This window comes from Streptomyces sp. NBC_01471 (genome assembly GCF_041438865.1).
In the GTDB taxonomy this organism is placed as follows: Bacteria; Actinomycetota; Actinomycetes; order Streptomycetales; family Streptomycetaceae; genus Streptomyces.
The window spans coordinates 3,038,493-3,265,797 of record NZ_CP109450.1 but is presented as its reverse complement, the minus strand read 5'-3'; the positions used below and the strand labels follow the sequence as shown (position 1 = coordinate 3,265,797).

Sequence of the window (227,305 nt, the reverse complement as noted above, 5' to 3'; positions counted from 1 at the left end):
CTGGCAGGCGGCCGTCTCGCTCGGGGTGTTCGGGCTCGCCGTGGGAGCGCTGGACGCCTCCATGAACATGCTGGGGGTGAGCCTCCAGCGGGCGTACGGGCGCAGCATCATGCTCGGGTTCCACGCCGCGTACAGCCTGGGCGGAATCGCCGGCGCCTCGCTCGCCTGGGCCGGGGCGCACTGGCATCTGTCCCTGCTCACCTCGTACTGGCCGGTCGCCGTGGTGCTGCTGCCCGTCTGCCTGGTGGGGAGCCGCTGGTACGCGGACGCCCGGGAGGCCGCTGGGGCGGCTGGGGCGGGAGTGGGCACCGAGGCGGTCGGCGGGGCCGGTGGCGCGGGTGCCACCGGGGGTTCTGTCGTCTTCAAGATGCTGCTGCCGCTGTGCCTGGTGATGGCCTTCGCCTATATCGGCGACTCGACCGTCTCCAACTGGAGTGCCAAATACCTTCAGGACGTACTGGGGAGCTCCGAGCAGCTCTCCACGGTCCCGTACAACGTCTATATGGTCACCACGCTGCTGGGCCGGGCGGTGGGGGACTTCGGGGTGCGTCGCTTCGGTGCGGTGGCTGTGGTGCGTTTCGGCTCCGTCGTCGCGGCTGTCGGGTTCGGTGTGGTGGCCGCCGCGACCGGTCCCTGGGTGGGGATGCTCGGGTTCACCCTGCTGGGCTTCGGGCTCTGTGTGATCGTGCCGCAGACCTTCGCGGCCGCCGGGCGGCTGTTCCCGCACGCCTCGGACGCGGCCATCGCCCGGCTCAACATCTTCAACTACGTGGGGTTCCTGGTCGGCTCGCCGCTGGTGGGCGCGATCGGTGACGCGTGGAACTACCGGGGCGCGATGCTCATCCCGATGGTGCTCGTGCTGGCGACCCTCGTGTACGCCCGCTCGTTCGGCTCCGGCGATGCCCGATACGGTGTCCGGCATGAGCGGCCGCCGACTGTTGATGTGGGACGAAGCAGTAACGAAGTATGACTTCGGGCCCGGCCATCCGATGGATCCCGTGCGGCTCGCACTGACCATGGGGCTGGTCCGGGCGTACGGACTCGATGGCGCGGTCGATGTCGTCGCCGCCAGACCGGCCGGGGAGTCGACCCTGCGCCTGGTGCACCGGGCGGACTATCTGGACGCGGTGCGGGCGGCTTCGGCGGATCCCGGGGCGGCGGACATCTCGTACGGTCTGGGGACGCCCGACGACCCGGCCTTCGCCGGGATGCACGAGGTCTCCGCGCTGATCGCCGGGCAGTCGGTCGGCGCGGCGGAGGCGGTGTGGCGCGGCGACGCGGACCACGCGGTCAACTTCTCGGGCGGGCTGCACCACGCGATGCCGGGCGCGGCCTCCGGGTTCTGCATCTACAACGACGCAGCCCTGGCCATCGCCCGGCTGCTCGAACTGGGGGCGGAGCGGGTCGCGTACGTCGATGTGGACGTGCACCACGGGGACGGGGTGCAGGAGGCGTTCCGGGACGACCCGCGGGTGCTGACCGTCTCGCTGCACGAGCACCCCCGGACGCTCTTTCCCGGTACGGGCTTCCCGACCGAGACGGGCGAGGGCGCGGGGGAGGGGTCGGCGGTCAACCTCCCGCTGCCGGCCGGCACCGGGGACGCCGGGTGGCTGCGGGCCTTCCACGCGGTGGTGCCCGAGCTGCTCGCCGACTTCCGGCCGCAGGTACTGGTGTCGCAGCACGGCGCCGACACACACTTCGAGGACCCGCTGGCCCATCTGGCGGTCTCGCTGGACGCCCAGCGCGCGGTGCAGGTCGCCTGCCATGAGCTGGCCCACGAGTACGCGGACGGCGGGCGCTGGGTGGCGCTCGGCGGGGGCGGGTACGCGGTGGCCGACGTCGTACCGCGGTCGTGGACGCATCTGGTGGGGATCGCCGGGCACGCCGAGATCGATCCGGATTCGGTGATCCCGCCGTCCTGGCGGGACGAGGTGTACGCGCGGACCCGGGGGGTGGGGCCCGCGCGGATGACGGACGGGCGGTGGCCGGTGGCCTGGCGGTCGTGGGACGCGGGGTACGACCCGGCGGACCGGCTGGACCAGGCGGTGCTGGCCACTCGGCGGGCGGCGTTTCCTCTGCGGGGGCTGCTGGCTTAGGAGAGTGCCGCCGCTGTGTTTTCGCGGGGCGTTACGCCAACTGTGCCGCATATCCCGGGTTCCGGCCCGCCCCCGTACGCAGTGCGGCACGATCGGCAGGGTGTTGACCACCGGCGCCCTCCGTGCGCATCTGTTGGCAGCCCGGCTGGCCGGGCCCGTGGCCACCTCTCGGGAGGTGAGCCTGCGCAGTTATCGGCTGTTCGCCGCGCGCGATCCGCGGGTGACGCTCGGCATTCAACCCGAACGGGCCTGGGACGAGGCGGAGTTGCTGGGTCTGATGGCAGAGCGGTGCGGGGTGTCGGGTGATCCGGACCATGTGTCGGGGCCCGATGTCATCGACCCGGAGCGGACGCTGGCCGCGCTCGACGCCTTCGCGGCGCGGCTCGGCGAGGCTGTGGCGTGTGGTGCCAGTGTGCTGTTCGGGACGGGGCATCCGCATCGGCTGCTCGGTTTCTACGCCGCGCTGGCAGACGCCTTGTCGGCGGCCGGATGTACTGTCCTCACCCCTGCGCAGGGTCGCAGTGTCGACATAACGACCCGGTTCGGCGTACGTACGCACCTTCTGGAGTACGTACGGGGAGTCGCGCTGATGCGCGAACCCGGCGTGCGGCTGCCCGGAAGTGAGCCCGGCGCACACACCCATTCCCCGCTGCCGGTCCGGGTCGCGCTGGAGGCGGCAGCGGGGGACTCGCACGGCCTTCCCGGGTTGGTCGTCGGCGACCACGGATGGGTCTGCGGGGCAGGTCAGCTAGGGGTCGAGGCCATCGGCCTGGCGGACACCGACGATCCCGCGCTGTTCGTCGGCGAGGCGGAGGGGCGGGTCTCCGTCGCCGTTCCGCTCGACGACGGCGTGCGGTCGGACTTCTACCGGCCGCTCACTCGCTATGTACTCAATCGGGCGCTTCTGTCCCAGTAGGGAAGGGGGTGTTGCTCCTCTTCCCCACTCGTATCACCCGCACCTAGTCTGGTGAGTGAGCGCGCCACGACGAAGAGTCACCGGAAGGGGAAGCCGGTGCCCCGTCGGGTGCGGAAGGTTCAGGTGGGTCATGGCTGCTGGGAGTGAGAGGCCTCTCAACGAGGTCAGGTTCCTGACCGTGGCGGAAGTCGCCTCGGTGATGCGAGTGTCCAAGATGACCGTGTACCGGCTGGTGCACAGCGGTCATCTGCCGGCGATCCGGGTGGGCAGGTCCTTCCGGGTCCCGGAGCAAGCAGTGCACGCATACCTCCGCGAGTCCTTCGTGGGGGTCCAGACCGCCTAGCGGGGTCCGGTCGAAGTCTGGGGTTCCCCTCGGATTACGTCCCTCACTCGGCGGCAGGTAGGCTAGGCCGACGTAGGTCGTGTGGGCCCAGACGCCCCGCACCGAGTGAAGAGAAGTGAGCGAGGGTAGTCGTGGGCTCTGTTATCAAGAAGCGGCGCAAGCGGATGGCTAAGAAGAAGCACCGCAAGCTGCTCAAGCGCACCCGCGTTCAGCGTCGCAACAAGAAGTAAGCGGCAGCTGTACGTGGTTCTGAGGCCCTCCCACCAGCATGGTGGGAGGGCCTCTGCGCGTTCCTGCGGGTAGATTTCCGATGACTTCACGCAGCGCATCACCAGTACAGCGCGACAACGAGCCGCTACCGTGGCCCGTACGGGAGTCCGAATGGGAAGGCGCTGATCTTGGGCAAGGTCGTGCTCGTCACCGGAGTGGCCCGGCAGCTCGGAGGCCGGCTCGTGCGCCGCATCCTGCGGGACGCCGAGGTGGACCGGGTGATCGCGGTGGACATCGTGGAGCCGGCCCACGGACTGGGTGACGCCGTCTTCGTACGGGCGGACATCCGCCAGCCCGCCATCGCCCGGGTGCTCGCCGAGTACGACGTCGACACCGTCGTGCACATGGACGTCACGGGCACCCCGCTGGGCACCGGTGGCCGGACGACGGTCAAGGAGACCAACGTCATCGGCACCATGCAGCTGCTCGGCGCCTGCCAGAAGTCGCCGACCGTCCGGCGCCTGGTGGTCAAGTCCAGTACCAACGTGTACGGGTCGGCACCGCGCGACCCGGCCGTCTTCACCGAGACGACGCCCCCCAAGTCACTGCCCAGCGGCGGCTTCGCCAAGGACGCGGTGGAGGTCGAGGGCTACGTACGGGGCTTCGCCCGGCGCAGGCCCGATGTGGCGGTCTGCGTCCTGCGCTTCGCGAACATCCTGGGGCCGAGCACCGACTACCCGCTCGCCGAGTACCTCTCGTTGCCGGTGCTGCCGACCGTGTTCGGTTACGACCCGCGGCTCCAGTTCGTCCACGAGGACGACGTCATCGACGTACTCCGCCTGGCACTCGGCGAACCGCCGCGCGGGACGCTCAACAGCGGCACCTTCAACATCGCGGGCGACGGTGTGCTGCTGCTCTCGCAGTGCTCGCGGCGGCTCGGCCGGCCGACCGTGCCGGTGCTGCTGCCCGCCGTGAACTGGGTCGGTTCGGCGCTGCGGACCGTCGGGGTGACCGACTTCTCGCCGGAGCAGATCCGGCTGCTCACCCATGGCCGGGTCGTCAGTACGGTGCAGATGCGCGAGACACTCGGGTTCGTGCCGAGGTACTCGACGGCCGAGACCTTCGAGGACTTCGCGCTCAGCCGGGGGGACGGCCTGCTGCCGCCCCGGGCGCTGGCGCGGGCCGTCGACCGGGTCGCCGCCTTCGCCGAATCCGTCGGGCCGGCCGGACCCGCCGCAGCCGCCGGCGCCGCCCGGCCCGTGATCCCCGCCCACTCCGTCAGCAAGGAGCGCATCTGACATGGCCGATGCCAAGGTCATCCCCTTCGGCGACGAGCCGCGAGCGAGGCGGAACAGGAGCGGCAAGGCCGCCAAGCGGTCCGGGGCGCGCGGCAGGGCTGCTACGGGACCGCTCGCGCCCGTACCGGAGCAGCAGACCGGGCCTGAGCCGTCCGGCCCGGCCGAGGCGGCCGGGCAGGCGGAGCCGTCGTCACACGTGCCGGTGCAGGCACCGGAGGACCGCGCGGAGCCCACCGGTGGCGACTGGGACCGGCGGATCGCCGGCGGGCTGGCCTTTCTGCGGCGGCGGATCACCGGTGAGTACGACGTCGACGAGTTCGGGTACGACAAGGAGCTCACCGACCAGGTACTGATGTCGGCGGTGCGGCCGCTGTACGAGAAGTACTTCCGCGTCGAGGTGAAGGGTGTGGAGAACATCCCGTCGGACGGCGGGGCGCTCGTCGTCGCCAATCACTCGGGGACGCTCCCGCTCGACGGGCTGATGCTCCAGGTCGCCGTCCACGACCACCACCCGGCTGAGCGCCATCTGCGGCTGCTCGCCGCGGATCTGGTGTTCATGCTGCCGGTCGTCAACGAGCTGGCCCGGAAGGCCGGGCACACGCTGGCGTGCGCGGAGGACGCGGAGCGGCTGCTCCAGCGCGGCGAGGTCGTCGGGGTGATGCCCGAGGGGTTCAAGGGGATCGGTAAGCCGTTCTCCGACCGGTACAAGCTCCAGCGGTTCGGGCGGGGCGGCTTCGTGTCGACCGCGCTCCGGGCCGGGGTGCCGATCGTGCCCTGCTCGATCGTCGGGGCGGAGGAGATCTACCCGATGATCGGCAACGCGAAGACGGTGGCGCGGCTGCTGGGCTTCCCGTACTTCCCGGTCACGCCGACGTTCCCGTGGCTCGGGCCGCTGGGCCTGGTGCCGCTGCCGACGAAGTGGACCATCCAGTTCGGTGAGCCGATCCCGACGGACGGGTTCTCCGAGGAGGCGGCGGAGGATCCGATGCTGATGTTCAACCTGACGGACCAGGTGCGGGAGCAGATCCAGCACACGCTGTACAAGCTGCTCGTGCAACGGCGGTCGGTCTTCTTCTGACCGGCCGGCCGAACAGTGCGTCCCTGGACGAGCATGAAGGTGCCGGGCCCGTGACACACCGGGCCCGGCACCTTCGTCCGCACGCATTGCTGCCTACGGTGCGTCCTCGCCGTTGATGCCCAGGCCCGGGAGCAGGCCGGGGAGCAGCGGGGGCAGGGTGACGTCCGGGGCGGGCTTGGAGCCCTCGCCGGACTTGCCCGTGCCTTCGGAGGAGGACGAATCGCCGCTGTTCTTCGGCGGGCCGAGGAGGCCGCCCGTGTTGCCGCCGATCAGGCCCTGGTCGGCCTTGCCGCTCTCGGAGCCCGAGGGCTTCGGCCGGGCGTTGTGCTGGCCGCTGTGGTCGGGTGCGGCCGAGGCGTGGCCGGGACGGTCGGTCCCGGGGGTGCCCGGCCTTGAGGTGCCCGGGTGTCCGGGGGTACGGGCGGTGGTGCCGGGGATGTGCGGCAGCTGCGCCTGGAGCGGGCTGACCTCCTGGTCTATGGCGTCGAAGACCGAGTTCACCTGGTTTCCCACGTCGTGGAGCTGGACGGGCAGCCGGCCCCGGAGTCTGCTCCAGGCCTCCCGGTGCGAGCGGGAGAACGAGGAGAGCGTCTGGATCGGGCCGAGTGTCCCGTTCCTCGCGTACGCCTCGTGCAGCAGCCGGTGGCCTTCTCCGGCGTCGTGGTTCATGCCGTTCAGCGCGCGTCTGACTTCGCCCAGTTGCTCGTGGTCGAGCCGGCCCGCCCGGTCGCGCTCCATGAGGCGGCGCGCCTCCTGGAGACGGGTGGAAGCCTGGTCGAGGTAGATCTCGCCGCGGTCGGCATCGTCGTTCGCCATCCCCAGCTTGAGATCTTCCATGCCGCGCTTCAGCCCGTACAGCGAATCACCGGGGAGGGCGTCGGAGCTGGCAGCCGCGACGCCGCTGAAGGCTCCGGCCGCGACGCCGACGGTGAGTCCGCCCGCAGCGAGGCCCTTCGACCAGCGGGAGCGGGGGCGCAATTTCCGGAGCGGGGACGCCCGGTGGGCGCCTCGGCCGGTCCGCTGTTCGGGCACCTGAGGGCCCTCGGACACACCTCCCCCCGCGAGCATCGTCTCCATGGCGGCAACGAGCTGGGCTCGCTGCACCACTTTGACCTCAGGATCCAGCTGCGGTTTCGGTAGCTCTTCGAGCCCGGTCACCAGGGTCAGCAACTGCCCTTGTGCGCTCGGTTCGGTGGGAGCTTCGGGCTGGTCGGCCGCCGAGCCCTGGAGTGTCTGCTCCTCCAGGGCCTGGGCGAAGGCGTTCGCCCGCCGGTGTGCCGAAACTTGTCCGATCACTGGCGGCACCTCCTCTCGTCATGACGATCGACTCCCCTCGGGGTCCGGAAGGTTGCCCACCTTGAGTGCTTCCACTCGATCGGGTGAGTACCTGCGGGCGTGGCTTGACCACAGGGAGCCTGCATCCCACTCAACGAGCCGCACAGCACTTGGGTTACGGACGAAGGATGATCGGACCGCAGTGTCATGAGCCCATGACTGACGGTGAGTTGTGATCAGCGAGCGTCATCGGGGAGGAGCCGCGCCAGCGTGCGCACGGCCCGGTACTGGAGCGTCTTGATGGCGCCCTCGTTCTTGCCCATGGCCCGTGCCGTCTCGGCCACGGAGAGCCCTTGCAGGAAGCGCAGAGTCACGCACTCCTGCTGCTGTGGATTGAGCTTCCGTACGGCTTCGAGCAGGGCGGCGTTGGAGAGGGACTCCAGGACGGAGTCCTCCGGACTGCGCTCGACCTCGTTGGCGTCGAGCATTTCGCCCGTGGTCACTTCGAGCCGGAAACGGCTCGACTTGAAGTGGTCGGCGACCAGGTTCCGGGCGATCGTGACCAGCCAGGCGCCGAAGTCGCGCCCCTGCCAGGTGAAGGTGGAGATACGGCGCAGAGCGCGCAGGAAGGTCTCACTGGTGAGATCCTCCGCCGTCGCCTTCCCGCCGACGCGGTAGTAGATGTAGCGGTAGACCGTGTCGCTGTACTGGTCGTAGAGCCGCCCGAAGGCGTCGGCCTCGCCGGCCTGAGCTCGTTCGACGAGGTCCATCATGCGTGCGCTGTCGCTGTCGGCCGCAGGCCGACGGGCGGTGGACGTGCCGGTGCCGCCACGGCTGCGTCTGCCGACCGCTGCGCCCGCACCGCTCTCGGCGAGGGCATAGCAGGGTCCGGCGGGCGCGGCTGTGGCAAATGCGGGGACGGCGTACGCGGTGGGGACGAAGCCGCGCAGCTGGTCAAAGACCGTTGCGCGCAGCGTAGCCAGGCCCGAGGCGTCAACCCCGACGTGTGGGTACACGGGACTCCCAGAGGCAGAGCTTCCATCACGTGCAGTGCTGGATGATTCACTCGACGTGATGGCGAGTGAGGTCCGGTATGCGTCTGAGGAGAATAACGCTTCGTACAGGCAGTGCTACACCCAGTTGCTCAAATCATCGATTACGTCGCTTCTGTTACGTATACGCGTCGGATCAAGTAGCACTTCGTGACCGTTTATTGATCGGATAGCCCCACGATCCGTTTGATTGGGCGGTCACTTGTGCGCGAGCGGCCGCAACGGGACTGGCGGCGGGCGCAGCGGGGTAAGAAGTTCGATCCGCCCGCGCTCGCCGGAGTGGCGCGGGCGCGCGGAGCTGTTGACGTTCCGGTCAGCCCCGGCTGACGTACGGACGGCCGAGGCGCGAGTCGGTGACCGCCTGCCGGTGGTTCACCGGGCGGTGGCGTACGGGTCGGGTGGTGTGCCGCTCAGTGGCGGCGGCGGTGCAGGGCGACCGCGGCCGCGGTGCCGCCCGCGAGTGCGCCGACCCCGGCCGCGGCCGGGATGCCGACCTTGGCCGCCTTGCGGCCGGTCCGGTAGTCGCGCAGCCGCCATTCGCGCTCGCGCGCGTAACGGGCCAGCTTCGCGTCGGGGTTGATCGCGTAGGGGTGGCCGACGAGAGAGAGCATCGGGATGTCGTTGTGCGAGTCGCTGTACGCGGCACAGCGTGCCAGGTCGAGGCCCTCGGCGGCGGCGAGTGCCCGTACGGCTTCCGCCTTCGCCGGGCCGTGCAGCGGTTCGCCGACGAGGCGGCCGGTGTAGACGCCGTCCATCGACTCCGCCACTGTGCCGAGCGCTCCGGTCAGGCCGAGGCGGCGGGCGATGATCGTCGCCGTCTCCACGGGGGCGGCGGTGACCAGCCAGACCTTCTGGCCCGCGTCCAGATGGGCCTGGGCGAGGGCGCGGGTGCCCGGCCAGATGCGGTCGGCCATGTACTCGTCGTAGATCTCCTCGCCGATGGACATCAGCTCGGAGACGCGGTGTCCCTTGACGATGGAGAGGGCGCTCTCCCGGGCGTCCTGCATGTGATCGGGATCCTCGACGCCCGCCAGCCGGAACCAGGCCTGCTGCCAGGCGAACCTGGCCAGTTCGCGGCGCTGGAAGAACTTCCGCTTGTACAGGCCGCGGCCGAAGTGGAAGATCGCGGCGCCCTGCATCACGGTGTTGTCGAGATCGAAGAAGGCGGCGGCCAGGCTGTCCCCCGCGACGGGGAACTCGGCCTCCGGGCCGGCTTCTTCGGTGGGTCGGCCGAGTGGGCCGGCCTCGGCCCGGGCCGGCTCCTGCGAGGACTTCCGGGCTGCTTCGGCTGCGGCCTCGCCTGCCAGCACACTGCGTGCTGTCGCCGAGCGCCTGCGGGGGGTGAGCCATCCCAGTGCGGCCATGGTGCGAGCATAGCCAGTTCGGTGGACCGTTCCTCACTCGGCGGAATGCGGCGGGGTGAACTCCGGCGTACGGATGCCTCCGGCCGGGGCGGACGGCCTCGGGCACCGGCCGGGCCGCCGGCCCGGCCGCTGGTGGGGCTCGGTGCGGGATGTCTCCGCGCCGACGGCGGAGAATGGGGGGATGAGCCCTCTGTTCCGCCGCAGTGCCGGTCACGGAAATCCCGCCGAGCGGGTCGTCACTCTCGTCGGGAAGCCCGGGTGTCATCTCTGTGACGACGCGCGTGCCGTGGTCTCCACTGTGTGCGGAGAAGTCGGCGCGGTGTGGGAGGAGAAGGACATCACCCGGGACTCCGCGCTCAACGAGGCGTACTGGGAGCAGATTCCGGTCGTACTCATCGATGGGGAACAGCACACTTTCTGGCGGGTGGACCCCGAGCGTCTCCGCCGCGCGCTGCGTTCCTGAGCGGTCCGGACGGATGTGAACGGCCGGCGCGGAGGGCCGGGGCGGGGGCGGGCGACCGGTCCGCGCGGCGCTTCACGCGGAAAATACAGCTACCATCATGGGCGATTTGAGCGGTCTCGGGGGCGTAGGCGTGAGGAGTGTGTGCCGTTTTGCCCCCTTTGGGATCTCAACGCATCGGATCGGCCCGTGGTTCCGTCAATGCGCCGCCGAAGTGCGTGACCCCGGTCACTTTGCACGGACAAAACGGACACCATCTTTGTGCACGCGTTCACAAAGACATAGCCTGCATTCGACGGGGCGGTCCTGCTGCATGTGGCCGCCTGCAGCCTCGCTCATCCCGCAGGAGCACCGTGGCAACTGGCCGAACTCACCGACCGGCGACCCGTAGCCGAGGAATCCCCGAGGCCACCGTCGCCCGACTTCCGTTGTATCTCCGCGCCCTCACCGGCCTGTCGGAGCGCTCCGTGCCCACGGTTTCGTCCGAGGAGCTCGCCGCGGCCGCCGGGGTCAACTCCGCGAAGCTGCGCAAGGACTTCTCCTACCTGGGTTCGTACGGGACCAGGGGCGTCGGCTACGACGTCGAATATCTCGTATACCAGATCTCGCGTGAGCTGGGTCTCACCCAGGACTGGCCCGTGGTCATCGTCGGTATCGGTAACCTCGGCGCCGCGCTCGCCAACTACGGCGGATTCGCCTCGCGCGGATTCCGGGTGGCCGCGCTGATCGACGCCGACCCCGCCATGGCCGGGAAGCCGGTGGCCGGGATCCCCGTCCAGCACAGCGACGACCTCGAAAAGATCATCTCGGACAACGGCGTCTCGATCGGCGTCATCGCCACCCCCGCGGGTGCGGCGCAGCCGGTCTGTGAGCGCCTCGTCGCCGCCGGTGTCACCTCGATCCTGAACTTCGCCCCCACCGTGCTCTCGGTGCCGGAAGGTGTCGACGTGCGCAAGGTCGACCTCTCCATCGAGCTGCAGATCCTGGCCTTCCACGAGCAGCGGAAGGCCGGTGAGGGAGCGCTCGCCGACCCCGACACCGACGCGCCCCCGGTCCGCGGCGCCGCACACGCGGCGGCTGCCGCCGCGCACACCGTGAGCGCCCGCACCGCCCACGCCGACCGGAAGGGACCCGACGGGGACATGCCCGCCGTGATGCCGGCATGAGTCTCCTGGTCGTCGGAGTCAGTCACCGCAGCGCGCCCGTCAGCGTGCTGGAGCGGGCGGCGCTCTCCGCTGATGCGCAGGCCAAGCTGTTGCAGGACACGCTGGCCGCCGAGCCCGCCGCCGAGGCGGCGGCGCTCGCCACCTGCAACCGCATCGAGCTGTACGCCGACGTGGACAAGTTCCACGCGGGCGTCGCCGAGCTGTCCACGCTGCTCGCCCAGCACTGCGGTGTCGGGCTCGAAGAGCTCACTCCTTATCTCTATGTGCACTACGAGGACCGGGCCGTCCACCATCTCTTCTCGGTGGCGTGCGGGCTGGACTCCATGGTCGTCGGCGAGGGCCAGATCCTCGGCCAGATCAAGGACGCTCTCGCGCTCGGACAGGAACTGCACACCGCCGGGCGGCTGTTGAACGATCTGTTCCAGCAGGCCCTGCGGGTCGGCAAGCGGGCGCACAGCGAGACCGGGATCGACCGGGCCGGACAGTCGGTCGTCACCTTCGGTCTCGAACAGCTCGCGGGCGGCGCCGACGTGGCCGGCTGGGCCCGGGGCAAGCGCGCGCTGGTGATCGGCGCGGGCTCGATGTCCTCGCTGGCCGCCGCCACGCTGGCCCGCGCGGGCGCCGGGGAGATCATCGTCGCCAACCGGACGCAGGCGCGCGCGGAGCGGCTCGCGGAGATCCTCGGCGGTGCCGGGGTGGCCGCGGCGGCCGTCCCGATGGATGCCGTCGACGGGGAGCTGGCCCGTGCCGACCTCGTCGTCTCCTGTACGGGCGCGACCGGTCTGGTCCTGACCGCGGAGTCCGTCGCCCGGGCGCTGGGCGAGGAGTTCACCCCCGCGGAACCGGCCGGCGCAATCCACGGCGCAGTCCACGGCGGCCCGATCCACGGCGCGGCACCCGACCCGGTCCCCGATGTGCCCGCCGACGCCACGGCGGCCACCGCCGCCGCGCGCGCGGTCGACGCGCTGGAGCAGCACGGCGCCTGGGCCGGTACGGCCGGGCCCGCCGCCCCGCGACCGGTGCGGCGCATCGCCGGCGCTCCCGCCGACGGGGTCCCGCCGCGGCTGGCCCTGCTCGACCTGGCCATGCCGCGCGACATCGACGCGGCGGTCCACCGCATCAGCGGTGCGCGCCTGGTCGACATCGAGTCGCTGGCCGACGCGTCCGCCGACGCCCCGATGGCCGCCGATGTCGACGCCGTACGGACCATCGTCTCGGACGAGGTCGCGGCGTTCGGCGCGGCCCAGCGGGCCGCCCACATCACTCCGACCGTCGTGGCACTGCGCACCATGGCCGCCGGCGTCGTCGCCGGTGAGATCGCGCGGCTCGACGGACGCCTTCCCGACCTGGACGACAAGGAGCGCGCCGAGATCTCGCAGACCGTGCGCCGTGTCGTCGACAAGCTCCTGCACGCGCCCACCGTGCGGGTCAAGCAGCTCGCGAGCGAGCCCGGCGGCGCCGGGTACGCGGACGCGCTGCGGGAACTCTTCGACCTCGACCCGCTGACGGTCGCGGCCGTCAGCAGGGCCGATCTGACCGACCTGAGCAACACAGACGTCAAGAACCGAGGGCGGGCATGACCGATGCCTTGAGGCTGGGGACCAGGCGCAGCAAGCTCGCCATGGCGCAGTCAGGACAAATCGCCGAGGCGGTGCGGCAGATCACCGGTCGCCCCGTGGAACTCGTCGAGATCACCACGTACGGGGACACCTCCCGTGAGCACCTGTCGCAGATCGGCGGGACCGGTGTGTTCGTCACCGCCCTGCGCGATGCGCTGCTGAGCGGCGAGGTCGACTTCGCCGTGCACTCGCTGAAGGACCTGCCGACCGCCCAGCCGGACGGTCTCGTGCTGGCCGCGATCCCGGTCCGTGAGGACCCCCGGGACGTGCTGATCGCGCGGGACGGGCTGACGTTCGAGCAGCTGCCGGACGGGGCCCGGGTGGGTACCGGCTCGTCGCGCCGGATGGCACAGCTCAACGCGTACGCCCGTGACCACGGGACGCGCATCGAGACCGTACCGATCCGCGGCAACATCGACACCCGCATCGGATTCGTCCGCAGCGGGGAGCTGGACGCGGTGGTTCTCGCCGCGGCCGGACTCCACCGTGCCGGCAGGGCCGCCGAAGTGACCGAGTACCTGCCGGTCGACATCATCTTGCCCGCCCCCGGCCAGGGGGCCCTGGCGGTCGAGTGCGCGGCATCCCGCGCTGATCTCGTCGCCCAGCTCGCCGAGCTCGACGACCCGTACACCCGGGCCGCCGTGACCGCCGAGCGATCCCTGCTCGCCGCCTTGGAGGCCGGTTGCAGTGCGCCTGTTGGCGCACTGGCCGACGTCCTGGCCGACGGGCAGGCTGTCACCGAGATGCGCCTGCGCGGTGTCGTCGGCTCGGCCGACGGCACCACGCTGGTGCAGCTGTCCACCACCGGTCCCGTACCCACGTCGCACGAAGGCACCGAGGCGCTCGGACGCGAACTCGCGTCCGAGATGCTGGCCAAGGGTGCGGCCGGTCTTATGGGGGAGCGAGCACGATGAACCCCACCTCGAACCTGCCAGCCGCCCTTCCCGCGCACGGGCACGTCACCTTCCTCGGTGCCGGACCCGGGGATCCGGGACTTCTCACACTGCGCGCCGTCGAAGCGCTCGCGAGTGCGGACGTACTGATCGCCGAGCCGCATGTGCTCGATGTCGTACGCAGCCATGCGAGAGCGACCGTAAGCACGCCTCAGCTGACGGTTGTTGACGAAGCGTCAACAGCCGCCGGGATCCCGGCCATCCGAGATGCGGGCAATCTTGTCATGGAGGCCGCACGCGGTGGCAGGCGGGTCGTCCGTGCTGTCACCGGGGACCCCGGACTCGACGGCAACTCCAGCGAGGAGATGCTCGCCTGCGCGTCCGCGGGCATCCCGTTCGAGGTCGTCCCGGGTGTCTCGACGGCGGTGGGCGTCTCCGCGTACGCCGGTGTGCCGCTGCGTGACGCGCAGGGCACCGACGTCCGCTTCGTCGACGCCCGTACGGCGTCCGACCGCTGCTGGAGCGAGGTCGGCGCGAGCGATGCGACCGCGGTCGTCTCCACGACGCTCGACACGGTCGGCGCCGCCGCCGGTGAACTGGTCGCGGCGGGCCGCAAGCCCGACACCCCGATGTCCGTCACCGTCGCCGGTACGACCACCCGCCAGCGCACCTGGTCCGCGACGCTCGGCACGGTCGCCCAGGTGCTCAAGCAGGCCAAGGTGCTGCCGTCGCCGGACGGCCACCAGCCGGTCATAGCCGTGGTCGGCGAGCGCAGCTCGGCCGCCCAGCGCGACCAGTTGTCGTGGTTCGAGTCGAAGCCGCTCTTCGGGTGGCGGGTGCTCGTCCCGCGGACGAAGGAGCAGGCGGCCTCGCTCTCCGACCAGCTCCGTTCCTACGGCGCCGTGCCGCACGAGGTCCCCACCATCGCGGTCGAACCGCCGCGCACCCCGCAGCAGATGGAGCGCGCGGTCAAGGGCCTGGTCACCGGGCGTTACGAGTGGATCGCCTTCACCAGCGTGAACGCCGTCAAGGCGGTCCGGGAGAAGTTCGAGGAGTACGGGCTCGACGCCCGTGCCTTCGCCGGGATCAAGGTCGCCGCCGTCGGCGAGCAGACCGCGGCCTCGCTGGTCGAGTTCGGCGTCAAGCCCGATCTCGTACCGAGCGGTGAGCAGTCCGCCGCCGGTCTGCTTGAGGACTGGCCGCCGTACGACCCGGTCTTCGACCCGATCGACCGGGTGTTCCTGCCGCGCGCCGACATCGCCACCGAGACCCTGGTGGCCGGGCTCATCGAGCTGGGCTGGGAGGTCGACGACGTCACCGCGTACCGCACGGTGCGGGCGTCGCCGCCGCCGTCCGACACCCGGGAGGCGATCAAGGGCGGCGGTTTCGACGCGGTCCTCTTCACCTCTTCGAGCACGGTCCGCAACCTGGTGGGGATCGCGGGCAAGCCGCACAACGTGACGGTCATCGCCTGTATCGGTCCCGCCACGGCCAAGACGGCCGAGGAGCACGGGCTGCGGGTGGACGTGCTCTCGCCGGAGCCCTCGGTGCACAGACTCGCGGAGGCGCTCGCCGAGTTCGGCGCGCAGCGCCGTGAGACGGCCCGGGAGGCGGGCGAGGCGGTCACCCGTCCCAGCGAGCGCCGTCCGGGTGGTCGCAGGCGGCGCACCACCTGAGCGGCGGCCCGGGTGCCGGGCGGACAGCAGAAGCCGAAGCGAAGAGTTCGAAGAGCTCGAAGAGGTAACTGAGGATGACTGTGTACGGATCTTTTCCCGGCGCCCGTCCGCGGCGGCTGCGCACCACCCCCGCGATGCGCCGCATGGTGGCCGAGACGCAGGTTCGTCCGGCCGACTTGATCCTGCCCGCCTTCGTGCGGGAGGGGATCGGGGCGCCGGTGCCGATCTCGGCGATGCCGGGCGTTGTCCAGCACACGCGTGACACCCTGCGGAAGGCGGCCGTCGACGCCGTCTCCGCGGGTGTCGCGGGGATCATGCTCTTCGGTGTCCCCGAGGACGCCAAGAAGGACGCCATCGGCACGGCGGGCACGGACCCGGAGGGCATTCTCCAGGTGGCCCTGCGCGATGTGCGCGCCGAGGTCGGCGACGACCTGGTGATCATGTCCGACCTCTGCCTCGACGAGACCACGGACCACGGCCACTGCGGGGTCCTGGACGAGTCGGGCCGGGTCGACAACGACGCGACCCTTGAGCGGTACGCGGAGATGGCGCAGGTCCAGGCCGACGCGGGCGCCCATGTGGTGGCCCCCAGCGGCATGATGGACGGCCAGGTCGGCGTGATCCGGGACGCGCTGGACACGATCGACAAGGAGGACGTGTCGATCCTCGCCTACACGGTGAAGTACTCGTCGGCCTTCTACGGCCCGTTCCGCGAGGCCGTCGGCTCCTCGCTGCGGGGCGACCGCAAGACGTACCAGCAGGACCCGGCGAACGCCCGCGAGTCGCTGCGCGAGCTGGAGCTCGACCTCGCCGAGGGCGCCGACATGGTCATGGTCAAGCCGGCCGGACCGTACCTGGACATCCTCGCGAAGGTCGCCGATTCGGTGTCCGTGCCGGTGGCCGCGTACCAGATCAGCGGTGAGTACGCGATGATCGAGGCGGCCGCGGAGAAGGGCTGGATCGACCGGGACCAGGCGATCCTGGAGAGCCTGACCGGCATCAAGCGGGCGGGCGCGAACATGATCCTCACGTACTGGGCGACGGAGGTCGCGGGCCGGCTCTGAGGTGCCGCGGGCGGTGGCGCTCAGCGAGCGCCACCGCCCGGCGCCCTCGTCCCCTGTGGGGATCCGGTCAGCCGCCGTGCGCGGTCAGTGTGTATCCCTCCGGGCCCTCGAAGGAGAACATCGGCCCGAAGGGGCTGTCCGCCATCGGCGTGAGGATCTTGATGCCGGCGGCATCGAGCTGTTCGTGAAGCCGGTGGGCGTCCGGGGTCCGGAACCAGATCACCACGCCGAGGCCCGGTCGTGCGATGTCGGCGAGGCTGACGCCCGGCAGGAGCGCGCGGACGGCGAACGGGGTCGGCTTGGTGTCGAACACGACCCCGTGCGGGGGCGAGACCGCGGCCCGGCGCAGACCCAGGTGCCGTTCGCAGAAGACCGCCGCGGCTTCCACGTCGTGGACCTGCAGGGCGACGAAGTCGGGGCCGTCGATGGCAACCGGCATGGGTTTCCCTCACTCTTCTGTGGCAGTCGGGATTTCTATGTCAGGACTTTGACATAGGGGGAGGCTAGGCCCCGGGGATTGCTATGTCAAAATGCTGACATGGAGGAGAGTCTGCCGACGGATCCGTTCCACGCCACGGGCGACGACGTCACCCGCCACGTGGGATATCTGCTCAAACGCGCCCAGGCGGCCCTGCGCGGCGCCATGGACAAGGTGCTGCGCGGGCAAGGGCTGACCGTGCCGCAGTACTCCACTCTCGAACTGCTGGCCCTGCACCCCGGCATGTCGAACGCCGACCTCGCCCGCGCGACCTTCGTCACCCGGCAGTCCGGAAACGTCGTCCTGCGGGGCCTGCAGGAAGCGGGGCTGATCGTCCGCCCCGACACCGCCGATCACGGCCGGGCCCGGCCCGCCCGCCTCACCGAAGAGGGCCGGGCGCGCCTCGCCACGGTCCAGGCCGCCGTGTACGCCGTCGAACAGCGCATGGTCGGCGCGATCCCGCCGCAGCGCGTCACGGATCTCCTCGCCGACCTCGACCGCATCGCGGCGGCTCTGGAGGAGTGACCCGGAGGGGGTCAGCGCCGCTGCTCCGGGAGACGGCGGATGAAGTCCAGCAGCAGGGTGCAGAACGCGGCGGGCTGTTCCAGCGGCGCGAGGTGTCCTGCGGCGGGGATGACCACGGTCCGGCCCGCGCCGAGGTCGCGGGCCAGTCCCTCGCCGCCCTCGAAGAAGTCGGGCATGTCGTGTTCACCGACGCCGACCAGGGCGGGAGCGGTCAGGGTGCGCAGCGCTGCCGTCCCTTCGCCCCCTTCGCCGAGCGGGTCCGCCGCCAGGGTCGGCTCGCCGTGGGCGAGCTGTTGGGTGAGCCGGGCGCGGAGCATACGGGCCGCGTGAGCGCGTACTCCGCCGGTCGCGCCGGGCGAGGTCCACGCCTCGACGCCGGCTGTCACCGCTGCGTCCAGGTCGCCGGCGGCGAGCGCCGTCCTTTCGGCGTCCCAGGCGGCTCGCAGCTGTGGGGAGGCCGGTTGGTCGTGGGGCCGGTACCCGACGAGCACCAGGCCCTCGACCCGCTCGGGCGCCGTGACGGCGGCCTGGAGCGCCACCAGGGCGCCGAGGGAGTTCCCGGCCAGGACGACGCCCTCGGCCCCGAGGTGGTCGAGGGTGTCGAGCACGTCCGTCCAGGGGGCCACCGCGCGGCCGTCGTCGGGTACGCGTGCGTCGCCGTGGCCGGGCAGGTCCAGGGCGATGGCCCGCACGCCCGCATCGGCCAGCAGCGGAAGGTGGGCGCGCCACATGGTGCGGTCGGTGGGACGGGCGTGCAGCAGGACGACGGGCCGGCCTCGGCCCGCCTCATCGTGGGGAAGCAGCATGGCGGGCATCTTTTCTTCGGTGGAGACAGGTGGGACAGGGGCGGGACAGGGGACAGAAAGGGCTGGGCAGCCCGGTCACGGTGCGAGGGGGGAGCCGGTCAGGTCGTCGCTCTCCGCGTCGCTCAGCCGGCCGAGCAGGACCAGGGCGTCGGCGGCGGCGCTGCCGGGGTCCGCGTTGTAGACGGACAGGTGCTGTCCGGGGGCGCTGGTGACGGCGAGCGCCTCGAAGTGCAGCCGCAGTTCCCCCACCCGTGGGTGCCGGAAGTGCTTGTCCTCGTGCGTACGGGGGCGGACCTCGTAGCGCGCCCACAGGCCCGCGAAGGCGGCGCTGCGCACGCTCAGTTCGCCGACGACCCGCTCGATCCGCCCGTCCCGCGGGAACTGCGAGGAGGACGCCCGCAGGTTGCCCACCGCGATACGGGCCGCGTGGTCCCAGTCGGCGTAGAACTCGCGCGCGAAGGGATCGAGGAAGATCATCCGCAGCAGGTTGTCGTACCGGGCGAAACCCCGGTACAGCTCACGCGCCAGCGCGTTGGCCGCCAGCACGTCCTGTGCCGCCCCGACCACGAAGGCCGGCACATCACGCATGCCGTCCATCAGCCGCAGCAACTGCGGAGCGACGGTCGTCGCGGCAGCCGCCGTCCCGAAGGCGGGCAGGCCCAGCCGGAAGAGATGGGCGGCCGCCGCGTCGTCCAGGCGCAGTGCCCCGGCGATCGCCCGCAGCACCTGCTCGGACGGGTGCCGTTCGCGGCCCTGCTCCAGCCGGATGTAGTAGTCCGTGCTCATCCCGGCCAGCAGCGCCACCTCATCGCGCCGAAGCCCCGGCACCCGCCGGGCGCCGTCATCGATCAGACCGGCGTCGGCCGCCGTGACCGCCGCACGACGGGCACGCAGGTAGTCACCCAGTTCGTTCCCGCCGGACGTCCCGCTTTCCGTCCCGCTTTCCGTTCCGCTTTCCATGACAGGCACGCTAGCCGCGGACGGACGCCGGGGCGTGGGTGCGCTGCACCCACCCCGGGCACGACCCCTCGGCAGGTCAGCGCGCGTCGGCAGGTCAGCGCGCGTCGGAGAGCCGCACGAACCGGTGCCCGGACGCGAGGAGCCGGGGGACCGCCGTGGCGATGCCCTCGGCCGTGCCGCCCGTGGGCTGGTTCATGTGGCCGATCACGATCGATCCGGGCCCGGCGGCCACGACGGCGGTGTGGACCTGCTCGGCCGTGAAGGTCGCGCCGCCGTCCCCGTTGACCGTGAAACTCACCGGGCGCTCGCCCAGGGCGCCCACGATGCGGGAGGCGACATCGTCGTAGTACGCCGTCCCGGACCGGAAGTAGCGGGGCGGCCGGCCGAGCAGCCGGGTGAGCTTGCTGTGGTTCCCCGCGACCTCGTCGTAGACCTCGCCCGCGTCGCGCGTCCCGGGAATGCCGTACGCGGAGCGGCCCGAGACGGAGAGCGGGCGGTGCCGGGTTCCGTGGTTGGCGATCTCGAAGAGCGGGTCGGCGGCCAGTTCGCGGAAGTCCGCTGGACGGGCGTCGATCCAGCGGGAGTTGATGAACAGGGTCGCCGGTACCTTCCTCGACCGGAGGAAGCCGATCAGGTCCTGGTCGTAACCGCTGCCGCCGGGGCCTCCGCACGCGTCGAAGGTCAGCGCGATGGCCCGCTGGGACGGAGGCAGGGCGGTCAGGACGCCCGGCGCGTCGAAGCCCCAGCCCGACGGCCGTGCCGATCCGTACCGGGCCACCGCCGCCGCCCGGGTCAACGCCGGGGCCGCCGCCGCTTCGGGCGTGGCCCTGCGGCCGGCGCGCGGAGCACGGCTCGGCGGTTCGATGTCCGACGGGGTGGTCCGCTTCGCCAGGGACGCGCTCGCGGAACCGGACCTGGCGTCACATCCCGCCAGCCCGGCGGCCACCACGGCGGCGATTACAGCCCGACGAGTCAATGACACGTGCCCTGTCCGTCCTGTCCACACCACGATGCCGGCTCCGGAGTGAGAGTCGGATCATGCTACGAATCCAGGAGGCGGCGGACCCCGACACTCCGGCGTGGTGCGGAGTCCACCCGTACTGGCGCCCCGGCGGGCGGCGCCGGGGCGCCGGGGCTCGGTGGGTCTATGCGGCGGTCGGGCCCGAGCCGGTCTCGCGTACGGCCGCGAACAGGGTGCGCGCCTTCGTACCGTCCGGCAGCGGCAGGTCCCCCGTGACGCGGCCCAGGTCCTGGGCGGAGGCGTCCTGGCCGGGGCGGACCACACGGTTGATGTGAAGGGTCAGCCCGGGACCGGAGGTGTTGGACGTCCGTACGCGTACGCCGGTGCCGTCCGGGTCGCTCGTCACCGCCTCGATCCCGGTCGCCACGGGGTGTTCCGCGCCGGTGAAGTGGCCCTCGACGGTCGGGTCCGGGGTGTTGCTGAGGCTCTGCTCCTGCGGCACGGCCGCGCCGGCCATCAGGGCGACCAGCTGGGCGACGAGCACCGGGTCGTGGGTCCCGTCGTACACCCAGCGCTTGCCGAGCACCCCGTGCTCGGTGGTGCCGATGAGCGCGTCGTCGCCTGCGCCGTCGAGCGGCGCTCCCCGGTAGGTGAACGGCACCTGGTACGTGACGGGCTCATCCCCGGACGTGTCGGTGGTCAGCATGAACTCGATCCCGACCGCGCCGGTCGGGTCGTCGAGCCGGAAGCCGCCCGTCCTGGTCAACTCGGGCTTGGCGTCCGCACCGCCGAGGTACCAGGGCTGCGTGGGAAGCCAGGTGGCGAGCAGTTCCAGCTTGGTCGGGGTGAGCGTGGTGCGGTGGATGACAGCCATGTCTTCGGTCCCTCTCCCGTCGGCGTGCGTTCATCCTGCCACCGGCCCCGGGACGGATCAGGCGGTTCCGGTGCCGCCGACGAACCCGGCGAAGACCGACCAGGCGGCGGGGGCGAGGGTGAGGGTGGGACCGCCGGTGTTCTTGGAGTCACGGACGTGGATGGCGGCGGGGTGGGTGGCGATTTCGAGGCAGTTGCCGACGGGCTCGGCCTGGTGGGCGACGACACCGCCAAGAGCGGGGAGTGAGCGAGCCGGGGGTGAGCCGGGAAGGCGTCGCCGTTGCCCTCGCCGAGCTCCGCGGCACGGTCGCCGAGGGTTTCGCCACAGTGAACGGCTCGCTCGCCCTACCCGCCCAGCGGGGCGACCAGACAGACCGGCGCCTGGACGACCAGGAGAAACGCCTCTCCGCCCTGGAGCGGTCTCGGTGGCCGCTCCCCTCCATCGCCGCCCTGGTCAGCGTCATTGGTCTTGCCCTCACCCTGTGGCAGCTTGCCAACCCGTGATCACATGCAGCCGCCCCCGCCCCCCGAATGTGGGGAGGGGGCGCTCGTTGCGTGTTCCGGGCTGCTGCTGCGGACATCGCGACGAGAAAGCTCCGGCCGTGTGCGGCCGGGGCCCGGTGCTCAATCCTGCGTGGTGTCCGGGGCGGGCGGGGCGGTGAATGCCCGCGCGGGCCGGGGCTCCGGGTCGCGTGAGTCCGGCGTCTGCGTGTCGTCCCACGCTGCCACCAGTTCCGCGTACCGGGGGTCGGTCCATTCCATGTACGGCCTCCCTTCTCTCCGCAGGCTACCGATCAGCCCTTGGGCTTGGGCTGCACGACGATCGTGCAATCCGGTGAGTGCTGGCACCCCGCCGCGACGGACACCAGCAGCTCATCAGTTGGCGGCCCCCAGAGTTCCGGGTCCGCCGTGTACCTGAGGGCGGCGACAGCCTCACGGGTCCGGTCCAGGATCTCCGGGTCGTAGTTCGTCGGGTCGTACCCCGGGAAGTGGTGGACGAACGTGCCGCCGAGGGATGCGCACAGCTCTACGTACAGGGCGGTATGCAGGATCAGCGCGTGCCATCCCTCGTCCACGATCCGCGACGGCGCCAGGCCGACCCCGGGGTACCGGGAGCACGCGGCCACGAACTTCAGGGCCTCTTCGAGGATGCGACCGGCCATGTCCTGGGACATGGCCGGGTTGGCGTCCATGACGGTCTTACGGCAGCTGGTGAACTGCACGTCGGTGATGAGCGCTCGGGCGATGACGGGAATCGGGGACGGGTCGGGCCCAGGGTTCGGAGGTACGCTCACGGTGATCTCCTCTGGTGTGTCCGGTGGGGATTGACCCGCCCTGGCCGGTGGCTCCGCCAAGAGATCCGGTCGGGGCGGGAGTTCATGGGCAGTAGCGGCGCACGTACCGGACGCGGACCGGGCAGGCGACGTGCAGGCGCACCGCCGCGACCGCCCCGGTGCCGCTGCTGATTTCGTACTCTTGCGACGGCTCGCCGGGCCGGATCGGTCGGTCACAGCTCGCGCAGATCACGAGAGCGCCATGTTCTTCGCGTCGCGCCACGCGTGCTGCAAGGTGATGGCGATAGCGCAGTTCACACCGAGTCGGCACGAGTCAGGGCAGCTCCGGACGTGGTCGAGAAACTGCCGATAACCGGCGTCCGCCCGCACCGCCCTCGTGTTGACAACAGCCTGCATGCGGCCAGGGCCCGACCCGGTATCGATCCACTGCTGTGCCGACCGGGCTTCCAGATCACTCATGAGTCATCCCCTCGGTGTGCCGCGCCGATGGGCCGCCCGCAGAAGCACAGTCGGGCTGCCGTTACCCACGAACGTAGGGAAGCGATGTGCGTGAGATCCAGCAGTGTGCATGAATGTGCGCCTGGACGAATTCACTGGGACGATTGGCTACTTTCCACCTTGACCCATGGCGCCCGGTCGAGAAGATTGACGCACATCTCCGCACAGTGAAGCCACGGAGGGTGACCATGAACTTAGAGTTCATCGGGATCGATCCGAACACCGGGCAGAACGGGTCCCCGACTGCCTGGGTCGACCATGAGAACGCAGACATCGTCCTGCAGAGCTACACAGCAGACGACTCCACCCGCGCGCAGTGTGTGGAGAACACTGCACCTGGACACGCGAAGGGCATCCCGGACCACGAGAGCGTCATCCGAATTCCCGTCCACCTGGTGCCGATGCTGAGGGAGGCATGCGATGCCGCAGAGCGAGCCAAACTTTCGTGAACTGATGGAAGCGGCACAGCACTCCGCCGTTCACCTTGAGATGCGCGACATCTACGGCGTGGGCGACGAAGCCGCCGACTTCACCCATTGGCAGAGCACCGGCCTACGCGACTCCGATCCCGGCTCGGCCTACTGGACGCCGTGGGTCGACCTGATCTCCCGCGCCATCAAGCGCGGCGTCACCGTTCGCCGGGCGCGCGTGGTCTCCGAGCCCGTAACCGAGTACATCCGGTACGAGCACGCCGGCACATCAGTCAACGTGCACGCCGGGGAGAAGGTTCGATGGCTACCTCGACACCGGGCCGCGGAGCTACTGCTGCCGGGTAGCGATCTGTGGATCTTCGACGGCTCGTCGGTGCTTTTCAACCACTTCACCGGTGAGGGCAACTGGGCACCACGGGGAATGGAGTTGCGCACGGAACCGAAACTGGTCAGGCAGTGCGCTGACGCGTTCGAAGCAGTCTGGGAGCGCGGAACACCGCACGACCAGTACGAGATCCGTTAACAGGAAGCACTGAACAGGCCAGCTCATGCCCATCTCCCCATCGTCGTCAGCCCAGGCAGCCCGCGAGAACGTGGCGCGGCGACTGCGCGACCTCAGAAAGGACGCGGGGCTGACCGTCGTCGAGCTGGCCGCTCAGTGCGGATGGCATCACGCCAAGACATCGCGGATCGAAAACGCAAGGACACCACCGTCTACGACGGACATCCGCCTGTGGTGCCGCACATGCAGCGCGACGGATCAGGTCGCCGACCTGATCGCCGCATCACGGCATGCCGAGTCCCTGTACACGGAGTGGCGGCGTCGGGCCCGCACCGGGCTGAGGCAGCTACAGGACAGCTACGTCCAGCTCTACCGCTCCACCCGTACGTTCCGCGTGTACTCCCCGACACTGCTCCCGGGCCTCCTGCAGACGGAGGGGTACGCGCGTGCACTCCTGAGTGCGAACGCCCGGTTTCTCGATGTTCCCGACGACGGGGCGGAAGCAGCGGCCGCGCGGTTGGAGCGCTCGCAGATCATCCACGAGTCGGGGCATCACTTCCTCCTGCTCATCGAGGAGGCAGCGTTGCGCTACCAGCTGGGCGACGCCGACGCCATGGCCGCCCAGCTGGGGCAGCTACTGACTGCTGGTGCGTTGCCGGCCGTATCTCTCGGCGTCATCCCTATGGCAACGTCAGAACGCCCCCTGTGGCCACAGGAGATGTTCAACGTGTATGACGACACTTTGGTCTCCGTCGAGCTGCTATCGGCCCAGGTGAATATCACGCAGCCGTCAGAAATCGCGTTGTACCTCAAGGCGTTCGAAGAGCTGCGCGGGATGGCTGTGTACGGCGCGACCGCGCGGTCCCTCATAGTGAAAGCCATCGAAGCCCTCCGCTGAGGCAGCTCTTTCGTGCGCCAAGCACACGAGTGCGCCGGCCATGTTGTTCCAGCCGGACGGGACAACCATCCTCGCCCGCGGGAAGTGGCACACGAAGGTGACGTAACTTTCCGGCTCAGCAGCCAAACGCCCCTGGCGCGGGAATCTCCCGTGCCAGGGGCGTTTGGCTGCCCGCCCCGGCCCCGGTGAGAACCTGGATGTCAGATGCGGGCCCCCCGACGCCACGCCAAGGGGCATCGGGGGTTCCTACGCGCTCAGCAGGTGTTGTTGGCGAAGCACTCCGAGAGGTTCAGGTTTCCGTTCGGGTCGTAATCGAGGAGTGGTTTGGCCACGGGGGGCTTGTAGTTGGGGTTGAGCTTCTTCCCCCAGCTCACTTGACTGATGCGGTTGTCGTAGTTGCGTCACGCCGTGTCTGTGACGACGGTGTCGTTGTAGCCGGGCTGCTCGACGAGCTTCTTCTCGTACACGAGCACTTCGCGCAGGTCTGGAATCCTTGCCCTGTTGGACACCTTCAGCCAGACCGATCCCACCCCGCCGTTCAGCCCAGGCGTCGCCAGGTCATAGAGGTAGGCACGCGAGTCGGGGTCCGTGGAGTTGAGGACGATGGAGCTGACGACGTTGCTGCCGCCCCACTTGCCCAGGTCTGGAACGTCACTCTTCACGATCCAGATGTCGCCCTGTCCGGACGCGTTGTAGTCGCGGTGCTCGTACAGACACAAGGCGTCACGGGGGCATGCGTCCGCTCCCTGCCCCCTGGTGACGAGCACCGACTCGTGTGGCTCCGCCGAAGCTTGTGCGCCCGTGAACGTCATGGCTACTGCCGCGCAACTAGTCAGCGTTCCGCCCGGCCGGGGGTACCGGCTCCAGCTCAGGTCGTACGACGAGTCCGGGCGGGGGCTGCTGCTCGTGGAGGCGCTGGCTGACCGGTGGGGCGTGGCCGGACGCAGCCCCGGCAAGGTCGTGTGGTGCGAGTGGGGTCCTACGCGAACGGCTTGAGCCGCTCGTCGACCGGGGCGCCGGTGAGCCGGTTGGCGAAGGTCGAGAGGGTGTACGTGCCGATGCCCAGGACCACTTCCAGGGCGTTCTGGGTGGTGTACCCGTGGGCCAGGAACGCCTGGAGCTCCGGCTCCGCGACCGCCCCGGCGGTCGCCAGCACCTCCAGCGTGAACGTGCGCAGCGCCTCCAGCTTCCCGTCCGCGAGCGGCTTCTGGGTGCGCAGGGCCTCGATGAGGCCGGTGTCCGCTTCCATCGCGGTGAGCTTCGCCGTGTGCATGGCCACGCAGACGTGGCACTCGTTGCGGGTGGCGATCGTGAGGATGAGGACCTCGCGGTCCAGCTGGGAGAGGGTGGTCGACTCGAAGATCCCGCTGAGCTTCAGGAAGCCGTCGAGGGTCTGCGGGGAGGTGGCCATCCGGGCCACGGGGGACGGGAGGTAGCCGAGGCGGTCGGTGGTGGCCTGCATGGCGCGGCGGGCGGGGGCGGGGGCGGACTCGACGGTGTGGCCGGGGAAGGCGGTAATGGTCATGGCTGGTCCTTCGCTCTAAACTCGACAACGTGATTGACGAAAACGTAAACCAGGTTGTCGAGTTTCGCAAGGGCGGGCCGCACCATGACTGAGCACGGAGCTGAGCACGGAGCTGAACATGGGGCCGGGCGAACGGCTCGGCGCGGCGTCGGGCGGGGGGCGGCGGACGACGCGGCGGTGAGTGCGGCGGACGGGCGCGGGTACGAGCTGCCGATGCTGCTGTTCGCCGGGTTCCGCTCGGCCATCGACCAGCTCCATGCGCGCCTTGCCGAGGAGGGGCACCCCGACGTGCGCCCCGCGTACGGCTTCGCGTTGCAGGCGATCGGGGTGCGGGGCGCGACGGCGAGCGAGATGGGGCGCAGGCTCGGGGTCTCCAAGCAGGCGGCGGGCAAGACCGTGGAGCGCCTTGAGGAGCTCGGGTACGCCGAGCGGGCCGCCGACCCCGCCGACGGGCGGCGCAAGCTGGTGCTGCTCACCGCGCGCGGGGTGGAGGTGCTGGTGCGGTCGGGGCAGATCTTCGACGAGCTGTACGCGCAGTGGGCGCGGGTCCTGGGTCCGGAACGGCTCGCCGGGCTGGAGTCCGACCTGCGGGCCCTCGTCCCGGGCGCGGTGCCGGGCGGCGGCTTCCGGGTGGATGTGGCGGGGTGGTTCGGCGGGTGAGCGGTGTCGGGAGTCGCGCCGGGTCAGTGGCGCCGGGTCAGTGGCGCCGGCTCAGCGGCGCCGGGTCAGTGGCGCCGGGTCAGTGGCGCCGGCTCAGCGGCGCCGGGTCAGTGGCGCCGGGTCAGTGGCGCCGGCTCAGCCGACGAGCTTCAGGCCGTCCGCGACGACCCGGCCGTCGTGCAGGACCGTACGGTCGGTGCCCCGGTCCATGACGGCGGACGTCACCGTCTCGCCGTCCACGAGGAGCAGATCGGCGCGGTCTCCCACGGCGAGCCCGGGGCGGTCGGCGACCGACGTCAGACGGGGGAGGCCGCCGTCGAGGATCGCGGCGCCGCCCAGGGTGGCGACGGCCATGCAGTGCTCGATCAGCTCGTCGGCCCGGTAGCGGTTGGTGAAGGCGAGCTGCCAGGTGCGGTCGAGCATGTCCGCGTTGCCGTACGGCGACCAGTAGTCGCGCTGGCCGTCCTCGCCGAGCCCGACCCGGACCCCGGCGGCCGTCAGGTCGGCCAGCGGCAGCGCGTGGTGCTGGGCGGGGGCGATGGTCGCCATCGCGATGTCCAGCTCGGCGAACTCCTCGATGAGACGCCGGGTCGTCGCCTCGTCGACGCTCCCCAGGTCGTACGCGTGGGACAGGGTCACCTGGCCCGCCATGCCCAGCGCGCGCACCCGCTCCAGGATCAGGTCGACGCTGAACACGCCCAGCGGGCCCGGCTCGTGGAGGTGCATGTCGATGGGGGCCTGGTGGCGCTCGGCGAGACCGAAGACGATGTCCAGGTGGCGCACCGGGTCGCGGTCCAGGGTGCAGGGGTCGATCCCGCCGACCACGGCCGCGCCGGAGGACAGCGCCCGGTCCATCAGGTCCGGTACGCCCTTCTCCCGGAGCAGACCGGCCTGCGGGAACGCCATGATCTCGACCTCGCAGCGGCCGGCGTGGGCCTCCTTGGCGGCGAGGACGCCCTCGAAGCGCTCAAGGCCGGAGTCCGCGTCGATCTGCGCGTAGCTGCGGACCCGCGTGGTGCCGCGCTCGATCATGCGGCCGAGGGTGTGGGTGGCGCGCTCGGCCACGGTCCACTCGTCGTCCCGCCAGTGGGCGCGGTCGTTCATCGTCATGGCCCAGACGCCGGGGGCGCCGGTGTGCGGACGGAACGGCAGACCGATACGGGTGGCGTCCAGATGGCAGTGGACGTCCGAGAAGGAGGGCACGGCGAGCCTGCCCCGGCCCGCGACCACGTCGCCGGCCGGGCCGTCCTTCGTGACTCCTGCCGCGTCACCCGTCGCGTCGCCCGTGGTGGGGCGGGCCGGGTCGTGCGGGGTCAGCGCGGTGATCACGCCGTCCCGGACGGCCAGGTCACAGGGGGCGCCGCCCCAGGGGCGGACGTTCGTGATCAACAATTCGGTACCCCGCACCTCAGTGCCCCGCCCTGGTGAGGAGAGCCGGCAGCTCCCGCATGTCGTCGAAGACCACCGTGCCCGGCCCGTCCAGCCATTCCGCGGGCGTGAGTCCGCCGCAGTATCCGAACGCACGCATGCCGGCGGCTCGGGCAGCCTGCACTCCGTAGCGGCTGTCCTCGACCACGGCGCAGACCTCGGGGTCGAATCCCATGTGCTGTGCCGCGCGGAGGAAGAGGTCCGGTGCGGGCTTGCCGTTGGCGACGTCCGCCGCGCTGTGGATGCGTCCTTCGAAGCGTGCGTACAGCCCGGTCAGACCCAGGGTGTGACGAAGGGCGTCATGGCCGCTGCTGGACGCCACACAGGTGGGCAGCCGGATCTGGTCGAGGGCCTCCACCACGCCGTCGACAGCGGTGAGTTCGGCCTCCATGGCCGTGCGGTACAGCCGGAGCTGTTCGGCCTCCCACCCGTCCGGAAGGCTGCGGCCGAGGTGCTTCTCGATGTCGGCGATCATGTCGGCGTGCGAGCGGCCCATGAAGCGTTCGACGACCTCGGCCTCGCTGAGCGGCCAGCCGAGCTCCGCCAGACTCGTCGCGTCCACGCGGGCCGCGATGCGCTCGCTGTCCACCAGAACGCCGTCACAGTCGAATATCACGAGTTCAACGGGCTTGGTCACGCCTGCATGCTAACGGGAGCGCGCCACGGCGGAACGTCCTGGTCTCCGGGGGAGAGGCCAGGACGTTCCGGTCGTCACGGGGCGCGGGCCGGGGCCCGTCGGGCTACCAGCGCAGGGCGAGCGCCGAGGTGGACTGCCAGAAGGTGACCTCGGCCGAGTCGTCGATCCGGGTGCCCTTCGGGAGGGCCGACGTGGTGAGCGAACCGGTGCCGTTGCCCGCGCGGTTGGCGAAGCCGACGCCCAGCTTCTTGGCCGCACGCGGGTGGCCGCCGCCACCGGTCGTACGGACGCTCGCATAGGCGGTCTGGCCCGGGTCCAGGGTCACGACGGCCTGCGGGGTGCTGTCCTCGTTGATCTGCGTGGCGGCCTGGTCCTGGTCGAAGCGGAGGGTCGGCGCGTAGTACGCGTAGCAGGGCGTCCTGCCCTTGTTGGTGGCCTTGATCAGCAGGTGGTTGACGGGCTTGCTGACCTTGGAGACGGCGACCTTGGTGGTGGCACTGGTGCAGGTGACGATCTTCGTCGTCTTGGCCGGGGCGGCGCTCGCGGTGGCGGCCGACAGGCCGGTGAGGGCGAGTGCGGCGATCAGACCGGTGGCGGCTGCGGTGGCGACGCGGGTGCGGCGGATGTTCATGGTGATTCTCCCCGTGGAGTCGGTGGAAGCCGTGGAGGCCGGTGGAAGTTCAGAGATGGCTGATGAGCAGGACGACTGTGGTCGCCGACGCGGCCAGTACGACCAGCGCGACCATGTCGACGACGCTCAGGTCGAAGCCGTGCCGGAGTCGGTTGAACACGAACTCAGCTTGTGGGGTGGCCGATTCCCACCGCAATCGTTCCCGGGCCATTGGGGACGGTGGAACGGCTGCGCGTACTCTGACCTGGCGGGATGGGACGTCCCTGGAACGCCTTCCTGGAACGCGCATCGGGTGTCCGGGACATGGAACGAGGGGGACGGTGGCCGTGGGCTCCGAGACCGAGGAATTCGCCGCGCTGCTCCGGGAGCTGAAGAACCGCTCGGGGCGCAGCTACGGAGCCCTGGCCGGGAAGCTCCACATGAGTACGTCCACGGTGCACCGGTACTGCAACGGCGACGCCGTGCCGACCGATTACGCGCCCGTCGAGCGGTTCGCACGGCTCTGTGCGGCGACCCCGGACGAACTGATCGCGCTGCACCGGCGGTGGCTGCTGGCCGACGCGGCGAGAAGGCGGCCCAAGGACGCGGTAGTTCCGGAAGCGGTAGTTCAGGATGGCGTGGAGCCGGAGCCGGAGCCGGAGCTTCTGTCCGGTGTCTCCGATGTCTCCGATGTCTCCGATAGCTCCGGTGGCTCCGGTGTATCCGGCCCCGGGGAGCCTTCCGCCGCTCCCGGGTCGGGCCCGGCGCCCGGCCGGTCGCGTGGGAACACCCGCCTCTGGCTGATCGGGGCCGCCGTGGTGCTCGCCGCCGCAGTCGCCGTACCCGTCGCGCTGGCGCTGCGCCCCGACGGTACGTCCGGCGCCGCCTCGGTCGCGGAGAGGATTCCGGGGCATCCGCAGACCGGTTCGCCGTCCACGGGACCGTCCCCGCGGACGTCCCACTCCGCCTCCCCCTCTCCCTCCTCCACCCCGTCCCACTCCGCTTCTCCCCCGGCGCCGGGTGGCCGGTCCGCCGGGACCACCGGTGACCTGGGGCCCGACGGCCGCAGCGTCCCCGCCGTACCGCTGACGGTGAACGTCCGCCCGTACATCTGGGAGGACCCGTGCAGCCAGTCGTATCTGGTGGACCGGGCGGCTGCGAAGATGCCGCCGCCCCCGGCCGAACAGGATGCCGCGAGCTGGGCCACCGCCCTGGGCGGTGTCTCCAGCGGCGGTGCGCGGATCGAGCTGTCCGTGCAGGGCAAGACGGCGGACGCGGTGGTGCTCCAGGCCCTGCACGTACGGATCGTGGGACGTCACGCGCCGCTCGCCTGGGCCTCGTACGCCATGGGCGACGGCTGCGGCGGCGGGATCGTCCCGGCCGGGTTCGATGTGAACCTGGACACCGGTACCCCCCTGGCGGAACCGGCCGCCGGGGTCCAGGGCGACCGCAAGGTCCCGGCCACCGACTTCCCGTACAAGGTGTCCGCCACCGACCCGCAGGTCCTGGAGATCAACGCCACCACGTCGGCCCACGACGTCAGCTGGTACCTGGATCTCCAGTGGAGCAGCGGCGACCGGCACGGGACGATCCGTATCGACGACCACGGCAGGCCGTTCCGCGCGAGCAGCATGAAGGGCCGGCCCCATTACGTGCACCCGCTCGGCGGGGACACCTGGGAACCGGCCCAGCAGTGATGCGCGGCCCGGCGCCGGCCTTTTCAGTGGTCAGCGAGCGGTGCGTCGGCCCGTGAAGGGCACCCGCCCCGCCACGATCAGCACCAGAAGGCTGTAGTACTGCAGCACGGGCACGGCGAGCGCGATGGCGAACGCGACGACCACGGCGAGGACGGTGATGAAGCTGTCGGTGTACAGGTCAGCGGTCCTCCGGCGGGTACCTTCGCTGTCCCCCTCGACCATCCCCGGGTTGGTCTTCAGGATTCTCAGCATGGCCAGTCGGCACACCATGCCGACCAGGAGCGCCGCGTAGTAGAACGCCCCCACGAACCGGTCGTGGCCGCCGAAGGCGCCGATCATCTCCGTCGGGAGGGGTATGACGACGACGGAGAGCAGCCACCCCATGTTCCACCCTGTCAGGGAGCGGGAGGCCGTCTTGACCGTCGAGAAGGCCCGGTGGTGCTCCCGCCAGATGTTAGCGATGACCGCGAAGCTGAGCAGGAAGCTCCAGATCTGGCTCAGGTGACCGGTGATCACATCGCTGGCGGGCTTGTGGGCGGACGCGACTTCCGGGACGAGGTCCACCAGCGGCAGGATCAGCAGGGTGATGGAGATCGCGGTCACCGCGTCGGTGAAGAGCACCAGGCGCTCCCCCGAGACGCCCCCTCCAGTCCCGTTCTCGTCGATGACGCGACTGACACCCATGCGTTTACGCCTTTCCCTTGTCATGCCTGCCGCCGCTGACCGGACTCCGCTCGCCGTGGGCGTTCCGACGAACCGGGCGGATTCCGCCCATCGCGGCAGCGGCGCCGCACTCTCTCCACACCCAAGTCCTTGACCAGCACTGATGGGGAGGTCCGGACAAGCATCAGAGTAGTGGCTCCAGTGGCTTGCGTTCGGGCCACCATCGCTGGACGGCCTCGACGGTTGTCGACGGGCTCACGTTGAAACAGAGCTTCGCGCCGGGTGCCAACTCGTGGGTGGTGCCGACCAGGACCTCGAGGAGCGGGGTCAGCGCCGGGTCCAGCCGGATGCCTGCGCCGATCACCACGATGTCGTAGTCCTTCCCGGACAGTGCGGCGCGGTAGACCGCCTCGGCCGTGCGGCCGTAGTCGAGCAGGCAGATGTCGACAGTGAAGCCGAGTTCCTCCATCCGGGCCCGTTCGGCGGCCACGCCGGCCCGGACCGTTTCGGCGTCGAGCTCGGGGAACGCCGCCCGCGACGAGGGCGCGTCGTCCACCAGCGCGGGATCAAGACCTACGGTGAGCAGGGACGGGAACATGCCGCGATACCTCCTGTGCTTGTGGTTGTGCTTGTGGTTGTGCCTTCCGTCTTCCGGACTGAGATTAGAAGTCGGGGCAGCCGCCTGGCCATCCCCCACTTCTGGGGTACCGCTCGGCCGGTGAGTTCCCCGGGGGCCCGGTGTGGGACCGTGCGTGACATCGAGGCGATCTGCCGTCTCGACCGCGGCTCCAGGTTGCTGTGGCGCAGGATCGCCGAGCGGCTTACGCGCTCGTCCCGGCCGACTCCCTCGATCAGGACCCGTCGTCGCCTGCGGCCACTCCCACGGCGGCGCCGTCATCATCGGTCCGCCACCGCGGAAGGTGGCGCATCTCGTGCACTTGGCCGCGATGATGCCCGATGTCGGCGAGACCGGCTTCGGGCTGCTCGCCCAGGCACCGCCGGGCGACCCCGGGTCGCGCGCTCATAGTGCAAGGACCCCTGAGCCGCATCGCTCACCGCGGGCACATCGCGCCGGGCCGAGCCCGTGCGGAACTCCCGCTCCTCAGCGGGCATTTCATGCGGCGGATCCGCAGGGCGCTCACCCGGCGAACACGGTGTCCAGCCAGTCGAAGGCGCGCTGGTGCCACAGGGCGACCGCGCCTTCGTGGCAGTGCTCGCCGCCGCCCTCTTCCTCACGGAAGGAGATCAGCTCCTTCGGGCAGGTCAGCGCGGCGAGGACACGTTGCGGCTGACCGGCGAAGAACTGGTCGTTCTCCGCCTCCAGAACGAGCGTCGGACAGGTGACCCGCTCTGCGACTCCCTCCAGTGTGTAGGCGCGGAACGCCTCGACAAGTTCGTCGACGCCGGAAACCCCGAGGGTCCACAGGCCGTTGCGGACCAGCCAGCGCGCCGAGACGCTCTGCGCCATCACGGTGTCCAGGCCGCCGGGGACTTCCGCCGCGGCCCGGGTGACCGCCTCGAACGTGGCATGGACGTCGTAGACCCCGTCGTGCAGGACGCATGCGGCGATACGGTGCTCGAAAGCCACTGCCCGTGCGGCGAGATACCCGCCGAGACTGGTGCCGATGAGCGCGATCCGGTCCGTGTCCACCTCCGGCAAGGTGAGCGCGAACTCGACGGCGGGGGTGACCACAGCCTCCCAGTCCGGCCGGAAGTGCAGGCCCTGCTCGCGCACGGTGCTTCCCTGGCCGGGCCCGTCGAAAACGAGGACGTGGTAGCCGCGCCGCAACGCCCCTGCGGCCAGGGCGAGATAGCCCTCTTCGAGGGTGGAGTCGTAACCGCCGTGATAGAGCACCGTCGGGCGTGGCTCACCCGACTCGTCGGCGAGGAACAGGTAGCCCGGCAGGGTGGTTCCCTCGTACGGGATGCGCACGGCGCGGGCCTGGATGTCGAGCAGGGCGGCGGCGTCCGCGAAGGTCCGCCGGGAGGCCTTCGCCAGCCGTGCGGACTCGGTGTCGTTCGCCGGGTCCGCACGCCGGTAGAAATCGGCGGTCCGGTAGTAGTTCGAGGCCCGCAGCAGCGCCTCCCGCGCACTCACCCGGTGTCCGGCGGCCAGCGCGTCCCGGCCGATGCGCTCGACCCGCGCCGCCGTCGCGGCCCACTGGTGCGACCACGCCTCTTCGTCCCCCTCGGGAACCTGACGGCAGGTCACCAGGACCTCGCCGAGCTCGGCGCCACCGTAAGTGGCGTAACCGGCGGCCCGCAGCGCCTCGAAGGAGAAGGACTCGTCGTCGTAAAGGAATTTCATGGCCGGCCCCTTCATTTGGAACGGAACGGTGTCGTTCCGTTTACTGGGCCCACGCTAACCCATCTCCGAACGGAACGCACCCGTTCCGCTCCTTTATGCTTGCCGGATGGCGACAGAGCGCAGGGCAACCGGCGGCGCGGCCCTGCGGCAGCAGGTGACCGAGGCCATCACTGAGGCGACCTTCGCCGAGCTGGCCGAGACCGGCTACGAGCGGATGTCCATGGAGGCGATCGCACGGCGGGCCGGTGTGGGCAAGGCCGCGCTGTACCGGCGCTGGGCATCGAAAGAGGAGATGCTGACCGAACTCGTACGGGAGGCAGTGGAGTACGCGCTGCCGCCGACTCCGGCCACCGGAGCCCTGGGCACCGACCTGCGCGAGTTCCTCGACACCCTCCGAAGCCAACTGGCCGACCCGGTGGTCAGCGGCATCGGCCCCGGGCTGCTCGCCGAGAGCCGCCGCGTGAGTACGCTCGCGGACGTGGTGCACACCAGCGTGGCGGCACCGCGCCGCGCTGCGGTGCACGCCATGTTGCAGACGGCGATCGACCGGGGCGAACTCCCGGCCTCACTGGACTTGGAACTGGCCGCGGACCTGCTGATCGCGCCGCTGGGCTTCCGCATGCTGATCATGGACGGCGACAGCGGTGACGCGTACCTGGACACACTCGCCCGTGTGATCGAAGCCGGTCTGAAAGAGGCCGTCCGCCCAGGGAGCGCCCGACAGGGGAGCGTCTGACCAACGATCCTGCTGGTCCCCTGCCACACCCGCTGTCCCACCTCACCCAGCCACGAGGCCGATCGTCAGACACGACCTGGAGTGGAGCCCTGGTGAACCAAGGGGTGTGGCAGGGGAGCCCTGCGCACTGTGACGACAGGCCCTACAGCCGCTCGGGCGTCCGGATGCCCAGCAGCGCCAGACCCTGGTGCAGGGTGCGGGCGGTCAGCTCGCAGAGGAACAGCCGGTTCTCCACCTGCTCGGGCGTGGGGGCCTTGAGGACCGGGCACTCCGCGTAGAACGTCGTGTAGTACGAGGCCAACTGGTAGAGGTACGCGGCCAGCTTGTGCGGCTCGTACGCGGACGCGACCTCGGCGAGGACCTCCGCGAACTGGTCCAGGTGCAGCCCGAGCGCGCGCTCCGCCGGGGCCAGCTCCAGCTCCGGATGCGCGGCGGGCCCGGCCTCGCCCGACAGCCGCAGGATCGACTGGATACGGGCGTACGCGTACTGGATGTACACGCTGGTGTCGCCGTTGAGGGACACCATCTGGTCCAGGTCGAACTTGTAGTCGCGCGCGGCCGACGTGGACAGGTCCGCGTACTTGACCGCGCCGATGCCGATCTGCGCGCCGTTCTCGACGATCTCGTCCTCGGTGAGGGCGATCTTCTCGTTGTTCTTCTCCCGCACGACGGCCGTCGCGCGCTCGATCGCCTCGTCCAGCAGGTCCACCAGCCGCACCGACTCGCCCGCCCGGGTCTTGAACGGCTTGCCGTCCTTGCCGAGCACCGTGCCGAACCCCAGGTGGACGGTCTCGGCCTCGCCGTCGCCGGTCTCCAGCCAGCCCGCCCGGCGGGCCGTCTCGAAGACCATCTTGAAGTGCAGCGACTGCCGCACGTCCACCACGTACAGCAGGGTGTTCGCCTTGAGGTCCTGCACCCGGTTGCGGATCGCCGAGAGGTCGGTGGCCGCGTAGCCGTAGCCGCCGTTCGTCTTCTTGACGATGAGCGGGACCTGATTGCCGTCCGGGCCCTTCACATCGTCGAAGAAGACACAGAGCGCGCCCTCGGAGCGGACCGCGACACCCGACTCCTCCAGGAGACGGCAGGTCTCCTCCAGCACGTCGTTGTACCCGGACTCGCCGACGATGTCCGCGTCGGCGATCTCCATGTCCAGCTTGTTGAAGACCGAGTAGAAGTAGATCTTCGACTCGTCCACGAACCGCTGCCAGTGCGCGAGCGTCTCCGGGTCTCCGGCCTGGAGGGCCACCACCCGGTCCCGAGACCGCGCCTTGAACTCCTCGTCGGAGTCGAAGACCGCCCGCGAGGCCTTGTACAGCCGGTCGAGGGAGGACATGGCGGCCTCGCCGTCCTCCTCACCGCCCTCGTGGTCCAGCTCGTGCGGGTGCTCGATCAGGTACTGGATGAGCATCCCGTACTGGGTGCCCCAGTCCCCGATGTGGTGGCGGCGGATCACGGTCTCGCCGCCGAACTCCATGATCTTGGCCATCGCGTCGCCGATCACGGCCGACCGCAGGTGCCCGACGTGCATCTCCTTCGCCACGTTCGGCTGGGCGTAGTCGATGACCGTGGTGCCCGCCTGCGCGGCGCAGGGCACACCGAGCCGCGCGTCGGCGGCGCGCGCCGCGAGGGTCTCGGTGATCGCCCGGTCGGTGAGCGTGATGTTCAGGAAGCCGGGCCCCGAGACCTCGATGTCCTTGATGAGGTCATTGGCCGGGAGCGCCGCCGTGACCGTGGCCGCCAGCTCGCGCGGATTGCCCTTCAGCTTCTTCGCCAGGGCCAGGATCCCGTTGGCCTGGAAGTCGGCCCGGTCGCTTCGGCGCAGCAGCGGGTCCGCGGCACCGGCATCCGGCAGAGCTGCCGTCAGCGCGTCCGCGAGGTGCTCCTTGAGCGTCGAAGCGAGGGAATTGACCGAGACTGGCTCAGGCATGGGGCCGACTGCCGTTTCCATAGAGGTACAGGGGATCGGGCCAAGTATCCCATGGCCGTCCCACGGTGCGGAAAGCCGTTTTCACTCTCCCGGAGGGACCTGGGAGAATGGCAGCCGCCCCTGCTTGAAGGCGTACGAGAAAGAAGGACGTGCCGATCGTGGCTCAGAGCACCGAGACCGACTGGGTCTCCCGTTTCGCGGACGATGTCATCGCCGAATCGGAGCGCCGTGCCCCGGGCGCGAAACACTCTGGCGCTTCCGCACCGGTGGTCGTCGTCGCATCCGGCCTCTCCCCTTCGGGCCCGATCCACCTCGGCAACCTGCGCGAGGTGATGACCCCGCACCTGGTCGCCGACGAGATCAGGCGGCGCGGGTACCAGGTGCGCCACCTCATCTCCTGGGACGACTACGACCGGTACCGCAAGGTGCCGAACGGCGTCCCGGGCATCGACGCGTCCTGGGCCGAGCACATCGGCAAGCCGCTCACCTCGGTGCCCGCCCCCGCCGGGTCCGCGTACCCGAACTGGGCCGAGCACTTCAAGGCCGCCATGGTCGAGGCGCTGGCCGAGCTGGGCGTGGAGTACGACCCGATCAGCCAGACCGAGCAGTACCTTGCGGGCACCTACCGCGAGCAGATCCTGCACGCCATGAAGCACCGGGCCGACATCGACGCGATCCTCGACCGGTACCGCACCAAGAAGGACCCCGCGCAGCAGGGCCAGGCCGACGGCGGACAGAAGCAGGGCAAGAAGCAGAACCAGAAGCAGGGGCAGAAGCCGCTCGACGAGGCCGAGATCGAGGCCGCCGAGGGATCCGGCGCGGCCGACGAGGACGACGGCAGCAGCAGCGCCACCGGCTACTACCCCTACAAGCCCTACTGCGGCGCGTGCGAGAAGGACCTCACCACGGTCACCTCGTACGACGACGACACGACCGAGCTGGCCTACACGTGCACGGCGTGCGGACACTCCGAGACCGTCCTGCTCAGCGAGTTCAACCGCGGCAAGCTGGTCTGGAAGGTCGACTGGCCGATGCGCTGGGCCTACGAGGGCGTCATCTTCGAGCCCAGCGGCGTCGACCACTCCTCGCCCGGCTCCTCGTTCGTCGTCGGCGGTCAGATCGTCCGCGAGATCTTCGACGGCGTGCAGCCGATCGGCCCGATGTACGCGTTCGTCGGCATCAGCGGCATGGCCAAGATGTCGTCGTCCAAGGGCGGCGTGCCCACCCCGTCCGACGCGCTGAAGATCATGGAGGCGCCGCTGCTGCGCTGGCTGTACGCGCGGCGCAGGCCCAACCAGTCGTTCAAGATCGCCTTCGACCAGGAGATCCAGCGGCTCTACGACGAGTGGGACAAGCTGGAGTCCAAGGTCGCCGACGGCTCGGCGCTCCCCGCCGACGCCGCCGCGCACACCCGCGCGGCCCGCACGGCGGAGCGTGAACTCCCGCGCACCCCGCGCCCGTTGCCGTACCGCACGCTCGCCTCCGTCGCCGACATCACGGCCGGGGCCGAGGACCAGACGCTGCGCATCCTCAGCGAGCTGGACCCGGAGAACCCGATCGCCTCGCTCGACGACGTACGCCCCCGGCTCGACCGCGCCGAGAACTGGATCACCACCCAGGTCCCGGCCGAGCAGCGCACCCTGGTGCGCGCGGAGCCGGACACGGAGACCCTGGCCGCCCTCGGCGACCAGGACCGCGAGTCGCTGCGGCTGCTCCTCGAAGGCCTCGACACGCACTGGTCGCTGGACGGCCTGACGACGCTCGTCTACGGCGTGCCGAAGGTCCAGGCCGGCTTCGAGCCGGACGCCAAGCCCACCCCGGAGATGAAGGTCGCCCAGCGCACCTTCTTCGCTCTGCTCTACCAGCTGCTGGTGGGCCGTGACACCGGACCGAGGTTGCCGACGCTGCTGCTCGCCGTCGGCGCGGAGCGGGTGCGCAAGCTGCTCGCGGCCTGAGCGAGCGCGTACGGCCGAGGGCCGCCGCCCCGGGTTTCCTGCCCGGGGCGGCGGCCCTCAGCCGCGTATGCGAACGCCTCTGCTCAGAGCGCCCGCCAGGCCCGGGAGCTCCGGCACTTCGCAGCTCCCGGCGCCCGGGTGACGCTCCCCCCGCTGTGAGGCCTCGCGTCAGCAGACCTTCATTTTGTAGATCCTGTCGTTGGGGTTCCCGCCCGTCGCGGAGGTGTCGAAGGCCAGGTCCCTGAGGTAGTGCCCGGAGTTGACCGCGATCATGAACCGGTTGCTGGAGTCGTAGAAGCGGGACTGCACGCCGCCGTACTGGTTCCTGTTGTCGATCGAGGAGATGTTGCCGGCCACCGGGGTGCCGTCCGGCCAGCGGTAGTTGCGCAAATCCTGAGTGGTACAGGTGGACCAGTAGGTGCCGCCGCCCGAGAAATTGCGGTCCTTGTACACGCAGAGCCGGCCGCTGGTGCAGTTGCCGTCGGCAAGGGTCAGGTCCATGACCCCTCCCTTGTCGAGCTCGATCGCGTGCGAGTTGAGCTGGTGCGACCCCGGGTTGAGGGCGAGAGCCCGGTGCATCTGCTGGGCCAGCCGCGCCTGCTGCGGGGTGTCGTGGGGAGCGGCCGAGGCGTTCGCGCTTCCCAGCGCGAAGGCCGCTGCCGCGAGGGCGGCGGTGACGGCCAGGGCCTGGTTCCTGATCTTCATTGCATCCTCCTGGGCCGGGGCCGGGCCCCGGCTCTGCTCTTTCGCTGTGCTCCGTCAGATGGGATCCTTCCTCCGGCGCATGACCGCCCGCCATGGGTACTTGTCCCCATGGCCCCGTCCTTGGGGGAGGACGCAGTGTCCGAACGCGCGCACAAGGAGTTGCTGGAGCTTGCCGTAGAGGTGATTCGCGACCCGCGGCCCCACCGCCTCGGCGGTCTCGTCAGCACGAGAGTGCTGCACGTACTCGATGCGGAGTACGGCATCAACAAAAACGTCCCGTGGACCGAAGGCGCCGGGGAATTGCGTGTCTGGTCGCCCTCCGGGCAGGGGGGCGGAATTCTCCGCGAAGAGAACCGGCGCTCGCTCCGGGCCGGACGCCCATTCGTCGACTTCTACAGCAGGCAGCCGACCCCTGGTCCGCGAAGCGCCCGTCAGATCGAGAGCGCGGGCGCATGGCGGAACAGCGAAACGCGGACCCTCATACGGGAGACCTTCGGTGCCTGTGACGTCCTGGCGCTGCCGCTGCCGATGGGCACGGCCCACACCCAGGGGTGGCTGGTGTACCGCTCGGGCACGCCGTTCGGGGCGGCCGACCTGGCTTACGCGTGTCTCGCGCAGTCTCTGCTCTCCGCCGTGCACCGGCACCTGAACACCCTGGGCCAGTGCCAGGACTTGCATGCCCGGGCCGTGAACTTCGGCCTCACGCCACGCGAGTGCACGGTCTTACACCTGCTCAGCATGGCGCTGACAGCAGCCGCCATCGCGCATCGTCTCGGGATCTCCGTCCGGACGGTGCACAAGCACCTCACAAGCCTCTATCAGAAGCTCGGCACATCGGATCGTCTTGAGACGGTCATGCGCGCACAGAGGCTCGGCCTCCTCCCGCACGACCCGCACGCCGGGCTGTGACAGGGCAGGCCCGGCCTCCGCCGGCGGGGGCGTGGGCTCGGGCGTGCTTCCTACGCGATGTGCTCCGCGTCCAGCTCCTCCGCGTAGCGGTGCTGGAAACGGGCCAGGTACGGGCGGAGCGAACTGTCGCTCAGGGTCTCGCTGTTGCGGCCCGTGACGCCGTACAGATCCTTCAGGTACCGGCCGAACTGCCGCACCGTCGGGACTTCGTTGTTCTCGCTGATGAACTTCCGGTAGGCCCCGAAGTACGCGTCCTCGCGCGACACGTCCTCCGGCAGCCCCTGCACCTCCGGGCTGTCCGCCCCGGCGGTCTCGGCCGTCTCGGCCGTCTCGTTGAGGGGCTGCTCCTCGGCGCGCGGCCCCGGGATCACTCCGCCGAGGCGGCGCGACCCGCCCGCTCCGTTGGGGACCATGACCTGGGTGGGGTCGGGGGACCCGGGTGCGCCGGAACCATCAGCGCCGGGCCCGTCGTACGGGGCGTGGTGTCCGGGCCGGTACTGCTGGTCGTACCCCTGCGGGTACGGGCCTTCGTACCCCTGCTCGTACTCCTGCTCCGGCGGGTACTCCTGCTCGTACCCCGGCGGGTACTGCTGCTCGTACGCGGGCTCGTACGCCGGGTCGTAGGTGCCGGTGTACGCCTCCTGGGAGACCTGCGGCGCGGCGAACCACGGGCTCTCGTGCGTGGGCGGCGGCTCCTGCCCCTGATCCTGGCCCTGCTCGTGACCATCAGCCGGCGCCTGACCGGCGGGACCCGGCGCGGCCGGGGCCTCCGCTGCGTACGGCGCGGGGGCGGGCGCGACGGCGGCAGGTCCCTCAGCCGTGCTCCCCGCAGCTGTGCTCCCCGCCTCCAGGGCGGGCGGCGGTGGCAGCAGCACCGGCTCGATACCGGCCGCGGCCAGGCCGGACGGGGCCGTCTCCGCGAGCGGCACTCCGTACCGCGCCAGCCGCAGCGGCATCAGCGACTCGATCGGCGCCTTGCGCCGCCACGCGCGCCCGAACCGGGCCTGCAACCGCGCCTGGTAGATCAGCCGGTCCTGTTCGAGCTTGATGACCTCGTCGTACCTGCGCAGCTCCCACAGCTTCATCCGGCGCCACAGCAGGAACGTGGGGACCGGCGAGAGCAGCCAGCGGGTGAGGCGCACGCCCTCCATGTGCTTGTCGGCCGTGATGTCGGCGATCCGCCCCACCGCGTGGCGCGCCGCCTCGACGCAGACCACGAACAGCACCGGGATCACCGCGTGCATCCCGGTCCCCAGCGGGTCGGGCCAGGCCGCCGCGCCGTTGAAGGCGATCGTCGCCGCCGTGAGCAGCCACGCCGTCTGGCGCAGCAGCGGGAACGGGATCCGGATCCAGGTCAGCAGCAGATCCAGCGCGAGCAGCACACAGATCCCCGCGTCGATACCGATCGGGAAAACCGTCGAGAAGGAGCCGAAGCCCTTCTCCTGGGCGAGTTCGCGCACGGCCGCGTAGGACCCCACGAAACCGATCCCGGCGATGACCACCGCGCCCGCGACCACGAGCGCGATGAGTATCCGGTGCGTGCGTGTCAGCTGCATCGCGGCCACCCGCGGCCCCCTCCTGAATTCGACATCCGGCGGGCACAGCCTGGCACATGTGTACGGAGGTCGTTGCGCGGGTACGCCCGGAGCCCGGTCCCCGGGGAGGGGCCGGGCTCCGGAGGCGGTACCCGAAGACGCGTGCGGGAACTACTTGTTGGCCGAGGCCACCGAGGCCACAGCCGCCTTGGCCGCCGTCTGCGCGCCCTTCGACATGTCGCCTGCCGACGGGGACTTGAGGCCCTCGTAGCCGGCGCCGTTGTGGTTGACGGTGGTGACGACGTTCTCCGTACGCGTGATGACCACGGCGTAGCTGAAGTCCGCGTCGGTCTTGCGCTGTTCGTAGGTGACCGTGGTCGCCTCGTTGCCGATGCCCGGCGTGTTCACCGTCTTGACGCTCTTCGCGCCGTCCGTCGCCTTCGCGTCGGCCACGGCCTTGGCGTACTGGTCCTGCGCGCGCTTCTGGCCGCTGCCGAGGACGGTGTCGGAGCCGAAGCGCAGATACGAGACAGAGAGCCAGCGGTACTGGGATCCCTTCGTGCCCTTGCTCTCCAGGCCGTTCCAGGAGCAGCCCGCGCGGGCCGACAGATCGGTCGACTTGACCTCGGTGCCCGACTTGTCCTTCGCCTTGGGGACCAGGTCCGAGACGGTCTTCCCCGGGACGGACTTACAGGCGTCGGGCAGCTTGGCGTACACCGCCTTCGCGACGGTCGGGGACGCCGAGGCGCTGGGTTTTGCGGAGGAGGTGCTGGAGCTCTTCTTGCCGCTGGAGCCGGAGTCCGACGAGCAGCCGGCGACGACGAGCATCACGGGGACGGCTGCACAGGCGAGAAGGCGGGTGAGTCGCGGGGCTGATCGGTGCATGGTTCCTTCGCTCATGTGTCGTACGGGTCGTACGGTCCGGGCCGCCACGGTACGCCGGGGGCGCCGGAGGACGGACTATTCGCCGATCTGGTCGGCGAGTTTGTGGGCCATGGCCTGCGTCCTGTCCTGCAGGCTCTTGGTGTCGGGGGGAGTGCCCGCCTCGGCGGGCGTCTCGCTGTACTCCACGGTGACCAGGACGTTCGACGCGCGGAAGACCACCCGGACGGTGTGCTGCGGTGATCCCGCGCCGGCCTTGGCCGGGACGTCGGCGAGGAAGGCGGCGCTGCCGAGATCGCTGAGGGTCCGCGACTGGAGCTCGTCCGCCGGCTGCCCCTCGCCGCTCTGCCCGTCGCTGCCCTGGTCGCTGCCGGTGGCGTCCGGGGTGCTGTCCTGGCCGCCGTCCTGCTTGTCACCCTGCGTGGAGCCCGCCCCGGGGGAGCGGGTGGCGCCGGGCGCGGCGGCACCCTTGCCGCCGTCCCCACCGTCATCCGTGCCGCCATCGGTGCTGCTGGACGGGCTGCCGGTGGGTGAGTCGTCCGCCGGGAGCCCGGCGGCGGCGAGCTTCTGCGCGTACAGGGTCTTGGCCTGGTCGTCGTCGCTGACGGTGGTGTCGTAACTCACGACGCGTTCCATGCTGATGCGCAGCCGGTGCGCGTCGGCCGGCGAGTCGGCCTTCCACCGGCAGCCGACCTGGCGGTCGGTGTCGAAGGTGGCATCGGGCGTGCCCGCGTACGCCTTCTCCTGCTGGTCCTTCGGCAGGTCGGCGATCTCCGGGAACATGTCCTTCAGTACGCCCTGATCGGCGGCGCGGCAGGGTTCGAGCAGGGTGGAGTACTTGCCGGGCGCCGCGGCGGGAGTGGTCTCGCCGGGCTTCGAGTCGGCGGCGGAACCATCGGTCCCGGAGCCGCTCGTGCAGCCGGTGACGAGCGCCGCGAGCAGCACCAAGCCGGGAACGTAAGCCCTTCGCTGCACTGTCCGAGGCTCCCTTCGGAACGGAAAACGGATACCGCCTGATGACGGTGACCGGACACAATGTCTATCGCACGCACTGGTGTACACGCCGGTCCGCTGTCGTGTTCGCGGATCTTGATGCGTATTTTCTTTTTCGGGTTGTTCGGGGGAATAGAGGAGTTATGTCGTATGTAGAGGTTCCGGGTGCGAAGGTCCCCATCCGGATGTGGGCCGACCCGGCGTCGGTCGAGGACGGCGCGATGCAGCAGCTGCGGAACGTCGCCACACTGCCCTGGATCAAGGGACTCGCCGTCATGCCGGACGTGCACTACGGCAAGGGCGCGACGGTGGGCTCGGTCATCGCGATGCACGGGGCGGTCTGCCCGGCGGCGGTCGGGGTGGACATCGGCTGCGGGATGTCGGCGGTGAAGACGTCACTCACGGCGAACGATCTGCCGGGCGATCTGTCGCGGCTGCGCTCCAGCATCGAGGCGGCCATCCCGGTGGGCCGGGCCATGCACGACGACCCGGTGGCGCCGGGCCGGATGCACGGCTTCCCGACGGCGGGGTGGGACGACTTCTGGGCGCGGTCCGACGGGGTCGCCGAATCGGTCAAATTCCGCCAGGGTCGGGCTGCGAAGCAGATGGGTTCGCTCGGCGGGGGAAATCACTTCATCGAGTTCTGTCTCGATGAGTCGGATTCGGTCTGGTTGATGCTGCACTCGGGCTCCCGGAACATCGGCAAGGAGCTGGCCGACCACCACATCGGTGTCGCACAGAAGCTTCCGCACAACCAGGGGCTGGTCGACCGGGACCTGGCGGTGTTCATCGCCGACACCCCGCAGATGGGGGCGTACCGGAACGACTTGTTCTGGGCGCAGGAGTACGCGAAGTACAACCGGGCCATCATGATGAGCCTCTTCCAGGACGTGGTCCGGAAGGAGTTCAAGAAGGCCCGGGTGACCTTCGAACCGGTCATCAGCTGCCACCACAACTACGTGGCCGAGGAGCGGTACGAGGGAATGGACCTGCTGGTCACCAGGAAGGGCGCCATCCGTGCCGGATCCGGTGACTACGGGATCATCCCCGGCTCCATGGGCACGGGTTCGTACATCGTGAAGGGCCTGGGCAACGAGAAGGCCTTCAACTCCGCCTCGCACGGCGCCGGGCGGAAGATGAGCCGGAACGCCGCGAAGCGCCGCTTCACCACGCGGGACCTGGAGGAGCAGACGCGCGGGGTGGAGTGCCGGAAGGACTCCGGTGTCGTGGACGAGATCCCTGGTGCGTACAAGCCGATCGAGCAGGTCATCGACCGTCAGCGTGACCTGGTCGAGGTCGTCGCGAGGATCAAGCAGATCGTGTGTGTGAAGGGCTGACCCGCAGGCGGGACAGCCGTGTCACAGCTCCCTGTGGACCTTGGTGTTGGACGCCTGGGCGCGGGGGCGGACCACCAGGAGGTCGACGTTGACGTGGCTGGGGCGGGTCACCGTCCAGGTGATGGCCTCCGCCACGTCGTCCGCGACCAGCGGCTCGTCCACGCCCGCGTAGACCTTGGCGGCCTTCTCCTCGTCGCCGCCGAAGCGGGTCGTGGCGAACTCCTCGGTCTTGACCATGCCGGGGGCGATCTCGATCACCCGCACCGGCCGGCCCACGATCTCCAGGCGGAGCGTCTCGGCGAGCACGCGGGCGCCGTTCTTCGCGGCCACGTAACCGCCGCCGCCCTCGTACGCCGCGTGGCCCGCCGTGGACGAGACGATCACGACGGTGCCGTCACCGCTCGCCTCCAGGGCGGGGAGCAGGGTCTGGGTGAGGTTGAGCGTGCCGATGACGTTGGTCTCGTACATCTGGCGCCAGTCCGCCGGGTCGCCGGTGGCCACCGGGTCCGCGCCGAGTGCGCCGCCCGCGTTGTTGACCAGGACGCCGATGGTGGGGAACGCGGAGGCGAACTCCTCGACGGCCGGGCGGTCGGTGACGTCCAGGGCGTACGCCGTGGCCTGGTGGCCCGCCGCGTTGATCTCCGCCGCCACGGCCTCGATCCGGTCCTTGCGGCGCGCGGTGAGCACGACCCGGTAGCCGGCTGCGGCGAGCTGCCGAGCGGTGGCCGCGCCGATGCCGCTGCTCGCTCCGGTGACGACGGCGATGCGGTTGGTGGCTGCGGGCGCGGCGGTCATGGCGAGGCTCCTCAGGAGGGCGGAGTGGGGCAGTCCGGGGGTGGGGCAGTGCGGTGGGCGATGCCAGGATATGCCCGGTCTCAGTGGCCGCGTGGTGCGTACATGATCACGGCCATCCCGGCGAGGCAGACCAGCGCGCCCGTCACGTCCCAGCGGTCCGGGCGGTAGCCGTCGGCGACCACGCCCCAGATGATCGATCCGGCGACGAAGACCCCGCCGTACGCGGCGAGGATCCTGCCGAACTGGCCGTCGGGCTGGAGGGTCGCGACGAATCCGTAGATGCCGAGCGCGATGACGCCGCCGCCGATCCAGATCCAGCCCTTGTTCTCCCGTACGCCCTGCCAGACGAGCCAGGCGCCGCCGATCTCGAAGAGCGCGGCGAGGACGAAGAGGGCGGCGGAGCGGAGGATCAGCATGGGGGAAGCCTGGCACGCTCCCTCTGTGGCTCTGTGGCTCTGTGGCTCTGTGGCTCTGTGGCTGTGCGGCTGCCGGCTCTGGGGCTTCGGGGCTGCGGGGCTGTGCGTCGTACGATTTCCGCATGACGCAGAAGACGGGACCGGAACCGGGGCCGGGGCCGCGCGGCGCGCTCATGGCCGAGCTGGGTGCCACCTCACGCCGGTACATGGCTGCGTACGCCCTGTTCAATCAGGCTCTCGCCGACCATCTGCACCTGCACCCCACCGATGTGCAGTGCCTCAATCTGCTGAGTCTCGAACCGGGGCCGGTCACGACGGGGCGGATCGCGGAGCTGACCGGGCTCACCACCGGGTCGGCGACGCGGCTCGTCGACCGGCTGGAGCGTGCGGGCTATGTGCGGCGCCGGCGCGACACCGACGACCGGCGGAAGGTGCTCGTGGCGACGGTGCCCACGCGCATGGCCGAGTTCGGGGCCGTCTGGGCGCAGCTCAACGGTGCCTGGTTCGCGATGTTCGACGCCTATGACGACCGGGAGATCGCCCTGCTCACCGACCACATGCGGCGGACCGTGGCGATGAGCGTGCGGCAGATCAGCCGTCTGCGGGGCGGGGAGCTGGGCTGAACTCGCGCAGCGCGTCGGCCACGATCGCCTCCAGGCGGTGGTGGTGCGCGCCGCGCCAGTACACCCGCTCGCACGCGACGCACTGGGCGAAGACGTCGTGGGAGCGTTCGGTGCCGCCCTCGATCCGGCCGCGCACGCTCTCCTTGGAGGCGGGGGCCAACTCGCCGTTGCAGGCGCTGCACCGGGTCCACGGTGCGAGGGCGGGGGCGAACCTGCCCAGTACGTCGCGGAGTTGTTCGTCGGGCTGGTCGCTGTAGACGTACGCCCCCGCCCAGAGCTCGCGCCGGCGCAGCAGCCCCCGGTCCCGGGACAGCAGGACGCGCCGGTGCTGCGCCGAGTACGTGGCGAGTGCGGGATCCCCGATGTCCTCGCTGAAGTACGCGGTGTCCACGCCGAGCAGTCGCAACCGCCGTGCCAGCGTGCCGAGATGGACGTCGAGCAGGAAGCGGAGCGGGGCGCCCGGCACCTGCTGCGGGCGCTCCACCGCGTACACCTCGACGGTCTCGCCCGCGCGTGGGATGTGCGAGGCCGGTACGGTCCGGCCGTCCACGGCCAGCCGGCCGGCCTCGGTGCGCGGGATGCCGGCCGACTCGACGACGTGGCCGAGCGTCGACGAGCCGTCGGTGACCAGGGCGGTGCGTCCCTGGCGGCGGTCCGACGGGAGGAAGAGGCGCAGTTCGGGAGCGACTTCGAGGTGGATCTCCGGTCCGTTCACGCGGTCAGGATGTCATCGGGGCGCCGGGCCGGGCCAGAGGTTTCTGCCGCGTCGGGGGGTGTCAGACGGTCGCGGGCCCGGCGGGTGCGGTGGGTTCGGTGGTGAAGGCTGCCGCGTTCTCGGCGGCCCAGGTGGCGAAGGTGCGGGCCGGGTGCCCGGTGAGTGTCTCCACCTGGCCGGTGACGGACGTGGGCACGCCGTCGGACGTGGCCCAGTAGCGCAGCAGGCTGTCCGCGACCGGGGCCGGCAGATGGGGGCCGACCGACTCTTTCCACTCCTCGGGGGTGATGTGCCGGATCGGCATGGTGCGGCCTGTCGCTGCTTCGAGCGCCATGATCTGCTCGGTGAAGGTGAGCGACTGCGGCCCGGTCAGGTGGTACGCCTGGCCGCGCAGCGCGGGTTCGGTGAGCGCGGCGTACGCGGCTTCGGCGATGTCCCGTTCGTGGATGGGGTCGGAGTAACTGCCGGGGTGCGGAAGGCCGATGGCGCCCGCGGACCGCAGGGCCCACTTCCACTGGAGTGCGTTGCCCGCGAACGCGCCGGGGCGCAGGACGGTCGTCTCGATGGGCGAGGCGGCCAGCGCCTGCTCGACGGCGAGGTGGGAGGCGGCGATCGCGCACTCCGATGCCCCGGGTTCGAGTACGGAGCTGGAGGAGAGCAGCACGATGTGCTGGGCGCCCGCGGTTTCGGCCTGCCGGAGGAACGCGCCGATCTGCGAGGGCTCGGCGTACAGGAAGACCGCGTCGGCCCCGTCGAGTGCGGCCGGGAAGGTGGCGGGGTCGTGGAGGTCGCACCGTACGGCTGTCACGCCGTCGGGCGGGGCGAGGTCCCCGGGGGCGGCGGACGCCGCCCGCACGTCTGTCCCGTTCTCGTGCAGCAGCGTGATGAGAGCGGAGCCGATTCTGCCGCGGCTTCCGGTGACGAGGACGGTCATGGGGGTCCTTTGCTTTCGGTGGGTCCGGTCGGTCGGTGCGCTCGGGTCGGTGGGTCCGGCTGGGGTGTCCGGCTGAGGGCATCCGGCCGGGTGTCCGTGTGTGACGCTCCACGATACTAGGTGTAGCGCAGAATCTGTGTCACGCAGTTAAATGAGCCGGAAACGGGTCGGCCTGCCGCACGACAGCAATCCTTCGGTAACGCCCCCCGTCAGAGTGGGATCGGCCGCCACTCGGGGGCGATCCGCTGACGGGGGCGTGCCTTCGGGCGGCTCCGCGCGTTACCCCGGCCATGAACGTACGTCGAATTCTCACCACTGCCGCCGCCGGTTCCGCCCTGCTCGCGGCCTTCGCCCCCGCCGCCCAGGCCAGTAGCCTCGGGGGCACCCTCAGCAGCACCGCCCTGACCGCGGCCGCTGTCGGCGAGCAGGCCAAGCCCATCGCCAAGAGTGTCGCCGGGAACAACATCGGCAAGAAGGTGCACGCCGTGAAGGGGGCGGCCAAGGCCGGCGGCGACGCGCTGAAGGCAGGTAACGAACTCCTCAGCAGCTGAGTCCCGGGCTGCTCCCCGGACAACCCCAGGGGCGGTATCGCCGGTGCGGCGGTACCGCCGCAGAGGTCCGTCCGCTACGGCCTGGGCGCGGCGCCGTACGCCGCCGGGGTGACGCCGATCGTCGCGGTGAAGTCGCGCGTGAGGTGCGCCTGGTCGCTGTAGCCCAGTTCGGCGGCGAGCGCCGCCCAGTCGACCGCCTTGTCCTCCTCCGCGCGCTCCAGGGCCTCATGGATGCGATAGCGCAGGATCACCCATTTGGGGCTCACGCCGACGTACGAGGTGAAGAGCCGTTGCAGGGAGCGCGCCGATACGCCTTCCCCGGTGGCCAGCTCCTCGACCCGGCGCATCGTACGGTCCGTACGCACCCGGTCCACCAGAGCCATCGCCCGGTCCGCCTGCGGGTCGGGCTCGGGAGCCGGCGACAGCAGGAAGCGGTCCAGCGCGGCCACCCGCGCGTCCTCGTCGGACGGTGTGAGGATGTCCGCCGGCCAGGCGGCCGAATCAGGAAAAACCTCGGGCAGCGGGACACGGCGTCCGGTCCACTCCGCCACCGGACGGTCCGGTACGAAGGGCCGGAAACCGCCGGGCCGGAACTGGATGCCGCACACCGCGCCCACCCCGGTCAGCGTCTGGGTGAACAGACCGAGCCCGACGCCCGCGACCTCGCCGAACGCGGGCGAGTCGCCGAAGCGCTGGAAGACGATGTTCACCGAGGGGTGCGGTACGACACGGGACACGTGCGGTTCGGCCAGGTCCCAGTCGATCAGCCAGTAGTGCTCCAGATACGGACGGAGCGCGGGCGCCGGTGCGCGGCGGCGGAACCGGACGCGGGCGAAGAGCTCGGGGGCATCGACGATGCCCCTGGTATCGCGCCGTGGGCCGGGCTGCGGGCCGGGCAGCGGACCTGACATGCGAGTGATCGTATGTCGCGTTTCTTCAAGACGCCTCCGGTCGGCCGACCTAACGTCGGAGCCATGAACACGAACGAGAACGAGAACGAGAACGAGGACGAGGACGAGCACACGAACGGGAACGGAAACGGGAACGGAATCCCCGGAATCCCCAGGGCTTCCGGAGCGGCCCCGATCAGCGAGCTGCTCGCCGCCGCCGCCGCGCAGGCGCTCCCCGTGGTCCGCGGGATCGGGGACGACCAGCTCGCGGACCGTACGCCGTGCGCCGAGTACGACGTACGCGCGCTGGTCAACCACCTCATCCATGTCCTGGTGAACTTCCAGGCGCTGGCCGCCCGCAAGGACGTGGATTTCGGTACGGAGCCGGAGTACATGGTGGGCGACTGGCGGCGCAGGTTCGGCGAGGAGACCGGGGCTCTCGTCACCGCGTGGGCCGCGCCCGGCGCGGAGGAGGGCACGGCGGGTGCCATGAATCTGCCCGCCAGGACGGTCGGCCACATGGTGCTCGGCGATCTGACCGTGCACGCCTGGGACCTGGCCCGCGCGACCGGCCAGGGGTTCGCGCCGGAGCCGTCCGTGATCGAGGAGATCCTGCCCGCGCTCGCGGACATGGCCCCGATGGCCCGGGCCGGGGGCGTCTTCGGCGAGCCGGTGCCGGTGGCGGCCGGGGCATCCGCGTTCGACCAGGTGCTCGCCGTCACCGGCCGCGATCCGCGCTGGAGCCGTTAGGCCCTGTCCGGTCCGTCTTCGCAGGCCCGCGCCGCCGGGTCCGGTGGTGAGGCCGGCCGCGCCGGAGAGAGGCTCATCGGCATGTCCGGAAGGTGCGGCGGCGGACCCATGTGGTGGTGTTCACACCGGGGTTGGCGGGGACCATGATGCGGGCGTGCCGGACCCCGCAGGACGCGTCCTGAACCGGACGAAGGGCCCAGGACCTTTCGCCCGAGGTCAGGGCCACACCAGGCAGTACGCCTGATGCCCCGCGTCGTGCAGCCGGTGGGAGAAGTCCTGCCACTCGTGCAGCAGTTGGTAGGCGTTGAAGGCGTCCCGGGGGCCGCCGCGGTCCGGGACCGTCGACCAGATGAAGGCTGCGGCACCGACCGACTCCTCGCCGACGCCGCGCAGCGGGTCGACGACCGTCATCGGGAGCTTCACCACCGCGTAGTCGGGGTGCAGCACGACCAGTTCCAGCGGCGGCACCTTGCCCAGGGGTACGCCCTGGATGCCGGTGAGGACCATGGCGGCCATGGTCTCCGGCTTTATCTTCGTGAACATGCCGCCCATGCCGAGCTCGTCACCGCCCAGCTCCTCGGGGCGCATGGTGACCGGCACCCGGGCCGCCGTCGCCCCGTTGGGCGCGCCGAAGTACTTGTAGGTCACACCCACAAGCCCACCGCTCCTGCTTCCCGTACTCCGTGCCTTCGCCCGTGCCTCTGCCTCTCGTCGGTGCTTTCCCCTTCGGGCAGGCTCGGGACCCAGGTCATCGGTCCCCTCGCCCAGTCCGCCACCGCGATGCATATCTCCACCCGACCACTCGCGGCCGCCGCCGCGCAACCCGATCATCGTGTCAGAGACCTCCCCCACGGATGTGCGGTGAAACACCTGTCCGCAATACCGTCTGCGCCTCTGACACCATGGCTTGTGTGAGCTATCCGTACGAATACGAAGCCCCAGTTTCGCAGACGCTCTTCGACCGTGCGTCCCTTGTGACCCCCGGCGGGGTGAACTCTCCGGTTCGCGCCTTCCGTGCCGTGGGCGGTACGCCCCGGTTCATGGTGTCCGGTACCGGTCCCTACCTGACCGACGCCGACGGCCGTGAGTACGTCGACCTCGTGTGCTCGTGGGGTCCGATGATCCTCGGGCACTCGCACCCCGAGGTCGTCGCCGCCGTGCAGGCCGCCGTCGCGCGCGGCACCTCCTTCGGTACGCCGGGGGAGGGCGAGGTCGCACTCGCCGAGGAGATCGTCGCCCGTATCGAGCCCGTCGAGCAGGTGCGCCTGGTGTCATCGGGCACCGAGGCGACCATGTCGGCCATCCGGCTCGCCCGCGGTTTCACCGGCCGGGCGAAGGTGGTGAAGTTCGCCGGCTGCTACCACGGACATGTGGACGCGCTGCTGGCCGCCGCCGGATCGGGTGTCGCGACCCTCGGGCTCCCCGACACCCCGGGGGTGACCGGCGCGCAGACCGGCGACACCATCGTCCTGCCGTACAACGACCTCGAAGCCGTACGCCGGGCCTTCGCCGCCCACCCCGGTGAGATCGCCTGTGTGATCACCGAGGCGTCGGCGGGGAACATGGGTGTGGTGCCGCCGGTCGACGGGTTCAACGCCGGGCTCAAGGAGCTCTGCTCCGCCGACGGCGCGCTGTACATCTCCGACGAGGTGATGACCGGTTTCCGCACCTCGAAGGCCGGCTGGTACGGCGTCGACGGGGTCCGCCCCGACCTGATGACGTTCGGCAAGGTCATGGGCGGCGGCTTCCCGGCCGCCGCGTTCGGTGGACGCGCCGACGTCATGGCGTACCTGGCGCCCGTCGGCCCCGTCTACCAGGCGGGCACGCTCTCCGGGAACCCGGTCGCCACCGCTGCCGGGCTCGCCCAGCTGCGGCTGCTCGACGACGCCGCGTACGAGAAGGTCGACGCGGTCTCCCTGGAGATCCAGGGTCTGGTCACCGCGGCGCTCAGCAAGGAGGGCGTCGCGCACACGATCCAGACGGCGAGCAACATGTTCTCCGTCTTCTTCAGCGACAGCCCCGTCCGGGACTACGAGGACGCCAAGGCGCAGGAAGCCTTCCGCTTCACCCCCTTCTTCCACTCGATGCTGGCGCAGGGCGTCTACCTCCCGCCGTCGGCCTTCGAGTCCTGGTTCGTTTCGACCACGCACGACGAGCGGGCGGTCGAGCGCATCGCCGCCGCGCTGCCCGCCGCCGCCCGAGCCGCCGCCGAGGTGTCCGCATGAGCGACAGCAGTAGCGACAGAAGCAACGAGATCACCGTCGTGCACCTGATGCGCCACGGTGAGGTGCACAACCCCGACGGCGTGCTGTACGGGCGCCGCCCCGGCTACCACCTCTCCGAGCTGGGCCGGGAGATGGCCGACCGGGTCGCCGGGCATCTCGCGGGCCGGGACATCACCCATGTCGTGGCCTCCCCGCTGGAGCGTGCGCAGGAGACCGCGACCCCGGTCGCGGTCTCGCACGGCCTCGACCTGGCCACCGACGGGCGGCTGATCGAGGCGGAGAACATCTTCGAGGGCAAGACGTTCGGCGTCGGGGACGGCGCCCTGTCCAGGCCCGCGAACTGGAAGTACCTCACCAACCCGTTCCGGCCGTCCTGGGGCGAGCCGTACGTGGACCAGGTCGTCCGGATGATGGGCGCCCTGAACGCCGCGCGGGACGCCGCGCGCGGGCACGAGGCGGTCTGTGTCAGCCACCAGCTGCCGATCTGGACCGTGCGGAGCTTCGTCGAGAGGCGGCGCCTGTGGCACGACCCGCGCAAGCGGCAGTGCACGCTCGCCTCGCTGACGACCTTCACGTACCAGGGTGACCGGATCGTCTCCGTCGGTTACACGGAACCGGCGAGGGACCTGGTGCCGTCCCATCTGCTGTCCGGCGCGAAGCCCGCCAAAGGACAAGCAAAGGCGTTCGGCGCATAGAGTGAAAAATAGTACTGGTTAGTCGGAACCATCACGTTAATCCCATCATCTGACCGGTTGCCCGCTTGTATGGGCCGTCGGACGACGCAACAGATGGGTGACGCGATGCGGAACATGAGCAGGAGGGGCCTGCTGGGACTGGGCGCCGGGGCTGCGGCCGCGGCCGGACTGGCGGGCTGTGGGGCCGGCGGCAAGTCCACGGCCGGCAGTACGGAAAAGGGAAACCAGGGCGCGGGCGCCAGCCCGAAGAAGGGCCCGGTCCGGCTGATCGGGGACGGGTCCACCGCCGACACCGGCCTTCAGCCGAACCAGCCGGCCAAGCCGGTCCCGCTGGAGCCGGGGCAGACTCCGCCGCAGTTCGTGATTTTCTCCTGGGACGGCGCGGGCGAGGTCGGCAACGGCCTTTTCCCGCGCTTCCTGAAACTCGCGAAAGAGCACCAGGCGGGGATGACGTTCTTCCTCTCCGGGCTCTACCTGCTGCCCGAGTCGAAGAAATCGCTCTACCGCCCGCCGAACAACCCGGTCGGTGCCTCCGCCATCGGTTATCTCAGCGATGAACACATCAAGGCGACAATGAAGTACACCCGGCAGGCCTGGCTGGAGGGCCACGAAATCGGGACGCACTTCAACGGGCATTTCTGCGGCACCACTTCGGGCTCGGTCGGGAACTGGACCCCCGAGCAGTGGCAGAGCGAGATCGACCAGGCCGTCTCGTTCGTCACCGAATGGCGTACGAACACCGGCTGGCACGACGAGCCGCCACTGCCTTTCGACTACCGCAAGGAACTCGTCGGCAGCCGCACCCCGTGCCTGCTCGGCCAGGACAACCTGCTGCCGACGGCGAAGCGGCTCGGCTGGCGCTACGACGCCAGTTCGCCCGGCGGTACGCAGACCTGGCCGGTCAAGCGCGGTGGGCTCTGGGACCTCCCGCTCCAGCAGATCCCGTTCCCGGGGCACACCTTCGAGGTGCTCTCGATGGACTACAACATGCTGGCCAACCAGTCCAAGAATTCGACAAAGGGAATGACGTCGCATTATCCCTACTGGCGCAGGCAGGCGGCCGACTCGTATTTCGCCGGATTCAAGCGGGCGTACGAAACCAACCGCGCGCCCATGTACATCGGCAACCACTTCGAGGAGTGGAACGGCGGCCTCTACATGGACGCCGTCGAGGAAGCGATGAAGAAGATCGCGGGCCGTCCCGACGTACGGCTCGTCTCCTTCCGGCAGTTCTGCGACTGGCTCGACGTACAGGACCCCGCGGTGCTCGACAAGCTGCGTTCCCTCGAAGTCGGACAGCGGCCGGCCGGCGGCTGGAACAGTTTCCTTAAGGCTGCTTGACATCGGGCTTTCCGGGCAGTGAGGGGGGTGCCCAAGATCCGGGAAACGGCCATGCGAAACTTTTCACATGGCTCTTACGCGCCCTCTCCGCCGCCGTACCGATGTCCGCCGCGCCACCCAGCTGGGCGCGGTGGCCGCGGTCTCCGCGCTCGCCCTGTCGGCGTGCGGATCCGGCGCCAAGGTGAGCAGTTCCCAGGGCTCCCGCTACGTGACCAGCAGCAGTGGCATTGTCACCGCCGGGAAGGGCGGGCGCCAGACCGCGCCCGAACTGTCCGGCAGGACCGTCGACGGCAAGACGCTCGATGTGAGCAGCGCCTACAAGGGCAAGATCGTGGTGTTCAACGTCTGGGGCTCCTGGTGCCCGCCGTGCCGTGCCGAGGCCGGGAACCTGGCGAAGGTCTCCAGAGATCTCAAGGCCAAGGGCGTGGAGTTCGTCGGGATCAACACCCGTGACACCTCCACCGGTCCGGCCAGGGCGTTCGAGAAGAACTACGACGTCCCGTACCCGAGCCTCTACGACCCGAGCGGCAAGCTGCTGCTCCGCTTCCCGTCGGGCAGCCTGAACCCGCAGTCCATCCCCTCCACGGTCGTCGTCGACCGCGACGGGAAGATCGCGGCCCGCAAGGCCGGCGGGGTCGAAGAGGACACCCTGCGCAAGATGATCGACCCGCTGATCGCGGGGAAGTGATCCGGTGAGCACGCTCGTCACCGTGGCGGCCGAATCCGGGCTCAACGGGACCGTCTACGACGGTGCCCTGCTGGTCGCGCTGCCCGTCGCCGTGCTGGGCGGCCTGATCTCCTTCTTCTCGCCGTGCGTCCTGCCGCTGGTCCCCGGTTACCTGAGTTACGTCACCGGAGTCAGCGGTTCGGATCTCGCACAGGCCAGGCGGGGCCGGATGGCCGCGGGCGCCGCGCTGTTCGTGGTCGGCTTCACCGCCGTCTTCGTCTCGGGCGGCGCGCTCTTCGGTTACTTCGGGAGCGAGCTCCTCGCGTACCAGAACATCCTCAGCAAGGTGCTGGGCGGGCTGATGATCCTGCTCGGGATCTTCTTCATGGGCATGATGCCCTGGCTCACCCAGCGTGAGTTCCGTCTGCACAAGCGGCCGGTGACCGGCCTGGCCGGCGCGCCGCTGCTCGGCGCGCTCTTCGGGATCGGCTGGACGCCCTGCCTCGGACCGACGCTGTCCACGGTGGAGCTGCTCGCTTCGCAGCAGGGCACCGCGGGCCGCGGCGCCATACTGACCGTCGCGTACTGCCTCGGTCTCGGAGTGCCGTTCGTGCTCGCGGCTGTGGCCTTCCGCAAGGCGCTCGGCGCCTTCGGCTGGGTCAAGAAGCACTACGCCTGGGTCATGCGCATCGGCGGGATCATGATGATCGTGACCGGACTGCTGCTCGTCACCGGCGCCTGGGACCGCATCATCCAGGAGATGCAGGTCTGGTCATCCGGCTACACGGTGGGGATCTGAGTTCCACATGGGCAAGACGACTGAAACGACGGACGCCACGAATCCGGAGGCGGAGAATCCGGACGGTGCCAGTCCGGACGGCACGACCCCGGACGGTGCAAATCCGGACGGCTCCGGAAGCGACGCCGCAGGGAGCGAGACCGACCTCGGCGCCGCCGGGTCCCAGCTCTCCACGGCGCCGAAGGAGGACCCGGTCTCCAGCCTCCCCGCCATGGGGGTCATCGGCTGGATCCGCTGGTTCTGGCGGCAGCTGACCTCGATGCGGGTCGCACTGCTCCTGCTGCTCCTGCTGTCGCTGGGCGCCATCCCCGGCTCGCTGATCCCGCAGACGAGCATCGACGAGCTGAAGGTCACCGACTTCAAGGCCAAGCACGATGTGCTCGCGCCCGTCTACGACAAGCTGGGACTCTTCCACGTCTACAGCTCGGTCTGGTTCTCGGCGATCTACATCCTGCTGTTCATCTCCCTCATCGGCTGCATCGTGCCCCGCACCTGGCAGTTCGTCGGACAGCTCCGCGGCCGCCCGCCGGGCGCGCCCAAGCGGCTGACCCGGCTGCCCGCGTACACGACCTGGCGTACGGAGTCCGAGCCCGCGGCCGTCCGGGACGCCGCGCTCGCGATGCTGAAGAAGCGCCGGTTCCGCGCGCACGTCTCGGGTGACGCGGTCGCGTCCGAGAAGGGTTTCCTGCGCGAGACCGGGAACCTGCTCTTCCACATCGCCCTGATCGTGCTCCTGGTCTCCTTCGCCAGCGGCCAGCTGTGGAAGTCCGAGGGCGGCAAGCTGGTCGTCGACGGCGACGGCTTCTCCAACACGCTCACGCAGTACGACGACTTCAAGGCCGGCACGCTCTTCGACCCCAACAAGCTGGCGCCGTTCAGCTTCACGCTGGACAAGTTCATCGGGACGTACGAGAAGAACGGGCCGAACCGCGGCACGCCCCGCAAGTACGAAGCCCACGTGACGTACTCCGAGGGCGCGGACGGCAAGGACAAGAAGGGCGTCATCAAGGTCAACACGCCCCTTGAGGTCGACGGCTCGAAGGTCTACCTGGTCTCGCACGGCTACGCCCCGATCGTCGCGGTCAAGGACGCCAGGGGCAAGGAGATCTACCGGGACGCGGTGCCGCTGCTGCCGCTCGACTCCAACGCCACGTCGACCGGCGCCATCAAGGTGATGGACGGCTACCGCGACGCCGCGGGCAAGAAGGAACAGCTCGGCTTCCAGACGATGTTCGTGCCGACCTACGCCGGCAAGGGCAAGGGCACGATGTTCTCCACCTTCCCGGGCCTCGACTTCCCGGTGATGGCCATCTCCGGCTTCCACGGCGACCTCGGGGTCGACTCGGGGCTGCCGCAGAGCGTGTACCAGCTCAACTCGAAGCACATGACGCAGTACAAGGACAGCAAGGGCAACAAGCTCGCCAAGCTCCTGCTGCCCGGCGAGACGATGAAGCTGCCGCACGGCGAGGGCTCGATCCAGTTCCTCGGCGTCAAGCAGTGGGCCAGCTTCAAGATCTCGCACCAGCCCGGCACCGAGTTCGCGCTGGTCGGCGCGCTGGCGGCCATCGCGGGTCTCGCCGGGTCGCTGTTCATCCAGCGCCGCCGCGTCTGGGTCCGCGCCGTACGGGGAGAGGACGGCGTGACCGTCGTGGAGATGGCCGGTCTCGGCCGGAGCGAATCCGCGAAGCTCCCCGAGGAGCTGGCCGACCTGGCCGCAAAGCTCCATTCAGTGGCGCCGTCGGCGCCTGACTCCGCTGCATCCGCAGAGACTCCCGAAGGGGCCGAGAAGTGAATCTCGCCGCCGGAACCAATGAGAACCTGGCGCACATCAGCAATGTGCTCATCTATTCGTCGATGGCCGTCTACACCCTGGCCTTCTTCGCGCACATCGCGGAGTGGACCTTCGGCGCGCGCAGCAAGGTGGGCCGTACCGCCGCCGCGCTGACCTCGACCACGGCCGCGGCCCCCGCCGTACAGGTCAAGCAGCAGGGCGGCGGCACCGCCGTACTGGACCGGCCGAAGATCGTCACCCGGTCCGCGGCCGGCTCGCGCGACGTCCCGGACGGCCCCGGCGCCGCGGGCGGCACCGCGAAGGGCGACCTGTACGGGCGGATGGCGATCTCGCTGACCGTCCTCGGCTTCCTCGTGGAGGCGGGCGGCGTGGTGGCCCGCGCCATGTCGGTGCAGCGTGCGCCGTGGGGCAACATGTACGAGTTCTCGATCACCTTCTCCTCGGTGGCGGTCGCCGCGTACCTGATCCTGCTCGTGGTCAAGAAGAACGTCCGCTGGCTGGGGCTCGCCCTGGTCACCACGGTCCTGCTCGACCTCGGTGTGGCGACCACGGTGCTCTACACCAAGAGCGACCAGCTCGTCCCGGCGCTGCACTCGTACTGGCTGTGGATCCACGTCTCGACCGCGATCATCTGCGGCGCCATGTTCTACATGGGCTTCGTCGGCACCGCGCTCTACCTCTTCCGGGACCGCTACGAGGCCAAGCTCGCGCGGGGCGAGCAGCCGGGCGCCTTCGCCGAGTCGGTGCTCTCGCGGCTGCCCTCCGCCGCCTCGCTGGACAAGTTCGCGTACCGCATCAACGCCGCGGTCTTCCCGCTCTGGACGTTCACGATCATCGCGGGCGCGATCTGGGCCGGCGACGCCTGGGGCACCTACTGGGGCTGGGACCCCAAGGAGACCTGGTCGTTCATCACCTGGGTCGTCTACGCCTGCTACCTGCACGCCCGTGCCACCGCGGGCTGGAAGGGCCGCAAGGCCGCCTATCTGGCGCTCTTCGCCTTCGCCTGCTGGATCTGGAACTACTACGGCGTGAACATCTTCATCAACGGCATGCACTCCTACGCCGGGGTCTGAGCGGCTCGCCCAGCCCGGCCGCGGACGGTCTCCAGGAGGGCCGGTTTCCCGACACGCGTCGGTGAACCGGCCCTCTTCCGGTGTGGAACACGCCTCCTGGGGCGAGGCTTGAACCATGACCGAGGCGATCGCACACGGCACGAGCACCAGCCACGGGGACACCCACACCCTGCGGTTCGCCCTCTTCCTGCCGTACGCGGCGGCCCGGGTGTGGGGTGAGGTGGCCACCCCGGTGGGGCTGGGGCAGTGGCTCGCCACCGCTGACGTCTTCGAGTCGCGGCTGGGCGGCCGGGTCACCCTGCGCGGGTCCGGCGTGTCCGACGCGCCGGTGGTGGCCTCCGGGACCGTCACCGCCTGGGACGGCGAGCAGGTCGCCGAGTACACCTTCGCCGGTGACGGCCGGATCCGGTTCCACCTGGAATCCGTCGGGGCCGAGGCGACCGTGGTGCGCTTCACCCATGAGTTCACCGGCCCCGACGACCGGAGGCCGGACGCGCTGGCCTGCTGGCACGAGCACTTCGAGCTGCTGCACGACGCCCTCGGCGGCCGCCCCCGGCTCCGGGCGGGCGGACCGGCCGGGAACCGGGAGCGGCGGCAGGAGCTGCGGTCCGCCTACCGGCCGCGCGGCGGCAGGCACTCCTGAGCCGGCGGCTTCTTCGTCTTGTCGGGCCAGGCGAGTTTCACGAACTCCTGGGTGCCCGTCTGCGTCAACTGCACTATGGCCACGGCCTTGTCGTACGGATTGCCGAAGTTGTCCAGGCAGATCCAGCCGCTCGCGCCGTTCACCCGCAGCGGCCCCTGGAGCTTCGACCAGACCGCGCCGACGTCCTCGATGTCCGGCAGGGTGCTGCTGCTCGCCCTGGCCCGCCTGATGCCGGTCACCGCGGTCGCCATCCCGTCGTACGCGATGATCGCCTGACCGTCGGCCAGCGAGTCGGTGCCGATGGGCCCGATCGGCCCGACGCCCCTGCCCGAAGCCGCGGCCACCGCGTCGGTGAAGGCCGTGTAGTCGGCCGGACTGCCGCCGGTCGCCGGCATGCCCGGGTCGGTCGCCTTCGACCAGGAGCCGGGGTGCGCGAGCGCGGCGTACTGGACGATGACCGGCTCCGCGCCCTTCTTGGGCTTCAGCGCCTGCTTGTTGAGCTTGGTGTCGTAGCCGAGGTACGAACCCTCGTCACCGGTGAGGATGGTGAACTTCGTCCGTACGCATATCCGGTTGCCCAGCGCGTTCACGAACTGCCGGAGCTGGGTGTGGCGGCCGGCGAAGAGGATCGTGTTCACCTGGCGGGCCGAGCAGATCGCGTCGGTGATCTGCGCGAAGGTGTTGGCGGTCGAGCCGTCCTCGGACTGGTCGGGCGGCGAGGTGTACACCCGGTCCTCGTACGGCGCGCCCGCCAGCATGCCGTTGAAGGCGGCCCGCAGCGTCTCCGTGTAGTGGTCGCCCGGGTGCGTGTCGCGCACCAGGAGCGTCCTCTTGGGGTCGATGTCGGCGAAGTTCTTCAGCGCGTCGGCCTCGTCCTTGTTGGTCGGCGAGACCCTTGCGAGCCCCGGGTACGGGATGCTCCTGGGGCCGTTGGAGATGTCGTCGGCCGTGATGGTGGTGCCGATCACCGGGATGTGGCTGCGGGTCAGCTCCTTCACCGCGTTGCGGGTGGCGTCGCTGCTGGTCGCCACGCCGGAGACCGCGCGCAGCTGATCCGGGGCGCCGGTCATGCCCTTGAGCTTCTCGACCGTCGCGGACCACTGACCGCTGCCGGCGCCGGTGTTGGCCAGGACCAGCCGGATCTTCGGTACCTGGTCGTTGTCGGCGTGGTTGGCGCGGTACTGCTCCACGAACGCGCCCTGCGCCTCGTGCAGCACCTTGTTCGCCATGTCGCTGTCCGTCGAGGTCAGCGGCAGCAGCAGGGCCACCGTCGCGTACTGTCCCTGCTTCAGCGTACTGTTCTCGCGGGCGATGGCCTGCGCCACGTCGTGCAGCGCGGGCCGCCCGAAGTCGTAACCGTCGCCGTTGACCCCTATGCACTCCGCGCCCTGCTCGGGACGCTCGACGCCCTTCGCGCAGTGCAGGTCCGGGGTGTAGAGGGCGTACGCGGCGATGCCCGCACCGGCGAGCAGCGCCAGGACCACCACCGAGGTGAGGATGCGCCGCAGACCCGTGTACCAGAAGAACTCGCGGAACCTGTTGCTCACGGCGTGACGCCCCCTGGGTCGCTAGCGGTACGGTCCGGGCTCCGCCACTCCCGGACGGCCGACGGCCAGGTCCTGGAGGCGTGCCAGAGCACTTCGTTGCCGGTCGGATGCAGCGCCGAGAGCTGGGCCAGCTCGTCGCCCATCTTCTCCGTGAGCCCTTCGTCGGGCAGCGCCAGCAGATCGGTCAACTGCCATACGCAGTACAGCAGTCGGCGGATGCGCAGATGGAAAACGCGGTCGACGCCCGCCGGCGGCCGCTGCTCGGAGTCGGTCCGCCCCAGCGCCACCGCGCGCCGTATGTCGCGCTCCGCGAAGTGCGGCGCCGACGCGATGAAGCGCAGTTCGTCGAGCCAGGCGGCTGCTTCCGCGTCCCGGAAGGTGTCCCGCAGGTGGGCGACGGCGTTCTCGGTGTCACCGAGCGCCAGCTCGTGGTGGAGGCGGCGCGGGGCCAGCCCGGAGCAGTGGTCGCGCATCGTCTCCTGGACCTCGCGCCAGAGCTCCGAGGCGGACGAGGCCTCACCGGTGGGGTGGCGCAGCCGGTGCAGCAGCAGGGTGCGCAGGAACGGGTCGCCGACGAAGTGGTCGGGTGCGGCCGGCCAGCACTCGTCGGCCAGCAGATCGCGCATCGGCAGGACACCGGCCCGGCCGCCGTCGTGGTCGAGCCGGGCGGCGGCGAGCACTTCGGCGTCGGCCGTGCTGTGCGCGGCGGCCAGCACGGCGAGCCGGTCGAGCCTGGCGGGGTGCACCAGCTGCTGGAGCAGCTCGGTCGCGGTCGGACGTCCCGGCTCGTCCTCGCGCAGCGCGACGGGCCGCGACAGCAGCGCGCCCGGGGTGAGGTCCTCGGGGCCGTCGCCGACCGGCACGGTGGGCCCGGCCAGCTGGGCGGCCTGCCCGGCGGCCTTCGTCAGCAGGGCCACCCCGAGCGGGCGCCCGCCGGTCAGCCGGTGGATGGAGCGGGCCAGCAGTGGCGGGGTGCGCATCCCCGGGTCCTCGCGGTCGAGCAGCTGGCTCACGTGCTCCGGGCCCAGCTCCGTCAGCTCCACGGTGAGCGCACCCGACGCGACCTCGGTGCCCCGCGTCCAGGGCGTGGAGTGGGTGACCTCCGGCAGCAGGCACCGCTCGGCGGAGTGCAGCGCCGGGTGGTCGTCACCGCGCAGCGTGGCGATGAAGACGACCTGGTCGAGCCGGCCCGCGGCGCGGTCGCGCAGCACCGGCTCAAGCAGCCTGCGGCCCAGCGGCGCCTGGACGTTGTCGAGCAGCACCAGCGGCCTGCCGACCCGGCGCAGCCGCCCCATCCCCTGGTAGGCGGCCCGCAGATCGGCGCGGAGCGCGCCCACGAGGTGCCGCTCGGCGAGCGCGCGGGCGTCGCTGTCGCGCTGCCGGTGGAACTGCAGGGCCAGCAGATTCAGCCCGCGCTTCGCCTGGCCGCCCGCGCCCGGGTACTCCCCGTACCAGTTGGCGGCGGCGCGCTGGCCCCGGTCGAAGAGGTCTTCGAGCAGGGACTCGACGGTGGTCTCCACGATGACGTCGAGGCCGGGCGGCGCACCCGTCCACAGTGCGGCGAACTTCGCCGTGATCTTGACGAGCCAGCCCTTGCCCAGACCCTTGAGCCGCGCCCCCGACTCGACGAGCATGCCGAGCCGCAGCGCCTCGTCGTGCACCTGCTGGCTGTTGTTCGGGTCCCACCCGGTGGAGGCGATGGCCATCAGACCGGCGGCCAGCCGGGGGAACTCGATGGCTCCGGCGCCCCGCACGGCCGGACCCAGCTGCTCCCCGAGGACGGAGAGCGCCTCGGTGACCGGCGACCAGAAGGGGGCGCGCCGGTGCCCGGACGGGAGCGCCGCGAAGTCCGGGTGCTCGCAGTCGATGAACGCGACGGGGGTGCGGCCGCGGTAGTTGGTGCGGAGCTGCTTGAGCACGACGGTCTTGCCCATGCCGCGTCCGCCGGTCAGGACGGTCACCGGCAGGTCCTCCCGGTGACCGCCGAACGCCTCGACGGGCGTCTGCTGGAACCCGTGCGGAGGCAGGCCGATGAGCCGTGGTGCGAGACCGTGGAGGAGACCGCCCCGTGCGTACAACTCCCTTTCCACAGCACCTCCCGCGCCGGCGTGCGCAGATGTCACTGCGTCAACGGCAGCTTACCGAGCGGAGGTTGGGAGCGGCATAGGCTTTCGGGCGCCGGAAAGCGGACGGCGCGCCTCACTGCCCGCCGGTGTGCCCGGCGGTGTCCTCGCCGATGTCCTCGTTCCACAACTCCGGGTTGCCCGCGATGAAGTCCCGCATCAGAGCGGTGCATTCGGCGTCGTCCAGCACCACGACCCGCACTCCGTGCTCCGCCAGCCAGTCGTGGCCGCCGTGGAAGGTGGCCGCCTCACCGACCACCAGCCGGGAGATCCCGACTGCCGGACCAGGCCGCTGCAGTACCAGCAGGGGGAGAGCGTGGTGACCATGGTGGTGCCCCGGTACGACCGCTGCCGCCCCGCGGCACGGAAGGCGGAGGTCTCGGCGTGCGTCGACGGGTCGCCGTCCTGGACCCGCCGGTTGTGCCCGCGGCCCAGCAGTGTGCCGTCCGCGCCGTACAGTGCGGCCCCGATCGGGATGCCGCCCTCCGCGAGCCCGGCCCGCGCCTCGGCGACCGCCGTGGCCAGCCACCGCCGCGCCGTCGTGCGGTCCGGAGCGTTCTGATCCGCGGCCGTGTGCCTGTCCATGTCCCTGCCCGTCTTCCACGCCACTGTCCGGCCGGCCCCGTTCGTCAGTGGGCTCTCAGGTCGCGTCCTCGCCGCTCTCGCGGCGGCGCAGCTCGTTCTCGCGGCGGCGCAGGTCCGCCTCCCAGTCCTTGAGCCGCGACTCGTCCTCCGGGTCCTCCGCCGTGTTCCCGGCCGCGTTCTGGGCCTCGTTGTCCGCACGCAGGCCGGCGAGGAACTCCGGATTGTCGTCCGGCGCCGTCCAGGCGGCCCGCCCGTCGCGCCGCCGCCCGGCGGGCCCGGCACCCGCGCCGCCCGGCCCGCGCCGATTCCGGCCCGCGACGATCCAGGCCACCGGGCCGACGAGCACCTCGCCGAAGAGCAGGATGATGAGGACCCACACGACCTTGGGCAGGCCGCGGACCTCTTCCTCCGGCGTGTTCAGGCAGTCGATGAAGGCGTAGATCCACAGCGCCAGGACCAGCAGGAAGGGCAGATACCTGAGCATGGGCGTACGTTCCCCCAGGGAATGGCTGCGGGACGTCCGCAACGTCCCGATGACGGCCACAGGGTAGCGGTCGGACCCCCGCCGCCGCGCAGCCGAGACCGGTCGGCACATGGCGGACACCGGCCGCACCGCCGGGGATGACAGACTGGACCGCATGGCTTACGACGATCTTCGCTCGCTGCTCAGGGCGCTGGAGCGCGACGGCGACCTCAAGCGCATCAAGGTCGAGGTCGACCCCCATCTGGAGGTCGGGGAGATCGTCGACCGCGTCAACAAGGCGGGCGGCCCGGCCCTGCTCTTCGAGAACGTCAAGGGTGCGTCGATGCCCCTGGCGATGAACGTCTTCGGCACCGACCGGCGGCTGCTCAAGGCCCTCGGCCTCAGCTCGTACGACGAGATCAGCGACCGGATCGGCGGGCTGCTCAAGCCCGAGCTGCCGCAGGGCTTCGTCGGGGTACGGGAAGCCTTCGGCAAGCTCGGCACGATGGTCCACGTACCGCCGAAGAAGGTGAAGCCCGAGGCCGCCCCCGTCCAGGAGGTCGTGCTGACCGGGGACGACGTCGACCTCGACCGGCTCCCGGCGCTCTTCACCTGGCCCGAGGACGGCGGCTCCTTCTTCAACCTGGGGCTCACGCACACCAAGCACCCCGAGACCGGCATCCGCAACCTCGGGCTCTACCGGCTCCAGCGCCACGACAAGCGCACCATCGGGATGCACTGGCAGATCCACAAGGACAGCCGCAACCACTACGCGGTGGCCGCGAGGAAGGGTGAGCGGCTGCCCGTCGCCATCGCCTTCGGCGCGCCGCCCGCCGTGACGTACGCCTCCACGGCCCCGCTCCCCGAGGACATCGACGAGTACCTGTTCGCGGGCTTCGTGCAGGGCAAGCGGATCGAGATGGTCGACTGCAGGACGGTCCCGCTCCAGGTCCCCGCCCAGGCCGAAGTCGTCCTGGAGGGCTGGCTGGAGCCCGGTGAGACGCTGCCCGAGGGCCCGTTCGGCGACCACACCGGCTTCTACACGCCGCAGGAACCGTTCCCCGCACTGACGATCGACTGCGTCACGATGCGCCGCCGTCCGCTGCTCCAGTCGATCGTCGTCGGCCGCCCGCCGACGGAGGACGGCCCGCTGGGCCGGGCGACGGAACGGTTCTTCCTGCCGCTGCTCAAGATCATCATTCCGGACATCGTGGACTACCACCTGCCCGAGTCGGGCGGCTTCCACAACTGCGCGATCGTCTCGATCGACAAGAAGTACCCGAAGCACGCCCAGAAGGTGATGCACGCGGTCTGGGGCGCCCACATGATGTCGCTCACCAAACTGATCGTCGTGGTGGACGCCGACTGCGATGTGCACGATCTGCACGAGGTGTCCTGGCGGGCCCTCGGCAACACCGACTACGCACGTGACCTGACCGTCGCCGAAGGCCCGGTCGACCATCTCGACCACGCCTCCTACCAGCAGTTCTGGGGTGGCAAGGCCGGTATCGACGCGACCCGGAAGTGGCCCGAGGAGGGCTACACGCGGGACGGCGGCTGGCCCGAGATGGTGCGGTCCGACCCTGCTGTCGCCGACCGGGTGACGAAGCGCTGGAAGGAGTACGGCCTGTGAGCGCATCCGCCGCCGCGCTGCCGCAACCGGGCAGGACCAAGGCGTTCCTCCGCCTGGTGATGATCGAGCACTCGGTCTTCGCGCTGCCCTTCGCGTACATCGCCGCGCTGACCGCGATGTACCGGCTGGACGGCAACATCCACTGGGGGCGGCTGCTCCTGGTGACCGTCGCGATGGTCGGCCTCCGCACCTTCGCGATGGCCTGCAACCGCATCATCGACCGGGAGATCGACGCCCGGAACCCGCGCACCGCCTCCCGCGAACTGGTCACCGGCGCCGTCTCGGTGAAGTCGGCCTGGACGGGCGCGCTGGTCGCTGTCGTCGTCTTCCTCGGTGCGGCGGCCGCGCTGAACCCGCTCTGCCTGGCGCTCGCGCCCATCGCCGTCATCCCGATGGTGGTCTATCCGTACGGGAAGCGCTTCACCAACTTCCCGCACGCGATCCTCGGTCTGGCCCAGGCGATCGGCCCGGTCGGCGCCTGGCTCGCGATCACCGGGCAGTGGTCCTGGGAAGCGGTCATCCTCGGCCTCGCGGTCGGTATCTGGATCGGCGGCTTCGACCTGATCTTCGGCTGCCAGGACGTCCAGGCGGACCGCGCCCACGGTGTGAAGTCGGTGCCCGCCCGCTTCGGTATCCCGGCCGCCCTGTACGGCGCCCGCGCCTGCCACGCGGTGACGACGGCCCTGCTGGTCTGGTACGCGGTCGCGACGGACGCCGGGGTGTTCTTCTGGGCCGGTCTGGTGATCGTCGCGGTGGCCTTCGTCTACGAGCACAACGTCGTGAAGCCGCACGACCTGTCCCGGCTGAACCGCGCCTTCTTCTCGGTCAACGGCTTCATCGGGATCGCCCTGTTCGTGTGCGCCCTGATCGATCTGCTGGTGCGGGGTCTGACGGTGTGACCGCCGTCCGACCCGCCTCCCGTCTCCGGCAGGCCGGCCGGGCCCGGATAGGCTCGGACACGTGGAGCGCGTGAATGTACACAGTCAGCAGCAGCGGCGGCCGTGGATCGTCGGGGTCTCCGGGGCGTCCGGTACGCCGTACGCGGCGGCCGTGCTCCGCGGACTGCTCGACGCGGGCGAGGCCGTCGATCTGGTGGTCAGCCGCTCGTCGCGGCTGACCCTGCTGGACGAGACCGGGATCGCCTTCCGCGACGCGCACTGGCAGGAGGACCTGCGGGCCTGGCTCGCCAGGGGCGCCGACGGGAAGCCGGACACCTTCGCGGTGGACCCGGCTCTCTTCGCGGACGGAACCGGAGCCGTACGGCACTGGGCCGCCGGGGATCTGGCCGCCGGGCCGTCATCCGGTTCGTACCCGGTCAAGGGGATGCTCGTCGTCCCGGCGTCCACCGCCTGTGTGGCCGGGGTCGCTCTCGGACTCTCGAAGGATCTGCTCCAGCGGGCGGCGAGCGTGACGCTCAAGGAGCGGCGCCCGCTGGTGGTCGCGGTGCGGGAGACCCCGCTCAACGGTCAGACGCTGCGCCACCTGGTGTCCCTGGACGAGGCGGGCGCCGTGGTGCTGCCCGCCTCTCCGGCGTTCTACGCGGGGGCGACGCACATCCAGGACCTGGTGGACTTCGTCGCGGGCCGGGCGCTCGACGCGGCGGGGGTGCCGCACACCCTGTACCGCCGCTGGGAGGGAGAGCTCGGTGGCTCCCGCAAGGACGGCTAGGACTCCGCGCCGGTTACGGAACCGGCGGGCGGTCAGTGCTTCTTGGCGTGCCGCTTCGTACGGCGGGCCGGGGCTGCGGTGGCGAGCCGCTGGTCACGCGAACGGTTGGCCTGATCCTGCAGCTCGCGCATGCGGGCGTAGGCCATCTCGATCGTGTACACGGTGAACATCACTCCTGATGGAAGATTCGCAGGGCTTTTTCCCTGCGCGCCTTAGATTCTATACGTAAACTCGCGATATTGCTGAACAATGGAAGGCTTCAACAGTATGGACGCGGTGGACAGGCAGCTCATCCAGGCGCTGCGGGAGAACGGCAGGGCCTCCTACGCCGAGCTCGGCCGGCTCGTCGGGCTCTCCGGGCCAAGCGTCACCGACCGCATCAACCGCCTGGAGGCGGCCGGTGTGATCACCGGTTACCGCGCCACCGTCGACGCCAAGTCCCTCGGCCTCGGGGTGACCGCCCTCATCGGGATCTCGCTCTCGGACGCCGCCGACCACGAGGACGTCGCCCACCGGCTCAAGGACCTGGCCGAGATCGAGGACGCCTGGTTCATCGCGGGCGACGACTCGTACATGCTCAAGGTCAGGGTCGACGACGTGGACGGCCTGGAGCGCACGATCCGCAGGCTCAGCGGCACCCGGGGCGTCTCCCGCACCCGCACCACGATCGTGCTCTCCACCAAGTGGGAGAACCGCGTCGGAGAGCTGCCCGAGCCGAGCTGACCGGGCCGACGGCACCGGGTGCCAGCCGGGTCCCGGCGCCCCGCGGGCGGGGGAGTACGGTTGGCTGGTTGTTTACGTACGCATATGGGAGGCGGCCGCACATGACTGCGTCGATCAACGATGTAGGCCTCAAGCGCGAGATCGAGGCGAAGGTCCGGGCCGGTGAGCGGCTGACCCGCGAGGACGGCGTCGCGCTCTACGAGACGGACGACCTGGCCTGGCTCGGCGGCCTCGCCCACGAGGTGCGTACGCGCAAGAACGGCGACGTCGTCCACTTCAACGTCAACCGGCACCTCAACATGACCAACGTGTGCACCGCCTCGTGCGCCTACTGCTCGTTCCAGCGCAAGCCGGGCGAGAAGGACGCGTACACGATGCGTATCGAGGAGGCCGTCCGCCTCGCCAAGGCGATGGAGGGCGACAACCTCACCGAGCTGCACATCGTCAACGGCCTCCACCCGACGCTGCCCTGGCGGTACTACCCCCGCTCGCTCAGCGCGCTGAAGGAAGCCCTCCCGCAGGTCGCCCTCAAGGCGTTCACCGCCACCGAGATCCACCACTTCGAGACGATCTCCGGGCTCTCCGCATCGGAGATCCTGGACGAGCTGATCGAGGCCGGCCTCGAATCGCTGACCGGTGGCGGCGCCGAGATCTTCGACTGGGAGGTCCGGCAGCACATCGTCGACCACGCCACCCACTGGGAGGACTGGTCGCGCATCCACCGCCTCGCCCACGAGAAGGGTCTGAAGACCCCGGCGACGATGCTGTACGGCCACATCGAGGAGCCGCGCCACCGCGTGGACCACGTCCTGCGGCTGCGTGAACTCCAGGACGAGACCGGCGGCTTCCAGGTCTTCATCCCGCTGCGCTACCAGCACGACTTCGTGGACATGAAGGACGGCAAGATCCGCAACAAGCTCCAGGTGCGGACCACGATGGCGACCGGCGCCGAGGCGCTGAAGACCTTCGCGGTCTCCCGGCTGCTCTTCGACAACGTCCCGCACGTGAAGGTCTTCTGGCCGATGCACGGTGTCCAGACCTCGCAGCTCGCGCTCCAGCACGGCGCCGACGACATGGACGGCTCGGTGGTCGAGTACAAGATCACCCACGACGCCGACAACTACGGCACGCCGAACAAGCTCGGCCGCGAGGACCTGCTCGAACTCATCCGGGACGCGGGCTTCCGCCCGGTCGAGCGCAACACGCAGTACGAGATCGTCCGCGAGTTCGACGGCCCGGACCCGGCCCGCCGTGACGCCCCGCAGCCGATGCGTTTCTGACCGCCACGGCCCCTTCGCCCGACGGAACCCCGGCCACCGCCGGGGTTCCGTGCTTTTCTACGCTGGTCGTATGAGCCTCACGTTTGAACTGGACCCGCGGGCGGACGCCCGGCTGCGGGACGAAGTGGTCGCGCTCTGGACGGATGTGTCGAACGCCGGCGGCGCCGTCGGTTTCGCCCCGCCGGTCACCTCCGACGACATCCGCCCGGAACTGATCAAGCACCTGACCTCGATGACCGAGGGCCGTGTCCGCCTGCTGGTCGGCCGCGACGAGGGCGGCACGGTCGCCGCCACCGCGTTCCTCACGCTCAACACGCACCGGCTGATGCGCCACTGGATCTGGCTCTACACGGTGATGGTCCACCCCTCCCACCAGGGCAAGGGCTACGGACGCGACCTGATGGCCGCGGCGGCGGACGCCGCCCGCACCCTCGACGGCATCGAGGCCATCCGCCTCACCTGCCGGGGCGGCACCGGAGTGGACCGGTTCTACGAGTCGTGCGGCTACAAGGAAGTGGGCCGGGTACCGGACGCGATCCGGGTAGCTCCCGGCGACGACCGCGACGACATCATGATGTATCTGCCGCTGCTCTGACCCCGGTGCGCCGCACCCCCACCCCGGCCGGGGTGATCACAAGTGGGGCGTGCTTCACTTGTCGGGCAGGTCCAGATGCACCAGTGACCATCGGTACGGAGAGAAGAGGCCCCAGCCGTGTCTGTAGCCAACCCGGGCGCCACGATTCGCTACACCGCGATGCGGATCGTCATCTTCATGGGATCCCTGGTCTTCTGCGCGGTCCTCGTCCACTTCGGCATCATCCCCAAGGGGCTCGGCGGCTCCAACTTCATCTGGACGATCCTGCTGGCGCTGGTCATCTCCGCGCCGCTCAGCTTCGTCCTGCTGCGCAAGCAGCGCGACAAGATGTCCGAGCAGCTGATCAACAAGGTCGATCGCGCCAAGGTCAGGCTGGAGGCCAGCCGCACGCAGGAGGACGGCCTCACCCAGTAGGCACCGTCCGCCGAGTGCGCCGAGCAGGCGGCACGGCTGTCCCAAGGTGCGGGCAGGCACCGTAAGTTACGTCACACACGCCGGGAACCCCGGGCCGGAGCGAGCCGCTCCAGCGCCGGGGTCCCGGCGTTTTCGCGTACTGCCACGCCGCTGCCCCAAAGAACTGCTTTGAGGCACCCAAAGCCAGAGTGTTAATGTGTTCGACATGAAGACAGCCGTGCGCCCGCATCCCAAGAGCCCCGCGCTCGTGGAGCGCCTGCATGTCGATCTCTGCCGCTGCATGTCCGCGGCCTGTCGCCGCGTCTGATCGGCCTCATGCGGCGGCGCCCCCACGTGCTGGGCGCCGCGCCCCCATTCCCCCGTGTTCGGTACCGAGCACACAGCTGCGTCCTCACCGGAGTGTCCCCATGTCCGCAGGTCCTGCGAGTCCCGAGAGCCCCGAGAGTTCCACGGTGAACTCCACCGGCAGTCCCAGCGCCGGTCCCGCGAAGTCCCGAATATCCGACAAGTTCCCGTTCTGGGCCCAGATCATCGCCGGTCTGGTCCTCGGTGTCCTGCTCGGCTGGCTGGCCCGCAGCCAGGACATCAGCTGGCTCAAGTCCACGCTGGAGCACGTCGGCGACATCTTCATCCAGCTGCTGAAGCTGGCGGTCGCCCCGCTCGTCTTCTTCGCGATCCTGGTGTCGATCACCAATCTGCGCAAGGTCAACAACGCCGCCCGGCTGGCGACCCGTACGGTCATGTGGTTCATGATCACGTCGCTGATCGCGGTCGTCATCGGCCTCGCGATCGGTCTCATCACCAACCCCGGCGCGGGCACCGGCCTCACGCCGAAGGACGGCAAGGCGCCCGACGGGTCCGGCTCCTGGATCGACTTCCTGACCGGCATCGTGCCGAAGGACATCATCACGCCGTTCACTCAGCTGAACGTCCTCCAGATCGTCTTCATGGCCGCCGTCGCCGGTATCGCCGCGCTCCAGCTCGGCCAGAAGGCGGAGCCGATCCTCAAGATCAGCGAGGCCGTACTCGAACTGCTCCAGAAGGCCCTGTGGTGGGTCATCCGCCTCGCGCCGCTGGGCACCATCGGTCTGATCGGCTTCGCCATCGCGGACTACGGCTGGGACCTGATCGGCAAGTACGCGACCTTCACCGCCGACATCTACGTCGGTTGCGCGCTGGTGCTGTTCGTCGTCTACCCGGTGCTGCTCGCGACGGTTGCCAAGGTCAACCCGCTGCAGTTCTTCAAGGGCGCCTGGCCCGCGATCCAGCTGGGCTTCGTCTCCCGCTCCTCGGTCGGCACCATGCCGGTCACCCAGCGGGTCACCGAGCGCCTCGGTGTGCCGAAGGAGTACGCCTCGTTCGCGGTGCCGTTCGGCTCGACCACCAAGATGGACGGCTGCGCCTCGATCTACCCGGCGATCGCCGCGATCTTCATCGCGCAGATCTTCGACGTGCACCTCGGCATTCAGGACTACATCCTGATCGCCTTCGTCTCGGTCATCGGCTCGGCGGCCACCGCCGGACTGACCGGCGCGACCGTGATGCTGACGCTGACCCTCTCCACGCTGGGCCTGCCGCTGGAGGGCGTGGGTCTGCTGATGGCGATCGACCCGATCCTGGACATGATGCGCACCGCGACGAACGTCGCCGGCCAGGCCCTGATCCCGGTCATCGTCTCGGCCCGCGAGAAGATCCTGGACCTCGACGCGTTCAACTCCGCTTCGGCCTCCCCGGTCGACGAGCGCGAGGTGCGTGCCGCCGACGCCGAGCAGGAGCAGGAGCAGCCGGTCCCGGTCGCGGCCTGACAGCCGTCCGGCGGTTGCCCGTCATCGCTTGATCGTTCACTTCACGGCTCCGGCCCCTCCTCCGTACGACGGAGAGGGGCCGGAGCCGTACCCTTGCCAGGTGCGGACCAACTGGCTGGAGGGGACTCTGAGGTGAGTGCAGTCAAGGCGGCCAAGGCCAAGCGGATGCCGAGGGCGGTGCGCGAGCAGCAGATGATGGACGCTGCCGTGCGGACGTTCGGCCGGCGCGGGTACCGGGCCGCCTCGATGGACGAGATCGCCGAACTGGCGGGCGTGTCGAAGCCCCTGGTCTATCTCTACCTGAACTCCAAGGAAGAGCTCTTCACCGCGTGCATCCGCCGCGAGGCCCAGTCCCTGGTCGCCGCGGTACGGGCCGGGGTGGACCCCGCCGACCCCGCGGACCGGCAGCTGTGGCACGGCGTCGGCGCCTTCTTCGAGCACACCGCGGGCCATCCGGACGGCTGGAACGTCCTGCACCACCAGGCCCGTACGCACGGGGAGCCGTTCGCCGCCGAAGTCACCGCGATGCGCGACGAGATCGTGAACTTCGTGACGGGCCTGATCGCCGCCGCGGCCCGCGAGGCGCACCGCGACCCGGCGCTGCCCGACGGTGATGTGGCGGGCCTCGCCCAGGCGTTGGTGGGCGCCGCGGAATCCCTCGCCGGCTGGGCGAACGCGAAGCCCGGCGTCTCGGCCAAGGAGGCCGCGTCGACGCTGATGAACTTCGCCTGGGCGGGCCTGGAGAACCTTATGAACGGGGAGCGCTGGGCGCCGTCACCTCGCCCGTGAGGTGGACCCGTTCCGCTCCGTCACGTCCCCGGCTCCGCACCTCGAAGCGACCCGCCCCGGCGGCGTAGGTCACGGTCCCCGGCAGCAGCACCGGCGCACCGAACGCGATCCGTACGTGGACGTCCTCCGGGGTCCCGGCCGCCGCCAGACAGCGGGCGGCCGTCCACATGCCGTGCGCGATGGCGCGCGGGAAGCCGAAGAGCTTCGCGGTCAGCGGGGAGAGGTGGATCGGGTTGCGGTCACCGGAGGCGGCGCCGTAACGCCGCCCCAGTCCGGCGGGGAGCTCCCAGGTGGCGGTGGTGGCCGCGCCGAGGACGTGGCCCGTGGCCCGCGGCGGTGCGCCCGCCGTTCGGGCTGCCCCGCCCTCGGGCACCGGGTGCCGGGCCAGATACGTACTCCGGGACTCCCAGACCAGCTCCCCCGCGAGCCGGGCCTCGGTCACCATGACGACTTCGGTACCGCGCCGGTGCGCCCGCAACCCAGCCGCGTGGACGGCCAGTTCGGGTGTGTCGCCCGCACGCAGGGCCTGCCGCTGGGTGATCTCGATGCCGGTATGGACGAGCCCGAGCACCGGCAGCGGGAAGGCCCGCGCCGTCATCAGCCGCATGGCCTGCGGAAAGCCGAGGACATGCGGATACGTCAGGGGAAGCGGGCCGGCCCGGTCGAAGCCGCAGACCCGGGCGTACGAGGCGAGACGCCCGGGATCGATCCGCACCCCGGCCCGCACCAGCCGGTCCGTGGGCAGCGGCGCCTCGGCCGACACGGCGCGCTTGAAGGGCGAGGTCACCGCACCGCGCACCATCGAGGGCAGCAGGCCGGGGGAGTGCGTGGGGCGGTCACTCATGGTCCGGCTCCCTGATCCGTAAGGTATTTACTCTTGAGTAAGGTTACCTATGGGTCAGGTCGTGGTCGAGGTGTCGGGGGCCGTCCCGTCACTTCCGCCAGAACAGGTGGTGCGTCACGCCGCTCGGACTCGGCACCACGTCGAGGTGGAACCGGTCGCGCAGCTCGTCGGGGGAGTCCCAGAGCCGGAGCCCGGACCCGTACGTCACCGGTGACACGGTCACGTGCAGGGTGTCCACGAGGTCGGCGTCGAGGAACTGGCGGATCGTGGAGACCCCGCCGCCGAGTCGGACGTCCTTGCCCTGTGCCGCTTCCCGCGCCTGGTCCAGGACCGTGGCGGGATCGGCGTCGACGAAGTGGAACGTGGTGTCGGAGAGCGTGAACGAAGGGCGCTCGTGGTGGGTCAGGACGAACACCGGCGTGTGGAAAGGAGGTTCGTCGCCCCACCAGCCGCGCCACTCGTGGTTCTCCCACGGCCCGCGCTGCGGTCCGAACTTGTTGCGGCCCATGATCTCGGCGCCGATGTTGTGCGGGTAGTCCCGCGTCAGGTAGTCGTCCAGCCCCCGGCTCCCGCCGGGGGCTGTGCGCATCGGCCAGCTCGCCGTGGCACCGGCCCAGGCGAACAGCCGCGCGGGCTCGACATGGCCGAAGGGGTGTTCCAGCGTCTGGTCCTCGCCAGCGCCGATTCCGTCGCTCGATACGTTGAAGTTCTGTACACGCAGTAGCTGGGTCATCCGTGCCTCTCATCGCCGCCGGGGCTGCCATGGTGCCGTGCCGGGTTGCGGCAGCAGGGGTGAGACTCGCGCGGACGGAGAAACTCATCGGCGTCGGCGGGATCCGGCAGTGGACCCGTCGACGGACCCCGCAGCGCCCCCCTCAGGCCCCCAGCAGGCTCTGGCCGCAGACCCGGACGACCTGGCCGTTCACCCCGCCCGACCCCGGGCTCGCGAGCCACGCCGTCGTCTCCGCGACATCCACCGGCAGGCCGCCCTGGCCCAGGGAGTTCATGCGCCTCCCCGCCTCGCGGATGAGGAGCGGGACGGCGGCCGTCATCTTCGTCTCGATGAATCCGGGGGCCACCGCGTTCAGCGTGATGCCCCGTTCCGCGAGCCGGGGGGCCAGCGTCCGGACCAGGCCGATGATGCCCGCCTTGCTGGCCGCGTAGTTGGTCTGGCCGGTGTTGCCCGCGATCCCGGCGATCGACGCCGTGGCGACGATCCGGCCGCCCGGTCGCAGGGTGCCCGACTCCAGCAGGGCGTCCGTCGTCCGCAGCACGCTGTCCAGGTTCACGTCGAGCACGCTCGCCCACCGGTCGGCCGCCATGTTGGCGAGGCGGCGGTCACGGGTGATGCCCGCGTTGTGGACCAGGATGTCCAGACCGTCGGGGAGCGCGGCGGCGATCCGGTCCGCCGCGTCGGGGACGGTGATGTCCAGGGGCAGGGCCGTTCCGCCGAGCGATTCGGCCGTACGGGCCAACTCGGCCCGGGACTGCGGCACATCCAGGCAGACCACCTTCGCCCCGTCCCGGGTGAGGGTCGCCGCGACCGAGGCGCCGATACCGCGCGCGGAGCCGGTGACCAGCGCCGTGCGGCCGGCGAGCGGCAGGTCCCAGCTCTCCGGGGCCGCCGGTTCGGTGTCCGTGACCTCGATGACCTGCCCGCTCACGTACGCGGACCTCGGCGACAGCAGGAACCGCAGCGTCGACTCGGCCGCCGTCGCGGAGACCGTCCTGACCAGCTGGGCCGTGCGGCCCCGGCCGATCTCCTTGCCCAGTGACCGCACGAAACCCTCCAGCGCCTGCTGCGCCGCCGCCTGGTGGTGATCGTCGCGGGAGAGCGGGGCGCCCAGCACCACGACCCGGCCGCCCGGGGTGAGCGACCGTACGACGGGATGCAGCGCGCCGTGCACCTCCGCGAGTCCCGCGACGGTGGTGACCCCGGTCGCGTCCAGCACCACGCCTGCGGGCCGTTCGCCCGCCGCCGGGTCGCCGGTGACCGTGAGGCCGGTGCGGGCGAGCACGCCGGCCAGGCCCGCCAGCGGGGTCCCACCCGCTGTTCTGTGCAGCAAGGAGCCTTCGAGGCGCGGGTGTTCGGCCGACCAGCGGCGCAGCTCAGCCGGTTGCGGCAGGCCCAGCCTGCCGGTCAGGAAACGGCCGGGTGCTGTGCCGGTGAAGTGCAGATAGCGATCGGCCATTGTCCAGACTCCTTGCGTCGTCGTAGATTTACTCTTGAGTAAGGTTACTCAAGAGTCAGGAGCTGGTCGAGATGATGCCGGAATGACGCCGCGCATGATCCCCCTCAAGGTCGCCGTGGTCGGCGGCAGCCGCATTCCGTTCGCGCGCGCGGACGGCCCGTACGCCACCGTGTCCAACCAGTCCATGCTGACGGCGGCACTCGACGGACTGGTCGAGCGGTACGGCCTGGCGGGCGAGCGGGTCGGTGAGTTCGTCGCGGGCGCGGTCCTCAAGCACAGTCGCGACTTCAACCTCGCCCGGGAGACGGTCCTCGGTTCGCGTCTCGACCCGCGCACACCCGCGTACGACATCCAGCAGGCCTGCGGTACGGGCCTCCAGGCCGTCATCGCCGCCGCCAACAAGATCGCGCTCGGCGCCATCGACTCGGCGGTCGCCGGCGGTTCGGACACCGCGAGCGACGCGCCTCTCGGCGTCAACGACGAGCTGCGGAAGATCCTCCTCGACGCGCGCCGGGCCACGTCGGTGAGCGGGCGGCTCAAGGCGCTCTCCCGCGTACGCCCCGGCCACCTCGTCCCGGACATCCCGCGCAACGCCGAGCCCCGCACCGGGCTCTCGATGGGGGAGCACGCGGCGCGCACCGCCCGCGAGTGGGACATCGGCCGCGCCGAGCAAGACGCGCTGGCCGCCACCAGTCACCAGCGGCTGGCCGCCGCGTACGAACGCGGCTTCTTCCAGGACCTGGTGACGCCCTTCCACGGCCTGGACCGGGACCAGAACCTGCGCCCCGGCTCCACCGTGGAGAAACTCGCCACGCTGAAGCCGGTGTTCGGCGCCGGGGAGCCCGGCGCGACCATGACGGCGGGCAACTCGACCCCGCTCACCGACGGCGCGGCGACCGTGCTGCTGGCGAGCGAGGAGTGGGCGCGCGAGCGCGGACTCGAACCGCTGGCGTATCTGACGCTGTACGAGACGGCGGCCGTCGACTACGTCAACGGCCCCGACGGGCTGCTGATGGCGCCCGCGTACGCCGTCCCCCGCATGCTGGAGCGCGCCGGCCTCACCCTGGACGACTTCGACCTCGTCGAGGTCCACGAGGCGTTCGCCTCCCAGGTGCTGGCCACGCTGGCCGCCTGGGAGAAGCAGGGACTCGCCCCGGTCGACCGGACGAAGCTCAACGTCGCGGGCTCCTCGCTCGCGACCGGCCATCCCTTCGCGGCGACCGGTGCCCGCATCGTCGCCACCCTGGCCAAGCTGCTCGCGGAGCGGGAGGCTCCCGGGCGGGGGCTGATCTCCCTCTGCGCTGCGGGCGGCCAGGGCGTGACGGCGGTGCTCGAACGCCCCTGACCGGCGCCGGACCCGCCGGTCAGGACCCGGAGACCTGACGTACCTGATGTACCACGACATCCGGAGACCTGACGTACCACGACATGAGGAGCCGCAAGTGACCGTGTCAGTACAGCAGTTGGAACCGCACAAGCGGCGCGTGGACGGGACGGTACGGGAGGTCTCCGTACCGGCGCTGGTCCGGCCCGTCGAGCAGGGATCGCTCGCCGACATCCCCTTCGACAACGCCCACCAGGCGCCCGACGAGCCGGTCCTCAGCAGAAAGCAGCCGGACGGGCGCTGGACCGACGTCTCGTCCATGGAGTTCGCCGCCGAGGTGCAGGCCGTCGCCAAGGGGCTGATCTCGGCGGGCCTGGCGGCGGGCGACCGTATCGCGATCATGGCGAGGACCACCTACGAGTGGACCCTCCTCGACTTCGCCTCCTGGGCGGCCGGCCTCATCACCGTCCCGGTCTACCCCACGTCCTCCGCCTTCCAGGCCCGCTGGATCCTCCAGGACTCCGGCGCGGTCGCCTGCGCCGTGGAGAACAAGGAGCAGGCCCGGCTGATCAGTGTGGAGCGCCGCCAGCTGCCCGCCCTGGCGCACCTGTGGGAGTTCGACACCGGCGCGATCGGCGTCCTGAAGGACATGGGCCGGGACGTACCCGACGAGGCGGTGGCCGAACGCCGGGCCGGGCGCTCGCCGTCCTCCGTCGCCACCCTGATCTACACCTCGGGCACCACGGGCCGGCCCAAGGGCTGCGTCCTCACCCACGCCAACTTCTTCGCCGAGGTGGACAACGCGGTCGAGCTGCTGCACCCGGTCTTCAGGTCGGTGAGCAGGGACCCGGCGTCGACGCTGCTCTTCCTGCCGCTCTCCCATGTGTTCGGCCGCATGGTGGCGATCGGCTGCATGCGGGCCCGGGTGCGCCTCGGGCACGCGCCCAGCATCAGGACGGAGGACCTCCTGGCGGACCTCGCCGGGTTCCGTCCGACGTTCCTGCTGGCGATCCCGTACGTCCTGGAGAAGGTCTACAACACCGGCCGCGCCACCGCCGAGAAGATGGGCCGGGCCGCCTCCTTCGACCGCGCGGCGGGGATCGCGCAGCGGTACGGGGAGGCGCTGGAGGCCGTCGAGCACGGCACCGGATCCGGGCCGGGGCTCGGGCTGCGGCTGGCCCACGCGGTGTACGACCCGCTGGTCTACCGGCGGATCCGGGCGGCGCTCGGCGGCCGGGTGAAGTACGCGATCTGCGGCGGCTCGCCGCTCGGCCACCGCCTCGCGGCGTTCTACGCGGGCGCCGGAATCGAGATCTTCGAGGGGTACGGCCTCACCGAGACGACGGCCGCAGCGACGGTCACCCCGCCGCTGCGGCCACGGCTCGGCACGGTCGGCTGGCCGCTGCCCGGCACGGCTGTCCGGATCGCGGACGACGGCGAGGTGCTGCTCAGCGGCGGCCAGGTCTTCAGCGGCTACTGGGACGGGCGGGGCGGCGGCGCGGGCGCCGGGCAGCACGCGGGCAGCGCCGGGCTCGGCTCCGGCCAGTGGTTCGCGACCGGCGACGTGGGCGCGCTGGACGAGGACGGCTACCTCACGATCACCGGCCGCAAGAAGGACCTCATCATCACGTCGGGCGGCAAGAACGTGGCGCCCGCGCCCCTGGAGGACTGGCTGCGGGCGCACCCGCTGGTCGGCCAGTGCATGGTGGTCGGCGACAACCGCAGCTATGTCACGGCCCTGATCACGCTGGAGCCGGACGGCCTCGCGCACTGGCGCCGGATGCGGAAGAAGACGGGTGTCCCGATGCGGGAACTCGTCGAGGACGAGGAGTTGCGCGGAGCTCTCCAGCGGGCGGTCGACGAGGCGAACCGGCTGGTGTCACGGGCCGAGTCGATCCGGAAGTTCACGGTCCTCCCGGTGGACTTCACGGAGGAGAGCGGGCATCTGACACCGTCGCTGAAGCTGAAGCGGGCGACGATAGCCAAGGACTTCGAGGAGCAGATCGAGGAGCTGTACCGGCGGTGACCGAGGCGCTGTACCGGCGGTGACGGGCAGTGGGCGGTCCGTGACCGGTGGCTGACCACCAAGACCGGATGCCGGAAAAGGCAGGAGCCCCCTCCCGTACGCGAACGTACGGGAGGGGGCTCCTTGGGTGGTGCTATCCCGACCGCGATCCGATCGGCCCGGGCAACTAGGCCGGGGTGACGTTCTCCGCCTGCGGACCCTTCGGGCCCTGCGTGACGTCGAAGTTCACGAGCTGGTTCTCCTCAAGCGAGCGGAAACCAGACGCGTTGATCGCGGAATAGTGGACGAAGACATCCGGGCCGCCGCCGTCCTGGGCGATGAAGCCGAAGCCCTTTTCAGCGTTGAACCACTTGACGGTTCCGGTAGCCATAAGCCCTCCTTGGGCCAAAGGGTTGCCCTGCTCCAGAACCTGCTAAGAAGTCTGAAAACTACAAAAGCCTGCGGGTCACATGCTCCGCAGGCTCTGTACTGCAAGGGAAACCAAACTGCAACTTGCGGCGAGCCTAGCACGCGCCCGCGCGCACGCGATAGGAGGTGAAGATCACTTCACCCGGACGTTTGGACGCGGTGCGTCAGGCTGACGGACCACCCTGCGTTTCCCGGCGTACAACGCGGGTCTAGCCTCACGATGTGGACAATTCATACGCCGAACAGGCCACCGCATCCGTCACCGGACACGCCTCCGGAAGCGCCCCCGCACACGCCGCCGAAGCCGACCACCGTCGCAGCCGGCCCCGTGTCGGGCACATTCAGTTCCTGAACTGTCTCCCGCTCTACTGGGGGCTGGCGCGCACCGGCACCCTGCTCGATCTGGAGCTGACCAAGGACACCCCCGAGAAGCTCAGCGAACAGCTGGTCCGGGGCGATCTGGACATCGCGCCCGTCACCCTCGTCGAGTTCCTCAAGAACGCCGACGACCTCGTGGCCTTCCCCGACCTGGCGGTCGGCTGCGACGGCCCGGTGATGTCCTGCGTGATCGTCTCCAAGAAGCCGCTGGAGCAGCTCGACGGGGCGCGGGTGGCACTCGGCTCCACCTCGCGCACCTCCGTACGGCTGGCGCAGCTCCTGCTGGCCGAGCGGTACGAGGTCGCGCCCGACTACTACCGCTGCCCGCCCGACCTCGGCGTGATGATGCAGGAGGCCGACGCGGCCGTCCTCATCGGTGACGCGGCGCTGCGTGCCGCACTGCACGACGCCCCCAAGCTCGGCCTTCAGGTCCACGACCTGGGCCAGATGTGGAAGGAGTGGACGGGCCTGCCGTTCGTCTTCGCGGTCTGGGCCGCCCGCAAGGACTACGCCGCCCGCGAGCCCGAGGTGGTGAAGGCGGTCCACGAGGCGTTCCTGTCGTCCCGCGACGTATCGCTGGAGGAGGTCACCAAGGTCGCCGAGCAGGCATCGCACTGGGAGGTCTTCGACGCGGAGCTGCTGGAGCGCTACTTCACGACGCTGGACTTCCGCTTCGGCGCCGACCAGCTGGAAGGCGTCAAGGAGTTCGCACGACGGGTCGGCTCCACGACGGGCTTCCCTTCGGACGTGCACGTCGAACTGCTCGGCTCCTGAGGGCTGCTGGGTTCCTGAGGGATGCCGGCTGACGGGGCCACGGAGCCGGAACCGGCCGGCCCCCTCCGGCTCCCGCGAACCGGCCCCTCGTGCCGGCCCCTTGGGCGTACGCCGTCACACAGCACTCTCTATGGTGTCGGAGGCACCGTGCCTGACGAGCAGACACCCTAAGGACCGCTGATATGGACCCGTTGCAGCCGGACGACCCCCGAACGCTGGGAAATTACCGGCTGTTGGGCCGGCTCGGCGCGGGCGGAATGGGCCGGGTGTACCTGGCGCGCTCACCCGGCGGGCGGACCGTCGCGGTGAAGGTGGTACGCCAGGACCTCGCCGCGGACCCGGCGTTCAGCGAACGGTTCCGCCACGAGGTGGACATGGCCCGGCGGGTCTCGGGCCGCTACACCGCACCGGTGGTCGACGCGGCCCCCGACGACCCGCTGCCCTGGCTGGCGACGGCGTACGTACTCGGCCCGGACCTCACGGACGTCGTCGGCGCCCACGGGGCCCTGCCCGAGCACACCGTACGGGCACTCGGCGCCGGCCTCGCCGGGGCGCTCCAGGAGGTCCACGCGGCCGGGCTGATACACCGCGACCTCAAGCCGTCCAACGTGCTGCTCGCCGCGGACGGTCCACGCGTCATCGACTTCGGCATCGCGCGCGCGGTGGACGGAAACCGTATGACGCAGACGGGAGTTGTGGTCGGCTCACCCGGTTTCATGCCGCCGGAGCAGGCGCTCGGGCAGGACGTGGGGACGGCCGGAGACGTGTTCTCGCTGGGCGTGGTCCTCGCCTTCGCGGCGACCGGGCGCAATGTGTTCGGTGACGCGATCGCTCCGGCCGCGATGCTCTACCAGGTGGTGCACGCCGAGCCGGATCTGACGGGCGTCCCCCAGATGCTGACCGGCCTGATCCGCGCCTGCCTGTCCAAGGAGCCGGCGCAGCGCCCGAGCCCGGCGGAGATCCTCCAGTCGCTCGATCCGGGGAACACCGGCGAGGTCTTCGCGGACTGGCTCCCCTCGGCGGTCTCGTCGACGATCGCCACCCACGCCTCGCGCATCCTGGACCTCGAAACCCCGGCGGGGGGCAGCACCCCGCTCCCGGAGTTCCCGGCGGCGGCCCCGGTCTCCTCGGTGCCCGGCGCCTACGGCCCGGCGCCGACCGCTCTGAACACCCCGGGCGCCGCGTCCCCGGGCACCCCCACCGGCGCGGCGGTCAAGCCTTCGCGCCGGCGCTTCCTGGGCATGGCGGCGGGCGGCGTCGCGGGGGTCGCGGTCGTGGGAGGCGGCGCCGCGTGGCTGCTGGCCGGCGGGGACGGCGCGTCCTCCGACGCGAAGACCAAGAAGGACCAGCCGAAGCCGGAGGTCTTCAAGACCCCGCCGAACGGCATGGCTCCCCGGCCGCTCTGGCACGTCAAGGCGGCCCATCTCACGCGCAACTACGGTGAACCGCCCACCGCGTTCGGCGATGTCTTCGTGGTCGTCGGCACCACCACCGCCGGCTACGACGTCAAGACGGGCAAGCAGCGCTGGGCGAGGAAGGGCCTGGCCGCAGCCAGCGACAAGGCGACGGTCTCGGGCCACACGCTGTATCTCCCGGGCCAGCAGTACGACGGCACGATCGTCGGCTACGACATCCGTACGGGCAAGGAGAGCTGGCGCACCAGGCTGGACGGGAGGATGCGCGCGAGCGTCCACGTGGCAGCCGTCGACGCCACCCGGATCTACGCCATCGCCGACCTGGTCGGCGGCGACGCGGCCACGCAGCTCAACAACATCGTCGCCATCGACATCCGTACGCGCAAGGTGCTCTGGAGCGAGCAGCGGGACGCGGGCACGCAGCAGTACGTCGAGCTGAACGTGGGCGGCGGATGCCTGGCGTACACGCACGGTTCGGGGAACGACGCCAAGTACAACCTGACCGTCCGGGACGCCAAGGGCGGCCATCAGCTGTGGAACCGGAAGATCGCCGACGACGAGGTCAAGCCCACCGTCTTCGGGGGCATGATCTACGTGGGCGGCCCCGGCGATCTGCGCGCGGTGGACCTCAGGACCGGCAACGACCGGTGGACACTCCCCGCCAGTGGCCGCCGGGGCTTCCGCAGGCCGTCGGTGCTCGGCGGGGTCCTGTACGTCATGGACTACGACGGCGGCGTCTGGGCGGTCGACCCCAGGACCGGCAGGAAGCGCTGGATGGAGGATCTCGGCAGCCGCCCCTTCGGCGACCAGATGGTGCGCGCCGGCGACTCGCTGTACATCGCCTCGGTCTTCGACAAGGGCGGCATCTACGCGCTGAACGCCCGGTCCGGCACGTACCGCTGGGACTACAACGACGGTGTGTCGGACAACGGCGAGTGGGAGATCACCCGGGCCGGCAACAGGCTGCTGGTGGCGCACTCGGACGAGCTGTACGCCCTCCCGGCGGTGTGAGGCCTCGGTGTGACGGGCCCCGGGATGTGATGGGCCCCGGGATGTGACGGCCCGGGGTGTGAAGGGGCCCGCTGTGACGCGCGAGGGCGTCCTGCGGCGAAGCCGTCGGGAGCGAACTGCCGGGAGCGGGGCGGGAGACACAGCACTCCCGCCCCGTCCCCGTCCCGCTCGCGTCCGGTCACATGGGGGTGACCACCGTCCACACCTCGCCGTCCCCGAGGTGCATGAGCCCCTTCCCGGGGGCGATCGGCCCGCCGACCATGCTGCGCGTCGTACGGATGCCGATCAGCTCGCCGCTTGAGGAGTCCTGGGCCGACAGCAGCACGCCCCTGCGCCCCTTCTTCGCGTCGACCTGCCAGCCGCTGAAGCCGCTGCAGACCTCCTCCTCGTCCCCCGCGATGACCAGTGCCAGGCCCTGCTCGGCGCCTCGCTGGATGATCCGCTTGAAGACGGAGGAGGCGTCGCAGTCCTCCAGGGACTCACCGTCGTCCACCAGGACCGCCACCGGAGCTTCGAGGGTGGCCGTCGAGATGGCCTCGGTGAGATCGTCGCTGTCGATGTCGTCGTCCGTGAAGACCTTCAGGACGCCTTCCTGGCCCTCCAGCTGACGTATCGGCGACTGGCGCGGTGCCGCGATCACCAGGCGGACGCCCTTGCCCAGGAACGAGCGGGCCAGGTTCAGCAGGACCGTACTGCGGCCCGACTTGGCGGGACCCGCGACGACGAAGGTCGGTACCCCCTGGGCCAGATCGGGGCCGAAGGCGATCAGATCGTCGCCGCCCACGCCCACCAGACCCCAGAGCGGGGACTGCGATACGGCCGGGTCGCGCATCTCCCACGCGTCCGCGAAGGAGATACGGCTCGGCAGGGTGTCGACCCGGAACGGACGCAGACCGCGGGGTACCGCCGCGTCCCGGGCGGTCGCCAGCTCGCCGATGGCGCTCAGCGCGGCCGCCTGCCCCTGACCCGTGGAGTCCTCGGCGAGCAGCGCGAACTGTGTCTCCGTGGCCGACTCGTTCTTGAAGGCGCGGCCGGGGGGAATCTCGTCCGGCACCTTCCTGGCGTTGATACCGAGCATCGAGAAGTCCGACCGGTCGGCCAGCCGCAGGCCGTACTTGTCCTCGGTCAGGGAGGCGATCCGCCCGATGAGCAGCTGGCGGTCACCCGCGATCACCATGTGCACGCCGAGGCTCGACCCTTCCCGCATGATCAGTGCCACCTGGTCGGTCAGCTCACCGTGATCGACCTCGCCGAGGGTGGGCAGCCAGCCCTCCCAGCGGTCGAGGAGGACCACGATGTGCGGCAGCCTCTCCTCCACGGGCACGACCGAGCGCTGCTCGCCGATGTCGGCGAAGCCCTTCTCCGCGAGCAGCTCCTGGCGCCGGGTGATCTCGCCCTTCAGCCGGTTGACCAGCCGCACGGCGCGCTCCGTCTGCGCGCGGCCGACGACCGCGCCGCAGTGGGGCAGCCGGGTGAGCGCGTTGAGGGCGCCGTTGCCGCAGTCGATCCCGTACAGATGGACATCGGCGACCGAGTGGGTGCGGGCGAGCGAGCCCGCGATGGTGCGCAGCACCTGCGAGCGGCCGCTGCGGGGCGCGCCGCCCAGCAGCAGGTGGCCGAAGGTGGTGAAGTCGATGGAGACCGGGCGCCGCGCCTGGTCGCTGGGGATGTCCTCGACACCGTACGGAGCGGGCGGCAGTGCCCCCGTGCTCCGGGCCGCCGGGACCTCGTCGAGCAGCAGCGTCTCGGAGAGCGCGGGCAGCCACGGGCTGTGCTGGGGCGGGATGCCGAGACGTTCGTTGGCCTCCCGTACCGCGTCCACCAGGACTTTGAGGTCGGTTATCTCCTCTTCCTCGCGCGCCTCGGACTTGGGCTTCTTGAGCGCGGCGCGTCCCAGCTCCTGCCAGTCGAGCAGCCCCGCCCACGGGGCTATCGCCGCAGGGTCGGCGGCCCCGGGCCGCCGGCCTCCCACCCGCCCCGACTGGAACGGCACGAGGGACGACGCACCGAGACGTACGTAGGCGCGCCCCGGCGTGTTCTTGGAGATGTTCCCGGCCTCGGGGGAGTCGATCACGTCGGTGGACTCGCCGGCATCCGTGACGCGCAGCGCGATACGGAGGTTGGTGTTGGCCCGGATCTCGGGTGAGACCACACCGCTCGGCCGCTGCGTGGCCAGCAGGAGGTGAATACCGAGCGAACGGCCACGCTGGGCGATGTTCACCAGGCCGGTCACGAAGTCCGGCAGGTCACGCACCATGGAGGCGAACTCGTCGATGACGATGAGCAGCCGGGGGACCGGTGCGTGCGAGGGGTCGCGGCGCACCAGGTCCTGGTAGTCCTCGATGTCCTTGGCGTCGGACGCCGCGAGGATGTGCTCGCGGCGCTTGAGTTCGGCGCCCAGCGATTCCAGGGCCCGTTCGACCAGGTGCGCGTCGAGGTCGGTGACCATGCCGACCGTGTGCGGCAGCTTCACACAGTCCTTGAACGCCGAACCGCCCTTGTAGTCGACGAGTACGAACGTCATGGACTCGGGCGTGTTGGCGACCGCGAGCGCGGCGACGATCGTCTGGAGCAGCTCCGACTTACCGGAACCAGTGGTGCCGGCGATCAGCCCGTGCGGACCGTCACGGCGGATGTCGATGCCGAAGGGCCCGTCGTACGACTCACCGACGACGGCCATGGTCGACTGGCCGCCCATACGCCAGCGTCCCGCGACGGCTTCGCCCGTCGGCGGCTCCAGCTGCAGCACGTCCAGCAGCCGGCTCGCGCCGGGCAGCGCCGAGTCCTCGGCCTCACCGCTGATGTCCCGCAGGGGCGACAGGGAGCGGGCAAGGCGTGCGCTCCAGGCGGGAGACACGAAGTCCGGCCGTACGTCGGCGACCCGCGCGGAGTCCGTCTGCTCGACGCGCAGCCGCAGCTGCGGAGCACCCTGCGCGGTCTCGGCGCCCGTGGCCTCGGTGGCGTGCCAGGCCTGGAACGAGGGGAACCCGCCCGGCGTCCGGGGAGCGGCTGCGCCCACCGGTGCCTTCACCGTGCGGTGCTCCTCGGGGCGCGGCTCGGCGACCACGATGGCCTGGCACTCGCCCGGCAGGAACCGGTCCTCGGAATCGAGGCACAGGGCGTACATCGCCACTGCGGGGCCTTCGCGGAGCAGCCGGACCACACCCGGCATCGACCGCAGCCGCCGGGACCCGTCCCAGATGACGACGATGTCGGGTTCCGAGAAGGACGTCGCCCCCTTGTTCCCCGACTCCTTGGCCGCTTTGCGCCGTGCGTCGAGGAGTTGGGTGAGCTCGCCGATGCGGGCGCCGACGGTCTCGGCATCCGTACCGATGAGCACGTTGGTGTCGTGTGCCCCGGAGGGCCGCGCGTGCGGCAGCCAGCGCACCCAGTCCCAGCTCTCCTGCGCCGTGCCCTCGGTCAGTACGTAGACCTGCACGTCCACCGGGCTGTGCAGGACAGCGGTCTGGGCCACGGCCCACCGGGCGAGCGCGCGCGCCGAATCCCCGGGACCCGCGAACCCGATCACGCCGAGCTCGGCCAGCGGCAGGGTCACGGGGGCGTCCTCGATCTCCCAGGTGACCTGGCGGCGGTGGTCGTCCTGCTCGGGGTCGTCGAGGACGACCTCGGACGGCAGCCGCCCGGTGCCCACGCGCAGCAGCAGGTGGTCGCGGTCGGTGCGCCGCCGCTCCCAGAGCCGGGTGCGGGGGCCGGTGCTGAGGGAGAGCACCAGGGCCGGATCGGGGTTGAAGCGGCGCCGGTCGAGCCGCTCGGCCACCAGCGCGTCCTGCGCCTCGCCGTCGATCCTTGCCTTGTGCTCCTTGTACTCCTTGACCTGCTTCGCGTGGGACTTCCGTCCCTGCTTCTTGTCCATCAAGTAGTTGCCGACGAGCATGATCGGGCTCATCACGGCCATGACCAGGTAGTACCAGCGGCCGAAAAGGAACGCCATGACGACGGCGGAGACCAGCGGGAAGATGGCCATCAGCCAGGGAAGCGGGCGCGTTTCGCGGTCGCGGGGCGGCGTCGGGAGCCGGAAGCGGGTCTCCCGCTCGGGGGGCCGCAGCCGCGGCGGCCGGTTGTAGTCGAGGCCGGCGCCGTCCTCGGACCACTTGAGCGCCGCGTCGGGAGGCGAGTACCGCCTGATCTCCAGCAGCGAGTTCCCGACGGCCAGCTGGCTGTCGAGCGGCCAGTTGTCGCCCTCCAGTTCCGCACCGTCGAGGCGTATGCCGTCCTTGTCGGTGTGGACCGTGACTTGGCAGGTGCCATCGGTTGCAATCGACAAGGTGACGGCGCGGGCGGGAAGCTCGGGGTCGTCGATGCGGACGTACGCGGCCGGGCCGTTGCCGATCTCGTAGCGCCCGACTCCGAGCCGGTGCACGGCTCCGGCCGCGGGGCCGCCGGCAACGCGCAGCTCAACGAGGCCGGTGGGTTCGCCGGGCAGGCATCCCGCAGGGTCGTGAAGGCTGACGACCGCCCCTTCCCGCAGGGGCGAGGTGACGACGGTGGCCGTGGGATCCAGGGCGTACCCGTCCACGTAGACCAGAGGCGAACCGTCGGCGGTCCCGCGCGGGCCGCCCAGGGGGATGATCTGCGCACCACCGCCGTGACCGACATGGTGGGCCAATTCGCGCGAAATGTCCCCGACCGAGGACTCGGGATCGATATCGAGGACCACATCGGCGCTGGCTCCGCCGAGCGGATCGACGACGGTCAGAGTCAGGCGCACGTTTGTCCTCCCCATGGACCTGATGCTGCTCCGGAACGCAGGCAACAGTGCCAGTGACGATAGCTGCTGGAACCTTCCCGCCGGCAACGGGCTGTGCAGCGGTTCACGGATTAAGTGGGCCCAACGAGGGTGTGCTCCCCAGGGGCTCACCCGTAAGCTTCCCCCTTGAGCGGACAATCCGATGATCCGTGTCAGGAGCCACGGGGGTTGGCCCTGCGGCGAGTTAGAAAGTGAGTGTGCCTCATGGCCAAAGATGCTGATATCACTTATGACGAGATGCACAAGGCCGCCGGCCACTTGACCAAGTCGAAGACCAAGCTCGACGAGACGCTGGACCACCTTGAGAAGTACATCGAAGGTCTGGTGAAGGACGGCTACACCACCCGCAAGGGCTCGCAGGCGTTCGAGGACTCCTTCAAGGAGTTCACGAAGGGTGCGAAGGACACGATCGACGGCCTCACGGGCATGTCCAAGTTCCTCACGAACGCCGCGAAGGCGTACGGGGACCTGGACGAGGAGCTGGCCAAGGGCACCAGGGGCTAGCAGCGGTCGTCTCGTTGGCGGTCAGTGTCCCCGGCGCGAAGGGCTTGCCCACCGCACCGGGGACTTCTGCCGTCCGGGGACCTGAGCGCTCACGGCCGTCCGGCAGCCTGCGAGAACTCCCCGCGGCCCACCCGCGCCGCCATCCCGTCCTCGTCCGACCGCACCAGCGATCCGTAACCCGTGGCCGCCCAGACGCTCCGCTCCGCGGGGATCTCGAAGTACGGCACGCTCCGGCCGCCCTTCGATTCCGGGGCGGTGAGCACCTCCGGCGCCCGCCGGGTGCGTACGGCCTGGGCGCAGGCGTCGCAGGCGGCCACGTCCAGCCGGTCGCGGCGGCCCAGCGGACGCCAGTCGATACGGCGCGCGGCCCGGCCGTGCAGCGGGTTGAAGAAGCAGAGCGGGAGCGGCGCCGGAGTGCCGTCCGCCAGGGCGTCGCGGCCATCGGTGACCAGGGCGAGGACTCCGGCCAGGTCCGGCAGACCGTGGGCCGCGTCCAGGACCTTGCCGGCCGCTCCGTACGCGTCCAGGGCGCGCGGCAGGCCGGGAAGGGAGTCCGGAGCGGCCTGCACCGCCTCGCCGAGTGCGATGACCTCGGCATCCGCGTGGCGGCGCAGCGCCCTTTCGTCGGCGGTGGCGGCGGCAGCGAACACTGCCTGCGGGAAGGCGAAGGGCGAGACCTGCCCGCGGCGGCGACGGCGTACGAACACCAGCAGGCATCCCGCGATGCCGAGTGCCGCCACCCCGGCAGAGGTGATCACCAGCCAGGGTGAGCCCCCTCCCTTCGCGCCGCTCTCCGGCTTGCTGACGTGCGGGGGTCCGCCGAGGTCGGAGGTGGCGTCGCGGTACACCTTGGTGCCGTTGCCCTGCTGGACCAGCTCGATCGCCTTGGACACCTGATCGGCCAGACCCGCGTCCTGCATCTCGTCGAGGAAGCCGACCGCCGAGACCGCGTCCTGCGTCTGATGCCTGTCGTCCGGCCACTCGCGGCCGCTCAGGAAACCGGCCAGGTCGGATGTGGTGATCAGGATGAGGTCGCGCCGGGTGAGATGGTCCCGCACGACCGTCTGGAGCGCGTCGGCGTCCCCGTTGTAGCTGTCGCCCTTGACCAGCGGCACCAGGACCACTTTGATCGGCAGCCCGGTCTTCGCGATCTGCGCGACGAGCTGCTTCCGCCGTGCGGCCGGTACGGAGTCGGCGTACCCGGGGTCGACGTACACCGGTGACGTGCCCAGGGCCTTGGCGATCCGGTCGCCCGCGCTGGGCTGTGCCGCGGCCGGTGACGCCGGAATCAGCAGCAGGGCCAGCGCGGCCAGCAGGGTGCCCAGCCGTGCGGCGAGTGGAGCGCCCAGCAGTGCGGCGGGGCTGCGGCTGAGACTCCCGGGGTTACTGGACACCGGCGTACTCCCTTACAGCGTGGATGAGTTGACTGATCCCGTGCCGCGCGACCGGCAGCGGCCCCGCCACCTCCTCCGGGTAGCTCACCCGCCGGCCGTGGAGCGCGCCGGGGAGCGTGAGCTGAAGCGCTCCGGTCGCGGTCTGTTCTCTCGTCTTCCCCATCGACTTCCCCATCGCGTTCCCTGTCGCGTTCCCTGTCGCGACCAGGCGGCATGGCTCGCACAGCGGGATCCGGCGGCGCCCGATCCGCCCGCGTTCGCCGCTCCGTACCTCGTACGTACGGATGGCTGGACCGTGCATCGGGTTGAAGGCGCAGCAGGCGTCGACGACTGCACCGGACGCCAACGTGGCCCGCCCCGACCGGGCGAGGACGATGGCGGCCGCCAGCTCCGGCGCCGGCGTTTCGTCGTCGAACCGGCCGTCGGGGCCGTCGTGGTCCATGAGGAGGGTTGCAGCGTCGAGGCAGTCCCACACCCGGATGCGAGCGGCGTCGGGGAGGTTCTCCGGCGGCTCGCTGAACTCTTCCCCGAGCGAGACGATCTCAGCCCGTGCGGTCCTGCGCAGATACGAATCGGACGGGTCGCAGGGGGCGTCGAAGGAACCGGACGCTGCGGCGCCCGCGCCGGTGGCGTGGTGTTTCGTCCGCCGTGAGGTGCGCAGCGAGATCAGGGCACCGCCGGTACGGATCAGTGCGACGACGATCCCGAAGGCCACCAGGGCCGCCAGAACGCCGATGACGGCCCCCGGCCAGAAGTCGCTGTGGAAGAAGAGCGGGTGGAGGGTGTTGTCCTCGACCGGGTCCGACGCCTGTCCGCTGCTCCGGCCTGACCCGGCTGACCCGGCTGCCTCGCCCGACTCACTCGGCTGCGATGTGCGGGGTGTCCTGCCGAGGTATGTCATCAGCTGGTCGAGCCGGGCGCCCAGCCGGAAGTCGGCCGGTTCGGATTCCTCGTGGTCGTAACGGATGGCGTCGGGCAGCCCGAAGTCCAGACGGCTGTCGTCGAGCGGGAGCCCGTAGTTCACGACGCTGATATCGCCGTCGAGGGGATCCGCGACGACATAGACGCCGTCCTTGCCCACTTTCTCGTGGACCGCGGCACTGAAGACACCCGCCTGGTCGCCGGACTCGTCGTCGGACAGCTGCGGTACGAGCGCGAGATAGACGGCCCCGGTACTCGCCGTGAACTTGGCCATGCGGTGGCGCAGTTCGGTCTGCCGGGCCGCGTCCAGTGGCTGTGGGCTCTCCGGGTCGCTGTACAGGGGGTCCTGCTTCAGCCCGTCCGCCACCCGGTCGATGCGCGATGTCATGTCGGCGGCGGTGGGCGGCGGAGCCGCGCTCGATGCCGTCTGGTCGAAGGTGTGCAGCGTGACGACGACGACAGCACCGGCAGCCAGCAGCGCACAGGCCACCTCGACCAGGCGTGGGGCCCACCGGGGGCGGCCGGGGGCGGAACCGGCGCTGAACCGGGCCTGGTGCGGCAACGCGCCGGCGACTGTGGCCGGCTTCCCTGTGGCTGGCTTCCCTGCGGCCGGCAAACCTGTGGTCGGTTTCCCTGCGGCCGGCTTCCCGCGGCGGCGCAGTTGACGCCGTACGTACGGCGAGAGCAGCAGAATCAGCAGCGGCGCGCCGGTCAGCAGAATGCCGGTGAGGAACGACTGGTTGTCCCGGTCGGTCGGGTCGATGTACAGCGGGGCCGGCTCGCGGTCACTGCCGTCCTCACCGCTGTACATCTTCCGTGCCTTCTCGGCGCGCTGTGCGGCCTTGGCGTTCCCCTCGGCGATCACTTCGGTGAACCGCTGGAAGTGGCGCAAGGGCCCTGCGTCGTAGGGGAGTTCGTAGAGCGACACGGTGGACGCTGCGTCGGCCGGGACCCGTACCCCGTAGGCGGTGGCGGCGGCGACTCCCATGTCGTCGACGAGTACGTACAGGCCGTTCCGCCCGAGCCGGTCGTGCACCGCGTCCAGCAGGGACCCCTCCGTGCTGTGCTGGCCGGGCAGCACGAGGACGAAGGTCGGGACTCCGGTCGCTCTGGCGGCCTTGACGAATTCCGGGGCTGTGGAGCGGGGTACGACCCGGGGGAGCTGATCGGTGACGTAGACCGGGTCCTTGCGGAGGAGACCGGCGAGGCGCGCGGCCTGGGACGCGGGCACACTGCCCTGGGCTGCGGCAGGTCCCGCGGGACCGAGGAGAGCGAGAACCAGGGCCAGCAGCGCGAACGCGGTACGCAGGGGAGCGGCGCGGGGGATGCCGCCACGCGCGGTGTACGGCGGGGTGCCCGCCGGGGCGCCTGCGTTCCGTTCCCTCATGCGGCGAACTGTAGCGAGCTGTGTGCTGCGGCCGTAAGGGGAACCGCTGGGGAACCCGCTGGGGGGACTCGCTGGGCGGGGAGAGAGCGCGACGGGTGGGGAGAGAGCGACGGGTGGGGAGACCGGCCGCAGGGAGGCCGGTCTACAGATCGCCCGGCTTGGGCTTCGCCGGACCGCCCGACGGACTCATGAGGATCGAGTGCGTCTCGAAGAGCCCTGCCCGGCCTTCGCCGGTACGCGGCACTCGACCTGGACGATCCCGCTCTTCAGCAGCGTGAAGGTGGGTGGTTCGGCGTTCTTCGGGAGCCCCTGCCGGAAGTCCCGTACGCGGTACCGCTGGCTCTCAGTGAGATCGGCCTCGGTGAGGGGGTGGATCGAGCCGTTGACGAGCTTGGCCAGGCGCGCGGCGCTGTCCGGCGAACCGTGAACAGGCGGATCCAGGACCCGTCCCGGAAGGTGATGCGAACGTCTCCACCGATCTCGCTGTACTTCATCTGCCGGGCCTCCGCGATGTCCTCCCTGGGCACATCCCAGAGCTCGTCGGCCTTGCTCAGCGTTCCCTGCTGGGTCCCGAGGAAGACGAGGCGGCGGTCGGTGAGCACGGCATCCGTGGCGTAACTGTCCGGGCGGCGCGAAGGGTCGAGTTGCCAGGGGACGGTGCGTGCGAGGGTCCCCGGTGCGGCCCACATGACGGGGAAGTCCTCGACCTCGTTCTCGGGCTCTTCCGGATTGCCGCGGACAGGCACGTCTCCGAAGGGCGAACCGAGCGCCCCGCCGAAGCCGGCGACGAGTTGGCGATGAGCGGGATACCGACGACGAAGGCGCGACCGGTGCGGCGTGCGGCGCGGTCCGCTGTCGACCGTGGGGCGAAGTCGGGACCGGCCGGCCACTGGGGCAATTCGCCCTGGACATCGGTGCGCTCGGTGTTGCGGAACTAGCGGCAGCCGGAGACAGCCGGCGCCATGCCAGTCGCGAATCCGGACGGTGTACGGATCCGCAGGTCTTCGTTCGGCGCGGGGTACCAATCCATGGGCGGCATCAACTCTTCAGAGGCTTATCCGAAGGTGGTCATGGGAGCCGTTTCGATCAGAGGTCGCCGGGTTGGTATGTCACGTCTTCGCCGTTCGGCCCCATGAACTGGAAGTATGTGCTGATCCCGAATGAGGGATCGATCTGATCCGTGCGCAGGAGTTCGATGAGGTAGTTTCCGCTGGGGCGTCGGACGACCCAGGGGTCTCCGTGGGATTCCTTGTCCTTGATGAAGGAGGCGAGGGTTTCCTTTTGTCCTGGGGTGAGTTCATGGAGCGGGATCAGCTTCAGTGGGTTGGTGGCTGCTCGACTGAAGTCGTGTGCGCAGTTGGCGTTCCATCCGGCGAGACGGCACCATGAGCCGTCGGTGAATACGACTTTGACGTCGGTTTCGTATTCGCAGAATTTCATGCGCTCGACGGTGGCGATGTGGGCGCGGTCGGTTTCCCAGAGGACTTCGTCGTGCGGATCTTGTTCGTCGTCGAGGAGGCCGATGATGAGCAGGCGGTGGTCGGTGACGACGGCGTGGGTGCGGTCGGTGCGGGGGCGGCGGCTCGGGTCGAGTTGCCAGGGCAGGGTGCGGGCGAGGGTGCCGGGTTCTCCCCAGATGACGGGGAAGTCCTCGACTTCGTTCTCCGGCTCTTGCGGGGATCCCTTTTTCGATGCGGTTCCGGTGCTTCCGGATCCGGCCAGGGACTCGATGACACCGAGGGTCAGGACGAGGAGCAGGCCTCCGCCGAACTTTCCGGCCTTGCGGCTGCGGCTGGCGGCTTTGGTGCGTCGGGTGAAGGTGGGGCCTTCGGGCCAGCCGGGGAGTTCGTGCTGGATGTCATTGCGTTCGGTGTCCCGGAACCAGCGCATTCCGGACACCTCGGTGGCCAGGCCGGTCGCGAAACTGAGGGCGTCACGGGTGATGAGTGTCTCGCCCGGTTCTGGTTGCCATGTCGTCATGTGCGGAGCCCTTAATGCGACGGTGTTACTCAAGAATGACCAATGACTGCTTCCGGTTTGGAGATCAGACGTCGCCAGGGTTGAAGCCTCCGCGCCTGCCTGCTTTGCTCACGAGTGAATAGGCCTTGAAGATTCCGACATCTGGCTTGACCGGTTCCGTGGTGGTGACCTCGATCAGGAATTTCCCACTGGGGCGGCGCGTGACCACGGGACTTAGCGCGGAGTCCCGGTCAGTGACGGAATCAACGTATGACTGAACGTAGCCACGTTGACGTGGTGTCAGGATGTCGATCGGTACCAGTTCGGTTGGATGCGCCAGGTGCCGCAGGACGGTCCATTGCATGCGGCGGCTCGGGGGCGCGAGTCTGCACGATGATCCATCGACGAAGCAGATTTTCGCCTCTTCGCCTACCCTGCTGTACCGCATGCGCTCCACACTCTTGATGGCTGAGCGCTCGATGTCCCAGAGGACTTCATCCTGTGAGGGATCGTCGTCCTGAAAGCCGACGATGACCACTCGCTGATCCGTGACGACGGCATGTGCGCGGTATCCCTCGGAGCACCGTGCGGGGTCGAGCTGCCAGGGAAGCCCTTGGGCGATGCTGCCGGAGTTGCCCTGAATGACCGGGAAGTCTTCGATCTCGTTCGCAGGGTCCTGCGAACGCCCGGGGCCATCGCCCGCTCCGGGAAAGAAGCTTCCTGTTCCACCGAGCCCTTCAAGCGCACCTGCGATCACGACATACAGCGCGCGCAGCCCGAACAGCCCGACCTTGCGAACGGGGCGCTGCTGCGCCGGTGGGCGGGCCGCGAACGAAGGGCCGGCAGGCCACCCGGCCAGCTGCTGCTGAATGTCGTTTCCCTGCATGTCCCGGAACCACCGCATACCGGATACGGCCTCGGCCGCGCCCGTAGCGAAGGCGATCGAGTCACGTGCGAGGACGGTCTCTCGCGCGTCGGGTTTCCAGGGGGCCATCGTGAGTTGCTCTCAGTGTGGGGAGGTGGCGTATGGCGCTGTCGAGATCAGCAGTCACCGGGCTGTGCTTCGACGGTTTCTCCATGGGGGCCCATGAACTGAAAGGCGGCAGTGAGGGCGCGGCGCGGGCGGGGTTCGTTCCCTGCGTGGCCTTCGATGAGGAAGTTGCCGCTCGGTCGCCGGCTGATCACGGGGGGCAGGTCGAACTCATGCTTGGTCATGAAGGCGTCAACGGTCTGGCGCTGTGCGGAGTTGAGAGCATGGTGAGAGATCAGCTCGTGTGGGGTCACTAGATACCTGTCGATACCGGAAGAAGCTACTTGGATCCGGCACCATGAGCGGTCCGTGAAGCGGATTACGACATCGGGACGATCATTGCTGAACGGCATGTTCTTGGCATCTGCGATGTCGGCGCGATCGCATGCCCACAGGTATTCGGTTCGATGCTGATCGCCCTTGGGGGAGCCAAGGACAACGAGGCGCTGGTCGGTGACAACCGCGAATGTCCGGTAGGCGACTGGGCGGCGTGTCCGGTCGAGTTGCCACGGCAGCGTGCGGGCGAGGGTCCCGGTGTCGGCCCACATGACAGGGAAGTCTTCGACTTCGTTCTCCGGGTCCTCCGGTGCTGCGTCGAGGGACGTTGGCCCCTTCGCGATGCTGCCCGAACCGGCCAGGGTTTCCAGGCCGCCCACAACGAGTGCGTACAGGGCGTGCAGGCCGAACCGTCCGGCAGAGCGGCTTCTGCGCTGACGCTCTGTCCTGGGTGTGTAGGTCCGGCCCTCAGGCCACCCTGGCAGTTGGTCCTGAATATCGTTGCGTTCGAAGTCTCGGAACCAGCGCATACCCGAGACTTTCGGAGCTGCCCCAGTGGCAAATCCGACGACGTCCTGGGAGAGGACAATTTCGCCAGGCTCCGGTATCCATGCGGTCATGAGGTACTGCTTCCTCCGCTATGCCTTCGGCGAGATCCGGGCACAAGGTGTGCGGCTCCTGGAGGAGACCGCAACTAGGGCCTGGGGTCGGACGACTCTGCTGCGGCTTCCCATTGCGCGGGGCCGTCCGGTGGAGCAAAGGAGACCGTCTGCAGGATGGCCATGGTCATATCGCAGAATTCACCCCAGTATTCGATGGACGCGGTGTCCAGGGTGAAGACTGCGGTGTAAGGGCCGGTCCGAAAAGGGACGTGGACCTGTATTTGGCCGGTCATGAGCGTGGTCTCTTCACCCGAAGCCGTGACTTCGGGGCTCAGGACTATCTCGCGCAGAGTGACGCACGTGACCGCGGGCCCGCAGGGCAGGTCGAGCCAGCGGGCGTCGTTGAACGGGTCCTTGTTGAGGATCGCCAGGATGCCCTGGGCGGCTATGTCCGGGTCGGCCTGGTCAGTTTCCACAGCGGCCACAGTGAACGCGCACTGGGCGACACCGTCCTCTTCCGTGGAGAAGAGCCCCATGGCTGAGTAGGAGAGGCCGTTCTCCGCCATATATTCCGCGATTGCAGCATAGTAAGGGGCTGCGGGTTCCCAGATCTTCTCGTCGCCGCGTGAGTAGAGCTCTCGCACGAAGGTGTCGGCGAGGGCGGTGCGCTCTTGGGAGGTCGCGGCCAGCGGCAGGGTGAAGAAGCCTTCGGGGACGGTGAACGAGACCGGCGGGATGTCGCCATTGGACGGGATGGGCGGCAGCGTCGTGGTGGAGGTGGTCATGGGAGCCGTTTCGATCAGAGGTCGCCGGGTTGGTATGTCACGTCTTCGCCGTTGGACCCCATGAACTTGAAGTGCCTGTTGATCCCGAATTCGGGATAGATCTGATCCGTGTGCATGAGTTCGATGAGGTAGTTTCCGCTGGGGCGTCGGGTGACCCAGGGGTCTCCGTGGGATTCCTTGCTCTTGACGAAGGAGGCGAGGGTTTCCTTTTGTCCTGGGGTGAGTTCATGGAGCGGGATCAGCTTCAGTGGGTTGGTGGCTGCTCGGCTGAAGTCGTGTGCGCAGTTGGCGTTCCATCCGGCGAGACGGCACCATGAGCCGTCGGTGAATACGACTTTGACGTCGGTTTCGTATTCGCAGAATTTCATGCGCTCGACGGTGGCGATGTGGGCGCGGTCGGTTTCCCAGAGGACTTCGTCGTGCGGATCTTGTTCGTCGTCGAGGAGGCCGATGATGAGCAGGCGGTGGTCGGTGACGACGGCGTGGGTGCGGTCGGTGCGGGGGCGGCGGCTCGGGTCGAGTTGCCAGGGCAGGGTGCGGGCGAGGGTGCCGGGTTCTCCCCAGATGACGGGGAAGTCCTCGACTTCGTTCTCCGGCTCTTGCGGGGATCCCTTTTTCGATGCGGTTCCGGTGCTTCCGGATCCGGCCAGGGACTCGATGACACCGAGGGTCAGGACGAGGAGCAGGCCTCCGCCGAACTTTCCGGCCTTGCGGCTGCGGCTGGCGGCTTTGGTGCGTCGGGTGAAGGTGGGGCCTTCGGGCCAGCCGGGGAGTTCGTGCTGGATGTCATTGCGTTCGGTGTCCCGGAACCAGCGCATTCCGGACACCTCGGTGGCCAGGCCGGTCGCGAAACTGACCGCGGTGCGGGCGATGAGTGTCTCGCCCGGTTCTGGTTGCCATGTCGTCATGTCCGGGGCCCTTAATGCGAGGGTGCTGCTTGGTGGAGGCGGTCACCGGGATTCGTGGGCTCACCGTGGTGCATGACGATACTGACGGTCTTGGGAATGACCTTGCCTGCTACGTCTATGCTCCTGCCCAGGTTGCTCAGGGGATCGATCGTTTTCCCGGTGAGGGCGATTCCCTTGGTGCCCAACCACTGGCCCTGGTGATAGCCGGCCTCAGCGAGCCCGGCCAAGCGGCTCATTGGTCCGCTCTCGCGCGTGAGTAGACCGAGGTTTTCTCCAGTTCCCCCCAGGACGATTTTCCTGCCAAGTAGTCCGATCCCGCCTTTCACGGAACCAGCCATGTCGCCGGTCGCCAGCACATTGAATGCCTTTGGGATGCGGCTAGCCGTGAAACCTTTGCCGAATTCCCCAATGCGCGTGACTGCTGCACCTTCGCTGGCGACCTTGGCCCCCTTCCCAAAGGCACCAATGCCGGGCAGAAGCCCAATCGCGTCCGTACCGAGGGTCATCCAACTCACGTCGGCACCGGCGGCCTTGGCTATGGAGTGGGACAGCAGGGCGAGTCCGCTGGTGAGCACTGCGGCGGCGCCGAAGATGGCGCCGAGCGGCTCGAACGGCAGCGTGATGATGGCCAGTACGCCCAACACTGCGGTCAGGTCGCTGAGTATGTCCCCGATCTCCTTGATCAGGTCGGCGTGATCCTTGATCCACTTTCCGGTGGCGTTCCACGCGTCCTCGACGCCGTGGACGAGCTTGTCCCAGAAGCCGGGCTCGTCGGGTGCGATGTCGCCGGCCTTGTCGAGTTCCTTGCTGATGGCCCCGGCAGCCTTGTTGTAGCGACTTTCAAGATCGTCGACTTTGTTTTCGGCGTCGTTGACGGACTGGCCTGCTTTTCCGCCGGGGTCAGTTTTCCCCTCGACTTTGGCTTGGGCGTCGAGTGCTTTCCCGGCGAGCTTCTCCAGGCGGTCTGCTTCGTCCTGGAAGTCCTGGAGTTCGCCGGCCCACCGGTGCAGTGCCCGGGATGCCTTGTCGAAGGAATCGTGGCTCTTCTTGATCAGCGGTGTGACGTCGGTGGATATGTGCTGGGTGAAGGCGACTGCCGTCTTGCCTTTCCAGGCGCCGCACTCGATGCGTTGAAGCTCGTTCAATGACGTGCCGAGTTCGCTTGCCAGCTTGCCGAGTTGCTTGGCGAGATCCCTGGTCTGCTCCACGTCACCGGGCGTGGGGTCCCAGCCTATGTGGGGGAAGGCGGGGCGCTTGGTCACGTCATTTGCCCTTCGGCTTCTGAGGCTTCATGGACTCTGCGAGATCCAGGTCCAGTTTGTCGAAAGACTTACCGATTTTGTCGATCATCTTGACCGCGTTGTGCGTGTGCTTGCCGAGCTGCTTGACGCCGTAGCCCCACTCGTCGGCGAAGTCGTGCACGTCGTCCACCAGCTGGTGCGCGCCGACGACGGAACCGTCCGTTCCGCGCAAGGTCTTTCGCACATCGGACATCCGGTCCGACACGGTCGAAAACGTCTTCCGCAGGTCGTCGAAGATCGTGCCGTCGAGTCGTAGGTCAGTCATGCCGTATCCCGGTTCGCGTCATCGGTTGATGGCCTGGAATCTTTCGGACGGTGATGCCTTGGGCGTAGCCGACGATGATATGCCACGGGTGAGGGGGCTGGATTCGCGGCCGCAGAGGCTGGTTGTGGTGGTCATCGGTTGATGGCCTGGATCTCGTCGACTGTTACGTCCTGAGTGGTGCCGAAGCTGCCGTCGGGAAGCTTGCCGCCGGGAACGCCCGTACCCGTCCACGTGATTTTCCAGGTGATGGTGGCTTTCAGGCTGAATGGACCGTTGCTGCCTGAAGCGCGAAGGTAAGTGACCCCGCAGGGTGGGGTCTTGTCGGCGTCGCCCGTTTCGTATGGGGTGCCGATGGCGCCGTTCACGAAAGGACACACACCGGATGAGGGGGAGAGCTCGGCGTCGGCGGTACCAGGTTCGAGTTTGAGGGACTGGGGTGTGGCGGTCACGGTCGACGATATGTGGTAATTAGCCAGAGTCGCGGTGACGGAAACGGGTTTGAAGTCGGCCTTGTCGAGCCATGCCCAGGTCGGGAGATTGACCTTCGTCGGGCCGCTCGGCGCGAGGGTGACCTTGGTGTCCGGGACGTGCACGAACCCGTAGGCGATGTGGGCGAGGTCCAAGGGCGTCGCTGCGGCCTGATCGGCCGGTACGGGGGGTGTCTTGCCCGTGTCCACCCAGAAGGTGTCCTTGTTGCAGGAGTCCCATCCTGGAGGGAAGCTGCGGTTGACGTCCGAGGTCCACCAGAAGCCCTTGCCGGCTTTGGCCTTGTTGAAGTCTTTGTAGGGTTTCCCCTCCGCGTACTTGCTCCGTTGTTCCGCGTCCCACTGATATCCAGTGGATTCAAGCGACCAGTTGTGTTCCTCGATCTTCTTGAACTCGGCAGGCGAGTACGTGGGCGCGTACCAACAGGCTGGTGGCTTCCAGTCGCTGACAGGCGCCAAGGGCCCGGCAGATGGCCCCTTGGCGTTGTTGTCGGTATTGATCGTCACTGCGGCGCTCACGCCGAGGTCCTGGCCGTCGGCGTTGGCGTTGGTGGAGCTGCTGGGCGGTTGACGCTGGCCGCCGCCGACCTCGTTGTCGGCTGATGCTGTGCCTGCCGTCAACGCCAACGTTCCAGCGACGCAGGCCGTAATCAGCGCTGCGCGTCTGCGATTCACGGCTGGCACTTGGAACTGCCCCTCTCGGAGAACTGCTTGGTAGTGATCCAAATTCCGCGGCCATCCTTGCGAAGGGCGGCGTTGTAAAGGACGTAACTATTCTTCGTGGCCGGGGTTTTGTTGACCTTGTTGGTCTTCAGGTATAGGTCGAATGCCTTCCCCTGGTCCTGGCAGTAGGAGAGTGTCGCCGTGCTCTTTCCGCTGAGCGTGACGGCCGCGTTGTAGTAGCGGTATTTGCCCGTAATTCTGGCTTTTGCCTTGACGTATGCAGTGATGTATTCCTGAGTCGAGGCGGCCAGTTCCCCTTCCGTGTAGAAGCGGTAACCCGCCTGTGTTGGATCTTGCTTGACGATGGCGTAATCCTCCGCCTTGATGAACTGTTCGGCGTCCGCCAGAACTGCATCTTTGTCGGAGTCGCCGGTCTTGGGCCAGTCGAAGACGTAGGAAATATCGGCTGGGAACTCGAACTTCGGTCGACCGGCCCCCGTGGTGGCCGAAGGGGTCGCGCTCGGCGAAGCCGACTTGGACGCCCCCTCGTCGGCTCCCGCGATCTTGTCCGGCTTCTTGGACTTGTTGTCGTCACCTCCGCCGCACGCGGTCAGCAGAAGGGCCGCCGCCGTCACTAGGGCGGCGGCAGCGGGCAGAGTGCGGCGGTTCACGGGCGACTCCCGGTGGGATGGGTGGGTGGCGTGCGGTAGTGGACGCTAGCCGGGCCGTCCTTGGTTTCACCAGAGCGAATTCGTCAGGCCGCCGGGACAGTTGTGGTGTTCCGGGGTCAATCGCCCCATCGGGGTCTGCGGAGGAGCCGTAGGGCTGTGGGGTTGTGGGGTCTGCCGTGGCCCCAAGACCTCCTGGTGAACGCGACGGCGGGGCGTCGCCGCTGTCGGCCCGTCCCCGGTGATCCCGACCCGGCCGTCGGCCTTCACTTCGCGGCCCGCGCGGCTCCGAATGTGACGGCGATGCACACATTCGGAACCGTCCCCATTTGCTGTCGCACCCGTCGCCCGCGATCACTGTGCGGGCTGGAGCGGCCCGATGCGTCGCGCCCTCGCAAGCCTTGGCGGATGCAACGGCCCAGTCCCAGCCGTGCAGCGGCCACGGGGAAATCTCGTGAAGCTTTGGCACGCCCTCAAGGCCCGCCGTTTCTGACCGGTTTGGACTGATCCTGACGGTGCGCGTGAAGTTCGCGATCCTTATCTCGTCTTGAGGCGCTTATGTGCTGCTGCTACGGTGCGATGACTTGACAGCCTCCGGTGGCCTGGGGATCGGAACCGGATAAATGGCGGCGAAGTCGACTCGCTCAAGTCGTAGAGATCCAGACGCAACGGTCGCAGAGAAACATTCGGGGAGAAGCGGCGTGAAGGTCCAGGAGCGCACGGGTGCAGGCAACCACAGGGTTCCCTCACCCGCCCAGTCGGCCGGTGAACGGCTTCCCACGGTCGCCAGGGAACGCAAGCCCGCCCTTGCCGCGCTCGCCGTCCTGCTGATTCTCGTCGGCGCGCTGGGCGCCACCGTGCTGGTGCTCCGGGCCGGGAACCGGGTCGAGGTCGTCAAGCTGACGGAGAACGTCGAGGCCGGTGAGGCCATCAAGAACAGCGACGTCACCACGGTCATGGTCGCCGACGACGACTCGATCGACTACATCAAGGCGGACCAGCTCAGCCTCGTCGAGAAGACTCTGACGGCCAAGAGCGCCCTCTACGCCGGGTCCCTCCTGGTGGGCCAGATGTTCACCGGGGACAAGGGCACCCCCGCGGGCAAGGCCGTCGTCGGGCTCTCCCTCAAGGACGGCCAGTACCCCACCGGGATCAAGGCCGGCGACACGGTCACCATCTACCGGGTGGGCGACCGCAACGGCTCCAGCAGCTCCAGCAGCTCCAGCAGCAGCGGCAGCCAGTCCGGCTCGTCCAACAGTTCCGGTACCTCCGGCGGCGGCGTCATCGTGGAGCGGGCCACCATCAGCCACGCCGCCAAGCCCAACGACTCCACCATCAGCAGCGGCAACCTCGCCGTCACCGTCCTGGTCGACAACGCCGACGCCGCAGCCCTCTCGCAGGCCGCATCCGCGGGGGAAGCCGCCGTGGTCACGGTCCCCTCCCACAACGGCTGACCGACGCCCCCAGTGGAACTCAGAGGAACGTAGAGGAACGCAGAAGACATGGCGCTCATCGCCCTCGCCGCAGACAAGGGTTCGCCCGGAGTCACCACGGCCGCCCTCGCTCTCGCCGCCGTCTGGCCCCGGCGGGCGCTGCTCGCCGAAGCCGACCCGGCCGGCGGGGACCTCGTCTACCGCACCACCGCCTCCAACGGCGGCCCGCTCAACCCGAACACCGGTCTGCTCTCCATCGCCGCCGCCGCCCGCCGCGGGCTCGCCGCCGATCAGCTCTGGGACCACGCACAGCCCATGGCCGGCGGCCTGGAGCTGCTCGTCGGGATCGGCTCCGCCGAGCAGGCGGCCGGGCTCTCCGGTGTCTGGCCCACCCTCGGCCACGCCTTCTCCACGCTCGGCGACTCGCCGCACGCGCCCGCCGACGTGATAGCCGACTGCGGCCGGATCGCCGGGGGTTCGCCCGTGATCGACCTGCTGCCGTACGCCGGCCTCGTCCTGCTCGTCGCCCGTACGGAACCGGAGCACATCGCCCGCGTACGGGACCGGGCCGCCGCCCTCGCCGCCCAGCTCCACGGCGGGCAGCGCGGAATGTCCCAGCTGGCCAGCCCGCTCATCGGCGTCCTGCTGGTCGTCGAGTCGAGCGCGTCCGGCAAGGTCGCCCACCAGGTCAACGACATGCTCGTCGGCGCGCAGACCGGCGCCCGGGTCATCGGCACCCTCGCCCACGACACCTCCGGCGCGGCGCTGCTCTCCGGGCGCGGCCGCGGCCGGCTCGACAAGTCGTTGCTGATCCGCAGCGCCCGCAAGGTCGCCGCCGACGTCCACCAGCAGTTCGGCGCGGCCTGGTCGCAGCCGGGTGCCGGGGCCGGTCGATGAGCGACGTCGTCGACCACAGCCTGGTCAAGCGGTACCGGCAGGAGGCCGGCGACCGGATCGCGGAGCAGCGCCGCATCGATCAGGTCAGCAACACACCGCCGATGTCCGGGGAGGACGAGCGGCAGTACGCGCGCGCCGTCATCGCCCAGATACTTGAGGAGTACGCGCGCGCGGAGATCAACGCCGGGCGTACCCCCTTCGACGCGGAGACCGAGGAGCAGTACGCGGCGGCCGTGCACGCGGCGCTCTTCGGAGTCGGGCGCCTCCAGCCGCTGCTTGACGACCCCGAGGTCGAGAACATCGACATCAACGGCTGCGACCACGTCTTCGTCGGATACGCCGACGGGCGCGAGGCCCGCGTCGACCCGGTGGCCGAGACCGACGAGGAACTCGTCGAACTCATCCAGGTCCTCGGCGCGTACTCGGGACTCTCCTCGCGTCCGTTCGACTCCGCCAACCCCCAGCTCGACCTGCGGCTCCCCGACGGCTCACGACTCTCCGCCGTGATGGAGGTCGCCCGCAGGCCCGCCCTCTCCATCCGCCGCGCCCGGATGGGCAAGGTCTTCATGGCGGACCTCGTCGGCAACGGCACGCTCACCCCCGAACTGGCCCACTTCCTCGCCTGCGCCGTCCGCGCCCGTAAGAACATCATGATCGCGGGCGCCACCAACGCCGGGAAGACCACGCTCCTGCGGGCCCTCGCCAACGAGATCCCGCCCGTCGAGCGGCTCGTCACGGTGGAACGCGCCCTGGAACTGGGACTCGACCAGTTCCCCGAACTCCACCCCAACGTCGTGGCGTTCGAAGAGCGGCTGCCCAACTCCGAGGGGCTCGGACAGATCTCGATGGGTGAGCTGGTGCGCCGGTCGCTCCGTATGAACCCCTCGCGCGTCATCGTCGGTGAGGTGCTCGGCGACGAGATCGTGACCATGCTCAACGCGATGTCGCAGGGCAACGACGGCTCGCTCTCCACGATCCACGCCAACAGCTCCAGCGAAGTCTTCAACCGTATTTCCACCTACGCGCTCCAGGCCAACGAGCGGCTGCCCATCGAGGCCAGCCAGATGCTCATCGCCGGAGCCGTCAACTTCGTCGTCTTCGTGCAGCGCCGCAACAACTTCGAGAGCGGCGGCCGCCTGCAGCGTGCCGTCACCTCGGTCCGTGAGGTCAACGGCGTCGACGGCCGCGTCCTCTCCAGTGAGGTCTTCGCCGAGACACCCGACGGGCGGGTGCTGCCGCACGCCCCGGTGGCGTGCCTCGACGACCTCGCCGTACACGGCTACCGCCCCTCAGGGGCCTGGGGGTGAAGGAGACCGTATGAATGGCATCTCCTCGTTGGGCGGGTTCTTCGATCCGCAGCTGCTGTACGCACTGGGGTGCGGGATCGCGGCGGGCGGCGGTCTCGCCCTGCTGATCCTCGCGATCCGCGGTTTCGAGCCCAAGCCGGGCCATGTGAAGGCCGAGCGCGGCCAACGCGCCCGCGAACTGCTCCAGTTCGTCGGACGGCGCGGCTCCATCGCCGTCGGCGTCGGGCTCCTCGTGCTGCTCCTGACCCGCTGGACCGTGGCCGGTGTGGCCGCCGGGCTGCTCGTCTTCTTCTGGGACCGCCTCTTCGGCGGCGCCGCCCAGGAGAAGATCGCCATGCGCCGGGTGGAGGCGCTCGCGGGCTGGACCGAGTCGCTCCGTGACACCATCGCGGGCGCGGTCGGTCTCGAACAGGCCATCCCGGCCTCCGCACGCGCCGCGGCCCCCGCCCTGCGCCCGCACCTCGACGCGCTGGTCGACCGGCTCCGCGCCCGGATGCCGCTGCCCGAGGCCCTCCAGTACCTCGCCGACGAGATCAACGACGCGTCGGCCGACATCATCGTGGCCGCGCTCATCCTCAACGCCAAGCTGCGCGGCCCCGGCCTGCGCCAGGTGCTCGGCGCGCTCTCCAAGTCGGCGCGCGAGGAGATCGACATGCGCCACCGGGTGATGGCCCAGCGCTCGTCGACCCGGCGCAGTGTGCAGATCGTGGTCGTGGTCTCGGTGGCGTTCGTGCTCGGACTCGCCGTGTTCAACCGGGACTTCGTCTCGCCGTACGGTTCGCCGATGGGCCAGCTGGTCCTGGCCGGGGTGTGCGGTCTGTTCGCGCTCGGCTTCTGGTGGCTGCGGAAGCTGTCGGTGATCGAGACGCCGGAACGCTTCCTGGTCCGTGCCGAACCCGAGGTCAGGTTCGTACGGCCCGACGCGTCCCAGCGGCAGGGCGGGCCGCAGTCTCCCGTCGGCCATCAGCCGCCCGCCGGTCAGCAGTCTCCCGTCGGTCAGCACGCAGCTGGCCAGCAGCCCGGTGGTCAGCACACCACCGGTCAGCACCCCGGTGCAGCGCAGCAGGGCGGTCAGCAGCAGGCTCCGCAGGCCTCGCCGTTCAACCATGGCCAGGGGGCGCCGCGATGATCGACATTCTCACCGCACCGGTACTGATCGGGGCCGTACTGGGCCTCGGCGTCTTCGTCCTCGTACGGGCCCTGTCGCGTACGAAGCGCTCCGCGGTCTCGCAGGTGCAGCGCATCGACGCGCTGCGTGCGGCCGGGTCCGGGTACGAGCGGCCGGGCGACCACGAATCCCACGACGGCCGGCTCGGTTCGCTGCGGGCCCGGGTGGGGGTGCGGATCGCGGACCTCTACTTCCAGCAGGGCTGGGAGCAGCGCTCGCTCCGCTCCGACCTGGCGGTCCTCGACCGCGGCTGGGAAGGGTTCCTGGCGACCAAGGTGCTGCTCGGCGTGGTCGGCCTGATCTTCGGCCCGATGCTCTTCGCCATCGCCTGGGTGATCGGCTTCGCCCGGGCACCGATCATTCCGGTCTGGCTCGCGCTGGTCTGCGGACTGCTGTTCTTCTTCCTGCCGGATCTGGAAATCCGACGGGACGCGGCGGACAAGCGCAAGGACCTGCGCCGCGTCATCGGCGCGTACCTGGACCTCGTCTCGATGAACCTGGCCGGCGGGCGCGGTCTGCCCGAGGCGCTGATGGCCGCCGCCGAGGTGAGCGACGGCTGGGCGCTGCGCCGGATCCGCAACGCGCTCGCGGACGCCCGGATCACCGGCACCAGCCAGTGGCTCGCGCTCGGCAGGCTCGGCGAGGATCTGGGCATCGAGGAACTGAAGGACTTGTCGTCGTCGCTGGCGCTCGTCGCCGACGACGGGGCGAAGGTACGTGAGTCGCTGGCCTCCAGGGCCGAGACGATGCGGCACCGCGAAATGGCCGAGATCGAGGGGGCGGCGGGTGAGAAGTCGCAGTCGATGCTTGTCGCACAGCTCCTCCTCTGCGCCGGGTTCCTGGTCTTCCTCATCTATCCGGCCGCGATGCGCGTCTTCCAGGTCTGATCCCGCTTCCCCCTTCTCTTGAGAGGATTTCATCCCATGTTCGGACGCCGCTTCAGTCACCCGACTGTCGACTTCCTGATTACGTTCCTGCAGGCACGCGTCGAGCGCGCCCGCTCCGAGGACACCGACCGCGGCGCCTCCGCCGTGGAGTGGGTCATCATCTCGGCGGTCGTCGTGGCGATCGTCGGCGTGGTCGCCGCGATCATCAACTCCGCGCTGAGTGACGGCGCCAACAAGGTCGGCAACTGCATCAAGGGAGCCAGCGCGAGCGGCACCTGCTGAGGCAGGTGCCCTTTCGCGTTCCTTGTTCATTGTCCATTTCCGAGTCCGATCGATCGAGTCACTGAGTCGGTGCTGGTGCGTCAGAGGATCAGAGCGTTCGTACGCCGCAGGGTGGAGGCAGCCTCCGCCCGCGGCGACTCCGGCATGACCGCGATCGAGTTCGTCTTCCTGACCCCGGTCCTGTTCTTCATGATCTTCGCGACGGTGCAGTTCGCGCTGTACTTCTTCGCCGACCACGTGGCCCAGGCGGCCGCGCAGGCGGGTGCGCGCAAGGCGAGGGCCGAGGCGGACGAGAACCCCGGGGGCTGGCGCGGGGACGCGGGTGACGTCGTACAGAGCTACATCCACCAGCTCGGCTCGAAGCTGGTGCTGGGCCCGAACGTGACGATGCTCCAGCCGGATCAGGACACGGTCGGCGTGGAGATCACCGCGAAGGTCCCGAACGTCTTCCCCGGCCTGGGGCTCACGGTGCACGCGCAGTCGCGGGGGCCCGTCGAGCGGTTCGTGCGGGACTGATGACGGGGCTGATGACGGGACTGATGAGAGGCCAACGGGTGGTGGGGCGGCAGACGTTCGCGAGTGCATGTACCCGTGCTGGTGCTGGTGCGGGCGCTGGTGCGGGTGTGAGGCGTGGGGCGGGTGCCGTACGTACCCGGCTGGGCCGCGCGGGCGCGGACGTGGGGGCCGACCGGGGCCTGTCCACCATCGAAGTGGTCATCCTCGCCCCCATCATGATCCTTTTCATCCTGGTGCTCGTGGGCTTCGGACAGCTGGTCGAGGGGCGTGGCGCCGTGGACAGCGCCGCGCGTGACGCCGCCCGCGCGGGCTCGATCCAGAAGGACGGCGGAGTCGCGATGTCAGAGGCCCGCAGGGCCGCCGAGGCGGATCTGACCGATGTCTGTTCCGGCCCGGTGTCCGTCACGGCCAAGGGGTTCGTCAAGGGCGGCTTCTTCACCGTCGACGTGAGCTGCCAGATCCGGGGTCTCGCCATGCTCGGCCTGGACATCCCCACCACCCTGAACGGGCACTCCACCTCGCCGATCGACCCGTACCGGAGGACGCAGTGAACGCGTTCACCGGATGGATCGAGTCGCGCAGGGCCCGTCTGGACGACAGCGGTTCGGGCGCCGCGGCGGTCATCATCTTCGCGTTCCTGTTCCTGGCCCTGGCCGCGTTCGTGGTGGACGGCGGCCTTTCGATCTCGCAACGGGAACGGGCCGCGGACATCGCGGAGCAGGCCGCACGGTACGCGGCCCAGGACATAGACAGGGAGTCCCTGTACGGCAACCAGGGCGGACCCGCGCCCATCAATTACCAGAACTGCGACGCGCGTGTGCACGCCTTCGCGGTCGAGATGGGGATGTCCGGCCAGGACATCGGCGCGTCGCACTGCACGGCGGCCAACGCGCAGCGGGTCGAGGTGACGGTGCAGTTGACCTACCAGCCGGTGCTGACGGGCCTGTTCTACAGCCACTCGATCACGGTCCACGGTTCATCGGTCGCCGAGTCCGTCACGGGCTGACGGCGGTCCGTGCGCCGTCTGAGGAGAGAAGCGAGCGATGGCATTCGGAAGGCAGCGACGGGCCCCGGAGCCGCCGGTCGAACCGGTGTCCTGGGAGGGCATCAGGAAGTTCGTGGTCAGCGATGTGGAGCAGCCGGCCACGTTCCGCCGCAAGGCGGTGACCGGGCCACGGGCGGTACGGGTGCCGGCGGTCGTCCCGAAGGGGCAGCGATTCGACCCTGCCGTCCTCGTCGTCCAGGCCGACCCGGAGGTCAAGGCGTACGAGCTCTACGACGCCCGGGACTCCCGTACCCCGGTCTGTGCACTGGCGCCTGTGACCGGCGGGAGGGGCGGCGAGCGGTACCGGGTGACGGACGGGCAGGGGCAGGAGATCGGCACCGTGCACCGGACCGGCGCGACGAAGCGCACCATCCAGCACACCTGGTGGCTACGGCAGCCGGGCCACCCGGATGTCATTGCCCGCTACCACTGGGCGAAGGGCAGCGCCAAGGACATCGCGGCCCGGGGAAAGGCTGCCGCGGGGCGGCAGGCGGAGAGTCTCGCCAACAGCGTCGTGGACTCCCTGCTCCTCGGCGGGGACGACAGCGGGGACGGCAGCCGCTACGTCCACAAGCCCGTGACGTGGCGGGCAGGTGAGGAAGAAGTGGCACTGGAGTCGGATCACACGGATTTCGGGGTCAGGACCTATATGCCGAAGGCGGACTGGCTCGACCTGCGGCTGGTATTCGCCTTGGCGGTACTCCGGGCGGGTTGACCGTACGGACTTGCCTGGGATTCGTCCAGTGCCCAGTAGAATCGATGAATGATCCGGCCTACGTGCCCCGATGAAGTTCCCACGGAAATTGTTTTTCTGGAATTCGAGAAACTGTGAAGGTTCCAGTGAATGAGTCCTCGACGAGGACCCTGCTGTCGCTGGATTATGCCCAGAACTCGGGTATTCTGTCCAATATTTCAAATAGACAGAACTGGGCTGTTTCAGATTACGTTCGTACGCTTGGCGTTGCCATATTTCCCCAGAGGAAAATAAAATCCTCCGTCTGCTGCGCCCACTGCTTCAGCATATGATGCAGATTCAAGGTCTCTGATTCCGAAGCGAAAAGAATCAGGATATCCGGCACCAACTCGCAGGCGATAGCTCCACTTCGCGCGCGGGGGAAGCGGCCCGGGCTCGCACGCTCGTACTGGAGATGCTCACTCAGGGAGAGCAACGTGATGCCTGGTCGCCCTACCCATGTCAGCGAGGGGCCGCCAGTCTCCTTCGAACGTGCAACTTTTACCACCTTGCATTTCCATCAGGTTCATGTGCTCCTCTCTGGAATTTGCAGGCCGACATCCAAGCGCAACGCCTTGAATCCGCGACTGGTGGTCCCAGATTGATCGGCTTTCACTCGTGCCAGGGTCGCGGTCACGGGTAAGAATCCGACGCCGTCAATTGGGCGGTGGAATGAGTCACCGAAGCTGATTTCGCCCGGAAAGAAAGGCTACTGCCGTCGCTGGCGACTTGCACCCTCAATTCGTCCTCACTGTCCCGGGAAATACCAACATTCTTCTGCCCCGGGCTCTCCCAGCCGTTGACGTGAAGCTGCGAGGTGCCAGTGAAGGAGATGAAGAATCTGATTGAATTGAACGGCTTCTCCTTCCATTTCTGGCGGGGGTGTGCCGGAAGTTCACTTGTATCGAAACCGAATGTGATGCTTGTGTCGCGTTCATCGATATGGACATAGAAGAGATCGCATCTGTCCAGTGCGGGTGGTTGGTCATAGAGGTCAAGGACCTTGCGGGGGTCGGACAGGAAAGTGGGCCAGGTGGCGTTATCCATAGAAGCTCGCTTCATGGGTTGCGGGTGTTGAAGTGTACATTCGGGCGTCGATTCCTCGTGTGTAGTGATGGCGCCCGCTGTCGGTCCCGTCACTGTTGATTTTGAACGCGCTGAAGTGGTCGGCGAGGATGTCGCGGCTGCTCTTGAATGAGAGGTGGAGATTCTCACCCGTCACTTCGACCTGAATCCTGTAGTCCGGCTGGGTTGTGATTTCGATTGTGCAGACTTCCGGAGGTGTCCAGTTATTCAAGGAGATTTTCTCGACGGCCTGAAAGGAGAGTTGGCATTGCAGGGTTTCGAATTCATCCCCCTGGAAGTCGAGTGATGGGTTAGAAAGAGGGAATGATGGGAGGTCGACTCTCAGAGTGAGGGAAGGCCCGATGTAGGTCAGATTGATGGATCGAAGTCGAAGTTCTTCAAGCGGTGGTACTGAATCTGCGAAGAGTGAATCCAGGACTCCGCGATTCCTGACAAAATCAACCCAGGTCATAGTAGTAATGCTCCTCGCATCCGGGGATCTGGCCATTACGGTCATTGTCGTATGGCCTGACGTGTACGTGCGCCGGCTGGTGTCCCGGAGTCCCCGGTTCCTGGTGCCCAAACCAATGGTCCTGGAATACGACGACATCGCCTGACGGTGTCTCATACCACTCCGTCGTGTAGAAAATGGGTTTACCGTCCGGCCCCAGCAACCGCTTACTCCCTTGCCAGGCAGGTGTGGTGGCTTCGGTCCACTCGTTCACGTCAAATGGTTTGGTTCCTTCCGGAATTCCGGCATCTCGCAGAGCCTTGGATTTGGCTTCAGTGAAGCATGGCGCTAATCCGAGGGGGTCCGACCATACGTGAGGGTTCCGTACATATGCAGTGGGGTTCGGTGCAGGGGTGAGGCCAAGTGGATCGACCGACAGGTAGCGAGCGGTCTCAGGGTCGTAGTGGCGAAAGTAGTTGTAATGGAGTCCGGTTTCGGGGTCGTAGTATTGACCGGGAAATCGGAGCGGAGTGTAGGCCCTGGCGTCAGTGTTCCAGCTGGTGGCGCCCCAGAGGGTGGTCCTTGTGTGCCAGGCTGTATTGCCTTCTTCGTCTATGAGTTCGCTCGGGGCGCCGACGAGGTCAGTGACAATCGCGAAGAAGCGTTCGTCGACCTCCTCCTGGCAGGCCGATGTGATGCGTTCGGTCTGGGCGAGCGGCTTAAAATTATTGTGGTCCCAGGTCATCGTGACATGGGTCGACAGCTCCGCGATCGATGTTGTCTGTTCGCAGAGGGTTGAGCCGTCCCACGTGAAGTCGACCTGCTCGACGACAGTTTCGGTGTCTGCGGCCATGCGTTGCTTGGCGATACGGCGCCCCAGGGGGTCGTATAGGTAGCGCCAGACCGTACCGTCCGGGGTGACCACCGATACCAGGCGGTCTTCGGCGTCCCAGGTATAGCGCCAGGTGTCAGGCTTGCGCGACAAGCGCGTTTTCTGGCGCAGCACGATGCGGCCCTGCGCGTCGTGCTCGTATCGCACATTGCCCGCCCGGGCGATACGTGTGCCCGCGTATTCGCGCTCGCCTGTGGCATCGGCGCCGGAGGAGGTGGCAGGCCAGGACGCCGAGATCTGGTTGCCCACCTCGTCGTAGGCGTATTTTTCTGTCCAGTTGGTCGCGTGGACCGCAGTGACGCGTCCGTTGATATCGAGATCGAACCGACGGGTTCCCGACCGGAGGTCTTCGATACTGGTCGGGTAGCCGTCTGCGCGATAGGTGAAGCTGCGCAGGAGGGTGTCTCGGCCCGCGCTTGTCACCCGTTGGTTGGTGAGACGGCCCAGTTCGTCGAACGAGTGAGACAGCGTGAGCGCCGCGCCGAGATCGCGGGAGATTTCCTGTCCTGCGGCGTCGTAGGAAAAAGTGAGGCTATGCCCTGAGGCTGTCAGTCCTGCACGTCGGCCAGCCGCATCGTAAATCCACTCGCTGATCGCACCGCTCGGCGTTGTGCGGTGTGTCCGGCGGCCCAGGGCGTCGTACTTGAGGGACAGTGTCCTGCCATTGACTGTCTCACTCTCAAGGCGTCCCTGGGGTCCGCGCGTGAAGGAGGCGGTGACGCCGGGGCCGACTGCCAGGACGAGAGCATCCGAGCAGTTGTACTCGAATGTGGTGACGGCACCTGCGACGTCCTTGAGCGTGGTCTGTCCGAGAGGGTTCCGCTCGTAGCGGATGGCCTCACCAACACCGTTGGTGCGGTGGCTCAGCTGTCCTGCCGCGTCGCTGCGGTAGGAGAGTGTGCGGCCGTCGAAGTCCGTCTCGGACGCGATACGGCCGACCGCGTCGTAACGGTATTCCCACGTCAGGGACTGCGGGTTGGTGACCTTAGTAAGTCGGAGTTCCGTGTCGTGACTGAATTCCTGACGCACACCGTCGGGACCAGTGCGGGCGGCGAGCAGGTCGAAGTGCGTGTACTCGAAACGTGAAACCTCCCCTTTTGCTCCGGTGTGGCTGGTGCAGTTGCCCTCACCGTCGTAGGTCCAGGTCTCCGTGGAGCCGTCGCCGCCTGTGTGTCGGAGGGGCTTGCCTTCGAGTGTCCACTCCAGACGCGTCGTATGGCCGAGGGGGTTTGTGAGGACGGTGGGGCGGCCGAAGGAATCTCGCTCATACCGGGTAGCCGCGTTGAGAGGATCGATGATTTCAACAGGGAGTCCGGCTCGGTCCGAGCGTATGCGGGTGGTGTGGCCGAGCGCGTCTGTGATCGACGTGAGGTGGCCTGCACTGTTATGGGTGTAGCGCGTGGTGGCTCCGGTCGGCTCCGTGATCGCTGTGGGATTGCCAGAGTCGTCGTACTCATGGACCCAGGAGGCGCCGTCGGGTGAGGTGACCGTCGTGGGCCGGCCAAAGACGTTGTAGCCGGTGGTCGCCGTTCGTCCATCCGGGCGGATGACCGATGCCGTACGCCCTTGTTCGTCGTAGGTGTACCGGGTGGTGCGTCCGAGTGGGTCGGTGATGGCGGTGAGGCGGTGGTCGGTGTCCCATTGTTGGTGGGTGGTGTGGCCGAGTGGGTTGGTTTCTTGGATGAGGCGGTAGGCGTTGTTGTGTTGGTAGTGGCTGGTGTGGCCGAGGGAGTTGGTGACGGTGGTGGTGTGGGTGGTGTCGTTGTAGCTGAGGGTGCCGGAGAGGTAGCCGCTGGTGCCGTGGGTGCGGACGACCCGGCCGTGCTGGTCGTAGGTGTAGGCGTAGGTGGTGTTGTTGCGGTCGGTCCAGGAGGTGATGCGGCCGTCGGTGTCGTAGGTGAACCGCAGGGGGAGGCCGGAGGAGTTGGTGACGTCGGTGAGGTGGCCTTCGTCGTTGTAGCCGTAGGAGAGCAGGAGGGTGGCGGGGGCATCGGGGTGTTTGGGGTCGGCCAGGCGTAGGGCGGTGATGCGGGGTTGGGTGGGGTGGTGGTCGAGGGCGATGCGGTAGCCCCCGGTGTGGCTGACCTCGACTGGGGTGCCGTTGTCGGTGTAGTGGAGGGTGATGCGCTGGTTGTTGCGGTCGACAATGGCCTGCAAAGGCAGGTCGATGGCTTGGTTGTCGTCGGTGGGCTGGGGGGTGTGGAAGATGTGGGCGAGCCCGGTGTCGGGGTCGGTGATGCGCAGTCCGCCGTCGGTTTCGGTGTCCCAGGTCAGGGCGAGGCGTGACCCGGTTTCCGGGTGGACGGGTGTGTTGGTCTCGGGGTCGGGGCGGGGGTAGATGAGGCGGGCCCCGTCGGGAGCGGTGTAGACGACGCCCTCCTCGTCGACCTGAATACGCTGGTCGAGAGTGGAGGCCCAGGAAGGCCCGAACCAGCCGCCCCACCGGTAGGACGAGATATGCGTTCGCTCCAGGACGAGAGGGAGCGTGCCCGGGAGGGTGACGTCGGTCTGCGGCAGGAGCATGTCGCCGGTGGCGACATCGATCGGGTCGAGTTTGCATTCCTTGAACATCCCGCGGATCGAGGCGGGAAGCTTCTCCCACTCCGAAGGCCGGAGCTTGAGCCGGGACAACCCTGACCCGTTGAGGTTCAGAGCCTTCGCGAGGTCGGCCATCTCACCCGGCTTCAGGGCTTTGAGGCCCTTCCCGAGGGCTTTGCCGAGGAAGCCGAGACCGACCCCGGCGACAGCGCCCTCGGTGAGGAGTTTCGCGAGTTTCCCGGGGTCTTTGAATGCGCCGGGGTCTTCGAGCGCGGTGGTGAAGGCGGTGAACTTCATGCCCTCACCGGCGAGTTTCCCGACCTTCGCGACGGTCTTGATGTCCTTCAGCGCCTTCAGCGCCCGCTCGACGTTACGGACGGCCTCCATCACCGTGCGCACGGTGGCGCCCAGTGCGCTGCCTTCCTCCTCGATCCGCGTGACCAACGCGATGACCTTCAGCGCACGCTCACCCGCCACGAGGGTGGAGGCGACCTCGGACATCCCCGCCGTCAGTACGGACAGGGCCAGGCCGGCTATCTCGAACTCGGCGATCTCCGCGACCATCACCCCGATCTGGGTGATCAACTCATGCGCCTCATCGGCGAACTTGTCGAGCGCCGTCGCACCACCACGCAGGGAATGCGCCATATCCGTGGCGTGCTTGCGCATCGTCCGCGCCCGTTTGGAGAACGCCTTCGCGGTCTCGCCCTCCCACGTCACACCCGACATGGCCACTTCAGCACCCTGAGCGGCATCCTCCAGACCCTTGGCCAGAGACCGCCAGTGCTTCGCGATCTCCCGGACCCCATCAGGATCGACCGCCGGATCAGTGATCCCCAGAAACTCCAGACCACTGGCCATCGTGTCCCCGAAGGCATGGTTGGCCTTACTGATCCAGTGCAGCGGATTCAGATCCACCACCGCGCTCAGCCCTTCTTCGCACGCGCAGCGGCACTCAGCAGCACATCGAGGAGATCAAACGCATCCGACACCTCACCCAGGAGCTTTGCCTCCTGACCCCACTCCTCATTCAACGACGCCGTCAGACCCGACAGGGTATGCATCCCCTCCCGGATATCACCCGTCGCCTTCAGCAAAGACCCCAACGCCCCCAACGCCGACAGATCATGCGACGCCGCCGTGAAATCCTGCAACGGCTTCTCCGTGTGATGCCGCGCCCCACGCAGCCCCGACGCCGCCTTCGCCATCGACACAGCATCCTTCGCCAAATCCGACACAGCACCCCACCCCCGTTTACAACCGCGTACATGCCAACAGTAAAACGATACGCTGATGAACTTTCGCGTAGGTACGGCTTACGCCAAGGGCCTGGCGAGTCTGGTGGGGCGAGGTCGCGGTGAGGGCTGTCAGCGGTTGATCGTCTGGATTTCCTGGACGTTCATGTCCTGGGTGGTCTGAAAGGTTCCGTCGGGCAGGTCGCCACCTGCGCCGCCGGTGCCGTTCCAGGTGATCTTCCAGGTGATGGATGCCTTGAGCTGGTACGGGTTTCCGTCGGTTGCGTGGAGGTAGTTGATGCCGCAGGGCGGGTTCTGGCTGGCGTCGCCCGCCTTGTACGGCGTGCCGATAGAGCCGTCCTTGTTGAAGTCGCAGGTGCCGGAGGCGGGGAAGGTGTCGGCGTCGTCGGTGCCCGGGTCGAGGTGGAGGCTCACGGGTTTTGCGGTCGTCTCGGCCCAGAGTCCGGTGTTGGGGAGTTCGGCGCGGACGACGACGTCCTTGAACGTGCCCTTGTCGAGCCAGACCCAGGTGGGCAGGTTCACGGTGGACTTGGTCTGCGGCTTCAGCTCGATCTTGGTCTCGGGGACCTTGACCTTGTTGTAGGCGTACTCGGCGAGCATCTTCGGCGTGGGCGCGTGTGGAATCTTCGGGACCTGACCGGCCGGCTGCCAGAACATGATGCGGCCGCACTGCCAGGAGTCGGGATCCGATGCGTCCGGCGCTACGCTCCGCCAGAAGTAGCCCTTTTTCCCTTGGTTGTAGTTCTTATAGCCTGGCGCGGAGGTCCACGCGTCGTCCATGTTGTCTTCGGGCTTCCCGTCCCGGTAATGATCTGTCCAGAGGCCGGTTCCGAACCAGGACTGATGGATGCCGACGTCTCCGTCGCCACCCGAGGATTTCACGAAGTTCTTGAGACCCTCAGGTGTGAATACAGGTTCGTACCAGCAGGCCGGAGGCTTCCAGTTCGGGTCGATGGTGGAGAGGTTGCCGTTCTTGCCACTGCCGCCGCCTCCCTGTTTGTACGTGATCCGGATCTGGGAGTGAGTGGCTGAGGCCTCCACAGCTCCGTTTCCTGCACCCCCATGCGAGCTGTCGGCGGGCGGAGTCGTGGTCTCCCCCGGGGTGTCGGTAGCGTGAGCGACGCCGACGGAGCACACGAGCCAGATCGCGGCACCCGCAAGGGAGGCCCGCCGTATGGTCGTGATGGACCTCATCCTTGGCATTCCTTCACCCGCCCCTGTACCTCGATCTGCTGGGTCTTCCACACATTGGAGCCGGCCTTGGACGGGGCCATCAGAAGGCTGTACTTCTGATAACTGTCCGGGCTCTCACCTACGTAATTGATCTTTCCTGTCTTCACGGACTTGCTGTACGACTTGGTCTGGTTGCGGCAGAACGTGACGAGCACGGACTTCGACTTACCGATCGAATCAGCCTGGGCGTCGAAGTACCGGTCCGTTCCGGTGGGTGTCCAGCCGCCCTTCATCCATGCCTGGATCTGCGACTTCGCATAGCGAGCGGCGACCGGGCCGGAATAGAACTGGTAAGCAGGGTCGTTCGGGTTCTGCTTGACGATGCCGTGCTTCAGGGCGCGGATGTAGTTTTCGGCATCGTCCACCGCCGCTGCCTTTGCCGCGTCGGCCGGCTTGTCGAAGGTGAAGTTCAGGTGGAGGTCCGACGGCACGCTGACATCCGGCCTGCCGTTCGCCGTCGAGGAGGACGCCGAAGCGGACGGGCTCTTGGTCCCCTCGTCCGCTCCCTTGATCTTGTCCTTGGAAGCGTCGTCGCTGCTGCCTCCACATGCGGTCAGTAGCAGGGCCGCACTGACGGCGAGTGCGGCGGCGATGGTCGGAGTGCGGCGGGCCACGAGTGTTCTCCCCCGGTTGTTCGGCAGCAGGCCTGCAGTCCGGACTGCAAACATGCAGGGCATTCGAAGCTACCAGCCGCATGTAAAGGGCAGCAGAGGACCGTCGGGGGATTCCGTGCCATGTGCGCCAGGTGTGACCTGGTCGTGATAAATCAGTCGCGACCGCGCATGTTGCGCGTGTCCCGGGCGGCCGTGTGCACGGTGATGCGGTGGTGGATCCAGGAGCCGGTGCCTGCGGCCGTGCGTGCGGGTTCAGTGTGCCGACGCGGAGGCCACGGTGACCGTCTGCGCGAGGCTGTCCGTCAGCGTGCACAGGGCGTCGGTGTGCGCGAGGGCCCGCCACGAAGTGAGCAGCACGAGGCCCCACTTCTCGTCCGGGCAGATGCCGTAGGCGCAGGTCTCCATGACGGTGCCCGTCCCGTCCCGGTCGGCGTCCTGGACGTACGCGTGCCGCACCCGGACCGCGGGCCCGGCGGGGAGTGCCCGCAGCTCGGCCTCGGGTGGCCGGAGCGAGATGTCCGTCGGAGCAGCCAGGTAGCGGTGGAGCAGATCGACGGTCACCGTGGGGTACGTCTCGTCGGCGACCAGCGCCGACAACTCGATGCGGGCCAGCTCCCCCAACTGCGGCGTGGGGACGTACGAGAGCGCGGTGACCGGCCCGCGACCGCGCGAGTCCAGGGCAGCCGCACGCAGTTCGGCGGCGAGCGCCTCGATCAGTCGTCCGTCGCCTTCGGGGCCCACGCGCAGCCGGGCTGCGTCAGCGGCCCATGCGTCCAGGTCGACCAGTTCGCGTACCGGAAGGGAGACGGCGTCGTCCGGCGCCTGCATGCGTACCGTGGACGCGGAGTACTCGGGCATCAGGCCATCCATTGCAGAGTGCGGGCGATCGAGTCGAAGAGTGTCACCAGCGCGTCCGCCAGCGGCTCCATCGACGTCGGAACCGGGGTGGAGAACGAGAGCAGCAGGCGCTGCTCGCTGTTCGGCACGGCGAGGTAGAGGTCCAGGTGGGTGAGGGGCAGCGTGTTGCCGTCCGGGTCGTCGGCCACGGGGTGTTGACGGTGGAGATGGCGCACGGCCGGCCCCGCGGGCAGGTCGGCCATGGTGACGTCGGCGCCGCGGGCCCCCAGGGACAGGGCGATGTCGGACAGGCCTCCGGCCGCCGTGCCCGGCGGCGGCCGCAGGACGGTGACGACCAGGCCGGCGGACACCGGCACCTGGCCGATGATCTGGTTGACGACGTACATCTCCACGCCGCCGTTCGCGTGCGCGGCCTCGGCCTGCTCCCGGAGCCGGTCCGCGAGCGCGGCCTTCAACTGCGGGGTGGCCTTCGTCCGGCGCAGCCCGCGGTTGACCAGCTTGTCGATGCGGTGGGTCCAGCGGTCGGGGTCGAGGACGATGCGTTCCCAGCCTTCGGGGACGGCTATGCGGTAGTCGGACGGGGGTGTGGTGGCCGTGCGGACCGTGTCGGATGTGCTGCCTGATCCGGGAGATGTGGGAGATGTGGTCACGTCGTCGTTCCCCTCGCTCGATCGCCGCTGTTCCGCCGTGGCCGCGCCCGGCCGATGACGGCGGCGCCGGCCGGGGCCAGCAGCAGTACAGCAGCGGCTCCCAGGGACACAGCGGTTTCGGCGGTGTCGCCGATGTCGGACTTCGAGCCGAGGAAGGGGAGGTAGTGGCCGGACGGGTCGACCACGGCAGTGCTTTTGGCGCCTACCCGGTCAGCGCAGTCCTCCCTGTTGTGGAACACCTGGTGTACGGAACCGTCCCGCAACCTGACTCGGCAGTGGGTCTGGCGAGTCCCGTGGGCCCACTGGTGGCTCGGGGCGGTGATGGTGGCCGTCTGCTCCACTCCGCGCAGCTGCAGATACCACTCCTGGCTGGTGTGGGAGGCGACGAAGATCAGGACGAAGTACGCCGCCACTGTGAGCCACCGCAGGACCAGGCCCCCGTGCGACACCCGGGTCCCGAGTGCCGCGAAGATGACGCCCACTCCGCAGAGGACCCCCACCAGCAGGGAGAGGCCGCTGCCGAGCACGAGGGTGGACAGCTCGCACACGACGCATCCGGCGACGGCAGCGAGGAGCAGCCGCATCCACGGCCACACAGCGGTCCGCCGGGCCGGCCCCTCGTCGTCACCGGGACGTCGTGGATCAGCCCCGGCGGTGAACTCGGACAGGACGCCGCGCACTCTCCGCATGCCGCCCTCGCCATCGGCGATACGGCGCAGTTCCGGCAGCCCCATGCCGATCTCTTCCAGCGTCCGCCGCCCGTCCTCCGGCAGCTCCGCGAACAGATCGTCGACGGTCCGCTCGTCCTCACTCGCCACGTTGTCCTTGCTTCCTTGCTTCCTGGCTTTCCTTGCTTCTGTGATCCTGCTCTGCGGTGTTCCGCAGCCGGCCGGGTCAGCCGTCGTCCCCGGGCGTGCTCCAGCGCCAGTTGTAGAACGGTATGCCGCCGGCCCCCAGCCCCGGGATCTCCTTCACCCTGCCCAGACCGTCCGGCCCGGTGAGCCACGACTCCCCGTCGCTGACCGGTGCCAGGTTCGACCAGCCGGCCGCTAGCGGCAGCGTCTGACTGCCGATGAAAAGGCCCTTGCCGTAACCCGCCATGCTCTTGAACGAGGAGCCCGCGATCTGCGCGAGCTTGGGGGCGCCCTCGGTGACCAGGCTTTCCTCGCCGGGCAGCTTCCCCGCGGCGATCCTGATGTCGTTGACGTAGGCCTTGGCGTTCAGGGACTCCTTGACCACGGAACGCATCCGCGGCAGGAGTTCGGCGGGCCCCTCGGCGAGCGCCTTGCCGATCTGGCCGGGTTTGACCCCGTTGAGTGCTTCGCCGAGTCCACGGGCAGCCGCTGGATTCAGCCCGATGTCCCGTGCCAGCTGCACGTCCTTGACGGCGGCAGACCCCCGTGCGGCCACGGATGCCTCCTTCGCCGCGGTGCCGAGCAGCCGGCCGGCGCCGAACGACAGCACGCCGATCGCGTCGATGGCGACGTCCAGCCAGGTGCCCTTGCCGTCGAGGGCCGACACGGTGTCGCAGACCAGGGCGACCACCGATGCGATCAGAGCCAGCGCCGCGAGAACCTCACCGAGTACCGGCACCCAGCTCAGCACGAGGGCCAGCACACCGAGGAGGGCCGCTGCCACCCCCGCCCAGTGCCCGATCTTCGCGATCCAGTCCTCCACGCTGTCCCACCAGTGGTGCTTGGGGTCCTTCAGCCCGTCGTGGTCGACGGCGTCGTGGATGGCCGACTTGGCGTAACCGGCCTGGGTGTCCCGGTAGGACAGCGCGTGCCGGAGGTCCGTCTTGGCGCCCTCCAGGTCCGAGTCGGCCGACTCCTTCTGTTTGTGCAGCTTCTGCTTGTCGGGATGGCCGTCGTGGCCGGGATGGTGGTCGATCTGCTTCTGGCAGTGGCTGCCGGCCGCGTCGGCGGACTTGGCCTTCCCGAGTGCCGTACGGACCAGCGTCTGCGCGTGGTTGAGGGCGGTGGCCCAGTTCTCCCGTACCTCGTCGGAGGCGGGTTCGGGGCCCACCGAGGAGCCGAGGGCCCCGGCGGCGGCCGCGTAGCGCTGGTGCGACGTGGTGAGCAGTCCGACGGTTTCCGCGGTCTTCTTCGTGAACTCACGCCCGGCGTCGGAGTCCCAGCCGTTGCCGTCGACCAGGTTGTGCAGCTTGGTGGCCTGGTCCTGGATCAGGGCGGCCGTGTCGGAGATGCGCTTGCCGAGCCGGGCCACCTCGTAGGGGTCGCCCGGGGTGAATTCCTTGTCGTCGTAGCGGGCCGTCTGCCAGTCGACGCCTGAGAAGTCGTCGCTCACTTGCCCTCGCCGCTCTTCTTCGGCTCGGACTTCAGCAGGGCCTGGGCGAGGTGCTGGTCGAGGCCGTCGTATGCCGTGGCCGCCGAGCCGGCGGTCTTGCCGAGGAACTCCAGGCCGTCGCAGAGCTGCTTGCGCTTCTTCTTCCAGTCGTCCGCGAAGTCGTCGAGGGCGTCCGCCACGTCACCCGATCCCATCTCCGCGTCGTAGGAGTCGACCAGGTCCTTGGCGCCCTCGAAGTGCGATTTCAGCTTTGCGACCGACCGGCTGATTTCCCGCAGTTCCGATGTGGACACCGCTATGTGATCCGCCACTCCGACCCCCGTATTCGTGCTCCCGACAAGCCGTCCCCTCTGCCTCGTCCGGCGCATTCGCCCAGGAGCGGCCACGCATAATGTCCTCCATCGGTTTTCGCGCCAGCAACCAACGGAAAGCAAAGGCGCCATCCAGGGGGCAACGAGCAGTCGGCGGGCCTCTTCGGCCCACCAGCTCCGGGGGCCGCCGCTGTCCGGCCGCCGCCGTGGCTGCCGGACCGGCAGACGAGGGCCGGGGACCGGCGGCCGGGGCGGGCCTGAGGGAGAATCCTGCGCATGACCAAGATTCTGATCACCGGCGGCGCCGGATTCATCGGCAGTACCGTCGCTTCCGCCCTCATCGATCAGGGGATCACCCCGGTCATCCTCGACGATCTCTCCAAGGGGCGGAGAGAGTTCGTCCGCGACCGTGTTTTCTACCCGGGCGACATCGCCGACCAGGCGCTGCTGGACCAGGTGTTCGCCGAGCACCCCGACATCGACGCGACGCTGCACTGCGCGGCCAGGATCGTGGTGCCCGAGTCCGTCGACCGGCCGCTGCACTACTACCGGGAGAACGTCGCCAAGACCGTCGACCTCCTGGAGTCCCTCCAGCGCAACGGGTGCGAGCGCGTCGTCTTCAGCAGCTCCGCCTCCATCTACGCGCCCACCGCCGACGCCCGCGCGGACGAGACCTGCCCGGTGGCCGCCGCGAGTCCCTACGCCCGTACCAAGCAGATGATGGAGCAGGTGCTCCAGGACTGGACCGTGGCGGCTCCGGTCCGCGTGATCGCACTGCGCTACTTCAACCCGATCGGGGCCGACCCCCAGCTGCGTACGGGGTTGCAGGACCTGAATCCGACCCACGCGCTGGGCAAGCTCATCGAGGCGTACACCGAGGGAACTCCGTTCACCATCACCGGAGTGGACTGGGCGACCCGCGACGGCAGCGGCATCCGTGACTACATCCATGTCTGGGATCTCGCCCGTGCGCACGTCGCGGCGCTCACGCGTTTCGACGAGGTCGTCAAGCCGGCGGCCGACGACCGGTACCGGGTCATCAACGTCGGCACGGGACAGGGCACCACCGTGCGTGAACTCGTCACGGCCTTCGAGGAGGTCGTGGGCGCGACCCTCGACGTCCGCGAGGCGGACCGGCGCCCCGGGGACGTGATCGGCTGCTACACCGCGGGCGACCGCGCGGGCGAACTCCTCGGCTGGAGCGCCCGGAAGAGCACGGCGGAAGGCGTACGCGACTCTCTGGCCTGGCGCGAGAAGTGGGCTGCTCAGCTGGCCGGTTGATGAAGGATGAAGTCTGTGCAGTGGCGGGATCCGGTATCGGGGATCGACGGGCGACCCGGGAGAGCAGAGACGTGAGAAACACCGTGACGAAAGCCGACGCATCGGACGCCGGTACCTGGATACTCGGCGACCGGAGTGTGAACCGGATCGGTCTGGGAGCGATGCGCCTGACCGGCAGCGCCGCGTTCGACCTCGGCGAACCCGGCGACCGTGACACGTCGGTCAAGGTGCTCCGCCGCGCCGTCGAGCTCGGCGTCAATCACATCGACACGGCTTCGTTCTACTTCTCACGGCTCCGTTCGGCCAACGAGCTGATCAACACGGCCCTGGCCCCGTACCCGGAGGACCTGGTCATCGTCACCAAGGTCGGCCCCGGCCGGGACCCCTCGGGCGAGTGGTACGAGGCCACGCCCGGGCAGTTGCGCGGCCAGGTGGAGGAGAACCTGCGTCAGCTGGGCCGGGACCACCTCGACGTGGTGAACCTGCGCCGGATGTCCGAGGACTCGGTCTCCGAGCACTTCGGTGCTCTCGCCGAACTCCGTGATGCCGGGCTGATCCGGCACCTGGGCGTATCCAACGTCACCGCGAAGCACCTGGCAGAGGCGCAGGCCATCGCGCCGGTGGTCTGTGTCCAGAACCGGTTCAGCCTCGACGTCCGGAGGAACAGCGAACTGCTGCGGCAGTGCGGTGAGCAGGGCGTCGCGTTTGTGCCCTTCTTCGCGATCGCCGGAGAGGGAAGGGACGAGGGCGCGGCGGCCGACGGCCGCGAGAGCGCGCCCGTACGCGAGGTCGCCGAGGCCCACGGCGCGTCCCCGGCCCAGGTCCGTCTGGCGTGGACGCTGCACCAGGGACGGCACGTCCTGGCGATCCCGGGGACCGGCAACCCCGCACACCTGGAGGAGAACGTGGCGGCCGGGACGCTTCGCCTCACCACCGAGGACATGGACCTTCTCGGCGCCACCGACAGCTGAAACACCCGGAGGTCACCCGCCGGGCGCTTCGTCGATGGCGGGCATCGGCCCGCCGTCCGGCTGCCACCGGCTGAGGAAACCGGCCTGCCGGCCGGCGTCGACGAGTTCGATGCGCGCGCCGATGCTGTCCATGCGGTGACAGGCGAACGGCCTGCCGTGGGGGCAGCCGGAGAACTCCAGGGGCATTCCCTCCCTCTCCAGGCGTGCGGAGCCCTGCTGGATGTCGCTCGTCCAGAAGCCGATGTGATCGGACCTGGCTCCCGCCGACGCGTCCCACGGGCTGCCTCGGGGTCCCTCGATCAGCTCGATGAACGGCGGGCCGCCCGTGGTGAAGGCAATCCGGTAGTCCCACTCACCCAGTCGCTCGGAGGCCGGGGCACACCGCTCGACACCGGCCGAGCGACGGAAGTCCGCCATGGCCCGCTCGATGTCCGGGACGGCGAAGCACACGTGGTAGTAGGCAGTCATGCACCCATCATCGGACGGGCTGCCAGAGATGCCCCAGCCGGACGGAAGCGGAGTCAGGCCGCTTGCGGCGTGGTGCGCGACTGACGCTGCTGCTCGACCGGTCGGTGAACGGTCTTGCCGGACGCGTGGCCGCGGCAGGTGGCCGGGGTACTTCAGCCGCAGCTGTGGATACCGGGTACGACAGGGGATGGGCCGTGGCAGGGGGAGGCGGCGCCCGGGATCGGTCCAGGCTGTCCTGCGGTAGGGGTGTTGCGTCCCACAGGGCTGTCGGACGTCGAGGCGATCGCGGAGCTGCGGGTGACGGTAAGGCGCCCGGTCCTGGAGTGCTTGGCCGATTCGATGAGCGTCGTGTCCGGCGACGACTGCGGGACTCCTCCGCGCATTGCGTTGGCGTCAGCGGTTGATGGCCTGGATCTCCTGGACGTTCATGTCCTGGGTGGTCTCGAAGGTGCCGTTGGGCAGATCGTGGTGCACGCCGTCATGGTCCGACCCTTCCCAGGTGATTTTCCAGGTGATCGACGCCTTGAGCTGAAACGGCTCACCGTTCGTGGCGCGGAGGTAATTGATGCCGCAGGGTGGCGTCTTGGTCGCATCGCCCTTGGCGTAAGGGGTGCCGATGCTGCCGTCCGCCTTGAATGAGCAGTCGCCGGACGACGGGTATGTCTCGGCGTCCTCGGTTCCTGGATCCAGGTGCAGGCTCACCGGCTTCGCGGTGGTTTCCGCCCAGAGACCGGTATGCGGCAGCTCTGCACGAACCTTCACCTCCTGGAATGAGGCCCTGTCGAGCCACACCCAGGTGGGGAGGTTGACGGTCGACTTGGTCGCAGGTTTCAGCTCGACCTCGGTGTCCGGGACCTTGACCTGGTTGTACGCGTAATCCGCCAGCATTTTTGGTGTCGGCGCATGAGGGATCTTCGGCACGGTGTTTGCGTCCTGCCAGAACATGATCCGGCCGCAGTCCCATGAGTCCTCATCGTGTACGTCGGGTGCGACGCTGCGCCAGAAGTAGCCCTTCTGGCCGATGTTGTAGTTCTTGTACCCGGGGGCAGTGGACCATGCACCGTCGAAGTTCTTGTCCGAAATGCCCTTTTCGTAATGATCCACGAAGACCCCGTTAGACCAGAACTCATGGATCCCGACGTCACTGACCTGGTTTTTCTTAACTGCCTGCTTGAGCTGCTCGGGTGTGAAGAGAGGTTCGTACCAGCAGGCTGGGGGCTTCCAGTTGGCATCGATGGGTGCGAGATTCCCCTTCTTGCCGCCCCCGCCTCCGCTCACATGAATGATCTTGATCTGAGAATCTGACACCGAGGCGTTCACGGAGTGGTTACCAGTGTCACCGCTGGGTTTGCCTTCGTGTCCAGGTTCTCCCAGCGCGTATGCGGACGTCGGATTCAGGGCGGCCGTCACCACGAGGGGAACGACCAGGCGCCGCAGGGGCTGGCGCGGCGAGTGCATGATCAGCACCCGCCGGCTTCCGACTCCACCGTGGTGGTCTGCCAGATGCCCTCCGCGGTCTTCCCTAGCCCGGTGCTGTACCGCACCTTGGGAGATTCACCCTTGGGAGTGCCTGACAGTTTTCCCGTCTTGAGGTTCTTGCTGTAGCCCTTGCCCTCGTCCACGCAGTAGAAGAGCGTCGCCGTCTTCTTGCCCTTGAGGTGTACTTCCGGGTTGTAAGCAGTGACTTTGCCGGTGATGGTCAGGCCCTTGTATCCCTTGACCCATTCCGAGCCGGTCGCGAGCGCGGCTTGCGTGCTGTAAAAGGCCAGATAGTCGGCCTTCGGGTTGCTGTCACCGATGGCCGCGTAGGTGGCCCGGAGGCGCTCCTTGCCGTCGTTCAGGACGGATTGAAGCTCGGGGTCGCTGTTGGTCCAGCCCTCGAAGTCGGCCTGAAAGCCTTTCGGGAGTTTGATCGCCGGGCGCTGGACGCCGGGAGCCGCCGGGGAGGATGCCGAGGCGGAAGGGCCCGTCGGCCCCTTGTCCGCGCCCTTGATCTTGTCCTTGGACGCGTCGTCACTGCCGCCGCCGCAAGCGGTCAGCAGCAGTGCCGCACTGACGGTGAGTGCGGCGGCGATGGTCGAGGTGTGGCGGGCCACGTGTGTTCTCCCCCGGTATTCGGCAGTCGGACGGTCGGATCGTCCTGTGCGTATGCAATCGGCAACGAAGTTACCAGCCGGGTGTAAAAGGGTGGTGGGTGGCGACCGGTGGATCCCGTGCTCTGTGGGGGAGTTGTGATCCAGTCGTGAGGGACGCGTCAGTGGCGAGCGGTCCCGCTCTCCGAGCGCCCCGTGACACGTGCGATACGGAGATGGCTGACGGGTGCCCGGTGTGCGGCTGGACGCGTCTGGAACCGGGGCTGGCGACTCCGGATTCCCGCACCACATTTCCCTTCGGTCCATGGGTGCTGCAATCGCGAGGTCCCCCTCCGCTCAATTGGGGCAAGCGTCAACAGGCGCGTCATATCGGGCTCGTTGTGCCTCTCGGAGTCTGTCTGTCTTTCGAAACCGTCCGTACCATCTCGGTAGGCTCAGTCCACCCCCCGACGGCCGATCCCGATAACCCCCGACGATCCCGAACCCGCTCCCTCCCCACAGGAAACCCGCCATGGCGCGCAATACTCCCGGCTCGACGGGCCCGACCAACCGGACGCCTCAGCCTCTGCCCCGGCAACGGACCGCGGGTGACTTCGCCAAGGCGTTCTTCGCGTTTCTCGCGCTCGCGGGGTTGCTGCTCGCGGTGCCGCTCGCCCTGTCCACGCAGGGCTGGCCGCTGCCGCACAGCATGCCGTCCTTCGACATGGTGCAGCAGCAGATCACCGTCGACACGTTCGTGAACATCCTGGTCTGCGTCGTCTGGCTGGCCTGGGCGCAGTTCGCCGCGTGCGTCCTGGTGGAGATCAAGGCGGCCGTCTCCGGCGTCGGAATGCCCTCGCACATTCCCGGTGCGGGGCCGAGCCAGATGCTGGCCCGGCAGCTCATCGCCGCGCTGCTCCTGGTCAGCGCCACCGCCGCGAGCTTCGCGCCCGGCATCGCGCAGTTCGGGCAGTCGCTCGAGTCGACGCACAAGCCGACGGTCGCGGCCGCGCAGCAGGCCCCGGGGATCGGCTCCGCGCAGCAGGCGCGGGCCGCCGTGGCCTCGCAGGCCGACGCGCAGTCCCAGGCCGAGCAGGTGCACGCGAAGACCGGGGCCGAGGGCGCGACGAAGTTCTACCGGATCAGCCCGCCCGAGGGCCGCCACCACGACTCGCTGTGGGAGATAGCCCAGCGCCACCTGGGCGACGGCCGCAGGTACAAGGAGATCTACCAGCTCAACAAGGACCGGATGCAGCCGGACGGTACGAAGCTGTCCGAGGCGAGTCTGATCCGGCCCGGCTGGATCATGGAGATGCCGGCCGACGCCCACGGCGGCGAGGTCGTGGAGATGCCCGACCAGGCGCCGAACGTCTCCGAGCAGGTGCGCCACCAGATCGACGAGTACGCCAAGTCCGGGAACCACCAGGAGCAGCCCGCCCAGCAGCACCAGGGCGGCAGCCGCGGTGACAACCCGACGGCGCAGATCTCCGTACCGGAGCAGCGCCTTCCGAACGCGCCGGCCACCGGCTCCGGCTCCGGGGCCGGATCGGGCGCGGTCGCCGAGGCGCCGTCGCAGAGCACCGACTCCGGTCTCGGTCTGTCGGCGGCCCTCATCGGTGCCCCGCTGCTCGCCGCCGGTGTGCTCGGCGCGCTGGGCCGCCGCCGCCGGATGGCGCTGTGGCAATCGGCGATGACCGCGGTGGCCGGCCGGCGCGGTATGGAACCGCCGGTCCCGACCGGCGACGAAGCCGACGCGCACGACGCGCTGCTGGTCGGTGCCGACCCCGACGCCGTCCGCTTCCTCGACCTGGCGCTGCGCGGGCTCTCCTCCTCGCTCGGCCAGGAGAACCGCCCGCTGCCCGTCGTGTACGCGGCCTGGCTCACCGGCGACGATCTGCACCTCCAGCTCGCCCAGCCGTCGGGGACGCCGCCGGCGCCGTGGGAGCAGGGCCAGGACCAGACGTTCTGGCGGCTGGAGCGGTCGGCGGTCGCGGCGTACGAGGGGATCGACCCGGAGGCCGCGGCCGCCCCGTACCCGGGACTCGTCAGCCTCGGCACCCGCGACGACGCGCGGCTGCTGCTGAACCTGGAGGCCGTGCCCGGTCTGGTCGCACTCACCGGGGCCGACCCCGACCGGGCCGCCGTCCTCTCGTCCGTCGCCGCCGAACTGGCCACCAACGGCTGGTCGGACCGGATGACCGTCACGGTCGTCGGATTCGGCGCGGAGCTCAGCCCGCTGGCCCCGACGCGGCTGCGCCACCTCGGCTCCGTCGACGAGCTCATCGAGACGCTCGGCGCGGAGATCGGGCAGCGCCGCAGCGCGCTCGGCACGGCCGGTCACGACTCGGTCCTCACCGGACGGACCGGCCCGGCCCAGCAGACCCGCTGGGCGCCGCACCTGGTCCTCGTCGCGGACGAACCCACCGCCGACGAGGCCACCGCGCTCGCCGAACTGACCTCGGACTCGGGGCGGCTGGGCATCGGCTGTCTGATCGGTGCCGGTTCGTCGGTACAACTGCCCGGCGCCACCTGGGACTTGGAGATCACCGCAGAGGGCAGGCTGCTCGCACCGCTGCTCGGTCTCGAACTCGATGCCCAGCTGCTGCCGCAGGCGCAGCACGAGGCCGTCGTCCGGCTCTTCGCCGACGCCGCCCCGGAGGGCGACGGCCCCGAACCGGCCCGCCCGTTCCTGGTCGACATCACCGAGCAGGGCCGTCCCGCGGTGTACGCGCGGCTGGTCGGCCCGTACGAGATCATCGGCCTCGACACCCCGGACAGCGAACGCAGCGCCCTGCTGCACGAAGCGCTCGCGCTGCTCCTGCTGCACCGTGAGGGCGTCCACCCGCGGGTCCTCGCCTCGGCGATGTGGCCGCGCGGAGTCACGCCGGAGGTGTGCGACGCGCTCATCGAGCGGCTGCGGCTGTGGCTCGGCACGGACGAGGACGGCTCGGCCCGGCTCCGTACGGACAGCACCGGGCGGCTCACGCTCGCTCCGTCCGTGGTCTCCGACCTGGACGTGCTCCGTTCGCTCCACCACGAGGCGACCGAGGGCCGGGGCGCGCGGCGCGCCTCGGTGCGGGAGCGGCTCCTCACGGACGCGCTCGGGCTGGTACGGGGGCCGCTCCTGGCCGACCGTACGGAGGGCCGCTACACCTGGCTGACCCACGAGATCATCGACACACAGCTGCCGCTGCTCGTGGCCGATGTGGCGCTGGCCCTGTCGGCGCACCACCTGGAGCAGGAACAGCCGGAGAAGGCCATCGCCGCGCTGCGGGCGGCGGTCTCCGGGTCCTCGGCGGACGAGCGCCTGTGGAACGAGATGCTGCGCGCGACCCACGCGACGGGCGACGAGGCGCGGCTGCGGGAGCTCGCGTCGGACCTGGCCGTGCGGGGCGGTGACCGGGGGCTGCCGCCGCGCACGGAGGCGCTGCTGGACGAGCTGCTTCCGGGATGGCGCGGGGGAGTTGCGGCGGCGGGGTGACCGTACGCGGGGCGGCCGGTGCCGGTCTCGGACGGTGGACGGCCGGGAATCCCCGCTGAAAAAAGCAGACAAAGGGGGCGCAATCTTTCGCGTCGCCCCCTGGCGTAGGCTGGATCGGTCGTCTGTAGCCCCTTGGGAAGGACCCGCCCGGTGACCGAGAACGCCGACCTTACGTCTGTAAATGTCGCAGCCGTCCTCGACCGTGCCGCCGAAGGCGGGCGCATCACTCCCGAGGAAGCGGTCGTCCTGTACCGCGACGCCCCGCTGCACGCCCTGGGCGCGGCGGCCGACGCCGTGCGCCGTCGCCGGTATGCCGGGACCGAGCACATCGCCACGTACATCATCGAGCGCAACATCAACTACACGAACCTCTGCGTCACGGCGTGCAAGTTCTGTGCCTTCTACGCGGCCCCGAAGGACACCGAGAAGGGCTGGACCCGCGACCTCGACGACATCCTGCGCCGCTGCGCGGAGACCATCGAGCTCGGTGGCACACAGATCATGTTCCAGGGCGGGCACCACCCGGACTTCGGCGTGGAGTACTACGAGGAGCACTTCTCGGCCATCAAGAAGGCGTACCCGGAGCTGGTCATCCACTCCCTCGGCGCCTCCGAGGTCGAGCACATGGCGCGGATCTCCAAGGTGTCGGTCGAAGAGGCCGTCTCGCGGATCCACGCGGCCGGGCTCGACTCCTTCGCCGGTGCGGGCGCCGAGCTGCTGCCCGCGCGGCCGCGCACGGCCATCGCGCCGCTCAAGGAGTCCGGCGAGCGCTGGCTGGAGATCATGGAGACGGCGCACGGTCTCGGCGTCGAGTCCACGTCCACCATGCTCATGGGCACCGGCGAGACCAACGCCGAGCGCATCGAGCACCTGCGGATGATCCGCGACGTACAGGACCGGACCGGCGGCTTCCGTGCCTTCATCCCGTACACGTACCAGCCCGAGAACAACCACCTGAAGGGCCGGACGCAGGCCACCCTCTTCGAGTACCTGCGCATGATCGCCATCGCCCGGCTCTTCCTCGACAACGTCGCCCACATCCAGGGCTCCTGGCTGACGACCGGCAAGGAGGTCGGCCAGCTGTCGCTGCACTACGGCGCCGACGACCTCGGCTCGATCATGCTGGAGGAGAACGTGGTCTCGTCGGCCGGTGCCAAGCACCGGTCGAACCGGATGGAGATCATCGACCTCATCCGCAAGGCCGGCCGCGTTCCCGCGCAGCGCGCGACGACGTACGAGCACCTCGTCGTGCACGACGACCCGGCGAACGACCCGGTCGACGACCGTGTCGTCTCGCACCTCTCGTCCACGGCGATCGAGGGCGGCACGGCCCACCCCGAGCTGAAGCTCCTCGACGCCAACTGAGGCCCCGTTGCTGACCCTTCACCGGGCGCGCGCCGACGCGGTCGTCATCGACGGCGACCGCATCGCGGCGCTCGGTCCGTACGACGAACTGGACACGGCGTACGGGGACCGGGCCCGGCTGCGCAGCTGGGACGGGGTCCTCACCCCGGGCCGCCACGAGCCGGACGCGCCCGCACTCCTGGAAGCGGCCTACTGGCCCGACCCGCGCGAGGACCTCGGCTCCGACCCGCTGACCGGCCGGGCCCTGGCCGCGCTCGGGATGACCGAGGTCCGCTGGGGCGCGAGCGCCCGGCGCGGACTGCAACGGCTGCTGGCGGCGGGGACGACTTCGGTCGCCGGACCGTTCACCCGGGAGACCGTCCGCACGGCCGTCGAGCGGTCGGGCCTCCGGGTGTTCCCGGGGGGCGTCGAGGACGCCACGCTCCTGGTGCCCGGCCCGCTGGCTGTCTCCGGGCGGGCCGACTTCGCGGTGTACGACGACGACGGCGCCTGTCTGGTGACGTGCGTCGCGGGCCGGATGGTGCACCGGGCGCGCTGATGGCCGCCGGACCACGGAAGACGCGGGCAGCGCAGCGGGAGTTGACGCTCCACGGGTACCCCCGGGACCCACCCCGTCCGCCCCCTCCCGGCCCCGTGCCACGCGGGCCGCGACCCTGTGGCCGGGCTCCCGTGGGCCGCACGACACAATGGTCGGGTGACCCGAGCATCCCTGGACAAGCAGCCGCACGAAGTCGCCTCGATGTTCGACGACGTGGCGGCGAACTACGACCTCACCAACGACGTGCTCTCCCTCGGGCAGGCACGTCTGTGGCGCAAGGAGGTGGCCAGGGCAGTCGGCGCCCGCCCCGCGCAGAAGGTCCTCGACCTGGCCGCCGGGACGGCGACGTCCTCGCTGCCGTTCGCGCAGACCGGTGCGTACGTCGTGCCCTGCGACTTCTCGATCGGCATGCTCCAGGTCGGCAAGGAACGCCATCCGCACCTCCCGCTGACGGCGGGTGACGCGACGAAACTGCCCTTCCGCGACGGGGTCTTCGACGCCGTGACGATCTCCTTCGGGCTGCGCAACGTCCAGGAGACGGATGCCGCGCTGCGGGAGCTGTACCGGGTCACCAAGCCCGGCGGCCGGGTGGTGATCTGCGAGTTCTCGCAGCCCACCTGGGCCCCGTTCCGCACCGTCTACACCGAGTACCTGATGCGGGCGCTGCCCCCGGTGGCGACCGCAGTCTCGTCCAACCCGGACGCGTACGTCTATCTCGCCGAGTCGATCCGCGCCTGGCCGGACCAGCCCGCGCTCGCCGCCCGCCTCCAGCAGGCCGGCTGGTCGGACGTCGCCTGGCGGAATCTGACCGGCGGCATCGTGGCGCTGCACCGGGGCTTCAAGCGGACCGACTGAGCCAGGGGAGGGGGCCGGTGCAGGGGGAGGCGGCCCCGCTGCACCGGCCGGCCCGCCTTCTCAGCCGGCCCCGACCGGCAGATCCAGCCGGAAGCAGTGCCCCTTCCGCGTCGACACCGGTGTCACGAATGTCTCGTGCATCTCCATCCCGAGCCGCCGCGTCACCGCGATCGACCGCTGGTTCTCCGCGTCGACCATCGCGAACACCTCACCGACACCGGCCGCCCCTACCCGCTCCAGCGTCATACGGGCGGCCGTCGTCACATAGCCGTGGCCCCAGTACTTCCGCCCGAGCCGCCAGCCGATCTCGATCCGGCCGACCGGCCCGAACGTCTCGTGCGGCCAGGGCTGCGCACCGGTGAACCCCATCACCTCGCCGTCCCCGTCGAGCATCGTCCAGAGGCAGAATCCGCGCTCGGCGTCATGTCTGCGCTGCCGCGCGGTCAACTCCTCGTACACCGACACCTCCTTCGACGCACCCCCGTGGAATTCCATGACGTCCGGGTCGTCGAACACCCGGTGCCAGGCGAAGGCGTCCTCCTCGGTGGGGACACGCAGCCGGACGACCGGCGCAGGCTTGTTCACTTCGTTCCAACCCTTCAGCTGATCGATCAGGAGGTCCCCATAGACTGCACCTGTCCAGTGCCCCGTGGCACACGAAATCGAGTCTTCCGGAGTTCCCGCCGTGACCGAGCCCCTCTCCGAGCACAGCGCAGATGTGATCGTCGTCGGGGCAGGCCCTGCCGGCTCCACGACCGCGTACTACCTGGCCAAGGCCGGACTCGACGTCCTGCTCCTGGAGAAGACCGCGTTCCCGCGCGAGAAGGTCTGCGGCGACGGCCTGACCCCGCGTGCCACCAAGCAGCTGGTCTCCATGGGCATCGACATCTCCGAGGAAGCGGGCTGGCTGCGGAACAAGGGCCTGCGCATCATCGGCGGCGGCGTACGGCTCCAGCTGGACTGGCCGGATCTCGCCTCGTACCCGGACTACGGCCTGGTCCGCAAGCGGGACGACTTCGACGAGCAACTGGCCCGCCAGGCGCAGAAGGCGGGCGCCCGGCTGCACGAGCGCTGCAACGTCGGCGCCCCGATCACCGACCCGCGCACCGGCCGGATCACCGGCGTCAACGCGAAGATGGGCGAGGAGAAGACCCCGGTCACCTTCCACGCCCCGCTGGTGGTCGCCGCAGACGGCAACTCCACCCGCCTCTCCATCGGCATGGGCCTGCACCGCCGCGAGGACCGGCCGATGGGGATCGCGGTCCGTACGTACTTCACCTCGCCGCGGCACGACGACGACTACCTGGAGTCCTGGCTGGAGCTGTGGGACCGGCGCGGCCCCCAGGACCGGCTGCTCCCCGGGTACGGCTGGATCTTCGGCATGGGCGACGGCACCTCCAACGTCGGCCTGGGCATCCTCGACTCCTCGGCGGCGTTCAAGGAGCTGGACTGGCGCGAGGTGCTGAAGGCGTGGTGCGCGTCGATGCCGGAGGACTGGGGTTACGTCCCCGACAACATGACGATGCCGATCCGCGGCGCCGCCCTGCCGATGGCCTTCAACCGCCAGCCGCACTACACCAAGGGCCTGCTGCTCGTGGGTGACGCGGGCGGCATGGTCAACCCGTTCAACGGCGAGGGCATCGCGTACGCCATGGAGTCCGGCCAGATCGCGGCCGACGTGATCGTCCAGGCGACGGCGCGGGCGACCCCGGCGCAGCGCGAGATGGCGCTGCACAACTACCCGAAGATCCTCAAGGACACCTACGGCGGCTACTACACGCTGGGCCGCGCGTTCGTGAAGCTGATCGGCAATCCGAAGGTGATGAAGCTCGCGGCCCAGCGCGGCCTGACCCACCCGGTGCTGATGAAGTTCACCCTCAAGATGCTGGCGAACCTGACCGACCCGACCGGCGGGGACGCGATGGACCGGATCATCAACGGGCTGACGAAGGTGGCACCCAGCTCCTGACGGGCGCGGGCGCCCGCCCGCTGCCGTGGCGGGGGCCGACGGCGCCCCCGCCGAACCCGCGAGCAGGAGGGACGGCGCATGCGGCCGCCCCGGGCGGCGAGGGTGCACGCCCCGGACGGCGCGTGCGGCCGCCATCCGTGCCCGGCCACCCCGGTCCTGCGCATCCTGCCCGCGCGGTCCCTGACCGGCCGCGCCCGAGCACGACAAGGTCACCTGGTCTTGCAGACATCCCCCTCGTCCCTGCCCGCACGTCTGCGCCGCCTGCCCCGGCCCCCCTGGCTGTCGTCCCCGAAGGTCTTCCGGGTCGAGGTCCTGGCCGGTCTCGTCGTGGGCCTGGCGCTGATCCCCGAAGCGATCTCCTTCTCCGTCATCGCGGGCGTCGACCCGAAGGTCGGACTGTTCGCCGCGTGCACGATGGCGATGGTCATCGCGTTCGTCGGCGGCCGCCCGGCGATGATCTCCGCCTCCACCGGCGCCGTCGCTCTGGTCGTGGCGCCAGTCGTCCGCCAGCACGGTCTGGGACATCTGATCGCGACCGTGATCCTTGCCGGGGTCTTCCAGGTCGTCCTGGGCTCCCTCGGGGTGGCCAGGCTGATGCGGTTCGTGCCGCGCCCGGTGATGGTCGGCTTCGTCAACGCACTGGGCATCCTGCTGTTCACCGCCCAGATACCCAACCTCCACGACGTCCCCTGGCAGGTCTATCCCCTGGTCGCCGCCGGTCTGGCGATGATGGTGTTCTTCCCCCGTCTGACCAGGGCCGTGCCCGCGCCGCTGGTCTCGATCGTGATCCTCACCGCGGTCACGCTGGCAGCCGGCATCGCGGTTCCCACGGTCGGGGACAAGGGGAAGCTCCCCTCGTCGCTGCCGGTGCCGGGGCTGCCGGACGTGCCGTTCAGCGTCCACACCCTGACCGTCATCGCCCCCTATGCGCTGGCGATGGCTCTGGTCGGCCTCATGGAGTCGTTGATGACCGCCAAGCTCGTCGACGACATCACGGACACCCACTCCAACAAGACCCGCGAATCGATCGGCCAGGGCATCGCCAACATCGTCACCGGTCTCTTCGGCGGTATGGGCGGCTGCGCGATGATCGGCCAGACCATGATCAACGTCAAGAACGGTGCCCGCACCCGCCTTTCCACGTTCCTGGCCGGGTTCTTCCTGCTGATCCTGTGCATCGTCCTCGGCCCGGTGGTCTCCGACATCCCCATGGCCGCCCTGGTCGCGGTGATGGTGCTGGTCTCGGTCGGCACCTTCGACTGGCATTCGGTCAAGCCCGCCACGTTGAAGCGGATGCCGGTCGGTGAGACCGCGGTGATGGTCATCACCGTCACGGTCGTGGTCGCCACGGGCAACCTGTCCATCGGTGTCGTCGTCGGCACCCTCACCGCCATGGTGATCTTCGCCCGCCGGGTCGCGCACCTGACGAACGTCACCGCCGTCACCGATCCCGACGGCGACAGCGTCGTCTATGCCGTCACCGGCGAGCTGTTCTTCGCATCCTGCAACGAGCTGGTCTCCCGGTTCGACTACGCGGGCGACCCCGGCAAGGTCGTGATCGACCTGACCGGCGCCCACGTCTGGGACGCCTCCTCCGTCGCGGCGCTGGACGCGATCACCACCAGATACGCCGGACGCGGCAAGACCGTGGAGATCATCGGCCTCAACGAGGACAGCGCCAGGATGCACGGCAGCCTCAGCGGCGAACTCACCGGCAGCAACTGACCTCCGGGCCTTGGCGGTGGCCGGCCGCGCGGAGAGCGTACGGCCGCCCCGGTCACCCTGCGCAGGGGCGGCCGGGGCGGCTTGCGGGTGGCGGTCCCGTCAGCCCACGGCCTTCCAGTGGTCGTACGCGCTGACCATCTGGTAGGTGCGGTCGGGGCAGTAGAAGGAGCCCGCGGGCGAGTCGTAGGTGGTGTCGGAGTTGTCCGCCGAAGCGCGCGTCCAACTGCCGTTGATCCGGACCGTTATGTTGCTGGACTCGAAGGTCTGGCCCGCCATGTCGACGCAGGCGTCGGACCGGCCCGAGGTGCCGACCTGGGAGTACAGCTCGTTGATGTCCCAGCCCGTGTTGCGGCCCGACTGGTTCTGGCCCGACTGGGTGAAGAGGGTGTCCCAGGAACCGGTCCGGTAGTTGTAGAGCCCCGCGGTCCAGGAGTTGGTGGCTGCGTCGGTCTTGACGACCCGGCCGGTGTACGCGCTGGAGCCGCCGTCCGTGTAGGTGCTCAGGAAGGCGCTGTCGATGGGCACCGACGCCTCGAAGGCGACGCTGTTGCACCAGTCCCAGGCGGAGACCGAGCGGCCGGACAGCGTGTAGACGGTGACCAGCTCGATGCACGAGCCGCCCGCCGGGTACATCGTGGGGGTGTAGATCGTCGTGGAGCCGTCCTGGACGGTCAGCTGTGCGGACACCGACTGGGTGGCGCAGGAGCCGTCGCTGCCGTCGATCGCCTTGAAGGACGTGCCCTGGGCCGGGTGGATGTCCGTCAGCAGCCCGCGGTCGGGGGCGCCGTCCCGCAGCGGCCCCTTGTCGGCTATCCCGGAGGTGTCGGCCGCCCCGGAGCCGGTGTAGCCGCGGGCCGCACGGTGGGGCTCGGTCAGGCCGGAGAGTTCATGGTGCACCTGGTCGCGGGAGAGCGCCCCGCGGACCGTACGGCCGGAGTCGGCAGCGGCGGACGTGCAGACACCGGCGGCCTGTTGCCGTGCGGCGACGACGTGGCCGTGGACGGGTGCCGCGGTGGCGGTGGCGCTGCCGAGACCGCAGGCCAGGATCAGAACAGTGGCGGCGCCGAGTGCGGCGGCCGTGGATTTCATACGTCTCACGGGTGCGTTCCTCTCAGGGTGGGGGACCGAGGAGTACGCAGAAACCATGCTCATGACAGATCATGGAGTCAATCAAAACGAAAATCTTTGTTCAGCTCTTATCCAATTCACGTCATCACGCAGCGCTCCGGGCCGGTGCCTCAGGCCGCGCTCCGGGCCGGTTCCGGTTCAGGCCGTGACGCACGGTCGCTGCGGGGCAGCAGGAGCGGAGTCGCCAGAAGCAGCAGACCGGCGATCCCGATCGCTGTGCGGGGACCGGTGGCCGCGGCCAGCAGGCCCCACAGAGCTGTCATGAGTGCGATGGAGGCCTTGCTGGTGACCGACCACGCGGAGAGCGTACGGGCCACCCGGTCCGGCGCGGTGTGGGTGAGCCGGCAGGTGGCGAGCACCGGGTTGTACACGCCCGAGCAGGTGATCAGCCCCAGCTCGACTGCCATCACGAGCACCAGCCCGGCAACGCCGGGCCCGACGAAGGCGAGCCCGATCGACCAGCACGCCCGCAGCGTCCCGGCGGCGATCAGGACCTTGTGCTGCCCGAACCGCGTGACGAGCCGGCGGGCCAGCCGTGACCCGATCAGACCGCCGATGCAGGGCACCGCGAAGACGATGCAGTACTGCCAGGGGGCGAACCCGAGGTGGCCGAGCATGAGCACGGCCAGCAGCGGCGAGGCCGCCATGATCAGGCCGTTGTTCAGGATCGAGTTGAAGAACAGCGGGCGCAGCGTCGGGTGGTTGAGGATGTACCGCCACCCGTCGAGCAGGTCACCGGCGCGCAGCCGTGGTCCGGCGGTTCGCTCCGGGCGCGGTTCCTCGCCGCCGATCGCGCGGATCCCCGCGGCGGAGAGCAGATAGCTGACCGCGTTGGCGAGCACGGTCAGCACCGGGCCGAACATCCCGATCGCGGCCCCGCCGATCGGCGGTCCGAGCATGGTGGCGGTCCAGGTCGTCGACTCGAAGCGGCCGTTCGCGACGAGCAGGTCCTCCTGCCGTACGAGCGCCTTCATGCAGGCCCCGCTCGCCGCCGTGAAGGCGATGTCGGCCGCGCCGACGACGACCGACACGACCAGCAGCTGGGCGAAGCTGAGCAGGCCGAACGCGTAGGCGGCCGGGATGGTCATCAGCGCGGCGAACCGGATCAGGTCCATCGCGACCATCACCGGCCGCTTGCGGCGGAACTCCACCCAGGGCCCGAGCGGCACCGCCACCGCCGCACCGACCGCCAGCCCGGCGGCGGCCAGCAGGGACACCTCGGTCGTCCCGGCGTGCAGGGCGAGGATCGCGATCAGGGAGAACGAGTCGAACGCGAGCCACGTACCGAACGCGCTGGTCGCGTAGGCCGCCCACAGCCACCCGAACTGCCGCCCCAGCGACCGTCTGGACACCATGCTCAGCGCACCTCCCGCTCTCCTCGTCCGCCCGCCGGAACAGGCTGACGTCGACCCCCGAGATCAAAGCGAGCAGCACACCTCCGGGTCAAACAACCGACCCGGCCGTAGCCACAACGGCACGTTGTGTGCCTGGTCGGAGCGGCCCCGCAGGCACGGGGGCCTGATCCGGACGGCAGGCCCTGGAATGGCAGGCTCTGGAATGGCGGGCTCTGGAATGGCGGGCTCTGGATCGGCAGGCTCTAGAGTCGGGCGGCGTGGATCTCGATGCCGTACGTACCTTCGTCGCCGTGGTGGACACGGGCCAGTTCCAGCAGGCCGCCGCGGCCCTGTCGGTCACCCAGCAGGCCGTCTCCCGGCGCGTTGCCACGCTGGAGAAGGACCTCGGAGTGCGGCTTTTCACCCGCACGGCGCGCGGAGCCCGGCTCACCGTCGACGGGCAGGCGTTCCTGCCCCACGCCCGCGATCTTCTCCAGGCCGAGGAGCGGGCAGCCGCCTCCGTGCGGCCCGGCCGGCGCGCGCTGCGCGTCGATGTGGTCGGCCGGCGGTTCGGTCCTGCCGGTCTGCTGCGTGACTTCCATCGCACGCACCCCGGGACCGAACTCGACATCGTCACCCACTACGACGCGGACTCCGCCATCGCGGCCGTGCGGTCCGGCACGATCGACGCGACGATCCGTGCTCTCACCCTGCCCGTGCGGCAGCTTCCCGCCGGGATCGATGCGGTCAGGGTCCTCGACGAGCCCGTCCAGCTCCTGATCGGCCCGGCCCACGAGTTCGCCGGGGCCGATACGGCCGTCCCTGCCCAGCTCGCCGGGCGCCGGATCTGGATGCCCGACATGGCCCCCGGGACCGAATGGGCCGTGTACTACAGCGACCTCGCCGCCGCGTTCGGCTTCACCATCGACTCCGCCGGTCCCAGCTTCGGCACCGAACCGCTCCTGGACGCGATGGCCGAATCCCCGACCCTGACGACCTTCATCGGCGAGCGGACCCAGTTCGTCTGGCCCGCCGACCGGGGGCTGCGGCGCGTCGCCCTGCACGACCCGACACCGGTGTACCCGCACTCCCTGATCTGGCGCAGTGACAACCCGCACCCCACGCTCGCGGCGTTCCGCGCCTACCTCGCCCCCGGTCGGGTCGCCCCGACCGGTAGCGGGGTCTGGGTGCCGGACTGGGCGAGGTGACCGGACCACCGGGCCGGCGCCGGGCTCACTTGCCGGAGCCGGTGTGGTAGCCGACCGGGTCGACGTAGACGTCGGGGGCGTGGCCGCCGCTGGGGGCGGCGATGGTGATGGCCAGCTTGTTGAGGTTCACGATCTCCGAGATCTTCTCGTTGGGCGGGGTGACGGCGAGCCGCGTGTAGGTCTTGCCGGAGCCGCTGGTGTCCGGGATGTAGTGGAGCAGGAAGCGGGTCTCCTCGCCGTGCGCGATGGTGACGGTGGAGCCGGAGGTGTCGGTGCGGGCGGCGTCGGGCCCGGTGTCGCCGAGGCCGTCGGGGCCGATGAGCTGGACGCCGGGGAAGCCGTGCATGGTGCACGAGCTGGGCCCGGTGTTCTTCATGTTGATGACCATCTCGTTCTGGGCCCCGGTGGAGGAGGCGCTGAGGTCGAGGTGGTCCGCGTTGCACGTGGCGCCCGACGTCGCGGACTGGGTCTTGGTGGTGAGCTTTCCGCCGGTGCTGGATCCGGTGCTGGATCCGGTGCTGGATCCGGTGCTGGACCCGGTGCTGGACCCGGTGCTGGATCCGGACGAGGCGGACGAGGAGGAGTCCGAGGCCGAGCCCTTGTCGCCGGTGGAGCTGCTCGCGACGGTGGACTTGCTGTTGTTGGCGGCGGAGGCACTCGATCCGTCGCTGCTGCCGCACGCGGTCAGCGAGACGCCGGCAGCGGCGACGATCAGGGCGAGGGCGGAGATCTTCTTGACGCGCATCGTTACTCCAGGGAAGCGGTGTGGTCTCTTTCGCTCGCTCCGGCTGAGCGAGCGTTGGTTGTTCTGTTGGATTACCGCGGCCGGGTGAGTTGTTCTGGCCGGAGCTCCATCAAGACGCCCCTGTGACATGCGAGTCGACGGGCCGTTACGGGAAGGCGGAGAAAGCGGGACAGTTCGGGAGCTGATCCCCGCTGCGGCGCCGGTTGTCGTCACGCGAGTCAGCACATATCCACTCGCACCGCGATCACCCGGCCGGATACCGTCGCTTCCATGTCCTGCCCCGAGTCCGACAGACCGAGGCCACCGGTGTTCCGCCGGTGGCCGGGCTCCTGCTGACCGAGGCCGCTCGACCCGCAGGGTCACGGGCATCTCTTCGCACGGCTCCGTCGCCGCCGTATCCCCGTACACGGTCTGTCTGTCCACGACGGTTTTCGTACCAAGGGGTCTGTCTCCCGTGCCATTCGCTGTCTACGTCCTCGGGCTCGCGGTCTTCGCCCAGGGCACATCGGAGTTCATGCTGTCCGGGCTCATCTCGGGCATCGCCACCGACCTGAACGTCTCCCTGGCCGCAGCAGGTCTGCTGACCTCGGCCTTCGCCGTCGGGATGGTGATCGGCGCGCCCCTCATGGCGCTCGCCAGCCGCACCTGGCCCCGGCGCCGTGCGCTGCTGCTGTTCCTCTCGGTGTTCATCGCCGTGCATGTCCTCGGGGCGCTGACCCCGGGTTACGGAGTGCTCCTGGCGACCCGTTTCGCCGGGGCCGTCGCCAACGCGGGCTTCTGGGCCGTGGCCTTGACGACCGCCGTCTCCCTGGTGCCCGCGCAGTTGAAGGCGCGGGCCACGGCCGTCGTGGTCGGCGGGGTCACCGTGGCCTGTGTGGTCGGGGTGCCCGCCGGGGCGGTGCTGGGGGAGCGGTGGGGGTGGCGGTCGGCGTTCTGGGCGGTCGCCCTCGTCTCCGTACCGGCAGTCCTGGCCGTCGTCCGGAGCATCCCGGGCGGCCGGCCCGACGCCGAATCCGCCCCCGTCCCCGTCCGCACCGAACTCCGGGTCCTGACCCGTCCCCGCATCCGGCGCACGCTGCTCACGATGGCCCTGGTCCAGGGGGCGACCTTCTGCACGTTCTCCTATCTGGAACCGCTCCTCACGAAGGAGAGCGGTCTGCCCGCCGGATGGGTACCGGTCGCCCTCGCCCTCTTCGGCGTGGGCTCGTTCCTGGGCGTCACCGTCGCGGGCCGGTTCGCGGACCTCCGCCCCACAGCCCTCATCGCGGCAGGCATGACCGCCCTCGCGCTGGGCTGGAGCGCCCTGGCCCTGACGGCGGGCAGTGCGCCGGTGGCCCTCGCACTGATCCTGGCCCAGGGGGCGTTCGCCTTCGGCACCGGTACGGCGCTGATCGCCCGCGTCCTCGGCCAGGCCCCCGAAGCCCCGACGCTCGCGGGCGCCTTCTGCACGACCGCCTTCAACCTGGGCGCCACGCTGGGCCCTTGGGCGGGCGGCCTGGCCCTGGACGCCGGATTCGGCTACCGGGCGCCGGTCTGGGCGAGCGGTGCGCTGATGGGGTGCGCGCTGATCACGGCCGGGGCGCGGCGGGTACGGGTGCGGGTCAGGAAGTCCATGTATTAACCACTGACAATTTCTGACTTTTCGCCCTGAAGCCGTGAAGGACTGCCAAGTCCTGTTTCGCAGGCGTCTGCCTGTTCTCCCATGTCAGGGGCTTGTAACAAGGGTCCTGAGGGCTTTGGGGCGCGCGGTGTCTGTGTGTTGGACTGGCGAAGGCCCGAGGGTTCATCGGGCGCACAGTGACCTGACGTGGTTGGCCGGGCTCGGTCCGGCCCGTTAAACGAGGAGAGATGTATGAAGTCGTGGCGTAAGCGAATGACCTACGGTGCCGCTGTCGCTGCCGCTCTGGTCGCGATTCCGCTGGCGGCCGGGTCCGCCTCGGCCGCGAGCTGGCACGCCATCGCCGGTGGTCCCGAGATGTACCCCAACATGGCCGCGTGCCAGGCGGACATCCCCAGGGCGAAGAAGCAGTACCAGGACGCCACCTGCGTCGATGCCAAGGGGGGCATCTCCCTCTGGGTGCTGTACTGACGGTGTAGCCGCCCGATGGGCGCGCACGGCCCCGCCGCCGTTCGTGAGCGTGCGGGGCCGACCCGGTACGGGAGGCGGCCCGGCGGCCGTCAGTACAGCGGGCCACCGCCGAAAGCCGCGCGGTGTGAGGCCGCGCGTCGGCCGTCGGGTTCGGTCACCCCGTACTCCTCTGCGAGTTCGGCAACGACATACGTGTGGCCGCTGCGCTCCGGCAACCTGCTGTCGTCCGCGAGGCGGGCGATGACCGAGCCGACCAGCTCGGGTGACTCGGCGTCCGCCAACCGGAACCCGGCCACCTCCTTCACGCCTGCCTCGACCAGCCCGTCCGTACGCACCAGGCCGGGCCAGAGGGAGAGCGCCGCCACCCCCGCCGCGCGCAGCTCGTGCGCCATGTCGGCGGCCATCTTGTCCAGGCCTGCCTTGGAGATGCCGTAGGGCACCGAGTGCAGCGGGGCGCGGGCGCCGAACGAGGAGATGTTGACGATCAGACCGCTGCCGCGGGCCACCATGTGACGGGCCGCGTACACCGAGGCGACATAGTGGGCGCGCAGCCCGATGCCGACCAGTGGTTCCCAGTCGGAGACGGGCCGGTTCCAGAACGGCTCGTCGAATCCGGCCATGCCGTCGGGTGCCGCCCACACGTTGTTGACCAGCAGGTCCAGTTGGCCTCGCGCGGCCGTGATCCGCGCGATCAGGGCCTCGACCTGTGCGTCGTCGCGGTGGTCGCAGCGCAGGCCGACGCCCTCGCCGCCGGCCTCAGCCACCCGGCGGACGGTCTCCGCCTGCGGGCTGCCCGGGCCCGGCTCGCCCCGGCCGGTGACGTAGACGGTCCAGCCCCGCGCGCCGAGCGCGGTGGCGATGCCCCGGCCGACGCCCTTGCCGGTGCCGGTGACCAGCGCGACGCGCGCCGCGGTCCCCCCGGTCACCGAAGCCCTCCCTCATCCACGGCGTACCCCTGGGGCAGCGGGCGGGTCAGTGACCACAGGGTGCGGAAGTGGTGCTTCGCCAGGCGCCATGCACCGTTTTCGACGACGTACCGGTCGTCGTACTCGCCGCACATCACCCGCTCGGTCTCCTCGGCGAGGTTGATCTGCCGGAAGCGCAACGTCCAGCGGCCGCCGGCCTCGGTGGGTGAGTGGAAGGTGATCTGCGGGTGCAGGGCGTGGTGCATGTCCAGGACGATGTGGCCGCCCTCGCCGCCGCGGGCCGCCGCGATCCGGCTGAAGAGGGCGACGAGGTCGTCGACGGTGGCGAAGGCGCCCAGTTCCCCGTAGTCGATGTCGGCGCCTTCACTGATGAAACAGGCGCGGAACTCCTCGGGGTCCTTGTGGTCGCAAGCATGCAGATAGCGGTACTTCAGCTCCTCGATCTCCTGCCGCGCCTCCAACCGGGCAACACGCTCGGCAAGGCTCGGGCTCGGCGGGGCGGCGGACGGTGACGGCATGGCCGGCTCCTCTCGGCGTACGGACGGGCTGGCCGAGACGGTAGGCGGCGGGTACGGGTGGAGGCCACGGCGGTTTCCCTGTCAGCGGGAGAAACGGATACCGGGGGCGGGCGGGCGCCCGTCTTTCGTCGGGTGTGAGGGCTCATCGCAGTGCCGGGGCGAGCGACAGGTAGTGCAAGGGGCGCACGGTCCACTCCAGATGGCGCCCTCTGCGGAGCAGCAGTACGAAACCGCAGGGCTCGCCGCGATGCAGTGCGGCGAGCGCGGGCAGCCAGCCACCGTGTTCGGACCAGCGCAGGGCGCGGGCCGTCTCGCGCGGTGGCAGCCCGAGGACGTGGCTGGCCCGCAGCTGCGCACGGATCGCGCGGACGGCCTCGCGCGGGGTGGGGACGATCCGCAGGTCGACGGGCTCGGGCCGGAACCCGTTCGCGGGCCCGTACCGCAGCACCTCCAACCGGAAGCCCTGCTCGACGCGGGCCTCGATGGGGGTGGATGTGGCGGGAGCGGTGTGGGGTGTACGCATGGCCGACCGTCCGATCGCAGCGTCGGGAGAGTACGGACTTCTGCCTCAACTTGGCTGTGGGCAGGAGGAGTTACGTGTCCCAGGGCGCGGCTCGGTTACTGCTGCGGCCCTGATGGCGACGTACGGTGACGGTAGCGTTACGAGGAAGGGCTGCGCAAGTATGCTCCGGAGCATTCATGCCTCCGGGTATGCGTGAAGGCCCCCGCCCGCAGGGGCAGAGGGCCTTCACGGCGGATTAGCCGGGACGACTACCGGGCGAAGTGGTCGAACTCGCCCGCCTTGACACCCTGAATGAACGCCGCGAACTTCTCCCGGCTGGTGGCGGTGACCGCGCTCGGGTCGTCGCTCTCGCGCATCAGGATCTCGCCGGCGTGCTCCGCGATCTCGACACACTGTTCCTGGCCGTTGGAGAAGGATGACTTCTGCCACTCAATTGCTTTGTCCATGCCGCCGATTCTCACATGTCCCGTGCGAGGTGGTGGATGAAGCTGCGCGACTCTGCGGGCTCCAGTGAGGCCTGCTTTGCGACGTCGAGTTGCAGGCGGTATCTGTGCACATCCGCTGTGGCGTCCAAATAGAGCCCGCGGATCGGGGTATCGATGTGGACGGTGTCCAGTTGCGGTACCGCCCCGCCTGCGTACAGCACTGTCTGGGTGATGTCGATGAATCGGTCGATGGCGAACGGGATCACCTGAACGGTCACGTTGGGCCGGTCTGTCGCCTCCACCAGGTGTTGCAGTTGTTCGCGGGCGACCTTGCGCCCGCCAACGCGCATGCGCAGAGCGGCTTCGTGTACGACGACTTCGAATTCGGGAGGCTGTTCCCTGTCGAGTACCGACTGCCTGCGCATCCGGTGTTCCAGCCTGGCCTCCACTTCGTCCTCCGGCAGCTTGGGGAGAACCGCGTCGAACAGCGCCTGGGCGTAACCCTGCGTCTGGAGCAATCCGGGCAGTGTCACCGACTGGAGGCAGTGCATGTAACGGGAGTGGTGCTCCATCTCGGCCATGTTCAGGAACCCGGGCGCGAGCACACCCCGGTACTCGTCCCACCAGAACTGACCCCGGTGCTCCCGCGAGATGGCGCACAGGGCCTCGATGAGTGCCTCGTCGTCACAGGCGTAGAAGCTGGCCAGACGGCGGATGCGTTCCTCGCCGATGCCGGTACGTCCGGCTTCTATGTGACTGATCTTGGCCTGGTCGGTCGAGATGAGCCCGGCGGCTTCCCGTGCGGTCTTGCCCGCGAGTTCACGCAGCTTCCGCAGTTCACCGCCCAGGCGCGCCTGGCGCCCGGTCGGATTGTCCCTTGGCGGCATGTCACCTTCCCCTTTTTGCGCCCAGTTTGGCGTGCTGCGGCGCAACTGGTCCACTCGGTCGTGTGAACCCTAGCGACAAGCTTGCTCCGGAGCTTCTTTGCCCCCTACTGTCCTCGCCATACGGCGCTCTCTGCTGACTGTCCGAAGTGCAGCTACTCACAGGCCACTTGATGGCGGACTGGGCGGCCGATGCCACGGGCCCGGACGGTGATGCGCGCTGCGGCCGAGACCGGATCACGTAAGGGAGACCACGAGATGACCCCGGCAACCGCCCGTCCAGTACCCCGCCCGCCCCTTCCCCAGCGCGGCGCCCGCTACCGGCTGGTCGCGCCCAACAGCCCTACCGCCCCCGGGATCGTGCGCGACTTCCTCGGCACGCTGCTGCGGGCCACCGGTCACCCCGGTTTCGTGGAGGACGGGCGCCTCTGTGTGAGCGAGGTCGTCACCAACGCGCACTGCCACACCCGCTCGCCGCTCGTCCGGGTGGATGTCACGGTCAACCCGAAGCGGGTGACGGTGTATGTGACGGACGACGAACCCGTATCGCTGCCCTGGCGCGGGCATACGGAACCCACTCCGTGCGACGAACACGGTCGCGGTCTCGTCCTCGTGGAGGCCCTCGCGGCCCGCTGGGGAACCAGGGCCGGCGGGGAGCCCGTGCCGCGGTCCAAGACCGTCTGGTTCACGCTCGAAACGGCCTAGTACTCCAGCCTGACGTCGTGATCTTGTTGCGGACCCGGCTGGGGACGCGTATGGCATGTTTGCGGCCGACTCAGCGGATCGTTGGAGCTGATGGCGCAACCACTTCGCACAGCTCGGCGGCGGCCTGAGCCATGAGCTGAGCGAGGGTGGTGTCCGGCTCGGCCAGCCAGCGGGGCATGGCGCGCCGGTGGATCGCCAGTACCACGTCGATGATGAAGCGTGCTTTTCCGGGCTCGACGCCGCGGCGCTCGAGCGCCGGTGCCAGAGCGTCGGCGATGGCGGCGAGCTTGATCAGGTCGCGCTCGGCCAGTGCCGGGTTGGCGGCGATCACTCTTCCCCGGCGCAGCAGGAACTCGCGTGGGCGGAAGATCTCCTCGGCGGTTCCCAGCGCGGCCAGCAGCGCCTCGATCGGCGTGAGGCCCGGGTCGGCTGCCTCGGCCTGGGCGACGAGGTGGGCCTCGAGTTCGTTGCCGGCGAAGAGGACTTCCCGCTTGTCGGGGAAGTAGCGATAGAAGGAGCGCTCCTTCAGCCCGGCGGCGCCTGCGATCTGCGCGACCGAGGTGCGCTCGAACCCCTGCGTCTCGAACAGCTCGAGCGCCGCGCGTTCGAGCCGGCCCTGTGCATCGGATTCCCATCGCGGCATACCCACCAGCGTACGACAACAGGAGCTGTTATCGGCTGGTACGGTCAATGACAACAGATGCTGTCATCAGTCAGGAGATCGTCATGAAGGCTCTGCAATTCGACCAGTTCGGTTCCCCGGACGTGATCGTGCTCCGCGACGTCCCACAGCCGGAGCCGGGACCCGGCCAGATCCGCATCGCTGTGCGGGCGTGCGGCCTGACGCCGGCCGACTGGCACGTCGTCGACGGTCTCCTCGCCGACCATCTGCCGCCGCTGCCGCGCGGGCTCGGCCTTGAGGTCGCGGGCACCGTCGACGCGCTCGGCGAAGGCGTCACCGGCGTCCAGATCGGCGACCGGGTGTTCGGCCCTGCCGCCTTCGACGGCCCGACGGCCGGCGCCGCCGAGTACGCGCTGATGCCGGACTGGGCACGCATTCCCGAGGGCGTGACCGCCGAGCAGGCCGCCGCGCTGCCGATGGCGGCCGAGACGGCGTGGCGCGCGCTCGACGACCTCGGCGTTCAGCCGGGCGAGCTGCTGCTCGTCCACGGCGCAGGCACCACCGTGGGTGAGGCGGCGGTGCGCTTCGCACTGCACCGGGGTATCCGGGTGATCGCCACAGCCGGGCCGACTCGGGCCGCCGCCCTGGAAGAGATCGGCGCCCAGGTGACCGCCTACGGCGAGGGCATGACCGAACGCGTCAGCGCACTGACCCCAAGCCCCGTGGACCGCGCCCTGGACGCCACGCCGACCGGGGGCCGGATCGACCGCGCCGGCCGGCCCAGTCCGGCCGGCGGCTCGCTACCGACCTTGATCGAGCTGACCGGGGATCCCGACCGCGTCCTCACCGTCTCGGACTTCGCCGCCGCAGCCGAACTGGGCGTCCGGATCACTACCGAGATCCGCTACGACCAGATCAATGAGTTCGCCAGGCTCGCCGGCGAAGGCATCCTGGTCGTACCAGTCGCCCGCACCTACACCCTCGACCAGATCCAGGAAGCGGCCAAGCTCAGCCAATCCCGCCGCCCCGGCGGCAAGCTCATGCTCGTCCTGTGATCACCCTGCTGGCGTGGTCAGGCGAAAGGAGTCCACACACCCCGATGGTCACGCGGTGACCGCACCCGCTCCCGGCCAGGGTCTCTACGAGATCGCGAAGTCACACTGAAGTGGTGGGAGTTGGCGTCAAAGCGTCACGCCCGACATCAGCGGCGAGGCGAGGGTGACGACTGCCTGGCTGGACGCGCCGGTTTTGTCGTAGCGGGTCGCGATGCCGCGCCATTGTTTCAAGGGGGTGAAGGGGACGAACTCCTGCTCGGCGTCGGGCAGTTCCTGGTGACGTATCAGTGGAGAGCCCGGCCGCTGGGGCGCCGTTCCGATCACACCCCCAGGATGCGGGAGAGTCCGTAGTCGAAGCGCTCGTCGAAGGAGGTGTCCTCGAAGTACGCGGCGGCCCGGGACAGTGAGGGGTATTCGCCGGTGTCCAGCCGTCGTGCGAACGCCGGACCCATCGCGTCAGGAAGCGCCTGTTCCTCCTGGGCCAGCCCCAGGGCGAAGTAGACAAGGCTCCAGCCGGTCCAGACCGCCTCGCGTTCCGCCAGCCCGCCGCTCAGGAGTGCCTCGGTCATCAGGTCGGCGAAGCGGAGTGTGGCGGGTTCGGCGGCGTATGTACCGGCCACGATCCTGGCCCCGTCCCGGTGGGCCAGCAGGGCGCGGCGGTAGCGGTGGAGCAGTTCGCGGACCCGGGGTTCCCAGGGCTCGGGCAGTCCGTCCACCGGCGCCCCGGCCACGATCGCGTCCGCCATCAACTCCGACAGCCGCGCCTTGGTCTTCGCATGCCAGAGCACGGTGTTCATCCGGACGCCGAGCCGGTCCGCGATGCCACGGATCGAGAGCCCGTCCGCGCCTTTCTCCTCCAGCAGTTCCAGGGCCGTTCGCACCACCGTTCCGGGGTCGAGCCGGGTCCGGGTGAGATCCTCCGCTTGCTTCTTGGTCACCGACCTAGTCTACTGGGCGCATCCCGTCTTGGTCACTGACCAAGGCACTCTTGAGGAGCTGCCATGGAGCACGAGCACGTAGTCATCGCAGGAGGCGGTCCCACCGGGCTGTGGCTGGCCGCCGAACTGCGGCTGGGCGGGACACCCGTCACCGTCCTGGAAACTCGCCGCGAGCGGGATCCCCACTCCAAGGCCCTCACCATCCATCCGCGCACACTGGAGGCCCTGGCCACCCGGGGCGTGCTGGAGCCCTTTCTCACGGAGGGACGGCGCATCCCCAGCGGCCACTTCGGCGGGCTCGACGACCGGATGGACTTCGGGGTCCTCGACACCCCCTACCCCTTCACACTCGCCCTGCCGCAGGCCCGCACCGAGGAGCTGCTGGAAGAGCACGCGATTGCGGCCGGAGCCAGAATCCGGCGCGGGCACCACGTGACCGGACTCACCCAGGACGAAGACGGGGTGAGCGTCGGGGCAACCGGCCCCGACGGCCCGTACGCACTGCGCGCCGGCTACATCGTCGGCTGCGACGGCACCCGAAGCACCGTGCGCGAGGCGGCGGGCATCGGCTTCCCCGGCAACGACGCCACCACCTGGGGCTTCCTGGGCGACGTCGTCCTGGACAACCCGCCGCAGGGAGGGGTGTCCGCCGTGTCAGGCCCGACCGGCGGCGTCATGATCGTCCCGATGCCGGGCGGAATCCACCGGATCGTCGGCGGTGATCCGGACAGTACCGGTACCGGCTACCCCGGCGAACTCACACTCGACGGGCTGCGCGCCAAGGTGACCCGGATCGCCGGCACCGACTTCGGCATGCGTGACCCGAGCTGGCTCTCCCGGTTCGGCAACGCCGCCCGCCAGGCCGCCGAGTACCGCAGGGGCCGCGTCCTCCTCGCGGGCGACGCGGCGCACATGCACTACCCGGCCGGAGGCGTGGGCCTCAACGTCGGCATCCAGGACGCCACGAACCTCGGCTGGAAACTGGCCGCCACAGTGGCAGGCACCGCCCCCGCCGGACTTCTGGACAGCTACCACGCCGAACGCCACCCGGTCGGCGCCGACCTACTGCTCAGCACCCGCGCCCAGACGGCACTGATGAACGCCTACTCGGCGGAGGGCCAGGACCTGCGCGCACTTCTGAGCCAACTCATCGCCACCGTGCCGGAGTTCTCCCGAAGCCTGGCCGAACGACTCTCCGCACTGGCCGTCACCTACCCGGGCCCCGCAGACCACCACCCCCTGACCGGTCACCGCGCACCCAATCTCGAACTCTCCAACAGCACGGACCTCTTCACACTGCTCAGGACCGGCCGCCACGTCCTGCTGCACTTCACCGGCACCCCGGCACCGCCCTCCACCGCCCACGTCATCACGCACACAGCACACCGGCCCGACCCACGGCCTGCCTGGTCCACCGTGCGTGCCGCGCTCATCCGCCCGGACGGCCATGTCGCCTGGGCGAGCGAACAGCCCGACGCCGAAGTTCTGCGGGCCGAGGCGCACGCGGCGGTATCCGCGACTCACCGCTGACCAGGACGCCGTCGATGCACGCCGCGCTCGCGCAGCAGTCGTACCCCATCCGGCGAGGTGGAGGGGGCAGGGCGCCACCCTCACTCCGACCGTCCGGCTGGGCGTGGTGACCACCGCCCTCGCCTACTGGTCGTTCACCACCGGCCTCACCCCGGTGCGCGCGACCACGGCCGGAACCCTCAGCCTCGCCGAACCCCCGGCCGCCGTGCTGATCGGCGTACTCCTGCGCTCCGCCCGGACGCCGCGGTTCTCCCCGCGACAGCCGCAGCACGTCCGCCGGACCCCTCGTACCCCTCGCTCCCTTGTTACCAAGTGCGGACAGGATCCGGTGAACAACCCCCGCCCCGCTCGCCATCTCACGGTGTGTAGGTAACAGCAGATCCGGCCGGCCGCCCTGCGGGAGCAGGCGGAGGCGCCGCATCCTGATATCCCATGGGGGGATTTCCATCATGACCACTCGCCTTGCACGCCGTACCGCCCGTTCCGCCGCCCTGGTGGCCGTCGCCGCCGCTGCGGCGTTCTCGCTGACCGCCTGCCAGAGCGGGGGCAAGGACGCGGCCGGCCCGGAGAAGAAGGACTCCGTCGCCGCTGCCTCCGCCTCCCTCACCGGCAATGGCGGTGTGGTCAGCGACTCCAAGACCAGCACGGACAAGAGCCAGATCACGACCGAGGCGGCATCCCCGTTCCGCACCCAGACCCTGCCGGACGGCAGCAAGGCCGAGATCTACAAGGTCGGCGACCAGAACTACCGTGCCAGGATCGTCAACCGCGGTTCGCTCCTGGCCACGATGGAGACGCACGACACCGACGCCGGGCTCGACGCCAACGACATGTTCATCGAGCTGGGGATGGACGGCACGGTCCACTCCTGGATGGGCGGCGGGCACCAGGGACCGGGCACCTTCAAGGTCGCGGGTGGCTGGAAGGTCAAGGTCACGAAGATCGGCGACGTCCGGTTCCGCGCGCAGATCATCGGCCACGACGGCGTGGCCGCCACGCTGAACGCGAACCAGCACGACGTCGGCGTCAACGCCAACGGCATCTACATGGTGCTCAGCGACGGCGGCGTGCTCAGCGCCCACTCGTAAATCCCCTGCCCCGCTGTGGCGGTGGAGCTGCCTCCGGTGGCTCCACCGCCACAGCGGCGTAAGCGGTCGACCGGCCCTGAAGACCGGGCAGGGCCTCGGTTGTGATCCTGGCCCGCATCAAGATGTGGGCCGATGTCACGGGCTCCGCACACCGTCAAAGGCCCCGCGGGCATACGCAGTCGCAGGGGCGGACGGCCCGTCTCCCCACCAGGAACACCGGACAGGACCTAGTAGCGGAGTGAGGCGCTCCAGTCGCCCCGGCCCCGGGTGGTGAGGTCGAGGAACTGCCATACCGGGCTGAGCAGGTCGATGCCCCGCTGGTCGATGTCGTCGGACATCCGCGGGTGGCCCGAGTAGACGTGGCGTACCGATCCGTCGTCGTCGCGGGTGAACACCGACACCGTCGAGTCCTGGACGCCCTCGGCGTCCTCGCTGCCCAGGTCGTACTTGAACGTGCCGGTACCGGCGCTGAGCAGACGCAGATCCGTCCACTTCCGGTCACGGGCGTGGGCGCGGAGCGCCGGCAGGCCGGCCGCCGCGACGATCGCGAGATCGACGTTCTGCGCCACGTGGTGGGCCACGCCGTTGTACCCGTCGATCCACATCGTGCACATGGGGCACGGCTCGGTCTGCTGCTTGCCGTACATGAGGTGGTAGACGACCAGGTCCCGCCCGGGTCCGGTGAACAGCTCGCTCAGGCGCACGGTCTTCGCCGGCGCGTCACCGGCCCGCAGATCGGCCGGGCCCTCCTCGAAGACGTAGTCGTCGACGACCGGGCCCGGCGGCAGCCCGCGGCGCAGGGCGGCGACGCGTTCGCGGTGCCGCATCAGCTCGATCTCGGCCTGCTGCAGCTCCTCGCGGGCGCTGACGTATGCGGCCGATTCCCCGGTGAGATTGGTCTGACGCATCGCTACCTCCGGCTGGGCCGCTGGGTGGTGGCAGCGGCCACCATCTGTTCCGGCCCAGCAGCGTAGGCCCGCGCACCGGTCGCGCCGGGCAGCGAAACGGCGGGATCACTCGGCCGCCGCACGCCGAAGGGCCACCACTCCCGAGCGGGGAAGTGACGGCCCTTCGGCGTGCGAGCGTTGCTCAGCTGCCCGGAGGCTCAGAGGACGCGGACCGCGCCGGTCGGCTGGTCGTAGTCCAGGGGGCGCTCGACCACACCGGTGCTCGGGTTCTGCGCGCCGACGAACTGGCCGCCGCCGACGTAGATGGCCACGTGGTACGCGCTGCCGGAGCTGCCCCAGTACAGGATGTCGCCGGGCTGCAGGTTGCTCAGCGAGACCTGGGTGCCCGCGGTCGACTGGCCCTCCGAGACGCGGGGGAGGTCGACACCGACGTTCTTGTACGCGGCCTGGACCAGACCCGAGCAGTCCCAGGAGCTGGAGCCGGTGCCGCCCATGACGTACGCGTCGCCGATGTGGGACTTCACGAAGCTCACGATGGACGCGGCGGAGCCGGAGCCCACGGAGGAGCTGGAGGACGTGCTGGCGGCCGTGGTGACGGCGTGCAGCGCCGTACGGGCGGAGGAGCGCGAGGCGCGCGCGGCGGCGTCAGCCTTCGCCTTGGCCTCGGCCTCGGCCTTGGCCTTCTCCTCGGCCTTCTTCTTGGCCTCGGCCTTGTGCACGGCGTCCGTCTTGGCCTTCTTGGCCGCCTTGGCGGCGTCCTGGGCCGCGGTGTCCTGCTGGGCCTGCTGCTGCAGGTCGGCGGCGACCTGCTCCGTGACGTCGGCGACCTGGGCCGCGCTGAGGGTGGGCATCTGGATGGTGCTCTCGTTCACCGGCTCGGCCGCGTTCGCCGAACCAGCTGCACCCGCCACTGCGATGGTGCTGAGAACGCCACCGGCAACTCCGGCCCGGAGCGCGGTCCTGGCTGCGCTGCGCGGGCGGGGCTTCCGGTGGCTGGGTATGTGAGCGGTGTGGGACATGAGCACTACCGCTATCAGTCATTCCGGGGTGGCTTCAACAAACGTGTGTTGCGCCACAGTTACGACTGGAGCAGTTCATTCCGGTTGCCTGCGGCCTTTATTGACGCCGAAACGGGCAATACGGGCACGTGCGATCAAGGTCGTGATCATGGGCTTTCTGCAATACGCCCGAATTGCCCGACGCCTACCATCCGTTCACGAGGATGGCCAAGCCCTGTTTCTCCGGTGCCCGGCCCGGGTGAGGCAGGTCACATGGTCGCCGTGAACCGGAGGGTGGCGGCGCTGCGTCCGCGACCGGCGTCACGAATCCCCCTTCTTCCGGGTCGCTCGTGAACGTGTGCACGCACCCCTCCGCGGCCGTCGCGCTCCTCCCCGGGGGAGCCGAAGAGCGATATCACCCATCCGTGTCCATCGCCAATTTGCATGTATGGGCCACCACTTGATAGTGGTGCACGCCCTCGACCAGCGATAACACAGTGAGATGTCACGTCTCGTGACCACTCGCGCGCTTCACGTATGAAGATCACCGGTCATCCGACTTGATGATCCTTCGTCAGGTGGTGGAGATCACAAAGGCGTTGTCGTACCCCGTGTCGCAGATCACAGACCGGCGGGCATAGGATGCGGGGCAGTCGGGCTTGTGACCTGCTTCACATATTCGCGATCTTCGTCAGGACGGCGGGGGAGCGAGGCGGATGAGCCGGCCCGATGCGGTCCAACGGTCAAGGACGACTGGAAGGAGCGAGGAGCGTGAATGCCTACGCGCCCATCCTCGTGCTCGGCGCCCTCGGGGCAGGGTTTGCGATCTTCTCCGTGGTCATGGCCACGCTTATCGGTCCCAAGCGCTACAACCGGGCGAAGCTCGAGGCGTACGAGTGCGGTATCGAACCGACACCCACGCCGGCCGGAGGCGGCCGTTTCCCCATCAAGTACTACCTGACGGCGATGCTTTTCATCGTCTTCGACATCGAGATCGTCTTCCTCTACCCCTGGGCGGTCACCTTCGACTCCCTGGGGCTTTTCGGGCTCGTCGAGATGCTGCTCTTCGTGCTCACCGTCTTCGTCGCCTACGCGTATGTGTGGCGGCGCGGCGGTCTGGAATGGGACTGAGGGGCTGAGGAGCACACCATGGGACTCGAAGAGAAGCTGCCGAGCGGATTTCTGCTGACCACCGTCGAACAGGCCGCCGGCTGGGTGCGGAAGTCCTCCGTCTTCCCGGCCACCTTCGGCCTCGCCTGTTGCGCCATCGAGATGATGACGACGGGTGCGGGCCGCTACGACCTCGCGCGGTTCGGCATGGAGGTCTTCCGCGGTTCGCCGCGGCAGGCGGACCTGATGATCGTGGCAGGGCGGGTGAGCCAGAAGATGGCGCCCGTCCTGCGGCAGGTCTACGACCAGATGCCCAACCCCAAGTGGGTCATTTCCATGGGGGTTTGCGCGTCTTCAGGCGGTATGTTCAACAATTACGCAATTGTTCAGGGTGTAGATCATATCGTCCCGGTTGATATCTATTTGCCCGGTTGCCCGCCGCGTCCCGAGATGCTGATGGACGCCATCCTCAAGCTCCACCAGAAGATCCAGGGCTCCAAGCTCGGGGTCAATCAGGTCGAAGCGGCCCGCGAGGCGGAGGAGGCGGCCCTCAAGGCGCTCCCGACGATCGAGATGAAGGGGCTGCTGCGGTGAGCGGCGACGAAGAACAGCGCGCAGAGAACGGCGCGGCGCCCGCCCCGCGCGGCGAAGCCGGTGAGGTCATCGGCGTACGCAAGGGGATGTTCGGCGCCCGGAACGGCGGGGACACCAGCGGATACGGCGGTCTCGTACGGACCGTGGCCCTGCCCGGCGCCACGAACCGCCCCTACGGCGGCTGGTTCGACGAGGTCGCCGACGAGCTGGAGGGCGCGCTGGAGGAGCAGGGGCTCGTCCCGGAGAACGCCATCGAGAAGACGGTCGTCGACCGGGACGAACTCACCTTCCACATCGACCGCGAGCACCTGCTGACCGTGGCGAGGACGCTGCGCGACGACCCGGCCCTGCGCTTCGAGCTGTGCACCGGCGTCAGCGCCGTGCACTTCCCCGGCGACAAGGGCCGCGAACTCCACGCCGTCTACCACCTGCGCTCGATCACCCACGGCCGGCTGATCCGGCTGGAGGTCGGCACGCCGGACGCGGACCCGCACATCCCGTCGCTGGTCGAGGTCTATCCGACGAACGACTGGCACGAGCGCGAGGTCTACGACTTCTTCGGCCTGATCTTCGACGGCCACCCGGCCCTCACCCGGATCATGATGCCGGACGACTGGCAGGGCTTCCCGCAGCGCAAGGACTACCCCCTGGGCGGGATCGCCATCGAGTACAAGGGCGCCCAGATCCCTGCTCCGGACCAGCGGAGGTCGTACACCTGATGACCACTTCCAGCGAAGCTCCCCGCGCCTCGGCCGCCTCGGCCCGCGAGACGACCGAGGGGACTGTATATACAGTCACCGGCGGCGACTGGGACGAGGTCGTCCAGTCCGCGGCCAAGGCCGACGACGAGCGCATCGTCGTCAACATGGGTCCGCAGCACCCGTCCACCCACGGAGTGCTCCGGCTCATCCTGGAGATCGACGGCGAGACCGTCACCGAGGCCCGCTGCGGCATCGGCTACCTGCACACCGGTATCGAGAAGAACCTCGAATACCGGACCTGGACCCAGGGCACCACGTTCGTCACGCGCATGGACTACCTGACGCCGTTCTTCAACGAGACGGCGTACTGCCTGGGCGTCGAGAAGCTGCTCGGCATCGAGGAGCAGATCCCCGACCGCGTCTCGGTGATCCGGGTCCTCCTGATGGAGCTCAACCGGCTCTCCTCGCACCTGGTGGCCATCGCCACCGGCGGCATGGAGCTGGGCGCGACGACGATCATGATCTACGGCTTCCGGGACCGTGAACTCGTCCTCGACATCTTCGAGCTGATCACCGGACTGCGGATGAACCACGCGTTCGTCCGGCCCGGCGGACTGGCCCAGGACCTGCCGCCCGGCGCCGTGGACCAGCTGCGCGAGTTCCTCAAGACGATGCGCAAGAACCTGCCGGAGTACGACAAACTCGCCACCGGCAACCCGATCTTCAAGGCGCGCATGCAGAACGTCGGCTATCTCGACCTGGCCGGCTGCATGGCGCTCGGCGCTACGGGTCCGATCCTGCGCTCCGCGGGCCTCCCGCACGACCTGCGCAAGTCCGACCCGTACTGCGGCTACGAGAACTACGAGTTCGACGTGCCGACCGCCGACACCTGCGACTCGTACGGCCGCTTCCTGGTCCGCCTCGAAGAGATGCGCCAGTCGCTGCGGATCGTCGAGCAGTGCCTGGACCGGCTGGAGCCGGGCCCGGTCATGGTCGCCGACAAGAAGATCGCCTGGCCCGCGCAGCTCGCGCTCGGCCCGGACGGACTCGGCAACTCGCTCGACCACATCAAGAACATCATGGGCACCTCCATGGAGGCCCTGATCCACCACTTCAAGCTGGTGACCGAGGGCTTCCGGGTCCCGGCCGGACAGGCGTACACCGCCGTCGAGTCGCCCAAGGGCGAACTCGGCGTCCACATGGTCTCGGACGGCGGCACCCGCCCGTACCGGGTCCACTTCCGCGACCCGTCCTTCACCAATCTCCAGGCGATGGCGGCGATGTGCGAGGGCGGCCAGGTCGCCGACGTCATCGTGGCCGTCGCGTCCATCGACCCCGTGATGGGAGGCGTCGACCGATGACGGAAGCTCATGCGGCGGCTCCGGCGGCAACGACCGCCCCGACGAGTCTGGGCATGCCCCAGCTCCCCGCCCCCGATTACCCGGCCGACGTACGCGCCAGGCTCGACGCGGACGCCAAGGAGATCATCGCCCGCTACCCGGGCAGCAGGTCCGCGCTGCTCCCGCTGCTGCACCTGGTACAGGCCGAGGAGGGGTACGTCACCCGGACCGGCGTCCGGTTCTGCGCGGAGGCGCTGGACCTGACCACCGCCGAGGTCACCGCGGTCTCCACCTTCTACTCGATGTACCGGCGCAAGCCGAGCGGCGACTACCAGGTGGGCGTCTGCACCAACACGCTCTGCGCGGTGATGGGCGGCGACGCCATCTACTCCGCGCTCCGCGAGCACCTCGACGTCGGCGACGGCGAGACCACCGAGGACGGCAAGGTCACGCTGGAGCACATCGAGTGCAACGCGGCCTGCGACTTCGCGCCGGTCCTGATGGTCAACTGGGAGTTCTTCGACAACCAGACCGTCGAGTCCGCGAAGCGGCTCGTCGACGACCTCCGGGACGGACAGCAGGTCACCCCGACCCGGGGCGCGCCGCTCTGCACCTACCAGGAGACCTCCCGGATCCTGGCCGGCTTCCCCGACGAGCGGGACGGGGCGGTCGAGTCGACCGGCGGCGCCGGGCACGCGTCCCTGGTGGGCCTGCGGCTCGCGAAGGGGGAGGCGCCGCAGCCGCGCGTGGTGTCCCCGCGCGGCGGGTCGCCCAAGGCCCCGCCCCAGCCCGGCTCCGAGCACCTCAGCTCGCACGACGCACCGCAGCAGACCTCGGCCTCCGACCCGGAGAACCCGGCAGGCCCCGTGGCCGAGGAGGGGGAGTGATGAGCGTGGCAACCGAGCTCAACGGAAGCGGGAACGGCGAGGGCGACGGCGAGACCAGCCCGGAGAAGCTGCTCACCCCCGTCCTCTCGGCCTTCTGGGACCAGCCGGAGTCCTGGACCCTGGAAACGTACAAACGGCACGACGGGTACGAGGGGCTGAAGAAGGCCCTCGCCATGGCGCCCGACGACCTCATCGCCTACGTCAAGGACTCCGGTCTGCGCGGGCGCGGCGGCGCGGGCTTCCCCACCGGGATGAAGTGGCAGTTCATCCCGCAGGGCGACGGTAAGCCGCACTACCTGGTCGTCAACGCCGACGAATCGGAGCCGGGGACCTGCAAGGACATCCCCCTCCTCTTCGCCAACCCGCACTCCCTCATCGAGGGCATCGTGATCGCCTGCTACGCGATCAGGTCCTCGCACGCCTTCATCTATCTGCGCGGCGAAGTCGTCCCCGTACTGCGGCGGCTGCACGAAGCCGTCCGCGAGGCGTACGCGGCGGGCTACCTCGGCAAGGACATCCTGGGCAGCGGACTCGACCTCGACGTCATCGTGCACGCGGGGGCGGGCGCGTACATCTGCGGCGAGGAGACCGCGCTGCTCGACTCCCTGGAGGGCCGCCGCGGCCAGCCCAGGCTCCGGCCTCCTTTCCCCGCTGTCGCCGGGCTCTACGCATGTCCCACTGTGGTGAACAACGTGGAGTCCATCGCCTCGGTTCCCGCGATCCTGAACCGGGGCAAGGACTGGTTCAAGTCGATGGGCACCGAGAAGTCCGCCGGGTTCACGCTGTATTCGCTCAGCGGGCACGTCACCAGCCCCGGCCAGTACGAGGCACCGCTCGGCATCACCCTGCGCCAGCTGCTCGACATGAGCGGCGGGATCAGGCACGGACACCGGCTCAAGTTCTGGACCCCGGGCGGCTCCTCGACCCCGATGTTCACCGACGAGCACCTCGACGTCCCGCTGGACTACGAGGGCGTGGGCGCCGCCGGTTCGATGCTCGGCACCAAGGCGCTCCAGTGCTTCGACGAGACGACCTGCGTGGTGCGGGCCGTCACGCGCTGGACCGAGTTCTACGCGCACGAGTCCTGCGGCAAGTGCACGCCGTGCCGCGAAGGGACCTACTGGCTGGTCCAGTTGCTCCGCGACATCGAGGCCGGAAAGGGCGAGATGTCCGACCTCGACAAGATCAACGACATCGCGGACAACGTCAACGGCAAGTCGTTCTGCGCACTCGGCGACGGCGCCGCGTCACCGATCTTCTCCTCGCTCAAGTACTTCCGTGAGGAGTACGAGCAGCACATCACCGGCAAGGGCTGCCCGCTCGACCCGGCCCTGTCGACCGTCTGGGCCGACGAGCCCCGCCACACCTCGGAGGTGAACGCATGACAGTACTTCAGCCTGACAGTGGCTCCGCCACGGGCGAACGCGCTCCCTCCGGGGGCGGCGAGGCGGCGGTCCCGCCCGAGGACCTGGTGTCGCTGACCATCGACGGCATCGCGATCTCCGTCCCGAAGGGGACCCTGGTCATCCGCGCCGCCGAACAGCTCGGCATCGAGATCCCGCGCTTCTGCGACCACCCGCTCCTCGACCCCGCGGGCGCCTGCCGCCAGTGCATCGTCGAGGTCGAGGGCCAGCGCAAGCCGATGGCCTCCTGCACCATCACCTGCACCGACGGCATGGTCGTCAAGTCGCAGCTGACCTCGCCGGTCGCCGAGAAGGCCCAGCACGGTGTGATGGAGCTGCTCCTCATCAACCACCCGCTGGACTGCCCGGTCTGCGACAAGGGCGGCGAATGCCCCCTGCAGAACCAGGCGATGTCGCACGGCAACTCCGACTCCCGGTTCGACGGCAGGAAGCGGACCTTCGAGAAGCCCGTACCGATCTCCACACAGGTGCTGCTCGACCGCGAGCGGTGCGTGCTCTGCGCCCGCTGCACCCGCTTCTCCAACCAGATCGCCGGCGACCCGATGATCGAGCTGATCGAGCGTGGCGCGCTCCAGCAGGTCGGCACCGGCGAGGGCGACCCGTTCGAGTCGTACTTCTCCGGCAACACCATCCAGATCTGCCCGGTCGGCGCACTCACATCGGCGGCCTACCGGTTCCGGTCCCGCCCCTTCGACCTGGTGTCGTCGCCTTCGGTGTGCGAACACTGCGCGGGCGGCTGCGCGACCCGCACCGACCACCGGCGCGGCAAGGTCATGCGGCGGCTCGCCGCCAACGACCCCGAGGTCAACGAGGAGTGGCTCTGCGACAAGGGCCGCTTCGGCTTCCGCTACGCGCAGCGCCCGGACCGGCTCACCACCCCGCTCGTACGGAACGAGGACGGTGTCCTGGAACCGGCCAGCTGGCCGGAGGCGCTGGAGCGGGCCGCGAACGGTCTCGCCGCGGCGCGCGGCCGGGCCGGTGTGCTGACCGGCGGCCGCCTCACCGTCGAGGACGCGTACGCCTACGCCAAGTTCGCGCGCGTCGCCCTCGGCACCAACGACGTCGACTTCCGCGCCCGGGTGCACTCCGCCGAGGAGGCCGACTTCCTGGCCGCCCGCGTCGCCGGACGCGGCAAGGACCTCGACGGCACGGGAGTCACCAACACCTCCCTTGAGCAGGCCCCGGCCGTCCTGCTCGCCGGATTCGAGTCCGAGGAGGAGGCCCCCGGCGTCTTCCTGCGGCTGCGCAAGGCGCACCGCACGCACGGGCAGCGCACCTTCTCCCTCGCCACCCACGTCACCCGCGGCCTGGCGAAGGCGGGCGGCACACTGCTGTCCGCCGCACCCGGCACCGAGACCGAGTGGCTGGACGCCATCGCGGGCGGGGTCGGCCTGGACGCCGAAGGGCAGCAGGCCGCCGAAGCCCTCCGCGAGGACGGCGCGGTGATCCTCGTCGGCGAACGGCTCGCTGCCGTACCCGGCGCGCTCACCGCCGCCGTCCGCACCGCGGCCGCCACCGGCGCCGCCCTGGTGTGGGTGCCCCGCAGGGCCGGGGAGCGCGGCGCCGTCGAGGCGGGCGCGATCCCCGCGCTGCTGCCCGGCGGCCGCCCCGCCACCGATCCGCGGGCCCGCGAGGAGGTGGCCGCGGTCTGGGGCGTACGCGAACTCCCGCACCGCTTCGGCCGGGACACCGGACAGATCCTCGAAGCGGCCGCCACCGGCGAACTGGGCGCGCTGCTCGTCGCGGGCGTCGAGACCGCGGACCTCCCCGACCCGGCGCGCGCCGAGGAGGCGCTCGACAAGGTCGGCTTCCTGGTCTCGCTCGAACTCCGGCCCGGCGCGGTCACCGACCGCGCCGACGTGGTCCTCCCGGTGGCCGCCGCCGCCGAGAAGGCGGGCACCTTCCTCAACTGGGAGGGCAGGGCACGGCTCTTCGAGGCGTCGCTCAAGCCCGAGCAGATGACGCGCACCCTGGCCCCGGCCGACTCGCGGGTGCTGCACATGCTCGCCGACGCACTCGACGTCCACTTCGCGCTGCCGGACATCACGTCCGTACGCAACGAGATGGACCGGCTCGGCGCCTGGACCGGGCAGCACGCGGGCGGCCCGGCCGGCACGGCCGAGGCACTGCCCCGCCCCTCCGAGGGCGAGGCCGTACTCGCGGGCCACCGGCTGCTGCTCGACCAGGGGCTGCTGCAACAGGGCGACGACGCGCTGGCCGGCACCCGGCACGCGGCGGTCGCCCGGCTGTCGTCGGCGACCGCCGAGGAGACCGGCGTCAAGGACGGCGACGTCCTCGCCGTCACCGGGCCCGCGGGCGACGTGCGGCTGCCGCTCCAGGTCACCGCGATGCCCGACCGGGTGGTCTGGCTCCCGCTGAACTCGACGGGCGGCGGTGTCCTGCGCGACACCGGCGCCCGCCCCGGCGAGCTGGTGAGGATCTCCGCCGCACCAGCCGCACCAGCCGCACCCGCCGCACCCGCGGCCACGACGGAGGTGGAGGCGTGACGAACTACTACCTCGCAGCGACCGAGGACCTGTCGATGTTCGGACGGGACCCCTGGTGGCTGGTTGTCATCAAGGCCGTCTTCTGCTTCGCCTTCCTGATGATCACCGTGCTCTTCTCCATCGTGTGGGAGCGCAAGGTCGTCGCCTGGATGCAGCTGCGCATCGGCCCCAACCGGCACGGCCCCTGGGGCATGCTCCAGTCGCTCGCCGACGGCATGAAGCTGATGCTGAAGGAAGATGTGATCGTCAAGCGCGCGGACAAGTTCGTCTACGTGCTCGCGCCGGTCGTCGCCGCGGTGCCCGCCTTCATGGCGATCGCGGTGATCCCCTTCGGCCCCTCGGGCAACGAGGTGTCGATCTTCGGTCACCGTACGACGATGCAGCTCACCGACCTGCCGATCGCGATGCTCTACATCCTCGCGGTCGCCTCCGTCGGCATCTACGGCATCGTCCTCGCGGGCTGGTCGTCCGGGTCGACGTACCCGCTGCTCGGCGGCCTCCGCTCCTGCGCGCAGATGATCAGCTACGAGATCGCGATGGGCGCCGCCTTCGCCTCCGTCTTCCTCTACTCGGGGTCGATGTCGACCTCGGCGATCGTGGACGCGCAGAAGGACCGCTGGTTCATCGTGCTGCTGCCGGTCTCCTTCATCATCTACATCGTCACGATGATCGGTGAGACCAACCGCGCCCCGTTCGACATGCCGGAGTCCGAGGGCGACCTGGTCGGCGGGTTCAACACCGAGTACTCGTCCATCAAGTTCGCGATGTTCATGCTCGCCGAGTACGTCAACATGGTCACCGTTTCGGCGGTCTCCGCGACGCTCTTCCTGGGCGGCTGGCGGGCCCCGTGGCCGATCTCGACCTTCTGGGAGGGCGCGAACCACGGCTGGTGGCCGATGCTCTGGTTCGTCATCAAGGTCCAGCTCCTCCTCTTCTTCTTCATCTGGCTGCGCGGCACGCTTCCGCGTGTGCGCTACGACCAGTTGATGAAGCTCGGCTGGAAGGTCCTCATCCCGGTCTCCGTGGTCTGGCTGATGCTGGTGGCGACCGTACGGGCGCTGCGCAACGACAACTACGACTACTCCCGGATCGTGCTCTACGGAGCGGGGGCCGTCATCGCGATCCTGCTGCTCTCCTTCGTCTACGACATCTTCCGCGACAAGCGGGAGAAGCAGGAGCGGGCCGCCGAGGAAGCCGCGGGCCCGGGGCCTGCCTTCGACCCGATGGCGGGCGGCTACCCCGTACCGCCACTGCCGGGACAGACCCTTCCACCGGTACCCCGGCGGCGCTCGCGCACCGAGCGGGAGCTGATTGTCAGTGGCGGCGTGGACACTGTGAGTGACGGAAAGGAGGCTGACGATGCCTGACCGCTCGACTGGGGATTCCGGGGCTTCCGGGGACGAAACCCCTAAGGACAAGGCTCCGTGGCAGAACCCGGTGGCCGGCTTCGGCGTGACCTTCAAGGCCATGTTCAAGAAGCGGCTCACCGAGCAGTACCCGGAGCAGGAGAAGACGACGGCGCCGCGCTTCCACGGGCGGCACCAGCTCAACCGGCATCCGGACGGGCTGGAGAAGTGCATCGGGTGCGAGCTGTGCGCCTGGGCCTGTCCGGCGGACGCGATCTACGTGGAGGGCGCGGACAACACCGAGGAGGAGCGCTACTCCCCGGGCGAGCGGTACGGACGCGTCTACCAGATCAATTACGCCCGCTGCATCCTGTGCGGACTCTGCATCGAGGCCTGCCCCACCCGGGCGCTGACGATGACCAACGAGTTCGAGCTCGCCGACAGCAGCCGCGCCAACCTGATCTACACCAAGGAGCAGCTGCTCGCCGGTCTGGACGAGGGCATGGTCGACTCGCCGCACTCGATCTTCCCGGGCACCGACGAACAGGACTACTACCGGGGCCTGGTGAGCGAGGCCGCTCCCGGCACGGTCCGCCAGACCGCGGTCTCCAAGGGCGAGACGGCCGGGCAGCCGGCCGCCGCGGGCGGGGAGCCGAACGAGGGGGCACAGGCGTGAACTACCTGACCTCCACCGGTGAGGCCTTCCAGTTCTGGGTGCTGGGCACGGTCGCCGTGATCGGCGCGCTCGCCACCGTACTGATGCGGCGTGCCGTGCACAGCGCGCTGAGCCTCGCCGGGACCATGATCATCCTGGCGGTCTTCTACCTCGCCAACGGGGCGTACTTCCTGGGCATCGTCCAGATCGTCGTCTACACCGGCGCGATCATGATGCTCTTCCTCTTCGTGGTCATGCTGGTCGGCGTCACCGCTGCCGACTCGCTCAAGGAGACCATCAAGGGGCAGCGCTGGCTGGCCGTGCTCTGCGGGCTCGGCTTCGGCATCCTGCTGATCGCGGGCATCGCCAACGCCTCGCTCAAGAGCTTCACGGGCCTGGGCAAGGCCAACGCCAACGGCAATGTGCAGGGCCTCGCCGCCCTCATCTTCACCAAGTACGTCTTCGCCTTCGAGATCACCGGCGCACTGCTCATCACGGCGGCGGTCGGCGCGATGGTGCTCACCCACCAGGAGCGCACCGAGAAGGCGCGGACCCAGCGGCAGATGTCCGAGGACCGCGTCCGCAGCAAGCAGCTGCCGCCGCTGCCCGCCCCGGGTGTCTACGCCCGGCACAACGCGGTGGACGTCGCGGGACTGCTCCCGGACGGCACCCCGTCGGAGCTCACCGTCATGCAGACGCTGCGGCAGCGCGGACAGATCCGCGATGTGTCGAGCGAGGCCATGGCGGATCTCAGGGCGCTGGAGCAGCGCTCCGAGGAGCGGCTCGGCCGCACGTCGGGACACGGCCACGACGCCGGGATCGCCGGTGACCGTGACCGGGCCGGCAGCGACCAGCGCGACCGGCTCGACCGCGAAGAGGAGGAGGCGAAGTGAATCCGGTCAACTATCTCTATCTCGCCTCGCTGTTGTTCACCATCGGCGCGGCCGGGGTGCTGATCAGGCGGAACGCCATTGTGGTCTTCATGTGCGTGGAGCTGATGCTCAACGCCTGCAACCTCGCGTTCGTCGCCTTCTCCCGTATGCACGGAAACCTGGACGGCCAGATCATCGCCTTCTTCACGATGGTCGTTGCCGCCGCGGAGGTCGTGGTCGGGCTCGCGATCATCGTGTCGCTCTTCCGTTCCCGCCACTCGGCCTCGGTCGACGACGCCAGCCTGATGAAGCTGTAAGGGGTCGCTGAACAGTGGAGAACCTGATTGCGCTGCTGATCGCAGCGCCTTTGCTCGGAGCGGCGGTACTGCTCTGCGGTGGGCGGCGGCTCGACCGTGCCGGCCACTGGCTCGGCACGCTGTTCGCGGCCGCGTCCTTCGTGCTGGCCGCCGTCCTCTTCGTGAACATGCTGGGCAAGGGAGCGGACCAACGCACCCTGCACCAGCACCTGTTCAGCTGGATCCCGGTGGCCGGTTTCAAGGCCGACGCCGCCTTCCAGCTCGACCAGCTGTCGATGACGTTCGTCCTGCTGATCTCCGGTGTGGGCACGCTGATCCACATCTACTCGATCGGCTACATGGAGCACGACGAGCGGCGCCGCCGCTTCTTCGGCTATCTGAACCTCTTCCTCGCGGCGATGCTGCTGCTGGTCCTCGCCGACAACTACCTCCTGCTGTACGTCGGCTGGGAGGGCGTGGGCCTCGCCTCGTACCTGCTGATCGGCTTCTGGCAGCACAAGCCCAGCGCGGCGACGGCGGCCAAGAAGGCCTTCATCGTCAACCGCGTCGGCGACATGGGCCTGTCGATCGCGATCATGCTGATGTTCACCACCTTCGGCACCTTCGCCTTCGGCCCGGTGCTGCACTCGGTGGGCGGCGCGTCGCAGGGCAAGCTCACCGCGATCGGCCTGATGCTGCTGCTCGCCGCCTGCGGCAAGTCGGCGCAGGTGCCGCTCCAGTCCTGGCTCGGCGACGCGATGGAGGGCCCGACCCCGGTCTCGGCCCTGATCCACGCGGCGACGATGGTGACCGCCGGCGTCTACCTCATCACCCGCTCGGGGGCGATCTTCAACGCCGCACCCACCGCGCAGCTGGCCGTCGTGGTGGTCGGCGCGGTGACGCTGCTCTTCGGGGCGATCGTCGGTTGCGCGAAGGACGACATCAAGAAGGCCCTCGCCGGTTCGACCATGTCGCAGATCGGCTACATGATCATGGCGGCGGGCCTCGGCCCCATCGGGTACGCCTTCGCGATCATGCACCTCGTCACGCACGGCTTCTTCAAGGCCGGGCTCTTCCTCGGCGCCGGTTCCGTCATGCACGGCATGAACGACGAGGTCGACATGCGGAAGTACGGCGGCCTGCGGAAGTACATGCCGGTGACCTTCGTGACCTTCGGCCTCGGCTACCTCGCGATCATCGGCTTCCCCGGCCTCTCCGGTTTCTTCTCCAAGGACAAGATCATCGAGGCGGCCTTCGCCAAGGGCGGCACCGAGGGCTGGATCCTCGGCGGCGCGGCCCTGCTGGGCGCGGGCATCACCGCCTTCTACATGACCCGGGTCATGCTGATGACGTTCTTCGGTGAGAAGCGCTGGGTGCCGGACGCGGAAGGCCACGAGCCGCACCCGCACGAGTCGCCCAGGTCGATGACCATCCCCATGATCATCCTGGCCTTCGGCTCGGTGTTCGCCGGCGCGTTCTTCGGCATCGGCAACCGCTTCCTGCACTGGCTGGAGCCCATCACCGGCCACTCCGAGGGCAATTCACCGGTCAGCGCGGGCGCCGTCACCGCCGGGACGATGGTGGTCCTGGTGATCGGCGTCGCCATCGCCTGGCTCGTCTACGGACGCAAGCCCGTGCCCGCGGTGGCCCCCAAGGGCTCGCTGCTCACCCGCGCCGCCCGGCGCGACCTGCTCCAGGACGACTTCAACCACGTGGTCCTGGTCCGCGGCGGCGAGCACCTCACCCGGTCGCTGGTCTACCTCGACCACTCCCTGGTGGACGGCGTCGTCAACGGCACGGCCGCCTCGGTCGGCGGGCTCTCGGGACGGCTGCGCAAACTGCAGAACGGCTACGCCCGCTCCTACGCGGCCTCGATGTTCGGCGGCGCAGTGATCCTCGTCGCCGCGACCCTGCTGATGAGGGCGGTCTGATCACATGTCCTTTCCCCTCCTGACGGCGACCGCCGCGCTCCCGGCCGTCGGTGCGATCGCCACCGCGGCGGTCCCGGCCGCGCGGCGCACCGCGGCGAAGTGGCTCGCGCTGCTCTTCTCGCTCGGCACGCTCGCCCTGGGCGCCGTCCAGCTCGTCCGGTTCGACCCCGGCGGTGCCCGCTACCAGCTCACCGAATCGCACGCCTGGATCAAGGACTTCGGCGTGCGGTACGAGCTGGGGGTGGACGGCATCGGGCTCGTGATGCTCGCCCTGACCGCCCTGCTCATCCCGTTCGTGATCCTGGCCGGCTGGCACGACGCCGATCCTTCCCCAAGCTCTCAACTCCGTTCGAGCAGCGGAGGCCCCAATGAGACCCGGCCCTATCGATGGCGCCCGACGCAGGGCTTCTTCGCCCTGATCCTGGCCGTCGAGGCGATGGTGATCCTCTCCTTCGAGGCCACCGACGTCTTCCTCTTCTACATCCTCTTCGAAGCCATGCTCATCCCGATGTACTTCCTCATCGGCGGCTTCGGGGACCGGGCGCACGCCGGGGGCGACGAGGCGGCGGCGACCCAACGCTCGTACGCGGCGGTCAAGTTCCTCCTCTACAACCTGGTCGGCGGCCTCCTCATGCTGGCCGCGGTCATCGGCCTGTACGTGGTCGCGGGGAACTTCTCGCTCCAGGAGATCGCCACCGCGCGCGCCAACGGCTCGCTGCACATGGCGACCGGCACCGAGCGCTGGCTCTTCCTCGGCTTCTTCTTCGCCTTCGCGGTGAAGGCGCCGCTCTGGCCGCTGCACACCTGGCTGCCCAACGCCATGGGCGAGGCGACCGCCCCGGTCGCCGTGCTGATCACCGCAGTGGTCGACAAGGTCGGCACGTTCGCGATGCTGCGCTTCTGCCTCCAGCTCTTCCCGGAGGCCAGCAAGTGGGCCACCCCGGTGATCCTGGTGCTCGCGCTGATCAGCATCGTCTACGGCGCGCTGGTCGCGGTCGGCCAGCGCGACATCAAGCGGCTCATCGCGTACGCCTCGGTCTCGCACTTCGGCTTCATCATCCTGGGCATCTTCGCGATGACCAGCCAGGGCCAGTCGGGCGCGACGCTCTACATGGTCAACCACGGGATCTCGACGGCCGCCCTGATGCTGGTGGCCGGGTTCCTGATCTCGCGGCGCGGCTCGCGGCTCATCGCCGACTACGGCGGGGTGCAGAAGGTGGCCCCGGTCCTGGCCGGGACCTTCCTGATCGGCGGTCTCGCCACCCTCTCGCTGCCCGGCCTTTCGCCGTTCGTCAGTGAATTCCTGGTCCTGGTCGGCACGTTCAGCGCGTACCCGGCCGCCGGGATCGTCGCGACCGTCGGCATCGTGCTGGCCGCGCTCTACGTCCTGGTCCTCTACCAGCGCACGATGACCGGCCCGGTAAGGGCGACGGTGCAGGGCATGGCGGACCTCAAGGTCCGTGAACTGGTCGTCGTGCTGCCGCTGATCGCGCTGCTGGTCTTCCTCGGCGTCTATCCGAAGCCGCTGACGGAGATCGTCGACCCGGCCGTGAAGCACACCATGTCCGACGTCCAGAAGAAGGACCCCCAGCCCACCGTGCCCACAGTGGAGGCCGCGAAGTGAGCGCAACAGCTGTCCACAGTCTGTGGACCATGGGGGCGGCGGGCCCCATCGGCAAGATCCCGACCCCGCACATCGAGTACGCGCAGCTCTCACCCGTGCTGATCATTCTCGGTGCGGCCATGCTGGGCGTCCTCGTCGAGGCCTTCGTGCCGCGCCGGGGCCGCTACTACACCCAGGTGTTCCTCGCCGTGGTGGCGATCGTCTCCTCCTTCGCGACGGTCGTCGCGCTGGCGGCGGGCGGATACGGCTCGACCAAGGCGCACATCGCGGCGATGGGCGCCGTCGCGGTCGACGGACCGGCGCTCTTCCTGCAGGGCACCATCCTGCTCGCCTCGCTCGTGGCGATCTTCACCTTCGCCGAGCGCAGGCTCGACCCGGAGGTGCACGGCAACCGCACGGACTCCTTCGCCGCACAGGCCGCGGCCGTGCCGGGCAGCGAGGGCGAACAGGAAGCGGTCAAGGCCGGGTTCACCACCACCGAGGTCTTCCCGCTCGCGCTGTTCGCGATCGGCGGCATGCTCGTCTTCCCCGCGGCCAACGATCTGCTGACGCTCTTCGTGGCACTGGAGGTCTTCTCGCTGCCGCTCTACCTGCTGTGCGCCGTCGCCCGCCGCAAGCGGCTGATGTCGCAGGAAGCGGCCGTGAAGTACTTCCTGCTCGGGGCGTTCTCCTCGGCCTTCCTGCTCTTCGGGATCGCCCTGCTCTACGGCTACGCGGGCTCCGTCTCGTACGCCCGGATCGCCGACGTGGTCGACGGCACCGTGCAGAACGTCGACCCGGCGCTCGCCGACACCATGGGCAACGACGCGCTGCTGCTCATCGGCGGCGCGATGATCCTGCTCGGGCTGCTCTTCAAGGTCGGCGCCGTGCCGTTCCACATGTGGACCCCGGACGTCTACCAGGGCGCACCGACCCCGGTCACCGGCTTCATGGCGGCGGCCACCAAGGTCGCCGCGTTCGGCGCGCTGCTGCGACTGCTGTACGTGGTGCTGCCCGGACTGCGCTGGGACTGGCGGCCCGTGATGTGGGCCGTCGCGATCATCACGATGCTCGGCGGTGCGATCGTCGCGATCACGCAGACCGACATCAAGCGGATGCTGGCCTACTCGTCCATCGCGCACGCCGGGTTCATCCTGGCCGGTGTCATCGCCACCACCCCGGAGGGCATCAGCTCGGTCCTCTTCTACCTGGTGACGTACTCGTTCGTGACGATCGGCGCCTTCGCCGTGGTCACCCTGGTACGGGACGCGGGCGGCGAGGCCACGCACCTCTCCAAGTGGGCGGGTCTCGGGCGGCGTTCACCGCTGGTGGCCGCGGTCTTCGCCGTCTTCCTGCTGGCCTTCGCGGGCATCCCGCTGACCAGCGGATTCAGCGGGAAGTTCGCCGTGTTCAAGGCAGCGGCCGACGGCGGGGCCGGCGGTCTGGTCGTGGTCGGTGTGATCTCGTCCGCCATCGCCGCGTTCTTCTACATCCGGGTCATCGTGCTGATGTTCTTCAGCGAGCCGAAGGCGGACGGCCCGACGGTCGCCGTGCCGTCGCCGCTGACGATGACGACGATCGCCGTGGGGGTCGCGGTCACGCTGGTGCTGGGGCTCGCCCCGCAGTACTTCCTGGACCTGGCCGGCCAGGCGGGATCCTTCGCGCGGTAGCCGGGTTTCCGCACACGATCTCCGCCGTCGGGCGGGCCGGGCGCCTCCGGCCCGCCCGACGGCTTTCGTGCGCGGCTGACCTGGGCTTTCGTGGTCGCCCCTGCGTGAACCAAGGGCGCGGGCCGACGCGTGCGCACTCCGCGATGCACCGCTGTGTCCGGGGATGTCGGTGCGGGACCCTATCGTGGCAGGAGTGACCGGTAGCAGGGACCGGACAGGAGTGACCGGCAGGAGCGGGCGAGGGACCGGCACGACGGGGGACGGAACGATGGAACGCGGGGCGGAACGATGAAGGGGAGTGGCGAGGCAGTGGCCGAGCGTACGGAGCAGGCAGAGCGGACCACGCACGCGCAGGGCGCGGAGAGCGAGGCGCTCAGCACCCTGCACCGGGTCTTCGGCTACGACGCCTTCCGTGGCGAGCAGGAAGAGATCATCGGGCAGGTGGTGGACGGCGGGGACGCCGTCGTGCTGATGCCGACCGGTGGCGGAAAGTCTCTCTGCTACCAGATTCCCGCCCTGGTCAGACCAGGTACGGGCGTGGTGATCTCCCCGCTGATCGCACTGATGCAGGACCAGGTGGACGCGCTGCGCGCCCTCGGGGTGCGCGCGGGCTTCATGAACTCCACGCAGGACTTCGACGAGCGCCGCACCGTCGAGGCCGAGCTGCTCGCCGGCGAGCTGGACCTGCTCTACCTGGCGCCCGAGCGGCTGCGGGTCGAGGCCACCCTCGGCCTGCTGAGCCGGGCGAAGATCTCCGTGTTCGCGATCGACGAAGCGCACTGCGTCGCCAGCTGGGGACACGACTTCCGCCCCGACTACCTGGCGCTCTCGCTGCTCGGCGAGCGCTGGCCGGACGTCCCGCGCATCGCCCTGACGGCCACCGCCACCCGCGCCACGCACCAGGAGATCACCGAGCGGCTCGGCATGCCGGACGCGCGGCACTTCGTGGCGGGCTTCGACCGGCCCAACATCCAGTACCGGATCGTCCCCAAGAACGACCCCAAGAAGCAGCTGCTCGCCTTCCTCAAGGAGGAGCACGCGGGGGACGCCGGAATCGTCTACTGCCTCTCCCGGGCCTCCGTCGAGCGGACCGCCGAGTACCTCTGCAAGAACGGCGTCGAGGCCGTGCCGTACCACGCGGGGCTCGACGCGGGCACCCGCGCGGTCCACCAGTCGCGCTTCCTGCGCGAGGACGGCCTCGTGGTCGTCGCGACGATCGCCTTCGGGATGGGCATCGACAAGCCCGACGTCCGGTTCGTCGCCCACCTCGACCTGCCCAAGTCGGTGGAGGGGTACTACCAGGAGACCGGGCGCGCCGGGCGGGACGGCCTGCCGTCCACGGCGTGGATGACGTACGGGCTCCAGGACGTCGTGCAGCAGCGCAAGATGATCCAGAGCGGTGAGGGCGGCGAGGCGTTCCGCCGCCGGGCCGCGGCCCATCTCGACGCGATGCTGGCGCTCTGCGAGACGGCCGACTGCCGCCGCGCCCAACTGCTCCAGTACTTCGGCCAGGAGGCGGTGACGCCCGCCTGCGGGAACTGCGACACCTGCCTCAGCCCGCCGGAGACCTGGAACGGCACGGTGGCCGCACAGAAGGTGCTGTCGACGGTCGTGCGGCTGGAGCGGGAGCGCAGGCAGAAGTTCGGCGCCGGCCAGATCATCGACATCCTGCTCGGCCGCAGGACGGCCAAGGTCATCCAGTTCGACCACGACCAGCTCTCCGTCTTCGGTATCGGTGAGGACCTGCCGGAGGCCCAGTGGCGCGGCGTGGTGCGGCAGTTGCTGGCCCAGGGGCTGCTGGCCGTGGAGGGGGAGTACGGCACGCTGGTGCTGACCGGGACCAGTGGGTCCGTGCTCTCGGCGGAGACCGAGGTCCGGCTGCGCAAGGAGCCGGAGAAGGCCGTGGTGGCGCGGGCGGCCAAGGGCGAGAAGAAGGCCAGGGCGGCAGCGGCGGCGGCCGATCTGCCCGCCGACGCGGTGCCGGTCTTCGAGGCGCTGCGGACCTGGCGCGGCAAACAGGCCAAGGAGCAGGGTGTCCCGGCGTATGTGATCTTCCACGACGCGACGCTGCGGGAGATCGCCACGGTGCGGCCCGCCACGCTCGGTGAGCTCGGCGGAATCGGCGGCCTCGGCGAGAAGAAGCTCGCGACGTACGGGGAGGGCGTGCTCGGGGTGCTGGGCGAGTCGGCCGGTGCGGGCGGCACCGCACCGGAGCCGGGTGGCACCGCACCGGAGCAGGCCGGTAGGGCACCGGAGCAGGCCGGTGCGGCGGCCCAGCCCGGTGGGCCCGGCCCCTCGGCCCCGGCCCGGGTGCCCGCGCAGGGCGACCCGGACGACCCGGGCGCCTGGGACGAGCCGGACTTCGCGGACTACCCCGACGACCCGGAGGCGTAGGGCGGGGCCTGAGCTCCGGCGTCAGGGGTTACGGAGGAGGCGGGCGAGCCCGGCGCTCACCCTCCGCCGCCGCTCCGGCTCGCCCGGTCGCGTTGGACGGCGCGGTGCACCGCGTGTGCCGTCCACTCCTCGCGTACCAGCTGCCGCATCGCCGAACGGGACCTCCCGCCGTCCCGGGCGACGAACCGGGACAGGCCGATCGCCGAGACGAGCGCGGCCAGGGCGCGGCCGCGCGGGTCCGGGAAGCCGGCCGCCTCCGCCGTGACGAAGCGCTCGCGGGCCTGCGCCGACCAGTTCCGCGGGCCCGCCGGATGGCGGTGGTACGGCAGCAGCCCCGCGAAGCGCCGCGTCTCACGGGTCAGTACGTCCTCGTCCACCAGGTGGTCCAGGTACAGGCCCTCCACCGTGCGGCCGGTCCGGCGGACCCAGTGAGGGGAGCCGACGCCCCCGGCACCCCTCTTCTTCTCCGGGGCGGGCAGCAGATCCAGTACCTGCGCGAGGACCGGATCGCCCGGCAGCAGCGGCTGATCCACCGTCACCTTCCCGCGCGACTCGGAGATCCGCCCCCGCAGCTCCAGTTCGGCCAGGGCCGCACCGGCCATGCCGAACTCCAGATAGCGGTTCCGGCAGAACGGTTTGCCCCGGCTCGGGTCCAGCGCGAGCAGCAGCAGTTCCTCGGGGAGCGTCGGCTCTTCCTGGCTCATGGCGCGGGCACGATCCTTCCGGTCACTTCGCCGAGGCCGACCCGTGTCCCGTCGGGCCCCGGGGCCCAGGCGGTCATCGTCACCTCGTCGCCGTCCTCCAGGAACGCCCTTTTGCCGTCGTCGAGTTCGAGGGGGCGGGTTCCGTTCCAGGTGATTTCGAGCAGCGAGCCGCACTGTTCGGGCGACGGCCCGCTGACGGTGCCCGACCCGAAGAGGTCCCCGGTACGGAGCGAGGCGCCGTTGACCGTCGTATGGGCCAGCATCTGGGCGGCCGTCCAGTACATCCCGGCGAAGGGCGGCTCGGAGATCCGCCGGCCGTTGATGGCGATCGTGAGGTGCAGGTCCAGGCCGCCCGGTTCCTCGGCCGTCGCGTCGTCGAGGTAGGGGAGCAGCGGCAGTTCACGGGCGGGCGGCGCGGTCCGGGCCGCGTCCAGCGCCTCCAGCGGTGTCACCCAGGCCGAGACCGAGGTGGCGAAGGACTTGCCCAGGAAGGGGCCCAGGGGGACGTACTCCCAGGCCTGGATGTCGCGCGCCGACCAGTCGTTGAGCAGCTGGAGGCCGAAGACGTGGTCCCGGTAGCCGACCAGCGGTACGGATTCGCCCTGCGCGGACGGGACGCCGACGACGAAGCCGACCTCCGCCTCGATGTCGAGCTTGACCGAGGGCCCGAAGACCGGCGCCGGGTCCGACGGCGCCTTCCGCTGCCCCGACGGACGTACGACATCCGTGCCCGACACCACGACCGTGCCCGAACGGCCGTGGTAACCGATCGGCAGATGCTTCCAGTTGGGCGTCAGCGCGGCCGAGTCGGGCCGGAAGATGCTGCCGACGTTCGTCGCGTGGTGCTCGCTCGCGTAGAAGTCGACGTAATCGGCGACCTCGTACGGAAGGTGCATCGTGACGTCCGCCACCGGGTGCAGCAGCGGCTCTATGACCGGCCGGTGGGCCGGGACGGTCACCCAGGCGGTCAGCGCGCGCCGCACGTCGCGCCACGCCGTACGGCCCGCCGCGAGCAGCGGGTTGAGCGTGGGGTGGTCGAGCAGCCTGCTGTACGGGGAGCCGAGCGCGATGGCCGCCGCCCCCGCGTCCAGTACGTGGCCGCCGATCCGCACGCCCACCCGGCGCCGGTCGGGATCCTCAGGGGTGGAGAAGACTCCGTACGGCAGGTTGTGCGGGCCGAAGGGATCGCCTTCGGGAAGGTCGAGCGGGCTCTGCTCAGGCATGGGGTGCTGCCTCGCTTTCAGGTCTGTGGACAGACCCACGGTACGGGGGCGGGGCAGGCCGCGTCAGCAGGAAACGTTCGCGCTGCCCCGCCCCCCCCACCGTCCCCCGCACGACCCCACTGCCACCCGGGCACGGCCCCACCGCGCCCCGCGGCCTACCCCGCCGTGCGCGGAATGCGCTTCTCCCAGCTCCGCCGGAACACCACCTCGTCGCCCTCCTGGCACACCACTTCGCTCGACGTGATGAAGTCCTGGGCGTCGCAGGTGATCTCGGAGCGGGTGCGCACCCGGGCGTCCCAGCCCGTCTCCGGGCGGTGCAGCCGGATCGACCAGTCCGAGCGGGTGTGCGCCGACAGCGGGTCCGCCTCGTTGATCGTGTACGTCTCCAGCGCGTCCTCGCTGAACTCCAGGCCGTCCGGGTAGATCCGGGTGCCGCCGTACCTGGGGTCCACCTCCAGACGCCAGTCGCCCTTGGCCACATCCCGTACGACCAGCCGCTCGGGGCGCTCGTCAGGATTGTCCGGGTACTCCACGGCCAGCGGCTCCGACTGCTCCGGTTCCTCGAAGGTGATGTCGTCCTCGGTGTGCGCGCGGACCGGGAGTTCCATGGTCGAGGCCGCCGGATCCAGGGTCCAGCCGTGCGCCGAGTCGGGCTGCGGCCAGATCCACGGCCAGTAGGCGGACGAGACCGAGAGGCGGATGCGGTGGCCCGGCGGGAAGGTGTGGCCGACGCCGTTCAGTTCGAAGGTGAGCGACTCGGTGGTGCCCGGCTCCCAGGGGTCCGACCGGTCCCGGCCGTGGCGTGCCGAGAAGTTGAGCGCGCCCCGGGTGACCAGGGTGGACGCCCCGTCCGGTGCCACGTCGCAGAGCCGCGCGACGACCTGTCCCGTGGGGACGTCGGAACGCACCGAGAGGTGCACGGTCGCACGGCCCAGGATCTCGATGGGGGCCTGGCGGACGGGGAATTCGAAGCAGACGGACTTCGCGTCCTCGTCCCGCTGGTCGGGGGGCAGGTCGGAGTCGTTGCCGAACGGGAAGAACCGCCCCGCGTCGAGACCGGTCTGCATCGGCGACCTGACCTCCATCGGGTCGCCCTGGAGCGCGTACGACACGGGCGTCACATGCGGGGACGGCCAGGCCGTGTCGCCCACCCAGCGGCCGGCCAGCTCCGGGTAGACCGTGGCCGGCGGGTGCGACTCGCTGATCCACGAGCGCAGCAGCGGCTCGTCCATCACCCCGTTCTCCTCGCCCTTCAGATGGTGGTCCCACCAGCGCAGGGTCTCCTGGAGGAAGCCGATCGCCGGTCCTGGCGGCAGCCCGCGGTCCGGGTACTGGTGCGACCACGGCCCGATCAGCCCCCGCACCCGGGACGGGTCCAGATTCCCGACGAGCCGCAGGGCCGTGTCCCGGTACGGGTCGTGCCAGCCGCCGACGGTCAGGACGGCCGCCTTGATGGCCGGATAGTCCTCGCAGACGCTGCCGTGCTTCCAGTAGTCGTCGCGCGTCTGATGGGCGAGCCAGGTGTGGATGAACGGCTCCACGGCCTCAAGACGGCTCAGCCACATGTCCCGCCAGACCGAGCCGACCTGCGCCGGGTCCGGCGGCCGTGACACGAAGGCGAGCATCGTGGCCGCCCAGGCGTGCATGTCGACGGCGAGCACCGAGCCGCCCATGTAGTGGACGTCGTTGTCGTAGCGGTCGTCGGCCGAGCAGACCGTGACGATCGCCTTGAGGGGCTCCGGGGCGATGGCCGCGATCTGGAGCGAGTTGAAGCCGCCCCACGAGATGCCGAACATCCCGACCTTGCCGGTGCACCAGTCCTGCTCGGCCAGCCAGTTCACCACCGCGACCCCGTCGGCCAGCTCCTGGGCGTCGTACTCGTCACCGGGCATCCCGGTCGAGTTGCCGTGGCCGCGCACGTCCACCCGGACGGAGGCGTATCCGTGCCCCGCGTACCAGGGGTGCCGCTGCCAGTCCCGGGGCGCCGTCCAGTCGCTCAGCCGGTACGGAAGGTATTCGAGCAGGGCGGGGACCGGCCCGGGCGCGTTCACCGGACGCCAGATCCTGGCGTACAGCTGCGTGCCGTCCGGGAGCGGGATCCAGACGTCCTCGCGGCGGGTCTCGTACGGGAATTCGGTGCGGATTCGAGCCACGGCAGGCGCTCCTCAGTGGACGGGGTGCATAGTGCGTTTGAGCCAGGGGGCGGCGGCGACGACCGCGAGCCCGGCGACGACCGCGATGCCGCCGTTGACGCCGAAGTACGCCGGGTCGGAGACCTTGCCGTACAACTTCACGATCTGGGCCTGGATGCCGTTGGCGAGGGCGAGCGACAGGAACCAGAGCGCCATCGTCTGGCTGGCGAAGGCGGCGGGGGCGAGCTTGGTGGTGGCGGACATGCCGGAGGTCTCGACCAGGATGTCGCCGAGCCCCAGCAGCGCGTACGAGCCGACGATCCACCAGACGGACATCAGCCAGTCGCTGCCCGTACGGCCGGATGTGGCGGGAACCATGATCAGGAAGGAGAGACCGCCGAGGATGGTGCCGATCGCGATCTTGTTGGAGGCGTGCGGCTGGTGCTTGCCCATCCGGACCCAGACGGCCGCGACCACGGGGGCCAGCGCCACCTCGAAGGCGCCGAGCGCCGACGCGTACCAGCTGGCCGGGAAGTGGTAGCCGAAGATCTCCGTCCTGGCGTTGGTCGACGCGAGCAGGATCATCGTCGAGTACGCCTGGAAGAGGATGAAGTTGAAGACCACCGAGGCGAGGAACAGCACGATGTAGGGGCGCAGGTGGCCCCGTTCGGCCCTGGTCACCCGGGGGCTGCGGAACATCACGACGAAGAAGACGATCGGCGCGATCACCGAGATGATGGTCAGCGCGTCCACGGTGCGGTCCAGCGTCAGCCAGCCGGAGAGCCCGAGAACCACCGCGATCACGGCGACCGCCAGCGCCCCGCCGACGATCATCCTGATCGCGCGGCGCATCGCGTCGGGCGGCAGCGCCTGCTCGGCGCCGTCCGTGCGGCCCGCGATGGTGCGGCGCCCCAGGACGTACTGGATCAGACCCAGCGTCATACCGACGGCGGCGGCCGAGAAGCCCCAGTGCCAGCCCTCGTGGTCACCGAGCCAGCCGGTGATCAGCGGACCGAGGAAGGCGCCGATGTTGATGCACATGTAGTAGAGGGCGAAACCGGCGTCGCGGCGCTGGTCCTCGGTGCGGTACAGCTTGCCGACCAGGGTGGCGACGTTCGGCTTCAGGAGCCCCGTGCCGAGCGAGATGAGCCCCAGGCCGACCCAGGTCATGGTGGCCGTCGGCACGGCCATCGAGTAGTGGCCGAGCGCGATGAGGATGCCGCCGCCGAGGACCGCGCGGTACGAGCCGAGGATGCGGTCGGCCAGCCAGCCGCCCGCCACCGAGACCAGATAGACCAGCGTGCCGTACGCGGCGGAGATGGACGCCGCCGCTCCCGGCGACATGCCGAGGCCGTCCTGGTTGACCGCAGCCGTGAAGTACAGGACGAGGATGGCCTGCATCCCGAGGAACGAGAACCGCTCCCAGATCTCCAGGCCCGACAGGGTGGCCAGACCGCGTGGCTGGCCGAAGAACGAATGGTCGTCGCCCGGCTCAGGCGGGGGCTGGGACGGTGAGGCCAGCCCTGGCTGCGGCTCTGTTCCGGACAAAGGTACTGCTCCAATTCAAATCGACGTGTTTTGAACATACCGGTCACGCTCGGTATGTGCTCGGGGTGGGCGGGCAGGCGCTCATGGTGATCGAAAGAGGACCGGATACGCTGACTTGAGTGCGGACAGCGACACATCGACAATCCGTGTGATCGTCAGCAGACAGGAGATCCCCTCGTGACCGTCGTCGAGCCATTCGGGCTGAACGTGCGGGACCAGGCACTTGAGGCCGATGTCCAGGCCGGACTGGCGGCTGTCGAGGCCGGACTGCTCGATGCCACCAAGAGCGAGGTCCCTTTCATCACGGAGGCCGCGCAGCATCTTGTACGGGCCGGGGGTAAGCGCTTTCGTCCGCTCCTTGTGATGCTCGCTGCCCAGTTCGGTGACCCTTATGCACCCGGAGTCGTGCCTTCTGCCGTAGTGGTCGAATTGACCCACCTGGCGACGCTTTACCACGACGACGTGATGGACGAGGCGGAAGTACGCCGGGGAGTGGACAGCGCCAACGCACGCTGGGACAACTCGGTCGCGGTCCTGACCGGCGACTTCCTCTTCGCGCGCGCTTCGCACATCCTGGCCGACCTGGGCCCGGAGGCCGTACGTATCCAGGCCGAGGCGTTCGAACGCCTCGTCACCGGCCAGATCCTGGAGACCGCGGGCCCGCGCGACGGCCGCGACCCGGTCAGCCACTACCTCGACGTCATCGCGGGCAAGACGGGCTCCCTGATCGCCGTCTCCGGACGGTTCGGCGCGATGATGTCCGGCGCCGACGAGAGCGTCGTGAACATCCTGACGCAGTACGGTGAGCGGCTCGGCACCGCGTTCCAGCTCGCCGACGACGTACTGGACATCGCGAGCGACAGCCACGAGTCCGGCAAGACGCCCGGTACGGACCTGCGTGAGGGCATCCCCACGCTGCCGGTGCTGCGGCTGCGCGCCCAGGCCGCCGAGCACGGCCGTCCGGACGACCTCGCCCTGGTCGAGCTGCTGTCGGGCGACCTCACGGACGACGACCGGCACGCCGAGGCGCTGCGGCTCATGCGGGCGCACCCGGCCCTGGAGCAGGTCCGCCAGGACACCGTGCGGTACGCGGAGGAGGCGCGGGCCACCCTGGCGCCACTGCCGGAGTGCTTCGCGAAGACCGCCCTTGAGGAGCTGTGCGGCGCGGTGGTGCACCGCGTCGGGTGAGACGGGCTGCCTGTCTTCCTTCCTTCCTGTCTGTCTGCTTGCCGGGACCCGTGCCGCGTATCTGCGGACGGGTCCTTCTGCTGGGCCGGTCCTGACCGCGTCCGGGACGGGCCGGGAGAGGGCGGGGAACGGACCGCCCCTGTCGGGCGGCCGGTCACGGCGGACGCCCAAGCCCGGCCCGCCCGTTGGGCCGGTCGCGCCTGGCGGTTCCTTCGGACGGGTGGGCCTTCCCGCCCGGCCGCTTCCCCTACGGGGCGGGACGAGCGGCGGGCGCCGCCTGTCATACCGCAGCACTAGGCGGAGTTGCTCCCGGGGGCTGACGCGTACGTCCCGGGAATTTGGTGAGATGGACTGCACCACACCCCACCAATTCGGGTGAGAATGGCGGCGCGGGGTGGACGAGCGCAACCGTACGGATCGCCGCCGATCACGGAGGTAGGGCACACATGGCACCGAACGACAGTGCACAGGGCACCGGAGAGGCCGGGAATTCCCCCGCGGGCCGCCGGAAGGCGGCGCGTTATCTCGTCCCGGTCGGAGTAGCGGGGGTGGCGGCGGTGACGATCGGTCTCGTCCCGGCGCTCGCCAGCTCGGGCGACCCCAGCCTGCCGAAGATCTCGGCGCAGCAGCTCATCGAGAAGATGGCCGCATCGGACACCCAGCAGCTGTCCGGCACGGTGAAGGTCAGCTCGGACCTGGGCATCCCGTCACTGGGCGGCCTTGCCGGTTCCTTCGGCGGGGGCGCGCTGAGCGGTGGCGGCAAGGGCGGGTCGAGCGCGTCGCCCGACTCCAAGCTGATGGAACTGGCCTCGGGCACGCACACCCTGCGGGTGGCCGCCGACGGTCCCGCCAAGCAGCGGGTGTCCATCCTGGACAGCGCCGCCGAGTACAGCCTGATCCGCAACGACCGCCAGGTCTGGGCGTACGACAGCACGTCGAACCAGGTCTACCACTCGCAGACCGGTGCCTCGGCGGAGGGCGGCAAGGGCCACGCGGACGGCCGCAAGGACCGCGCCGACAAGCTCCCGGCCACCCCGAAGGACTTCGCCGCCCAGGCGCTGAAGGCCGTCGGGCCGACGACCTCGGTGAGTGTCGACGGCACGGCGCAGGTGGCGGGCCGCGACGCGTACCAGCTGCTCATCAAGCCGAAGCAGTCCGGTTCCACGATCGGTTCGGTCCGGGTCGCGGTGGATTCGAAGACCGGCACCCCGCTGAAGTTCACGCTCACACCGAGCAGCGGCGGCAAGGCGGCCATCGACGTGGGCTTCACCAAGGTCGACTTCGGGAAGCCCGCGGCCTCCACCTTCTCGTTCACTCCGCCGAAGGGCGCGAAGGTGACGGAGGGCGCCGCCCCGAAGGCCGGTACGCACACGGCTCCGAAGGGCGCTCCCAAGGGCACCCCGAAGGACCTGAAGTCCGCGGCGCCGGAGGACTTCAAGGGCCTGAACATCATCGGCAAGGGCTGGACGTCGGTGGCCAGGATCGACACCGGCAGCGGCAAGGGCATCGGCGCGCTGGGCGGCTCCGCGCAGAAGAGCGGCGCCCCGGTGGACGCGCAGAAGTTCCTCAGCTCGCTGGGGGACAGGGTGACGGGCTCGTTCGGCTCGGGCACCGTGTTCCACACCCGGCTGGTGAACGCGCTGATGACGGACGACGGAAAGGTCTTCGTCGGCACGGTCGACAAGGGCGCACTGGTCAAGGCGGCCGACGCGGCCAAGTAGGCACGGTGGCGGGTCCGGCAGGCTCCCAGGGGGCCGGCCGGACCCGTCGGCCTTTCCGGGGCCGGCCCGCCCGCCCGGCTGTCCCGTTCCGGACCCGCCCGGTGTCCGGGGCGGGTGTCCGGGGCGGCCCCTGCCCCGGCTGTTCCGGACGGCCTGCGTCAGGTCCCGCCTGCCTCCCCCCCCGGAGGGCGACGCGCACCGTGCGGCCCACGCCCCGTTAGCCTGGACCGCACGGTGCGCCGAACGACGGGACCATCGCCATGCCTGAAGCCGTCATCGAAACCCATGCCCTCACCAAACGCTTCCGAGGCGGCCAACTCGCGGTGAACCGCCTGGACCTCACCGTCCCGCGCGGCAGCGTCTTCGGCTTCCTGGGGCCCAACGGCTCGGGCAAGACCACCACCATCCGGATGCTCCTCGGCCTCATCGCCCCGACCTCCGGCACCGCGAGCCTGCTGGGGCAGCCGATGCCGCGCGCCGCCCGCAGCGTGCTGCCGGGCGTCGGCGCGCTCATCGAGGGCCCCGCGCTGTACGGGTTCCTCTCCGGCCGCGACAATCTGCTGCGCTACGACTCCGCCGACCCGCAGGCCGACCCCCGCACCCGGCGTGCCCGCGTCGACGCGGCCCTCGAACGGGTCGGGCTCGCCCACGCGGCTGCCAAGAAGGCCAAGGCGTACTCGCTGGGCATGAAACAGCGGCTCGGCCTCGCCTCCGCGCTGCTCCAGCCGCGCGGGCTGCTCGTACTGGACGAGCCGACGAACGGGCTCGACCCGCAGGGCATGCGGGAGATCAGGACCCTGGTCAGGGAACTGGCGGAGGACGGCACCACGGTCTTCCTCTCCTCCCATCTCCTGGACGAGATCGAACAGGTCTGCACCCACGCGGCCGTGATGGCCCGCGGGACGCTGCTCACCCAGGGCAGGGTCGCCGATCTCGCGACCCGCGGCCGCCTCGCCGTCGGCACACCGGACCCGGCCGAGGCCGCCCGCGTGCTCACGGAGCTGGGTGTCGCCGGCGTGGACGTGGCGGGGGACCGGGTGACCGGTGACATCCCGCCGGCGGAGACCGATGTGGCGGACCTCAACGCGGCTCTTGTACGGGAAGGTGTCCGGGTCAGGTCCTTCGGCCTCGAACGGGCCTCCCTGGAGGACGCTTTCGTCGCACTCACCGGAGAGGGTTTCGATGTCGCAGGCTGAGGCGTCCCGGCAGAAGCTGCCGCCGGGGGCCGTACCGGCGGATGGCGAACCGCAGAGTGGCAACCCGCGGTCCGGCGGGCCCGGGGCGGCGCGCGCCGCCGTGCGTCCGGGGTGGCAGCTCGGCCTCTTCCGTTCCGAGCTGACCACCACCTTCCGCCGTTGGCGCACCCTCGCCCTGCTCGCCGTGCTGGCCGCGGTCCCGGCCCTCATCGGCATCGCCGTCAAGGTGGAGTCGGACCACGGCTCGACGGCCCGCGACCCCAGCGGCAACGGCCCCGCCTTCCTCACGGACATCACCAACAACGGGCTGTTCCTGGTCTTCGCGGCGCTCGCCGCGACCCTGCCGGTCTTCCTCCCCATGGCGATCGGCGTCATCGCGGGGGATTCCGTGGCGGGCGAGGCAAGCGCCGGGACGCTCCGCTATCTGCTGGTCGCCCCGGCCGGCCGGACCCGGCTGCTGCTCGCCAAGTTCGTCTGCGCCGTGGCCTTCTGCCTGGCCGCGACCCTGGTCGTGGCGGCCTCCGCGCTGGCGGTGGGGGCGTTGCTCTTCCCGCTCGGCGACGTCACGACGATCTCGGGGACCCAGATCTCCTTCGCCGACGGTCTCGGCCGGGCCGCGCTGATCTCGGCCGTCGTCGCCGCCTCGCTCATCGGGGTCGCGGCCGTCGGCCTGTTCGTCTCCACCCTCACCAGCAGCGGAATCGCCGCGATGGCGACGACGGTCGGCCTGGTGATCACCGTGCAGATCCTGGACGGGATCCCGCAGTTGCACGCGCTCCAGCCGTATCTGTTCCCGCATTACTGGCTGTCCTTCGCGGACCTGCTGCGCGCGCCGGTCTACTGGGACGAGATCGTCAAGAACCTGGAACTGCAGGGCCTGTACGCCATGGTGTTCGGCTCGGCGGCCTGGGCGCGGTTCACCACGAAGGACATCGCGGCCTGAACGGGAGCAGGAATGAGGCTCCGGCAGAAAGACAAAAGGGAGGGCACGTGTCGTACCGAGAAGCCGTCCCCCGACGCGGCTCGACACGACACGTACCGTTTCCCCTCAGGCATTCTCGGACGTCCACCTTCCGCTGTCAAGACGCTACGTATCGTCCCCGGTCGTGACCGGTGAATAGACTCAAGCGGTGAACCTCACGCCCAATCCCGCGCGCCGCAGCGAGAAATCACAGCAGGCGATTCTCGCGGCCGCCCTCGCGCTCTGTATCGAGCGGGGGTACGCCCGCGTCACGATCGAGGCGATCGCCGCCCGTGCCGGTGTGAGCAAGAAGACGATCTACCGCTGGTGGCCGTCGAAGGGCGCTCTGGTGCTCGAAGCGCTGGACCACGAGGCCATCCGGACCCGCCCCTTCCCCGACACCGGTGATCTCGCGGCCGATCTGCACTCCCAGATGACCGGAGTGGTGCGGCTCCTCATGCATCCGCCGCTCGGCCCCGCGTACGCGGGGGTCCTCACTGAGATCCAGTACGACGACGAACTCGCCAGGACCGTGCAGGAAGAGTTCATCGATCCGCGGGTCAGGGGCGCGACGGGCCGGCTGCGCAGCGCCCAGGCGCAGGGCGTGCTGCCCAAGGACGCCGACGTGAATCTGGGGGTGGAGCTGCTCTACGGTCCGCTCTACTACCGGCACAGCCTGCGCAGGTCGCCGTACGACGCTGAGGAGATCAGCCGGCTGATCGCACATGTCCTGAAAGCGCTGGGCGCCTGAGGGCGGAGAACGGAACGCGGGGGTGACTCGGCCCGTGGCCGGTAGGCGGCAGGTAGGTGGCCCGTCGGTCACGGAGGCCGGCCGGGGCAGATGGCCAGGTGGTCAGGCGGCGGGCCCGGTGGCCGTCGGCTCAGTGGCTGCGGGGCCCGTGCTCGCCTGCCCCGGCCCCTGCGCCTGCCCCGGCTCCTGCGTCTGCTCCCGCTCCCGTGCCTCGGCCGTCAGCTGAGCGGCCCGTGCCCGCGTCCGGTGCGCGTTCCGCAGGGCGTCCCAGGTCAGAACCGTCAGGGCCAGCCAGACCAGCGCGAAGCCCGCCCACCGCTCCGGCGGCATCGCCTCGTGGAAGTACAGGACGCCCAGCCCGAACTGGAAGACCGGCGCCAGGTACTGGAGAAGTCCCATGGTCGAGAGCGGCACGCGGATCGCCGCCGCTCCGAAGAGGATCAGCGGGATCGCGGTCACCACACCCGTGGACGCGAGGAGCGCCCCGTGGGCCGGGGAGCCGAAAGTGGACTCGCCGCGCGTGGTGAGGAACAGCAGATACGCCAGCGCCGGCAGGAACTGCACCGCCGTCTCGGCCGCGAGCGACTCCAGTCCGCCGAGATTCACCTTCTTCTTGACCAGTCCGTACGCCGCGAAGGAGAAGGCCAGCATCAGCGAGATCCACGGCGGCTTGCCGTATCCGACGGTCAGGACCAGCACGGCCGCCGCGCCGGTGGCGACGGCGGCCCACTGGGCGGGGCGCAGCCGTTCGCCGAGCAGCAGGACACCCATCGCGATGGTGACCAGCGGGTTGATGAAGTAGCCGAGTGAGGCCTCGACGACCTGACCGTTGTTCACGGCCCAGATGTAGCCGCCCCAGTTGACGCTGATGACCACCGCCGCGATGGCCACGAGGCCCAGTCTGCGGGGTGTGCGGACCAGCTCGCCGATCCAGGCCCAGCGCCGCATCACCAGCAGCGCGATCACGACGACACCCAGGGACCACACCATGCGGTGGGCGAGGATCTCCATGGCGCCGGACGGCTTGAGCAGCGGCCAGAACATCGGGACGAGCCCCCACAGCACGTATGCCGCGGCGCCGTTCAGGAACCCTGTCCGCTGCTCGCTGGCGCCCTTCACGGGCCCTCCCCTGAGATCGTCCGGCACCCGTCGAAGGCATGAGGAATCTGGACTCGAAGGTAACGGGAGGAGGACCCGGCTGTCATGCCCGTGCCGTCATACGGTCACGCCGGAGGTGCGGTCATCGGGGCCCCGTATCCTCGCGGCGGTTCCGCGGTGTCACGCCAGCGCGGCCGCGACCGAGGCCGCGATCGGCGTGGTGGGGCGCCCCGTCAGCCGGGCCAGGTCGCCGCTCGTACCGGCCAGCAGGCCGCGCTCGATGGCGGCGTCCACGTCCACGAGGATGGCCGCGAACGCCTCCGGGAGGCCGGCGCCGACCAGGATCTCCTGGTGCGTGGCCGCCGGGACGTTGCGGTAGGCGATCTCCTTGCCGGAGGCCTTGGCGACCTCGGCGGCGTACTCGGCGAAGGACCAGGCGACGTCACCGCTCAGCTCGTAGACCCGGCCCAGGTGGCCGTCCGACGTCAGAACGGCAGCGGCGGCCGCCGCGTAGTCGGCGCGGGCGGCCGACGCGACCCGGCCGTCGCCCGCGCTGGCGACGACAGCGCCGTGTTCCAGGACCGGCGCGAGGTTCTCGGTGTAGTTCTCGTTGTACCAGCCGTTGCGCAGGAAGGTGTAGGGAAGCCCGGAGTCCAGGATCAGCTGCTCGGTCACCTTGTGCTCGGCGGCCAGCTGGAAGTCGGCGCCGGGGCCGCCCAGGACGCCCGTGTACGCGAGCTGTGCGACGCCCGCCGCCTTCGCCGCCTCGACGACCGCGGTGTGCTGCGGGACGCGTCGGCCGACCTCGCTCCCGGAGATGAGGAGCACCCGCTCGCCGGGGCGGAACGCCCCCTTGAGGCTCGCCGGGTCGTCGTAGTCGGCGATGCGCAGCTCCACACCGCGCGCCGCCAGGGCGGCGGCCTTCTCCTTGTTGCGGACGACGGCGGCGACCTGGTCCGCGGGGACCGTGGCGAGCAGCTCATCGATGACGAGGAGGCCGAGGGCCCCGGTGGCTCCGGTGACGACGATGCTCATGAGGTGGTGCTCCCTGTGGTTCGGGTGTTCGGGCGTTCGGGTTTTCGGGTGCAATTCGGAAGTTTCGTGCGGTTGGGGTGTTTCGCGCGGTTTCCCCTCCGGGGCTCACCTTACGGGGGGTACTAACCCTGAGAAAGTACCCACTTTGAAGTAAGGTACTGACATGGACGTAAGTGAAGTGGTGGGAGACCCGGCGAGTGATGCGGCGAGAGGCGCGGCGGCGGCCCGGCCGGTGCCCGACGTCAACCGGACGATGTGCCCCTCGCGCCTGATCCTGGAGCACGTCACCAGCCGCTGGGGCGTGCTCGTTCTCGCCGCGCTCCTGGAGCGTTCGTACCGCTTCAGCGAGCTGCGCCGACAGGTGGGCGGGGTCAGCGAGAAGATGCTCGCCCAGACGCTGCAGACGCTGGAGCGGGACGGCTTTGTGGACCGCGACGCCAAGCCGGTCATCCCGCCGCGGGTGGACTACTCGCTCACGCCACTCGGCAGGGAGGCCGCCGAGCAGGTGTGGGGGCTCGCCCGGTGGACCGAGCGGCACGTCGACACGGTGCTGACGGCGCGTGAGGCATACGACGGGGCCCGGTCCTGACGGAGCAGAACCGGGCCCGGGGCGGCGCCTGTTGACGCCTCATCTGTTGTCGATCCGTTGTCAGCCGGCGACGGTCCAGGTGTCGTTGCCGGTGAGGAGGGTGGTGAGGTCGCCCTTGCCGTGTTGCTCGATGGCGGTTTCGAGTTGGGTGTTCATGAGGGTGTCGTAGACGGGGCGTTGGGTGTTGCGCAGCACGCCGATGGGGGTGTGGTGGAGGGTGTCGGGGTCGGCGAGGCGGGAGAGGGCGAAGGCGGTGGTCGGTGACGTGGCCTGTGCGTCGTGGACCAGGATGTGGGCTTCGTTGTCGGGGGTGACGTCGACGACTTCGAGGTCGCCGGTGGTGTGGTCGCGGACGACGCCCTTGGGGTGTTCGGGGGTGCCGAAGCGGATGGGCTGTCCGTGTTCGAGGCGGATGACCGCTTCCTGGGCCTGTTCGCGGTCTTTGAGGGCCTCGAAGGCGCCGTCGTTGAAGATGTTGCAGTTCTGGTAGATCTCGACCAGGGCGGTGCCGGGGTGGTCGGCCGCTGCGCGGAGCACGCTGGTGAGGTGCTGGCGGTCGGAGTCGATGGTGCGGGCCACGAAGGACGCCTCGGCGCCGATGGCCAGGGAGACGGGGTTGAACGGGGAGTCGAGGGAGCCCATCGGCGTCGACTTGGTGATCTTCCCGGTCTCGGATGTGGGTGAGTACTGGCCTTTGGTCAGTCCGTAGATCCGGTTGTTGAAGAGGAGGATCTTCAGGTTGACGTTGCGGCGCAGGGCGTGGATGAGGTGGTTGCCGCCGATGGACAGGGCGTCGCCGTCGCCGGTGACGACCCAGACGGACAGGTCGCGGCGGGAGGTGGCGAGGCCGGTGGCGATGGCGGGGGCGCGGCCGTGGATGGAGTGCATCCCGTAGGTGTTCATGTAGTAGGGGAAGCGGGAGGAGCAGCCGATGCCGGAGACGAAGACGATGTTCTCTTTGGCGAGGCCGAGTTCGGGCATGAAGCCCTGGACGGCGGCGAGGACGGCGTAGTCGCCGCAGCCGGGGCACCAGCGGACTTCCTGGTCGGACTTGAAGTCCTTCATGGTCTGTTTGGCTTCGGCTTTGGGCACCAGCTGGAGAAGTTCGTTGCTCTCAGGCATCGGTGGCCTCCTTGAGTGCCGTCGCGAGCTGTTCGGCTTTGAACGGCATGCCGTTGACCTGGTTGTAGGAGACGGCGCCGACCAGGTATTTCGCGCGGATGAGGAGGGCGAGCTGGCCGAGGTTCATCTCCGGGATCACGACCTTGTCGTACCCCTTCAGGATGTCGCCGAGGTTGGCGGGGAAGGGGTTGAGGTGGCGCAGGTGGGCCTGGGCGATGGGGATGTTGTCGTTGCGCAGCCGGCGCACCGCCGCGGTGATGGGTCCGTAGGTGGAGCCCCAGCCCAGGACCAGGGTGCTCGCCCGGTCGGGGTCGTCGACGGTGAGGTCGGGGACCTGGATGTTGTCGATTTTGGCCTGGCGGGTGCGGACCATGAGGTCGTGGTTGGCGGGGTCGTAGGAGATGTTGCCGGTGCCGTCCTGTTTCTCGATGCCGCCGATGCGGTGTTCGAGGCCGGGTGTGCCGGGCACGGCCCAGGGGCGGGCGAGGGTGTGGGGGTCGCGTTTGTAGGGCCAGAACACGTCGGTGCCGTCGGCGAGGTGGTGGTTGGGTGCGGTGGCGAACTGGGTGCGCAGGTCGGGCAGTTCGGTGGTCTCGGGGATGCGCCAGGGCTCGGATCCGTTGGCGAGGTAGCCGTCGGAGAGCAGGAAGACCGGGGTCCGGTAGGTGACCGCGATCCGGGCGGCGTCCAGAGCGGCGTCGAAGCAGTCCGCGGGGGTCTTCGGTGCGATCACCGGGACCGGGGCCTCGCCGTTGCGTCCGAACATGGCCTGGAGCAGGTCGGCCTGTTCGGTCTTGGTGGGCAGCCCGGTCGAGGGCCCGCCCCGCTGGATCGCGATGACCAGCAACGGCAGCTCCAGCGACACGGCGAGCCCGATCGTCTCGGACTTCAGTGCCACACCGGGGCCGGAGGTGGTGGTCACCGCGAGAGACCCGCCGAAGGATGCGCCCAGGGCCGCGCCGATGGCGGCGATCTCGTCCTCGGCCTGGAAGGTCCGCACGCCGAAGTTCTTGTGGCGGGAGAGCTCGTGGAGGATGTCGGAGGCCGGGGTGATCGGGTACGAGCCCAGGTAGAGGGGCAGGTCCGCCTGGCGGCCGGCGGCGATCAGGCCGTAGGACAGGGCCAGGTTTCCCGAGATGTTGCGGTACGTTCCGGCCGGGAACGCGGCCGCGGCCGGTTCGACCTCGTAGGAGACGGCGAAGTCCTCCGTCGTCTCGCCGAAGTTCCACCCGGCGCGGAACGCGGCGACGTTCGCCTCCGCGATCTGTGGTTTCTTCGCGAACTTCGCCCGCAGGAACTGCTCGGTGTTCTCCGTCGGGCGGTGATACATCCACGACAGCAGGCCCAGCGCGAACATGTTCTTGGAGCGTTCGGCTTCCTTGCGGGAGAGCCCGAACTCCTTGAGTGCCTCGATCGTCAGCGTCGTCAGCGGCACCGGATGAACCTGATACGCCTCCAGCGACCCGTCCTCGAGCGGGGAGGTGAGGTAACCGACCTTCGCCATCGGCCGCTTCGAGAACTCGTCCGTGTTCACGATGATGTCCGCACCCCGCGGCACATCCGCGATGTTCGCCTTCAGCGCGGCCGGGTTCATCGCGACCAGCACATCGGGCGCATCCCCCGGCGTGAGGATGTCATGGTCGGCGAAGTGCACCTGGAACGAGGAAACACCCGGCAGCGTGCCCGCGGGCGCACGGATCTCCGCCGGGAAGTTCGGCAGCGTCGACAGATCATTCCCGAACGACGCCGTCTCCGACGTGAACCGGTCCCCCGTCAGCTGCATCCCATCACCCGAATCACCCGCGAACCGGATGATCACCCGGCTCAGGCGGCGTACTTCCTTGGCGCCGGACGCCTCTGTGGCGAGGCCCTCTGTGTCGATGCCCTCTTCGTCGAGGCCCTCTGTGCCGAGGCCCCCTTTGTCGATCAGAAGGGCGCGATGTTCCCCGACAACGGTCTCATCGGATCCGTCGGCCTGCTCGGCTGGGCTACTGACCTGGCTGGTCACTGAACTGGACCTCCCTCGGGCGGCTGCTCGGATGCGCCCGGCTGCCCGGGCACACCAGGACCCACCCTACGACGGTAAGGGTGGCCTTCCCTGGAAGGCTCATATGCCGGACGCCTTTTTGGGACATCGAAATGACCGGATTTAACGCCATTGAAACGGGCTCTCCGGTCTCCTCGGTGTCATCGGGCACTCGCGCTGAGTGCTCATCCTTTGGATCTAGGTCCTGCTCGCGGCCAGTCCTGCGATACGGCTCCGACCTCGCTATCTGACAGGGTGTCAGGCAATTACGACTTCAGATAGGTCAGCACGGCGAGCACCCGACGGTGATCCCCGTCACTCGGAGAGAGTCCGAGCTTCAGGAAGATGTTGCTGACGTGCTTCTCCACCGCTCCGTCGCTGACCACCAACTGCCGGGCCACCGCCGAGTTCGTCCGCCCCTCGGCCATCAGCCCCAGCACCTCGCGCTCGCGCGGGGTCAGCCCGGCCAGCACGTCCTGCTTGCGGCTGCGGCCCAGCAACTGCGCCACGACCTCGGGGTCCAGGGCCGTCCCGCCCTGCGCCACCCGGACCACTGCGTCCACGAACTCCCTGACTTCGGCGACCCGGTCCTTCAGCAAATAGCCGACGCCCCGGCTCGATCCGGCCAGCAGTTCGGTGGCGTACTGCTCCTCCACGTACTGCGAGAGGACCAGCACCCCGATCCCCGGATACTCCTTGCGCAGCCGTACAGCCGCCCGGACCCCCTCGTCGGTGTGGGTGGGCGGCATCCGTACGTCCGCGACGACCACATCCGGCAGCGACTCCTGCGCCGCCAGGTCCGCGATCGTCTTGATCAGCGCCTCCGCGTCCCCGACACCGGCGACGACGTCGTGACCGAGATCGGTCAACAATCGGGTCAGGCCCTCCCGCAGCAGCACTGAATCCTCGGCGATGACCACTCGCACTCTGTCCTCCACGACGCTCAAGCCCCCCACTTGGTGATAATTCCTGCCCTGCGCACACAGCATCCCAGCATCGGGGGCCGAGCGGGCAGGAGCCGGACCATCGTGCGGCAGGATGCGGCAGGGGGCAGGCACCGGCGCCGGGGGAGAGGAGCAGCCGGGGTCCCCGGGGGGTGGCAGGGACCGACGCCCGGGAGCGACGGACCGGGCCCTGTGCCGGGGGAGAGGCGCCGGCACAGAGGTGGAGGGACCAGCCCCTGCGCCGGGGAAGAGCGGGTGAGCCGGACCGGTCAGTCGCGCCAGGGCAGTTCGGCGGTGACGGTCGTCGGGCCACCGGGCGGCGAGTCCACGACCAGCAGTCCGTCGACCGCGTCGAGCCGCTCCGCGAGCCCCGCCAGACCACCGCTCGCGGCACCTGCGGTGAGGTCGCCGCCAGGTCCGGTGGCCCCGCCCCGGCCGTCGTCGGTCACCTGGAGCATGATGCGGTTCTCCACCCGCCAGACGTCCACACTCGCGCGGGTCGCCCCGGCGTGCTTGCTGATGTTCTGCAGGAGTTCCGAGACGGTGAAGTACGCGATGCCCTCGATGGCGGCAGCCGGTCTGGCCGGCAGATCCACCTCCACCCGCACCGGCACCGTGCACCGGGAGGCGATCGAGGAGAGCGCGGCGTCGAGCCCGCGGTCGGTGAGGACGGCCGGATGGATACCGCGGGCCAGGTCGCGCAGCTCCTGGAGCGCGATCTTGACCTCGCCGTGCGCCTCGTCGACCATCCGGGCCGCGGCCTCGGGGTCCGCCGTCAGCTTCTCCTTGGCCAGGCCGAGGTCCATGGCGAGGGAGACCAGCCGGGCCTGCGCCCCGTCGTGCAGATCCCGCTCGATGCGGCGCAGGTCCGCCGCCGCCGTGTCCACGACCACCCCGCGGTCCGACTCCAGCTCGGTGACCCGGCTGTCCAGCCGCGACGGGCCGAGCAGCCCGAGCACCAACATCCGGTCGACCCCGGCCAGCCCGCGGATCACCCAGGGGGTGGCGAGGACGAAGGCCAGACCGCTCAGGCTGGTCAGGGCGATCTCGAAGGGACTGTCGAGGTAGACGCTGTGCGTGGCGTCGCCGTAGAGCTGGATGCCGCCCGTGTTCGAGTAGGCCGGGAAGACCCACTGCCACAGCGGGTACGCGAACATCGCCCAGGCGTACGTCCACAGGACCACCGATACGCAGAAGGCGAAGACGGCCCACGGGAAGTGCACCAGCGCGTAGACGAGGTGCCGCCAGGACGCCCCGCTCTTCAGCACGGCACCCGCCCACGACATCATGCCGCCGGTCCTGCCCCGTACCGGCGCGGGATCCGCGATGTCGACCCGGAGCAGCGCCCGCGCCCTCGCCCGCTCCATCGCCCCGAAGCCCCGGCACACGGCCAGGCCCACGGCGAGCAGGGGGACACCGACGAAAGTCACCAGGAGGCCCGCGCTCAGCGAGAACATCGTGACCCCGAAGACGAAGAGCACGATGCTGATCGGCAGCGAGAGCAGCAGGTAGCCGAACTCGCGCCAGGTGCGGCCCTCGAACGGTGCACGCAGCACCGCCGGCACGCGGTGGTCCCGGGTTCTGGTGCCGTGATCCGTTGTCATGGCGGTGTCCGTTTCTCTTCGTCCGGGCTCGGCCGGCACATTCGGTTTGGTCGGCACATTCGGTTCGGCCGGCACGTGCGGCTGGTTGGCCGGCACGTGTGGCCGGTCGGCCGGCGCACGTGGCTGGTTCGGTACAGGTGGCTCGTCCGGTTCGGGCACCGACTGTCGGGCCCTTCGACCTTCCGGATCCATGCTCCCGGCCGGGGGCGCCGCCGACCATGAGGAAGGGCACCGTCTTCGACCGGGGGTTTTCCCCACCCCCGGGTCGAAGCCGGTGCCCCGCCGGCACAGCGCCCCGCCGGCACAGCGCCCTTCAGCACAGTCCCCGTCGGACACCAACCCGTTCCGGCGTCAGCCGCGGTCGCGCCAGGGCAGCTCCGCCGTCACCGTGGTCGGTCCGCCGACCGGTGAATCCAGTACGAAGAGCCCGTCGACCGCACCAAGCCGGTCGGCGAGCCCCGCCATGCCCGTACCGCCGTCGAGGCGCGCCCCACCACGCCCGTTGTCCGCGACCCGGATCAGCAACCGGTCGGCCGAGCGCCACACCTCCACCGAAGCGGAACGCGCCTGGGCGTGCTTGCTGATGTTCTGCAGGAGCTCCGAGACGGTGAAGTACGCGATGCCCTCGATGGCCTCGGCCGGCCGCTCGGCCAGATCGACACGGACCTTCACCGGAGCCGTGCACCGCGTGGCGATCGAGGAGAGCGCGGCGTCGAGTCCGCGGTCGGTGAGGACGGCCGGGTGGATACCGCGGGCCAGATCACGCAGCTCCTGCAGGGCCAGTTTGACCTCGCCGTGCGCCTCGCCGACCATCACGGCCGCCGCGTCCGGATCCTCCAGGAGCTTCTCCTTGGCCAGACCGAGACCCATGGCGAGCGCCACCAGCCGGGCCTGCGCCCCGTCGTGCAGATCCCGCTCGATGCGGCGCAGGTCCGCCGCCGCCGTGTCCACGACCACCCCGCGGTCCGACTCCAGCTCGGCGATCCGGCGCTCCAGCTCGTCGGAGGGCGAGAGGAGCCCGCGGACCATGGCGCGGTCCACGTTCGTCAGGCCGCGCGCGATGAACGGCAGCACCGGCCAGAGCACGAACAGACTGGGCAGGACCAGGGAGAACGTCAGTACACCCCACGGCAGACGGATGAATCCGTACAGCATCGTCCGCCAGCCCACCGGGTCCTTGAGGCTCATCCACAGCCTGGTGAAGAAGCTGCCGTCGCGCTTGACGAACAGCGGGCTCGGCTCCTCCACCCGGACGCCCAGCAGCCCTCGGGCCCGGGCCCGCTCCGCCCTGCCGAGCTGCCGCGCCCCGAGCAGCCCGACTGCGAGCAGCGGCAGCCCCACCACGGTGACGGCCAGGCCTCCACCCAGGGCAATCATGAACAGGACGTAAACAAACCCGGCAATCGCGGTCGGCAGGTTCGTCAGGAGGTGGGCGATCTCCTTCCAGGTGAACCGGTCGAACGCGAAGCGCGCGGGCGGCGGCCGGTCGGAGTCGAGCCGAGGGGAGTTGATCGCGGTCATGCGCCAAGAGTGCCGGGCGCCCGGGGCGGATGCCATGGGGCGGCTGGGTGGGATGAAGTAGGGATAACCCCACCATGCGGCGGGCCCCGCGCCGGGCACTGTGCCGGATCCGACTGCTTACCAAGTCTTTATCAGGGCCTAGACTCCCGTGCGTACGGATCGTCGAACGTGGCGAATGTGACGGACGAGGCGACGAAAAGGGCGCAGGGAGCGAGGGCCGGACGTGCCGGGACCGACCGTTGCCGCGGCGGGCCGAGCGGTTCTCGCCGCAGGCCGAGCGGGTCACACGGGTGGCGCGGGTCATGCGAGTCACGCTGCGGACCCCGGGTACTCGGGCTACTTCCACATGTACGCGGTCGTCGGTGTCATCGCGGTCGTCGGCGTGCTCTTCGTCGCCGTGGCCTTCGGGGCCGGGCGGCTGCTGCGGCCCGTGGTACCGACCCCCGAGAAGCTGCTGACGTACGAGTGCGGTGTCGACCCCGTCGGCGAGGGCTGGGCGCACACCCAGGTCCGCTACTACGTCTACGGCTTCCTCTACGTGATCTTCGCGGTGGACTCGATCTTCCTCTTCCCGTGGGCGACGGTCTTCGCGGCCGACGGATACGGGGTGTCGACGCTGGTGGAGATGTTCATCTTCCTCGGCTTCCTGGCCGTGGGACTGCTCTACGCATGGAAGAAGGGCGTCCTCGAATGGACGTGACGAACTCCGTCGACCTGCCGGACCCCCAGCTGCCTGGCGGCCGTCCGCAGGCCGGCGCGTTGCCGGACAGCCCGTTGCATGACAGCCCGTTGCATGACAGCCCGTTGTCGGACGACCGGTTGTCGGACGACCGGTCGCCGGACGGCCAGCTGACGGAATCCGTGCGTCCGCAGCGGCTGGGCGTGCTGTCCCGGCTGGCCCCCGAACCCATGAAGGTGGTCCTCAACTGGGGCCGCCGCTACAGCCTGTGGGTCTTCAACTTCGGCCTCGCCTGCTGCGCCATCGAGTTCATCGCGGCCTCGATGGCCCGGCACGACTTCATCCGGCTCGGCGTCATCCCGTTCGCCCCGGGCCCCCGCCAGGCCGACCTGATGATCGTCTCCGGCACGGTCACGGACAAGATGGCCCCCGCGGTCAAGCGGCTGTACGAGCAGATGCCCGAACCGAAGTACGTCATCTCCTTCGGCGCCTGCTCCAACTGCGGCGGCCCGTACTGGGACTCGTACTCGGTGACCAAGGGCGTCGACCAGATCATCCCCGTCGACGTGTACGTGCCCGGCTGCCCGCCCCGCCCCGAAGCGCTCCTCCAGGGCATCCTGAAGCTCCAGGAGAAGATCGCCAGGGAGTCGCTCGGCGAGCGCTACTCCGCGCCCTCCACCGCCCAGTTGACCAGCGGCCTCGTCGCCCCGCCGCCGGCACCGGGAGCCGGACAGTGACGCATCCGTACGACCGGCTCCCCGAAGCGGTCACCGAACTCTTCGGCGAGGAAGCCACCGCCGGGCACAGCTACGACCTGCTCACCGTCGACGTACCGGCGGCCTCCTGGCTCGCCGCCCTGGAGACCGCCAGGGACCGGCTCGGCTGCACCTATTTCGACTGGCTGAGCGCGGTGGACGAACCGGACGCCGGCTTCCGGGTCTGCGCCCACGTCGTGGCACTCGAAGGCCGTACGGTGCGCCGGCTGCTCGTACGCACCACGGTCCCGCACACCGCACCGGTCCTGCCGTCCGCCGTTGAGCTCTACGCGGGCGCGAGCTGGCACGAGCGCGAGACGCACGAGATGTTCGGCGTCACCTTCACCGACCACCCGCACCTGGTGCCGCTCCTGCTGCCCGAGGGCTTCGAAGGGCACCCGCTGCGCAAGGACTTCGTCCTCGCGGCCCGTGTCGCGAAGGCCTGGCCGGGCGCGAAGGAGCCGGGCGAGTCGACGGCGGGGCACGGAGCGGGGGCCGGTGGTGCGAAGCGCCGCCAGATGCTGCCGCCGGGTGTCCCCGACCCCAACGAGTGGGGCCCGCAGAAGGGCCAGCTTCCTCCGGCCCCGGCCCGCCCGGCACGCGCCGCACGCGCGGCGGCCGACCGCCCGGCACGGCGCGCCCGCAGCGTGAACGAGGGCTCCGCGAGCCAGTCGCCGACGACGGCGGAGAGCTCGGCGGGAACCCAGGCTTCGCCCCCGGCCGCACCTGCTGGGAGCACGCCTGCGGGGAACGCACCTGCTGGGAGCAGGCCTGCCGGGCGGACACCCGCCGGTCCTCGGCGGAGCCGAAGCGTGTCCGAGGGATCCGCGTCCCAGCAGCGGGCGGAACAGTCCGCACCTCCGGCGACCCCGCCCGCCCCGGCGCCCGGCGACGACGCGCCCTGGCGGAACGCCCGCCCAGCTTTCGAGCCACCGCCGGACCCGACCACGGAGGAGGGGGCCACAGAGGCCCCGGCCACGGAGGTTCCGGCCACGGAGGACGGCCCCACGGAGGCCCGGGGCAAGCAGGGTGGGCCGACGGAGGGCGGGCCGACCGGCGGCAGGGCACCGGAGCGCGCCACCGAGCCTGACACCGCACGCGAGCTCGAAACCGGACCCGAGCCCGAAACCGCACCGGCGCCCGCGCCCAAGCCGAAGCCCGAGCGCGAGTCCGAGCCCGAAACGGGAGCAACCGGAACAGAAGCCCCCGAAACAGCGGCATCCGAAACGGGAACCGCACCCGAGACGGACCCCGGTCCCGACACCCCCGCCGGAGGCGATACCGCGTGAACGACGTACTCGACGTCGCCATCCGGCTGGTCATCGTCTTTGTCGCCTTCCTGGTCCTTCCGCTGCTCGTGGGACAGGCCGAGCACAAGGTCATGGCCCACATGCAGGGTCGACTCGGCCCCATGTACGCGGGCGGATTCCACGGCTGGGCCCAGCTCGTCGCGGACGGCGTGAAGTTCGCGCAGAAGGAAGACATCGTCCCGGCCGATGCCGACCGGCGGATCTTCCAGCTCGCCCCCGCCGTCGCCCTGCTCCCGTACCTGCTCGTCCTGGTGGTCATTCCGGTCGGCCCGGGCGAGGGAGCCGTGGGCCAGGTCGTCGACGCGGGGATCTTCTTCGTGCTGGCCGTGATGGGCGTCGGTGTGCTGGGCTCGCTCATGGCGGGCTGGGCTTCGGCCAACAAGTTCTCGCTCCTGGGCGGAATCCGTACCGCCGCGCAGCTCCTCGCCTACGAACTGCCGATGCTGCTCGCCGCCGCATCCGTCGCGATGGCCGCCGGAACGGTCTCGCTGCCCGGCATCCTGGACGCGTTCGCGTGGTGGTGGATCCCGTGGCAGATCGTCGGCGGCCTGGTCTTCTTCACGGCGGGGCTGGCGGAACTCCAGCGCCCGCCCTTCGACATGCCCGTCGCCGACTCGGAGATCATCTTCGGTGCCTACACCGAGTACACGGGACTGCGCTTCGCGCTCTTCCTGCTCTCCGAGTACGCGGGCATCGTCATCCTCTGCGGTCTCACCGCCGTACTCTTCCTCGGCGGCTGGCACGGGCCCTGGGGCAGCGACGGACTCGGCTGGCTCTGGATGCTCCTCAAGACGGGCGTCCTGGCCTTCGGTGTGATCTGGCTCCGTGTGACCTATCCGCGGCTCCGTGAGGACCAGCTCCAGAAGCTGGCCTGGACCGTACTCATCCCGCTCGCCCTCGCGCAGATCGCGCTCACCGGCATTGTGAAGGTGGCGATCAGCTGATGCCTCCCGTTCCCGGTTCCGGTCTGGCCAAGGGCCTGGCCGTGACGCTCCGCACGATGACGAAGAAGACGGTCACCGCGCAGTACCCGGACGTCCAGCCCGAACTCCCGCCCCGTTCCCGCGGCGTGATCGGGCTGTTCGAGGAGAACTGCACCGTCTGCATGCTCTGTGCCCGTGAGTGCCCCGACTGGTGCATCTACATCGACTCCCACAAGGAGACGCTCCCGGCGGCCGCGCCGGGCGGACGCGAGCGCAGCCGCAATGTCCTCGACCGTTTCGCGATCGACTTCGCCCTCTGCATGTACTGCGGCATCTGCATCGAGGTGTGCCCCTTCGACGCGCTGTTCTGGTCCCCGGAGTTCGAGTACGCGGAGACGGACATCCACGAACTCACCCACGAGCGCGACAAGCTCCGCGAGTGGATGTGGACGGTGCCCGCGCCGCCCGCACTCGACCCGGCGGCCGAGGAGCCCAAGGAGATCGCCGCCGCACGCAAGGCGGCGGACAAACTCGAAGCCGCCCAGCAGGCCGAGCGGGCGCCCCAGCAGGAGCAGGAGGGGGAGGCGTGAGTCGCGCAGCAGACGCGGTCGCCGTCGCAGCCGCAGCCCACCCCGGGTTCCTGTCCCCGTCGGGCGTCGAGATCGCGTTCCTCCTTGTGGGCCTCGCGACCTTCGGCGCTGCCGTCATCACCGTCACGACCAGGCAGCTGGTGCACGCCGCGCTCTGGCTGATCGTGGCGCTCGGCGGCCTCGCCGTCGAATACCTGCTGCTGACGGCCGAGTTCATCGCCTGGGTGCAGGTGCTGATCTACGTCGGCTCGGTCGTCGTCCTCCTGCTCTTCGGGCTGATGCTCACCAAGGCCCCCATCGGCCGCTCCCCGGACGCCGATTCGGAGAACCGGTGGGTGGCACTCACGGTGGCCGTCGCCGCGGTCGCCTCACTCGTCTGGGTGGTCGTCGACGCGTTCCGTACGACCTGGATCAACCTCCACGGTCCGGTCCAGGGCTCCACCAAGGTGTCCGGCGAGACCCTCTTCCGCAACTGGGTGCTGCCCTTCGAGGCGCTCTCCGTGCTCCTGCTCGCAGCCCTGGTCGGGGCGATCGTCCTGTCCCGGAAGAACAGCGCCGCCGAGAACAGCGCCGCCGAGAACAGCGCGACCGGGAAGAGCGCCACCAGGACCAGCGCCACCAAGACCAGCGCCACCGAGAAGAGCAGGGAGCAGCGCTGATGCATCTCGTCTATCCCGCCGTGCTCGCTGCCCTCCTCTTCTGCGCCGGGCTGTACGGAGTCCTCGCCCGCCGCAACGTCATCCTGATCCTGATGTCCGTCGAGCTGATGCTCAACGCCGTCAACCTCAACCTCGTCGCCTTCGACGTATGGCTGCGCGACAAGCTCCACTCCGGACAGGCACTCACCCTCTTCACGATCGCCATCGCCGCCGCCGAGATCGGCATCGGTCTCGCGATCGTCCTCGCGGTCCACCGGAACCGGGGTACGACGGACATCGACAAGCTCCGCGACACCGCCGAATCACCCGCCCCGGACGACCCCGAGGAACCGCACCACCCCGAGGGGCCCGATGACCCGGACGGGCCCGAAGAACCCCACGACCCGCACGACCCCGACGGACCCGACGGGCCCGAAGACCGCGAGGAGAAGGCAGAGGCTGCCGCGTGACCACGACGACCCTCGCCGTCCTCGTTCCTCTGATCCCCTTCCTGGGAGCCGTGGCCGGACTGCTGCTCGGCCGCGTCGCGCCCGGATTCGTCCGCCCGCTGGCCATCCTCCCCACCCTCGTCGCAGCCGCACTGGCGATCACCGTCGCCGTCCGGCAGAGCGGCGGCCAGGCCATCGACGCAGCCACCCGGCTCACCCCCACCGGCTCCGTGCCCATCGACCTGTCCCTGCACATCGACGGCTTCGCCGCCCTCGTCGCCGTCCTGGTCGTGGTCGTCGCCGGATGCGTGCAGATCTACTCGACCGCCTATCTGCGCGACGACCCGCGCTATCCCTCGTACGCGGCGATCGTCTCGCTCTTCACCTCCGCGATGCTGCTCGTCGTCTACTCGGGCGACCTGATGGTGCTGCTCGTCGGCTGGGAAGTCATGGGCATCTGCTCGTACTTCCTCGTCGGCCACTACTGGGAGACCCCCGAAGCCCGCTCCGCCTCCCTCAAAGCCTTCCTGGTCACCAAACTCGGTGATGTCCCCTTCCTGATCGGCCTGTTCGCGCTCGCCACCGACGCCGGAACGTTCCGCATCACCGGCATCCTGCGGACCGTCTCCGACGGCGGACTCCACCACCCCACACTGGTCGCCCTGCTGCTGCTCGCGGGTGTCGCCGGGAAGTCCGCGCAGTTCCCGCTGCACACCTGGCTGCCCGACGCCATGGCAGGCCCCACCCCCGTCTCCGCCCTGATCCACGCGGCCACCATGGTCGCCGCCGGTATCTACTTCGTCGCCAGGCTGCTTCCCGTCTTCGCGGCGTCCGCGGCCGCCATGACCGTCCTCGCCGTCATGTCCGCGGTGACCATGATCGGATCGGCACTCGCCGCTCTCGCCCAGGACGACATCAAGCGCGTCCTCGCCTACTCGACCATCGGGCAACTCGGCTACATGTCGGGCGCCCTGGCCGTCGGCGACCGCGGCGCCGCCGTCTTCCACCTCCTCTCGCACGGTGCGTTCAAAGCCCTCCTCTTCCTCGGCGCCGGGGTGGTCATCCACGCCGCGGGCACCAACTCGCTGGCCGCCATGAGCCGCTTGGACCATCTGCCCAAGCGCATCCCCGACGCCTTCTGGACGATGACCATCGCCCTGCTCGCACTCGCCGCCATCCCGCCCTTCGCCGGATTCTTCTCCAAGGAATCCGTCCTCGGCGCCGCCGAGAACACCGCGCTCGGCGACAGCGCCTTCGCCCCCGCGGGCGCCGGCTGGACCGTGCTGATCGCAGGACTCGTCACCGCCCTGCTGACCGCCGCCTACGCCACCCGCCTCTGGCTCCTCGCCTTCCGCGGGAAGGGCAGCGAAGCCCCCGACCACGGCAAGCAGCCGCTCGTCATGAACGGTGTGCTCTGGCTCCTCGCCATCCCCACCATCGGCTTCGGGCTCACCGCCGGCCGCCTCAGCGACTGGTTCGACGGCAACAGCCTCACCCCGACCCTCACCACCTCCGTCCTCGGAACCGGCGTCGCCCTCGTCGGCGGCCTCGTCACCTATGGCACCTGGCGCCACACCACCGCCATGGCCCAGCGGCCCCCGATCGGTGCCGTCACCGCCCACCCGGACGCGGACCCGGGCACCGTCGAAGCCGAAGCCATCGCGACCCACCGCTCGGTCTACGGCAGCATCGCCTCGGCCCCCGACCCCCTCGACCCCGGCAGGCTGCTCCTCGGCCCGCTCCACCGCCACGCGGCGACCGGCTTCCACCTCGACGCCCTCTACACCGCCGCCTTCGTGCGCCCCGTACTCGCCGCGGCCCAACTGGTCCGTTTCCTGGACCGCGAGGTCATCGACACCTACGTACGCGGTGCGAGCGCAGCACCCCGCTGGCTCGGGGCCGCCTTCCGCCGGGCCCAGACCGGCAACCTGCAGACCTACCTCAGCGCCCTGCTCGCCGGATCCGTCGTCCTGGTGATCGCCGCCGTCGCCCTTGCCAACGCCTACGCCGGATCGTGAGCCGTGATCGATATCAGCGCATCCGTGATGCAGTTCCTTCTGGCGTTCATCGTCGCCGCCCCGGTCATCGGCGCCGTCGCCGCGCTCCTGCCCGCACCCCCCGGGCTGAGGGGCAGGTCGCCCCGGCAGGCCGTGCTCCGCCACGGTGTGATCGTCACCGGCACCGTACTCATCGCCGCGGTCGTCCTCGCGCTCGGCTTCGACCGCGACCACCCGTCGAAGATGCAGGCCACCACCGACATCAGCTGGATCCCGGCACTCCACGTCCGGATCCATCTGGGCACGGACGGCATCTCGCTCCCCCTCCTCGTACTGACCGCGCTGCTGACCTTCCTCTGCGCGCTCTACTCCTGCTTCAAGCTCCCCGCGGGTCCGTCCCCCAAGGCGTTCGTCGCTCTCGTCCTCCTCCTCGAATCGGGGACGCTCGCCACCTTCGCCGCCCTCGACCTGGTGCTCTTCTTCCTGGCCTTCGAGATGGTCCTCATCCCGATGTACTTCCTCATCGCCCGCTGGGGCGGCGCCGGACGCACCGCCGCCGCCTGGAAGTTCATCCTCTACACCGTGCTCGGCTCCGTCGTCATGCTGCTCGGCATCCTCCTCATCGGTGTGAAGAGCGGCACACTCGACATGGTGGCACTCGCCACTGACAACGGCCGCGACCTCACCCACACCACCCAGGTCGTCGCGGTCCTCGCCATCGCCATCGGCCTCGCCGTGAAGACCCCGATGTGGCCGCTGCACAGCTGGCTCCCCGACGCCCACACCGCGGCGCCCACCGCGGGCTCGGTGCTCCTCGCCGGAGTCATGCTCAAGATGGGCACCTACGGATTCGTCCGCATCGCCCTGCCCGTCGCACCCGAGGGCATGCACACCTTCGCTCCCTACCTCGCGGCCTTCGCCGTCGCCGGCATCATCTACGGATCGCTCGCCTGCCTCTCGCTCGTCCGACGCGGCAACAAGGGCGACCTCAAGCGGCTCATCGCCTACTCCTCGGTCGGCCACATGGGCTTCGTACTCCTCGGCATCGCCTCGATGACCCCCACCGGCGTCAACGGCGCGCTCTTCGCCAACATCGCCCACGGCCTCATCACCGGCCTGCTCTTCTTCCTGGTCGGCGCGGTGAAGGACCGTTACGGGACCGCCGACCTCGACACGCTCGCCGGAGCCACCGGCGCCGCCCTCTACGGCCGGGCCCCCCGGCTCGGCGGCCTCGTCGCGTTCGCCGCCGTCGCCTCGCTCGGCCTGCCGGGACTCGCCGGGTTCTGGGGCGAGATGCTCACCATGTTCGGCGCCTTCGACCCGGCCGGGGGACTCAGCCGCCCCGCCTTCCTCACCTTCATGTCGCTCGCGGCCCTCGGTACCCTGCTCACCGCCGCGTACCTTCTCCTCGTCGTACGCCGCGTCTGCATGGGCAGCGCACCGCAGGCCACATCCGAAGCGCGCGACGCACAGGAAACACGGGAAACGCCGGAAACCCCCAGCACACGGGAAACCCCAGGCGAACAGGACACCCAAGGCGCACCTGGAACCCCAGAAACACGGGAACCGCAGCTCGCCCCCGCAGAGCCACCGGCGGCCCCCGCACCCGGCAGCCTCCAGGACGTCCAGGGCCACGAGGGCCAGGAATCCCGGGAAGCCCAAGGCATCCCGGGCTACGAGATCCAGGACGTCCAGGGCTACGAGCTCGCCACCTGGAGCCCGCTCGTCGCCCTCACCGTCCTCGCCGGCCTGTGGCCCGCGGCCCTCCTCGGCCTCACCGACCCGGCCGTGCAGAAGCTCCTCGCAGGAGGCAAGGCATGAGCTCCCTCGTCCAGTCCGTCGACTGGCTCGCGATCGCCCCGCCCGTCGTCGTCGCCGCGACCGCGCTGATCGTCCTTGTCGCCGACCTCTTCGTTCCCGACCACCGCAAGCCGCTGCTCGGCTGGACCGCCGTCGCCGGACTCGCCGCCGCCGGCCTGCTGCTCCTGCCCCTGCGCCACGGCAACCGCTCCACCTTCTGCCTCCCCGGCGGCCACGGAGCCTGCAGCTACACCGCAGACCACTTCACCCTCGCCATCCAGCTGCTCGTACTCGGCGGTGCCCTGCTCACCGCACTGCTCTCGATGAGCGAGACCGGCGGCGACCGTCTCCCGGCCGGCGAGTTCTGGTTCCTGCTGCTCGCCTCCGCCTCCGGGGCCGCACTGCTGCCCGCGTCGCGGGACCTCGCCACCCTCGTCGTCGCCCTCGAAGTGGCCTCGCTGCCCGCCTTCGCCCTCGTCGGTCTCAAGCGCGGCAACCGCCTCTCCTCCGAAGCGGCCCTCAAATTCTTCCTGTCCTCCGTCACCGCGACCGCCGTCACCCTGCTCGGCGTCAGCTTCGTCTACGCGGCCACCGGCACCCTGCACCTCACCCGCATTGCCACCGCCCAGGTCGACCCGCAACTCGACACCCTCGCCGAGGCCGGAGTCGTCCTCACGCTCGTCGGCTTCGCCTTCAAGACGGCGACCGCGCCCTTCCACTTCTGGGTCCCCGACACCTACGTCGGCGCACCCCTGCCCATCGCCGCCTACCTCTCCGTCATCGGAAAGGCCGTCGGCTTCTCCGGGCTCATCCTCGTGACCGTCGTCGCCTTCCCCGGGTACGCCGACATCTGGGGCCCGGCCATCGCCGTACTGGCCGCCCTCACCATGACCGCCGGCAACACCGCCGCCCTCCGCCAGCGGGCCACCCGCGCGCACAGCGCCGTCCGGCTGCTCGCCTGGTCCTCCATCGGCCAGGCCGGGTACCTCCTCGTGCCGATCGCCGCCGCCGGATACACCTCGGACCGCGAGATCGGCTCCACCGTCGCGTACGCCCTCATGTACGCCGTCGTGAACCTCGGCGCCTTCGCGACCGTGGCCCTCGTCGCCCGCTCCCGCCCCGGCAAACGCCTGAGCGACTACCGCGGGCTCTACGCCACGCGGCCGCTCACCGCCCTCGCGCTCGCCTTCTTCCTGCTCTGCCTGGCCGGCCTGCCCCCCGGCATCATCGGCCTCTTCGCCAAGGTCACCGTCTTCCAGAGCGCAGTCGACGCGGGCCTCGGCTGGCTCGCCGCCGTCATGGCCGTCAACGTCGTGTTCGCCCTCTACTACTACCTCCGCTGGACGGCTGTGCTGTTCCGCACACCCCTGGCCGCGACAGTCGGCCCCGCCACCGCGCCCGCCCCCCGGTCCGAGACCGGCGAAACCCGCACGGGCCACCGCATCCCCCTCCCGCTCGCCCTCACCGTCGCCCTCGCGGCCGCCGCCGGAGCTGTGCTCTCCGTCGCCCCCCAGCTGGTCCTGCACTTCGCGTCCGGCAGCCTCTTCTGAGTTTTGCTACGGTCTTCGGCCGGGCGCACACCACGGACGGCGCACCGGCGCACGCCCCGAGGCAGAGCCAGTACGACGCCGACGAGCAGCGCCGAAGGGCCCGCCGGAGAGCAGTGCGCAGGGACTACGGAACAAGGAGCAAGCGGTGCTGAGCGGGTTCAAAGACTTCATCCTCCGCGGGAACGTCATCTCACTGGCCATCGGCCTCGCCGTCGGATCCGCCTTCACGGCGGTCGTCACCGCGCTCAGCACCGCCTTCATCACCCCACTCATCGGCCTCGCCACCAGCTCCGCCATGGGCGACTTCAGCAAGGCCGAGTTCACCGTCGACGGCGCGCACTTCCGCTACGGCCTCCTGATCAACGCCGGAGTCGCGTTCCTCGTGACCGCCGCGGTCCTCTACTTCTGCGTCGTGGTCCCGCTGGCCAAGATCCAGTCCCGCTTCACCTCCGACAAGCCGATCGACATCAAGGCGGCCCTCCGCGACTGCCCGTACTGCTACACCGAGATCCCGGCCATCGCCTCCCGCTGCGCCCACTGCACCAGCCAGATCGAGCCCCTGCCGGAGGCCGTGGAGCTGGCGAAGGTCCCCGCACAGGGCTGACCCACCCGTACGGCGCACAGCACGGGCCGCGCGCACAAGGGAACTAGCCTCCCTCGCCTGGCGTTGACCAGTGAGGGAGGGTCCACTGGACGGTGGACTGAGTCACTGAGCGAAGGTTCCCCTGCCGCACGACTTGGAGGGCGTACCGTGCACCGCCGGCACAACGGGCTGAGGACCGCCGTCCTCCTCGGGGGGCTGTCAGCCCTCCTCATCGTCATCGGCAGCTTCTTCGGCCGTACGGGCCTGATCGTCGCGCTCGTCGTCGCGCTCGGCACCAACGCGTACGCGTACTGGAACAGCGACAAGCTGGCCCTGCGCGCCATGCGGGCCCGGCCCGTCAGCGAATTCGAGGCCCCGGCGCTCTACCGCATCGTGCGGGAGCTCTCCACCGCGGCCCGCCAGCCCATGCCCCGGCTCTACATCTCGCCGACCCAGGCGCCGAACGCCTTCGCCACCGGCCGCAACCCGCGCAACGCCGCCGTCTGCTGCACCGAGGGCATCCTGCAGATCCTCGACGAACGCGAACTGCGCGGAGTCCTCGGCCACGAGCTCAGCCATGTCTACAACCGCGACATCCTGATCTCCTCGGTCGCCGGGGCCCTTGCCTCCGTCGTCATGTTCCTGGTCAACTTCGCCTGGCTGATCCCCGTCGGCCGCTCCGACGACGACGAGGGCCCCGGCCTCATCGGTATGCTGTTGATCATGATCCTGGGCCCGCTGGCCGCGTCCCTCATCCACATGGCCGTCAGCCGCTCACGCGAGTACGAGGCCGACGCGTCGGGCGCCCAGCTCACCGGCGACCCGCTCGCCCTCGCAGGCGCCCTGCGCAAGCTCGAAGCCGGTACGAAACAGCTGCCGCTGCCCCCCGAGCCCCGGATCGAGACCGCGAGTCACATGATGATCGCGAACCCTTTCCGTCCCGGTCAGGGACTGTCCAAGATGTTCTCCACACACCCGCCCATGGCGGAGCGCATCTCCCGACTCGAACAGATGGCAGGCCCCCGGACATGAAGACCATCCTCAACGTCATCTGGCTCATCCTCTGCGGCTTCTGGATGTTCCTCGGCTACCTCCTCGCGGGCGCGCTGCTCTGCATCACCATCATCGGCATCCCCTTCGGGATCGCCGCGTTCCGCATCGGTGTGTACGCGCTCTGGCCCTTCGGCCACATGGCGGTGGACCGCTCCGACGCCGGAGCCCCCTCCTGCGTGGGCAACGTCCTGTGGCTGGTCCTCGCCGGCTGGTGGCTCGCACTCGGCCACATCTTCACCGGCATCGCGCTGTGCGTCACCATCATCGGCATCCCGCTCGGCATCGCGAACTTCAAGCTGATCCCCGTCTCGCTGATGCCCCTGGGCAAGGAGATCGTCCCCACGGACCAGCCCTTCGCGGCCCGCTGAGCCGGACCGGACACCACCTCACGCCGCCCGGCCGGACCACCGATCCGGGCCGGGCACCACTGCGACCAGCGACGCAACCAGCCGTGCCGCCTCGGCGTCCCTGTTTAAGACACCGAACGTAAGGCAGGCTCTGCTCATGGGAATCATCAGTTGGATCATCCTCGGACTGCTCGCAGGGGCCATCGCCAAGATCCTGCTCCCCGGGCGTGATCCGGGCGGCCTCATCGGCACCACCCTCATAGGCATCGTGGGAGCGTTCATCGGCGGATGGGGCGCCTCCCACTTCTTCAACCACCCCGTGGCGAAGCACTTCTACGACGGCGCGACCTGGATCTCCGCCATCGCGGGCGCCCTCGTCCTGCTGGTCATCTACCGGCTGCTGTTCGGCAACTCCCGCTCACGCCGCTGACCGAGCCCCGTCTCCCGCAGCGTGATGTTCAGCCGCCCGCCCAGCAGCCCCACCGCCGGATCAGCCGTCCCCGGAAGGACCTTCGGGACACCGTGGTACGCGAACCGCGAAGGTCCTCCGAAGACGAACAGATCCCCACACGCCAACCGCACATCCGTATAGGGCCGCCCCCGTCCCTCCGGGTTCCCGAAACGGAAGACGCAGGTATCGCCCAGGCTCAGTGACACCACCGGAGCGGCGCACCGCTCCTCCTTGTCCTGGTGCATGCCCATCCGCGCGTCACCGTCGTAGAAGTTCACCAGCGCCGCGTCGGGCGAGTACACCGCACCGGCACTTCCGGAGCCCCCGGCGTCCCCGTACGCCTCCGCCACCGCGGACCGCCCCAACTCCGCGAGCCAGGCGGGGAGTTCCGCCACCCGCGCACCGTTCACATCGTCGGCGGTACGCGCATACCGGTACGGCTGCCAGTGCCACCCCAGACACACCGTCCGTACGGACATCACGCCCCCGCCCGGCAACCGCGTGTGCCGCAGCGGCACCGGCCCCCGCGCCCACTCCCGGCAGGCCGCGACCAGCTCCCGCCGGCGCTCCACCGACAGCCACTCCGGGACATGCACCGCGCCGGGGGCGACTTCCACCCGGTCCCGCGGGAACAACCCGGTCACAGGGCGGCGCCCGCCCGGTCGCTCCGGCCGTGGCAACGCATCGGCCGCTCCCTTCCCCGCAGCGTCCCGGTGGCCGTTCCACCGGGACACCCGCGAGTCTGCGCTCCCCGAACCATCTGGACCGGCGGATTCCGGACGTCACACGTCAACGCGACGCCACCCGTCACCGGCGGCCCGCCGGGGGAGCGGGAAATCAGCGGTGGTTCACACACTTCAGCGGTAGTTCACAAACTGCAGCGCGAAGTCGAAGTCCTTGCCCTTCACCAGCGCCTGCACGGCCTGCAGGTCGTCCCGGCTCTTGGAGCTGACGCGCAGTTCCTCGCCCTGGACCTGCGCCTTGACGCCCTTGGGGCCCTCGTCGCGGATGACCTTCGCGACCTTCTTGGCGTTGTCCTGCGAGATGCCCTCCTCGATGGAGGCGAAGATCTTGTACTCCTTGCCGGACAGCTGCGGCTCGCCCGCGTCCAGCGCCTTGAGCGAGATCCCGCGCTTGATCAGCTTGGTCTGGAAGACGTCGAGGATCGCGGTGACCCGCTCCTCGGTGTTCGCCTGCATCAGGATCTTCTCGCCGGACCAGTCGATGGAGGCGCCGACGTTCTTGAAGTCGTAACGCTGCGAGATCTCCTTGGCGGCCTGGTTGAGGGCGTTGTCGACCTCTTGCCGCTCGACCTTCGAGACGATGTCGAAACTGGAGTCGGCCATGTCCTGTGGCTCCTTGTATCGGGTGTGCTGAGGGGGACGGCCGGTGTCCCGGCCTGTTGCGCGCAAGCCTAAAGGCTCTGCCGCGGCCGCCCCCGCCCGTCCCTGGTCAATCGGGTGGCGAAGCACCCCGTGTCATCAGGTATCGTTTACGTCGTTGCCACGGAGTCCCGCAGTACGCGGTTCCGTAGCGGCAAAACCCCGGCGGTGTGCCCGAGTGGCCAAAGGGAGCAGACTGTAAATCTGCCGGCTCAGCCTACCCAGGTTCGAACCCTGGCGCCGCCACTGGAATCAGCCTCTGACCAGCATTTCTGGTCAGAGGCTTTCTGGTTTTCCGGCCCGCTGTGCCGCCCCGCCGACCCCTATCGCTGTGAGCGCCGGCCCCTACCGTTGTGAGCCGGGGTCCGCGAGCCGGAACGCCAGTTCCGTCTCCCACTTGGACATGTCCGGCTCCTCCCGCGGGTCCGTCCTGTAGATCTCCAGCCGACAGCCCCACTCCTCGACGACGTCGGCCTTCTCCATGTCCCACTCCATGCCGCGCGCCGCCGCCCACTCCAGAAGGCCCGCGGTGACCCCCAACAGCTCGTCCGGGTGCCCGATGTGGGTGACCGTCAGGTACCGCCCGGCGGGCAGGGTGCCGGTGAAGACCTCACCCGTGTCGGCTTCCGCCTCGTCGACATCCGCGCCCCGCGGCGGCCGCGCCACCGGCACGCCCGCCTCGACCTCCATGCCGCGTTCCATGTCGATGACGTCGTACCGGAAGAAGGGCGCCCCCGCCGGTTCGGTCCCGCGCTCCGCCAGCCAGCCGAGCACCTCCGCCAGCCGGTCGGCGATCACCGGGAACGTGTCCATGGTGACGGTCTCCCGGATCGCCACGTACGGCTGCGCCGCCCGTTCGGCGGCCACGGGTGGGTTCTGCATCAGTTGCCCGCCACATCCTTCACGGCGACCGACACCGGCACCGGTCCGCCGATCAGCTCCAGGGTCAGGCCCGCGGTCGCCGGCGTCTCGATCAGCTCCGCGAGCACCGCGGCCACGTCGTCGCGCGGGATCCGGCCGCGGCCGGTCCCGGCCTTCAGGAGCACGTGTCCGGTGCCCGCGTCGTCGGTCAGCGCGCCGGGGCGCAGCACCGTCCAGTCGAGGGTGCGGCGGGCCCTCACGGCCTCGTCCGCCGCGCCCTTGGCCCGGAGGTAGGCGTCGAAGACCCCGTCGCCCTGGTGGGTGGTGTCGGCGCCCATGGACGAGACGATGAGGTAACGGCGTACGCCGGCCTGTTCGGCCGCGTCCGCGAGTTTGACCGCCCCGTCGCGGTCCACGCTGTCCTTGCGTTCGACGGTGCTGCCGGGGCCCGCACCCGCCGCGAAGACCACTGCGTCCGCGCCCGACAGGGCTTGGGCGACCTGCTCCACGGTGGCCGATTCCAGGTCGAGGACGATCGGCTCGGCGCCCGCGGATCTCAGGTCGTCGGCCTGTCCTGCGGCGCGGATGATGCCCGCGACCTCGTCCCCGCGCGCGGCGAGCAGCCGCTCCAGCCGCAGCGCGATCTGACCGTGTCCACCTGCGATGACAATGCGCATGTTTCCGACGGTACGCTCCGGCGGCCCCGCGCGCTCAGGAATGGCCGCGCCGGGGGAGGGCGGTGCCGCGCGGAGGTCCCGGGCCGGGCCCGGGTACCGGTGGGCGCGGCATCCGGAGCCGGGTCGTTGTGTGTTCAACAGGCGGTCCGGCGAACGCCGGGTCCGGTACTCAGGGCCCGGCGTCGGCCCGTCCCTGCCGCGGCAGTTCGAGCGCGCCGGGGGCGGCCGAGTCGCAGTACTCGCGTACCGCGTTGGTCCGCGCGACGATCCGCCCGCGGTGGATGACGATCCTGCTGTACGCGAGGGAGAGCACCGCGGAGAGCTGGTCCCCGCGTACGGCGAGGAGCTCGGCGGGGAAGCCCGCCTCCACCCGGACCTCGGGGAGGCCCATGGCCTCGCGCGGCGCCGAACTGACCGCGCTGTACGCGTCGTTGGGCCGCAGGCCGCTCTGTGACGCGAGCAGGTACGCGGCTTCCAGTGGGTCTCCGCGGCCGACCGGGTTGGCCAGGTCGCGCAGGGCGCCGCTGCCCGCGGCGACGCGTACTCCGGCCGAGCGGAGCAGCCGTACCGGGGCGGTCCCGCGGCTCTCGACGCCACCGCAGCCGCCCTGGGGCTGGCAGATCACGGTGACGCCCGCGGCGGCCAGCCGGCCCGCGGCGCGGACCGCCGTGTCGTGCGGGAGCCGGGAGAGCCCGCCGCAGGGGCCGATGGCGACGCCGGGGCGCAGCCCGCCGGACATGGCGGCGAGCCTGGCGAGCCGGGCGGGATCGTCACCCTCGGTGTGCAGATCGACGGCGCAGCCGTGTTCGGCGGCGACTTCGAGGACGGCCTGGGTGTATCCCGTGGGGTCGGGGTCGAGGTCCGGGCAGCCGCCGACGACGGTGGCGCCCATCTTCACGGCGTCGCGCAGCATGGCGAGGCCGTCGGCGCCTGCGACGCCGGTGAGCAGCCGGGGTACGGCGACGGTGGTGAGGTCGGTGAGCCCGCGCAGGGACCGCCGGGCCTGGAGTACGGCCTCCATGGCGCCCAGGCCCCGGACGTCGCCGATGCGGATGTGTGAGCGCAGGGCGGTGGCGCCGTGTCCGAGCTGGAGGAGGGCGGCTTCGGTGGCGCGGCGCTGGATGTCGGGGGCGGAGCCGCTGGTGGCGGGGCCCGGCCCCGGCCCGGCGTCGGCGGTGAGCGCGGTGTCGCTGTGGGCGTGCGGCTCGGCGGGGGCGGGGAGCAGCAGGTAACCGTCGAGTTCGATCCGGGAGGCGGACGTGCGGGAGCCGGGTGCGGTGAGGCTCCCGGCGGTGCCCACGGCTTCGATGTGCCCGCCGCTGATGCTGACGTCCACGGTGCGGCCGTCGGCCAGCCGGGCCCCGCGGAGGAGGAGCGCGGTGGAGTCTGCGGTGGCTCCTTCGGGAGGCCGCGGCTGGCTGTCGGGCATCGCGCTCCTGGGTGCTGGGCCGGGCGTGACGTACGAGGTCACACAGCGTGAAGCGAGCCTATGGGGAAGGCCGGTCCCGCTTCGAGGAGGGGCGGATTAGTCGTACTGGGAGTGACTCCTGTGGCCGATGGCCGCCGTGGGCCGAATGGGGATGGGAGGGGCTGGTGGGAGCCGGGCGCGAGCCGGGGTGACGCGGGGGAGAAGGGGGGCGGGGAGAGGGGCGGAGAGGGGGCTTCCTAAGGATTTGGGCGACGGCGAAGGACCGTGTAATGTCTTCATCGCTCGCCCCAATAGCTCAGTCGGTAGAGCGTCTCCATGGTAAGGAGAAGGTCTACGGTTCGATTCCGTATTGGGGCTCTGGTGCGGGAGCCCTCACCTTCGGGTGAGGGATTCCGTAGCAAAGCGGTGTAGCTCAGTCGGTAGAGCAAGCGGCTCATAATCGCTGTGTCACCGGTTCAAGTCCGGTCACCGCTACACACGGTAGCCGATGGTGGGCTCGTTCCTTCGATCGGCTACTCTTTTATGCGTTCATCCGTCCATCCGTCCAAGGAGCACTCACGTGGCTGCCACCGACGTCCGCCCGAAGATCACGCTGGCCTGCGTGGAGTGCAAGGAGCGGAACTACATCACCAAGAAGAACCGGCGTAACGACCCGGACCGTCTTGAGATGAAGAAGCACTGCCCGCGCTGCAACTCGCACACCGCGCACCGCGAAACCCGCTGAACCAAGACTGTCCTTTCCACAAGGGCAGCGCTCCACAGGCACAGGCACGAGGTCGTCCCCCTACCGGGGGGCGGCCTCGCGTCATTTCTGCGGTCGCTCGTGGTTATTGTGATTCTTTCTGATTCTCGGCACTCCACCAGGAGGTAGTGAGCCATGGCGCTCGACCAGTCCTTCGTGGGGCGGACCTATCCGCCCTCCGAGCCGTACGAGGTGGGCCGGGAGAAGATCCGCGAGTTCGCCGAAGCGGTGGGTGACGCGAATCCCGCGTACACGGATGCGGACGCGGCGAAGGCGCTCGGGCACGCCGACGTCATTGCCCCGCCGACGTTCGTCTTCTCGATCACTTTCAAGGCCGCGGACGTCGTCGTCCAGGATCCGCAGCTGGGCCTCGACTACACGCGGGTGGTGCACGGGGACCAGAAGTTCGTCTACCGCCGACCGGTCCGGGCGGGGGACCGGCTGACGGTCACCTCGACCATCGAGGCGATCAAGTCCCTCGCCGGGAACGACATCATCGATATTCGCGGTGAGGTCCACGACGAGTCCGGCGAGCATGTCGTGACGGCGTGGACGAAGCTGGTCGCGCGCGCGGCCGGGGAGGCGTGACGGTGACAGCGAAGATCTCCTACGGGAGCGTCGAGGTCGGCACGGAGCTGCCGGCGCAGTCCTTCCCGGTGTCGCGGGCGACGCTGGTCCAGTACGCGGGTGCGTCCGGCGACTTCAACCCGATCCACTGGAACGAGAAGTTCGCGAGGGAGGTCGGGCTGCCCGACGTCATCGCGCACGGGATGTTCACCATGGCCGAGGCGATCCGGGTGGTGACCGACTGGGTCGGGGATCCGGGTGCGGTCGTGGAGTACGGCGTCCGGTTCACCAAGCCGGTCGTCGTCCCGAACGACGCCGACGGGGCGCTGATCGAGGTCAGCGCCAAGGTCGGAGCGGTCGTCGGCGAGCCCGAGGACCGAACGGTACGGGTGGATCTCACGGCGACGAGCGACGGCAGGAAGGTCCTGGGCATGTCCCGCGCGGTGGTCCGCCTCGCCTGAGGCGCGGCGGCCGTACGGCACCGTCCCCGCGCTGTGGATCGGTGCCGTCGCGGTCGCGGTCGCGGCCACGGCGCCGGAGGCCGAGCCGGACCGCGAGATGGTCTCCGCCTGAGCCACCCCGGATCTCCTGGGCCACCCCGGATCTTCCATACGGGAACGGCCCCGCCCGACCGGTGGAGCCGTTCTCGTACGCTTGGCCCGTGCAGGAACTCCTTGAAGCCCCACTCGCCCCCCTGACCACCTTCCGCCTCGGCGGCCCCGCGGCCCGCCTGATCACGGCGGAGACCGACGCCGACGTGATCGCGGCCGTCCGGGAGGCCGACGCGAGCGGCACCCCGCTGCTCGTCATCGGCGGCGGCTCCAATCTGGTCATCGGCGACAAGGGGTTCGCCGGCACTGCCCTGCGGATCGCGACACGCGGGTTCACGCTCTCCGGTACGGCACTCGAACTCGCGGCCGGTGAGGTGTGGAGCGACGCGGTGGCCCGTACCGTCGAGGCCGGACTCGCGGGCATCGAATGCCTGGCCGGGATCCCCGGATCCGCCGGTGCCACCCCGATCCAGAACGTGGGGGCGTACGGCCAGGAGGTCTCATCGACCCTCACCGAGGTCGTCGCGTACGACCGGGCCACGGGGGAGACGGTCACCCTCTCGAACGCCGAGTGTCGTTTCTCGTACCGGCACAGCCACTTCAAGTCCGAACCCGACCGCTACGTGGTGCTGCGGGTGCGTTTCCAGCTCGAAGACGCGGGCGGCCTCTCGGCACCGGTCAAGTATCCGGAGACGGCCCGCGTCCTCGGTGTGGAGGCGGGTGACCGCGTACCGGCGGCGACGGTCCGCGAGACCGTGCTGAAGCTGCGCGCCGGCAAGGGGATGGTGCTGGACGCCGAAGACCACGACACCTGGTCGGCCGGGTCGTTCTTCACCAATCCGATCCTGGACGACGCGCAGTTCGCCGCGTTCCTGGCCCGGGCCCGGGAGCGGCTCGGGGCGGAGACCGCGCCGCCCGCGTTCCCGGCGGGGGAGGGGCTGACCAAGACGTCGGCGGCCTGGCTGATCGACCGGGCGGGCTTCACCAAGGGGTACGGAACGGGCCCGGCCCGCATCTCCACCAAGCACACGCTGGCCCTGACCAACCGGGGCCGGGCCACCACCGAAGACCTGCTCGCGCTCGCCCGCGAGGTCGTCGCGGGTGTGCACGAGGCGTTCGGCGTGACGCTGGTCAACGAGCCGGTGACGATCGGCGTCAGCCTGTGACCGGCGACGCCGGACGCCTTGCTTGACCCGCAGGTCCCACCCCGTAAATCCCCGTTCGTCCCCGTACATCCCGGTCAGTACGCGACTCCGACCCCCTGCTTCACCGTCGCGGGGTCGTCGATCATCGCCAGCATCGCGTGCGCCACATCGGCGCGCGCGATGCTCCGGCCGCCGCGCGGACTGCCTCCGACGACGGTCCGGTAGGTGCCGGTCACCGGCTTGTCCGTCAGCTTCGGCGGCCGGACCGCCGTCCAGTCCGTGGCACTGCGCGCGACCTCGGCCTCCATGACCCGCAGATCCTCGTAGACCGCCTTGAGGATCACGCCGATCGCACCGAGCGCGGCGCGGTCCGCGAGCGACTGGTTCCCGGGCGGCGCCAGCGGCGCCGCGCTCACCACCAGCAGCCGCCGTACGCCCTCCGCCTCCATGGCCGCGAGCACCGGCCGGGTCAGCACCTGGGTGATGCCCGCGTCCTTGCGGCCGCGCGCGCCCAGTCCGGAGAGCACCGCGTCCCGCCCGGCGACCGCCGCCCGCAGCGGCTCCGGGTCGCCGAGGTCCGAGCGGACCACTTCGAGCCCCGCCCCGGTCGCCGTGAGCCGTGCCGGATCGCGGACCACGGCCGTGACCTCGTGGCCCGCATCCAGTGCCTGCCGGACGATCTGTCCGCCGATACCGCCGGTCGCTCCGAACACTGTGAGCCTCATCGCACACCCTCCAGGTGGGTAAGTCGGTGGGTCTTCGGGTGGGTAAGTATTCACTCACCCCTAGGGTGAGCAGTCACTCACCTCTCCGTCAAGCCTGGTAGGAGCACCCGTGCAGCCACCCGTGCAGCCACCCGTGCAGCAGAAGCCGGCCCGCGGCCGGATCGTCGACGCCGCACACAGCCTCATGCTGACCATCGGCCTGGCCCGGACCACCACCAAGGAGATCGCCAGGGCGGCCGGCTGTTCGGAAGCGGCGCTCTACAAGCACTTCGCGAGCAAGGAAGAGCTGTTCGTGACCGTTCTCAGGGAACGGCTGCCCAGGCTGACCCCGCTGCTGCACGAACTGACCGAAGAACCACAGCGGCACAGCGTCGAGGAGAACCTCACCGAGATTGCCCGCCGAGCCGCCCTCTTCTACGAGCAGAGCTTCCCGATCGCCGCCTCGCTCTACGCCGACCCCCCGCTCAAGCGGCGCCACGAAGCGGCCATGCGCGAACTCGGCACCGGCCCCCACATGCCCATCCGCGGCGTCGACGCCTATCTGCGCGCCGAGCGGGACGCGGGGCGGATCGACGCGGATGCCGACACCTGCGCCGCCGCCTCACTGCTCCTCGGCGCCTGCGCGCAGCGCGCGTTCGCGTACGACATGACCGAGGACGGCAGGCCCCCGCAGCCGCTCGACGCGTTCGCCGCCGCGCTCGCTCGCACGCTCCTGCGGGGGGTGATGCGAGGGATCAGCCGGTGAGCCAGTCGTCGATGCCCGAGAGCAGCTTCCGCCGTACGTCGTCGGGCGCCGCCGAACCGCGCACCGACTGCCGTGCCAGCTCGGCCAGTTCGGTGTCGCTGAACCCCTGGGCCCGGGCCAGCTCGTACTGGGCCGCCAGCCGTGACCCGAACAGCAGCGGGTCGTCCGCGCCGAGCGCCATCGGCACCCCGGCGTCGAACAGCTTTCGCAGGGGTACGTCCTCGGCCTTCTCATAGACGCCGAGGGCCACATTCGACGCCGGGCAGACCTCGCAGGTCACGCCGCGCTCGGCCAGCCGCTTCAGCAGCAGCGGGTCCTCGGCGGCCCGCACCCCGTGCCCGATCCGCGCCGCGTGCAGATCGTCCAGGCAGTCCCGCACCGACGAGGGGCCGCTGAGCTCCCCGCCGTGCGGCGCGGCCAGCAGTCCGCCCTCCCTGGCGATGGCGAACGCCCGGTCGAAGTCCCGTGCCATGCCGCGGCGTTCGTCGTTGGAGAGCCCGAAGCCGATCACCCCCCGGTCCGCGTACCGCACCGCCAGGCGTGCGAGCGTCCGCGCGTCCAGCGGGTGCTTCATCCGGTTCGCCGCGACCACCACGCGTATGCCGAGCCCGGTGTCCCGCGAGGCGGCGTCCACCGCGTCCAGGATGACCTCCAGCGCGGGGATCAGCCCGCCGAGGAACGGCGCGTACGAGGTGGGGTCGACCTGGATCTCCAGCCACCCCGAGCCGTCCGCGACATCCTCCTGGGCGGCCTCGCGCACCAGTCGCTGGATGTCCTCGGGGGTGCGCAGACAGGACCGCGCGATGTCGTACAGCCGCTGGAAACGGAACCAGCCCCGCTCGTCGGTGGCCCGCAGCTTCGGCGGTTCACCACCGGTCAGCGCCTCCGGCAGATGCACGCCGTATCTGCCCGCCAGCTCCAGCAGCGTCGTGGGCCGCATCGAACCGGTGAAGTGCAGGTGCAGATGGGCCTTGGGCAGCAGCCGGATGTCACGTACTCGCTCCATCCCAGGATCCTGCCGTACGGACCCGCCGCACCGGTAGCCGCTTTCCCCCAACGAGGAGGCGCCCGAACGAAGAAACGGGCCCCCGGTGGAAAACCGGAGGCCCGTTCCTTACGGAGCGCGCGGACGGCCGCGCGGACAGTGACCCTGTCAGTCCGTCGCCTCGGCCAGCAGCTTCTGGATCCGGGAGACGCCCTCGACCAGGTCATCGTCGCCCAGCGCGTACGACAGACGCAGGTAACCGGGGGTGCCGAACGCCTCACCGGGCACCACGGCGACCTCGACCTCGTCCAGGATCAGCGCGGCCAGCTCCACCGAGCTCTGCGGGCGCTTGCCGCGGATCTGCTTGCCGATGAGCGCCTTCACCGAGGGGTACGCGTAGAACGCGCCCTCCGGCTCCGGGCAGAGCACGCCGTCGATCTCGTTGAGCATCCGCACGATGGTCCTGCGGCGCCGGTCGAAGGCGGTGCGCATCTCGTCGACCGCGTCCAGGTTCCCCGACACCGCGGCGAGCGCGGCCGCCTGCGAGACGTTGGAGACGTTGGAGGTGGCGTGCGACTGCAGGTTGGTCGCGGCCTTCACGACGTCCTTCGGGCCCACGATCCACCCCACGCGCCAGCCGGTCATGGCGTACGTCTTGGCCACGCCGTTGACGACGATGCACTTGTCGCGCAGCTCGGGCACGACGGCGGGCAGCGAGGTGAACTCCGCGTCGCCGTAGATCAGGTGCTCGTAGATCTCGTCCGTCAGCACCCACAGACCGTGCTCGACGGCCCAGCGGCCGATGGCCTCCGTGTCGGCGGGGCTGTAGACGGCGCCCGTCGGGTTGGACGGCGAGACGAAGAGGACGACCTTGGTCCGCTCCGTGCGGGCGGCCTCCAGCTGCTCGACGGAGACCCGGTAACCGGTGGTCTCGTCGGCGACGACCTCGACCGGGACACCGCCCGCGAGCCGGATCGACTCGGGGTACGTGGTCCAGTACGGAGCCGGGACGATGACCTCGTCGCCCGGGTCGAGGATCGCGGCGAACGCCTCGTAGATGGCCTGCTTGCCGCCGTTGGTGACGAGCACCTGGGAGGCCTCGACCTCGTAACCGGAGTCGCGCAGGGTCTTCGCGGCGATGGCGGCCTTGAGCTCGGGGAGCCCGCCGGCCGGCGTGTAGCGGTGGTACTTCGGGTTGCGGCAGGCCTCGATCGCGGCCTCGACGATGTATCCGGGCGTGGGGAAGTCGGGCTCACCGGCACCGAAGCCGATCACCGGACGCCCGGCGGCCTTCAGCGCCTTCGCCTTGGCGTCGACGGCCAGGGTGGCGGACTCGGAGATGGCACCGATGCGGGCGGAGACCCTGCGCTCGGTCGGAGGAGTTGCGGCGCTCATGCGGCCCATGGTCCCAGACCGCAAACGGACTCGGCACACAGGTTTCGATGGGCGGACACCGGGCTGGACACGGGCTGGGCAACGGCCGTACACCGAGCGGGAACCGGGCCGGAACCGGAAGGACACCGGCCCGTCATGGACCGTCCCGGCCGAAGCTGTTCGACGTCGGGCCCCCGACCACGTACACTCACTCGTCGTTGGCCTCCACCGACGGTCCCGCCGAGCGCACTCCGTGCATCCGGTCGGATGCGGTAGGTTGGGGGAACCACAAAGGGTCGTAGCTCAATTGGTAGAGCACTGGTCTCCAAAACCAGCGGTTGGGGGTTCAAGTCCCTCCGGCCCTGCTACACACACCTTCGCCAGGCTGTGTGCGCATGTACGTACATCTATGCACCGCCGTGCGGCTCCACCGGGCGCGGCACGGCCACGACCCGGAATCAGGTGAGAGATCGTGACGGACGCCGTCGGCTCCATCGACGTGCCTGATGCGCAGGATGACGAAGCGCCGGAGTCGAAGAAGACGCGCAAGGGCGGGAAGCGCGGCAAGAAGGGCCCCTTCGGCCGTCTCGCGCTCTTCTACCGCCAGATCGTCGCGGAGCTGCGCAAGGTCGTCTGGCCGACGCGTAACCAGCTTTCGACCTACACCACCGTGGTGATCGTTTTCGTCGTCATCATGATCGGCATCGTGACCGTGATTGACTATGGCTTCAACCAGGCCGCCAAGTACGTCTTTGGCTGATCCGCGAAAGACGCCGGGAGCGGCGTCTTTTTCGCATGTTCCACCCGATTTGTATCCAGGAAGAAGCAGCCACCGTGTCTGACCCGAACCTGAACGAGGCCGTCGAGCCGGGCGAAAGCTTCGAGTCCGCAGAGGACGAGCTCGACATCGTCGAGGCGGCGGACGCTGGGAAGCCGGACCAGGCCGAAGCTGCCGACGCCGTCGCCGGTGAGCCCGCCGAAGAGGCCGCTGTGCACACCGAGGACGAGGCTGTGGCCGTCGCGGAGTCCGACGAGGATGCCGAAGCCGTGGCCGAGGTCGAGGAAGCCGTCGAAGAGGCCGGGGACGAAGAGGCGGCCGAAGAGGCCGCCGACGTCCCCCCGGTCGACCCGGTCGAGGCCCTGCGCCAGGAACTCCGCGGTCTGCCCGGCGAGTGGTACGTCATCCACACGTACGCCGGTTACGAGAAGCGCGTGAAGGCCAACCTGGAACAGCGTGCCGTCTCGCTGAACGTCGAGGAGTTCATCTACCAGGCCGAAGTGCCCGAGGAAGAGATCGTCCAGATCAAGAACGGCGAGCGCAAGAACGTCCGCCAGAACAAGCTTCCCGGTTACGTCCTGGTCCGCATGGACCTCACCAACGAGTCCTGGGGCGTTGTCCGCAACACCCCCGGAGTCACCGGCTTCGTCGGCAACGCCTACGACCCGTACCCGCTGACCCTGGACGAGATCGTCAAGATGCTCGCCCCGGAGGCCGAGGAGAAGGCCGCCCGCGAGGCGGCGGAAGCCGAGGGCAAGCCGGCTCCGGCCCGCAAGGTCGAGGTCCAGGTGCTCGACTTCGAGGTCGGCGACTCGGTCACCGTCACCGACGGCCCGTTCGCGACGCTCCAGGCGACGATCAACGAGATCAACGCCGACTCGAAGAAGGTCAAGGGCCTCGTCGAGATCTTCGGCCGCGAGACCCCGGTCGAGCTCAGCTTCGACCAGATCCAGAAGAACTAGGAGCTCTCCGGAGCTTCCCAGCGCTTCTGGCACACACACCTTCCAAGCAGGTCAGACCGGCTCACGCAGCCGTCTGACCTGCTTGGTTTTTGGTCGCGCAGCTATACCCGTTATCGTTGCGCGGTATGCCTCCGTCCGGATGACCGGATGGCGGCGAAACACTCTCACTAGGACCCGGAGAGAGCAATGCCTCCCAAGAAGAAGAAGGTCACGGGGCTTATCAAGCTCCAGATCAAGGCCGGCGCGGCCAACCCGGCTCCGCCGGTCGGCCCCGCGCTGGGCCAGCACGGCGTCAACATCATGGAGTTCTGCAAGGCCTACAACGCGGCGACCGAGTCGCAGCGTGGCATGGTCGTGCCGGTGGAGATCACGGTCTACGAGGACCGCTCCTTCACCTTCATCACCAAGACCCCGCCGGCCGCGAAGCTGATCCTCAAGGCCGCGGGCGTGGAGAAGGGCTCCGGCGAGCCGCACAAGACCAAGGTCGCCAAGCTCACCGGCGAGCAGGTCCGCGAGATCGCCACGACCAAGATGCCCGACCTGAACGCCAACGACATCGAGGCCGCGGCCAAGATCATCGCCGGCACCGCCCGTTCCATGGGCGTCACGGTCGAGGGCTGATCAAGCCCCCCTCCGCACCACAGTGGTAGGGCCAGCGCCGGCCCGCACCACGACTCCCACTCCCCATCTAGGAGCAGAAGTGAAGCGCAGCAAGACTCTCCGCGCTGCGGACGCCAAGGTCGACGCGGACAAGCTGTACGCCCCGCTCGAAGCCGTCCGCCTCGCCAAGGACACCTCCGCGACCAAGTTCGACGGCACCGTCGAGGTCGCCATGCGTCTGGGCGTCGACCCGCGCAAGGCCGACCAGATGGTCCGCGGCACCGTGAACCTGCCGCACGGCACCGGCAAGACCGCCCGGGTCCTGGTCTTCGCGACCGGTGACCGTGCTGCGGCCGCGGAGGCCGCGGGCGCCGACATCGTCGGCGCCGACGAGCTCATCGACGAGGTGGCGAAGGGCCGTCTGGACTTCGACGCCGTCGTCGCCACCCCGGACCTCATGGGCAAGGTCGGCCGCCTCGGCCGCGTGCTCGGTCCGCGTGGGCTCATGCCGAACCCGAAGACCGGAACGGTCACCCCGGACGTGACGAAGGCTGTCACGGACATCAAGGGCGGCAAGATCGAGTTCCGTGTCGACAAGCACTCGAACCTGCACTTCATCATCGGCAAGGTCTCCTTCGACGAGACGAAGCTGGTCGAGAACTACGCCGCCGCGCTGGAGGAAGTCCTCCGTCTGAAGCCGTCGGCCGCCAAGGGCCGCTACATCAAGAAGGCCACGCTGGCCACCACGATGGGCCCCGGCATCCCGCTGGACTCCAACCGCACCCGCAACCTCCTCGTCGAGGAGGACCCGGCCGCCGTCTGATCCTCCGGATCGGCAGGCAGCCGCGGGACACGCGTGCTGTGAGCCGGGCCCCGCACCTCTCCGGAGGTGCGGGGCCCGGCCCTTTTGCGTTGCCTCCGCCGCTTCCGTACCGCTGAACTCTCCGGGCTGACCGGACTTCCCGCCTTTGCCGGACGCCCGCCCGCCGCCCCGGCACAATGGCCTGTGCGACCAACGGGACCTGAGGGGCGGGCAGTTCATGGGCGGCACGGCGGTACGGCGGGGGCGCGGGGCGGCCGTGACAGCCATGGCGCTGGCCGCCGCGCTGGCGGGCTGCTCGGCGGGCGGCGGCGGCAGCGGGGGTGGCGCAGGCGGTACGGGCGGTGGCGCGGGCTCCTCGGCGCCGGAGCGGACGGCGGCGGACGGCTCCGTCACCGCGCTGCGGGCCGTCGACCGGAGCACGGACCACGCCCGGTCCGCCAGGGTCGAGGGGACGACCGTGCTGGGCCCCGAGATGTCCACCCGGGTCAAGGGCACCGTCGCCTGGGGCAGCGGTGTCACGGGCGCCCTGGACATCACGTACACCGGCGGCACCCTGGCAGGCGCGCTGCGGCAGGCGGGCGCGGACCGCACGATCAGGGCCCGCTACCGGCACGACGCCTACTACGCCGACATGGGCCAGGGCTTCGCCGCGCGGACCGGCGGCAGGCGCTGGATCAGATACGGCTACGCGGACCTCTCCCGGCTCATGGGGGCCTCCGGCGCCGCGATGCGGGCGCAGATGCAGAAGACGGCACCCGACCAGGGCGTGAAGGCGCTGCTCGCCTCGGGCGATGTGCGGCGTGCCGGACGCGACGAGATCCGGGGCGTGCCGGCCACGCACTACTCGGGCACGGTCGATGTCGCCGCGCTGACGGAACGGGACTCGGCGCTCGGAGCGGCCGGGCTGAAGGCGTTCAAGGCCGAGCTGACCGCCGCCGGGATCAGCACCGAGACGGTCGACATCTGGGTCGACCGGAACGACCTGCTGGTGAAGAAGACCGAGCGTGGCAGGCTGAGGACGGGGACGTACAGCGCCACCGTGTACTACTCCGGCTACGGCGCGGCGGTACGGGCCGACGAGCCGCCCGCGGGCGACACCGTGGACTTCACCGAGCTGGTGAAGACGCCGCCCTCTACCCCCGCGCCGGGTGCTTAATCAGCTGCCGCGGAACGGATTTGCCCGCCGTGCCCCTGCTCGCGTACTCTTCCGAGGAAGCCAAAGACCGCTGGTCGTTGCCGTGTGCTCGTAAGAGGGCGCGGTGGCCGAAGGATCCGCTGGATGCGGGCGACTCGCGCAGGTGATCGTGGAAGTGCTCCCGGACTCGTCCGGTCGAGCTCGCGCCCCGTGCACCTGTGCCGGGGCGTTTCGTCTGTCCAGCCCCTTCTGAGCGGTCCTCATCACCCGGAAGGAGGCCGACGCTCTATGGCAAGGCCCGACAAGGCTGCCGCGGTAGCCGAGCTGGCGGACAAGTTCCGCAGCTCGAACGCCGCTGTGCTGACCGAGTACCGGGGTCTCACCGTGGCCCAGCTCAAGCAGCTGCGCCGTTCGCTCGGTGAGAACGCCCAGTACGCCGTGGTGAAGAACACGCTGACCAAGATCGCGGCCAACGAGGCCGGGATCAACACGCTGGACGACCTGTTCGCAGGTCCGACGGCGGTTGCCTTCGTCACCGGTGACCCGGTGGAGTCGGCGAAGGGTCTTCGTGACTTCGCCAAGGAGAACCCCAACCTCGTCATCAAGGGCGGTGTCCTTGATGGTAAGGCGCTGTCCGCGGATGAGATCAAGAAGCTCGCGGACCTCGAGTCCCGCGAGGTTCTGCTCGCCAAGGTGGCCGGTGGAATCAAGGCGTCGATGGCCAAGGCCGCGGCGACTTTCCAGGCCCCGCTGTCGGAGTTCGTCCGCACCGCGGACGCTCTTCGCGCCAAGGTCGAGCAGGGCGGTGCCGGTACGCCGGCTCCCGCCGAGGCCGACGCCGAGTAATTCGGCTTCGCGTCGCAGCGGGCCCCGTACGCCCGCCGTCATATACACCCGGCACCTGCCGAAAACGTGGAAGGACGCCATCATGGCGAAGCTGTCCCAGGACGACCTGCTTGAGCAGTTCGAGAACCTGACCCTCATCGAGCTCTCCGAGTTCGTCAAGGCCTTCGAGGAGAAGTTCGACGTCAAGGCTGCCGCCCCGGTCGCCGTTGCCGCCGCCGGTGGCGCCGCTGCCGCCGCCGAGGCCCCGGAGGAGCAGGACGAGTTCGACGTCATCCTCACCGGTGCCGGCGACAAGAAGATCCAGGTCATCAAGGTCGTGCGTGAGCTGACCTCGCTGGGCCTCAAGGAGGCCAAGGACCTCGTGGACGGCGCCCCGAAGCCCGTCCTCGAGAAGGTCGCCAAGGAGGCCGCTGAGAAGGCTGCCGAGTCCCTCAAGGGCGCCGGCGCCTCGGTCGAGGTCAAGTAATTCCCGGGAGTCCCCGGACTCCCTCGTACGCCCTCGGCGTACACCTGCACAGTGAAGGGCGATCACCCATCCGGGTGGTCGCCCTTTCGCGTGCCTGACGCCCTCCTGCCTGCCTTGCTCTTCCCGTCGTGGCGAGTATGGTGATCTTCGTTGCGCGCCGGGCCCTGGTGCCCCCTCTCGCTCCCGCAGCGTGGCCGACGGCGACCCCCGAGGGGTGGGGGGCCTTGACGAACCGCACGGAGCGCGCAATTCTCAGGACGCGTCGTCACATCGATCCGTATCCGAGGCATGGATCGGCGACGAAGAGGGAAGCTTTGACGCAGGTGTTGAGAAGAAGAATGAGGGTCTCCCAGAACCCGCTCTGGACATCAGTGAGCCCAGTGGCTACACTGACCCTTTGCGCTGCCTGTTAGCTGCCTCCTGCCCGTCACCAGGGGCATGCCCACGCTTGAGCATCGACGACTGCCCTCCCTGACCTGGGATGTCTCTCTCTGTGCCCCGCTTGGGACCGGTACGCGCGTAGTGAGTCCGAGCCCTCGGAAGGACCCCCTCTTGGCCGCCTCGCGCAACGCCTCGACCTCCAATACGAACAACGGCGCCAGCACCGCCCCGCTGCGCATCTCCTTTGCAAAGATCAGGGAGCCCCTCGAGGTTCCGAACCTCCTTGCGCTGCAGACCGAGAGCTTTGACTGGCTGCTCGGGAATGCCGCTTGGAAGGGTCGCGTCGAGGCCGCTCTCGAGAGCGGACAGGACGTTCCCACCAAGTCCGGTCTGGAAGAGATCTTCGAAGAGATCTCGCCGATCGAGGACTTCTCGGGGTCGATGTCGCTGACGTTCCGCGACCACCGTTTCGAGCCCCCGAAGAACTCGATCGACGAGTGCAAGGACCGCGACTTCACGTTCGCTGCGCCGCTCTTCGTCACGGCCGAGTTCACCAACAACGAGACCGGTGAGATCAAGTCTCAGACGGTCTTCATGGGCGATTTCCCGCTCATGACCAACAAGGGCACCTTCGTCATCAACGGCACCGAGCGTGTCGTGGTGTCGCAGCTCGTCCGTTCGCCCGGTGTCTACTTCGACTCCTCCATCGACAAGACGTCCGACAAGGACATCTTCTCGGCCAAGATCATCCCGTCCCGGGGTGCCTGGCTGGAGATGGAGATCGACAAGCGCGACATGGTCGGTGTCCGCATCGACCGCAAGCGCAAGCAGTCCGTCACCGTCCTCCTCAAGGCTCTCGGCTGGACCACTGAGCAGATCCTCGAAGAGTTCGGCGAGTACGAGTCGATGCGCGCCACCCTGGAGAAGGACCACACCCAGGGCCAGGACGACGCACTGCTCGACATCTACCGCAAGCTGCGTCCGGGCGAGCCGCCCACGCGTGAGGCTGCTCAGACGCTGCTCGAGAACCTCTACTTCAACCCGAAGCGCTACGACCTCGCGAAGGTCGGCCGCTACAAGGTGAACAAGAAGCTCGGCGCCGACGAGCCGCTCGACGCCGGTGTCCTCACCAGCGACGACGTCATCGCCACCATCAAGTACCTGGTCAAGCTGCACGCCGGCGAGACCGAGACGGTGGGCGAGTCCGGCCGTCAGATCGTCGTCGAGACCGACGACATCGACCACTTCGGCAACCGCCGTCTGCGGAACGTCGGCGAGCTCATCCAGAACCAGGTCCGTACCGGCCTGGCCCGGATGGAGCGCGTCGTGCGTGAGCGCATGACGACCCAGGACGTCGAGGCGATCACGCCGCAGACCCTGATCAACATCCGGCCCGTCGTCGCCTCCATCAAGGAGTTCTTCGGCACCAGCCAGCTGTCCCAGTTCATGGACCAG

The 227,305-nt window shown here is 69.7% G+C and carries 221 protein-coding genes, 4 tRNA genes and 3 pseudogenes (2 of these 228 only partly in view); 127 read left to right on the top strand and 101 right to left on the bottom strand.

The features are described from left to right. From OG285_RS14245 to OG285_RS14215, 7 genes are all read left to right on the top strand, one after another. On the top strand, positions 1-970 hold the 3' portion of the coding sequence (locus tag OG285_RS14245; RefSeq protein WP_371791140.1) for an MFS transporter. Its footprint begins 290 nt before the window's first position; the window shows 970 of its 1,260 coding nt (coding positions 291-1,260); the start codon falls outside the window, past its left edge; the stop codon is at positions 968-970. Next, complete coding sequence (locus OG285_RS14240) at positions 921-2,096, top strand: acetoin utilization protein AcuC (RefSeq protein WP_356836316.1); 1,176 nt, start codon at positions 921-923, stop codon at positions 2,094-2,096. The genes OG285_RS14245 and OG285_RS14240 overlap by 50 nt, the downstream gene beginning before the upstream one ends. A gap of 100 nt (positions 2,097-2,196) precedes the next feature. Then, positions 2,197-3,012, top strand: a complete 816-nt coding sequence (locus OG285_RS14235; RefSeq protein WP_371791139.1) for a phosphatase — start codon at positions 2,197-2,199, stop codon at positions 3,010-3,012. A 130-nt stretch (positions 3,013-3,142) separates the two neighbouring features. After that, positions 3,143-3,355: a helix-turn-helix domain-containing protein gene (locus tag OG285_RS14230; protein ID WP_164266407.1), complete on the top strand. Its 213-nt coding sequence runs from the start codon at positions 3,143-3,145 to the stop codon at positions 3,353-3,355. A gap of 131 nt (positions 3,356-3,486) precedes the next feature. Then, positions 3,487-3,585: a 30S ribosomal protein bS22 gene (locus OG285_RS14225; protein WP_003948845.1), complete on the top strand. Its 99-nt coding sequence runs from the start codon at positions 3,487-3,489 to the stop codon at positions 3,583-3,585. Positions 3,586-3,753: 168 nt separating this feature from the next. Then, entirely contained in the window at positions 3,754-4,863 is a 1,110-nt protein-coding gene (locus tag OG285_RS14220; RefSeq protein WP_356836320.1) for an NAD-dependent epimerase/dehydratase family protein, read from the top strand. A gap of 1 nt (position 4,864) precedes the next feature. After that, positions 4,865-5,941, top strand: coding sequence for a lysophospholipid acyltransferase family protein (locus OG285_RS14215; protein ID WP_356836322.1), 1,077 nt, complete (start codon positions 4,865-4,867; stop codon positions 5,939-5,941). Positions 5,942-6,034: 93 nt separating this feature from the next. Here the strand turns inward: OG285_RS14215 and OG285_RS14210 are convergent, their stop codons facing one another. From OG285_RS14210 to OG285_RS14200, 3 genes are all read right to left on the bottom strand, one after another. Further along, positions 6,035-7,237: a DUF5667 domain-containing protein gene (locus OG285_RS14210; RefSeq protein ID WP_371791138.1), complete on the bottom strand. Its 1,203-nt coding sequence runs from the start codon at positions 7,235-7,237 to the stop codon at positions 6,035-6,037. 215 nt (positions 7,238-7,452) lie between these two features. Continuing rightward, complete coding sequence (locus tag OG285_RS14205) at positions 7,453-8,232, bottom strand: ECF subfamily RNA polymerase sigma factor, BldN family (RefSeq protein ID WP_266854602.1); 780 nt, start codon at positions 8,230-8,232, stop codon at positions 7,453-7,455. Between the two features lie 446 nt (positions 8,233-8,678). Continuing rightward, on the bottom strand, positions 8,679-9,632 hold the full coding sequence (locus OG285_RS14200; protein WP_371791137.1) for an HAD family hydrolase: 954 nt from the start codon (positions 9,630-9,632) through the stop codon (positions 8,679-8,681). Positions 9,633-9,813: 181 nt separating this feature from the next. Here OG285_RS14200 and OG285_RS14195 point away from each other — a divergent pair, with 181 nt between their 5' ends. The 6 genes from OG285_RS14195 (at position 9,814) to hemB (ending at position 16,510) form a co-directional block, all read left to right on the top strand. Then, on the top strand, positions 9,814-10,095 hold the full coding sequence (locus tag OG285_RS14195) for a glutaredoxin family protein (RefSeq protein WP_356836329.1): 282 nt from the start codon (positions 9,814-9,816) through the stop codon (positions 10,093-10,095). 350 nt (positions 10,096-10,445) lie between these two features. After that, positions 10,446-11,258: a redox-sensing transcriptional repressor Rex gene (locus OG285_RS14190; RefSeq protein WP_356836331.1), complete on the top strand. Its 813-nt coding sequence runs from the start codon at positions 10,446-10,448 to the stop codon at positions 11,256-11,258. Then, positions 11,255-12,838, top strand: a complete 1,584-nt coding sequence (locus tag OG285_RS14185) for a glutamyl-tRNA reductase (RefSeq protein ID WP_356836333.1) — start codon at positions 11,255-11,257, stop codon at positions 12,836-12,838. Before OG285_RS14190 ends, OG285_RS14185 begins: the two co-directional genes overlap by 4 nt. Next, positions 12,835-13,791, top strand: a complete 957-nt coding sequence (hemC, locus tag OG285_RS14180) for a hydroxymethylbilane synthase (protein ID WP_371791136.1) — start codon at positions 12,835-12,837, stop codon at positions 13,789-13,791. The genes OG285_RS14185 and hemC overlap by 4 nt, the downstream gene beginning before the upstream one ends. Further along, positions 13,788-15,446, top strand: a complete 1,659-nt coding sequence (locus OG285_RS14175) for a bifunctional uroporphyrinogen-III C-methyltransferase/uroporphyrinogen-III synthase (RefSeq protein ID WP_356836337.1) — start codon at positions 13,788-13,790, stop codon at positions 15,444-15,446. Before hemC ends, OG285_RS14175 begins: the two co-directional genes overlap by 4 nt. Before the next feature lie 74 nt (positions 15,447-15,520). Beyond that, positions 15,521-16,510, top strand: coding sequence for a porphobilinogen synthase (gene hemB, locus OG285_RS14170; protein WP_356836339.1), 990 nt, complete (start codon positions 15,521-15,523; stop codon positions 16,508-16,510). Positions 16,511-16,577: 67 nt separating this feature from the next. Here the strand turns inward: hemB and OG285_RS14165 are convergent, their stop codons facing one another. Then, positions 16,578-16,949: a VOC family protein gene (locus OG285_RS14165; protein ID WP_371791135.1), complete on the bottom strand. Its 372-nt coding sequence runs from the start codon at positions 16,947-16,949 to the stop codon at positions 16,578-16,580. Positions 16,950-17,048: 99 nt separating this feature from the next. Between OG285_RS14165 and OG285_RS14160 the strand changes: the two genes are divergently transcribed. After that, a complete protein-coding gene (locus OG285_RS14160; RefSeq protein ID WP_371791134.1) occupies positions 17,049-17,513 on the top strand; it encodes a MarR family winged helix-turn-helix transcriptional regulator in 465 nt (154 codons plus the stop codon). Positions 17,514-17,524: 11 nt separating this feature from the next. Here OG285_RS14160 and OG285_RS14155 read toward each other — a convergent pair whose 3' ends face one another. The 5 genes and pseudogenes from OG285_RS14155 to OG285_RS14135 all read right to left on the bottom strand — a co-directional run. Continuing rightward, positions 17,525-18,319, bottom strand: coding sequence for an alpha/beta fold hydrolase (locus OG285_RS14155; RefSeq protein WP_371791133.1), 795 nt, complete (start codon positions 18,317-18,319; stop codon positions 17,525-17,527). Positions 18,320-18,394: 75 nt separating this feature from the next. Continuing rightward, positions 18,395-19,279, bottom strand: a complete 885-nt coding sequence (locus OG285_RS14150; protein WP_371791132.1) for a helix-turn-helix domain-containing protein — start codon at positions 19,277-19,279, stop codon at positions 18,395-18,397. A gap of 94 nt (positions 19,280-19,373) precedes the next feature. Continuing rightward, on the bottom strand, positions 19,374-20,261 hold the full coding sequence (locus OG285_RS14145) for a polysaccharide deacetylase family protein (protein ID WP_371791131.1): 888 nt from the start codon (positions 20,259-20,261) through the stop codon (positions 19,374-19,376). Positions 20,262-20,424: 163 nt separating this feature from the next. Further along, positions 20,425-21,114: a 1,4-alpha-glucan branching protein gene (locus OG285_RS14140; RefSeq protein ID WP_356836351.1), complete on the bottom strand. Its 690-nt coding sequence runs from the start codon at positions 21,112-21,114 to the stop codon at positions 20,425-20,427. A 57-nt stretch (positions 21,115-21,171) separates the two neighbouring features. Then, positions 21,172-21,312: pseudogene (locus OG285_RS14135) on the bottom strand (DUF397 domain-containing protein); the annotation flags it as partial. A gap of 44 nt (positions 21,313-21,356) precedes the next feature. On the opposite strand from OG285_RS14135, the gene OG285_RS14130 reads away from it, so the two are divergent. After that, entirely contained in the window at positions 21,357-21,617 is a 261-nt protein-coding gene (locus tag OG285_RS14130) for a hypothetical protein (protein WP_356836353.1), read from the top strand. 120 nt (positions 21,618-21,737) lie between these two features. On the opposite strand, the gene OG285_RS14125 is transcribed toward OG285_RS14130, so the two are convergent. From OG285_RS14125 to OG285_RS14115, 3 genes are all read right to left on the bottom strand, one after another. After that, positions 21,738-21,875 (bottom strand): hypothetical protein, encoded by a 138-nt coding sequence (locus tag OG285_RS14125; RefSeq protein ID WP_356836355.1) that lies wholly within the window; start codon positions 21,873-21,875, stop codon positions 21,738-21,740. Between the two features lie 32 nt (positions 21,876-21,907). Then, positions 21,908-22,408, bottom strand: coding sequence for a hypothetical protein (locus OG285_RS14120; protein WP_356836357.1), 501 nt, complete (start codon positions 22,406-22,408; stop codon positions 21,908-21,910). A 228-nt stretch (positions 22,409-22,636) separates the two neighbouring features. Beyond that, positions 22,637-22,867, bottom strand: a complete 231-nt coding sequence (locus tag OG285_RS14115) for a hypothetical protein (RefSeq protein ID WP_371791130.1) — start codon at positions 22,865-22,867, stop codon at positions 22,637-22,639. Between the two features lie 227 nt (positions 22,868-23,094). On the opposite strand from OG285_RS14115, the gene OG285_RS14110 reads away from it, so the two are divergent. From OG285_RS14110 to OG285_RS14100, 3 genes are read left to right on the top strand one after another with little or no spacing between them, the layout of a single operon-like run. Next, positions 23,095-23,355: a hypothetical protein gene (locus tag OG285_RS14110; protein ID WP_356836361.1), complete on the top strand. Its 261-nt coding sequence runs from the start codon at positions 23,095-23,097 to the stop codon at positions 23,353-23,355. Then, positions 23,327-23,860: a DUF6879 family protein gene (locus OG285_RS14105; RefSeq protein WP_371791129.1), complete on the top strand. Its 534-nt coding sequence runs from the start codon at positions 23,327-23,329 to the stop codon at positions 23,858-23,860. Before OG285_RS14110 ends, OG285_RS14105 begins: the two co-directional genes overlap by 29 nt. Positions 23,861-23,885: 25 nt before the next feature. Beyond that, the gene (locus OG285_RS14100) at positions 23,886-24,737 is read left to right on the top strand and encodes a helix-turn-helix transcriptional regulator (RefSeq protein ID WP_356836365.1); all 852 of its coding nucleotides are present in this window, start codon (positions 23,886-23,888) and stop codon (positions 24,735-24,737) included. Between the two features lie 401 nt (positions 24,738-25,138). Here OG285_RS14100 and OG285_RS14095 read toward each other — a convergent pair whose 3' ends face one another. Further along, complete coding sequence (locus tag OG285_RS14095; protein WP_371791128.1) at positions 25,139-25,549, bottom strand: peptidase inhibitor family I36 protein; 411 nt, start codon at positions 25,547-25,549, stop codon at positions 25,139-25,141. Here OG285_RS14095 and OG285_RS14090 point away from each other — a divergent pair. After that, on the top strand, positions 25,491-25,733 hold the full coding sequence (locus OG285_RS14090) for an ATP-binding protein (RefSeq protein WP_371793529.1): 243 nt from the start codon (positions 25,491-25,493) through the stop codon (positions 25,731-25,733). The genes OG285_RS14095 and OG285_RS14090 overlap by 59 nt on opposite strands. Here OG285_RS14090 and OG285_RS14085 read toward each other — a convergent pair. Beyond that, positions 25,717-26,262, bottom strand: a complete 546-nt coding sequence (locus OG285_RS14085; protein ID WP_356836371.1) for a carboxymuconolactone decarboxylase family protein — start codon at positions 26,260-26,262, stop codon at positions 25,717-25,719. The genes OG285_RS14090 and OG285_RS14085 overlap by 17 nt on opposite strands. Before the next feature lie 213 nt (positions 26,263-26,475). Between OG285_RS14085 and OG285_RS14080 the strand changes: the two genes are divergently transcribed. Continuing rightward, a complete protein-coding gene (locus OG285_RS14080; RefSeq protein ID WP_356836399.1) occupies positions 26,476-26,922 on the top strand; it encodes a MarR family winged helix-turn-helix transcriptional regulator in 447 nt (148 codons plus the stop codon). A gap of 135 nt (positions 26,923-27,057) precedes the next feature. Here the strand turns inward: OG285_RS14080 and OG285_RS14075 are convergent, their stop codons facing one another. The 3 genes from OG285_RS14075 to OG285_RS14065 all read right to left on the bottom strand — a co-directional run bounded on the left by OG285_RS14075 (position 27,058) and on the right by OG285_RS14065 (position 29,618). After that, positions 27,058-28,314, bottom strand: coding sequence for an amidohydrolase family protein (locus tag OG285_RS14075; protein ID WP_371791127.1), 1,257 nt, complete (start codon positions 28,312-28,314; stop codon positions 27,058-27,060). Positions 28,315-28,330: 16 nt separating this feature from the next. Further along, positions 28,331-28,987: an HAD family hydrolase gene (locus OG285_RS14070; RefSeq protein WP_371791126.1), complete on the bottom strand. Its 657-nt coding sequence runs from the start codon at positions 28,985-28,987 to the stop codon at positions 28,331-28,333. A gap of 103 nt (positions 28,988-29,090) precedes the next feature. After that, positions 29,091-29,618, bottom strand: a complete 528-nt coding sequence (locus OG285_RS14065; RefSeq protein ID WP_356836377.1) for a DUF4232 domain-containing protein — start codon at positions 29,616-29,618, stop codon at positions 29,091-29,093. Positions 29,619-29,944: 326 nt separating this feature from the next. Here OG285_RS14065 and OG285_RS14060 point away from each other — a divergent pair, with 326 nt between their 5' ends. After that, on the top strand, positions 29,945-31,294 hold the full coding sequence (locus OG285_RS14060) for a helix-turn-helix domain-containing protein (protein ID WP_371791125.1): 1,350 nt from the start codon (positions 29,945-29,947) through the stop codon (positions 31,292-31,294). 30 nt (positions 31,295-31,324) lie between these two features. Here the strand turns inward: OG285_RS14060 and OG285_RS14055 are convergent, their stop codons facing one another. The 4 genes from OG285_RS14055 to OG285_RS14040 form a co-directional block, all read right to left on the bottom strand. Continuing rightward, positions 31,325-31,978: a TMEM175 family protein gene (locus OG285_RS14055; protein ID WP_356836381.1), complete on the bottom strand. Its 654-nt coding sequence runs from the start codon at positions 31,976-31,978 to the stop codon at positions 31,325-31,327. 163 nt (positions 31,979-32,141) lie between these two features. After that, on the bottom strand, positions 32,142-32,555 hold the full coding sequence (locus OG285_RS14050) for a hypothetical protein (protein ID WP_356836383.1): 414 nt from the start codon (positions 32,553-32,555) through the stop codon (positions 32,142-32,144). A 253-nt stretch (positions 32,556-32,808) separates the two neighbouring features. Beyond that, on the bottom strand, positions 32,809-32,982 hold the full coding sequence (locus OG285_RS14045; RefSeq protein WP_371791124.1) for a hypothetical protein: 174 nt from the start codon (positions 32,980-32,982) through the stop codon (positions 32,809-32,811). A gap of 113 nt (positions 32,983-33,095) precedes the next feature. Beyond that, positions 33,096-34,265, bottom strand: coding sequence for an alpha/beta fold hydrolase (locus tag OG285_RS14040; protein WP_356836385.1), 1,170 nt, complete (start codon positions 34,263-34,265; stop codon positions 33,096-33,098). Positions 34,266-34,371: 106 nt separating this feature from the next. Between OG285_RS14040 and OG285_RS14035 the strand changes: the two genes are divergently transcribed. Beyond that, complete coding sequence (locus OG285_RS14035; protein WP_371791123.1) at positions 34,372-35,001, top strand: TetR/AcrR family transcriptional regulator; 630 nt, start codon at positions 34,372-34,374, stop codon at positions 34,999-35,001. Between the two features lie 142 nt (positions 35,002-35,143). On the opposite strand, the gene argS is transcribed toward OG285_RS14035, so the two are convergent. Continuing rightward, positions 35,144-36,928 (bottom strand): arginine--tRNA ligase, encoded by a 1,785-nt coding sequence (argS, locus tag OG285_RS14030; RefSeq protein ID WP_371791122.1) that lies wholly within the window; start codon positions 36,926-36,928, stop codon positions 35,144-35,146. 149 nt (positions 36,929-37,077) lie between these two features. Here argS and lysS point away from each other — a divergent pair, with 149 nt between their 5' ends. Continuing rightward, on the top strand, positions 37,078-38,883 hold the full coding sequence (gene lysS / locus OG285_RS14025) for a lysine--tRNA ligase (protein ID WP_356836391.1): 1,806 nt from the start codon (positions 37,078-37,080) through the stop codon (positions 38,881-38,883). A gap of 168 nt (positions 38,884-39,051) precedes the next feature. Here the strand turns inward: lysS and OG285_RS14020 are convergent, their stop codons facing one another. Further along, positions 39,052-39,588, bottom strand: a complete 537-nt coding sequence (locus tag OG285_RS14020) for a peptidase inhibitor family I36 protein (protein WP_356836393.1) — start codon at positions 39,586-39,588, stop codon at positions 39,052-39,054. Between the two features lie 135 nt (positions 39,589-39,723). Between OG285_RS14020 and OG285_RS14015 the strand changes: the two genes are divergently transcribed. Then, the gene (locus OG285_RS14015; protein WP_371791121.1) at positions 39,724-40,497 is read left to right on the top strand and encodes a LuxR C-terminal-related transcriptional regulator; all 774 of its coding nucleotides are present in this window, start codon (positions 39,724-39,726) and stop codon (positions 40,495-40,497) included. Positions 40,498-40,547: 50 nt separating this feature from the next. Here the strand turns inward: OG285_RS14015 and OG285_RS14010 are convergent, their stop codons facing one another. The 3 genes from OG285_RS14010 to OG285_RS14000 all read right to left on the bottom strand — a co-directional run bounded on the left by OG285_RS14010 (position 40,548) and on the right by OG285_RS14000 (position 43,859). Continuing rightward, positions 40,548-42,062 carry a DUF2637 domain-containing protein gene (locus tag OG285_RS14010; RefSeq protein WP_371791120.1) on the bottom strand — a complete coding sequence of 505 codons (1,515 nt, stop codon included), beginning with the start codon at positions 42,060-42,062 and terminating at the stop codon, positions 40,548-40,550. A 141-nt stretch (positions 42,063-42,203) separates the two neighbouring features. Next, positions 42,204-42,917, bottom strand: coding sequence for a DUF3558 domain-containing protein (locus tag OG285_RS14005; protein WP_356835930.1), 714 nt, complete (start codon positions 42,915-42,917; stop codon positions 42,204-42,206). A gap of 75 nt (positions 42,918-42,992) precedes the next feature. Beyond that, positions 42,993-43,859 (bottom strand): DUF3558 domain-containing protein, encoded by an 867-nt coding sequence (locus OG285_RS14000; protein WP_356836004.1) that lies wholly within the window; start codon positions 43,857-43,859, stop codon positions 42,993-42,995. 191 nt (positions 43,860-44,050) lie between these two features. Here OG285_RS14000 and OG285_RS13995 point away from each other — a divergent pair, with 191 nt between their 5' ends. After that, positions 44,051-45,244, top strand: coding sequence for an RtcB family protein (locus tag OG285_RS13995; protein WP_371791119.1), 1,194 nt, complete (start codon positions 44,051-44,053; stop codon positions 45,242-45,244). Between the two features lie 21 nt (positions 45,245-45,265). On the opposite strand, the gene OG285_RS13990 is transcribed toward OG285_RS13995, so the two are convergent. Both OG285_RS13990 and OG285_RS13985 read right to left on the bottom strand, forming a co-directional pair. Beyond that, positions 45,266-46,039, bottom strand: a complete 774-nt coding sequence (locus OG285_RS13990) for an SDR family NAD(P)-dependent oxidoreductase (protein WP_356835934.1) — start codon at positions 46,037-46,039, stop codon at positions 45,266-45,268. Between the two features lie 80 nt (positions 46,040-46,119). Beyond that, the gene (locus OG285_RS13985; RefSeq protein ID WP_371791118.1) at positions 46,120-46,455 is read right to left on the bottom strand and encodes a YnfA family protein; all 336 of its coding nucleotides are present in this window, start codon (positions 46,453-46,455) and stop codon (positions 46,120-46,122) included. A gap of 122 nt (positions 46,456-46,577) precedes the next feature. Between OG285_RS13985 and OG285_RS13980 the strand changes: the two genes are divergently transcribed. After that, on the top strand, positions 46,578-47,078 hold the full coding sequence (locus tag OG285_RS13980; RefSeq protein WP_371791117.1) for a MarR family winged helix-turn-helix transcriptional regulator: 501 nt from the start codon (positions 46,578-46,580) through the stop codon (positions 47,076-47,078). On the opposite strand, the gene OG285_RS13975 is transcribed toward OG285_RS13980, so the two are convergent. Together OG285_RS13975 and OG285_RS13970 are read right to left on the bottom strand one after the other, a co-directional pair. Further along, positions 47,047-47,793, bottom strand: a complete 747-nt coding sequence (locus tag OG285_RS13975) for a Mut7-C RNAse domain-containing protein (RefSeq protein WP_356835938.1) — start codon at positions 47,791-47,793, stop codon at positions 47,047-47,049. The two genes, OG285_RS13980 and OG285_RS13975, sit on opposite strands and share 32 nt — an antisense overlap. Before the next feature lie 61 nt (positions 47,794-47,854). Continuing rightward, positions 47,855-48,727 (bottom strand): SDR family oxidoreductase, encoded by an 873-nt coding sequence (locus OG285_RS13970; RefSeq protein WP_371791116.1) that lies wholly within the window; start codon positions 48,725-48,727, stop codon positions 47,855-47,857. A gap of 290 nt (positions 48,728-49,017) precedes the next feature. Here OG285_RS13970 and OG285_RS13965 point away from each other — a divergent pair, with 290 nt between their 5' ends. Then, positions 49,018-49,278: a hypothetical protein gene (locus tag OG285_RS13965; protein WP_356835942.1), complete on the top strand. Its 261-nt coding sequence runs from the start codon at positions 49,018-49,020 to the stop codon at positions 49,276-49,278. Positions 49,279-49,352: 74 nt separating this feature from the next. Here the strand turns inward: OG285_RS13965 and OG285_RS13960 are convergent, their stop codons facing one another. After that, positions 49,353-50,189 (bottom strand): DUF6597 domain-containing transcriptional factor, encoded by an 837-nt coding sequence (locus OG285_RS13960; RefSeq protein ID WP_371791115.1) that lies wholly within the window; start codon positions 50,187-50,189, stop codon positions 49,353-49,355. Positions 50,190-50,252: 63 nt separating this feature from the next. Here OG285_RS13960 and OG285_RS13955 point away from each other — a divergent pair, with 63 nt between their 5' ends. Further along, positions 50,253-50,918 (top strand): TIGR03086 family metal-binding protein, encoded by a 666-nt coding sequence (locus OG285_RS13955; RefSeq protein WP_371791114.1) that lies wholly within the window; start codon positions 50,253-50,255, stop codon positions 50,916-50,918. Between the two features lie 216 nt (positions 50,919-51,134). Here OG285_RS13955 and OG285_RS13950 read toward each other — a convergent pair whose 3' ends face one another. Further along, entirely contained in the window at positions 51,135-51,704 is a 570-nt protein-coding gene (locus OG285_RS13950) for a hypothetical protein (protein ID WP_356835956.1), read from the bottom strand. 116 nt (positions 51,705-51,820) lie between these two features. On the opposite strand from OG285_RS13950, the gene hemL reads away from it, so the two are divergent. From hemL to OG285_RS13910, 8 genes are all read left to right on the top strand, one after another. Further along, entirely contained in the window at positions 51,821-53,143 is a 1,323-nt protein-coding gene (gene hemL / locus OG285_RS13945; RefSeq protein WP_371791113.1) for a glutamate-1-semialdehyde 2,1-aminomutase, read from the top strand. Then, positions 53,140-53,838, top strand: coding sequence for a histidine phosphatase family protein (locus OG285_RS13940; RefSeq protein ID WP_371791112.1), 699 nt, complete (start codon positions 53,140-53,142; stop codon positions 53,836-53,838). Before hemL ends, OG285_RS13940 begins: the two co-directional genes overlap by 4 nt. A gap of 105 nt (positions 53,839-53,943) precedes the next feature. Next, positions 53,944-55,179 (top strand): hypothetical protein, encoded by a 1,236-nt coding sequence (locus OG285_RS13935; protein WP_356836008.1) that lies wholly within the window; start codon positions 53,944-53,946, stop codon positions 55,177-55,179. A gap of 67 nt (positions 55,180-55,246) precedes the next feature. After that, positions 55,247-55,867: a TlpA family protein disulfide reductase gene (locus OG285_RS13930; RefSeq protein ID WP_371791111.1), complete on the top strand. Its 621-nt coding sequence runs from the start codon at positions 55,247-55,249 to the stop codon at positions 55,865-55,867. A gap of 4 nt (positions 55,868-55,871) precedes the next feature. After that, positions 55,872-56,645, top strand: coding sequence for a cytochrome c biogenesis protein CcdA (locus OG285_RS13925; protein ID WP_356835964.1), 774 nt, complete (start codon positions 55,872-55,874; stop codon positions 56,643-56,645). 7 nt (positions 56,646-56,652) lie between these two features. Then, on the top strand, positions 56,653-58,437 hold the full coding sequence (locus tag OG285_RS13920; RefSeq protein WP_371791110.1) for a cytochrome c biogenesis protein ResB: 1,785 nt from the start codon (positions 56,653-56,655) through the stop codon (positions 58,435-58,437). Further along, positions 58,434-59,510 carry a c-type cytochrome biogenesis protein CcsB gene (gene ccsB, locus OG285_RS13915; protein WP_356835969.1) on the top strand — a complete coding sequence of 359 codons (1,077 nt, stop codon included), beginning with the start codon at positions 58,434-58,436 and terminating at the stop codon, positions 59,508-59,510. The genes OG285_RS13920 and ccsB overlap by 4 nt, the downstream gene beginning before the upstream one ends. Before the next feature lie 115 nt (positions 59,511-59,625). Continuing rightward, positions 59,626-60,153: a hypothetical protein gene (locus OG285_RS13910; RefSeq protein WP_371791109.1), complete on the top strand. Its 528-nt coding sequence runs from the start codon at positions 59,626-59,628 to the stop codon at positions 60,151-60,153. On the opposite strand, the gene OG285_RS13905 is transcribed toward OG285_RS13910, so the two are convergent. The 4 genes and pseudogenes from OG285_RS13905 to OG285_RS13890 form a co-directional block, all read right to left on the bottom strand. Beyond that, on the bottom strand, positions 60,123-61,700 hold the full coding sequence (locus OG285_RS13905) for a hypothetical protein (RefSeq protein ID WP_371791108.1): 1,578 nt from the start codon (positions 61,698-61,700) through the stop codon (positions 60,123-60,125). The genes OG285_RS13910 and OG285_RS13905 overlap by 31 nt on opposite strands. Next, complete coding sequence (locus OG285_RS13900) at positions 61,697-63,790, bottom strand: hypothetical protein (protein WP_371791107.1); 2,094 nt, start codon at positions 63,788-63,790, stop codon at positions 61,697-61,699. Before OG285_RS13900 ends, OG285_RS13905 begins: the two co-directional genes overlap by 4 nt. A 109-nt stretch (positions 63,791-63,899) precedes the next feature. Continuing rightward, positions 63,900-64,408: pseudogene (locus OG285_RS13895) on the bottom strand (nucleoside deaminase). Between the two features lie 55 nt (positions 64,409-64,463). Further along, on the bottom strand, positions 64,464-64,892 hold the full coding sequence (locus OG285_RS13890) for a PLDc N-terminal domain-containing protein (protein WP_371791106.1): 429 nt from the start codon (positions 64,890-64,892) through the stop codon (positions 64,464-64,466). A gap of 154 nt (positions 64,893-65,046) precedes the next feature. Here OG285_RS13890 and OG285_RS13885 point away from each other — a divergent pair, with 154 nt between their 5' ends. From OG285_RS13885 to OG285_RS13875, 3 genes are all read left to right on the top strand, one after another. Further along, a complete protein-coding gene (locus tag OG285_RS13885) occupies positions 65,047-66,504 on the top strand; it encodes a menaquinone biosynthesis decarboxylase (protein WP_328329898.1) in 1,458 nt (485 codons plus the stop codon). Beyond that, positions 66,501-67,403 (top strand): menaquinone biosynthesis prenyltransferase MqnP, encoded by a 903-nt coding sequence (gene mqnP, locus OG285_RS13880; protein WP_356835981.1) that lies wholly within the window; start codon positions 66,501-66,503, stop codon positions 67,401-67,403. Before OG285_RS13885 ends, mqnP begins: the two co-directional genes overlap by 4 nt. Positions 67,404-67,473: 70 nt before the next feature. Beyond that, positions 67,474-68,172 carry a UbiX family flavin prenyltransferase gene (locus tag OG285_RS13875; RefSeq protein WP_371793528.1) on the top strand — a complete coding sequence of 233 codons (699 nt, stop codon included), beginning with the start codon at positions 67,474-67,476 and terminating at the stop codon, positions 68,170-68,172. A 32-nt stretch (positions 68,173-68,204) separates the two neighbouring features. Here the strand turns inward: OG285_RS13875 and OG285_RS13870 are convergent, their stop codons facing one another. Next, on the bottom strand, positions 68,205-68,342 hold the full coding sequence (locus tag OG285_RS13870; protein WP_356836016.1) for a hypothetical protein: 138 nt from the start codon (positions 68,340-68,342) through the stop codon (positions 68,205-68,207). Between the two features lie 97 nt (positions 68,343-68,439). On the opposite strand from OG285_RS13870, the gene OG285_RS13865 reads away from it, so the two are divergent. From OG285_RS13865 to OG285_RS13840, 6 genes are all read left to right on the top strand, one after another. After that, a complete protein-coding gene (locus tag OG285_RS13865) occupies positions 68,440-68,895 on the top strand; it encodes an Lrp/AsnC family transcriptional regulator (RefSeq protein ID WP_164259277.1) in 456 nt (151 codons plus the stop codon). A gap of 101 nt (positions 68,896-68,996) precedes the next feature. Then, positions 68,997-70,175 carry an aminofutalosine synthase MqnE gene (gene mqnE / locus OG285_RS13860; RefSeq protein WP_356835983.1) on the top strand — a complete coding sequence of 393 codons (1,179 nt, stop codon included), beginning with the start codon at positions 68,997-68,999 and terminating at the stop codon, positions 70,173-70,175. Between the two features lie 70 nt (positions 70,176-70,245). After that, positions 70,246-70,770: an N-acetyltransferase family protein gene (locus OG285_RS13855; RefSeq protein WP_371791105.1), complete on the top strand. Its 525-nt coding sequence runs from the start codon at positions 70,246-70,248 to the stop codon at positions 70,768-70,770. Between the two features lie 159 nt (positions 70,771-70,929). Next, the gene (locus tag OG285_RS13850; RefSeq protein WP_371793527.1) at positions 70,930-71,184 is read left to right on the top strand and encodes a DUF4229 domain-containing protein; all 255 of its coding nucleotides are present in this window, start codon (positions 70,930-70,932) and stop codon (positions 71,182-71,184) included. 407 nt (positions 71,185-71,591) lie between these two features. Then, on the top strand, positions 71,592-72,989 hold the full coding sequence (locus tag OG285_RS13845; protein ID WP_371791104.1) for a dicarboxylate/amino acid:cation symporter: 1,398 nt from the start codon (positions 71,592-71,594) through the stop codon (positions 72,987-72,989). A gap of 165 nt (positions 72,990-73,154) precedes the next feature. Continuing rightward, entirely contained in the window at positions 73,155-73,778 is a 624-nt protein-coding gene (locus OG285_RS13840) for a TetR/AcrR family transcriptional regulator (RefSeq protein ID WP_356836012.1), read from the top strand. Here the strand turns inward: OG285_RS13840 and OG285_RS13835 are convergent. From OG285_RS13835 to OG285_RS13825, 3 genes are all read right to left on the bottom strand, one after another. Then, positions 73,738-74,622: a MaoC/PaaZ C-terminal domain-containing protein gene (locus tag OG285_RS13835; protein ID WP_371791103.1), complete on the bottom strand. Its 885-nt coding sequence runs from the start codon at positions 74,620-74,622 to the stop codon at positions 73,738-73,740. The genes OG285_RS13840 and OG285_RS13835 overlap by 41 nt on opposite strands. A gap of 88 nt (positions 74,623-74,710) precedes the next feature. Continuing rightward, entirely contained in the window at positions 74,711-75,355 is a 645-nt protein-coding gene (locus OG285_RS13830; protein ID WP_356835993.1) for a dihydrofolate reductase family protein, read from the bottom strand. A 142-nt stretch (positions 75,356-75,497) separates the two neighbouring features. Continuing rightward, entirely contained in the window at positions 75,498-76,814 is a 1,317-nt protein-coding gene (locus OG285_RS13825) for a 3-oxoacyl-ACP reductase (protein WP_371791102.1), read from the bottom strand. 82 nt (positions 76,815-76,896) lie between these two features. Between OG285_RS13825 and OG285_RS13820 the strand changes: the two genes are divergently transcribed. Then, complete coding sequence (locus OG285_RS13820; RefSeq protein WP_371791101.1) at positions 76,897-78,159, top strand: acetyl-CoA C-acetyltransferase; 1,263 nt, start codon at positions 76,897-76,899, stop codon at positions 78,157-78,159. A 46-nt stretch (positions 78,160-78,205) separates the two neighbouring features. Continuing rightward, entirely contained in the window at positions 78,206-80,164 is a 1,959-nt protein-coding gene (locus OG285_RS13815) for a long-chain fatty acid--CoA ligase (RefSeq protein WP_371791100.1), read from the top strand. A gap of 166 nt (positions 80,165-80,330) precedes the next feature. Here the strand turns inward: OG285_RS13815 and OG285_RS13810 are convergent, their stop codons facing one another. Beyond that, a complete protein-coding gene (locus OG285_RS13810; protein ID WP_008738468.1) occupies positions 80,331-80,534 on the bottom strand; it encodes a cold-shock protein in 204 nt (67 codons plus the stop codon). A gap of 377 nt (positions 80,535-80,911) precedes the next feature. Here OG285_RS13810 and OG285_RS13805 point away from each other — a divergent pair, with 377 nt between their 5' ends. Both OG285_RS13805 and OG285_RS13800 read left to right on the top strand, forming a co-directional pair. Beyond that, complete coding sequence (locus tag OG285_RS13805; protein WP_356836014.1) at positions 80,912-81,724, top strand: menaquinone biosynthesis protein; 813 nt, start codon at positions 80,912-80,914, stop codon at positions 81,722-81,724. Between the two features lie 182 nt (positions 81,725-81,906). After that, entirely contained in the window at positions 81,907-84,150 is a 2,244-nt protein-coding gene (locus tag OG285_RS13800; protein ID WP_371791099.1) for a PQQ-binding-like beta-propeller repeat protein, read from the top strand. Between the two features lie 178 nt (positions 84,151-84,328). Here OG285_RS13800 and OG285_RS13795 read toward each other — a convergent pair whose 3' ends face one another. Next, positions 84,329-88,879 carry an FtsK/SpoIIIE domain-containing protein gene (locus OG285_RS13795; protein WP_371791098.1) on the bottom strand — a complete coding sequence of 1,517 codons (4,551 nt, stop codon included), beginning with the start codon at positions 88,877-88,879 and terminating at the stop codon, positions 84,329-84,331. Between the two features lie 243 nt (positions 88,880-89,122). On the opposite strand from OG285_RS13795, the gene OG285_RS13790 reads away from it, so the two are divergent. Beyond that, positions 89,123-89,422 (top strand): WXG100 family type VII secretion target, encoded by a 300-nt coding sequence (locus tag OG285_RS13790; protein ID WP_356837113.1) that lies wholly within the window; start codon positions 89,123-89,125, stop codon positions 89,420-89,422. An 89-nt stretch (positions 89,423-89,511) separates the two neighbouring features. Here OG285_RS13790 and OG285_RS13785 read toward each other — a convergent pair whose 3' ends face one another. From OG285_RS13785 to OG285_RS13730, 12 genes are all read right to left on the bottom strand, one after another. Then, positions 89,512-90,816 (bottom strand): hypothetical protein, encoded by a 1,305-nt coding sequence (locus tag OG285_RS13785; RefSeq protein WP_356837111.1) that lies wholly within the window; start codon positions 90,814-90,816, stop codon positions 89,512-89,514. Then, positions 90,806-93,124: a hypothetical protein gene (locus tag OG285_RS13780; protein WP_371791097.1), complete on the bottom strand. Its 2,319-nt coding sequence runs from the start codon at positions 93,122-93,124 to the stop codon at positions 90,806-90,808. The genes OG285_RS13785 and OG285_RS13780 overlap by 11 nt, the downstream gene beginning before the upstream one ends. Positions 93,125-93,390: 266 nt before the next feature. Next, the gene (locus OG285_RS13775) at positions 93,391-93,870 is read right to left on the bottom strand and encodes a hypothetical protein (protein ID WP_371791096.1); all 480 of its coding nucleotides are present in this window, start codon (positions 93,868-93,870) and stop codon (positions 93,391-93,393) included. 340 nt (positions 93,871-94,210) lie between these two features. Then, positions 94,211-95,137: a hypothetical protein gene (locus OG285_RS13770; protein ID WP_371791095.1), complete on the bottom strand. Its 927-nt coding sequence runs from the start codon at positions 95,135-95,137 to the stop codon at positions 94,211-94,213. A gap of 31 nt (positions 95,138-95,168) precedes the next feature. Beyond that, positions 95,169-96,077 (bottom strand): hypothetical protein, encoded by a 909-nt coding sequence (locus tag OG285_RS13765; protein WP_371791094.1) that lies wholly within the window; start codon positions 96,075-96,077, stop codon positions 95,169-95,171. Between the two features lie 47 nt (positions 96,078-96,124). Then, positions 96,125-97,009, bottom strand: a complete 885-nt coding sequence (locus OG285_RS13760; RefSeq protein ID WP_371791093.1) for a hypothetical protein — start codon at positions 97,007-97,009, stop codon at positions 96,125-96,127. 74 nt (positions 97,010-97,083) lie between these two features. Next, positions 97,084-97,776 carry a hypothetical protein gene (locus tag OG285_RS13755; RefSeq protein ID WP_356837209.1) on the bottom strand — a complete coding sequence of 231 codons (693 nt, stop codon included), beginning with the start codon at positions 97,774-97,776 and terminating at the stop codon, positions 97,084-97,086. Positions 97,777-97,790: 14 nt separating this feature from the next. Beyond that, complete coding sequence (locus tag OG285_RS13750) at positions 97,791-98,684, bottom strand: hypothetical protein (protein WP_371791092.1); 894 nt, start codon at positions 98,682-98,684, stop codon at positions 97,791-97,793. Between the two features lie 11 nt (positions 98,685-98,695). Further along, positions 98,696-99,946, bottom strand: coding sequence for an enoyl-CoA hydratase/isomerase family protein (locus tag OG285_RS13745; RefSeq protein ID WP_371791091.1), 1,251 nt, complete (start codon positions 99,944-99,946; stop codon positions 98,696-98,698). A 1-nt stretch (position 99,947) separates the two neighbouring features. After that, positions 99,948-100,250 carry a hypothetical protein gene (locus tag OG285_RS13740; RefSeq protein ID WP_356829061.1) on the bottom strand — a complete coding sequence of 101 codons (303 nt, stop codon included), beginning with the start codon at positions 100,248-100,250 and terminating at the stop codon, positions 99,948-99,950. A gap of 131 nt (positions 100,251-100,381) precedes the next feature. Continuing rightward, positions 100,382-101,419, bottom strand: a complete 1,038-nt coding sequence (locus OG285_RS13735) for a hypothetical protein (RefSeq protein WP_371791090.1) — start codon at positions 101,417-101,419, stop codon at positions 100,382-100,384. Further along, on the bottom strand, positions 101,407-102,069 hold the full coding sequence (locus OG285_RS13730; protein WP_371791089.1) for a hypothetical protein: 663 nt from the start codon (positions 102,067-102,069) through the stop codon (positions 101,407-101,409). Before OG285_RS13730 ends, OG285_RS13735 begins: the two co-directional genes overlap by 13 nt. A gap of 698 nt (positions 102,070-102,767) precedes the next feature. Here OG285_RS13730 and OG285_RS13725 point away from each other — a divergent pair. The 10 genes from OG285_RS13725 (at position 102,768) to OG285_RS13680 (ending at position 110,316) form a co-directional block, all read left to right on the top strand. Then, entirely contained in the window at positions 102,768-103,520 is a 753-nt protein-coding gene (locus OG285_RS13725) for a hypothetical protein (protein WP_371791088.1), read from the top strand. A 48-nt stretch (positions 103,521-103,568) separates the two neighbouring features. After that, on the top strand, positions 103,569-104,396 hold the full coding sequence (locus OG285_RS13720; protein ID WP_371791087.1) for a hypothetical protein: 828 nt from the start codon (positions 103,569-103,571) through the stop codon (positions 104,394-104,396). Continuing rightward, positions 104,393-105,703, top strand: coding sequence for an ATPase, T2SS/T4P/T4SS family (locus OG285_RS13715; RefSeq protein WP_356829051.1), 1,311 nt, complete (start codon positions 104,393-104,395; stop codon positions 105,701-105,703). Before OG285_RS13720 ends, OG285_RS13715 begins: the two co-directional genes overlap by 4 nt. A 10-nt stretch (positions 105,704-105,713) precedes the next feature. After that, positions 105,714-106,832 (top strand): type II secretion system F family protein, encoded by a 1,119-nt coding sequence (locus OG285_RS13710; RefSeq protein WP_371791086.1) that lies wholly within the window; start codon positions 105,714-105,716, stop codon positions 106,830-106,832. Further along, complete coding sequence (locus tag OG285_RS13705) at positions 106,829-107,758, top strand: type II secretion system F family protein (RefSeq protein WP_356829047.1); 930 nt, start codon at positions 106,829-106,831, stop codon at positions 107,756-107,758. Before OG285_RS13710 ends, OG285_RS13705 begins: the two co-directional genes overlap by 4 nt. 36 nt (positions 107,759-107,794) lie before the next feature. Beyond that, positions 107,795-108,040, top strand: coding sequence for a hypothetical protein (locus tag OG285_RS13700; protein WP_164259321.1), 246 nt, complete (start codon positions 107,795-107,797; stop codon positions 108,038-108,040). Positions 108,041-108,184: 144 nt separating this feature from the next. Then, positions 108,185-108,556, top strand: coding sequence for a TadE family protein (locus tag OG285_RS13695; RefSeq protein ID WP_371793526.1), 372 nt, complete (start codon positions 108,185-108,187; stop codon positions 108,554-108,556). Positions 108,557-108,663: 107 nt separating this feature from the next. Continuing rightward, on the top strand, positions 108,664-109,107 hold the full coding sequence (locus OG285_RS13690; protein ID WP_371791085.1) for a TadE/TadG family type IV pilus assembly protein: 444 nt from the start codon (positions 108,664-108,666) through the stop codon (positions 109,105-109,107). Continuing rightward, positions 109,104-109,562: a pilus assembly protein TadG-related protein gene (locus OG285_RS13685; RefSeq protein ID WP_356829044.1), complete on the top strand. Its 459-nt coding sequence runs from the start codon at positions 109,104-109,106 to the stop codon at positions 109,560-109,562. The genes OG285_RS13690 and OG285_RS13685 overlap by 4 nt, the downstream gene beginning before the upstream one ends. Positions 109,563-109,599: 37 nt before the next feature. Next, complete coding sequence (locus OG285_RS13680) at positions 109,600-110,316, top strand: hypothetical protein (protein ID WP_371791084.1); 717 nt, start codon at positions 109,600-109,602, stop codon at positions 110,314-110,316. Between the two features lie 651 nt (positions 110,317-110,967). Here the strand turns inward: OG285_RS13680 and OG285_RS13675 are convergent. The 11 genes from OG285_RS13675 to OG285_RS13625 all read right to left on the bottom strand — a co-directional run bounded on the left by OG285_RS13675 (position 110,968) and on the right by OG285_RS13625 (position 122,509). After that, on the bottom strand, positions 110,968-111,381 hold the full coding sequence (locus OG285_RS13675; protein WP_371791083.1) for an Imm50 family immunity protein: 414 nt from the start codon (positions 111,379-111,381) through the stop codon (positions 110,968-110,970). After that, positions 111,374-111,871 carry an Imm50 family immunity protein gene (locus OG285_RS13670; protein WP_371791082.1) on the bottom strand — a complete coding sequence of 166 codons (498 nt, stop codon included), beginning with the start codon at positions 111,869-111,871 and terminating at the stop codon, positions 111,374-111,376. Before OG285_RS13670 ends, OG285_RS13675 begins: the two co-directional genes overlap by 8 nt. Beyond that, entirely contained in the window at positions 111,858-116,201 is a 4,344-nt protein-coding gene (locus tag OG285_RS13665; RefSeq protein ID WP_371791081.1) for a DUF6531 domain-containing protein, read from the bottom strand. Before OG285_RS13665 ends, OG285_RS13670 begins: the two co-directional genes overlap by 14 nt. Positions 116,202-116,206: 5 nt before the next feature. Then, positions 116,207-116,488 (bottom strand): hypothetical protein, encoded by a 282-nt coding sequence (locus OG285_RS13660; RefSeq protein WP_371791080.1) that lies wholly within the window; start codon positions 116,486-116,488, stop codon positions 116,207-116,209. A 159-nt stretch (positions 116,489-116,647) separates the two neighbouring features. After that, positions 116,648-117,721, bottom strand: a complete 1,074-nt coding sequence (locus OG285_RS13655) for a hypothetical protein (RefSeq protein ID WP_371793525.1) — start codon at positions 117,719-117,721, stop codon at positions 116,648-116,650. A gap of 5 nt (positions 117,722-117,726) precedes the next feature. After that, complete coding sequence (locus tag OG285_RS13650; RefSeq protein WP_371791079.1) at positions 117,727-118,383, bottom strand: hypothetical protein; 657 nt, start codon at positions 118,381-118,383, stop codon at positions 117,727-117,729. 252 nt (positions 118,384-118,635) lie between these two features. Beyond that, positions 118,636-119,241, bottom strand: a complete 606-nt coding sequence (locus OG285_RS13645; RefSeq protein ID WP_371791078.1) for a hypothetical protein — start codon at positions 119,239-119,241, stop codon at positions 118,636-118,638. Beyond that, positions 119,241-119,891: a hypothetical protein gene (locus OG285_RS13640; protein ID WP_371791077.1), complete on the bottom strand. Its 651-nt coding sequence runs from the start codon at positions 119,889-119,891 to the stop codon at positions 119,241-119,243. Before OG285_RS13640 ends, OG285_RS13645 begins: the two co-directional genes overlap by 1 nt. Next, on the bottom strand, positions 119,888-120,709 hold the full coding sequence (locus OG285_RS13635) for a hypothetical protein (RefSeq protein WP_371791076.1): 822 nt from the start codon (positions 120,707-120,709) through the stop codon (positions 119,888-119,890). Before OG285_RS13635 ends, OG285_RS13640 begins: the two co-directional genes overlap by 4 nt. 76 nt (positions 120,710-120,785) lie before the next feature. Then, on the bottom strand, positions 120,786-122,198 hold the full coding sequence (locus OG285_RS13630) for a hypothetical protein (protein WP_371791075.1): 1,413 nt from the start codon (positions 122,196-122,198) through the stop codon (positions 120,786-120,788). Then, complete coding sequence (locus tag OG285_RS13625; protein WP_356829022.1) at positions 122,195-122,509, bottom strand: hypothetical protein; 315 nt, start codon at positions 122,507-122,509, stop codon at positions 122,195-122,197. Before OG285_RS13625 ends, OG285_RS13630 begins: the two co-directional genes overlap by 4 nt. A gap of 276 nt (positions 122,510-122,785) precedes the next feature. On the opposite strand from OG285_RS13625, the gene galE reads away from it, so the two are divergent. Both galE and OG285_RS13615 read left to right on the top strand, forming a co-directional pair. Continuing rightward, entirely contained in the window at positions 122,786-123,790 is a 1,005-nt protein-coding gene (gene galE, locus OG285_RS13620; RefSeq protein ID WP_371791074.1) for a UDP-glucose 4-epimerase GalE, read from the top strand. 83 nt (positions 123,791-123,873) lie between these two features. After that, on the top strand, positions 123,874-124,761 hold the full coding sequence (locus OG285_RS13615; protein ID WP_371791073.1) for an aldo/keto reductase: 888 nt from the start codon (positions 123,874-123,876) through the stop codon (positions 124,759-124,761). Between the two features lie 12 nt (positions 124,762-124,773). Here OG285_RS13615 and OG285_RS13610 read toward each other — a convergent pair whose 3' ends face one another. The 3 genes from OG285_RS13610 to OG285_RS13600 form a co-directional block, all read right to left on the bottom strand. Next, positions 124,774-125,229, bottom strand: a complete 456-nt coding sequence (locus OG285_RS13610; protein WP_371791072.1) for a VOC family protein — start codon at positions 125,227-125,229, stop codon at positions 124,774-124,776. 393 nt (positions 125,230-125,622) lie between these two features. Beyond that, positions 125,623-126,687, bottom strand: coding sequence for a hypothetical protein (locus tag OG285_RS13605; protein WP_371793524.1), 1,065 nt, complete (start codon positions 126,685-126,687; stop codon positions 125,623-125,625). Between the two features lie 2 nt (positions 126,688-126,689). Continuing rightward, a complete protein-coding gene (locus OG285_RS13600) occupies positions 126,690-127,325 on the bottom strand; it encodes a hypothetical protein (protein WP_371791071.1) in 636 nt (211 codons plus the stop codon). Positions 127,326-127,833: 508 nt separating this feature from the next. Here OG285_RS13600 and OG285_RS13595 point away from each other — a divergent pair. The 4 genes from OG285_RS13595 (at position 127,834) to OG285_RS13580 (ending at position 133,540) form a co-directional block, all read left to right on the top strand. Then, positions 127,834-130,782, top strand: a complete 2,949-nt coding sequence (locus OG285_RS13595; protein WP_371791070.1) for a BTAD domain-containing putative transcriptional regulator — start codon at positions 127,834-127,836, stop codon at positions 130,780-130,782. 150 nt (positions 130,783-130,932) lie between these two features. Continuing rightward, a complete protein-coding gene (gene mqnC, locus OG285_RS13590; protein ID WP_356829012.1) occupies positions 130,933-132,147 on the top strand; it encodes a cyclic dehypoxanthinyl futalosine synthase in 1,215 nt (404 codons plus the stop codon). Positions 132,148-132,154: 7 nt separating this feature from the next. After that, positions 132,155-132,685: a hypothetical protein gene (locus OG285_RS13585; protein ID WP_371791069.1), complete on the top strand. Its 531-nt coding sequence runs from the start codon at positions 132,155-132,157 to the stop codon at positions 132,683-132,685. A 156-nt stretch (positions 132,686-132,841) separates the two neighbouring features. Then, positions 132,842-133,540 (top strand): demethylmenaquinone methyltransferase, encoded by a 699-nt coding sequence (locus OG285_RS13580; RefSeq protein ID WP_356829009.1) that lies wholly within the window; start codon positions 132,842-132,844, stop codon positions 133,538-133,540. Between the two features lie 60 nt (positions 133,541-133,600). Here the strand turns inward: OG285_RS13580 and OG285_RS13575 are convergent, their stop codons facing one another. Further along, positions 133,601-134,125, bottom strand: a complete 525-nt coding sequence (locus OG285_RS13575) for a GNAT family N-acetyltransferase (RefSeq protein WP_356829007.1) — start codon at positions 134,123-134,125, stop codon at positions 133,601-133,603. Positions 134,126-134,225: 100 nt separating this feature from the next. On the opposite strand from OG285_RS13575, the gene OG285_RS13570 reads away from it, so the two are divergent. Then, positions 134,226-135,509 (top strand): geranylgeranyl reductase family protein, encoded by a 1,284-nt coding sequence (locus tag OG285_RS13570; RefSeq protein ID WP_356829005.1) that lies wholly within the window; start codon positions 134,226-134,228, stop codon positions 135,507-135,509. A 219-nt stretch (positions 135,510-135,728) separates the two neighbouring features. Next, the gene (locus tag OG285_RS13565) at positions 135,729-137,234 is read left to right on the top strand and encodes a SulP family inorganic anion transporter (RefSeq protein ID WP_371791068.1); all 1,506 of its coding nucleotides are present in this window, start codon (positions 135,729-135,731) and stop codon (positions 137,232-137,234) included. Positions 137,235-137,333: 99 nt separating this feature from the next. On the opposite strand, the gene OG285_RS13560 is transcribed toward OG285_RS13565, so the two are convergent. Then, complete coding sequence (locus OG285_RS13560; RefSeq protein WP_371791067.1) at positions 137,334-138,332, bottom strand: carbohydrate-binding protein; 999 nt, start codon at positions 138,330-138,332, stop codon at positions 137,334-137,336. 140 nt (positions 138,333-138,472) lie between these two features. Further along, positions 138,473-139,717: an MFS transporter gene (locus OG285_RS13555; protein WP_371791066.1), complete on the bottom strand. Its 1,245-nt coding sequence runs from the start codon at positions 139,715-139,717 to the stop codon at positions 138,473-138,475. 257 nt (positions 139,718-139,974) lie between these two features. Between OG285_RS13555 and OG285_RS13550 the strand changes: the two genes are divergently transcribed. After that, positions 139,975-140,904 carry a LysR family transcriptional regulator gene (locus tag OG285_RS13550; protein WP_371791065.1) on the top strand — a complete coding sequence of 310 codons (930 nt, stop codon included), beginning with the start codon at positions 139,975-139,977 and terminating at the stop codon, positions 140,902-140,904. Positions 140,905-140,929: 25 nt separating this feature from the next. On the opposite strand, the gene OG285_RS13545 is transcribed toward OG285_RS13550, so the two are convergent. Beyond that, positions 140,930-141,649 (bottom strand): DUF4232 domain-containing protein, encoded by a 720-nt coding sequence (locus OG285_RS13545; RefSeq protein ID WP_371791064.1) that lies wholly within the window; start codon positions 141,647-141,649, stop codon positions 140,930-140,932. Between the two features lie 454 nt (positions 141,650-142,103). Between OG285_RS13545 and OG285_RS13540 the strand changes: the two genes are divergently transcribed. Together OG285_RS13540 and OG285_RS13535 are read left to right on the top strand one after the other, a co-directional pair. Next, positions 142,104-143,270, top strand: coding sequence for a Cmx/CmrA family chloramphenicol efflux MFS transporter (locus tag OG285_RS13540; RefSeq protein ID WP_371791063.1), 1,167 nt, complete (start codon positions 142,104-142,106; stop codon positions 143,268-143,270). A gap of 231 nt (positions 143,271-143,501) precedes the next feature. Then, positions 143,502-143,738, top strand: a complete 237-nt coding sequence (locus OG285_RS13535) for a hypothetical protein (RefSeq protein WP_356828991.1) — start codon at positions 143,502-143,504, stop codon at positions 143,736-143,738. Positions 143,739-143,827: 89 nt separating this feature from the next. Here OG285_RS13535 and OG285_RS13530 read toward each other — a convergent pair whose 3' ends face one another. The 5 genes from OG285_RS13530 to OG285_RS13510 all read right to left on the bottom strand — a co-directional run bounded on the left by OG285_RS13530 (position 143,828) and on the right by OG285_RS13510 (position 147,071). Next, the gene (locus tag OG285_RS13530) at positions 143,828-144,664 is read right to left on the bottom strand and encodes an SDR family NAD(P)-dependent oxidoreductase (RefSeq protein WP_371791062.1); all 837 of its coding nucleotides are present in this window, start codon (positions 144,662-144,664) and stop codon (positions 143,828-143,830) included. After that, on the bottom strand, positions 144,661-145,182 hold the full coding sequence (locus OG285_RS13525) for a nuclear transport factor 2 family protein (protein WP_371791061.1): 522 nt from the start codon (positions 145,180-145,182) through the stop codon (positions 144,661-144,663). Before OG285_RS13525 ends, OG285_RS13530 begins: the two co-directional genes overlap by 4 nt. A 142-nt stretch (positions 145,183-145,324) precedes the next feature. Next, a complete protein-coding gene (locus OG285_RS13520) occupies positions 145,325-145,705 on the bottom strand; it encodes a hypothetical protein (protein WP_356828985.1) in 381 nt (126 codons plus the stop codon). Between the two features lie 248 nt (positions 145,706-145,953). Continuing rightward, the gene (locus tag OG285_RS13515) at positions 145,954-146,151 is read right to left on the bottom strand and encodes a DUF397 domain-containing protein (RefSeq protein WP_356828983.1); all 198 of its coding nucleotides are present in this window, start codon (positions 146,149-146,151) and stop codon (positions 145,954-145,956) included. Between the two features lie 11 nt (positions 146,152-146,162). After that, positions 146,163-147,071 carry a helix-turn-helix transcriptional regulator gene (locus OG285_RS13510; protein WP_356828982.1) on the bottom strand — a complete coding sequence of 303 codons (909 nt, stop codon included), beginning with the start codon at positions 147,069-147,071 and terminating at the stop codon, positions 146,163-146,165. A gap of 201 nt (positions 147,072-147,272) precedes the next feature. On the opposite strand from OG285_RS13510, the gene OG285_RS13505 reads away from it, so the two are divergent. Continuing rightward, a complete protein-coding gene (locus OG285_RS13505; RefSeq protein WP_371791060.1) occupies positions 147,273-147,719 on the top strand; it encodes an ATP-binding protein in 447 nt (148 codons plus the stop codon). Between the two features lie 70 nt (positions 147,720-147,789). On the opposite strand, the gene OG285_RS13500 is transcribed toward OG285_RS13505, so the two are convergent. Then, positions 147,790-148,362, bottom strand: coding sequence for a helix-turn-helix domain-containing protein (locus OG285_RS13500; protein ID WP_356828978.1), 573 nt, complete (start codon positions 148,360-148,362; stop codon positions 147,790-147,792). A gap of 83 nt (positions 148,363-148,445) precedes the next feature. Here OG285_RS13500 and OG285_RS13495 point away from each other — a divergent pair, with 83 nt between their 5' ends. Then, positions 148,446-149,396, top strand: a complete 951-nt coding sequence (locus OG285_RS13495; protein WP_371791059.1) for an NADP-dependent oxidoreductase — start codon at positions 148,446-148,448, stop codon at positions 149,394-149,396. A 126-nt stretch (positions 149,397-149,522) separates the two neighbouring features. Here OG285_RS13495 and OG285_RS13490 read toward each other — a convergent pair whose 3' ends face one another. Both OG285_RS13490 and OG285_RS13485 read right to left on the bottom strand, forming a co-directional pair. Next, the gene (locus OG285_RS13490) at positions 149,523-149,720 is read right to left on the bottom strand and encodes a hypothetical protein (protein WP_371791058.1); all 198 of its coding nucleotides are present in this window, start codon (positions 149,718-149,720) and stop codon (positions 149,523-149,525) included. Beyond that, complete coding sequence (locus OG285_RS13485; protein WP_371791057.1) at positions 149,717-150,334, bottom strand: TetR/AcrR family transcriptional regulator C-terminal domain-containing protein; 618 nt, start codon at positions 150,332-150,334, stop codon at positions 149,717-149,719. The genes OG285_RS13490 and OG285_RS13485 overlap by 4 nt, the downstream gene beginning before the upstream one ends. A gap of 63 nt (positions 150,335-150,397) precedes the next feature. On the opposite strand from OG285_RS13485, the gene OG285_RS13480 reads away from it, so the two are divergent. Together OG285_RS13480 and OG285_RS13475 are read left to right on the top strand one after the other, a co-directional pair. Continuing rightward, positions 150,398-151,864, top strand: coding sequence for an FAD-dependent monooxygenase (locus OG285_RS13480; RefSeq protein WP_371791056.1), 1,467 nt, complete (start codon positions 150,398-150,400; stop codon positions 151,862-151,864). 449 nt (positions 151,865-152,313) lie between these two features. After that, on the top strand, positions 152,314-152,952 hold the full coding sequence (locus OG285_RS13475) for a hypothetical protein (protein WP_356828970.1): 639 nt from the start codon (positions 152,314-152,316) through the stop codon (positions 152,950-152,952). Between the two features lie 227 nt (positions 152,953-153,179). On the opposite strand, the gene OG285_RS13470 is transcribed toward OG285_RS13475, so the two are convergent. Next, complete coding sequence (locus tag OG285_RS13470; protein WP_356828968.1) at positions 153,180-153,860, bottom strand: DUF899 family protein; 681 nt, start codon at positions 153,858-153,860, stop codon at positions 153,180-153,182. Positions 153,861-154,057: 197 nt separating this feature from the next. Then, positions 154,058-154,879, bottom strand: a complete 822-nt coding sequence (locus OG285_RS13465) for a C40 family peptidase (protein WP_356828966.1) — start codon at positions 154,877-154,879, stop codon at positions 154,058-154,060. A gap of 750 nt (positions 154,880-155,629) precedes the next feature. On the opposite strand from OG285_RS13465, the gene OG285_RS13460 reads away from it, so the two are divergent. From OG285_RS13460 to recQ, 15 genes and pseudogenes are all read left to right on the top strand, one after another. Then, complete coding sequence (locus OG285_RS13460) at positions 155,630-155,989, top strand: NADH-quinone oxidoreductase subunit A (protein WP_250299117.1); 360 nt, start codon at positions 155,630-155,632, stop codon at positions 155,987-155,989. An 18-nt stretch (positions 155,990-156,007) separates the two neighbouring features. Then, complete coding sequence (locus OG285_RS13455; protein ID WP_356828963.1) at positions 156,008-156,562, top strand: NADH-quinone oxidoreductase subunit B family protein; 555 nt, start codon at positions 156,008-156,010, stop codon at positions 156,560-156,562. Then, positions 156,493-157,281: pseudogene (locus OG285_RS13450) on the top strand (NADH-quinone oxidoreductase subunit C); the annotation flags it as partial. The gene OG285_RS13455 and the pseudogene OG285_RS13450, both read left to right, overlap by 70 nt. Then, positions 157,281-158,624, top strand: coding sequence for an NADH-quinone oxidoreductase subunit D (locus OG285_RS13445; protein ID WP_356828959.1), 1,344 nt, complete (start codon positions 157,281-157,283; stop codon positions 158,622-158,624). The pseudogene OG285_RS13450 and the gene OG285_RS13445, both read left to right, overlap by 1 nt. Before the next feature lie 53 nt (positions 158,625-158,677). Then, positions 158,678-159,490, top strand: coding sequence for an NADH-quinone oxidoreductase subunit NuoE (nuoE, locus tag OG285_RS13440; RefSeq protein ID WP_356828957.1), 813 nt, complete (start codon positions 158,678-158,680; stop codon positions 159,488-159,490). After that, positions 159,490-160,875 (top strand): NADH-quinone oxidoreductase subunit NuoF, encoded by a 1,386-nt coding sequence (gene nuoF, locus OG285_RS13435; RefSeq protein WP_356828955.1) that lies wholly within the window; start codon positions 159,490-159,492, stop codon positions 160,873-160,875. Before nuoE ends, nuoF begins: the two co-directional genes overlap by 1 nt. Further along, positions 160,872-163,421: an NADH-quinone oxidoreductase subunit G gene (locus OG285_RS13430; RefSeq protein ID WP_371791055.1), complete on the top strand. Its 2,550-nt coding sequence runs from the start codon at positions 160,872-160,874 to the stop codon at positions 163,419-163,421. The genes nuoF and OG285_RS13430 overlap by 4 nt, the downstream gene beginning before the upstream one ends. Positions 163,422-163,456: 35 nt before the next feature. Then, a complete protein-coding gene (gene nuoH / locus OG285_RS13425; RefSeq protein ID WP_356829108.1) occupies positions 163,457-164,788 on the top strand; it encodes an NADH-quinone oxidoreductase subunit NuoH in 1,332 nt (443 codons plus the stop codon). Then, positions 164,781-165,443: an NADH-quinone oxidoreductase subunit NuoI gene (gene nuoI, locus OG285_RS13420; RefSeq protein ID WP_356828951.1), complete on the top strand. Its 663-nt coding sequence runs from the start codon at positions 164,781-164,783 to the stop codon at positions 165,441-165,443. Before nuoH ends, nuoI begins: the two co-directional genes overlap by 8 nt. Then, positions 165,440-166,315 carry an NADH-quinone oxidoreductase subunit J gene (locus tag OG285_RS13415; protein WP_356828949.1) on the top strand — a complete coding sequence of 292 codons (876 nt, stop codon included), beginning with the start codon at positions 165,440-165,442 and terminating at the stop codon, positions 166,313-166,315. Before nuoI ends, OG285_RS13415 begins: the two co-directional genes overlap by 4 nt. After that, entirely contained in the window at positions 166,312-166,611 is a 300-nt protein-coding gene (nuoK, locus tag OG285_RS13410) for an NADH-quinone oxidoreductase subunit NuoK (RefSeq protein ID WP_129773108.1), read from the top strand. Before OG285_RS13415 ends, nuoK (OG285_RS13410) begins: the two co-directional genes overlap by 4 nt. A 14-nt stretch (positions 166,612-166,625) precedes the next feature. Further along, positions 166,626-168,521, top strand: coding sequence for an NADH-quinone oxidoreductase subunit L (nuoL, locus tag OG285_RS13405; protein ID WP_371791054.1), 1,896 nt, complete (start codon positions 166,626-166,628; stop codon positions 168,519-168,521). A 4-nt stretch (positions 168,522-168,525) separates the two neighbouring features. Beyond that, positions 168,526-170,145 carry an NADH-quinone oxidoreductase subunit M gene (locus OG285_RS13400; RefSeq protein ID WP_356828945.1) on the top strand — a complete coding sequence of 540 codons (1,620 nt, stop codon included), beginning with the start codon at positions 168,526-168,528 and terminating at the stop codon, positions 170,143-170,145. Beyond that, the gene (gene nuoN, locus OG285_RS13395) at positions 170,142-171,794 is read left to right on the top strand and encodes an NADH-quinone oxidoreductase subunit NuoN (protein ID WP_371791053.1); all 1,653 of its coding nucleotides are present in this window, start codon (positions 170,142-170,144) and stop codon (positions 171,792-171,794) included. The genes OG285_RS13400 and nuoN overlap by 4 nt, the downstream gene beginning before the upstream one ends. A gap of 288 nt (positions 171,795-172,082) precedes the next feature. Then, positions 172,083-174,188 carry a DNA helicase RecQ gene (gene recQ / locus OG285_RS13390; RefSeq protein WP_371791052.1) on the top strand — a complete coding sequence of 702 codons (2,106 nt, stop codon included), beginning with the start codon at positions 172,083-172,085 and terminating at the stop codon, positions 174,186-174,188. Between the two features lie 56 nt (positions 174,189-174,244). Here the strand turns inward: recQ and OG285_RS13385 are convergent, their stop codons facing one another. The 4 genes from OG285_RS13385 to OG285_RS13370 all read right to left on the bottom strand — a co-directional run bounded on the left by OG285_RS13385 (position 174,245) and on the right by OG285_RS13370 (position 179,795). Then, entirely contained in the window at positions 174,245-174,892 is a 648-nt protein-coding gene (locus OG285_RS13385) for a GPP34 family phosphoprotein (protein WP_371791051.1), read from the bottom strand. Continuing rightward, a complete protein-coding gene (gene fahA, locus OG285_RS13380) occupies positions 174,889-176,115 on the bottom strand; it encodes a fumarylacetoacetase (RefSeq protein ID WP_371791050.1) in 1,227 nt (408 codons plus the stop codon). The genes OG285_RS13385 and fahA overlap by 4 nt, the downstream gene beginning before the upstream one ends. A gap of 155 nt (positions 176,116-176,270) precedes the next feature. Further along, positions 176,271-178,268, bottom strand: coding sequence for a CocE/NonD family hydrolase (locus tag OG285_RS13375; RefSeq protein WP_356828937.1), 1,998 nt, complete (start codon positions 178,266-178,268; stop codon positions 176,271-176,273). 12 nt (positions 178,269-178,280) lie between these two features. Further along, on the bottom strand, positions 178,281-179,795 hold the full coding sequence (locus tag OG285_RS13370; RefSeq protein WP_356828935.1) for an oligopeptide:H+ symporter: 1,515 nt from the start codon (positions 179,793-179,795) through the stop codon (positions 178,281-178,283). 177 nt (positions 179,796-179,972) lie between these two features. Here OG285_RS13370 and OG285_RS13365 point away from each other — a divergent pair, with 177 nt between their 5' ends. From OG285_RS13365 to OG285_RS13345, 5 genes are all read left to right on the top strand, one after another. Next, positions 179,973-180,983 carry a polyprenyl synthetase family protein gene (locus OG285_RS13365; RefSeq protein WP_356828933.1) on the top strand — a complete coding sequence of 337 codons (1,011 nt, stop codon included), beginning with the start codon at positions 179,973-179,975 and terminating at the stop codon, positions 180,981-180,983. 446 nt (positions 180,984-181,429) lie between these two features. After that, positions 181,430-182,704 (top strand): DUF2092 domain-containing protein, encoded by a 1,275-nt coding sequence (locus tag OG285_RS13360; protein WP_356828931.1) that lies wholly within the window; start codon positions 181,430-181,432, stop codon positions 182,702-182,704. Positions 182,705-182,964: 260 nt separating this feature from the next. Then, the gene (locus OG285_RS13355) at positions 182,965-183,900 is read left to right on the top strand and encodes an ATP-binding cassette domain-containing protein (protein ID WP_371791049.1); all 936 of its coding nucleotides are present in this window, start codon (positions 182,965-182,967) and stop codon (positions 183,898-183,900) included. Further along, positions 183,887-184,843 carry an ABC transporter permease gene (locus OG285_RS13350; RefSeq protein ID WP_371791048.1) on the top strand — a complete coding sequence of 319 codons (957 nt, stop codon included), beginning with the start codon at positions 183,887-183,889 and terminating at the stop codon, positions 184,841-184,843. Before OG285_RS13355 ends, OG285_RS13350 begins: the two co-directional genes overlap by 14 nt. Positions 184,844-185,030: 187 nt before the next feature. After that, positions 185,031-185,612 (top strand): TetR/AcrR family transcriptional regulator, encoded by a 582-nt coding sequence (locus OG285_RS13345; protein ID WP_371791047.1) that lies wholly within the window; start codon positions 185,031-185,033, stop codon positions 185,610-185,612. Positions 185,613-185,714: 102 nt separating this feature from the next. Here OG285_RS13345 and rarD read toward each other — a convergent pair whose 3' ends face one another. Both rarD and OG285_RS13335 read right to left on the bottom strand, forming a co-directional pair. Next, positions 185,715-186,731, bottom strand: coding sequence for an EamA family transporter RarD (rarD, locus tag OG285_RS13340; protein ID WP_371791046.1), 1,017 nt, complete (start codon positions 186,729-186,731; stop codon positions 185,715-185,717). Positions 186,732-186,890: 159 nt separating this feature from the next. Continuing rightward, positions 186,891-187,745, bottom strand: coding sequence for an SDR family oxidoreductase (locus OG285_RS13335; protein ID WP_356828921.1), 855 nt, complete (start codon positions 187,743-187,745; stop codon positions 186,891-186,893). A gap of 253 nt (positions 187,746-187,998) precedes the next feature. On the opposite strand from OG285_RS13335, the gene OG285_RS13330 reads away from it, so the two are divergent. Then, positions 187,999-188,334 carry a helix-turn-helix domain-containing protein gene (locus OG285_RS13330; protein ID WP_356829104.1) on the top strand — a complete coding sequence of 112 codons (336 nt, stop codon included), beginning with the start codon at positions 187,999-188,001 and terminating at the stop codon, positions 188,332-188,334. A gap of 60 nt (positions 188,335-188,394) precedes the next feature. On the opposite strand, the gene OG285_RS13325 is transcribed toward OG285_RS13330, so the two are convergent. From OG285_RS13325 to OG285_RS13305, 5 genes are all read right to left on the bottom strand, one after another. Then, the gene (locus OG285_RS13325; RefSeq protein WP_371791045.1) at positions 188,395-189,456 is read right to left on the bottom strand and encodes a 2-oxoacid:ferredoxin oxidoreductase subunit beta; all 1,062 of its coding nucleotides are present in this window, start codon (positions 189,454-189,456) and stop codon (positions 188,395-188,397) included. Then, positions 189,449-191,464: a 2-oxoacid:acceptor oxidoreductase subunit alpha gene (locus tag OG285_RS13320; protein ID WP_371791044.1), complete on the bottom strand. Its 2,016-nt coding sequence runs from the start codon at positions 191,462-191,464 to the stop codon at positions 189,449-189,451. Before OG285_RS13320 ends, OG285_RS13325 begins: the two co-directional genes overlap by 8 nt. 284 nt (positions 191,465-191,748) lie before the next feature. Next, positions 191,749-192,408: a response regulator transcription factor gene (locus tag OG285_RS13315; protein WP_356829102.1), complete on the bottom strand. Its 660-nt coding sequence runs from the start codon at positions 192,406-192,408 to the stop codon at positions 191,749-191,751. A gap of 287 nt (positions 192,409-192,695) precedes the next feature. After that, the gene (locus OG285_RS13310; protein WP_371791043.1) at positions 192,696-194,030 is read right to left on the bottom strand and encodes a sensor histidine kinase; all 1,335 of its coding nucleotides are present in this window, start codon (positions 194,028-194,030) and stop codon (positions 192,696-192,698) included. A gap of 351 nt (positions 194,031-194,381) precedes the next feature. After that, positions 194,382-195,551: a sensor histidine kinase gene (locus tag OG285_RS13305; protein ID WP_371791042.1), complete on the bottom strand. Its 1,170-nt coding sequence runs from the start codon at positions 195,549-195,551 to the stop codon at positions 194,382-194,384. A gap of 346 nt (positions 195,552-195,897) precedes the next feature. On the opposite strand from OG285_RS13305, the gene OG285_RS13300 reads away from it, so the two are divergent. The 14 genes from OG285_RS13300 (at position 195,898) to OG285_RS13235 (ending at position 208,655) form a co-directional block, all read left to right on the top strand. Further along, positions 195,898-196,251: an NADH-quinone oxidoreductase subunit A gene (locus OG285_RS13300; RefSeq protein WP_356828911.1), complete on the top strand. Its 354-nt coding sequence runs from the start codon at positions 195,898-195,900 to the stop codon at positions 196,249-196,251. Continuing rightward, entirely contained in the window at positions 196,242-196,967 is a 726-nt protein-coding gene (locus tag OG285_RS13295; protein WP_371791041.1) for an NADH-quinone oxidoreductase subunit B, read from the top strand. The genes OG285_RS13300 and OG285_RS13295 overlap by 10 nt, the downstream gene beginning before the upstream one ends. Further along, complete coding sequence (locus tag OG285_RS13290) at positions 196,964-198,274, top strand: NADH-quinone oxidoreductase subunit C (protein WP_371791040.1); 1,311 nt, start codon at positions 196,964-196,966, stop codon at positions 198,272-198,274. Before OG285_RS13295 ends, OG285_RS13290 begins: the two co-directional genes overlap by 4 nt. Further along, complete coding sequence (locus OG285_RS13285) at positions 198,271-199,239, top strand: complex I subunit 1 family protein (RefSeq protein ID WP_356828905.1); 969 nt, start codon at positions 198,271-198,273, stop codon at positions 199,237-199,239. Before OG285_RS13290 ends, OG285_RS13285 begins: the two co-directional genes overlap by 4 nt. Then, positions 199,239-199,808 carry an NADH-quinone oxidoreductase subunit I gene (locus OG285_RS13280; RefSeq protein WP_356828903.1) on the top strand — a complete coding sequence of 190 codons (570 nt, stop codon included), beginning with the start codon at positions 199,239-199,241 and terminating at the stop codon, positions 199,806-199,808. The genes OG285_RS13285 and OG285_RS13280 overlap by 1 nt, the downstream gene beginning before the upstream one ends. Further along, a complete protein-coding gene (locus OG285_RS13275) occupies positions 199,805-200,467 on the top strand; it encodes an NADH-quinone oxidoreductase subunit J (protein ID WP_371791039.1) in 663 nt (220 codons plus the stop codon). The genes OG285_RS13280 and OG285_RS13275 overlap by 4 nt, the downstream gene beginning before the upstream one ends. Further along, on the top strand, positions 200,467-200,916 hold the full coding sequence (nuoK, locus tag OG285_RS13270) for an NADH-quinone oxidoreductase subunit NuoK (protein ID WP_371791038.1): 450 nt from the start codon (positions 200,467-200,469) through the stop codon (positions 200,914-200,916). The genes OG285_RS13275 and nuoK (OG285_RS13270) overlap by 1 nt, the downstream gene beginning before the upstream one ends. Beyond that, positions 200,913-202,913 (top strand): NADH-quinone oxidoreductase subunit L, encoded by a 2,001-nt coding sequence (locus OG285_RS13265; protein WP_371791037.1) that lies wholly within the window; start codon positions 200,913-200,915, stop codon positions 202,911-202,913. The genes nuoK (OG285_RS13270) and OG285_RS13265 overlap by 4 nt, the downstream gene beginning before the upstream one ends. A 27-nt stretch (positions 202,914-202,940) precedes the next feature. Then, positions 202,941-204,713, top strand: a complete 1,773-nt coding sequence (locus tag OG285_RS13260) for a NuoM family protein (protein WP_371793523.1) — start codon at positions 202,941-202,943, stop codon at positions 204,711-204,713. Next, complete coding sequence (locus OG285_RS13255) at positions 204,710-206,242, top strand: NADH-quinone oxidoreductase subunit N (protein WP_371791036.1); 1,533 nt, start codon at positions 204,710-204,712, stop codon at positions 206,240-206,242. Before OG285_RS13260 ends, OG285_RS13255 begins: the two co-directional genes overlap by 4 nt. Positions 206,243-206,387: 145 nt before the next feature. Next, the gene (locus tag OG285_RS13250) at positions 206,388-206,846 is read left to right on the top strand and encodes an MscL family protein (RefSeq protein WP_356828893.1); all 459 of its coding nucleotides are present in this window, start codon (positions 206,388-206,390) and stop codon (positions 206,844-206,846) included. Between the two features lie 147 nt (positions 206,847-206,993). Then, entirely contained in the window at positions 206,994-207,857 is an 864-nt protein-coding gene (gene htpX, locus OG285_RS13245; protein WP_356828891.1) for a zinc metalloprotease HtpX, read from the top strand. Then, entirely contained in the window at positions 207,854-208,246 is a 393-nt protein-coding gene (locus tag OG285_RS13240; RefSeq protein ID WP_356828889.1) for a YccF domain-containing protein, read from the top strand. The genes htpX and OG285_RS13240 overlap by 4 nt, the downstream gene beginning before the upstream one ends. 136 nt (positions 208,247-208,382) lie before the next feature. Then, positions 208,383-208,655: a GlsB/YeaQ/YmgE family stress response membrane protein gene (locus tag OG285_RS13235; protein WP_356828887.1), complete on the top strand. Its 273-nt coding sequence runs from the start codon at positions 208,383-208,385 to the stop codon at positions 208,653-208,655. On the opposite strand, the gene OG285_RS13230 is transcribed toward OG285_RS13235, so the two are convergent. Both OG285_RS13230 and OG285_RS13225 read right to left on the bottom strand, forming a co-directional pair. Then, positions 208,616-209,320, bottom strand: a complete 705-nt coding sequence (locus OG285_RS13230; RefSeq protein WP_356828885.1) for an alpha-ketoglutarate-dependent dioxygenase AlkB — start codon at positions 209,318-209,320, stop codon at positions 208,616-208,618. The two genes, OG285_RS13235 and OG285_RS13230, sit on opposite strands and share 40 nt — an antisense overlap. Positions 209,321-209,533: 213 nt before the next feature. Beyond that, on the bottom strand, positions 209,534-210,022 hold the full coding sequence (locus tag OG285_RS13225; protein ID WP_266854321.1) for a YajQ family cyclic di-GMP-binding protein: 489 nt from the start codon (positions 210,020-210,022) through the stop codon (positions 209,534-209,536). A gap of 200 nt (positions 210,023-210,222) precedes the next feature. On the opposite strand from OG285_RS13225, the gene OG285_RS13220 reads away from it, so the two are divergent. After that, positions 210,223-210,304, top strand: a tRNA-Tyr gene (locus tag OG285_RS13220). A 99-nt stretch (positions 210,305-210,403) separates the two neighbouring features. On the opposite strand, the gene OG285_RS13215 is transcribed toward OG285_RS13220, so the two are convergent. From OG285_RS13215 to OG285_RS13205, 3 genes are all read right to left on the bottom strand, one after another. Beyond that, complete coding sequence (locus OG285_RS13215; RefSeq protein ID WP_371791035.1) at positions 210,404-210,940, bottom strand: GyrI-like domain-containing protein; 537 nt, start codon at positions 210,938-210,940, stop codon at positions 210,404-210,406. Then, positions 210,940-211,596 carry an SDR family oxidoreductase gene (locus OG285_RS13210; protein WP_371791034.1) on the bottom strand — a complete coding sequence of 219 codons (657 nt, stop codon included), beginning with the start codon at positions 211,594-211,596 and terminating at the stop codon, positions 210,940-210,942. Before OG285_RS13210 ends, OG285_RS13215 begins: the two co-directional genes overlap by 1 nt. A 169-nt stretch (positions 211,597-211,765) precedes the next feature. Then, a complete protein-coding gene (locus OG285_RS13205; protein WP_371791033.1) occupies positions 211,766-213,025 on the bottom strand; it encodes an amidohydrolase family protein in 1,260 nt (419 codons plus the stop codon). A 284-nt stretch (positions 213,026-213,309) separates the two neighbouring features. On the opposite strand from OG285_RS13205, the gene OG285_RS13200 reads away from it, so the two are divergent. From OG285_RS13200 to OG285_RS13175, 6 genes are all read left to right on the top strand, one after another. Then, positions 213,310-213,382: transfer RNA gene (locus OG285_RS13200), tRNA-Thr, on the top strand. A gap of 44 nt (positions 213,383-213,426) precedes the next feature. Then, a tRNA-Met gene (locus OG285_RS13195) sits at positions 213,427-213,499 on the top strand. An 85-nt stretch (positions 213,500-213,584) separates the two neighbouring features. Next, positions 213,585-213,749: a 50S ribosomal protein L33 gene (gene rpmG / locus OG285_RS13190; RefSeq protein ID WP_006604855.1), complete on the top strand. Its 165-nt coding sequence runs from the start codon at positions 213,585-213,587 to the stop codon at positions 213,747-213,749. A 153-nt stretch (positions 213,750-213,902) separates the two neighbouring features. Next, positions 213,903-214,355 (top strand): MaoC family dehydratase N-terminal domain-containing protein, encoded by a 453-nt coding sequence (locus OG285_RS13185; RefSeq protein WP_356828876.1) that lies wholly within the window; start codon positions 213,903-213,905, stop codon positions 214,353-214,355. Between the two features lie 2 nt (positions 214,356-214,357). Next, positions 214,358-214,795, top strand: a complete 438-nt coding sequence (locus OG285_RS13180; RefSeq protein WP_356828874.1) for a MaoC family dehydratase — start codon at positions 214,358-214,360, stop codon at positions 214,793-214,795. A gap of 200 nt (positions 214,796-214,995) precedes the next feature. Next, positions 214,996-216,051 carry a UDP-N-acetylmuramate dehydrogenase gene (locus OG285_RS13175; RefSeq protein WP_371791032.1) on the top strand — a complete coding sequence of 352 codons (1,056 nt, stop codon included), beginning with the start codon at positions 214,996-214,998 and terminating at the stop codon, positions 216,049-216,051. Between the two features lie 74 nt (positions 216,052-216,125). Here OG285_RS13175 and OG285_RS13170 read toward each other — a convergent pair whose 3' ends face one another. Then, positions 216,126-216,755: an NAD(P)H-binding protein gene (locus tag OG285_RS13170; RefSeq protein ID WP_356828870.1), complete on the bottom strand. Its 630-nt coding sequence runs from the start codon at positions 216,753-216,755 to the stop codon at positions 216,126-216,128. Positions 216,756-216,888: 133 nt separating this feature from the next. Between OG285_RS13170 and OG285_RS13165 the strand changes: the two genes are divergently transcribed. Continuing rightward, on the top strand, positions 216,889-217,500 hold the full coding sequence (locus OG285_RS13165; RefSeq protein ID WP_371793522.1) for a TetR/AcrR family transcriptional regulator: 612 nt from the start codon (positions 216,889-216,891) through the stop codon (positions 217,498-217,500). On the opposite strand, the gene OG285_RS13160 is transcribed toward OG285_RS13165, so the two are convergent. Both OG285_RS13160 and OG285_RS13155 read right to left on the bottom strand, forming a co-directional pair. Beyond that, a complete protein-coding gene (locus OG285_RS13160; RefSeq protein ID WP_356828866.1) occupies positions 217,490-218,506 on the bottom strand; it encodes an adenosine deaminase in 1,017 nt (338 codons plus the stop codon). The genes OG285_RS13165 and OG285_RS13160 overlap by 11 nt on opposite strands. Positions 218,507-218,653: 147 nt before the next feature. Continuing rightward, positions 218,654-219,880, bottom strand: coding sequence for a pyridoxal phosphate-dependent aminotransferase (locus OG285_RS13155; protein ID WP_356828864.1), 1,227 nt, complete (start codon positions 219,878-219,880; stop codon positions 218,654-218,656). Positions 219,881-220,151: 271 nt separating this feature from the next. Between OG285_RS13155 and OG285_RS13150 the strand changes: the two genes are divergently transcribed. From OG285_RS13150 to rpoB, 9 genes are all read left to right on the top strand, one after another. Continuing rightward, a tRNA-Trp gene (locus tag OG285_RS13150) sits at positions 220,152-220,224 on the top strand. Between the two features lie 107 nt (positions 220,225-220,331). Next, a complete protein-coding gene (secE, locus tag OG285_RS13145) occupies positions 220,332-220,619 on the top strand; it encodes a preprotein translocase subunit SecE (protein WP_356828862.1) in 288 nt (95 codons plus the stop codon). 74 nt (positions 220,620-220,693) lie between these two features. Next, on the top strand, positions 220,694-221,599 hold the full coding sequence (gene nusG, locus OG285_RS13140; RefSeq protein ID WP_371791031.1) for a transcription termination/antitermination protein NusG: 906 nt from the start codon (positions 220,694-220,696) through the stop codon (positions 221,597-221,599). 186 nt (positions 221,600-221,785) lie between these two features. Next, positions 221,786-222,220 (top strand): 50S ribosomal protein L11, encoded by a 435-nt coding sequence (gene rplK, locus OG285_RS13135; protein ID WP_164264062.1) that lies wholly within the window; start codon positions 221,786-221,788, stop codon positions 222,218-222,220. Between the two features lie 79 nt (positions 222,221-222,299). Further along, entirely contained in the window at positions 222,300-223,022 is a 723-nt protein-coding gene (gene rplA / locus OG285_RS13130; RefSeq protein ID WP_327295865.1) for a 50S ribosomal protein L1, read from the top strand. Positions 223,023-223,239: 217 nt separating this feature from the next. Then, positions 223,240-224,178, top strand: a complete 939-nt coding sequence (locus OG285_RS13125) for a hypothetical protein (RefSeq protein WP_371791030.1) — start codon at positions 223,240-223,242, stop codon at positions 224,176-224,178. 267 nt (positions 224,179-224,445) lie between these two features. Next, on the top strand, positions 224,446-225,003 hold the full coding sequence (gene rplJ / locus OG285_RS13120; protein ID WP_266854292.1) for a 50S ribosomal protein L10: 558 nt from the start codon (positions 224,446-224,448) through the stop codon (positions 225,001-225,003). 82 nt (positions 225,004-225,085) lie between these two features. Further along, a complete protein-coding gene (rplL, locus tag OG285_RS13115) occupies positions 225,086-225,469 on the top strand; it encodes a 50S ribosomal protein L7/L12 (RefSeq protein ID WP_356828854.1) in 384 nt (127 codons plus the stop codon). Between the two features lie 552 nt (positions 225,470-226,021). Next, positions 226,022-227,305: the start of a DNA-directed RNA polymerase subunit beta gene (rpoB, locus tag OG285_RS13110; RefSeq protein WP_266854288.1), read on the top strand. 2,199 nt of this gene lie beyond the right edge of the window; the window shows 1,284 of its 3,483 coding nt (coding positions 1-1,284); its start codon is at positions 226,022-226,024; its stop codon lies beyond the right edge, outside the window.

Excerpts from the sequence above, each read along its gene's own strand:
- OG285_RS13825 (WP_371791102.1), bottom strand. The coding sequence starts at position 76,814 with ATGGCCGATCGCTATCTGCACTTCACCGGCACAGCACCCGGCCGTTTC.
- OG285_RS14020 (WP_356836393.1), bottom strand. The coding sequence starts at position 39,588 with ATGAAGATCAGGAACCAGGCCCTGGCCGTCACCGCCGCCCTCGCGGCA.
- OG285_RS14095 (WP_371791128.1), bottom strand. The coding sequence starts at position 25,549 with ATGACGTTCACGGGCGCACAAGCTTCGGCGGAGCCACACGAGTCGGTG.
- OG285_RS13675 (WP_371791083.1), bottom strand. The coding sequence starts at position 111,381 with ATGGATAACGCCACCTGGCCCACTTTCCTGTCCGACCCCCGCAAGGTC.
- OG285_RS14195 (WP_356836329.1), top strand. The coding sequence starts at position 9,814 with ATGAGCCCTCTGTTCCGCCGCAGTGCCGGTCACGGAAATCCCGCCGAG.
- OG285_RS13465 (WP_356828966.1), bottom strand. The coding sequence starts at position 154,879 with ATGTCCCACACCGCTCACATACCCAGCCACCGGAAGCCCCGCCCGCGC.
- OG285_RS13940 (WP_371791112.1), top strand. The coding sequence starts at position 53,140 with ATGAGCGACAGCAGTAGCGACAGAAGCAACGAGATCACCGTCGTGCAC.
- OG285_RS14035 (WP_371791123.1), top strand. The coding sequence starts at position 34,372 with ATGGCGACAGAGCGCAGGGCAACCGGCGGCGCGGCCCTGCGGCAGCAG.
- OG285_RS13800 (WP_371791099.1), top strand. The coding sequence starts at position 81,907 with ATGGACCCGTTGCAGCCGGACGACCCCCGAACGCTGGGAAATTACCGG.
- OG285_RS14085 (WP_356836371.1), bottom strand. The coding sequence starts at position 26,262 with ATGACCATTACCGCCTTCCCCGGCCACACCGTCGAGTCCGCCCCCGCC.
- OG285_RS13305 (WP_371791042.1), bottom strand. The coding sequence starts at position 195,551 with ATGACCGCGATCAACTCCCCTCGGCTCGACTCCGACCGGCCGCCGCCC.
- OG285_RS13280 (WP_356828903.1), top strand. The coding sequence starts at position 199,239 with ATGCCTCCCGTTCCCGGTTCCGGTCTGGCCAAGGGCCTGGCCGTGACG.
- OG285_RS13430 (WP_371791055.1), top strand. The coding sequence starts at position 160,872 with ATGACAGTACTTCAGCCTGACAGTGGCTCCGCCACGGGCGAACGCGCT.
- galE (WP_371791074.1), top strand. The coding sequence starts at position 122,786 with ATGACCAAGATTCTGATCACCGGCGGCGCCGGATTCATCGGCAGTACC.
- mqnE (WP_356835983.1), top strand. The coding sequence starts at position 68,997 with ATGACTGCGTCGATCAACGATGTAGGCCTCAAGCGCGAGATCGAGGCG.
- OG285_RS13855 (WP_371791105.1), top strand. The coding sequence starts at position 70,246 with ATGAGCCTCACGTTTGAACTGGACCCGCGGGCGGACGCCCGGCTGCGG.
- OG285_RS13185 (WP_356828876.1), top strand. The coding sequence starts at position 213,903 with ATGGCGCTCGACCAGTCCTTCGTGGGGCGGACCTATCCGCCCTCCGAG.
- OG285_RS13525 (WP_371791061.1), bottom strand. The coding sequence starts at position 145,182 with ATGCCGTCACCGTCCGCCGCCCCGCCGAGCCCGAGCCTTGCCGAGCGT.
- OG285_RS13810 (WP_008738468.1), bottom strand. The coding sequence starts at position 80,534 with ATGGCTACCGGAACCGTCAAGTGGTTCAACGCTGAAAAGGGCTTCGGC.
- OG285_RS14155 (WP_371791133.1), bottom strand. The coding sequence starts at position 18,319 with ATGCTGCTTCCCCACGATGAGGCGGGCCGAGGCCGGCCCGTCGTCCTG.
- OG285_RS13980 (WP_371791117.1), top strand. The coding sequence starts at position 46,578 with ATGACGCAGAAGACGGGACCGGAACCGGGGCCGGGGCCGCGCGGCGCG.
- OG285_RS13535 (WP_356828991.1), top strand. The coding sequence starts at position 143,502 with ATGAAGTCGTGGCGTAAGCGAATGACCTACGGTGCCGCTGTCGCTGCC.
- OG285_RS13760 (WP_371791093.1), bottom strand. The coding sequence starts at position 97,009 with ATGACCGCATGGATACCGGAGCCTGGCGAAATTGTCCTCTCCCAGGAC.
- OG285_RS13325 (WP_371791045.1), bottom strand. The coding sequence starts at position 189,456 with ATGCCTGAGAGCAACGAACTTCTCCAGCTGGTGCCCAAAGCCGAAGCC.
- nuoH (WP_356829108.1), top strand. The coding sequence starts at position 163,457 with ATGTTCGGACGGGACCCCTGGTGGCTGGTTGTCATCAAGGCCGTCTTC.
- OG285_RS13160 (WP_356828866.1), bottom strand. The coding sequence starts at position 218,506 with ATGGAGCGAGTACGTGACATCCGGCTGCTGCCCAAGGCCCATCTGCAC.
- OG285_RS14100 (WP_356836365.1), top strand. The coding sequence starts at position 23,886 with ATGCCCATCTCCCCATCGTCGTCAGCCCAGGCAGCCCGCGAGAACGTG.
- OG285_RS14140 (WP_356836351.1), bottom strand. The coding sequence starts at position 21,114 with ATGGCTGTCATCCACCGCACCACGCTCACCCCGACCAAGCTGGAACTG.
- OG285_RS13125 (WP_371791030.1), top strand. The coding sequence starts at position 223,240 with ATGGGCGGCACGGCGGTACGGCGGGGGCGCGGGGCGGCCGTGACAGCC.
- OG285_RS14055 (WP_356836381.1), bottom strand. The coding sequence starts at position 31,978 with ATGGGTGTCAGTCGCGTCATCGACGAGAACGGGACTGGAGGGGGCGTC.
- argS (WP_371791122.1), bottom strand. The coding sequence starts at position 36,928 with ATGCCTGAGCCAGTCTCGGTCAATTCCCTCGCTTCGACGCTCAAGGAG.
- OG285_RS14115 (WP_371791130.1), bottom strand. The coding sequence starts at position 22,867 with ATGAGTGATCTGGAAGCCCGGTCGGCACAGCAGTGGATCGATACCGGG.
- OG285_RS13660 (WP_371791080.1), bottom strand. The coding sequence starts at position 116,488 with ATGGCGAAGGCGGCGTCGGGGCTGCGTGGGGCGCGGCATCACACGGAG.
- OG285_RS13605 (WP_371793524.1), bottom strand. The coding sequence starts at position 126,687 with ATGCACTCGCCGCGCCAGCCCCTGCGGCGCCTGGTCGTTCCCCTCGTG.
- nuoF (WP_356828955.1), top strand. The coding sequence starts at position 159,490 with ATGAGCGTGGCAACCGAGCTCAACGGAAGCGGGAACGGCGAGGGCGAC.
- hemC (WP_371791136.1), top strand. The coding sequence starts at position 12,835 with ATGACCGATGCCTTGAGGCTGGGGACCAGGCGCAGCAAGCTCGCCATG.
- nuoI (WP_356828951.1), top strand. The coding sequence starts at position 164,781 with ATGCCTGACCGCTCGACTGGGGATTCCGGGGCTTCCGGGGACGAAACC.
- OG285_RS13710 (WP_371791086.1), top strand. The coding sequence starts at position 105,714 with ATGAATGGCATCTCCTCGTTGGGCGGGTTCTTCGATCCGCAGCTGCTG.
- OG285_RS13700 (WP_164259321.1), top strand. The coding sequence starts at position 107,795 with ATGTTCGGACGCCGCTTCAGTCACCCGACTGTCGACTTCCTGATTACG.
- OG285_RS14240 (WP_356836316.1), top strand. The coding sequence starts at position 921 with ATGAGCGGCCGCCGACTGTTGATGTGGGACGAAGCAGTAACGAAGTAT.
- OG285_RS13720 (WP_371791087.1), top strand. The coding sequence starts at position 103,569 with ATGGCGCTCATCGCCCTCGCCGCAGACAAGGGTTCGCCCGGAGTCACC.
- OG285_RS13260 (WP_371793523.1), top strand. The coding sequence starts at position 202,941 with ATGCAGTTCCTTCTGGCGTTCATCGTCGCCGCCCCGGTCATCGGCGCC.
- OG285_RS13475 (WP_356828970.1), top strand. The coding sequence starts at position 152,314 with ATGACCACTCGCCTTGCACGCCGTACCGCCCGTTCCGCCGCCCTGGTG.
- OG285_RS14050 (WP_356836383.1), bottom strand. The coding sequence starts at position 32,555 with ATGTTCCCGTCCCTGCTCACCGTAGGTCTTGATCCCGCGCTGGTGGAC.
- OG285_RS13870 (WP_356836016.1), bottom strand. The coding sequence starts at position 68,342 with ATGTTCACCGTGTACACGATCGAGATGGCCTACGCCCGCATGCGCGAG.
- OG285_RS13830 (WP_356835993.1), bottom strand. The coding sequence starts at position 75,355 with ATGACCCAGCTACTGCGTGTACAGAACTTCAACGTATCGAGCGACGGA.
- OG285_RS13350 (WP_371791048.1), top strand. The coding sequence starts at position 183,887 with ATGTCGCAGGCTGAGGCGTCCCGGCAGAAGCTGCCGCCGGGGGCCGTA.
- OG285_RS13850 (WP_371793527.1), top strand. The coding sequence starts at position 70,930 with ATGCGGATCGTCATCTTCATGGGATCCCTGGTCTTCTGCGCGGTCCTC.
- OG285_RS13930 (WP_371791111.1), top strand. The coding sequence starts at position 55,247 with ATGGCTCTTACGCGCCCTCTCCGCCGCCGTACCGATGTCCGCCGCGCC.
- OG285_RS14160 (WP_371791134.1), top strand. The coding sequence starts at position 17,049 with ATGGAGGAGAGTCTGCCGACGGATCCGTTCCACGCCACGGGCGACGAC.
- OG285_RS13840 (WP_356836012.1), top strand. The coding sequence starts at position 73,155 with ATGCCGAGGGCGGTGCGCGAGCAGCAGATGATGGACGCTGCCGTGCGG.
- OG285_RS13255 (WP_371791036.1), top strand. The coding sequence starts at position 204,710 with ATGAGCTCCCTCGTCCAGTCCGTCGACTGGCTCGCGATCGCCCCGCCC.
- OG285_RS13705 (WP_356829047.1), top strand. The coding sequence starts at position 106,829 with ATGATCGACATTCTCACCGCACCGGTACTGATCGGGGCCGTACTGGGC.
- OG285_RS14045 (WP_371791124.1), bottom strand. The coding sequence starts at position 32,982 with ATGAGCGCGCGACCCGGGGTCGCCCGGCGGTGCCTGGGCGAGCAGCCC.
- OG285_RS14215 (WP_356836322.1), top strand. The coding sequence starts at position 4,865 with ATGGCCGATGCCAAGGTCATCCCCTTCGGCGACGAGCCGCGAGCGAGG.
- OG285_RS13300 (WP_356828911.1), top strand. The coding sequence starts at position 195,898 with ATGTACGCGGTCGTCGGTGTCATCGCGGTCGTCGGCGTGCTCTTCGTC.
- OG285_RS14080 (WP_356836399.1), top strand. The coding sequence starts at position 26,476 with ATGCTGCTGTTCGCCGGGTTCCGCTCGGCCATCGACCAGCTCCATGCG.
- OG285_RS13965 (WP_356835942.1), top strand. The coding sequence starts at position 49,018 with ATGAACGTACGTCGAATTCTCACCACTGCCGCCGCCGGTTCCGCCCTG.
- OG285_RS13715 (WP_356829051.1), top strand. The coding sequence starts at position 104,393 with ATGAGCGACGTCGTCGACCACAGCCTGGTCAAGCGGTACCGGCAGGAG.
- OG285_RS13885 (WP_328329898.1), top strand. The coding sequence starts at position 65,047 with ATGGCTTACGACGATCTTCGCTCGCTGCTCAGGGCGCTGGAGCGCGAC.
- OG285_RS13205 (WP_371791033.1), bottom strand. The coding sequence starts at position 213,025 with ATGCCCGACAGCCAGCCGCGGCCTCCCGAAGGAGCCACCGCAGACTCC.
- OG285_RS13215 (WP_371791035.1), bottom strand. The coding sequence starts at position 210,940 with ATGCAGAACCCACCCGTGGCCGCCGAACGGGCGGCGCAGCCGTACGTG.
- OG285_RS13355 (WP_371791049.1), top strand. The coding sequence starts at position 182,965 with ATGCCTGAAGCCGTCATCGAAACCCATGCCCTCACCAAACGCTTCCGA.
- OG285_RS13950 (WP_356835956.1), bottom strand. The coding sequence starts at position 51,704 with ATGCATCGCGGTGGCGGACTGGGCGAGGGGACCGATGACCTGGGTCCC.
- OG285_RS13835 (WP_371791103.1), bottom strand. The coding sequence starts at position 74,622 with ATGAGTGACCGCCCCACGCACTCCCCCGGCCTGCTGCCCTCGATGGTG.
- OG285_RS14125 (WP_356836355.1), bottom strand. The coding sequence starts at position 21,875 with ATGGAATGGACCGACCCCCGGTACGCGGAACTGGTGGCAGCGTGGGAC.
- OG285_RS13820 (WP_371791101.1), top strand. The coding sequence starts at position 76,897 with ATGACGCCGCGCATGATCCCCCTCAAGGTCGCCGTGGTCGGCGGCAGC.
- OG285_RS13235 (WP_356828887.1), top strand. The coding sequence starts at position 208,383 with ATGGGAATCATCAGTTGGATCATCCTCGGACTGCTCGCAGGGGCCATC.
- OG285_RS13755 (WP_356837209.1), bottom strand. The coding sequence starts at position 97,776 with ATGACCACCTCCACCACGACGCTGCCGCCCATCCCGTCCAATGGCGAC.
- OG285_RS13680 (WP_371791084.1), top strand. The coding sequence starts at position 109,600 with ATGGCATTCGGAAGGCAGCGACGGGCCCCGGAGCCGCCGGTCGAACCG.
- OG285_RS13970 (WP_371791116.1), bottom strand. The coding sequence starts at position 48,727 with ATGACCGTCCTCGTCACCGGAAGCCGCGGCAGAATCGGCTCCGCTCTC.
- hemL (WP_371791113.1), top strand. The coding sequence starts at position 51,821 with ATGGCTTGTGTGAGCTATCCGTACGAATACGAAGCCCCAGTTTCGCAG.
- OG285_RS14185 (WP_356836333.1), top strand. The coding sequence starts at position 11,255 with ATGAGTCTCCTGGTCGTCGGAGTCAGTCACCGCAGCGCGCCCGTCAGC.
- OG285_RS13865 (WP_164259277.1), top strand. The coding sequence starts at position 68,440 with ATGGACGCGGTGGACAGGCAGCTCATCCAGGCGCTGCGGGAGAACGGC.
- OG285_RS13790 (WP_356837113.1), top strand. The coding sequence starts at position 89,123 with ATGGCCAAAGATGCTGATATCACTTATGACGAGATGCACAAGGCCGCC.
- OG285_RS13385 (WP_371791051.1), bottom strand. The coding sequence starts at position 174,892 with ATGAGCCAGGAAGAGCCGACGCTCCCCGAGGAACTGCTGCTGCTCGCG.
- OG285_RS13765 (WP_371791094.1), bottom strand. The coding sequence starts at position 96,077 with ATGGCCCCCTGGAAACCCGACGCGCGAGAGACCGTCCTCGCACGTGAC.
- OG285_RS13815 (WP_371791100.1), top strand. The coding sequence starts at position 78,206 with ATGTACCACGACATCCGGAGACCTGACGTACCACGACATGAGGAGCCG.
- OG285_RS13955 (WP_371791114.1), top strand. The coding sequence starts at position 50,253 with ATGAACACGAACGAGAACGAGAACGAGAACGAGGACGAGGACGAGCAC.
- OG285_RS14065 (WP_356836377.1), bottom strand. The coding sequence starts at position 29,618 with ATGAACATCCGCCGCACCCGCGTCGCCACCGCAGCCGCCACCGGTCTG.
- OG285_RS13960 (WP_371791115.1), bottom strand. The coding sequence starts at position 50,189 with ATGTCAGGTCCGCTGCCCGGCCCGCAGCCCGGCCCACGGCGCGATACC.
- OG285_RS13505 (WP_371791060.1), top strand. The coding sequence starts at position 147,273 with ATGACCCCGGCAACCGCCCGTCCAGTACCCCGCCCGCCCCTTCCCCAG.
- OG285_RS14110 (WP_356836361.1), top strand. The coding sequence starts at position 23,095 with ATGAACTTAGAGTTCATCGGGATCGATCCGAACACCGGGCAGAACGGG.
- OG285_RS13555 (WP_371791066.1), bottom strand. The coding sequence starts at position 139,717 with ATGGTGTCCAGACGGTCGCTGGGGCGGCAGTTCGGGTGGCTGTGGGCG.
- OG285_RS13515 (WP_356828983.1), bottom strand. The coding sequence starts at position 146,151 with ATGGACAAAGCAATTGAGTGGCAGAAGTCATCCTTCTCCAACGGCCAG.
- fahA (WP_371791050.1), bottom strand. The coding sequence starts at position 176,115 with ATGCCTGAGCAGAGCCCGCTCGACCTTCCCGAAGGCGATCCCTTCGGC.
- OG285_RS13520 (WP_356828985.1), bottom strand. The coding sequence starts at position 145,705 with ATGCGTACACCCCACACCGCTCCCGCCACATCCACCCCCATCGAGGCC.
- nuoK (WP_371791038.1), top strand. The coding sequence starts at position 200,467 with ATGCATCTCGTCTATCCCGCCGTGCTCGCTGCCCTCCTCTTCTGCGCC.
- OG285_RS14150 (WP_371791132.1), bottom strand. The coding sequence starts at position 19,279 with ATGGAAAGCGGAACGGAAAGCGGGACGGAAAGCGGGACGTCCGGCGGG.
- OG285_RS13400 (WP_356828945.1), top strand. The coding sequence starts at position 168,526 with ATGTCCTTTCCCCTCCTGACGGCGACCGCCGCGCTCCCGGCCGTCGGT.
- OG285_RS13990 (WP_356835934.1), bottom strand. The coding sequence starts at position 46,039 with ATGACCGCCGCGCCCGCAGCCACCAACCGCATCGCCGTCGTCACCGGA.
- OG285_RS13240 (WP_356828889.1), top strand. The coding sequence starts at position 207,854 with ATGAAGACCATCCTCAACGTCATCTGGCTCATCCTCTGCGGCTTCTGG.
- rplJ (WP_266854292.1), top strand. The coding sequence starts at position 224,446 with ATGGCAAGGCCCGACAAGGCTGCCGCGGTAGCCGAGCTGGCGGACAAG.
- OG285_RS13670 (WP_371791082.1), bottom strand. The coding sequence starts at position 111,871 with ATGACCTGGGTTGATTTTGTCAGGAATCGCGGAGTCCTGGATTCACTC.
- OG285_RS13495 (WP_371791059.1), top strand. The coding sequence starts at position 148,446 with ATGAAGGCTCTGCAATTCGACCAGTTCGGTTCCCCGGACGTGATCGTG.
- OG285_RS13155 (WP_356828864.1), bottom strand. The coding sequence starts at position 219,880 with ATGAGCGCCGCAACTCCTCCGACCGAGCGCAGGGTCTCCGCCCGCATC.
- OG285_RS14105 (WP_371791129.1), top strand. The coding sequence starts at position 23,327 with ATGCCGCAGAGCGAGCCAAACTTTCGTGAACTGATGGAAGCGGCACAG.
- OG285_RS14200 (WP_371791137.1), bottom strand. The coding sequence starts at position 9,632 with ATGGCCGCACTGGGATGGCTCACCCCCCGCAGGCGCTCGGCGACAGCA.
- OG285_RS13225 (WP_266854321.1), bottom strand. The coding sequence starts at position 210,022 with ATGGCCGACTCCAGTTTCGACATCGTCTCGAAGGTCGAGCGGCAAGAG.
- OG285_RS13170 (WP_356828870.1), bottom strand. The coding sequence starts at position 216,755 with ATGAGGCTCACAGTGTTCGGAGCGACCGGCGGTATCGGCGGACAGATC.
- OG285_RS13470 (WP_356828968.1), bottom strand. The coding sequence starts at position 153,860 with ATGCGTCAGACCAATCTCACCGGGGAATCGGCCGCATACGTCAGCGCC.
- OG285_RS13695 (WP_371793526.1), top strand. The coding sequence starts at position 108,185 with ATGACCGCGATCGAGTTCGTCTTCCTGACCCCGGTCCTGTTCTTCATG.
- OG285_RS13445 (WP_356828959.1), top strand. The coding sequence starts at position 157,281 with ATGACCACTTCCAGCGAAGCTCCCCGCGCCTCGGCCGCCTCGGCCCGC.
- OG285_RS14230 (WP_164266407.1), top strand. The coding sequence starts at position 3,143 with ATGGCTGCTGGGAGTGAGAGGCCTCTCAACGAGGTCAGGTTCCTGACC.
- OG285_RS13330 (WP_356829104.1), top strand. The coding sequence starts at position 187,999 with ATGTGCCCCTCGCGCCTGATCCTGGAGCACGTCACCAGCCGCTGGGGC.
- OG285_RS13455 (WP_356828963.1), top strand. The coding sequence starts at position 156,008 with ATGGGACTCGAAGAGAAGCTGCCGAGCGGATTTCTGCTGACCACCGTC.
- OG285_RS13310 (WP_371791043.1), bottom strand. The coding sequence starts at position 194,030 with ATGACAACGGATCACGGCACCAGAACCCGGGACCACCGCGTGCCGGCG.
- OG285_RS13920 (WP_371791110.1), top strand. The coding sequence starts at position 56,653 with ATGGGCAAGACGACTGAAACGACGGACGCCACGAATCCGGAGGCGGAG.
- OG285_RS13740 (WP_356829061.1), bottom strand. The coding sequence starts at position 100,250 with ATGACTGACCTACGACTCGACGGCACGATCTTCGACGACCTGCGGAAG.
- OG285_RS13545 (WP_371791064.1), bottom strand. The coding sequence starts at position 141,649 with ATGCGCGTCAAGAAGATCTCCGCCCTCGCCCTGATCGTCGCCGCTGCC.
- OG285_RS13210 (WP_371791034.1), bottom strand. The coding sequence starts at position 211,596 with ATGCGCATTGTCATCGCAGGTGGACACGGTCAGATCGCGCTGCGGCTG.
- OG285_RS13595 (WP_371791070.1), top strand. The coding sequence starts at position 127,834 with ATGGCGCGCAATACTCCCGGCTCGACGGGCCCGACCAACCGGACGCCT.
- OG285_RS13500 (WP_356828978.1), bottom strand. The coding sequence starts at position 148,362 with ATGCCGCGATGGGAATCCGATGCACAGGGCCGGCTCGAACGCGCGGCG.
- hemB (WP_356836339.1), top strand. The coding sequence starts at position 15,521 with ATGACTGTGTACGGATCTTTTCCCGGCGCCCGTCCGCGGCGGCTGCGC.
- rplK (WP_164264062.1), top strand. The coding sequence starts at position 221,786 with ATGCCTCCCAAGAAGAAGAAGGTCACGGGGCTTATCAAGCTCCAGATC.
- OG285_RS14175 (WP_356836337.1), top strand. The coding sequence starts at position 13,788 with ATGAACCCCACCTCGAACCTGCCAGCCGCCCTTCCCGCGCACGGGCAC.
- OG285_RS13335 (WP_356828921.1), bottom strand. The coding sequence starts at position 187,745 with ATGAGCATCGTCGTCACCGGAGCCACCGGGGCCCTCGGCCTCCTCGTC.
- OG285_RS13645 (WP_371791078.1), bottom strand. The coding sequence starts at position 119,241 with ATGCCCGAGTACTCCGCGTCCACGGTACGCATGCAGGCGCCGGACGAC.
- OG285_RS13360 (WP_356828931.1), top strand. The coding sequence starts at position 181,430 with ATGGCACCGAACGACAGTGCACAGGGCACCGGAGAGGCCGGGAATTCC.
- OG285_RS13935 (WP_356836008.1), top strand. The coding sequence starts at position 53,944 with ATGCGGAACATGAGCAGGAGGGGCCTGCTGGGACTGGGCGCCGGGGCT.
- OG285_RS13480 (WP_371791056.1), top strand. The coding sequence starts at position 150,398 with ATGGAGCACGAGCACGTAGTCATCGCAGGAGGCGGTCCCACCGGGCTG.
- OG285_RS14165 (WP_371791135.1), bottom strand. The coding sequence starts at position 16,949 with ATGCCGGTTGCCATCGACGGCCCCGACTTCGTCGCCCTGCAGGTCCAC.
- rplL (WP_356828854.1), top strand. The coding sequence starts at position 225,086 with ATGGCGAAGCTGTCCCAGGACGACCTGCTTGAGCAGTTCGAGAACCTG.
- OG285_RS13910 (WP_371791109.1), top strand. The coding sequence starts at position 59,626 with ATGACCGAGGCGATCGCACACGGCACGAGCACCAGCCACGGGGACACC.
- OG285_RS13750 (WP_371791092.1), bottom strand. The coding sequence starts at position 98,684 with ATGACGACATGGCAACCAGAACCGGGCGAGACACTCATCGCCCGCACC.
- OG285_RS14040 (WP_356836385.1), bottom strand. The coding sequence starts at position 34,265 with ATGAAATTCCTTTACGACGACGAGTCCTTCTCCTTCGAGGCGCTGCGG.
- OG285_RS13995 (WP_371791119.1), top strand. The coding sequence starts at position 44,051 with ATGTCGTATGTAGAGGTTCCGGGTGCGAAGGTCCCCATCCGGATGTGG.
- nuoE (WP_356828957.1), top strand. The coding sequence starts at position 158,678 with ATGCCCCAGCTCCCCGCCCCCGATTACCCGGCCGACGTACGCGCCAGG.
- OG285_RS13295 (WP_371791041.1), top strand. The coding sequence starts at position 196,242 with ATGGACGTGACGAACTCCGTCGACCTGCCGGACCCCCAGCTGCCTGGC.
- OG285_RS14005 (WP_356835930.1), bottom strand. The coding sequence starts at position 42,917 with ATGCACCGATCAGCCCCGCGACTCACCCGCCTTCTCGCCTGTGCAGCC.
- OG285_RS13780 (WP_371791097.1), bottom strand. The coding sequence starts at position 93,124 with ATGAGGGAACGGAACGCAGGCGCCCCGGCGGGCACCCCGCCGTACACC.
- recQ (WP_371791052.1), top strand. The coding sequence starts at position 172,083 with ATGAAGGGGAGTGGCGAGGCAGTGGCCGAGCGTACGGAGCAGGCAGAG.
- OG285_RS13890 (WP_371791106.1), bottom strand. The coding sequence starts at position 64,892 with ATGCTCAGGTATCTGCCCTTCCTGCTGGTCCTGGCGCTGTGGATCTAC.
- OG285_RS13845 (WP_371791104.1), top strand. The coding sequence starts at position 71,592 with ATGTCCGCAGGTCCTGCGAGTCCCGAGAGCCCCGAGAGTTCCACGGTG.
- OG285_RS13985 (WP_371791118.1), bottom strand. The coding sequence starts at position 46,455 with ATGCTGATCCTCCGCTCCGCCGCCCTCTTCGTCCTCGCCGCGCTCTTC.
- OG285_RS13610 (WP_371791072.1), bottom strand. The coding sequence starts at position 125,229 with ATGACTGCCTACTACCACGTGTGCTTCGCCGTCCCGGACATCGAGCGG.